Origin of the sequence: Pseudomonas sp. SG20056 (genome assembly GCF_031764535.1) — a bacterium.
Lineage (GTDB): Bacteria > Pseudomonadota > Gammaproteobacteria > Pseudomonadales > Pseudomonadaceae > Aquipseudomonas.
On sequence record NZ_CP134499.1, the window covers coordinates 732225 to 957471 of the forward strand.

The 225247-nt window shown below is 61.4% G+C and carries 212 protein-coding genes and 6 pseudogenes (2 of these 218 only partly in view); 98 read left to right on the forward strand and 120 right to left on the reverse strand.

Translation table 11 applies throughout. From position 1 onward, the window contains the following. Window positions 1–2310, forward strand: partial view of an EAL domain-containing protein gene (locus tag RHP75_RS03530; RefSeq protein ID WP_311090472.1) — the 3' portion only. Its footprint begins 423 nt before the window's first position; the window shows 2310 of its 2733 coding nt (coding positions 424–2733); its start codon lies beyond the left edge, outside the window; its stop codon occupies window positions 2308–2310. A 32-nt stretch (window positions 2311–2342) separates the two neighbouring features. Here the strand turns inward: RHP75_RS03530 and RHP75_RS03535 are convergent, their stop codons facing one another. Together RHP75_RS03535 and RHP75_RS03540 are read right to left on the reverse strand one after the other, a co-directional pair. Continuing rightward, entirely contained in the window at window positions 2343–3194 is an 852-nt protein-coding gene (locus RHP75_RS03535) for a universal stress protein (RefSeq protein ID WP_311090473.1), read from the reverse strand. Between the two features lie 12 nt (window positions 3195–3206). Continuing rightward, window positions 3207–4694 carry a SulP family inorganic anion transporter gene (locus tag RHP75_RS03540; RefSeq protein ID WP_311090474.1) on the reverse strand — a complete coding sequence of 496 codons (1488 nt, stop codon included), beginning with the start codon at window positions 4692–4694 and terminating at the stop codon, window positions 3207–3209. A 439-nt stretch (window positions 4695–5133) separates the two neighbouring features. On the opposite strand from RHP75_RS03540, the gene RHP75_RS03545 reads away from it, so the two are divergent. Beyond that, window positions 5134–6087, forward strand: a complete 954-nt coding sequence (locus RHP75_RS03545) for an SdiA-regulated domain-containing protein (protein ID WP_311090475.1) — start codon at window positions 5134–5136, stop codon at window positions 6085–6087. Here RHP75_RS03545 and RHP75_RS03550 read toward each other — a convergent pair. Both RHP75_RS03550 and RHP75_RS03555 read right to left on the reverse strand, forming a co-directional pair. After that, a complete protein-coding gene (locus RHP75_RS03550) occupies window positions 6084–6533 on the reverse strand; it encodes a DMT family transporter (protein ID WP_311090476.1) in 450 nt (149 codons plus the stop codon). The two genes, RHP75_RS03545 and RHP75_RS03550, sit on opposite strands and share 4 nt — an antisense overlap. A 160-nt stretch (window positions 6534–6693) precedes the next feature. After that, entirely contained in the window at window positions 6694–7566 is an 873-nt protein-coding gene (locus RHP75_RS03555; RefSeq protein ID WP_311090477.1) for an MBL fold metallo-hydrolase, read from the reverse strand. Between the two features lie 99 nt (window positions 7567–7665). Between RHP75_RS03555 and RHP75_RS03560 the strand changes: the two genes are divergently transcribed. Beyond that, a complete protein-coding gene (locus tag RHP75_RS03560) occupies window positions 7666–8565 on the forward strand; it encodes a LysR family transcriptional regulator (RefSeq protein ID WP_311090478.1) in 900 nt (299 codons plus the stop codon). Between the two features lie 6 nt (window positions 8566–8571). Here RHP75_RS03560 and RHP75_RS03565 read toward each other — a convergent pair whose 3' ends face one another. From RHP75_RS03565 to RHP75_RS03595, 7 genes are all read right to left on the reverse strand, one after another. After that, window positions 8572–9060: a GNAT family N-acetyltransferase gene (locus tag RHP75_RS03565; protein ID WP_311090479.1), complete on the reverse strand. Its 489-nt coding sequence runs from the start codon at window positions 9058–9060 to the stop codon at window positions 8572–8574. Between the two features lie 16 nt (window positions 9061–9076). Next, window positions 9077–9640, reverse strand: coding sequence for a DUF4136 domain-containing protein (locus RHP75_RS03570; protein ID WP_311090480.1), 564 nt, complete (start codon window positions 9638–9640; stop codon window positions 9077–9079). 24 nt (window positions 9641–9664) lie between these two features. After that, window positions 9665–10258, reverse strand: coding sequence for a DUF4136 domain-containing protein (locus tag RHP75_RS03575; protein ID WP_311090481.1), 594 nt, complete (start codon window positions 10256–10258; stop codon window positions 9665–9667). Window positions 10259–10287: 29 nt separating this feature from the next. Next, complete coding sequence (locus tag RHP75_RS03580; RefSeq protein ID WP_311090482.1) at window positions 10288–11037, reverse strand: methyltransferase; 750 nt, start codon at window positions 11035–11037, stop codon at window positions 10288–10290. Further along, window positions 11030–11350, reverse strand: coding sequence for a nucleotide pyrophosphohydrolase (locus tag RHP75_RS03585; RefSeq protein ID WP_311090483.1), 321 nt, complete (start codon window positions 11348–11350; stop codon window positions 11030–11032). Before RHP75_RS03585 ends, RHP75_RS03580 begins: the two co-directional genes overlap by 8 nt. 76 nt (window positions 11351–11426) lie before the next feature. Beyond that, the gene (locus RHP75_RS03590; RefSeq protein ID WP_311090484.1) at window positions 11427–12188 is read right to left on the reverse strand and encodes a hypothetical protein; all 762 of its coding nucleotides are present in this window, start codon (window positions 12186–12188) and stop codon (window positions 11427–11429) included. Window positions 12189–12299: 111 nt separating this feature from the next. Next, window positions 12300–13154 carry a MaoC/PaaZ C-terminal domain-containing protein gene (locus tag RHP75_RS03595; RefSeq protein WP_311090485.1) on the reverse strand — a complete coding sequence of 285 codons (855 nt, stop codon included), beginning with the start codon at window positions 13152–13154 and terminating at the stop codon, window positions 12300–12302. 172 nt (window positions 13155–13326) lie between these two features. Between RHP75_RS03595 and RHP75_RS03600 the strand changes: the two genes are divergently transcribed. Beyond that, window positions 13327–14319, forward strand: coding sequence for an AraC family transcriptional regulator (locus RHP75_RS03600; RefSeq protein ID WP_160089266.1), 993 nt, complete (start codon window positions 13327–13329; stop codon window positions 14317–14319). A 3-nt stretch (window positions 14320–14322) separates the two neighbouring features. On the opposite strand, the gene RHP75_RS03605 is transcribed toward RHP75_RS03600, so the two are convergent. The 10 genes from RHP75_RS03605 to RHP75_RS03650 all read right to left on the reverse strand — a co-directional run bounded on the left by RHP75_RS03605 (window position 14323) and on the right by RHP75_RS03650 (window position 25334). Next, window positions 14323–15093: a sulfite exporter TauE/SafE family protein gene (locus tag RHP75_RS03605; RefSeq protein WP_311090486.1), complete on the reverse strand. Its 771-nt coding sequence runs from the start codon at window positions 15091–15093 to the stop codon at window positions 14323–14325. A gap of 120 nt (window positions 15094–15213) precedes the next feature. Next, window positions 15214–16236, reverse strand: a complete 1023-nt coding sequence (locus RHP75_RS03610; protein WP_311090487.1) for a diguanylate cyclase — start codon at window positions 16234–16236, stop codon at window positions 15214–15216. 57 nt (window positions 16237–16293) lie between these two features. Continuing rightward, window positions 16294–17298, reverse strand: coding sequence for a chemotaxis response regulator protein-glutamate methylesterase (locus RHP75_RS03615; RefSeq protein WP_311090488.1), 1005 nt, complete (start codon window positions 17296–17298; stop codon window positions 16294–16296). Continuing rightward, window positions 17295–19547 (reverse strand): hybrid sensor histidine kinase/response regulator, encoded by a 2253-nt coding sequence (locus RHP75_RS03620; RefSeq protein WP_311090489.1) that lies wholly within the window; start codon window positions 19545–19547, stop codon window positions 17295–17297. Before RHP75_RS03620 ends, RHP75_RS03615 begins: the two co-directional genes overlap by 4 nt. Beyond that, window positions 19544–20212 (reverse strand): chemotaxis protein CheW, encoded by a 669-nt coding sequence (locus RHP75_RS03625; protein WP_311090490.1) that lies wholly within the window; start codon window positions 20210–20212, stop codon window positions 19544–19546. The genes RHP75_RS03620 and RHP75_RS03625 overlap by 4 nt, the downstream gene beginning before the upstream one ends. Further along, entirely contained in the window at window positions 20212–21456 is a 1245-nt protein-coding gene (locus RHP75_RS03630; RefSeq protein ID WP_311090491.1) for a CheR family methyltransferase, read from the reverse strand. Before RHP75_RS03630 ends, RHP75_RS03625 begins: the two co-directional genes overlap by 1 nt. Further along, on the reverse strand, window positions 21453–21968 hold the full coding sequence (locus RHP75_RS03635) for a chemotaxis protein CheW (protein WP_311090492.1): 516 nt from the start codon (window positions 21966–21968) through the stop codon (window positions 21453–21455). Before RHP75_RS03635 ends, RHP75_RS03630 begins: the two co-directional genes overlap by 4 nt. Window positions 21969–21971: 3 nt before the next feature. Beyond that, window positions 21972–23600, reverse strand: coding sequence for a methyl-accepting chemotaxis protein (locus RHP75_RS03640; protein ID WP_311090493.1), 1629 nt, complete (start codon window positions 23598–23600; stop codon window positions 21972–21974). 288 nt (window positions 23601–23888) lie between these two features. Continuing rightward, window positions 23889–24416 carry an inorganic diphosphatase gene (gene ppa, locus RHP75_RS03645; protein ID WP_311090494.1) on the reverse strand — a complete coding sequence of 176 codons (528 nt, stop codon included), beginning with the start codon at window positions 24414–24416 and terminating at the stop codon, window positions 23889–23891. A 78-nt stretch (window positions 24417–24494) separates the two neighbouring features. Further along, window positions 24495–25334 carry a zinc-dependent peptidase gene (locus RHP75_RS03650; protein ID WP_311090495.1) on the reverse strand — a complete coding sequence of 280 codons (840 nt, stop codon included), beginning with the start codon at window positions 25332–25334 and terminating at the stop codon, window positions 24495–24497. A 111-nt stretch (window positions 25335–25445) separates the two neighbouring features. Here RHP75_RS03650 and RHP75_RS03655 point away from each other — a divergent pair, with 111 nt between their 5' ends. Beyond that, entirely contained in the window at window positions 25446–27044 is a 1599-nt protein-coding gene (locus RHP75_RS03655) for a protein kinase (RefSeq protein ID WP_311090496.1), read from the forward strand. A 43-nt stretch (window positions 27045–27087) separates the two neighbouring features. On the opposite strand, the gene RHP75_RS03660 is transcribed toward RHP75_RS03655, so the two are convergent. From RHP75_RS03660 to RHP75_RS03680, 5 genes are all read right to left on the reverse strand, one after another. Then, window positions 27088–27555 carry a GNAT family N-acetyltransferase gene (locus RHP75_RS03660; RefSeq protein ID WP_090255651.1) on the reverse strand — a complete coding sequence of 156 codons (468 nt, stop codon included), beginning with the start codon at window positions 27553–27555 and terminating at the stop codon, window positions 27088–27090. A 138-nt stretch (window positions 27556–27693) separates the two neighbouring features. After that, complete coding sequence (eutC, locus tag RHP75_RS03665; protein WP_160089248.1) at window positions 27694–28506, reverse strand: ethanolamine ammonia-lyase subunit EutC; 813 nt, start codon at window positions 28504–28506, stop codon at window positions 27694–27696. 14 nt (window positions 28507–28520) lie between these two features. After that, window positions 28521–29915: an ethanolamine ammonia-lyase subunit EutB gene (locus RHP75_RS03670; protein ID WP_311090497.1), complete on the reverse strand. Its 1395-nt coding sequence runs from the start codon at window positions 29913–29915 to the stop codon at window positions 28521–28523. A 61-nt stretch (window positions 29916–29976) separates the two neighbouring features. Next, window positions 29977–31425: an ethanolamine permease gene (gene eat, locus RHP75_RS03675; RefSeq protein WP_311090498.1), complete on the reverse strand. Its 1449-nt coding sequence runs from the start codon at window positions 31423–31425 to the stop codon at window positions 29977–29979. A gap of 180 nt (window positions 31426–31605) precedes the next feature. After that, complete coding sequence (locus tag RHP75_RS03680) at window positions 31606–33126, reverse strand: aldehyde dehydrogenase family protein (RefSeq protein ID WP_311090499.1); 1521 nt, start codon at window positions 33124–33126, stop codon at window positions 31606–31608. A gap of 446 nt (window positions 33127–33572) precedes the next feature. On the opposite strand from RHP75_RS03680, the gene RHP75_RS03685 reads away from it, so the two are divergent. The 4 genes from RHP75_RS03685 (at window position 33573) to RHP75_RS03700 (ending at window position 37884) form a co-directional block, all read left to right on the forward strand. Further along, a complete protein-coding gene (locus RHP75_RS03685; RefSeq protein ID WP_311090500.1) occupies window positions 33573–35477 on the forward strand; it encodes a sigma-54-dependent Fis family transcriptional regulator in 1905 nt (634 codons plus the stop codon). 129 nt (window positions 35478–35606) lie between these two features. Beyond that, window positions 35607–36959, forward strand: a complete 1353-nt coding sequence (gene mpl, locus RHP75_RS03690) for a UDP-N-acetylmuramate:L-alanyl-gamma-D-glutamyl-meso-diaminopimelate ligase (RefSeq protein WP_311090501.1) — start codon at window positions 35607–35609, stop codon at window positions 36957–36959. Beyond that, window positions 36960–37592: a flavin prenyltransferase UbiX gene (ubiX, locus tag RHP75_RS03695; protein WP_311090502.1), complete on the forward strand. Its 633-nt coding sequence runs from the start codon at window positions 36960–36962 to the stop codon at window positions 37590–37592. Beyond that, a complete protein-coding gene (locus tag RHP75_RS03700; RefSeq protein WP_311090503.1) occupies window positions 37585–37884 on the forward strand; it encodes a YceK/YidQ family lipoprotein in 300 nt (99 codons plus the stop codon). The genes ubiX and RHP75_RS03700 overlap by 8 nt, the downstream gene beginning before the upstream one ends. Before the next feature lie 6 nt (window positions 37885–37890). Here RHP75_RS03700 and RHP75_RS03705 read toward each other — a convergent pair whose 3' ends face one another. From RHP75_RS03705 to RHP75_RS03730, 6 genes are all read right to left on the reverse strand, one after another. Further along, on the reverse strand, window positions 37891–40497 hold the full coding sequence (locus RHP75_RS03705) for an EAL domain-containing protein (RefSeq protein WP_311090504.1): 2607 nt from the start codon (window positions 40495–40497) through the stop codon (window positions 37891–37893). A gap of 96 nt (window positions 40498–40593) precedes the next feature. Beyond that, the gene (locus RHP75_RS03710) at window positions 40594–41205 is read right to left on the reverse strand and encodes a class I SAM-dependent methyltransferase (RefSeq protein ID WP_311090505.1); all 612 of its coding nucleotides are present in this window, start codon (window positions 41203–41205) and stop codon (window positions 40594–40596) included. Window positions 41206–41223: 18 nt separating this feature from the next. Further along, entirely contained in the window at window positions 41224–41562 is a 339-nt protein-coding gene (locus RHP75_RS03715) for a DUF5629 family protein (protein WP_311090506.1), read from the reverse strand. 28 nt (window positions 41563–41590) lie between these two features. After that, window positions 41591–42232, reverse strand: a complete 642-nt coding sequence (locus RHP75_RS03720) for an oxidoreductase (RefSeq protein WP_311090507.1) — start codon at window positions 42230–42232, stop codon at window positions 41591–41593. Between the two features lie 61 nt (window positions 42233–42293). Next, complete coding sequence (locus tag RHP75_RS03725; RefSeq protein ID WP_311090508.1) at window positions 42294–44021, reverse strand: C13 family peptidase; 1728 nt, start codon at window positions 44019–44021, stop codon at window positions 42294–42296. A 139-nt stretch (window positions 44022–44160) separates the two neighbouring features. Then, complete coding sequence (locus RHP75_RS03730) at window positions 44161–44616, reverse strand: MaoC family dehydratase (RefSeq protein ID WP_275961931.1); 456 nt, start codon at window positions 44614–44616, stop codon at window positions 44161–44163. Between the two features lie 217 nt (window positions 44617–44833). On the opposite strand from RHP75_RS03730, the gene RHP75_RS03735 reads away from it, so the two are divergent. From RHP75_RS03735 to RHP75_RS03745, 3 genes are read left to right on the forward strand one after another with little or no spacing between them, the layout of a single operon-like run. Next, window positions 44834–45193, forward strand: a complete 360-nt coding sequence (locus RHP75_RS03735; protein WP_160016139.1) for a CidA/LrgA family protein — start codon at window positions 44834–44836, stop codon at window positions 45191–45193. A 2-nt stretch (window positions 45194–45195) separates the two neighbouring features. Continuing rightward, window positions 45196–45906, forward strand: a complete 711-nt coding sequence (locus RHP75_RS03740) for an LrgB family protein (protein WP_311091857.1) — start codon at window positions 45196–45198, stop codon at window positions 45904–45906. Window positions 45907–45916: 10 nt separating this feature from the next. Then, entirely contained in the window at window positions 45917–46504 is a 588-nt protein-coding gene (locus tag RHP75_RS03745) for an LON peptidase substrate-binding domain-containing protein (RefSeq protein ID WP_311090509.1), read from the forward strand. On the opposite strand, the gene RHP75_RS03750 is transcribed toward RHP75_RS03745, so the two are convergent. Together RHP75_RS03750 and RHP75_RS03755 are read right to left on the reverse strand one after the other, a co-directional pair. Then, window positions 46498–47814, reverse strand: coding sequence for a bifunctional DedA family/phosphatase PAP2 family protein (locus tag RHP75_RS03750; protein WP_311090510.1), 1317 nt, complete (start codon window positions 47812–47814; stop codon window positions 46498–46500). The genes RHP75_RS03745 and RHP75_RS03750 overlap by 7 nt on opposite strands. Beyond that, on the reverse strand, window positions 47811–48527 hold the full coding sequence (locus RHP75_RS03755) for a DNA-3-methyladenine glycosylase (RefSeq protein WP_311090511.1): 717 nt from the start codon (window positions 48525–48527) through the stop codon (window positions 47811–47813). The genes RHP75_RS03750 and RHP75_RS03755 overlap by 4 nt, the downstream gene beginning before the upstream one ends. Before the next feature lie 63 nt (window positions 48528–48590). On the opposite strand from RHP75_RS03755, the gene RHP75_RS03760 reads away from it, so the two are divergent. Continuing rightward, on the forward strand, window positions 48591–49445 hold the full coding sequence (locus tag RHP75_RS03760; RefSeq protein ID WP_311090512.1) for a class I SAM-dependent methyltransferase: 855 nt from the start codon (window positions 48591–48593) through the stop codon (window positions 49443–49445). A gap of 138 nt (window positions 49446–49583) precedes the next feature. Here RHP75_RS03760 and RHP75_RS03765 read toward each other — a convergent pair whose 3' ends face one another. Then, complete coding sequence (locus RHP75_RS03765) at window positions 49584–50813, reverse strand: alpha/beta hydrolase (RefSeq protein WP_311090513.1); 1230 nt, start codon at window positions 50811–50813, stop codon at window positions 49584–49586. 264 nt (window positions 50814–51077) lie between these two features. Here RHP75_RS03765 and RHP75_RS03770 point away from each other — a divergent pair, with 264 nt between their 5' ends. The 11 genes from RHP75_RS03770 (at window position 51078) to lipB (ending at window position 61315) form a co-directional block, all read left to right on the forward strand. After that, the gene (locus tag RHP75_RS03770) at window positions 51078–52343 is read left to right on the forward strand and encodes a glutamate-5-semialdehyde dehydrogenase (RefSeq protein WP_311090514.1); all 1266 of its coding nucleotides are present in this window, start codon (window positions 51078–51080) and stop codon (window positions 52341–52343) included. A gap of 13 nt (window positions 52344–52356) precedes the next feature. Next, a complete protein-coding gene (gene nadD / locus RHP75_RS03775; RefSeq protein ID WP_311090515.1) occupies window positions 52357–53031 on the forward strand; it encodes a nicotinate-nucleotide adenylyltransferase in 675 nt (224 codons plus the stop codon). A 40-nt stretch (window positions 53032–53071) separates the two neighbouring features. Continuing rightward, window positions 53072–53458, forward strand: coding sequence for a ribosome silencing factor (gene rsfS / locus RHP75_RS03780; protein ID WP_311091859.1), 387 nt, complete (start codon window positions 53072–53074; stop codon window positions 53456–53458). Between the two features lie 12 nt (window positions 53459–53470). Next, complete coding sequence (rlmH, locus tag RHP75_RS03785) at window positions 53471–53938, forward strand: 23S rRNA (pseudouridine(1915)-N(3))-methyltransferase RlmH (RefSeq protein ID WP_160089194.1); 468 nt, start codon at window positions 53471–53473, stop codon at window positions 53936–53938. 13 nt (window positions 53939–53951) lie between these two features. Further along, window positions 53952–55841, forward strand: a complete 1890-nt coding sequence (gene mrdA / locus RHP75_RS03790) for a penicillin-binding protein 2 (protein WP_311090516.1) — start codon at window positions 53952–53954, stop codon at window positions 55839–55841. 38 nt (window positions 55842–55879) lie between these two features. Further along, a complete protein-coding gene (rodA, locus tag RHP75_RS03795; protein WP_311091861.1) occupies window positions 55880–56983 on the forward strand; it encodes a rod shape-determining protein RodA in 1104 nt (367 codons plus the stop codon). 17 nt (window positions 56984–57000) lie between these two features. After that, the gene (gene mltB, locus RHP75_RS03800) at window positions 57001–58011 is read left to right on the forward strand and encodes a lytic murein transglycosylase B (protein ID WP_311091863.1); all 1011 of its coding nucleotides are present in this window, start codon (window positions 57001–57003) and stop codon (window positions 58009–58011) included. Then, the gene (locus RHP75_RS03805; protein ID WP_311090517.1) at window positions 58011–59015 is read left to right on the forward strand and encodes a septal ring lytic transglycosylase RlpA family protein; all 1005 of its coding nucleotides are present in this window, start codon (window positions 58011–58013) and stop codon (window positions 59013–59015) included. The genes mltB and RHP75_RS03805 overlap by 1 nt, the downstream gene beginning before the upstream one ends. Before the next feature lie 122 nt (window positions 59016–59137). Further along, window positions 59138–60313: a D-alanyl-D-alanine carboxypeptidase family protein gene (locus RHP75_RS03810; RefSeq protein WP_311090518.1), complete on the forward strand. Its 1176-nt coding sequence runs from the start codon at window positions 59138–59140 to the stop codon at window positions 60311–60313. A gap of 73 nt (window positions 60314–60386) precedes the next feature. Continuing rightward, the gene (locus RHP75_RS03815) at window positions 60387–60662 is read left to right on the forward strand and encodes a DUF493 domain-containing protein (protein WP_090255814.1); all 276 of its coding nucleotides are present in this window, start codon (window positions 60387–60389) and stop codon (window positions 60660–60662) included. Further along, window positions 60662–61315: a lipoyl(octanoyl) transferase LipB gene (gene lipB / locus RHP75_RS03820; protein ID WP_311090519.1), complete on the forward strand. Its 654-nt coding sequence runs from the start codon at window positions 60662–60664 to the stop codon at window positions 61313–61315. The genes RHP75_RS03815 and lipB overlap by 1 nt, the downstream gene beginning before the upstream one ends. Before the next feature lie 82 nt (window positions 61316–61397). Here lipB and lipA read toward each other — a convergent pair whose 3' ends face one another. The 8 genes and pseudogenes from lipA to leuS all read right to left on the reverse strand — a co-directional run bounded on the left by lipA (window position 61398) and on the right by leuS (window position 70024). Next, window positions 61398–62450 (reverse strand): lipoyl synthase, encoded by a 1053-nt coding sequence (gene lipA / locus RHP75_RS03825; RefSeq protein WP_311090520.1) that lies wholly within the window; start codon window positions 62448–62450, stop codon window positions 61398–61400. A 137-nt stretch (window positions 62451–62587) separates the two neighbouring features. Then, the gene (locus RHP75_RS21150) at window positions 62588–63097 is read right to left on the reverse strand and encodes a methyl-accepting chemotaxis protein (protein WP_409079720.1); all 510 of its coding nucleotides are present in this window, start codon (window positions 63095–63097) and stop codon (window positions 62588–62590) included. Window positions 63098–63175: 78 nt separating this feature from the next. Next, window positions 63176–63904: pseudogene (locus tag RHP75_RS21155) on the reverse strand (PAS domain-containing protein); the annotation flags it as partial. A 153-nt stretch (window positions 63905–64057) separates the two neighbouring features. Continuing rightward, window positions 64058–65341, reverse strand: coding sequence for a lytic murein transglycosylase (locus RHP75_RS03835; RefSeq protein ID WP_311090522.1), 1284 nt, complete (start codon window positions 65339–65341; stop codon window positions 64058–64060). 72 nt (window positions 65342–65413) lie between these two features. After that, window positions 65414–65572 carry an alternative ribosome rescue factor ArfA gene (gene arfA, locus RHP75_RS03840; RefSeq protein WP_090255580.1) on the reverse strand — a complete coding sequence of 53 codons (159 nt, stop codon included), beginning with the start codon at window positions 65570–65572 and terminating at the stop codon, window positions 65414–65416. Between the two features lie 81 nt (window positions 65573–65653). Continuing rightward, complete coding sequence (gene holA / locus RHP75_RS03845; RefSeq protein WP_311090523.1) at window positions 65654–66688, reverse strand: DNA polymerase III subunit delta; 1035 nt, start codon at window positions 66686–66688, stop codon at window positions 65654–65656. Between the two features lie 39 nt (window positions 66689–66727). After that, a complete protein-coding gene (gene lptE / locus RHP75_RS03850) occupies window positions 66728–67339 on the reverse strand; it encodes an LPS assembly lipoprotein LptE (protein WP_170049190.1) in 612 nt (203 codons plus the stop codon). A 72-nt stretch (window positions 67340–67411) separates the two neighbouring features. After that, window positions 67412–70024, reverse strand: coding sequence for a leucine--tRNA ligase (gene leuS, locus RHP75_RS03855; RefSeq protein ID WP_311090524.1), 2613 nt, complete (start codon window positions 70022–70024; stop codon window positions 67412–67414). 226 nt (window positions 70025–70250) lie between these two features. Here leuS and RHP75_RS03860 point away from each other — a divergent pair, with 226 nt between their 5' ends. Beyond that, window positions 70251–70694 carry a hypothetical protein gene (locus RHP75_RS03860; RefSeq protein ID WP_160089172.1) on the forward strand — a complete coding sequence of 148 codons (444 nt, stop codon included), beginning with the start codon at window positions 70251–70253 and terminating at the stop codon, window positions 70692–70694. A 26-nt stretch (window positions 70695–70720) separates the two neighbouring features. Then, window positions 70721–71497 (forward strand): YdcF family protein, encoded by a 777-nt coding sequence (locus RHP75_RS03865; RefSeq protein ID WP_311090525.1) that lies wholly within the window; start codon window positions 70721–70723, stop codon window positions 71495–71497. 27 nt (window positions 71498–71524) lie between these two features. Here the strand turns inward: RHP75_RS03865 and RHP75_RS03870 are convergent, their stop codons facing one another. The 6 genes from RHP75_RS03870 to RHP75_RS03895 form a co-directional block, all read right to left on the reverse strand. Beyond that, on the reverse strand, window positions 71525–72496 hold the full coding sequence (locus RHP75_RS03870) for a peptide ABC transporter ATP-binding protein (protein ID WP_311090526.1): 972 nt from the start codon (window positions 72494–72496) through the stop codon (window positions 71525–71527). Next, the gene (locus RHP75_RS03875; protein ID WP_311090527.1) at window positions 72496–73470 is read right to left on the reverse strand and encodes an ABC transporter ATP-binding protein; all 975 of its coding nucleotides are present in this window, start codon (window positions 73468–73470) and stop codon (window positions 72496–72498) included. The genes RHP75_RS03870 and RHP75_RS03875 overlap by 1 nt, the downstream gene beginning before the upstream one ends. Before the next feature lie 10 nt (window positions 73471–73480). After that, the gene (locus tag RHP75_RS03880; protein WP_311090528.1) at window positions 73481–74392 is read right to left on the reverse strand and encodes an ABC transporter permease subunit; all 912 of its coding nucleotides are present in this window, start codon (window positions 74390–74392) and stop codon (window positions 73481–73483) included. A gap of 152 nt (window positions 74393–74544) precedes the next feature. Continuing rightward, complete coding sequence (locus RHP75_RS03885; protein WP_311090529.1) at window positions 74545–75555, reverse strand: ABC transporter permease subunit; 1011 nt, start codon at window positions 75553–75555, stop codon at window positions 74545–74547. Between the two features lie 285 nt (window positions 75556–75840). Further along, window positions 75841–77439 (reverse strand): ABC transporter substrate-binding protein, encoded by a 1599-nt coding sequence (locus tag RHP75_RS03890; RefSeq protein WP_311090530.1) that lies wholly within the window; start codon window positions 77437–77439, stop codon window positions 75841–75843. A 223-nt stretch (window positions 77440–77662) separates the two neighbouring features. Further along, window positions 77663–78376, reverse strand: a complete 714-nt coding sequence (locus tag RHP75_RS03895) for an SIMPL domain-containing protein (RefSeq protein ID WP_311090531.1) — start codon at window positions 78374–78376, stop codon at window positions 77663–77665. Between the two features lie 256 nt (window positions 78377–78632). On the opposite strand from RHP75_RS03895, the gene RHP75_RS03900 reads away from it, so the two are divergent. The 3 genes from RHP75_RS03900 to RHP75_RS03910 all read left to right on the forward strand — a co-directional run bounded on the left by RHP75_RS03900 (window position 78633) and on the right by RHP75_RS03910 (window position 81568). Next, entirely contained in the window at window positions 78633–79886 is a 1254-nt protein-coding gene (locus RHP75_RS03900; protein WP_311090532.1) for an ATP-binding protein, read from the forward strand. 12 nt (window positions 79887–79898) lie between these two features. After that, window positions 79899–80459, forward strand: coding sequence for a response regulator transcription factor (locus tag RHP75_RS03905; protein ID WP_090377146.1), 561 nt, complete (start codon window positions 79899–79901; stop codon window positions 80457–80459). Between the two features lie 167 nt (window positions 80460–80626). After that, entirely contained in the window at window positions 80627–81568 is a 942-nt protein-coding gene (locus RHP75_RS03910; protein WP_311090533.1) for an AEC family transporter, read from the forward strand. A gap of 55 nt (window positions 81569–81623) precedes the next feature. Here RHP75_RS03910 and RHP75_RS03915 read toward each other — a convergent pair whose 3' ends face one another. The 6 genes from RHP75_RS03915 to gatC all read right to left on the reverse strand — a co-directional run bounded on the left by RHP75_RS03915 (window position 81624) and on the right by gatC (window position 86873). Next, window positions 81624–82001 (reverse strand): carboxymuconolactone decarboxylase family protein, encoded by a 378-nt coding sequence (locus RHP75_RS03915; RefSeq protein WP_311090534.1) that lies wholly within the window; start codon window positions 81999–82001, stop codon window positions 81624–81626. 23 nt (window positions 82002–82024) lie between these two features. Beyond that, window positions 82025–83113, reverse strand: coding sequence for a calcium/sodium antiporter (locus RHP75_RS03920; protein WP_311090535.1), 1089 nt, complete (start codon window positions 83111–83113; stop codon window positions 82025–82027). Between the two features lie 100 nt (window positions 83114–83213). Then, window positions 83214–83585 carry a septal ring lytic transglycosylase RlpA family protein gene (locus tag RHP75_RS03925; RefSeq protein WP_311090536.1) on the reverse strand — a complete coding sequence of 124 codons (372 nt, stop codon included), beginning with the start codon at window positions 83583–83585 and terminating at the stop codon, window positions 83214–83216. Window positions 83586–83658: 73 nt separating this feature from the next. Further along, a complete protein-coding gene (gene gatB / locus RHP75_RS03930; RefSeq protein ID WP_311090537.1) occupies window positions 83659–85107 on the reverse strand; it encodes an Asp-tRNA(Asn)/Glu-tRNA(Gln) amidotransferase subunit GatB in 1449 nt (482 codons plus the stop codon). Between the two features lie 11 nt (window positions 85108–85118). Next, a complete protein-coding gene (gatA, locus tag RHP75_RS03935; protein ID WP_311090538.1) occupies window positions 85119–86570 on the reverse strand; it encodes an Asp-tRNA(Asn)/Glu-tRNA(Gln) amidotransferase subunit GatA in 1452 nt (483 codons plus the stop codon). Between the two features lie 15 nt (window positions 86571–86585). After that, entirely contained in the window at window positions 86586–86873 is a 288-nt protein-coding gene (gene gatC, locus RHP75_RS03940; protein WP_311090539.1) for an Asp-tRNA(Asn)/Glu-tRNA(Gln) amidotransferase subunit GatC, read from the reverse strand. 266 nt (window positions 86874–87139) lie between these two features. On the opposite strand from gatC, the gene mreB reads away from it, so the two are divergent. The 8 genes from mreB (at window position 87140) to tldD (ending at window position 98169) form a co-directional block, all read left to right on the forward strand. Beyond that, the gene (mreB, locus tag RHP75_RS03945) at window positions 87140–88177 is read left to right on the forward strand and encodes a rod shape-determining protein MreB (protein WP_090255536.1); all 1038 of its coding nucleotides are present in this window, start codon (window positions 87140–87142) and stop codon (window positions 88175–88177) included. A gap of 124 nt (window positions 88178–88301) precedes the next feature. Beyond that, window positions 88302–89225, forward strand: a complete 924-nt coding sequence (gene mreC, locus RHP75_RS03950) for a rod shape-determining protein MreC (RefSeq protein WP_311090540.1) — start codon at window positions 88302–88304, stop codon at window positions 89223–89225. After that, the gene (mreD, locus tag RHP75_RS03955; RefSeq protein WP_311090541.1) at window positions 89225–89710 is read left to right on the forward strand and encodes a rod shape-determining protein MreD; all 486 of its coding nucleotides are present in this window, start codon (window positions 89225–89227) and stop codon (window positions 89708–89710) included. The genes mreC and mreD overlap by 1 nt, the downstream gene beginning before the upstream one ends. A gap of 45 nt (window positions 89711–89755) precedes the next feature. Continuing rightward, window positions 89756–90376 (forward strand): Maf family protein, encoded by a 621-nt coding sequence (locus RHP75_RS03960; RefSeq protein WP_311090542.1) that lies wholly within the window; start codon window positions 89756–89758, stop codon window positions 90374–90376. A gap of 61 nt (window positions 90377–90437) precedes the next feature. Next, window positions 90438–91895 carry a ribonuclease G gene (rng, locus tag RHP75_RS03965; RefSeq protein ID WP_311090543.1) on the forward strand — a complete coding sequence of 486 codons (1458 nt, stop codon included), beginning with the start codon at window positions 90438–90440 and terminating at the stop codon, window positions 91893–91895. Window positions 91896–91926: 31 nt separating this feature from the next. Next, window positions 91927–95760, forward strand: a complete 3834-nt coding sequence (locus RHP75_RS03970) for a YhdP family protein (RefSeq protein WP_311090544.1) — start codon at window positions 91927–91929, stop codon at window positions 95758–95760. Window positions 95761–95845: 85 nt separating this feature from the next. Beyond that, the gene (locus RHP75_RS03975; RefSeq protein WP_311090545.1) at window positions 95846–96715 is read left to right on the forward strand and encodes a carbon-nitrogen hydrolase family protein; all 870 of its coding nucleotides are present in this window, start codon (window positions 95846–95848) and stop codon (window positions 96713–96715) included. Continuing rightward, the gene (gene tldD, locus RHP75_RS03980; RefSeq protein WP_311090546.1) at window positions 96712–98169 is read left to right on the forward strand and encodes a metalloprotease TldD; all 1458 of its coding nucleotides are present in this window, start codon (window positions 96712–96714) and stop codon (window positions 98167–98169) included. Before RHP75_RS03975 ends, tldD begins: the two co-directional genes overlap by 4 nt. Before the next feature lie 48 nt (window positions 98170–98217). Here tldD and yjgA read toward each other — a convergent pair whose 3' ends face one another. Continuing rightward, on the reverse strand, window positions 98218–98739 hold the full coding sequence (yjgA, locus tag RHP75_RS03985; RefSeq protein WP_090255521.1) for a ribosome biogenesis factor YjgA: 522 nt from the start codon (window positions 98737–98739) through the stop codon (window positions 98218–98220). Between the two features lie 103 nt (window positions 98740–98842). On the opposite strand from yjgA, the gene pmbA reads away from it, so the two are divergent. Next, window positions 98843–100189, forward strand: coding sequence for a metalloprotease PmbA (pmbA, locus tag RHP75_RS03990; RefSeq protein WP_311090547.1), 1347 nt, complete (start codon window positions 98843–98845; stop codon window positions 100187–100189). A 66-nt stretch (window positions 100190–100255) separates the two neighbouring features. On the opposite strand, the gene RHP75_RS03995 is transcribed toward pmbA, so the two are convergent. The 10 genes from RHP75_RS03995 to RHP75_RS04040 all read right to left on the reverse strand — a co-directional run bounded on the left by RHP75_RS03995 (window position 100256) and on the right by RHP75_RS04040 (window position 107392). Then, window positions 100256–100528 (reverse strand): HPr family phosphocarrier protein, encoded by a 273-nt coding sequence (locus RHP75_RS03995; protein WP_311090548.1) that lies wholly within the window; start codon window positions 100526–100528, stop codon window positions 100256–100258. 12 nt (window positions 100529–100540) lie between these two features. Further along, window positions 100541–101398, reverse strand: coding sequence for an RNase adapter RapZ (gene rapZ, locus RHP75_RS04000; protein WP_311090549.1), 858 nt, complete (start codon window positions 101396–101398; stop codon window positions 100541–100543). A gap of 2 nt (window positions 101399–101400) precedes the next feature. Then, window positions 101401–101874, reverse strand: a complete 474-nt coding sequence (ptsN, locus tag RHP75_RS04005) for a PTS IIA-like nitrogen regulatory protein PtsN (protein ID WP_108488228.1) — start codon at window positions 101872–101874, stop codon at window positions 101401–101403. Between the two features lie 15 nt (window positions 101875–101889). Further along, complete coding sequence (hpf, locus tag RHP75_RS04010; protein WP_090255510.1) at window positions 101890–102198, reverse strand: ribosome hibernation-promoting factor, HPF/YfiA family; 309 nt, start codon at window positions 102196–102198, stop codon at window positions 101890–101892. A 193-nt stretch (window positions 102199–102391) separates the two neighbouring features. Then, window positions 102392–103906, reverse strand: coding sequence for an RNA polymerase factor sigma-54 (locus RHP75_RS04015; protein ID WP_160089126.1), 1515 nt, complete (start codon window positions 103904–103906; stop codon window positions 102392–102394). A 138-nt stretch (window positions 103907–104044) separates the two neighbouring features. Then, entirely contained in the window at window positions 104045–104770 is a 726-nt protein-coding gene (gene lptB, locus RHP75_RS04020; RefSeq protein ID WP_090255506.1) for an LPS export ABC transporter ATP-binding protein, read from the reverse strand. A 2-nt stretch (window positions 104771–104772) separates the two neighbouring features. Beyond that, window positions 104773–105315 (reverse strand): lipopolysaccharide transport periplasmic protein LptA, encoded by a 543-nt coding sequence (gene lptA, locus RHP75_RS04025; RefSeq protein ID WP_311090550.1) that lies wholly within the window; start codon window positions 105313–105315, stop codon window positions 104773–104775. Beyond that, window positions 105302–105871: an LPS export ABC transporter periplasmic protein LptC gene (lptC, locus tag RHP75_RS04030; protein WP_311090551.1), complete on the reverse strand. Its 570-nt coding sequence runs from the start codon at window positions 105869–105871 to the stop codon at window positions 105302–105304. The genes lptA and lptC overlap by 14 nt, the downstream gene beginning before the upstream one ends. 7 nt (window positions 105872–105878) lie before the next feature. Then, window positions 105879–106418 (reverse strand): HAD family hydrolase, encoded by a 540-nt coding sequence (locus tag RHP75_RS04035; RefSeq protein ID WP_311090552.1) that lies wholly within the window; start codon window positions 106416–106418, stop codon window positions 105879–105881. Then, entirely contained in the window at window positions 106418–107392 is a 975-nt protein-coding gene (locus tag RHP75_RS04040) for a KpsF/GutQ family sugar-phosphate isomerase (protein ID WP_311090553.1), read from the reverse strand. Before RHP75_RS04040 ends, RHP75_RS04035 begins: the two co-directional genes overlap by 1 nt. A gap of 246 nt (window positions 107393–107638) precedes the next feature. Here RHP75_RS04040 and RHP75_RS04045 point away from each other — a divergent pair, with 246 nt between their 5' ends. From RHP75_RS04045 to hisC, 10 genes are all read left to right on the forward strand, one after another. Further along, window positions 107639–108448, forward strand: coding sequence for an ATP-binding cassette domain-containing protein (locus RHP75_RS04045; protein ID WP_311090554.1), 810 nt, complete (start codon window positions 107639–107641; stop codon window positions 108446–108448). Further along, entirely contained in the window at window positions 108448–109245 is a 798-nt protein-coding gene (mlaE, locus tag RHP75_RS04050) for a lipid asymmetry maintenance ABC transporter permease subunit MlaE (RefSeq protein WP_160016087.1), read from the forward strand. Before RHP75_RS04045 ends, mlaE begins: the two co-directional genes overlap by 1 nt. Then, a complete protein-coding gene (mlaD, locus tag RHP75_RS04055; protein ID WP_160016086.1) occupies window positions 109245–109715 on the forward strand; it encodes an outer membrane lipid asymmetry maintenance protein MlaD in 471 nt (156 codons plus the stop codon). The genes mlaE and mlaD overlap by 1 nt, the downstream gene beginning before the upstream one ends. 14 nt (window positions 109716–109729) lie before the next feature. After that, window positions 109730–110362: an ABC transporter substrate-binding protein gene (locus RHP75_RS04060; protein WP_311090555.1), complete on the forward strand. Its 633-nt coding sequence runs from the start codon at window positions 109730–109732 to the stop codon at window positions 110360–110362. Beyond that, complete coding sequence (locus tag RHP75_RS04065) at window positions 110359–110667, forward strand: STAS domain-containing protein (RefSeq protein WP_311090556.1); 309 nt, start codon at window positions 110359–110361, stop codon at window positions 110665–110667. The genes RHP75_RS04060 and RHP75_RS04065 overlap by 4 nt, the downstream gene beginning before the upstream one ends. 121 nt (window positions 110668–110788) lie before the next feature. Beyond that, complete coding sequence (locus RHP75_RS04070; RefSeq protein ID WP_090255487.1) at window positions 110789–111028, forward strand: BolA family protein; 240 nt, start codon at window positions 110789–110791, stop codon at window positions 111026–111028. A gap of 12 nt (window positions 111029–111040) precedes the next feature. Beyond that, a complete protein-coding gene (murA, locus tag RHP75_RS04075; RefSeq protein WP_090255485.1) occupies window positions 111041–112306 on the forward strand; it encodes a UDP-N-acetylglucosamine 1-carboxyvinyltransferase in 1266 nt (421 codons plus the stop codon). A gap of 4 nt (window positions 112307–112310) precedes the next feature. Then, window positions 112311–112946 carry an ATP phosphoribosyltransferase gene (gene hisG, locus RHP75_RS04080; RefSeq protein WP_090255484.1) on the forward strand — a complete coding sequence of 212 codons (636 nt, stop codon included), beginning with the start codon at window positions 112311–112313 and terminating at the stop codon, window positions 112944–112946. Window positions 112947–113070: 124 nt separating this feature from the next. Then, window positions 113071–114381: a histidinol dehydrogenase gene (hisD, locus tag RHP75_RS04085; protein WP_311090557.1), complete on the forward strand. Its 1311-nt coding sequence runs from the start codon at window positions 113071–113073 to the stop codon at window positions 114379–114381. 58 nt (window positions 114382–114439) lie between these two features. Further along, on the forward strand, window positions 114440–115492 hold the full coding sequence (hisC, locus tag RHP75_RS04090) for a histidinol-phosphate transaminase (RefSeq protein ID WP_311090558.1): 1053 nt from the start codon (window positions 114440–114442) through the stop codon (window positions 115490–115492). A gap of 56 nt (window positions 115493–115548) precedes the next feature. Here hisC and RHP75_RS04095 read toward each other — a convergent pair whose 3' ends face one another. From RHP75_RS04095 to algW, 3 genes are all read right to left on the reverse strand, one after another. Further along, complete coding sequence (locus RHP75_RS04095; RefSeq protein WP_311090559.1) at window positions 115549–116277, reverse strand: DUF4198 domain-containing protein; 729 nt, start codon at window positions 116275–116277, stop codon at window positions 115549–115551. A 23-nt stretch (window positions 116278–116300) separates the two neighbouring features. Continuing rightward, window positions 116301–118307 (reverse strand): TonB-dependent siderophore receptor, encoded by a 2007-nt coding sequence (locus tag RHP75_RS04100; RefSeq protein ID WP_409079721.1) that lies wholly within the window; start codon window positions 118305–118307, stop codon window positions 116301–116303. 174 nt (window positions 118308–118481) lie between these two features. Beyond that, window positions 118482–119624, reverse strand: a complete 1143-nt coding sequence (gene algW, locus RHP75_RS04105; RefSeq protein WP_311090561.1) for a Do family serine endopeptidase AlgW — start codon at window positions 119622–119624, stop codon at window positions 118482–118484. 111 nt (window positions 119625–119735) lie between these two features. Here algW and RHP75_RS04110 point away from each other — a divergent pair, with 111 nt between their 5' ends. From RHP75_RS04110 to cysN, 3 genes are all read left to right on the forward strand, one after another. Next, a complete protein-coding gene (locus RHP75_RS04110) occupies window positions 119736–120494 on the forward strand; it encodes a Nif3-like dinuclear metal center hexameric protein (protein WP_311090562.1) in 759 nt (252 codons plus the stop codon). Window positions 120495–120636: 142 nt separating this feature from the next. Continuing rightward, entirely contained in the window at window positions 120637–121554 is a 918-nt protein-coding gene (gene cysD / locus RHP75_RS04115; protein ID WP_160016076.1) for a sulfate adenylyltransferase subunit CysD, read from the forward strand. Between the two features lies 1 nt (window position 121555). Beyond that, window positions 121556–123454: a sulfate adenylyltransferase subunit CysN gene (gene cysN / locus RHP75_RS04120; protein ID WP_311090563.1), complete on the forward strand. Its 1899-nt coding sequence runs from the start codon at window positions 121556–121558 to the stop codon at window positions 123452–123454. Window positions 123455–123537: 83 nt separating this feature from the next. On the opposite strand, the gene RHP75_RS04125 is transcribed toward cysN, so the two are convergent. Continuing rightward, window positions 123538–123975 carry a YhcB family protein gene (locus tag RHP75_RS04125; protein ID WP_167147454.1) on the reverse strand — a complete coding sequence of 146 codons (438 nt, stop codon included), beginning with the start codon at window positions 123973–123975 and terminating at the stop codon, window positions 123538–123540. Window positions 123976–124127: 152 nt separating this feature from the next. On the opposite strand from RHP75_RS04125, the gene RHP75_RS04130 reads away from it, so the two are divergent. The 4 genes from RHP75_RS04130 (at window position 124128) to RHP75_RS04145 (ending at window position 128884) form a co-directional block, all read left to right on the forward strand. Next, a complete protein-coding gene (locus RHP75_RS04130) occupies window positions 124128–124757 on the forward strand; it encodes an alpha/beta fold hydrolase (protein ID WP_311090564.1) in 630 nt (209 codons plus the stop codon). A 28-nt stretch (window positions 124758–124785) separates the two neighbouring features. After that, window positions 124786–126132 carry a tryptophan--tRNA ligase gene (locus RHP75_RS04135; RefSeq protein WP_311090565.1) on the forward strand — a complete coding sequence of 449 codons (1347 nt, stop codon included), beginning with the start codon at window positions 124786–124788 and terminating at the stop codon, window positions 126130–126132. A gap of 116 nt (window positions 126133–126248) precedes the next feature. Beyond that, window positions 126249–127343 (forward strand): cell division protein ZapE, encoded by a 1095-nt coding sequence (zapE, locus tag RHP75_RS04140; RefSeq protein WP_311090566.1) that lies wholly within the window; start codon window positions 126249–126251, stop codon window positions 127341–127343. A 203-nt stretch (window positions 127344–127546) separates the two neighbouring features. Beyond that, window positions 127547–128884: a DEAD/DEAH box helicase gene (locus RHP75_RS04145; protein ID WP_311090567.1), complete on the forward strand. Its 1338-nt coding sequence runs from the start codon at window positions 127547–127549 to the stop codon at window positions 128882–128884. A gap of 33 nt (window positions 128885–128917) precedes the next feature. Here RHP75_RS04145 and RHP75_RS04150 read toward each other — a convergent pair whose 3' ends face one another. From RHP75_RS04150 to RHP75_RS04165, 4 genes are all read right to left on the reverse strand, one after another. Next, window positions 128918–129280, reverse strand: coding sequence for a VOC family protein (locus RHP75_RS04150; protein WP_311090568.1), 363 nt, complete (start codon window positions 129278–129280; stop codon window positions 128918–128920). Between the two features lie 80 nt (window positions 129281–129360). Then, entirely contained in the window at window positions 129361–129816 is a 456-nt protein-coding gene (locus RHP75_RS04155; protein ID WP_311090569.1) for a PAS domain-containing protein, read from the reverse strand. Window positions 129817–129819: 3 nt separating this feature from the next. Next, window positions 129820–130821 carry a response regulator gene (locus tag RHP75_RS04160; RefSeq protein ID WP_311090570.1) on the reverse strand — a complete coding sequence of 334 codons (1002 nt, stop codon included), beginning with the start codon at window positions 130819–130821 and terminating at the stop codon, window positions 129820–129822. A gap of 86 nt (window positions 130822–130907) precedes the next feature. Continuing rightward, a complete protein-coding gene (locus RHP75_RS04165; RefSeq protein ID WP_311090571.1) occupies window positions 130908–132152 on the reverse strand; it encodes a TIGR03862 family flavoprotein in 1245 nt (414 codons plus the stop codon). A 113-nt stretch (window positions 132153–132265) separates the two neighbouring features. Between RHP75_RS04165 and RHP75_RS04170 the strand changes: the two genes are divergently transcribed. After that, on the forward strand, window positions 132266–133399 hold the full coding sequence (locus tag RHP75_RS04170) for an aminotransferase class V-fold PLP-dependent enzyme (protein ID WP_311090572.1): 1134 nt from the start codon (window positions 132266–132268) through the stop codon (window positions 133397–133399). 91 nt (window positions 133400–133490) lie between these two features. Here the strand turns inward: RHP75_RS04170 and RHP75_RS04175 are convergent, their stop codons facing one another. The 3 genes from RHP75_RS04175 to RHP75_RS04185 are packed head-to-tail and all read right to left on the reverse strand — an operon-like array spanning window position 133491 to window position 136464. Further along, complete coding sequence (locus tag RHP75_RS04175) at window positions 133491–134315, reverse strand: class I SAM-dependent methyltransferase (RefSeq protein ID WP_311090573.1); 825 nt, start codon at window positions 134313–134315, stop codon at window positions 133491–133493. Window positions 134316–134328: 13 nt separating this feature from the next. Further along, on the reverse strand, window positions 134329–135486 hold the full coding sequence (ampC, locus tag RHP75_RS04180; RefSeq protein ID WP_311090574.1) for a class C beta-lactamase: 1158 nt from the start codon (window positions 135484–135486) through the stop codon (window positions 134329–134331). A 57-nt stretch (window positions 135487–135543) separates the two neighbouring features. Further along, window positions 135544–136464, reverse strand: a complete 921-nt coding sequence (locus RHP75_RS04185; RefSeq protein ID WP_311090575.1) for a histone deacetylase — start codon at window positions 136462–136464, stop codon at window positions 135544–135546. Between the two features lie 256 nt (window positions 136465–136720). Between RHP75_RS04185 and tesB the strand changes: the two genes are divergently transcribed. Next, window positions 136721–137590 (forward strand): acyl-CoA thioesterase II, encoded by an 870-nt coding sequence (tesB, locus tag RHP75_RS04190; RefSeq protein ID WP_311090576.1) that lies wholly within the window; start codon window positions 136721–136723, stop codon window positions 137588–137590. A 52-nt stretch (window positions 137591–137642) separates the two neighbouring features. Continuing rightward, window positions 137643–138203: an HAD family hydrolase gene (locus tag RHP75_RS04195; RefSeq protein WP_409079722.1), complete on the forward strand. Its 561-nt coding sequence runs from the start codon at window positions 137643–137645 to the stop codon at window positions 138201–138203. On the opposite strand, the gene cueR is transcribed toward RHP75_RS04195, so the two are convergent. Next, entirely contained in the window at window positions 138197–138595 is a 399-nt protein-coding gene (cueR, locus tag RHP75_RS04200) for a Cu(I)-responsive transcriptional regulator (RefSeq protein ID WP_311090578.1), read from the reverse strand. The two genes, RHP75_RS04195 and cueR, sit on opposite strands and share 7 nt — an antisense overlap. A 22-nt stretch (window positions 138596–138617) precedes the next feature. Further along, a complete protein-coding gene (locus RHP75_RS04205; RefSeq protein ID WP_311090579.1) occupies window positions 138618–141005 on the reverse strand; it encodes a heavy metal translocating P-type ATPase in 2388 nt (795 codons plus the stop codon). A gap of 303 nt (window positions 141006–141308) precedes the next feature. Here RHP75_RS04205 and RHP75_RS04210 point away from each other — a divergent pair, with 303 nt between their 5' ends. Next, window positions 141309–141521, forward strand: a complete 213-nt coding sequence (locus RHP75_RS04210) for a heavy-metal-associated domain-containing protein (protein WP_311090580.1) — start codon at window positions 141309–141311, stop codon at window positions 141519–141521. Here the strand turns inward: RHP75_RS04210 and RHP75_RS04215 are convergent. Further along, a complete protein-coding gene (locus RHP75_RS04215; RefSeq protein WP_311090581.1) occupies window positions 141508–142152 on the reverse strand; it encodes a TetR family transcriptional regulator in 645 nt (214 codons plus the stop codon). The genes RHP75_RS04210 and RHP75_RS04215 overlap by 14 nt on opposite strands. Before the next feature lie 138 nt (window positions 142153–142290). Between RHP75_RS04215 and RHP75_RS04220 the strand changes: the two genes are divergently transcribed. From RHP75_RS04220 to RHP75_RS04230, 3 genes are all read left to right on the forward strand, one after another. Beyond that, window positions 142291–143430, forward strand: coding sequence for an efflux RND transporter periplasmic adaptor subunit (locus RHP75_RS04220; RefSeq protein WP_311090582.1), 1140 nt, complete (start codon window positions 142291–142293; stop codon window positions 143428–143430). A gap of 12 nt (window positions 143431–143442) precedes the next feature. Next, the gene (locus RHP75_RS04225) at window positions 143443–146571 is read left to right on the forward strand and encodes an efflux RND transporter permease subunit (RefSeq protein WP_311090583.1); all 3129 of its coding nucleotides are present in this window, start codon (window positions 143443–143445) and stop codon (window positions 146569–146571) included. Window positions 146572–146697: 126 nt separating this feature from the next. Then, window positions 146698–147882 carry a multidrug effflux MFS transporter gene (locus tag RHP75_RS04230; protein WP_311090584.1) on the forward strand — a complete coding sequence of 395 codons (1185 nt, stop codon included), beginning with the start codon at window positions 146698–146700 and terminating at the stop codon, window positions 147880–147882. Between the two features lie 2 nt (window positions 147883–147884). Here the strand turns inward: RHP75_RS04230 and RHP75_RS04235 are convergent, their stop codons facing one another. The 4 genes from RHP75_RS04235 to RHP75_RS04250 form a co-directional block, all read right to left on the reverse strand. Continuing rightward, window positions 147885–148064 (reverse strand): hypothetical protein, encoded by a 180-nt coding sequence (locus RHP75_RS04235; RefSeq protein WP_311090585.1) that lies wholly within the window; start codon window positions 148062–148064, stop codon window positions 147885–147887. Window positions 148065–148133: 69 nt separating this feature from the next. After that, window positions 148134–150011, reverse strand: coding sequence for a PAS domain S-box protein (locus tag RHP75_RS04240; protein ID WP_311090586.1), 1878 nt, complete (start codon window positions 150009–150011; stop codon window positions 148134–148136). Between the two features lie 158 nt (window positions 150012–150169). Beyond that, window positions 150170–151186, reverse strand: a complete 1017-nt coding sequence (locus RHP75_RS04245) for a zinc-binding alcohol dehydrogenase family protein (protein ID WP_311090587.1) — start codon at window positions 151184–151186, stop codon at window positions 150170–150172. A 10-nt stretch (window positions 151187–151196) separates the two neighbouring features. After that, window positions 151197–151490 (reverse strand): putative quinol monooxygenase, encoded by a 294-nt coding sequence (locus tag RHP75_RS04250; protein WP_311090588.1) that lies wholly within the window; start codon window positions 151488–151490, stop codon window positions 151197–151199. Between the two features lie 104 nt (window positions 151491–151594). Between RHP75_RS04250 and RHP75_RS04255 the strand changes: the two genes are divergently transcribed. The 9 genes from RHP75_RS04255 to RHP75_RS04295 all read left to right on the forward strand — a co-directional run bounded on the left by RHP75_RS04255 (window position 151595) and on the right by RHP75_RS04295 (window position 160828). After that, entirely contained in the window at window positions 151595–152512 is a 918-nt protein-coding gene (locus RHP75_RS04255; RefSeq protein WP_311090589.1) for a LysR family transcriptional regulator, read from the forward strand. Window positions 152513–152594: 82 nt separating this feature from the next. Beyond that, the gene (locus RHP75_RS04260; protein ID WP_311090590.1) at window positions 152595–152981 is read left to right on the forward strand and encodes a DUF2946 domain-containing protein; all 387 of its coding nucleotides are present in this window, start codon (window positions 152595–152597) and stop codon (window positions 152979–152981) included. Between the two features lie 112 nt (window positions 152982–153093). Further along, window positions 153094–155139 (forward strand): TonB-dependent receptor, encoded by a 2046-nt coding sequence (locus tag RHP75_RS04265; RefSeq protein WP_311090591.1) that lies wholly within the window; start codon window positions 153094–153096, stop codon window positions 155137–155139. After that, window positions 155136–156653 (forward strand): hypothetical protein, encoded by a 1518-nt coding sequence (locus tag RHP75_RS04270; protein WP_311090592.1) that lies wholly within the window; start codon window positions 155136–155138, stop codon window positions 156651–156653. The genes RHP75_RS04265 and RHP75_RS04270 overlap by 4 nt, the downstream gene beginning before the upstream one ends. A gap of 53 nt (window positions 156654–156706) precedes the next feature. Continuing rightward, a complete protein-coding gene (locus RHP75_RS04275; RefSeq protein ID WP_311090593.1) occupies window positions 156707–157186 on the forward strand; it encodes a copper chaperone PCu(A)C in 480 nt (159 codons plus the stop codon). A 131-nt stretch (window positions 157187–157317) separates the two neighbouring features. Beyond that, window positions 157318–157689, forward strand: coding sequence for a DUF2946 domain-containing protein (locus RHP75_RS04280; protein ID WP_311090594.1), 372 nt, complete (start codon window positions 157318–157320; stop codon window positions 157687–157689). Between the two features lie 76 nt (window positions 157690–157765). Then, on the forward strand, window positions 157766–159862 hold the full coding sequence (locus tag RHP75_RS04285; RefSeq protein ID WP_311090595.1) for a TonB-dependent copper receptor: 2097 nt from the start codon (window positions 157766–157768) through the stop codon (window positions 159860–159862). Between the two features lie 166 nt (window positions 159863–160028). Continuing rightward, on the forward strand, window positions 160029–160295 hold the full coding sequence (locus RHP75_RS04290; RefSeq protein WP_311090596.1) for a PepSY domain-containing protein: 267 nt from the start codon (window positions 160029–160031) through the stop codon (window positions 160293–160295). Then, a complete protein-coding gene (locus RHP75_RS04295) occupies window positions 160295–160828 on the forward strand; it encodes a cytochrome b/b6 domain-containing protein (protein WP_311090597.1) in 534 nt (177 codons plus the stop codon). Before RHP75_RS04290 ends, RHP75_RS04295 begins: the two co-directional genes overlap by 1 nt. 79 nt (window positions 160829–160907) lie before the next feature. Here RHP75_RS04295 and RHP75_RS04300 read toward each other — a convergent pair whose 3' ends face one another. The 11 genes from RHP75_RS04300 to RHP75_RS04350 form a co-directional block, all read right to left on the reverse strand. Continuing rightward, window positions 160908–161855 (reverse strand): adenosine deaminase, encoded by a 948-nt coding sequence (locus RHP75_RS04300; protein ID WP_311090598.1) that lies wholly within the window; start codon window positions 161853–161855, stop codon window positions 160908–160910. 140 nt (window positions 161856–161995) lie between these two features. Next, entirely contained in the window at window positions 161996–162964 is a 969-nt protein-coding gene (locus RHP75_RS04305) for a 2-oxoglutarate and iron-dependent oxygenase domain-containing protein (RefSeq protein WP_311090599.1), read from the reverse strand. A gap of 137 nt (window positions 162965–163101) precedes the next feature. Beyond that, on the reverse strand, window positions 163102–164184 hold the full coding sequence (locus RHP75_RS04310) for a BMP family ABC transporter substrate-binding protein (protein WP_311090600.1): 1083 nt from the start codon (window positions 164182–164184) through the stop codon (window positions 163102–163104). Window positions 164185–164451: 267 nt separating this feature from the next. Further along, window positions 164452–165378, reverse strand: coding sequence for an ABC transporter permease (locus RHP75_RS04315; RefSeq protein ID WP_090255394.1), 927 nt, complete (start codon window positions 165376–165378; stop codon window positions 164452–164454). Window positions 165379–165401: 23 nt separating this feature from the next. Beyond that, window positions 165402–166499, reverse strand: a complete 1098-nt coding sequence (locus tag RHP75_RS04320; RefSeq protein ID WP_311090601.1) for an ABC transporter permease — start codon at window positions 166497–166499, stop codon at window positions 165402–165404. An 11-nt stretch (window positions 166500–166510) separates the two neighbouring features. After that, window positions 166511–168091, reverse strand: a complete 1581-nt coding sequence (locus RHP75_RS04325; RefSeq protein ID WP_311091865.1) for an ABC transporter ATP-binding protein — start codon at window positions 168089–168091, stop codon at window positions 166511–166513. A 233-nt stretch (window positions 168092–168324) separates the two neighbouring features. Beyond that, window positions 168325–168909: a YigZ family protein gene (locus RHP75_RS04330; RefSeq protein ID WP_311090602.1), complete on the reverse strand. Its 585-nt coding sequence runs from the start codon at window positions 168907–168909 to the stop codon at window positions 168325–168327. Further along, on the reverse strand, window positions 168909–169580 hold the full coding sequence (locus RHP75_RS04335) for a TetR/AcrR family transcriptional regulator (protein ID WP_311090603.1): 672 nt from the start codon (window positions 169578–169580) through the stop codon (window positions 168909–168911). Before RHP75_RS04335 ends, RHP75_RS04330 begins: the two co-directional genes overlap by 1 nt. Before the next feature lie 169 nt (window positions 169581–169749). Further along, window positions 169750–171051 carry an MFS transporter gene (locus RHP75_RS04340; protein ID WP_311090604.1) on the reverse strand — a complete coding sequence of 434 codons (1302 nt, stop codon included), beginning with the start codon at window positions 171049–171051 and terminating at the stop codon, window positions 169750–169752. Between the two features lie 36 nt (window positions 171052–171087). After that, the gene (locus RHP75_RS04345) at window positions 171088–172005 is read right to left on the reverse strand and encodes an aldo/keto reductase (protein ID WP_311090605.1); all 918 of its coding nucleotides are present in this window, start codon (window positions 172003–172005) and stop codon (window positions 171088–171090) included. A gap of 132 nt (window positions 172006–172137) precedes the next feature. Next, window positions 172138–173055, reverse strand: coding sequence for a LysR family transcriptional regulator (locus tag RHP75_RS04350; protein WP_311090606.1), 918 nt, complete (start codon window positions 173053–173055; stop codon window positions 172138–172140). A 137-nt stretch (window positions 173056–173192) separates the two neighbouring features. Between RHP75_RS04350 and RHP75_RS04355 the strand changes: the two genes are divergently transcribed. From RHP75_RS04355 to RHP75_RS04365, 3 genes are all read left to right on the forward strand, one after another. Further along, window positions 173193–174539 carry an aspartate aminotransferase family protein gene (locus tag RHP75_RS04355; RefSeq protein WP_311090607.1) on the forward strand — a complete coding sequence of 449 codons (1347 nt, stop codon included), beginning with the start codon at window positions 173193–173195 and terminating at the stop codon, window positions 174537–174539. A 114-nt stretch (window positions 174540–174653) separates the two neighbouring features. Next, complete coding sequence (locus RHP75_RS04360; protein WP_311090608.1) at window positions 174654–176150, forward strand: CoA-acylating methylmalonate-semialdehyde dehydrogenase; 1497 nt, start codon at window positions 174654–174656, stop codon at window positions 176148–176150. 359 nt (window positions 176151–176509) lie between these two features. After that, window positions 176510–177280 carry a gamma-glutamyl-gamma-aminobutyrate hydrolase family protein gene (locus RHP75_RS04365; RefSeq protein WP_311090609.1) on the forward strand — a complete coding sequence of 257 codons (771 nt, stop codon included), beginning with the start codon at window positions 176510–176512 and terminating at the stop codon, window positions 177278–177280. A gap of 110 nt (window positions 177281–177390) precedes the next feature. Here RHP75_RS04365 and RHP75_RS04370 read toward each other — a convergent pair whose 3' ends face one another. Next, complete coding sequence (locus tag RHP75_RS04370) at window positions 177391–178995, reverse strand: AAA family ATPase (RefSeq protein WP_311090610.1); 1605 nt, start codon at window positions 178993–178995, stop codon at window positions 177391–177393. 849 nt (window positions 178996–179844) lie between these two features. Further along, window positions 179845–180429 carry a lipoprotein gene (locus RHP75_RS04375; protein ID WP_311090611.1) on the reverse strand — a complete coding sequence of 195 codons (585 nt, stop codon included), beginning with the start codon at window positions 180427–180429 and terminating at the stop codon, window positions 179845–179847. Between the two features lie 381 nt (window positions 180430–180810). Here RHP75_RS04375 and RHP75_RS21160 point away from each other — a divergent pair. From RHP75_RS21160 to RHP75_RS04390, 4 genes and pseudogenes are all read left to right on the forward strand, one after another. After that, window positions 180811–181734, forward strand: a pseudogene (locus RHP75_RS21160) (cache domain-containing protein); the annotation flags it as partial. Between the two features lie 201 nt (window positions 181735–181935). Then, window positions 181936–182643, forward strand: a complete 708-nt coding sequence (locus RHP75_RS21165; protein WP_409079723.1) for a methyl-accepting chemotaxis protein — start codon at window positions 181936–181938, stop codon at window positions 182641–182643. Between the two features lie 189 nt (window positions 182644–182832). Continuing rightward, the gene (locus RHP75_RS04385; protein WP_311090613.1) at window positions 182833–183609 is read left to right on the forward strand and encodes a porin family protein; all 777 of its coding nucleotides are present in this window, start codon (window positions 182833–182835) and stop codon (window positions 183607–183609) included. 442 nt (window positions 183610–184051) lie between these two features. Continuing rightward, window positions 184052–184711, forward strand: a complete 660-nt coding sequence (locus tag RHP75_RS04390; protein ID WP_311090614.1) for a M35 family metallo-endopeptidase — start codon at window positions 184052–184054, stop codon at window positions 184709–184711. A gap of 107 nt (window positions 184712–184818) precedes the next feature. Here RHP75_RS04390 and RHP75_RS04395 read toward each other — a convergent pair whose 3' ends face one another. Beyond that, entirely contained in the window at window positions 184819–185172 is a 354-nt protein-coding gene (locus RHP75_RS04395; protein WP_311090615.1) for a hypothetical protein, read from the reverse strand. Between the two features lie 344 nt (window positions 185173–185516). Between RHP75_RS04395 and RHP75_RS04400 the strand changes: the two genes are divergently transcribed. Then, complete coding sequence (locus RHP75_RS04400; protein ID WP_311090616.1) at window positions 185517–186629, forward strand: hypothetical protein; 1113 nt, start codon at window positions 185517–185519, stop codon at window positions 186627–186629. A gap of 58 nt (window positions 186630–186687) precedes the next feature. Here the strand turns inward: RHP75_RS04400 and RHP75_RS04405 are convergent. From RHP75_RS04405 to RHP75_RS04415, 3 genes and pseudogenes are all read right to left on the reverse strand, one after another. Next, window positions 186688–187878: pseudogene (locus RHP75_RS04405) on the reverse strand (FimV family protein); the annotation flags it as partial. 324 nt (window positions 187879–188202) lie between these two features. Further along, complete coding sequence (locus tag RHP75_RS04410) at window positions 188203–188784, reverse strand: DUF1415 domain-containing protein (RefSeq protein ID WP_311090617.1); 582 nt, start codon at window positions 188782–188784, stop codon at window positions 188203–188205. 72 nt (window positions 188785–188856) lie between these two features. Continuing rightward, window positions 188857–189582 (reverse strand): endonuclease, encoded by a 726-nt coding sequence (locus RHP75_RS04415; RefSeq protein WP_311090618.1) that lies wholly within the window; start codon window positions 189580–189582, stop codon window positions 188857–188859. Window positions 189583–189899: 317 nt separating this feature from the next. Here RHP75_RS04415 and RHP75_RS04420 point away from each other — a divergent pair, with 317 nt between their 5' ends. After that, the gene (locus tag RHP75_RS04420) at window positions 189900–190610 is read left to right on the forward strand and encodes a hypothetical protein (RefSeq protein ID WP_311090619.1); all 711 of its coding nucleotides are present in this window, start codon (window positions 189900–189902) and stop codon (window positions 190608–190610) included. Between the two features lie 6 nt (window positions 190611–190616). Here RHP75_RS04420 and RHP75_RS04425 read toward each other — a convergent pair whose 3' ends face one another. From RHP75_RS04425 to RHP75_RS04465, 9 genes are all read right to left on the reverse strand, one after another. Beyond that, window positions 190617–190811 (reverse strand): hypothetical protein, encoded by a 195-nt coding sequence (locus RHP75_RS04425; protein ID WP_311090620.1) that lies wholly within the window; start codon window positions 190809–190811, stop codon window positions 190617–190619. A 34-nt stretch (window positions 190812–190845) separates the two neighbouring features. Beyond that, entirely contained in the window at window positions 190846–191568 is a 723-nt protein-coding gene (locus RHP75_RS04430) for a transporter substrate-binding domain-containing protein (protein WP_311090621.1), read from the reverse strand. A gap of 119 nt (window positions 191569–191687) precedes the next feature. Then, window positions 191688–192290, reverse strand: a complete 603-nt coding sequence (locus tag RHP75_RS04435; RefSeq protein ID WP_275961792.1) for a hypothetical protein — start codon at window positions 192288–192290, stop codon at window positions 191688–191690. Window position 192291: 1 nt separating this feature from the next. Further along, window positions 192292–192654: a response regulator gene (locus RHP75_RS04440; RefSeq protein ID WP_311090622.1), complete on the reverse strand. Its 363-nt coding sequence runs from the start codon at window positions 192652–192654 to the stop codon at window positions 192292–192294. Window positions 192655–192661: 7 nt separating this feature from the next. Continuing rightward, on the reverse strand, window positions 192662–194179 hold the full coding sequence (locus RHP75_RS04445) for a GGDEF domain-containing protein (RefSeq protein ID WP_311090623.1): 1518 nt from the start codon (window positions 194177–194179) through the stop codon (window positions 192662–192664). Window positions 194180–194234: 55 nt separating this feature from the next. Further along, window positions 194235–194765 (reverse strand): molybdopterin-dependent oxidoreductase, encoded by a 531-nt coding sequence (locus RHP75_RS04450; RefSeq protein ID WP_311090624.1) that lies wholly within the window; start codon window positions 194763–194765, stop codon window positions 194235–194237. Window positions 194766–195049: 284 nt separating this feature from the next. Next, complete coding sequence (locus tag RHP75_RS04455) at window positions 195050–195391, reverse strand: zinc ribbon domain-containing protein YjdM (protein ID WP_090255361.1); 342 nt, start codon at window positions 195389–195391, stop codon at window positions 195050–195052. Between the two features lie 50 nt (window positions 195392–195441). Next, window positions 195442–195936: an LEA type 2 family protein gene (locus RHP75_RS04460; RefSeq protein ID WP_311090625.1), complete on the reverse strand. Its 495-nt coding sequence runs from the start codon at window positions 195934–195936 to the stop codon at window positions 195442–195444. 151 nt (window positions 195937–196087) lie between these two features. Continuing rightward, the gene (locus RHP75_RS04465) at window positions 196088–196882 is read right to left on the reverse strand and encodes an outer membrane protein OmpK (RefSeq protein WP_090255356.1); all 795 of its coding nucleotides are present in this window, start codon (window positions 196880–196882) and stop codon (window positions 196088–196090) included. 519 nt (window positions 196883–197401) lie between these two features. Between RHP75_RS04465 and RHP75_RS04470 the strand changes: the two genes are divergently transcribed. The 12 genes and pseudogenes from RHP75_RS04470 to RHP75_RS04520 all read left to right on the forward strand — a co-directional run bounded on the left by RHP75_RS04470 (window position 197402) and on the right by RHP75_RS04520 (window position 208226). Continuing rightward, on the forward strand, window positions 197402–198043 hold the full coding sequence (locus tag RHP75_RS04470; protein ID WP_311090626.1) for a response regulator transcription factor: 642 nt from the start codon (window positions 197402–197404) through the stop codon (window positions 198041–198043). A gap of 784 nt (window positions 198044–198827) precedes the next feature. Continuing rightward, window positions 198828–199424, forward strand: a pseudogene (locus RHP75_RS21170) (methyl-accepting chemotaxis protein); the annotation flags it as partial. 30 nt (window positions 199425–199454) lie between these two features. After that, window positions 199455–199823: a response regulator gene (locus RHP75_RS04480; RefSeq protein ID WP_160078540.1), complete on the forward strand. Its 369-nt coding sequence runs from the start codon at window positions 199455–199457 to the stop codon at window positions 199821–199823. 10 nt (window positions 199824–199833) lie between these two features. Beyond that, window positions 199834–200172, forward strand: a complete 339-nt coding sequence (locus RHP75_RS04485; protein WP_311090628.1) for an STAS domain-containing protein — start codon at window positions 199834–199836, stop codon at window positions 200170–200172. After that, window positions 200169–202382, forward strand: a complete 2214-nt coding sequence (locus RHP75_RS04490; protein ID WP_311090629.1) for a chemotaxis protein CheA — start codon at window positions 200169–200171, stop codon at window positions 202380–202382. The genes RHP75_RS04485 and RHP75_RS04490 overlap by 4 nt, the downstream gene beginning before the upstream one ends. Window positions 202383–202411: 29 nt before the next feature. Next, window positions 202412–202879 (forward strand): annotated as a pseudogene (locus RHP75_RS21175) (MCP four helix bundle domain-containing protein); the annotation flags it as partial. Window positions 202880–202996: 117 nt separating this feature from the next. Beyond that, window positions 202997–203897: pseudogene (locus RHP75_RS21180) on the forward strand (methyl-accepting chemotaxis protein); the annotation flags it as partial. A 149-nt stretch (window positions 203898–204046) separates the two neighbouring features. Beyond that, window positions 204047–204580 carry a chemotaxis protein CheW gene (locus RHP75_RS04500; protein WP_311090631.1) on the forward strand — a complete coding sequence of 178 codons (534 nt, stop codon included), beginning with the start codon at window positions 204047–204049 and terminating at the stop codon, window positions 204578–204580. 27 nt (window positions 204581–204607) lie between these two features. Beyond that, a complete protein-coding gene (locus RHP75_RS04505; protein WP_311090632.1) occupies window positions 204608–205429 on the forward strand; it encodes a protein-glutamate O-methyltransferase CheR in 822 nt (273 codons plus the stop codon). Further along, window positions 205426–205929: a chemotaxis protein CheD gene (locus RHP75_RS04510; protein WP_311090633.1), complete on the forward strand. Its 504-nt coding sequence runs from the start codon at window positions 205426–205428 to the stop codon at window positions 205927–205929. Before RHP75_RS04505 ends, RHP75_RS04510 begins: the two co-directional genes overlap by 4 nt. After that, window positions 205929–206981, forward strand: coding sequence for a chemotaxis response regulator protein-glutamate methylesterase (locus RHP75_RS04515; RefSeq protein ID WP_311090634.1), 1053 nt, complete (start codon window positions 205929–205931; stop codon window positions 206979–206981). The genes RHP75_RS04510 and RHP75_RS04515 overlap by 1 nt, the downstream gene beginning before the upstream one ends. Before the next feature lie 3 nt (window positions 206982–206984). Beyond that, on the forward strand, window positions 206985–208226 hold the full coding sequence (locus RHP75_RS04520; protein ID WP_311090635.1) for an EAL domain-containing response regulator: 1242 nt from the start codon (window positions 206985–206987) through the stop codon (window positions 208224–208226). A 43-nt stretch (window positions 208227–208269) separates the two neighbouring features. On the opposite strand, the gene RHP75_RS04525 is transcribed toward RHP75_RS04520, so the two are convergent. After that, the gene (locus RHP75_RS04525) at window positions 208270–208557 is read right to left on the reverse strand and encodes a hypothetical protein (RefSeq protein ID WP_311090636.1); all 288 of its coding nucleotides are present in this window, start codon (window positions 208555–208557) and stop codon (window positions 208270–208272) included. Window positions 208558–209109: 552 nt separating this feature from the next. Here RHP75_RS04525 and putA point away from each other — a divergent pair. Then, entirely contained in the window at window positions 209110–213051 is a 3942-nt protein-coding gene (putA, locus tag RHP75_RS04530) for a trifunctional transcriptional regulator/proline dehydrogenase/L-glutamate gamma-semialdehyde dehydrogenase (protein ID WP_311090637.1), read from the forward strand. A 351-nt stretch (window positions 213052–213402) separates the two neighbouring features. On the opposite strand, the gene RHP75_RS04535 is transcribed toward putA, so the two are convergent. The 5 genes from RHP75_RS04535 to RHP75_RS04555 all read right to left on the reverse strand — a co-directional run bounded on the left by RHP75_RS04535 (window position 213403) and on the right by RHP75_RS04555 (window position 217387). Further along, on the reverse strand, window positions 213403–214020 hold the full coding sequence (locus RHP75_RS04535; RefSeq protein ID WP_311090638.1) for a DUF4157 domain-containing protein: 618 nt from the start codon (window positions 214018–214020) through the stop codon (window positions 213403–213405). A gap of 136 nt (window positions 214021–214156) precedes the next feature. Further along, the gene (gene phnE / locus RHP75_RS04540) at window positions 214157–214924 is read right to left on the reverse strand and encodes a phosphonate ABC transporter, permease protein PhnE (RefSeq protein ID WP_311090639.1); all 768 of its coding nucleotides are present in this window, start codon (window positions 214922–214924) and stop codon (window positions 214157–214159) included. Beyond that, the gene (locus RHP75_RS04545) at window positions 214921–215748 is read right to left on the reverse strand and encodes an ABC transporter permease subunit (protein ID WP_311090640.1); all 828 of its coding nucleotides are present in this window, start codon (window positions 215746–215748) and stop codon (window positions 214921–214923) included. Before RHP75_RS04545 ends, phnE begins: the two co-directional genes overlap by 4 nt. Beyond that, window positions 215742–216539 carry an ATP-binding cassette domain-containing protein gene (locus tag RHP75_RS04550; protein WP_311090641.1) on the reverse strand — a complete coding sequence of 266 codons (798 nt, stop codon included), beginning with the start codon at window positions 216537–216539 and terminating at the stop codon, window positions 215742–215744. The genes RHP75_RS04545 and RHP75_RS04550 overlap by 7 nt, the downstream gene beginning before the upstream one ends. Next, window positions 216536–217387: a putative selenate ABC transporter substrate-binding protein gene (locus RHP75_RS04555; RefSeq protein ID WP_311090642.1), complete on the reverse strand. Its 852-nt coding sequence runs from the start codon at window positions 217385–217387 to the stop codon at window positions 216536–216538. Before RHP75_RS04555 ends, RHP75_RS04550 begins: the two co-directional genes overlap by 4 nt. Before the next feature lie 252 nt (window positions 217388–217639). Here RHP75_RS04555 and selD point away from each other — a divergent pair, with 252 nt between their 5' ends. Together selD and mnmH are read left to right on the forward strand one after the other, a co-directional pair. After that, the gene (gene selD / locus RHP75_RS04560; protein ID WP_311090643.1) at window positions 217640–218674 is read left to right on the forward strand and encodes a selenide, water dikinase SelD; all 1035 of its coding nucleotides are present in this window, start codon (window positions 217640–217642) and stop codon (window positions 218672–218674) included. Next, complete coding sequence (gene mnmH / locus RHP75_RS04565; protein WP_311090644.1) at window positions 218674–219780, forward strand: tRNA 2-selenouridine(34) synthase MnmH; 1107 nt, start codon at window positions 218674–218676, stop codon at window positions 219778–219780. Before selD ends, mnmH begins: the two co-directional genes overlap by 1 nt. Window positions 219781–219816: 36 nt before the next feature. Here the strand turns inward: mnmH and RHP75_RS04570 are convergent, their stop codons facing one another. Next, the gene (locus tag RHP75_RS04570; RefSeq protein WP_311090645.1) at window positions 219817–221037 is read right to left on the reverse strand and encodes an MFS transporter; all 1221 of its coding nucleotides are present in this window, start codon (window positions 221035–221037) and stop codon (window positions 219817–219819) included. Beyond that, window positions 221037–221663: an NAD(P)H:quinone oxidoreductase gene (gene wrbA, locus RHP75_RS04575; protein WP_311091866.1), complete on the reverse strand. Its 627-nt coding sequence runs from the start codon at window positions 221661–221663 to the stop codon at window positions 221037–221039. Before wrbA ends, RHP75_RS04570 begins: the two co-directional genes overlap by 1 nt. 100 nt (window positions 221664–221763) lie before the next feature. Between wrbA and RHP75_RS04580 the strand changes: the two genes are divergently transcribed. Continuing rightward, on the forward strand, window positions 221764–222693 hold the full coding sequence (locus RHP75_RS04580) for a LysR family transcriptional regulator (protein WP_311090646.1): 930 nt from the start codon (window positions 221764–221766) through the stop codon (window positions 222691–222693). Window positions 222694–222751: 58 nt separating this feature from the next. On the opposite strand, the gene sigJ is transcribed toward RHP75_RS04580, so the two are convergent. Together sigJ and RHP75_RS04590 are read right to left on the reverse strand one after the other, a co-directional pair. Further along, window positions 222752–223645, reverse strand: a complete 894-nt coding sequence (sigJ, locus tag RHP75_RS04585) for an RNA polymerase sigma factor SigJ (protein ID WP_311090647.1) — start codon at window positions 223643–223645, stop codon at window positions 222752–222754. A 1-nt stretch (window position 223646) separates the two neighbouring features. Further along, window positions 223647–224060, reverse strand: coding sequence for a carboxymuconolactone decarboxylase family protein (locus RHP75_RS04590; RefSeq protein WP_311090648.1), 414 nt, complete (start codon window positions 224058–224060; stop codon window positions 223647–223649). A gap of 207 nt (window positions 224061–224267) precedes the next feature. Here RHP75_RS04590 and RHP75_RS04595 point away from each other — a divergent pair, with 207 nt between their 5' ends. Further along, window positions 224268–224921 (forward strand): tyrosine-type recombinase/integrase, encoded by a 654-nt coding sequence (locus tag RHP75_RS04595; RefSeq protein WP_311090649.1) that lies wholly within the window; start codon window positions 224268–224270, stop codon window positions 224919–224921. A 47-nt stretch (window positions 224922–224968) separates the two neighbouring features. Beyond that, window positions 224969–225247: the 5' portion of a type II toxin-antitoxin system RelE/ParE family toxin gene (locus RHP75_RS04600; RefSeq protein ID WP_311090650.1), read on the forward strand. 87 nt of this gene lie beyond the right edge of the window; the window shows 279 of its 366 coding nt (coding positions 1–279); its start codon is at window positions 224969–224971; the stop codon falls past the right edge of the window.

Here is a 225247-nt window from a genome sequence, read left to right on the forward strand (position 1 = left end):
AAACCGCTGGTGGCGTCGCTGCGCTCGCCCATTCTCTATGCCCACGGCTGGACGCTGGTGCAGACCGGCGCACAGAGCGCCTTGATCAAGGCCACGCCGATTTTTGATCCCGCCACCGTGCAGCTGCGCGGCTATCTGTTTGTCGGCCTGGCTTTGGGACAGAACCGGGCATTTGTCCACGAGTTGAGTGCCAGTACCAAGCTGGATCTGCTGGTGCTCGGGCATGCCAAGCAGCCGCTGGTCTGGCAGGGCGACAGCGAGCTTGGACTCACTGGTGATGTAGCCCTGGATGATCTGGTACGCGATGGCCAGGGGCTTTATGTGCAGCGCTTTCCGATCAGCCTGACGGGTGTCGAAGAGCCGTTCTGGCTAGTGCTGGGGGTTTCCGATAGCCGCTTTGCTTCAATCTACGACAGCTACCTGCAATCGTTTCTAATCCTCAGTGGCGGTTTTCTACTGCTGTTGCTGGTGGCCGCCTGGCTGCTGCGCATCAGCCATGATCGGGCGATCAATCAGTTGCTCGGTTTTATCGAAGCCACCCAGGCCGGCAGCCGAGGGCTGCGCTTTCAGCCGACCGGGATCTATGAGTACAACCGTGTGGGTGTGGCGATGCAGCACATGGTGGAGGATCTGCACGTCGCAGCCACGGTGTTCGAATCGGCCGAAGGCATGGTGGTCACCGATGCCGAGCATGTGGTGCTGCGCGCCAACCCGGCGTTCACCCGTATGACCGGCTACAGCGAAAGCGAGGTGGTCGGCAGTACCCTGGATTACATGCTGGCGCAGGGCAGTTTCGACATCGTGCGTGATGCCATGCTCGCGGCGTTGGCGCATGACGGCGCCTGGCAGGGTGAAATGCCCGGGCGGCGCAAGAATGGGCAGGAATACCCGCAGTGGGTGAGCATTGCAGCGGTGCGCTGCGGCGCCGATGGGCAGCTGATCAACTACGTGATCACCCTGACCGATACCACTCAGCGCAAAGCCGCCGAGCAGCGCATCGAACAGTTGGCCTATTACGATCCGCTGACCCATCTGCCCAACCGCCGTTTGCAACGCGAGCGCCTGGAGTACGCCTTGCTGGCCAGTCAGGACAGCGAGCAGCGTGGGGCGGTGCTGTTTATCGATCTGGACGACTTCAAGACGCTGAACGATGCCCGTGGCCACGATATTGGCGACCTGTTGCTGCAACAGGTGGCTGAGCGACTGACCAGCTGCGTGCGGCAAAGCGACAGCGTGGCGCGCATCGGCGGTGATGAGTTTGTCATCCTGCTGGAGAACCTCGGGCTGGAGCCGGTCAATGCGGCGCAGCAGGCCGAGGCGATTGCCAGCAAGATTCTGCTGGCCTTGCGGCAGCCGTTTCGCATGGGCGAGATCGAGCACTTCAGTACCCTGAGTATCGGCATCGCCATGTTCAATGGCACCGGTGAGCCGTTGGATGACCTGCTGAAACAGGCTGATCTGGCTATGTATCAGGCCAAGGCACTGGGGCGTAACACCTGCTGTTTCTTCGAACCGCAGATGCAGCAGCGGGTGGTGCAGCGCGCCAGCCTGGAAAGCGACCTGCGCCAGGGGCTGCTGAAAAGCGAGTTTGTGCTCTATTACCAGGCACAGATCGATCAGCGGGAGGGGTTGCAGGGCGCGGAAGTGCTGCTGCGTTGGCAGCACCCGGAGCGCGGCCTGTTGGCACCGGGGGAAATCATTCCAGTGGCTGAGGGTAGCGGTCTGATTCTGCCGTTGGGCGAGTGGGTGCTGGAAACTGCCTGCGCGACACTGGCGCAGTGGGGGCGGCGGGCGCAAACCCGGCACCTCAGCCTGTCGGTGAATGTCAGTACCAAGCAGCTGCAGCAAGCTGATTTTGTCGAACAGGTGTTGCATATCGTGCAGCGCAGCGGCTGCGACCCGAGCCGACTAAAGCTGGAAATTACTGAAAGCATGCTGCTCGATGGTCGCGCGGCGGTGATCGCCAAGATGGCCCGACTCAAGGCTCACGGCGTGCGCTTTTCCCTGGACGACTTCGGCACCGGCTACTCGTCGCTGTCCTATCTCAAGACCCTGCCGCTGGATCAGCTGAAGATCGACCGTTCGTTTGTCTGCGACCTGTTGAGTGACCCGCTGGATGCGGATATTGCCCGCACCATCGTCTCGCTGGCTCATGCGTTGAAACTGGATGTGATTGCCGAGGGGGTGGAAACCCTGGAGCAGTCCGAGCGCCTGAGCAGCTTTGGTTGCACGCGCTTTCAGGGTTACTACTTCGGTCGTCCAGTGCCGCTGGAGCAGTTGTTTGCAGGGCAGCCGGTCAACGCCAGCTAGGCGACCGGAAGCGGCCGCCCATTGCGCAACACCTAGCGCAGAATCAGCAGCGCGCTGTTGCTGGTGCGCAGCAGGCTACTGGTGGTGCTGCCGACCAGGAACTGGCGAATCCGCGAGTGGCCATAGGCGCCCATGGCCAATAAATCAATGCCTTGCTCGAGCTGGTAGGCGTGCAGGGTGGGCTCCACCTCGCCGGCGCGAATCGCTAGATACACTGCGCTGGCCGAATCTTGCACGACATGTTCAGCGGCCTTGAGTCGCTCCCAGGCATCGCTGGTATCCGCACCGATCATCACCAGGTGACACGGCAGCCCCTTGAGCAGCGGGCTGGCGGCAATCATTTGCAGGCTCTTGCGCGCGGTGGCGCTGCCGTCATAAGCCAGCATGTAGCTTTGCGGTGCCTTGAACTCGCCGCAGCTGACCAGAATCGGCCTGTGCAGGGTTCGGATAACGTTCTCCAGATGGCTGCCGACCAGCTGGCTGAGGCTGTCGCTGGTCTTGCCCTGGCGGCCGATCACCAGCAGGCGGATATCGGTCTCCAGCTCCTGCAGGCACTCAACCAGATCGCCATGGCGCTGGCGCAGTTGCGCCGGCTCCACACCATCGGCCTGTACCCGCTCGCGGGCCGCTTCCAGCATTAGCCGGCCTTGTTCCATGGCCAGCGTGTGGCGCTGCTGATCAAGCTTGGCCAGCTCTTCGAGCAGGTGCTCGCGGCTGCCCAGGCCGATAGTACCGGACAGGTCCGGGCTGGCCGGGTACTGCACGTCATCCAGCACGTGCAGCAGGGTCAGCGGCGCACTCAGGCGCTGGCTGGCCCAGGCGGCGTAATCGCAGACCGCGCGGGTGGATTGCGAACCGTCGATACATGCCATTACTTGGCTCATGGGCATTTCCTTTTAGTGGCCCGACAGCAGGTCGGTGGCGTTCTCTTTATCGTGCACCCCAAAGCGGTCGACGATGGTGGCGCTGGCCTCGTTCAGGCCCAGCACTTCGACTTCGGTGCCCTCGCGGCGCAGCTTGATCACGACCTTGTCCAGCGCGGCGACGGCGGTGATGTCCCAAAAGTGCGCGCGGGACAGGTCGATGGTGACCTTGCTTACGGCTTCCTTGAAATCAAAGGCGGCGATGAATTTTTCGGCAGAGCTGAAGAACACCTGCCCAACCACCTTGTAGGTACGCTGGCGGCCCTCGCTGTCGAGTTCAGCGTTGATATAGAGGAAGTGGCCAATCTTGTTGGCGAAGAACATGGCAGCCAGCAGCACCCCGACAAACACGCCGTAGGCCAGGTTGTGGGTGTATACGGTCACGGCCACGGTGGCGAGCATGACGATATTGGTGGAAAGCGGGTAGTGCTTCAGGTTGCGCAACGAGTCCCAGCTGAAGGTGCCGATCGACACCATGATCATCACCGCCACCAGTGCGGCCATGGGAATCTGGCTGACCCAGTCGCTGAGGAATACCACCATCAGCAACAACACCACGCCGGCCACCAGGCACGACAGCCGACCACGGCCGCCGGATTTCACGTTGATGACTGACTGGCCGATCATCGCGCAGCCCGCCATACCGCCCAGCAGGCCGGAGGCGATATTGGCCACGCCCTGGCCTTTGCATTCGCGGTTCTTGTCGCTGTTGGTGTCGGTCAGGTCATCAATGATGGTCGCGGTCATCATCGACTCCAGCAGGCCCACCACAGCCAGCGCAGCGGCGTAGGGAAAGATGATGGCCAGGGTTTCAAACGTCAGTGGCACATCCGGCCAGAGGAAAATTGGCAAGGTGTCCGGCAACTCGCCCATGTCACCGACGGTGCGGATATCCAGGCCGAAATACATGGCCACGGCAGTCATCGACAGGATGCACACCAGCGGTGAGGGAATGACCTTGCCGAGCTTCGGCACATAGGGGAACAGGTAGATGATGGCCAGGCCCGCCGCGCACATGGCGTAGACCTGCCAGGTGACGTTGGTCAGCTCCGGCAGCTGGGCCATAAAGATCAGAATCGCCAGGGCGTTAACGAAGCCGGTGACCACCGAACGCGAGACAAAGCGCATCAGCGAGCCGAGCTTGAGGTACCCGGCGCCGATCTGCAGCACGCCAGTCAGCAGGGTCGCTGCCAGCAGGTATTCCAGACCGTGGTTTTTCACCAGGGTGACCATGACCAGTGCCATGGCCCCGGTGGCAGCGCTGATCATGCCTGGGCGGCCACCGACAAAGGCGATCACCACGGCGATGCAGAAGGAGGCATACAGGCCGACCTTGGGGTCGACCCCGGCGATGATCGAGAAGGCGATGGCTTCCGGGATCAGCGCCAGTGCCACCACCAGACCGGCGAGCACATCGCCGCGGATGTTAAAGAACCAGGTGTTTTTCAGGCTTTGCAGCATGGTCAATTCCAAAAACTGGGGTCCGCAGATGCACGCAAGAGCAGGGCGGATGGGCTAATAAAAAGCTCGGTACAACGATAGCAACGCAGCCTTGCGGCCAGCGCGCAGGGGCAGAGCTACGGCAGCGGGTAAGCCGGCCGGGCTATGCAAGGAGGGGGCGAAGCGCTATGGCGGCGTAGGCAGCCAGCGGGATGGTTGGGCCAGTGTCATATCGACCTGTCTCTATCCATTCGGGCGAAAAGGGCGCTCACCTTAACACATGCCTCCCGGCCGTCGCAGCCCGCGGGCTGTCGGCCCTGCGAGTTGAACTCATTAGCAGGCGTGCACTCCTACACCCGCAGCCCAGCGTCTGGCCCGACCATTCGGCACCCGCACAGCCGTGCTGTCATGTTCACGCAGCACACTGCTGTTTCCCGTAAGCACGCGAGTATGACTATTCATGATGTCCGCTGCGAAAGGGGTGCTAGGACGGCTACCTGATGTAAGCCCATGGAAATGGGCGCTGTTACTGCTGGCGTTGACCCTGGTTTACCAGATAGGCGTGCAGCACCTGGATAACCGTCTGTATTTCTGGATCAAGACCTCCTGGCATGAAACCGAATGGGAAAGCCGCAGCCTGTGGCTGCCCGAGTACCAGGTGCGCATTGATGCGCTGCCGATTGCCGGAGTGAGCAACAACCTGTCCGGCCTGACCTACGACGAAGGCTGTGACCAGCTCTGGGCGGTGGTCAATAACCCCGAGGAGCTGCTGGCGCTGAGCAAGGAGGGTGAGCTGTTGGCGCGTTATCCGCTCAGCGGCTTCAGCGATGTCGAAGGCATCACTTACCTGGGCGATAACCTCTTGTTGCTGGCTGAAGAGCGCGACCAGGCGCTGGTGGTGGTCGAGCTGCCGGAAAAATCCGGTGCTCTGTTTCGCGAGGATTACCGGGCGCTGACTCTGGGCATTGATCTGGGCGGCAACCAAGGCTTTGAAGGGGTCGGCTACGACCGTGCGGGTGACCGACTGTATGTGGTCAAGGAGCATTCACCGCGCAAGCTGTATGAGGTGCGAGGCCTGAAATCCAGCTTCCAGGGTGACTTCAACCTGCAGGTGATCGATCGCCAGGCCTGGATCGATCACAAGGTGTTTGCCACGGACTTGTCATCGGTGCATTACGACGAGCAGACCGGGCATCTGGCCCTGCTCAGCGATGAGTCCAAGGTGCTGATCGAACTGGATGCCGAGGACGGCAAGCTGATCAGTTTCCGCTCGCTGCTCAGTGGCTTCGCCGGGCTGCAAGACAGCGTGCCGCAGGGCGAGGGTCTGACCCTGGATGACCAGGGCAACCTCTATCTGGTCAGCGAGCCCAATCTGTTCTACCGCTTCACACGCGAGAGTCGGCCGGGTGCTTAACCGCGCCTGATCAGCCAGATGCCGACGACGATCAGCAGCAGGCCGCCGACTTTGCCTGCGGTGATCGGCGCTTCACGAAAGCCGGCCCAGCCGAAGTGGTCCAAGGTCAGGGCCATGCTCAGCTGTCCGGCGATCACCAGGGCCATAAACAGCACGGCGCCGACGCGTGGGCCGGCAAAGGCGGCGGTGGCGATAAACATCACCCCTAGCAGGCCGCCACTCCAGTGCCACCAGGTCAGACCTTTGAGCGCGGCGAAGCTGGGGAATTCGCGCTGCACCAGCACCAGAATCAGCAGCGCCAGAGTGCCAACGGCAAAGGACACCAGTGCGGCGGCCAGCACGCTGGACACCTGCTTGGCCAGTTGCCCGTTGATCCCGGCTTGCAGCGGCAGGCATGCGCCGGCAACGAAAGGCAGGGCCATCAACCACCAGGTCGGGGCAGGCATGGGGCATCTCCAGAACGGCAAGGGCGGATGAGTATGCCGTAAAAGCTGTCCGCCTCGTCAGCCTCAACCAGGCCAGATTGCCGCTCAGCGCATGCAAAAAAGCCTGGGTTTTTGACCCAGGCCTTTTGCGTGTAGTGCGTGACTAATCAGCGGCTGTGGCTTACGGCCACTGCATTTCACCTTTGAGCACCTTGGCGCTCAGTTCCAGGCTGCTGGCGTCGAGCAGCTGCGGGTACTTGGCCTTCATCGCTTCAATCAGCGCCTGGCTGTTCTTGGCTTTGGGCAGCGCGGCTTCCAGGTCATTCAGGTAGTTGCGGGTAAAGCGCAGGTCATCCAGGTTCAGGTTCGGCTGGCCCATAAAGTGACCCGGTACCAGGGTTTTCGGTTGCAGCGCTTGCAGTTCATCCAGGGATTTCAGCCAGGATTTACGCGCCTCTGCGGTTTGTGCATCGGCAATCCAGGGATGGATGTTGGCGTAGGTCAGCACGCCGCCGACCACCGCCTTGATGCTCGGAATCCACAGGCTGGTGTGCTTGGGGTCATGGCCGATCAGCTCGATGCGCTGGCCTTCCAGGCTCAGGTGGTCGCCTTGCAGCGCTTGCGGCACCACGGTGCGGGCCGGGGCGCTGTCCTTGAGGATCGGGCCCCAGTAGGCCAGCTTCGGCTCGCGGCTTTTTTCGATATAGGCGATGGTCTGCGGCGTGGCCAGGACTTTGGCCTCGGGGAAGGCGCGGGTCAGGGTGTCCAGACCGAAGTAGAAATCCGGGTCGCCGTGGCTGATAAAGATGGTGGTCAGGGTCTTGCCGCTGGCCTGGATGCGCTCGACCAGTTCCTGCGCTTCGCGGTTGGAGAACTGCGCATCGACCAGGATGGCCTCGCGTTCGCCGCTGATCAGCGTTGAAGTCACTGGGAAAATGGCCCTGTCGCCTGGGTTGTAGACATCCAGGGTCAGCGGTTGGGCGAAAGCGGTGCTGGCCAGGGTCAGCAGGCTGGCGCTGGCGAGCAGGCTGCGCAGGTGAGTGATGATCGACATGGGGAACTCCTGTTGAGTGAATGAGCTCATCTTAGTTGCTTTAAATCGATCAAAAAGCCCCGTAATCTGCGCATGTTTGTTGCGTTAGATGGGCTAATTATGGATCGCCTGACGGCTACGCGGGTTTTTGTCGAAGTGGTGGAACGCGGCAGCCAGACCGCAGCCGCCGATGCGCTGGAGATGTCGCGGGCAATGGTCTCGCGTTACCTCGGCGAACTGGAAACCTGGGTCGGCGCGCGCCTGCTGCACCGCACCACACGCAAGCTGAGCCTGACCGGTGCCGGCGAGCAGTTGCTTGGCCAGTGCCGCGAGATGCTGGCCATGGCCGAGGCCATGCAGAGCGTCAGCCGTACCGATGAGGCAGCGCCGCGTGGCACCTTGCGCATCGCTTGTAGCCAGTCGCTGGCACAGGCCTGGCTGGTGCACGCGCTGGATGGCTTCACCCGCCTGTATCCGCAGGTCAGCATCGATCTGCTGGTGGGCAGTCAGGCGGTCAACCTGGTGGAAGCGCGTATCGACCTGGCCCTGCGCATCACCAATCAGCTCGACCCCAATCTGATCGCCCGTCAGTTGGCGGTATGCCGCTCGGTGGTGTGCGCCACCCCGGCGTACCTGGCCAGGCATGGCACGCCGCAGCGGCCCGAGGAACTGGCCCAACACAACTGCCTGAGTTACGCCTACTTCGGCCGCAGCATCTGGGAGTTCAGCCGTGCCGATGAGCCGCATGCCGTGGCGGTCAGCGGCAACCTCAGCGCCAATGAATCCATGGTGCTGCTGGAGGCGGTGCTGGCCGATATTGGCATCAGTTTGCAGCCGCGCTATTCGGTCGGCGCGCATCTGCGCTCCGGGGCGCTGGTACAGTTGCTGCCTGACTACGAGCCACAGCAACTGGGCATCCACGCCCTCTACGGTACGCGCCGGCAAATGCCGCCGGCGCTGCGGGCGCTGCTGGACTTTCTGATTGAGCGGTTTGCAGATCGGCCGGATTGGGACCTGTAAACCGCTCTACAGGGGCTTGCTGAACTGGATCAGCGCGACGCGCTGGCCCTTGGGGTCGCGGCGTTCGACCACGCCGCTGAGGGCATAACCGAGCTTGGGGTAGAGCAGCAGGCCGGCGCTGTTGGCGTTGAAGCACGACACCTGCATACGTTTGGCGTGGTAATGCTCGCGGGCCAGCTGCTCCATCACCGCCACCAGATAGTGCGCCACGCCGTGGCCACGGGCCCAGGGGGCGACCATCAGATTGCCGAGGGCGCAGTGGTCGTCGTAGTGCCACTGGTAGAAGTTGGCAAAACCGGCCACTCGGCCATCAAGCAGTACCACGGTGCTGTCGCGGCGTTCGGCCATGGCGGCGGCCAACTGGCCGATGCTCAGCGGCCAGTCGGCCTTGGGATGGCAGAAGAACAGCTCATCGGCGTTCTGTGGAAAACCGACGATCTCGACCAGGTCAGCCGCCGCAGCGGGGCGGTGGCTGAGGTGTGGGGTTGGGTTCATGCAACATCCTTGTCGGTCAGCGGGGCGGGTACTGGTTCAGTACGTCGGCGACGGTACGGCGTATCGCAGCCTCGCGCTCGCTGGGGCTGGGTTGGCGGCTGCGCAGGACCTGTTCGGCACTGCCGCGCCAGACCAGTTTGCCGTCCTTGCCGTCGAGTAGATCGATCTGCAGGGTGCCGACCTGATAGTCCAGGGTGCGGGTTTCCACGTAACTCGGGCCGCCCCAGAAACCGCCATTCCAGGGATTGCCCCAGGCGCCGCCGAGCTGGGTGCTGACCTGCTGCTGGCGATTGTCGACGATCATCCACACCTGCACCTTGAGATCGCCCGGTGTGTTAGCCGCTGCCGGGCGCAGACCGCGCTGATCGAGCTGTTGGCTGATCGCCGTGCGGATGCGCTGATCTGTCAGGTCGCTTTTCAGGCGTGGGTCATCGGGTTTGTATTGCACGGCGGGCTCCTGCCAACTCCAGCTGCGGTAGGCGGCAAAATCGCGGTTGGGGTCGAAGTCGCGCTGCAGCTGCGGCGTCTGGCAGGCGCTGAGGATCAGCAACAGGGGCAGTAACAACAGTTGTGCACGCATGGGTGCTCTCCTTGAGTTCAGCAATCAGTTTGGCGGATACGCCGCCAGGGCCTGTTGTACGGCGTTGCGCAGTGCGGCGGCGCGTTCACTCTGGCTGCCGCTGTTGCGGGTTTCGGCATGGCCGTTCCACACCGGCTGACCACTCTGGCCATCGAACAGTTCGATGCGTACCACCATGACGTCTTCGGTGTAGCTGCGCACCAGCGGCGCGCTGCCCCACATGCCGTAGTCATTGCCATAGCGACTATGGCCGTAATGGCTGCCGTACTGTTCCGTGACCTGACGCAAGCGCTGCTCCAGACGCAGCTCGGCGCTGACCTTGAGGTCGCTGGTTTTACCGACGCGATGCGGGCGCAGGCCGCGTTGGTCGAGGGCATTGCTGAGGGCTTCCTGCACCTGCTCGGAGCTGGCCCAGGCCGTACCGGCAGGCAGGCGTTGCCAGCTCCAGGTGCGGTAGCGCGCATAGTCGCGCGGCGCAGCCGGGTAGGCGCTGCGGTCCAGTTGTTGGGGCGAGTGAGCGGGTGCCGGCGGCATTGGCTTGCTGTCGGCGATATAGGGATTCTGGCTCTGGCAGGCCGCGAGGCTCACCATTAGCAGTAATGTGCCCAGTCTTTTCATTGAGTGTTCAGCCTCCAGTGAGAGGGCAATCAGCGTGGCCGGCAGATCCAGTGCAGGTAGCGCCCCAGCCCAGCAAAGCTCGGGTGGCGGCGGTAGGCCAGCTCCATTTCCAGCAGGTCGAGCAGCTCAGCCTTGGCTTGGAACGGCTGCGGCATATAGTCGTGAAACACCCGCACGCCACTCTGGCTTTCGATCTGCCAATTAGCCTCAAGTTGCGCCGCCAGCTCGCGCGGATCAAGCGGCATCTGCGGGGTCAGGCTCTGTTTTTCCCCGGCGAACTCGGCCTTGCGCAGTTTGCGGAAGTGGCCCTTGAGCAGGTTACGGTAGATCAGCGCGTCCTTGTTGTAGAACGCCAACGACAGCCAGCCGCCGGGCGCGCACAGCTGGTGAAGCACCGGCAGGATGCTGTGCGGCTCGGCTAACCATTCCAGCACCGCATGGCAGATCACCAGGTCATAGGGTTGCTCAAGCTGGCCGAGCAGGTCCTGCCAAGGTGTCTGGATAAAGGTGGCGTCTTGTCCAGCGGCGGCAAAGCGCTCGCGGGCGCCATTCAACATCGGCTCGGCGGGTTCCGTCAGCGTCACCTGATGGCCACGCTCGGCCAGCCACAGCGACATATGGCCGAGGCCCGCGCCGATATCCAGCACCCGCAGTGGGCGTTCGGGCAGCGCTTCGGCCAGGTCAGCCTGGAGCACGGCCAGGCGAATCGCGCCCTTGGCGCCGCCATAGATCTTCTCGGCAAAGCGCGTGGCCAGTTCGTCGAAGTGACGATCACTCATTGGATGCGCTCCCGAGGAAGCGCCGTTCGTTGTCGGCCAGCTTGGCGCGCACCACCTGTTCCATGTCCAGGCCCAGCTCGTCGCACAGCAGCACCAGGTAGAGGATCACGTCGCCGATTTCCTGGCCGGCATGGGCCAGTTGTTCAGCTGGCAGTTCGCGGGACTGCGCTTCGGTCAGCCACTGGAAGATTTCCACCAGCTCGGCCATTTCCACGCTGGCCGCCATGGCCAGGTTCTTCGGGCTGTGGAAGGGCCGCCAGTCGTTGTGGTCACGAATGGCGTGCATGCGGGTGGTCAGTTCGGAGAGGTTCATCAGGCGCTCCAGCAAAGAGGAGCATAGCTTCGGGGTTTGCCGGCCGGTCTTCAAGCCGGCAAACCGCTGCGGCGGGTTATGGGTAGCCGCTTTCGTTGGGGTTGTGAGTCACTTCCAGCACGCGCCAGACGTTGGCATAGACGCTTTCCTGGGAAAACGTGATGCGCCCCTTGCCTTTGTACAGCGACACCACGCGGGCGACGTCCTTGCCTTTGAAGTTGAACGGGATCCAGGCCTTGCCTGTCTGGTGCGAGAAGGTGGCGGTCGGCGCGCCGAGCAGCGCATTGACTTCATCCATGCTCATGCCGGTGCGTATATCGCTGAACGAGCCGCTGCCCTGGGCGGCGGTCGCTGGTGCAGCAGCGGGCGTCAGCGTTTGCGTGCTAGTAGCCGCTTGGCCTTGGCCGGCGCGGTAGGCGTCCAGGTTGACGCTGCCTGCGGTATAAGGCGCGCCACCGGCGCTAAGGCTGTCAGCGGCTTTCTCGCAATGACGGTCGAGCTTGCGGTTGTCGGAGTTGGCCACCACTTCGGCCAGCACTGGCTTGTAGCGGCCGTTGCCCGAGCTGGCCAAGGCCTTGCAGACCCAGGCGAGGGCGTCGGAGGTGGTGTTGTCAGTGGCGCTGCGGTACTTCTGCAGCAGCACCTCGGCGGCCACGTCGAGGGTTTCCTGGTCCCGGTAACCGCTGTGGTAGATGCTCTGCGCGGCTTCGCGGATCGACACCGGGCCGCCCTGCACCAGCTGATTGACATAGCGCTGCCCGGACGCGTCCAGGGCATGGGCCTGTAACGCAGTGCAAGCAAGGACGAAGGACGTGGCAAGTACGGCGGTGTTTTTCATGCTGATGCTCTCTATTCCACTGGAGTTGTCTAGGGTCGACCGTGACCGCATGGGCGCGGGAGGCATCACGATAATCCGCACCCGAAAAAACGCCAAGCCCTTGCTGTACGCCTAGTCCAGCGGCTGCCAGCTACCGCTCATATGCACCAGCTCATCCTGGCCGAGCAGGCTGAACTGGCCATGGCTGCCGGGCTCGCTGGCCAGTAAGCGCACTTCGGCCGGCAATAGCACCGGTTTCTGAAAGCGCACGCTCACGGCATAGCCGGCAGCAGGCAGGCGCGGGCCCAGTTCGGCCAGGGCGCGGCCTTTGTTCCACAGGCCATGGGCAATGGCGCGGGGAAAACCGAATAACTTGGCCGTGGCGGCAAACATATGGATCGGGTTGTAGTCGCCGGCGATGCGCGCATAACGCCGGCCGATATCCGCAGGTGCGCGCCAGTGTGCCAGAGTGGTTTGCGTAAGCGCGGTTTCGGCTGCGCGTTCGGCTGGCTTGCCGTCCAGGCGCAGGGCGCGGCAGAGGATGCGGCTGTCGCCTTCCCAAAGCAGGCCTAGCTGGTCGTGCAACTGGGTGATCAGGCTAAAGGTAGCGCCCTTGTCATGGGGTTGCAGGTCCTGCACCTGCACGCTGACGGAAAACGGCCCGAGGCCGCCGAGTGGGCGCAGCACGCGAATATGGTTTTCCAGGTGCACCAGGCCGAGCAGCGGGAAGGGGAAACGCTTGTCGGTGAGCAACTGCATCTGCAGAGCAAACGCCAGGATATGCGGATAGGCAGCGGGCAGCAGATGATCGTCGGCAGCGCCGCAAATCTTCCGGTAGCGCGCCAGGTGCTTGGGGTCTAACGTGACCTGGCAGCGCACGCCCAGCTCGGGCAGGCTGCGGCCAGTCACATGGCGGCGCAGTGCGGCGCGCAGAAAAAGACCGGGTAGCGCGGGCGGGGCGGGCAGGTCGAGCCAGTCGATGGCCATGGGGTCACTCCTCAGAACGGTGGCAGCAGCTTAGATGGCGCGCCTGTATCTGCATTGGCCGTGCTGCCTGGTTATGTGGCGGGGCAGTCAATTGCCTGCATTCACGCCTTGAGCGCATGGCCTAAAGCTGCCTAAGATGGCCGCGCCTCGCACACAATAAGAACTCTTCAATATGCGTGACCTGACTGACGACGTGGCGCTGATGCGCCCCGTGATCGACGCCCTGCGTGCCAGCGGTACCGACCCTGATCGGGTGCTGGCGCGCGTTGGCCTACCGCCGGGTGGTCTGCCTGCCGGGCGCTTCCCCCATGCCGCCCAAGCGCTGTTCTGGAAAGCTGCCATCGACGAATGCGGCGAAGAGCATGTCGGCCTCTACCTGGCTCAACACCTGCCGGCCTTCCACGGCCTGCTGCTGGAATACCTGTTTCTCTCCAGCGAAACCTTCGGTGAAGGCCTGCGCCATGCCCTGCGCTATGTGCGTCTGCTCTCCGACACCCTAAATGCCAAGTTGGAGGTGCAGGACGACCGCGCGGTGCTGCTACTTGGGCTTGTTCCCGGCACGCCGCGACACTTCCCTGAGATGCTCGCCGGCGCGGTGATACGCCTGTTTGATGCTCTGACCGAAGGTGATTTCACCCCTTATGAAGTGCAGTTCATGCATACCGAAGGTGCGCCGGCCGAGCGCTATCAGCAGGTCTACGGCTGCCCGGCGCAACTGGGCGGCGAGCGTTACGCGCTGGTGTTCAATGCCTCGGTGCTGGACAAGACCTCGCGGCACGCTGCGCCAGAATTACTGCGTATGCACGAGTCGCTGGCTCGCCGGCAGCTGGCTGAAGTCGAACGTCTGGACCTGGTGCGCAAGGTACGTGAGTTGATCGGCGAATTGCTGGTCGACAGCGGCGCGACGCTGGAGCAGGTCGCCGCGCGCTTGAACATGCCGGCGCGACGGCTGCGCGAGCGCCTGGCGATGGCTGGGGTGCGCTTTAACGACCTGGTCACCGACTACCGTTGCCGTTTGGCCAAGGACCTGCTGCTCAACACCGACGAGCGTATTGAAGTGATCGTCGAGCGTACCGGTTTCTCCGAGCCGAGCACCTTCTATCGCGCCTTCAAGCGTTGGGTCGGCGAAACTCCGGTGGAGTTTCGCAAACGCGGCAAAAATTGAGTGTTACTGGGCGAAATAGGTCGCCCAGAAGTAATACAGCGTCATGCCGCTGCCCACGCTGATCACCAGTAAGCGCAGGAACTTGGCCGGCAAACGCTGGCCCAGTGCGCCGCCGACATAACCCCCGACGGTGGCGCCCACCAGCAGAATCACCAGCTCATACCAACTGACCCGCCCGGCGATGATAAAAGTCGCCGTGGCGACGCTGTAGATCACCGCCGAAATCAGGTTCTTCAGGGCATTGGCGCGGGCCAGCGGGTGGCCTTCGATGGAAAATGCCGCCAGTTGCAGAATGCCCATGCCGGCGCCGAAGTAACCACCATAGATCGATACGCCGATATGCGCGGCCAGCGACAGTGGGCTGTGCGGCGGTTGTGCAGCCTCGGCGCGGCGAGCAGCCAACCAGCGACTCAGCCAGGGGCTGGCGGCAAACAGCGCGGTGGCGGCCAGCAGCAGCCAGGGAATCAGCTTGGCAAACACCGCATCGCCGCCAACCAGCAGCAACAGCCCTCCTAACAAACCGCCCGCTAGCCCGGCCGCCAACAATGGCAGCAAATAGCGCCCCAACGGCCGCAGCGAATCCCGCGCCGCCCAGGCCCCAGCCAGGCTGGCCGGCCACAGCGCCACGGCATTGGTGGCATTGGCCGTCACCGGCGGCAGGCCCGCCGCGAGCAGCGCCGGAAAGGAAAAAAACGTGCCGCCACCGGCCAGGGCATTCATCCCGCCGGCAGCAAAACCGGCGAGAACCAGCAGCAGTAGATCAGGCACTGACATGGGCTTCGTTCATCGAGAGAAAGGCGGGAGGATAATGGCGGGCGCAAGGAATGGCCAAGTGCGACCAAGGTCCCGTTCCGCAGCGTCGGTATATCTGTCGGCAGGTGGCCAGGTCGCAGCTCAATCGTGATTCGGTGCTATGGCGACCTGGTTACGGCCACTGTGTTTGGCCAGGTAAAGACCTTCATCTGCCTTGAGGACCAAACGCGTGGAGTCCTCTTCTTCACTGGGTTTGAGGGTGGCGATACCAATGCTTACGCTGATGCATGAGCCAGGTTTCGGCAGCTCGTGGGGGATTCCCAGCGCCTCAATGGCACGGCGCACTTTCTCGGCCTGCAGGCGTGCGCCACCGGAGGCGGTGCCTGGCATGACCACGGCGAACTCTTCACCGCCATAACGTGCCGCGAGGTCAGCGGCGCGGGTGCAACTGGTGCGTAATGCCTCGCCAACCTGGCGTAGCACATCGTCGCCCGCCACATGCCCATGCTGATCGTTGTAGGCCTTGAAGTAGTCAACGTCGATCATCAGCAGTGACAGTTCGCTGTTATCGCGCAGCGCCCGGTGCCATTCGACTTCGATGTACTCATCCAGATAACGGCGGTTGGCCAGGCCGGTGAGGCCATCGGACTTGATCAGGCGTTGCAGTACCAGATTGGTGTCGAGCAGCTGCTGCTGGCTCTCGCGCAGCGCTCGGTAAGCTTCGTCGCGCTGCACCAAGGTCAGATAAGCTCGCGAGTGATAGCGGATGCGCGCCAGTAGTTCGATGGCGTCCGGTAACTTCACTAGGTAGTCGTTAGCCCCGGCGGTGAAGGCTGCACTTTTGACCTTGGGGTCTTCCTTGGTTGATAGCACGATGATCGGCACATCACGCAGCCCCGGTGCGCTGCGGTACTGGCTGAGCAGGTCGATACCGTCGATGCCGGGCATGATCAGGTCCTGCAGGATCACCGTGGGTTTGATCTGTTGAGCCAGGTTTAGCGCCTGGTGCGGATCCGAGCAGAAGTGAAAGTCGATATCACTCTCTTCACCCAGTGCACGTCGTACGGCCTCGCCGATCATGGCCTGGTCATCAACCAGCAGCACCATCATCGAATAGTCGGGTAGCCCTTGAGGAAGATAGGGATGCTCTTTAGGCCGTTGCATGGCAATACTCCGTCAGGTACTTCATAAAATGCCGGCAGAATGCTAGCGGTGGATGCATCAACTCAAGCGCTTAATCAGGCGCGACGCAATTTTGTCCAGCGGCAGAACCTCTACGGCGGCGTCCAGTGCAGCGGCCGCTTTGGGCATGCCGTAGACCGCGCAACTGGCCTGATCCTGGGCGATGGTGTAGAAGCCCCGCTCACGCATCTGCTTGAGCCCACGTGCGCCATCGCGGCCCATGCCGGTCAATAAGATCCCGATGGCTTCACCCTGGCAGTGCATGGCTACGCTATTGAAGAATACATCTATGGACGGCCGGTAGACCTGATCCGTTGGCTCTAGACGGTATACCAGGCGGTTATCGGCAGTAAGGCACAGATGGTTGTTGGTGCCGGCCAGTAACACTTCGCCGGGTTTCAGTGTTTCGCCTTCCTGGGCCAGGCGCACGGGCATATGCGACTCGCTGGCCAGCCACTGCGCCATACCGGCAGCAAAGATTTCATCGACGTGCTGCACCAGAACGATGGCGGCAGGAAAGTCTGCGGGGATATTTTTCAGCAGTTCGACCAGCGCTGCCGGCCCGCCTGCCGAGGCGCCGATGGCCACCAGGCGCAGGCCACGGCTGCTGCTGGTTTTAGCCGCTGGGGTGGCGGTGTTACGTGAAGTCTTGTGGCCGATCATCCAGGCAATGTTGTGAATCTTGCGGCGAATAAGAATGCCATCCAACTGGTGTTGCGGGCCCAGTGAGGGCACGGCGACCACGTCCAGCGCTCCCGCGCCCATGGCATCAAACACCCGGGTCATGTTGCGCTCGACATCGGCAGTGACGATCAGGATGGCGCAAGGTGTGTCGTGCATGATCCGTCGGGTCGCCTCCACACCGTCCATGCCCGGCATCAGCATATCCATCAGCAGCAGGTCGGGATGATCTTCCTGGCACAGGCGCACGGCCTCTTCGCCGTTTTCGGCGATCCAGATCAACTGGTACTGCGGCTCGACGGCCAACGCCCGCCGCAATGCCTCAACGGCCAGGGGCGTGTCGTTGGCGATGGCAATCCTCATTCGCGAGCCTCTCCAATCAAGGTCTGTACGGCATCGAGCAGTGCTTCGTCATGGAAGCTGGCCTTGGCCAGGTAGTAGTCCGCCCCAGCCTCCAGGCCTTTGCGACGGTCTTCTTCACGGTCCTTGTAGGACACCACCATCACCGGCAGGGAACGCAGGCGAGGGTCCTGGCGTACCAGGGTCACCAGCTCGATGCCGTCCATGCGCGGCATATCGATATCGGTGATCAGCAGATCGAAGTTGCCCGCGCGCAGGGCGTTCCAGCCGTCCATGCCGTCGACGGCCACCTCGACCTGATAGCCGCGGCTGAGTAGCAGCTTGCGCTCCAGCTCGCGCACGGTGAGCGAGTCATCCACCACCAGCACGCGTTTGCTGGCCGCCTGACGGGTGTTGCCACCGTGGTCGACGCGTTCCAGATGGCCGCCGCCGAGCAGCTTGGCCACGGAATTGAGCAGGTCATCGACATCCAGAATCAGCACTGGGGTGCCGTCGTGCAGCAGCGCTCCGGCGGCCACGTCGCGGATCTTGCCCAGGCGCGGGTCCAGCGGCATCAGCACCAGGGTGTACTCGCCGATAAAGCGCTCGACGGCCAGGCCGTGACAGCGCTCGCGGTCGCGGATCATCACGATGGGGATGTCCGCTTCTTCGCTTTTCTGTTCTGGCCGCTGCAGCAGTTGGGCGGCCGAGAGCAGGCCAATATGTTCATCGTCGAGCCAGAAGTGCTGGCGCCCTTCCAGGTGCACAATCTCATCGCGTTGCAGGCGCAGCATGCGTTCGATCTGCGCCAGGGGGAAGGCATAGGCCTCGCCGCCGATGCTCACAACCAGTGCGCGGACCACTGACAGAGTCAGCGGCAGTTCGATATGAAACAGGCTGCCCTCACCTTGGCGCTGTTGCAGGCGCACGTTGCCGCGCATACGGCGGATTTCGTGCTGCACCACGTCCAGACCGACACCACGCCCGGACACTTCGGTGACCTGCTGGCTCATGCTGAAGCCAGGCAGGAAAAGGAAGGTCAGCAGCTCTTCCTCGCTCATCTGCGCCACCTGGTCGGCGGAGGTGAAGCGCCGTTCGATCACTGCCTGGCGAACTCGCTCAAGATCAACCCCGCCGCCGTCATCACTGACTTCCAGGATCAGCATGTTGGCGTGATGACGGGCCTTGAGCTGCACCTTGCCTTCCTCGGGCTTGCCTTTACGAGCACGCAGGGCTGGCGGCTCAATGCCGTGATCAACCGCGTTGCGCAACAGATGGGTCAGCGGGGCTTCCAGGCGCTCGAGAATGTCACGGTCGACCTGGGTGTGTTCGCCTTCGACCTCCAGCAGTACCTGTTTTCCCAGTGAACGACCCAGGTCGCGCAGCATGCGCGCCTGACCCGTCAGCACGTCGGAAAACGGACGCATGCGTGAGGCCAGGGCCAGGTCATAGAGTTGTTGAGTGCGCTGGCCGCCATGCCAGACAAAGTCATCGAACAGCTCCTGATGGCTCTGCAGCTGCTGCTGGCATTCCATCAGCAGGTGGCGACCTTCGTTCAGCAGGGTTTCTATTGCCGCGGTGGTCGGGATGCTGAGCAGCTGTTCGCGCAGGCTTTCGTAGGTGCGCCGTGCGGCAGCCTGCTGACGCTTGAGGCGATGCAGCGAGTCGCTCAGCGGTTTCATGCGCTGGAACTCCACCAGCGATTTGCCTGACAGGTCGATCAGGTGGTCGAAGCGTTCTGCGGAAACGCGCAGTACCCGACTGTGCTCTTCGCTCGCCGACTCGGCCTGTGGCGCGGCGGGGGCAGGCTGGGCGCTGGGCGGGGGCTCGGCCGGCGGTGTCTGTGCCTCGGCAGCGGGCTGTTCGCGCAGGGCCGGAACGGCTGCCCCGAGTAGCACCTGCAGGCGTGAAGTGACCTGTTTGACGCGGGATTCGAGCTCGGCATCGGGCAGTGCCTGGCCGATCCGCAGCAGCAGGTCAGAGCCTTGCAGCAGGGCATCGATATGGTCCGGCAGTAGGCGCAGCAGACCTTCCTGAGCGGCCACCAGCAGGTCTTCCATGGCATGGGCGACCTTCACGCCACTGTCCAGGCCGACAATCCGCGAAGCACCCTTGAGCGAGTGGGCGGCACGCATGCAGGCTTCCAGCTGTCCGGCATTCACCGGGTCACGCTCAAGAATCAGCAGGCCGGTATCCAACACCTGCTTCTGCGCCTCCGCCTCCATGCGGAACAGCTCAAGCAGCGAGGCATCACGCATCTGGTCCGGGGTCATGTCAGGCTCCTGATCATGGCGGCGAGCAGTTGTTCATCGTCGAGCAGGGTAATGCTCCTGCCGCCCCATTGCAGTACGCCAGCGCTGAAGCGGCTGATGGTGCGCTTGTCTTCCTGCACTGAGGCGCCGATCAGTGCCAGGGGGATGCGCTGAATGCCGTTGACTTCATCAACCGGGCTGACCAGTGGCCCGGCGTTGGTTTCAAGGATCAGCATGCGCGGTATGGCGCGTTTTTCCTGCTTGCTTTCGCTGCGCTCCAGGCCCAGCACCTCGGCAAGATTGAGGCATGCGACCAGCGTGCCGCGCACATTGGTAACACCCAGCAGACCGCCGTTTTTCTGATGCGGCAGGGTGTGAATCGGCGAGAGGGGCATCACTTCGGCCATGCGCCGCGTCGCGAGTGCCAGCCATTCCTCGCCCAGGCGAAAGATCAACAGAGAACGCTGCTCGCCCTGGTCTTCGCTGGCTTCAGCCTGGCCGTAGCCGCTGGCGTCCTGTTCCAGCAAAGTGCCATAGCGGTCCAGTAGGGTGATCGCCGCAGCGCTGTAGACCTCGCAGTTGCGGCAGTGGATGTGAGCGTCCAGGCGTGCGCAGCTCTTGTCACCGAATACGCCGATACGGTTCCAGCAATCGTCAATTGGCGCCTGGTTAAGATCAGCATCCATCACGATGATTTACCTCCCTCCTGCGCACGCCGATACAGGCGTTGGGCCCCGCTCTGGTCGCCCTGGGTTTCCAGGTGGGCGGCCAGGTGGGTCAGTGCTTCGCGGTGCTGCGGGTCAAGATAGATGGCCTTGCGGTAATAGCCGCAGGCCTGTTCGCTGCGCTGCTCGACATCGCTGAGCAGACCCAGCCAATAGAATGCTTGGGCGCTCGGACCCGCTGTCTGCAGATGGCGTTCGCAGAGGCTGCGTGCCTGCTCGCAGTGGCCGGCGTTGGCCAGTTCGGCGACTGTATCCCAGGGTGTGCTGATGGGCGCTGGGGCTGGCGTTGCAGGCGTTGGGGGGAGCGCTGGCATGCTTCTGCGCGGCGCTGTTGGCGGCAGTGGTGTGGGCTGGCGTGGCAGAACAGGCTGTGGCCGGCTGGGTGGCTTCAGGCTGATCGGTTTAGCGGTTTCGGCTGGCGCCAGGCGAAACGCAAAAGTTTGTTGGCGCCCCAGGGCCTGCATTCCATTTTGTGTGGCTAGGCTGGCTTCGGCCGGGCCGATAAACATCACGCCTTGTGGCTGCAGCTGGCGCTTGAGCAGTTCCAGTACGCGCACCTGAGTTGCACGGTCGAAGTAGATCAGCAGGTTGCGGCAGAAGATGAAATCGTAGGCCGGTGTAGCACTGAACAGAGTGCTGTCGAGCAGGTTGCCGCAGCGCAGTTGCACACGGCTTTTGACCCGCTCATCGAGTACAAAGCTGTCGTCCTGGGCGCGAAAGAAGCGCTCGCGGAACGTCAGTGCGTCGCCGCGAAACGAATTGCGCCCGTAGATGCCACGGCTGGCCAGGGCCAGTACCTTGTCGCTGACATCCAGGGCTTCAATCTGGAACTGCTCGGGCGCGAAGCCAGCATCGAGTAGGGTCATGGCGATCGAGTAGGGTTCTTCGCCGCTGGAGCAGGGCACGCTGATGATGCGCAGCGGGCGCGCGGCGTTTAACCGGGTGTGGCACTCAAATGCCAGTGTGGCGAGAGCCTTGAATGACTCGGGGTAGCGGAAGAACCAGGTTTCCGGCACCACCACAGCCTCAACCAGCGCCTGCTGTTCCTTGGGCGAGCCGTTGAGGGTAATCCAGTAGTCTTCCAGAGCGCTCTTGTGCTGAGCATTCATGCGCTGGCGTACGGCGCGCTCGATCACGCTGCGGCCAACCGATTCGGCGTCGAGGCCGATGCGTGATTTCAACAGGCGTTCGATCTGCGCAATCATGCGGGAGCATCCCCAGCCTGTTGCGCTGCCTTGAACAGCACGGCACGCAGGGCGTCATCCAGCAGGCCATGAACGTTGATGCGCTGAATCAGGCCGCGCTCGTCCGCCTGTGTTGGCCCTAGGTAATCCGGCTGTCCGGCCTCCAGTCCGCTGCTGGTAAAGGCATCTGCAGACAGGCGCAGGGTGTTGGTGGCTTGTTCGAGAATCAGCCCGAGTACGCAGGCGTGTTCCCCGCGTTGCGCATCGAAGTAGACCAGCACCAGGCGGGTACTGTTGCGTTCCAGCGCTGGCCGTTTGAGCACGCGCTGGTTGAGATCCAGCACAGGAATCATGCGTCCGCGATGCTGGAAAACCCCGGCCACCCACTCCGGGGTTTCTGGCACCTGCTTGAGCTGGCGCAGTGGCAACACCTCGGCAACCTCTCGGGCGCTGATGGCGTAGCGATCTTCACCGAGCTGGAATAGCAGGTGCAGTTCCCCCTTGGCGGATCCGGCGGTGGCGGCTTTGGGCATGGTTCAGACCTTGAAGCTGCTGACGCCAACCCGCAGGTTGCTGGCCACCTGATTCAGCTCGTCGATTGCCGCGCCGGCCTGACGCAGGGTGTCTACGGTCTGGCTGCTGGCTTCGCTCAACTGCACCAGTGCCTGGTTGATTTGCTCGGCACCGGTCGACTGCGCCTGCATGCCCTCGTTGACCATCTGGATACGGGGGGCGAGGGCCTGCACTTGCTGGATGATCTGTGCCAGTTGGTCACCCATCTGCGCCATTTCGCCAATGCCGCGGCGTACTTCTTCGGAGAACTTGTCCATGCCCATTACCCCGGCCGATACAGCGGACTGGATTTCGCGCACCATTTGCTCGATATCGTAGGTGGCCACTGCGGTCTGATCGGCCAGGCGCCGCACTTCCACCGCTACCACGGCAAAGCCTTTGCCGTATTCGCCGGCCTTTTCTGCTTCGATGGCGGCGTTAAGGGAGAGCAGGTTGGTCTGGTCCGCCACTTTGACGATGGTGGTGACCACGTGGTTGATGTTGCCGGCCTTCTCATTGAGGATCGACAGTTTGCCATTGACCACATCGGCGGCGCCCATGACCTGACGCATGATTTCTTCCATGCGGGTCAGCCCCAGCTGGCCGGTGCCGGCGAGCATCGAGGTCTGTTCGGCGTTGTCGGACACCTCACCCATGGTGCGCACCAGGTCGCGCGAGGTGGCGGCGATCTCGCGTGAAGTGGCACCAATTTCCGTCGTGGTGGCCGCCGTTTCGGTGGCCGTGGCCTGCTGCTGGCGCGAGGTGGCGGCGATTTCGGTGACCGAGGTGGTCATCTGCACGGCCGAGCGCTGGGCATGGCCGACCAGGGTCTTGAGCTCACCGACCATGCTGTTGAAGCCGGTCTCGATGGCGTGAAATTCATCACTGCGCTGCATATTCAGGCGCACGGACAGGTCGCCGCTTTCGAGGGTTTTGAGGGTGCTGACAATGTGGTCGATTGGGCGGGTGATGGCTTGCAGCAGCAGCCAGCCGCAGACCCCGGCGACCGCGATGGTCAACAGGATGGCCAACAGGGTCGCGATTTCCAGCGAGCGTACGGCGTCACGGATTTCACTCGCGCCATCTTCTGCGAGGGTTCTGTTCAGTTCGACCAGCTCGCTCAGGGTTTGCAGGCCCTTGTCCCATTCCGGTAGCACGTGTTCGGTGCTGAACCTGCGACCCTGGGGCAGGGTGCCGTCTTGCAGGATGTTGAGTAACTGGTTGTGTAGCACCAGGTACTGCCGATGCTGTTGGCTGAACTGGTTGGCCAGTTGCGCTTCGCGCTCATTGATATTGGTCTGCAGGTAGCGGGCGAGCAGGCCATCAAGCACTTCTTCAATGGCGGCAAACTGCGCCTGGGCGCTGTCGAACTCTGCGGCATCACCTTCGTCGTCGAGACGCAGCATCAGACGCCGGGTTTCCAGCATATGGCCGGCCCAGGAGCTCTGGATCTTGCTGATGTAATAGACCCCAGGGAGGGAATTGCTTTGCATCTGCTCTGCTTCGCCTTCAATCGAAACCATGCGCAGATAGGAGGTCGTGGCGAGCAGAAGCAAGATGGCGATAAGGGCGGCAAAACTGGCAATGATGCGGTTGCGTACGGTTAACTTCATCCCTTTATCCTTCAGCTGCTGATGGAGCCGATAGTCGTGCGTAGTGGTGGCCGCTGCCTTGCAAGCCCTGATTGGCTGCGGGAGGAGCGGCTGAATGTGGTCGTGCTGTCGAGGTCATGCTACTGATCGGCTCACAGCCCGCCAACCAGTTATAGCGCGTAAGTCGCGACTCTACCGTAGCTTGGCAGGCCCGATGCTTTGGCGTGTTGGCTGGCTATGCGTGCCGACGGCAAATCACAGGCAATAAAAAAGCCGGCTTGTGGCCGGCTTTTAGGGGGTGGGCACTACTTATTTTTGGTAAGCAGCGACCGCCTTGTTAATCAGGCTGCGAGCCTCGTCGGCGCCAGCCCAGCCTTCAACCTTGACCCACTTGCCTTTCTCGAGATCTTTGTAGTTCTCGAAGAAGTGCTTGATCTGCTCGATCAGCAGCGGGGGCAGGTCGGTGTATTCCTGTACGTCTTTGTACAGCACGCTCAGTTTGTCGTGCGGTACGGCAACCAGCTTGGCATCGCCGCCGGCTTCGTCGCTCATCAGCAGTACGCCAACTGGACGGGCGCGGATAACCGAGCCTGGCGCTACCGGATATGGAGTGACAACCAGCACGTCGAGGGGGTCACCGTCGTCCGCCAGGGTGTGCGGGATAAAACCGTAGTTGGCCGGGTAGAACATCGGGGTGGCCATGAAGCGGTCGACCATCAGGCAATCGGTGTCGTGGTCGATTTCGTATTTGATCGGCGCGTGGTTGGCCGGGATCTCGATGGCGACGTAGATGTCGTTCGGCAGGTCTTTACCGGCTGGGATCTTGCTGTAGCTCATGGGGCGACTCCCGAAGGGTGGGCCAAAAAAGTGGCGCGATTATAGGCATATTCACCAGGGGTTGCTACGCCGGGATGCCTAGCCATTGGTCGCGAACTCATGGTCTTCGGTTCTGACCTGATAGTCCGGGTTGCTCGCCTGCAACTGCTGCAGGCGGGCCAGCGGGTCCTGCCGATAGAACAGCGCCAGTTGCGCGTACACCGCCGGGAAGGCGCCGGCGAGCAGGTCCGGGGCGCTGAAGAAGTATTCGCTGGTGACGGCGAAGAATTCTGCCGGGTTTTCCGCTGCATAAGGGTCGATGGCGGTGTCGGCCTCGGGATTGGCATCCAGCTCTGCATTCATCTGATCAAAGGCGCTCTGCATGGCCTCGGCCCAGTCCTGAATGGCCATGTTGCTGTGCAGGGGCGGCAAACCGTTGGCGTCGCCGTTAAGCATGTCCAGTTTGTGCGCCAGCTCGTGGATCACCAGGTTGTAACCGTCCCATTGGCCGCTGGCCTGCACGCCGGGCCAGGCGAGGATCACCGGGCCTTGCTGCCAGGCTTCGCCGCTGTGCTCGGCGTCCCATTCGTGGACTACGCCGCTGGCGTCGCGGTGGCGCTGCGGGCTGACGAAGTCATCTGGGTAGAGGACGATCTCATGGAAGCCCTGATACCAGTTGAGATCAGCCAGGTGCAGCAGTGGTAGCTCGGCCTGCACCGCCAGCAGCAGGCGTGCCTGGCCGTCCAGCTCAACGCCGGGCAGGGCGCTGAGGTGCTTGTGATGGAGAAATAGCACGGCGCGTTCACGCAGGCGCTGTTGTTCGGCTTCATCCAGGCCGTCGAGGATCGGCAAGTGCTGCAACACCGCCTGCCATTGGGCACTGCTGACGGGATGACGGGCAAGGATGCGCTGGCGACGCCAGGCGCGGAGCGACCACATGGACTCTGCTCGGACGGTGGAAAGCGCCCACCATAAGCCGGGTGTCAATGCTGGGCAAGTCGGCACAAAGGCTGCAACGGCAGGCTTATCCGCGACCTGGGAGGGCTGCCAATGTCGATCGAGCGTCTGCATCATCCCACCGTACAATTGCTTTGCGGTCACGGCCTCGACCTGCCAAGCCAGGCCGCACGGGCCCGCGCGACCTGGCTGCCGGGGCGGGAAGGCCGGCCGGCGGTGCTTCTGGTAGCGCTGCTCTGGGCGCGCGAATGCACTGATGTGGTGCACACCCTGGAGTCCTACCTGGACGGCCTGCTGGCTGATTGCTGTTGTACCCCCAGCGGCTGGAGCGAAGCCCAGGCGGCACGGCAGGTGCTGGCTGCGTTCAATCAGCAGCTGTTTCGTCAACGCCAGGCGGGACGCAGCATCGCGCAACTGAATGCCGGGTTGCTGTTGCTGCAGAACGGCGAGGCGCAGTTTCTTCAGGCTGGGGCCATCGGTTTACGGCGCTATCAAGGCGGCACCATGCAGAGCCTGATCGGTCGTGATGGCCTGCAGCTGGGCGCACAGGCCGAACTGGCGCTGGTGCAGCACAGCCTGACTCTGAACCCTGGTGAGCTATTGCTGCTGGCACCGCAGCCGCTGCTGGATGTGGCGGACTTGCAAGGCTTTTGCGGCGCGGGCGATACCCTGCAAGGCGATCCATTGCCGGAGCTGCTTGCGCCATTGCTGCAAGCCCCCGGTGCAGCTGTTTTATTGCTGCCGGGCGAAGCCGATAGCGCGCCAGAGCTGGCTCCGCGCAAGCCCTGGCGTGCGGTGGTCGATGCGCAACCTGGTTTGCAGCTGGATGGCTGGGTGCTGCTCTCGGCCTGCCCCTACGGTCCACCGGGGCGGGTGTTTCGCGCCACCGATCCGCATGGGCGTGAGGCCATGCTGTGGCTGGCCGAGCGGGATGCGGATGAAGCCTTCTGGCAGCGCGAGTGGGTGTTACGGCGCAGTCCGCTGGCCAGCCTGGCGCAGGTGCTGTCTTCGCATCAGCCGCGTGAGCATGCTTTCTGGCTGTTCGAGCCTGCGGGCAAGGGTATGCGTAACCTGAACGACTGGGTGGCGTCCCACGGCCCGGTCGATGGTTTGACGATACTGGCTGTGCTCGAACAGTTGATCGCCGCCGTGCGCGGTTTGCAGCGACGCGGCATGCAGGGGCTGTGGCTGGACCCGCGCAATATTCTGCTGGATGACGGCGGCCGCCTGCTGTTGCTGCCCGAACATGCCGCGCTATTGCCTGGGGTAGCGCCGCAGGCAATACCCGCGCAGGCGGTGCCGCTGGCGCCCGAGGTGCGCGCCGGGCAGGCCGTGGATGGCCGCGCCGATCAGTTCGCCCTGGCAGCGCTGGCCTATTGGCTGTTCGGTGGGCGTTGGCCCGAGGCGGCGCAGGCGGATGCGGGCGCTCATAGCCGTTATATGCCATTGGCGCAGTTCAGCATGCGGGTGCCAATCGGCTGGGATGGTGTGCTGGCACGGGCGCTGGCGCCCAGGCCTGAAGCGCGCTTCGAGGCGCTGTCGGAGTTTGAGCAGGCGTTGCGTCAGCCGTTACTGCACCAACCGGCACCTTCGCGTCGCACACGGCGCTATCGGCAGGGTTGGCACCTGGCGGCGCTGGCTCTGCTGGGGCTGCAACTGGGTGTGGGTTTGTGGCTTAGCCTGGACGGCTGAGGGGCTTAGCCAGCGGCGCACTGTGCGTCGCTGGCTGGGCAGGTTACGGCGCGGTGAAGTCTTCGGTGATCGGCAGGACAAAGCTCTTGAACTCGGTGTCTTCCTTGAAGCCGATGGATTCGTAGAGCTTGTGGGCGACCTCGTTGTCGACGCTGGAGGCCACGCGCAGACGCACAGCGTTGGTTTCCTTGGCCATCTGCTTGGCGGTCTGGATCAGACGGTCGGCCACCAGCTGGCGGCGTGCATCCTGGCAAACGTAGATGTCGTTGAGAATCCACACGCGCTTGAGCGACAGCGAGGAGAAGCTCGAATAGAGCTGGCAGAAACCAAGAATCTTCTCTTCATCATCTGCCATGGCCAGGTAGATCACCGATTCCTTGCGGCTGATGCGCTTTTCCAGAAATTTGCGCGAGGAGTCGGGGTAGGGCAGCTGGCCGAAGTGTTCGCGGTAATTGACGAACAGTGGCGTGAGTTGATCCAGGTGCTCCAGGGTCGCTTGGACGATGCGCATGGTGAGCCTCTACTTAAAGTCATGTGGATGGCTTCGGCAACACGGCAGCGCTGCCTGCGAACGACCCCGATGCTGCCTAAAGCTTTTGGAAAGTGCAATCCAAACAAGCGTTTGGTTGTAGTTTGCGGAAATTCCCTATCATCCAAGCAGAAAGTTCTCGCGCGGCACCCCGCCGGCCAGCAGCGGCACTTCGGCCTCATCCTTGAGATTGACCCCCGACAGTTGGCGGCGGCAGGCCTCGCGCATCAGGTACAGCAGGCGGTGGCTGGCCATGGCGTAGCTCAGTCCTTCCTGGCGCACGTTGGAGATGCAGTTGCGGTAGGCGTCGGTCAGGCCGACCTTGGGTGCGTAGGTGAAGTACAGCCCCAGGCTGTCCGGTGAACTCAGGCCGGGGCGTTCGCCGATCAGAATCACCACCATGCGTGCGCCGAGCAGTTCGGCCACTTCATCGGCTACCGCCACGCGGCCTTGGCTGACCAGGGAGACGGGCGCCACGCTCCAGCCTTCGGCAGCGGCCTGCTCCTCGATATGCGCCACCATGGGCAGGGCGTTGCGGTGCACGGCCAGGGCGGACAGGCCGTCGGCGATGACAATGGCCAGGTCGTAGCCGTCCGGATTATTTTCGCGGTGCTGACCCAGCAGCTCGGCGGATTCATGGCTTAAGCGCCGACCGAGATCCGGGCGTTGCAGGTAGGTGTCGCGGTCCTTGGCGGCGCTGTGCAGCAGCAGGCTTTGCCGATGCTGGTGAGCCAGGCCGGCGGCCAATGCGCCGTGATCAAACGGCAGGTGCACGGCATCGCGAGCCTGGGCGTGGGCGAACTGGAAGTCCAGCTGGGCGCGGGTCGGCATGCTGGTGCCGGCGCGGCCGAGGGCGATACGTGCCGGGGTGAGGTTACGCAGTTGCTGCCAGGGATTTTCGCTGGCGCCGCTGAGTGGGCTGTCATCGTACATAAGCGGCTCCTTAGTTAACCAAGCTGCGCCAACGCCTGACGAAACGCCGGCGGCAGGCTGTTGCCCATGCGCGGGCGACCATCGGCCTGAGTGAAAATACCCATGCGCTGCAGCCAGCCTTCGAACTCAGGGGCCGGTTTCAGCCCAAGGCTCTGCCGCGCATACAGTGCGTCGTGAAAGGAGGTGGTCTGGTAATTGAGCATCACGTCGTCAGAGCCGGGGATGCCCATGATGAAGTTGATCCCGGCCACGCCCAGCAGGGTCAGCAGCACGTCCATATCGTCCTGATCGGCTTCGGCGTGGTTGGTGTAGCAGATGTCGCAGCCCATCGGCAGGCCCAGCAGCTTGCCGCAGAAGTGGTCTTCCAGGCCGGCGCGGATGATCTGCTTACCGTTATACAGGTACTCCGGGCCGATAAAACCGACCACGGTATTCACCAGAAATGGTTTGAAATGCCGCGCCACCGCATAGGCGCGGGTCTCGCAGGTCTGTTGGTCGAGGCCATGGTGCGCGCCAGCGGACAGCGCGCTGCCCTGGCCTGTCTCGAAATACATCAGGTTGTTGCCCAAGGTGCCGCGTTTGAGGCTCAGGCCGGCGTCGTAGCCTTCCTGGAGGATCTTCAGGCTGACGCCAAAGCTGGCGTTGGCCGCCTCGGTGCCGGCAATCGACTGGAACACCAGGTCCAGCGGTACGCCACGGTTGATCGCCTCGATCGAGGTGGTGACGTGGGTCAGCACGCAGGCCTGGGTGGGGATTTCATAACGCTGAATGATGCTGTCGAGCATCTTCAGCATGTCGCAGATCGAACTGATGCTGTCGGTGGCCGGATTGATGCCGATCATGGCGTCGCCGTTGCCGTACAGCAGGCCGTCGAGAATGCTCGCGGCGATGCCGGCCGGCTCATCGGTCGGGTGATTGGGTTGCAGGCGGGTGGACATGCGCCCGCGCAGGCCAACGGTGTTGCGAAAGCGGCTGACCACACGGATTTTCTGCGCCACCAGCACCAGGTCCTGCACGCGCATGATCTTCGATACCGCAGCGGCCATTTCCGGCGTCAGGCCGGGGGCGAGGGCGCGCAGGCTGGCTTCATCGGCGCTATCGCCGAGCAGCCAGTCGCGAAAGCCTCCGACGGTCAGGTGGCTGACCGGGGCGAAGGCCGCCGCATCATGGCTGTCGATAATCAGCCGGGTGACCTCATCCGCTTCGTAGGGAATCAGTGCCTCGGTAAGGAAGTGTTTGAGCGGAATATCGGCCAGGGCCATTTGCGCCGCCACCCGTTCACCGGCATTGCTCGCGGCAACGCCTGCGAGATAGTCGCCAGAGCGCGCCGGGCTGGCCTTGGCCATCACTTCGGCGAGGCTGTCGAAACGGTAGGTTTCACCGCCTACCGTATGCTGAAAACTGGACATTGCGTGTCTCCCAAACGTCACGTTGGCGCAGCACGATCATGCTGCGCCAACGTGACGGGTATTACTTGAGTGCGGCCTCGGCTTTACCGATGGCAACGAATTCTTCTTCCGGCGTACCGGCCACCAGGTGATGGCGACTGTACAGGGCGAAGTAAGCGATCAGCACGGCGTAGATAATCGCGGCACCAATCACCACCCGTGGGTCGACCAGGAAACCGGCCACCACGGCCACGCAGGCCAGCACCAGGGCGATGCCCGAGGTAACGATGCCGCCTGGGGTGCGATACGGGCGATGCATTTCCGGACGACGCACGCGCAGGGTGATATGTGCGGCCATCATCAGCACGTAGGAGATGGTGGCGCCAAACACCGCCACCAGAATCAGCAGGTCACCCTGGCCAGTCAGCGACAGGGCAAAGCCGATCAGGCCGGGCACGATCAGCGCCAGCACCGGCGCCTTGTTCTTGTTGGTCAGCGACAGCGAACGCGGCAGGTAGCCGGCGCGCGACAGGGCGAAGATCTGCCGGGAGTAGGCGTAGATGATCGAGAAGAAGCTGGCAATCAAACCGGCCAGGCCGATCAGGTTGACGAAGCTGCTCATCCAGGTGGATTCGCCGTAGGCAATGGTCAGGGCTTCCACCAGCGGGTTGCCGGAGGCCAACAGCGCCTTGGCGCCGGCGCCGCCTGGGCCAATCAGCAGAATCAGCAGAGCAAAGGCCAGCAGCACCAGCATGGCGCCGATCAGCCCGCGTGGCATATCGCGCTGCGGGTTGCGGGTTTCTTCAGCGGCCAGCGGCACGCCTTCGACCGCGAGGAAGAACCAGATCGCATAGGGGATCGCCGCCCACACGCCGACATAGCCGAATGGCAGGAAGCTGCTGGCGCCGGTGGCTTCGGTCACCGGAATATCGAGCAGGTTGGCCACCGAGAAGTGCGGCACCATCGCGACGATAAACACGCCGAGGGCAATCGCCGCCACGGCGGTGATGATAAACATCAGCTTCAGCGCTTCACCGACGCCGAAGATATGGATGCCGATAAACAGCACATAGAAGGCCAGGTAGATCGCCCAGCCGCCTATGCCGAACAGCGACTCGCAGTAGGCACCGATAAACACCGCAATCGCCGCTGGGGCAATGGCGTATTCGATCAGGATTGCCGTACCGGTAAGAAAACCGCCCAAGGGCCCGAAGGCGCTGCGGGCAAAGCCATAGCCACCGCCAGCGGTGGGGATCATTGAGGACAGTTCAGCCAGGGAGAAGCACATGCACAGGTACATCAGCGCCATCAGCAGGGTGGCGAGAAACATACCGCCCCAACCGCCCTGGGCTAGACCGAAGTTCCAGCCGGCGTAATCGCCGGAAATCACGTAGGCCACGCCCAGGCCGACGAGCAATACCCAGCCTGCGGCGCCCTTCTTCAATTGCCTGCTTTGGAAGTAATCGGCATCGACCTGCTCTAAATCGGTGCCTTGCGGTAGACCTACCGCACTGATTTGTTCTGCTGCCATGGGAATTCCTTATCAACAAGCTGGCCGCAGCGCTCGCCCGGTCAGGCTTGTAGGTATTTGAGGGAAAGTGTTACCCAGTGGATCAGCAACCGCTGTGCCAACTACGCCTCTGGTCTAGACCTGGGCGTGGGCTGGCAGGCCGATGTCGTTTCCGAGCATCGGCTGCGGTTGCGCAGGGGCTTAGAAAAAGCCGAGTGGGTTGATGTCGTAGCTCACCAACAGGTTCTTGGTCTGCTGATAGTGGTCGAGCATCATCTTGTGGGTTTCACGGCCGACACCGGACTTCTTGTAGCCGCCGAAGGCGGCATGCGCCGGGTACAGGTGGTAGCAGTTGGTCCACACGCGCCCGGCCTTGATCGCCCGGCCCATGCGGTAGGCGCGGTTGATGTCGCGGGTCCACAGGCCGGCGCCGAGGCCGAACTCGGTGTCGTTGGCAATCGCCAGGGCTTCGGCTTCGTCCTTGAAGGTGGTGACGCTGACCACCGGGCCGAAGATTTCTTCCTGGAACACGCGCATCTTGTTGTGGCCCTTGAGCAGGGTCGGCTGGATGTAATAACCGCCGTCCAGGGTGCCGCTGAGGCGTTCCACTGCGCCGCCGGTGAGCAGTTCGGCGCCTTCCTGCTTGGCGATTTCCAGGTAGCTGAGGATTTTGTCGAACTGCTGCTCGGACGCCTGGGCGCCGACCATGGTGTCGGTGTCTAGCGGGTCGCCGCGTTTGATCTGCTCGACCTTCTTCATCACCTCTTTCATAAAGGCTGGGTAGATCGATTCCTGCACCAGGGCACGGGATGGGCAGGTGCACACCTCACCCTGGTTGAAGAAGGCCAGCACCAGGCCTTCGGCAGCTTTTTCGATAAAGCTCGGTTCGGCCTGCATGATGTCTTCGAAGAAGATATTCGGCGACTTGCCGCCCAGCTCCACGGTGCTCGGGATGATGTTTTCGGCGGCGCATTTCATGATGTGCGCGCCAACCGGGGTCGAGCCGGTAAAGGCGATCTTAGCGATGCGTTTGCTGGTAGCCAGGGCTTCGCCGGCTTCCTTGCCGAAACCTTGCACCACGTTGAGCACGCCCGGCGGCAGCAGGTCGCCGATCAGCTCCATCAGCACGCTGATGCCCAGCGGCGTTTGCTCGGCCGGTTTCAACACCACGCAGTTGCCGGCGGCCAGGGCCGGGGCGAGTTTCCAGGCGGCCATCAGCAGTGGGAAGTTCCACGGGATGATCTGCCCGACCACGCCCAGCGGTTCATGGATGTGATAGGCCACGGTGTTGCCGTCGATCTCGGCAGCCGAGCCTTCCTGGGCGCGCAGGCAACCGGCGAAGTAGCGGAAGTGGTCGGCGGCCAGGGGAATATCGGCATTCAGGGTTTCGCGCACGGCCTTGCCGTTGTCCCAGGTTTCGGTGATGGCCAGCACTTCCAGGTTGGCCTCGATGCGGTCGGCGATCTTCAGCAGGGTCAGCGAGCGCTCCTGCACCGAAGTGCTGCCCCAGGCATCGGCGGCGGCGTGGGCTGCGTCGAGGGCCTTGTCGATATCCTCGGCAGTGGAGCGCGGGAACTCGGCAATCGGCAGGCCGTTCACCGGCGAGGTATTGGTGAAGTACTGGCCTTTGACCGGCGCGACAAACTCGCCGCCGATGTAGTTGCCGTAACGGGATTTAAAGGAAACGAGGGCACCTTCGGTACCTGGATGGGCGTAACGCATGCTAAATATCTCCTGGTTCTTATGCTTGTTCTGGTGATGCAGCGAGAGGCGCGCAGTGGCGCTTGAACAGACACAGAGCAAGGGCTGGGCCAGGCATGCGATATGCCGGTTCTAGAGCGGTTGCGTGACATTCGCTGGGAGCTTGCGCTGCGCGAGTTGTATCAGCCCTGATACAGCCCGCGTGACACTCTGTACCAGGGGCGATACAGCGCGGTGACTCGCCGGTCAGCGTGTCTTGCAATAGCCGGAAAGCTGGTGGATGCTCGGCCATCACGTGCAACTCCTAGCAGGCCGTTGAAAACGTAGGCGAGGCCGGCAAGACAAGGCAAAAACAGGCGAGGAAGCGGAGTTTACTGGTGTAAATGAGCATTCCGAGCCTGTTTTTAACGAAGTATTGCCAACGCAGGTAGTTTCTCAACGGCCTGCTACTGCGGAGAACAATAACAATGCATAACCATGCAAGCCGCCACGCCCAGCAGGTGCTGACCGTGGCCCAAGGGCGCGGCCAACTCGCCGGCCCGGCTGCCGATTCCTCGGTGGCGCGCTCCTGGCTGCGCTGCCTGCAGCAGCATCACCTCGACCCGGCGCAGAGCATGCCGCCGGCAGTGATTGAGCACGCGCACATGCTGGAACGGCGCGAGCAGTTGCAGCAGGTGCTGGAGATTTCCAGTAACGAGATGAACAGCCTGCACCGCCAGCTTGCCGGTTCCGGCCATGCCGTGCTGCTCACCGATGCGCGCGGGGTGATCCTTAACTGCGTCACCGAACAGGCGGAAAAACGTACATTCGAGCAAGCGGGCCTATGGCTTGGTGCCGACTGGAGCGAAGCCTGCGAAGGCACCAACGGCATCGGCACCTGCCTGGTCGAGCGCCAGCCGCTGACCATCCACCAGAACGAACATTTCCGCAGCCGGCATACCGGGCTGACCTGCTCTGCCAGCCCGGTGTTCGACCCGCATGGCGAGTTGCTGGCGGTGCTGGATGTGTCCTCGGCGCGGTACGACGTGTCGCGGCAGAGCCAGTTCCACACCATGGCCCTGGTCAACCTGTCGGCCAAGGCCATCGAAGGCTGCCATTTCCTGCGCAGCTATGAGGGCGAGTGGCTGCTGCGCTTTCACGCCCAGGCCGAATATATCGGCCAGTTCAGCGAGGGCCTGCTGGCTTTCGACGGCGATGGACGCGTGAGTGCGGTCAATCAGAGCGCGATCAACCTGCTCGGCCTGTCGCGCCGGCAACTGCTCGGGCGCACCTTGGTCGAGGTGTTTGACTGCCGCCTGGATGACCTGCTCGGCCGCGCCTCGGCGCAGCCCAGTGCCAGTTGGCCGCTGTATACCCAGCGCGGCCAGCTGCTGTTTGCCATGTTGCGTGGCCAGCCCCGGCGCAGTGCCCAAGCGCTGGCTTTGGCGAGCGTGGCTACGCCAGGGCTGTGCCTGGCTGACCCAGATTTGCAGAGTGATTTCCGCCGTGCCCTGCGGGTATACGAGCGCGATGTGCCGCTGCTGATTGGCGGCGAAACCGGCACCGGAAAGGAAGCCTTTGCCAAGGCCCTGCATCAGGTCAGCTCGCGTGGCGGTAAGCCATTTGTCGCACTGAACTGCGCGGCGATTCCTGAAAGCCTGATCGAGAGCGAACTGTTCGGTTATCGCGGCGGCAGCTTTACCGGTGCGCGCAAGGAAGGCATGCGCGGCAAGCTGCAGCAGGCCGATGGCGGCACGCTGTTCCTCGATGAGATCGGCGATATGCCGCTGGCGCTGCAAACCCGTTTGCTGCGCGTGCTGGAAGAGCGCCGGGTCGAGCCGATTGGTGGTGAATCGCAGGCCATCGATGTGCGAGTGATCAGCGCCAGCCATCGCGACCTAACCCAGCGAGTAGCCAGCGGCGAGTTTCGCCAGGACCTGTTCTATCGCCTTAATGGCTTGGTGATCGAGCTGCCGCCGCTGCGTGAGCGCAGCGACAAGCTGGCATTGTTGGATTTTCTGCTGGCCGAAGAGGCGCGTGGGCAATCTGCGCGGCTTGATGATGTGGCCCGCGAGGCGCTGCTGGCTTACCCCTGGCCTGGCAATGTGCGCCAGCTGCGCAATGTGCTGCGCACCCTCTGCGCCCTGTGCGAAAACGGCGTGATCAGCCACGCCGAACTGCCCGCCGAGATTCGCCATGCCCGTCCTGCGCAGGCGCTGTTGCCGGTGGCCAAACCCGACCAGTTGGCTGATGCCGAACGCGCCGCGCTGCTTGCGGTCCTAGAGGCGCAGCACTGGCAGATGAGCCGCAGCGCCGAGCAGCTGGGCATCAGTCGCAACACCCTGTACCGCAAGTTGCGTAAACACGGGATCAATTTGCGCTCAACGCTTTGAGCTGCGCCTGTTGAACCACGCCCCGCAGCGCGCCGCCAGGCCTCTGCGGGGCGGCGGCGCTGTGCTAATCTGCGGCCAGTTTTTATCCCGCCTTATTCACCGGCTCTGACGACGCCTGCAAGGTAAATCATGCATATCCATATTCTCGGCATCTGCGGCACTTTTATGGGCTCGCTGGCCGTGCTGGCCAAGGAACTCGGCCATCGCGTGACTGGCTCCGACGCCAATGTCTACCCGCCTATGAGCACCCAGTTGGAGGCTCAGGGCATCGAACTGACCCAGGGCTATGACGCCGCCCAACTCGACCCCGCGCCGGACTTGGTGGTGGTCGGCAACGCTCTGTCGCGCGGCAACCCGGCCGTGGAATATGTGCTGAACAAAGGCCTGCCCTACGTGAGCGGCCCGCAGTGGCTGGCCGACCATGTGCTGCAGGGCCGTTGGGTGATGGCGGTGGCCGGCACCCATGGTAAAACCAGCAGTTCGAGCATGCTGGCCTGGGTGCTGGAGCATGCCGGCATGAGCCCAGGCTTTCTGATTGGCGGCGTGCCACAGAACTTCGGTATTTCCGCGCGTCTGGGTGGCACGCCGTTCTTTGTGGTCGAGGCCGACGAATACGACAGCGCCTTCTTCGACAAGCGCAGCAAGTTCGTCCACTACCGTCCGCGCACCGCGATTCTGAATAATCTTGAGTTCGATCACGCGGATATCTTCCCGGATCTGGCGGCCATCGAGCGGCAATTCCACCATCTGGTGCGTACCATTCCGGGCGACGGCTTGATCATTCATCCGACCACCGAACCTGCGCTTAAGCGGGTAATCGAGATGGGTTGCTGGACTCCGGTGCAAACCACAGGTGAAGGCGGTCAGTGGCAGGCGCGCCTGCTTAGCGCCGACGGCTCGCGCTTCGAGGTGAGTTTCGAGGGCAAGGTTGCCGGCACAGTGGACTGGCAACTGACCGGCCAACACAACGTCGCCAATGCCCTGGCGGTATTGGCGGCGGCGCGGCATGTCGGCGTGGTGCCGGAGCTGGGCATCGCCGCGCTGTGCGGCTTTATCAACGCCAAGCGGCGCATGGAGAAGGTCGCCGAAGTGAAGGGCGTGACCATCTTCGACGACTTCGCCCATCACCCGACGGCGATTGCCACTACCCTCGATGGCCTGCGTAAACGCATCGGTGACGCCAAATTGATCGCCATTGTCGAGCCGCGTTCCAACTCGATGAAGCTCGGCGCGCACCGTGATGGCCTGCCGGAATCCGTGGTGCAGGCGGATTCGGTGTACTGGTACGCGCCGCCGAATCTCGGCTGGGATCTGGCCGGCACCGTGGCTACGTCGACCGTGCCGACTCAGGTCTGCGATTCCTTGGAAGCGATCATTGCAGGGGTCAAGGCAGAAGCGGCACCGGGCACCCAGGTCGTGGTGATGAGCAACGGCGGCTTTGGCGGCTTGCATGGCAAGCTGGCTGCGGCCCTGGAGGCGTAAATGTCTGGACCCGAGAGAATCACCCTGGCCATGACCGGCGCCTCCGGCGCTCAGTACGGCCTGCGCCTGCTCGACTGCCTGGTGCAGGAAGACCGTGAGGTGCACTTTCTGATTTCCAAGGCCGCGCAACTGGTGATGGCCACCGAAACCGATGTCAGCCTGCCGAGCAAGCCGCAAGCCATGCAGGCATTTCTGAGCGAGTACACCGGCGCCGCGCCGGGGCAGATTCGCGTGTACGGCAAGGAAGACTGGATGGCCCCGGTGGCCTCCGGTTCCGGCGCACCCTCAGCGATGGTGGTGGTGCCCTGCAGTACTGGCACGTTATCGGCCATCGCCACTGGGGCCTGCAATAACCTGATCGAGCGCGCCGCCGATGTCGCCCTCAAGGAGCGTCGCCAGCTGATTCTGGTGCCGCGCGAGGCACCGTTCTCCAGCATCCATCTGGAAAATATGCTCAAGCTGTCGAACATGGGCGCAACCATCCTGCCGGCCGCTCCAGGCTTTTATCACCAGCCGCAAACCATCGATGACCTGATCGATTTCGTCGTGGCGCGCATCCTCAACTGCCTGGGTGTGCCCCAGGACATGCTGCCGCGCTGGGGTGAGCACCATCAGATCACCCCGGATGAATAAGCTTCTGGCCCGCGCGCTTGTCTGCCTGCTGCTGAGCCTTACCCTCAGCGGCTGCGCCACGGTGCGCACCCTGGATGCCGCCAAGCCAGATGCTCCGGTGGTGTATGCAGGTACGCGGCTGAACCTGTATGCGCTGCAAGGCGGTTGCTGCGCCACTGACCGTTTCGGCGCCGAGGCCCCGGCTTATCCAGCCGCCGACCTGCCGGTTAGCGCGTTGTTGGATACCCTATTGTTGCCGCTGTCTCTGGCCACCGCCATCGGCCTTAACCTGGGCATCAGCGGCGGGTTGTGACGGGGCTCATACGTCCGGAATACTGGTCGCTTTATCCTGCCAGGTGGCCGTCAGTGGCCAGTGCTCAAGGTTCTGCGCCGGCCCCGGTTTGGCAAACAGATAGCCCTGAAAGCGCCTGCACCCCATGCGTTGCAGGGCCTCGTACTGTTCCTGGGTTTCCACTCCTTCGGCGGTTACGTCCAGGTCGAGATTGGCGCCCAGAGCCAGGATGGTGCGCACGATGGCGGCGTCGCTGGGTTGTTCGAGCAGATCGCGGACGAAGGACTGGTCGATCTTCAGCTGATCCAGTGGCAGGCGCTTGAGGTAGTTGAGCGAGGAGTAGCCGGCGCCGAAATCGTCCAGTGCCAGGTGTACGCCGCGTGCTTTCAGCTGGCTCATCTTGCCGATTAGCACTTCCACGTCTTCCACCAGTTGGCTTTCGGTCAGTTCCAGCTCCAGGCGCTGAGGGTTGGCGCCGCTTTCAGCGAGGGTGGCGAAGACGTCTTCGACAAAGTCAGGGTGGTGGAACTGCCTGGCACTGACGTTGACCGCCAGGGTCAACTGCGCCAGTTGCGGGTGTGCGGCCCAGGCCACCAGTTGCTGACAGGCGCTTTGCAGGATCAAACGGCCCAACGGCAGAATCAGTCCGGTGCTCTCTGCCAACGGAATAAATTCGCCCGGCGGTACCAGCCCGCGCGTGGGGTGTTGCCAGCGCACCAGGGCCTCGGCACCGACCAGCTGCCCTTGAGCATCCACCTGGGGCTGGTAGTGCAGGATAAAGTCGCGCTGGCCAAGGCTTTGACGCAGGTCGCTTTCCAGGCTGGCGCGGGCGCTGACTTCGGCCTGCATCGTTGGGTCGAAAAAGCGCATGGCGTTGCGGCCGGCAGCTTTGGCCTGGTACATGGCCATATCGGCACGCTTGAGCACTTCATCGACCGTGCTGCTCTCGTGGGGAAATAGCGCGATGCCGATGCTGGCCGTGCTGATATGGCTGTGGTTTTGCAGGGCATAGGGCGCCGCCAGCGCCTCAATTATTTTCCGGCTGACACTCTCGACCTGTTGGCCCGCCTGAGCGGGTTTAAGGCTGAGACCTTCGAGCATCAGCACAAACTCATCGCCGCCGAGTCGGGCCAGGGTGTCCTGGGCGCGCACATGGCTGCTCAGGCGTTCGGCTACCTGCTGCAGCAACTGGTCGCCCATGTCATGGCCGAGGGTGTCGTTAAGATCCTTGAAGTTGTCCAGATCGATGAACAGCAACGCGCCCTGTTGCAGGCCGCGTGCATGTTTGGCCAGCGCCTGTTGCAGGCGGTCGAGTAACAGGCGGCGATTGGGTAGGCCGGTGAGTGGGTCGTAGAAGGCCAGCTGGTTGATCTTTTCCAGGTTTTTCTTGTGCTCAGTGATGTCGGTGGAGATGCCGCACAGCGCGTAGATCTTGCCGTGACTGTCGCGCAGCGGCAGCTTGACCGAGAGGAAGGCGTGCTGCGTGCTGCCATCCAGGCTGCGGTTGATTTCCTCGGTTTGCACCCGCTCACCGAGCTTGAGCACGCGTCGATCGTTATCGTGCAGGTTGGTGGCGGTGTCGAGGTCGAAGAACTGGTCATCGGTCTTGCCGATAACCTGTTCGAGGTCCTGGCCGAACAGCTCGCAGACCTTGCGGTTGGCGTACTGGTAACGCAGCTGCGCGTCCTTGATATAGATATAGGCTTCGACGCTGTTGAGGATGGTATTCAGGCGCTCTTCGCTGGTCAGTAGATGGCGGGTTTTCTCGCGTACCTGACGGCGCAGCAGCAATGCGCCACCGAGGGCGGCAATCAGCAACAGCGCGAGGGTGCTCAGGCCCCACCAGACACTGGTCGGGATCAGCAGGCGCGGCCGTTCACCGCCCCAGCGTTGTAGACTCTGGTAGTAGATTGAGGAGGGTGAGTCCTGCCAGTTCGCCAGGTGCTGGTCGATGGCGGCCAGCAGGTCGGCGTTCTGTCCTTTGCGCGTGGCGTAGAACAGCTGCGCCGGTTGAAACATGATCGAAGAGCTTTGCAGTTGATAGCTCGGCGCATGAAAGTCACCAAAGCGCTGGTTGGCCACTACTGCGTCGGCTTGTCCGTCAGCCACCTGTGCAAAGCCCTGCGGCAGGCTGGGGACGCCAATTAACTGGGCTTTCAGACCAAAGCTTTCGAGCAGTCCGCGCAGGTATTCCTCCTGCACCGAGCCTTGCAATACGGCAATGCGCAGGCCTTTGAGGTCGAGTATCGATTTGAGCTGCAGGCTTTCGTTGCTGTAGACCTGCGACCAGCTGACCAGTGACGGAACCTTGTGGAAATCGAGAACCTGAGCACGGCTATCGTTGTAGGCCACATCGGGCAGCAGGTCGACTTCACCGCTCTGCGCCAGCGCCAGGCACTCCTGCCATTCGCAGGGCCTGGGGCGCAGTTGCCAGTCTTCCTGGTTGGCGATTTCGTTCAGCAGTTCGCCGAGGATGCCGGAGAGTTTGCCGTCCTGGCCGAGGAGGATTTTCGGCTCGTTGGCGTACACCCCCACGCTGACCTCGCGTGACTGCGCGCTGCTTGGCAGGGCAGTCGTAAGGCCCGCGGCAAATAGCAGCGCAGTGCTGAGATGGCGAAATAACAGGCGCTTCATGCGTGAGCCAACTTCCATACGAGAGTCCATGGCCTAACGATAGTCAGAATATGGCCTAGGTGCAGGTGGCTAATGGCAATTGGCTATTTATGCGGGCTAATGAGCCCAGCCTTGGTAGATATAGGTCATGGGCTTTGGACCTTTGAGATAGCGGTTGCTCAGTTCGCCAATCTGAAAACCGCCTGCGGTGATCAGCGCCTGGATATCGCGATTGAGGTGACAGCCGCCGGCCAGCGGCTTCCACAGCGGCGTCAGGCGGTTCTGCCAGCGCAGCACGGGCAGTTCCGGAGCCAGTCCATGCTCGCAGAACAGCAGGCGACCGCCCGGCTTGAGCACGCGGCGCATTTCTTTCAGCGCGGCTACAGCATCGGGGATGGTGCACAGGGTAAAGGTGCAGACGATGCAGTCGAAGCTGGCGTCGTCGGCCTGAATCTGCCCCAGTTCGAGGGCAATCATCTCCACTGGAATGCTGATCGCGGCGGCCCGCTGCCGGGCCAGTTTCTGCATATCGGCACTCGGGTCGACACCAATGATGACGCTGACCTTTTCAGCGTCATAGAACGCCAGGTTAAGGCCGCTGCCGATGCCGATTTCCAGCACCCGGCCATGGGCCTGGGGCACCAGTTGCGAGCGGGCTTTCATCACCGCGCCCATGCCGCAGGCGAAGTCGATCAGGTGTGGCAGCAGGTAGCGGTCATACAGGCCCACGGGGTGCCCTCGGCAGGGTTATTCAGCGTCGTCCGACAGATCACTGTTGTCACCGCTGATCGCGGCAAAACACTTGATCAAATGTGTGTCGGTAGTGCCGCTGATGCGCCAGGCATCGGCCTCACCATCAAAGCGTGCGGCTATCACCTGGGTCAGGCTGAAGTGCCATTTGCGCAGGGCGCGGCCATCCATGCATTCGATGCTGAGCAGCGGTGTGTCGCTAGCGGGCGGGTTTCCGGCCTGGTGCTGGGCCAGTTGTTCGGCGTTCAGGCGGAATTGCCAGGCATGCAGGTCGTCGATTTCCAGCATGTCGGCACCGCTCAGGGCGCTGATCAGGTCGTGCGGGGTGGTGCTCATAGGTCGTTAGCTTCTTGATTAACGGCGGTTAGCGGCCGAGACGGCGCAGTTGGTCTGATTCGATTACCCGAGTGCCGGCATCCTCTTCCAGGGCCAGGCGCCACAGCGCGCGGGCCAGTACGGTGGCTTCGATGCCCCGGTATTTGCCTGGCAGCCAGCGCATAAAGGGCGCGGCCAAGCGCTCGCCAAGGCGAAATTCCTGGCGGGTGCCAAGCAGCAGCGAAGGGCGGACGATGGTCAATTGCGGCCAGTCCTGAGCGCGCAGGGTCTGCTCCATTTGGCCTTTGACCTTGTTGTAGAACACGGTGGAGTTGGCATCTGCACCCAGGGCGCTGATCACCAGCAGGTGACGTGCACCCATGGCGCGGGCGCGTTCGGCGAAGGCAATCACCAGGTCATGATCGACCGCGCGAAAAGCCTCTTGCGAGCCGGCCTGTTTGATCGTGCTGCCCAGGCAGCAAAAGGCGGTATCGACCTTGCCGCTCAGTTCCGGCAGCAAGGTCAGCAGTTCGCCTTGCGGGTTTTCCAGGTGTGCGTGCGCTGCCAGCGGGCGGCGGCTGGGGGCCAGTACGCGAGCAACTGTGGGCTCGTTCAGCAGGCGGTCCAGCAGGTGCTCGCCGGTAAGTCCGGTGGCGCCTGCGAGAAGGATGTGCTGTGGCGTCAAATACATAGTGTGAGGTTCTCCGCTGATATCAATCAGCTTATCAGGCCGTTGGTGGCGCGCATGACTGTTATGGGTTGACCGCAGATTGCGCCTCAAGTGCATTGTTCAGGGCGCGCTCGGCCTGCTGTTCGCGCAGCTTGCGCCACTGGGCGAGCACCGCTTTGGCAGGCCAGATCTGCGGTTCGGAGGGTTCGAAACCGTCGGCTTTTTCGCGTTCGGCAACGCTGGCCTGGGCCAGCTTGAAGGCACGCTGCAGGTCGTCGGTTTGCTGCAGGGCTTCAGCAAAAAGGGCGCGGCCGAAATAAGTGAAGTCGTTTTCCTCCGAGCAACCGAAGGACACCCGGTCGGCCCGGGCTGCGGTGATCACCAGGGTCTTGCCATCCTGCAGTTTGGGGATAAAACCGCCGGAGTAGCAGGCCGAGATCACCAGTACCTTGTGCCGATTTTTCAGCGGTTCGAGCAGGGCGGCGAGTTCGCTGGCGGGCAGGTCGTTGAGCTGCAGTCGCGGCTGGTCGAGGTTCAGCTCGTGCTGGGCTGAGCCGTGGCTGGTCAGGTAGATAAAGATCAGGTCTTCCTCGCCGCTGCGTTCGGCCAATGCCTGAATGCTGCGGCCTAGGCTGGCGCTGGTGGCCAGCGGGCGATCGGTCAGGTGATCGCGGTGGTTGACCAGGGTGATCAGGCCGTGGGCGGCGAAGCGATCCTGCAGCAGGTTGCCGACATAGTCGGCCTCGCGCATAAATACGCTCTGCTTGCCGTCGCCGGCCAGGGTCAGGGCGTAGAGTTCGATGTCTGGGGTTGAAACAGGCAGCTTGGCGATGGCGGCATCGAGCAGTCGGCCTTGTTCCAGCAGGCCAGTGGCGAGGTCGTCGGGTATAGCCTTGCCCTGAGCGTCACGCGTCAGTCGGCCGTTCTGCCAGGTACCGCTTTGCTGGCTGCCATCGACCAGAGTCAGGCTGCCGGCACCCTGGTATTGGCCGTAGGCAAAGTTGCCTTGATAGACACTGCCATCAGCCAGGTTCAGGCGACCTTCACCGTGGTAGCCCCAGTCGCTGAACTGGCCGGCGTAATGGCTGCCGTCGCTGCCCTTGAACTCACCTTTGCCGGTGAGGCTGCCATGGGCGAAACGCCCGCTCCAGACTTCGCCATCGGCACTTTGGTAGCGACCCTTGCCGTGGAACTGGTTGTCACGGAACTGGCCGCTGTAGAGGTCGCCGTCGAGATTCTTAAAGCTGCCCTGGCCATTGAGCTGGCTGTTGTCGAAGGTGCCGGTGTAGGCATTGCCCTCCGCGTCGGTCAGCACGCCCTGGCCGTCAGGTTCGCCCTTTTTGAACTGGCCCTGGAAGCTGGCGCCGTTGCTCCATTGCAGCTTGCCCAGGCCGTTGTATTGGCCTTTGCTGAATTCGCCACGGTATTCCAGCTGGTTGCTTTTCAGGTGGCCTTCGCCGCTGGGCATGCCGTTGACAAATCCGCCCTCGTAACGGCTGCCGTCGCTGTAGGTGAGGCTGCCCTGGCCGTGGAAGTCTCCGTTCTGAAACTCGCCACTGTAGAACTCGCCGTGCTTGCTGCGCCATTCGCCCTGGCCGTTGAACTGGCCGTCCTTGAACAGCCCATCGTAGTAACTGCCATCGCTGTAATCCAGGCGCCCAGGGCCTTGCAGCAGGCCGTCGACCACTTCGCCACGGTAGCGCCCGCCATCGGGTAGCACGGCATCCGGTGGCAACAAGGGTTCGCCATCGCCACAGGCGACAAGCAGCAGGGCGAGGCTCAGTGGAGCCAGGAGGGAGAGACGGCGCATGCAGAAAATCCAGGCTGGAAGGTCGTTGCCGAGTATGCCTTAAAGTGCTCGAAGTGCCGTGATTGAGCGCACCGGTGCAAGCATAAAAATAAAAAGGCGCACCGGCAGATGCCTGTGCGCCTTGGTCCGGCGGCTGCGATTAGACGAAGCAGAGCGTCAGCGGCTCGGCGATATAGGCGGGTTTTTCCGAGCCTTCAATCTCCAGCACAACCTTGGCCTTGAGCAGCCATTGGCCAGGATTCTTCTCGTGGGCGTCAGTCAGGCTGACCACCAGGCGGACTTTGGAGTTGACCTTCACCGGCTGGATGAAGCGCACGCTATCTAGGCCATAGTTGACCGCCATCTTCAGCCCTTTGGGCATGATCATGATGCCTTCCATCAGCTTGGGCACCAGCGACAGCGAGAGGAAACCGTGGGCGATGGTGCTGCCAAACGGGGTGAGCTTGGCTTTTTCCGGGTCGACGTGGATGAACTGGTGATCGCCTGTGCATTCGGCGAACTGGTTGATGCGCTCCTGGTCGATGGTCAGCCATTCGGAGCGACCGAGTTCTTTACCGATATAGCTGGGCAATTCGGCGGCGGGTACTGATGTCATGGTTTCTCCTTGAAGACGCAAGTGTTGTTTTTTTTGGGGCGTAAATCCTTCTGCCCTAAGATCATCATGGGTTTGCCGTAGGGTCAAGTGCCTCGTATATGCGCCGTAAACGCAGCTCGGCTGCCACGCAACCGCTGTAAACCGGCCCTTGCCGGACGCTTCTGCTTATAATGCGCGGCACTGCGTCTGGGATCATACGATTCGGAGATTACCCATCATGCTGCTACGCGGCCTTTCCTGGCTGGTGCTGTGCCAGTTGCTCGGCACTGCGCTGAATGTCCTGCTGATCCCGATTCTGCCGGGCCCGATCATTGGCATGTTGCTGCTGTTCGGCTTTCTGCTGCTGCGCGGCGAGGTGGGCGAGCCGCTGCACCTGGCCTCCACCAGCCTGCTGAAATACCTGCCGCTGCTGCTGGTACCACCAGCGGTGGGCGTGATGGCTTATGCCGAGGATATCTTTGCCGACTTCTGGGCGATTGCCGGTGCGCTGTTGCTGTCGCTGTTGATCTCCATCGTTTTCGCCGGCTGGCTGATGCAGAAGCTGATTGATCGCCAACAACGCCGGGAGGACGCATGAGTCTGGAGTGGCACGCCGCCTGGCAGGCGTTGATCCATCACCCGCTATTTGGTGTAGGCATCACCCTTGGGGCCTATCAACTGGCGATTGCCGCCTACGAGAAAACCCGCTTGGTGTTTCTGCAGCCGGTGCTGCTATCGATGCTTGCGGTAATCGGCATTCTTTTGGCCTGCGGCCTGACGTTTGCCGAATACAAGGACAGCGCTGCGGCGTTGACGCTGTTCCTTGGACCGACCACGGTGGCGCTGGCGGTACCGCTGTTCCTCAACCTGCGGCGGATTCGCCAGCTGTTCTGGCCGACGCTGATCACCTTGCTGGTGGCCGGCGTGGTTGCCACCGTGCTGGGCATTACCCTGGCCTGGGTCTTCGGTGCCGAGCAGATCATGCTGATGAGCATGGCGCCTAAATCGGTGACCTCACCGATTGCCATGCTGGTGGCCAATCAGATTGGCGGAATTGCCGCCCTGGCAGCGGTGTTTGTGATGATCACCGGGATTATCGGCGCCATCATCGGCCCGGCGCTGCTCAAGCGCTGTGGCGTGCAGCACCCGGCGGCGCTGGGCATGGCTCTGGGTCTGACCGCGCATGCGGTTGGCACCGCCCGTGCACTGCAGGAAGGTGAGGAGTGCGGCGCGTTCTCCGCCCTGGCGATGAGCCTGATGGGGGTATTTACCGCCGTGCTGCTGCCGCTGGCTATTCTGTTGTGGTTATAAGGAGGTGCCTGTGACCTTGCCGCTATTCCCACTGAACACTGTGTTATTTCCCGGCTGCATGCTCGACTTGCAGATATTCGAAGCACGCTACCTGGACATGATCAGCCGTTGCATGAAGCAAGGTCAGGGCTTTGGTGTGGTGTGCATCATTGATGGCGCCGAAGTGGGCGAGGCCGCGGGGCAATTCTCGGCGATCGGTTGCGAGGCGTTGATTCGCGATTTCGAGCAGCGGCCCAATGGCTTATTGGGGATTCGCGTCGAGGGTGGTCGGCGTTTTCGCGTGCAGCGCGCGCAGGTGCTGCCGGATCAACTGACTTTGGCCGAGGTTGAATGGCTGGACGAGCAGCCGGAGCAGCCGCTGGACGCTGAACATGCTGACCTGGTGGCATTGCTCGGTGCGCTAAGCGCCCATCCGCTGGTGGCGTCGCTGGGCATGTCGAGCGAACCGGCGGGCCAGGAGGCGTTGGCCAATCAGCTGGCCTATCTGTTGCCGCTGGACGCCGAGCAGAAGCTGCAATTGCTCGAAACCCCCGAGGTGCAGCTGCGTCTGGAGCTGCTGCAACAGCTGCTGGAGCTGTTGCAGGGCGAGCGTCAGTAACGGTACAGCAGTACCCCGGCGGACAGCTGCCAGGTAGTGATGCCACCGAGCAGGGCGATAATCGTCGGCAGCAACAACCACCAGACTTTCCCCGACAACGCCGGCAGTGGCGTGCGCCATTGCACCAGGGCCAGGCTCAGCGCGCAGAAACAGGCGGCCAACATGGCTCCGGCGATAATGTCGCTGGGCCAGTGCACCCCCAGGTAAATCCGCGAGCCGGCAATCGCCGTGGCTGGCAGGCTGGCCAGTAGCAGCCAGGTCAGGCGCATGCGAGTCGGTTGTCCGCGGCCGGCCAGTACCCCAAGCAGCAGAAAGAAGGCAAAGGCCGCCGAACTGTGTCCGCTGGGAAAGCTGAAGCTGTTCAGCGGCTCCAGCAGCACATCGGGGCGGCTGCGGGCAAAGAATGCCTTCAGCGCGCCGTTGGCCAACGCAGTGCCGAGCAGGCTGCCAATCGCCAGGCAGAGCGTGCGCCATTGCCGCGTCGCCAGCAGGATCAGGCACAGCAGCACGGCCGCCGCCAGTTGTGTGCGCATATCGCCGAGGCGGGTGATCAGCACCATCAGCGTATCCAGCGCCGCGCTGCGATGCTCCTGCACCAAGGTCAGCAGCCCTTGATCGAGCTGGCTCAGGTGCGGCCAGCTGAGCATCAGGCCAATTAGCAGAGTCAGGCTTGCCGCTGCGGTCAGCAGGCTGGAGTGCCGTTGCCCACGCAAGCTGCCTTGCACGCTGATGCCCACTACCAGCGCCACGCCGGCGGCAATGGCCCCGGCCTGAGGCCAGAAACCTTCCGGCAGCGGCAGGCGCAGGGCTGCACCCGTGGCCCAGCCAGGCAGCATATAGGCGATGGACCAACCAACCCCGGCCAGCAGGCTGACGCTAAAAAAACGCACGAAGGGCATGTCGAACATGCCGGCGACCATCGGCAACATGGGCCGCAGTGGGCCGATAAAACGCCCGACCAGCAGGCTGGCGACGCCGTAGCGTACAAAGTAGCCGTGGGCACTGTTCAGCCATTGTGGGTGATTTCGCAGCACCGGCAGGCGGCCGATGTCCTGATGAAAATAGCGCCCCAGTGCATAGGACAGGCAGTCGCCCAACAACCCGCCGCAAAACGCCAGCAGCAGGGTTTCACCCAGGCCCAGCGCGCCGTTGCCAGCCAGCGCGGCGACAGCGAACAGCAATACGGTGCCGGGAACGAGGATGCCGACAATCGCCAGGCACTCACCGCAAGCCAGCAAAAAGATCGCCAGGCCAAGCCACTCAGGATGGGCGCTTAGCCAGAGGGTCAGGGTGTCGAACCATTGGCTCATTGGTGGTCATCCGTGGGGGTTAGCAGGTGATAGTCCTGGCCGGCCCGCTGGCCGCGCCTTAACGGGTTGCGGGTGCAATGGCGGGCAAAGGCGGCGTCGACAAAACGGTAGGGCAGTTGCTCATCGCGGCCATGGGGGATGCCCAGGCGTGGGCATTGCACGATCTGCTGCGGGCGTTCGCCAAGGTCTTCGACAAACAGGCGTTGCTCATCGAATGCCCGTGCGTCCCACTCCGGCACCTTTAAGCCAAGCGATTTGCACAGCAAGGTTTGCCCGGCACAGAGGGTTTCGCGGCTGCGTGGTCTGCCTTGGGTGTCGGGGTTATTCGCCTGCATCTGTGTCAGGGCATCTGCGCCGCTGTGTTCGTCCTGCCAGGGATAGGCGGATTTGATCAGCACCGCATTGCCAGGGCCCTGGGCGCTGAAATTCAGCGAATCGCCGCCCCGGGCGTAATACATATAGATGTGTCCGCCATCCATAAATAGCGCGCGGCGTTTGTGGGTGTAGCCGAGCGAGGCATGGCTGCCTTTCTCGCTCAAGTAATAGGCCTCAGTCTCGATAATTCGCGCGCTCAGCCAGCGCTCGCCCTGTTTGTGGCGGATCACCTTGCCGAGCAGCTCGCAGGCCTGCAGGCGCGCGTCGCGGTCAAAGAAACTGGCCGGCAGTGCGCGGCCTTCGGGCCAGGGCAAACTAAGGGTGGGTTCGATGGGCATGCGCTGTCGTTGTGGCTTGGCTGGGCATAGGCTGGGGCGATCATAACAATAAGAGTCTTAACCATGCCTGAACGTGCCCGCGTCAGCAGCGCTCATATAAGCCCCAGCGCCCATTACACTGGCTATATCTGGTACCGCCATCAGTTGGCGGATGCGGCCTTTGTCACCGGTTTCGGGCGTTTTGTGCATGGTCTGCTCAGCCCCATCACCTGGGGAGCGCGGGTTGGTTTCGGCCTGGATATCGAACAGTTTCTGCTGCAACGGCATCTGCAAATTGATGCCCAGCTGACTGCTGCGATTGAGCAGGGCGGTGTGTGCCAGGTGGTAGAGATCGCCTGCGGCCTGTCGCCGCGTGGGCGGCGCTTTACCGCGCGTTACCCGCAGCTGCGCTATATCGAGGCGGACCTGCCGGTGATGGCCGCGCGTAAACGCCTGCTGCTGAATGCCGAAGGCTGGCTGGGCAGTCAGCATCAGGTGCGCGCGGTGGATATCCTCGCCGAGGAGGGCAGCAAAAGCCTCGCGGCGCTGTTCGCTGAGCTGGATCACAGCAAACCGGTGGTGGTGATTACCGAAGGGTTGGTGAATTACTTCGAGCTGGCGCTGATCGAGTCGTTCTGGACGCGCTTGGCCGAGCAGCTGCGTGAGTTCCCCCGAGCCACCTACCTGACCGAGCTGTACCCGGATTTGCGCGAACACCCACGTTACCGCCAACTGCGCTGGGGTGTTGGCCTGATTGGCCGGCTGACCCGAGGCAGCTATCCGCTGCACTACCGCAATGATCAGGCGATTGTGCAGGGCTTCCAGAAATGCGGCTTCAATCAGGTCGAAGTATTCGATCCGAGCCGCGCGAGCCAGGCGCTTGGTCTGGCACCAGCGCGCAGTGCCGGGTTGGTGCGGGTGATTGAGGCGCGAGTCTAAGAGTCTGTTTCGGATCTCGCGAGCTAGAGCGAGGCAAGGCAAAAACTGGCGAGGAAGCGGAGTTTACTGTTGTAAATGAGCATTCCGAGCCTGTTTTTAACGCAGTATCGCCGACGCGCAGCAGATCCGAGACAGGCTCTAGGCGCAGGCCGCTGTTGGTAGCGGCTGCAGCTGAAACTGCGTCGCCAGCGCCTGGCTGGCCTGCTGATCGCTGTGCGGAAAGACAACAGCCAGGCCGTTTGTATCCTGACGCAGCGGTAGCAGGGGCTGGGTGGGCAGGTCCTTGCACAGCAGTTGCCAGCCACGCGTGCCGCGAATAGCCGGCAGATCAGCGTGCAACAATCCGCCAAAGAAACCCAATTCGCTGATCTCTACCGTCCATTCCCCACCATCAGGATGCTGCAGGCGAGCGTGGCGCTGGCTGGGCGGCAGGCGCGCTTCATGGCGTTTTTCCAGTTGCAGCAGTTGCGATTGGGCCAGCAGGCTACTGCCTGGGCTGCGGCTTGGCAGGGCGTCGCCGCGCAGAAACGGGTTGTACAGATTGGCGCAGGCGTCGCGTTGTTCGAATTGCGCGAGGTGATCGGCGTTGTGGATCAGTGCGCAGCTGGCCTGGGCGCAGGCGGCGGCGAAGTGCGCGTGCTCCCAGGGTTGGGTGAAGTGGTCATATTCGCCGGCCAGCACCAGGGTCGGGCAGCTGGGGTGGCGTTGAAATCCTTGAAAATCCAGCAGGCGCTGGCTGTTCTGCCGGTAGCGCTCGATATCGGCGGCTGACAAGCGTTGGATCTGTCGCAGCAGAGCCTTGCGAAATACCGGGGCTACGCCGGTCTGCTCCAGGCGCAAAGGATTGAGCAGGCCGGTCAGCGCGCCATGAGCAAAGGCCTCGCAGCGCCCTTCAGCCAGCAGCGCCAGGCCTTCCTGCAGCAGCAGGCGTGCGCCAGGGCGGCCGAAGGCGGTGATCCCGGCCAGCAGCACACGAGCGCAGCGCTCGGGGTGACGGGCGGCAAACAGCGCGGCCAGGGCCGAGCCATAGGACAGGCCGATGGGCATCAGCGGCGGCAGGTCGAGTTCCTCGGCGAAGGCGGCGATCAGGTCGGCCAGCTGTTCCAGGCTCAGATCGGGCACCAGTTGCAGGTTGCCGCCCTGGCTGGGCAGGTCGAGCAGGATCACCGGGTGCTCGCCGAGCAGCTCGCTGACTTCGGCGGCAAACGAGCGAAAGCTCTGGAATGCGCCGCCCAACAGCAATACGGGCGGGCGAGTGTCGTGGCTGCGGCAGGCGTAGGCCTGGTAGTGCAGTCGCAGGTCGCCTATATGCAGCACCTGTGGGGCTTCGTTGAGTTGTGCGGCGCAGTAGTCGGTACGGTAATGCATGCTGATCCCACCCCGGCGGTCGGCCGCCTGTCTTGCTTGTGATGGCAAGGTAAACATTCGGACGGTTTTTGTTTACCTAACCTTCGGGCGGCTGATGGTCTGTGGTGTCACTGTTTCTTTCGGTGGCTTGCTGTGTGGGGCTTGGCGGCGTTACCGCGGGTTGTGGCGAATGCAGTGTTTACCGTCCGCCGCGCAGCGCTGGGCGTGGAGCGGCGCGACCGTTATACTCAGCGACTTTTTTCAACCGCCAGACCTGCCAAGACCATGACTGAGTCCGTGCTCGACTATATGACCCGCCTGGGACAGGCCGCCCGCAGCGCTTCGCGTGTGCTGGCGCGCGCCAGTACCGCGCAGAAGAACCGTGCCCTGCAGGCCGCCGCGGCCGCGCTGGATGCGGCCCGCAGCGATTTGACTGCCGCCAACGAGCTCGACCTAGCCGCCGCGCGTGCCAATGGTCTGGAGCCGGCCATGGTTGACCGTCTGGCGCTGACGCCGGCAGTGATCGACAGCATGATCGAAGGTCTGCGTCAGGTCGCCACGCTGCCTGATCCGATCGGCGAGATCCGCGATATGCGTTACCTGCCGTCGGGTATTCAGGTCGGCAAGATGCGCGTGCCACTGGGTGTGATCGGCATCATCTATGAGTCGCGGCCGAACGTGACCATCGACGCCGCCAGCCTGTGCCTGAAATCCGGTAACGCCACCATCCTGCGTGGCGGCTCCGAGGCGATTCACTCCAACCAGGCGATTGCTCGTTGCATTCAGCTCGGCCTGGGCGAAGCCGGTTTGCCCGCCAGCGCCGTGCAGGTGGTGGAAACCACTGATCGTGCCGCCGTTGGTGCGCTGATCACCATGCCGGAATTTGTTGACGTGATTGTGCCGCGCGGCGGCAAGGGCCTGATCGAGCGCATCAGCCGTGACGCCAAGGTGCCGGTGATCAAGCACCTGGATGGCGTCTGCCACGTGTATATCGACGTCGCTGCTGATCTCGACAAGGCTATCCGTGTCGCTGACAACGCCAAGACTCAGCGCTACTCGCCGTGCAACGCCATGGAAACCCTGCTGGTGCACGCCGCCGTGGCCGACAAGGTGTTGCCGCCGCTGGCTGCGATCTACCGCGACAAAGGTGTTGAACTGCGTGGCGACGCCGCGACCCGTGCGCTGCTGGGCAGCGACGTGCTGGAAGCCAGCGAAGATGACTGGTTTGCCGAGTACAACGCGCCGATCCTGGCGATTCGCATCGTTGATTCCCTGGATGCGGCCATCGAGCACATCAACCATTACGGATCGCAGCACACCGACGCGATCATCACCGAGAACTTCAGTGATGCGCGGCGCTTCCTGACCGAAGTCGACTCCGCCTCGGTAATGGTCAATGCCTCGACCCGTTTTGCCGATGGTTTTGAATACGGCCTGGGCGCGGAGATCGGTATTTCCACCGACAAGCTGCACGCGCGAGGCCCGGTTGGCCTGGATGGGTTGACCAGCGAGAAGTACGTGGTGTTTGGCGACGGGCACATTCGTACCTGATGGGGCGTACCTGATGGCCAAGCGCAGCGACGCCCGACATACCGACGCTCGACGCATCGGTCTGCTAGGCGGCACCTTTAATCCGGTGCATATCGGCCATCTGCGCAGCGCTGTGGAAGTGGCCGATGCGCTGCAGCTCCATGAGTTGCGTCTGATCCCCAGCGCGCGGCCGCCGCACCGCAGCGCACCGGAGGTCAGTGCCGAGGATCGCCTGGCCATGGTCAGGTTGGCGGTAGCCGATGCCGGGGTGCTGCAGGTGGATGATCGCGAGCTGCAGCGCGATAAACCGTCCTACAGCATCGACACCCTGGAGTCGTTGCGCAGTGAGTTGGCTGCGGATGATCAGCTGTTTCTGCTGCTGGGCTGGGATGCCTTCTGCGGTTTACCCAGTTGGCAGCGTTGGGATGAGTTGCTGCAGCACTGCCATATTCTGGTGCTGCAACGGCCGGATGCCGACAGTGAAGCGCCTGAGGCGCTGCGCAATCTGTTGGCGGCGCGCAGTGTGAGTGCCCCGTCGGCCCTGAGTGGGCCGAGTGGGCAGATTGCTTTTATCTGGCAGACACCTCTGGCGGTGTCGGCTACCCAGATCCGTTCGCTACTGGCGAGCGGAAAGTCGGCACGTTTTCTGGTGCCTGACGCGGTACTGGCCTATATCCATGCCCACGGACTGTACCGTGGCGCGAATTGAACACGAGGCAAACGAGTTAGTTATGACGAACGCAAGCAAAATGCAGAGCGAAGAGCTGGTCAAGTTGGCCATCAGCGCTCTGGAAGAAATCAAGGCGCAGGACATCACCACCATCGATGTGCGCGGCAAGACCAGCATCACCGATTTCATGCTGATCGCCAGCGGCACCTCCAGCCGTCACGTTAAATCACTGGTCGACAACGTGCTGGAAAAGGTCAAGGAGCAGGGCGTACGCCCGATCGGCACTGAAGGCATGGACACCGGTGAGTGGGCACTGCTCGACCTCGGCGACATTGTTGTTCACGTGATGCTGCCGACAGCTCGTCAGTTCTATGACCTTGAGCGTCTGTGGCAAGGTGCTGAGCAGAGCCGTGCGCAGTTCAGCGCCGAGCCGGGCGCTGAGCAATCGAGTGGCGGGCAGGAATAAGGACGCGCAGCGGTGCGGATCAAACTGATCGCAGTCGGCTCGCGGATGCCACGTTGGGTGGAAGAGGGCTGGCAGGAATACGCCAAGCGTATGCCCAGCGAGCTGTCCCTGGAACTGGTAGAAATTCCGCTGACCACGCGCGGCAAGAATGCCGATGTGGCGCGAATGATCCGTCAGGAAGGTGAGGCCATGCTGGCCAAGGTGCAGCCCGGGGAACGCATTGTCACCCTGGAAGTCGAAGGGCGACCCTGGAGCACCGAGCAGCTGGCGGTCGAACTCGACAAGTGGCGCCTGGATGCGCGCACCGTCAACCTGATGGTCGGCGGCCCGGAAGGGCTGGCACCTGAGGTGCAGGCGCGCAGTGAGCAGCGCTGGTCGTTGTCGCCGCTGACCCTGCCGCACCCCTTGGTGCGGATTCTGATCGGCGAACAGATGTATCGTGCCTGGACCGTGTTGTCCGGCCACCCCTACCACAAATAACTAGCAGCCATCGATGCCGCAACCAATCCGCCTCAAAGACCACGAGAAAGACGGCCGCCTGATCCGCAAACGCGCGGTGGTTGGTGCTGTGGTGGTTTTGTTGCTGACCTCGGTACTCGTGGCGCGCATGTATTACCTGCAGGTGGTGCAGTTCGAGCACCACACCACTCTGGCGGAAAACAACCGCATCCACGTGCAGCCGATCCCGCCGAACCGTGGGCTGATCTACGACCGCAACGGGGTGATCATCGCCGATAACCGGCCCAGCTTCAGTTTGACCCTGACCCGCGAGCGCGCCGGTGACTGGCCGCAAGTGCTCGATGTAATAGTCGAAGTGCTGGAACTGGGCGCGGATGAGCGTGCGCTGTTCGAGCGGAGAGTGCGTCAGGGGCGGCGACCGTTTGAGCCGGTGCCGGTGCTGTTCGAATTGTCCGAGGAGCAGATTGCCCGTATCGCGATCAATCAGTTTCGTCTGCCCGGCGTTGAGGTCTCCGCGCAGCTGGTGCGGCATTACCCGCTGGGCGAGCATTTTGCCCATTCGGTGGGCTATGTCGGGCGGATCAACGAGAAAGAGCTGAAAGAGCTCGATCCAGTGGCCTACAGCGGTACGCACCATATCGGCAAAACCGGTATCGAGCGTTTCTATGAAGACGAGCTGCACGGTGAAGTGGGTTACGAGGAAGTCGAAACCAACGCCCGTGGTCGCGTACTGCGCGTGCTCAAACGTACTGACCCGCTGCCCGGCAAGGACATCGTGCTGAGCCTCGATATCCGCTTGCAGGAGGCCGCCGAAAAGGCCCTGGCCGGTCGCCGTGGCGCGATTGTGGCGATCCAGCCGCAGACTGGCGAAGTGCTGGCGATGGTCAGTCAGCCGAGTTTCGATCCCAACCCGTTTGTCACTGGTATTGGCTTCAAGGCCTATGCCGACTTGCGCGATTCCATCGACCGTCCGCTGTACAACCGCGTGTTGCGTGGCCTCTATCCGCCAGGCTCGACGATCAAGCCGATGGTCGCAGTGGCAGGGCTGGATGCTGGTGTGGTCACGCCGCAGACGCGGGTATTCGACCCGGGCTTCTATCAGTTGCCCAATCACAGTCACAAATACCGCAACTGGAACCGTACTGGCGACGGCTGGGTGGATATGGACCTGGCCATCGCCCGCTCCAACGACACCTACTTCTACTCGCTGGCGCACAAAATGGGCATCGACCGCATGCATGACTACATGTCCCGCTTCGGCCTGGGGCAGCGCGTTGCGTTGGACATGTTCGAGGAAACGGCCGGGCTAATGCCGTCGCGGGACTGGAAGCGGGCGCGTTATCGTCAGGCCTGGTACCCCGGTGAAACGCTGATTCTCGGCATCGGTCAGGGCTATATGCAGACCACGCCGCTGCAACTGGCTCAAGCCACGGCGCTGATGGCCACACGCGGCAAATGGATTCGACCACACCTGGCCAAGACCATTCAGGGGCAGGCGCCAGTCGACCCGAATCCGTTGCCGGATATTGTGCTGCGTGATCCGGCATTCTGGGATAACGGCCGTCATGGTATGGAACAGGTGATGCACGGCCCGCGTGGCACCGCGCGCAAGGTCGGCGATGCCGCGCTTTACCGGATTGCCGGCAAGAGCGGTACCGCTCAGGTGGTGGCGATCAAGCAGGGGGAGAAATACGACCGCAGCAAGGTTGCCGAGCGTCACCGTGACCATGCGCTGTTTGTGGCATTTGCTCCGGCAGATAACCCGCAGATTGCCGTGTCGGTGATGGTGGAAAACGGCGAGTCTGGCTCCGGGGTGGCCGCACCGGTGGTCAAGCAGGTGATTGATGCGTGGCTGTTGGATGAAAACGGTCAGTTGAAAGCCGAATACGCTCCGCCTGTGGCGGCTGAGGTCGCTGCGCCATGAACAGTAATTTCGACCGTAACCTGTCCTCCGAAGACCTGCTGCGTCGCCGCGCGACCATCCTTCAGCGTCTGCATATCGACGGCATTCTGCTGCTGTTGTTGCTGGTGCTGGCCACCGGCAGCCTGTTTATCCTGTATTCAGCCAGTGGCAAGAATGTCGATCTGCTGATGAAACAGGCCACTTCCTTCGGTATCGGCCTGGTCGGCATGTTTATCATCGCCCAGTTCGAACCGCGTTTTATGGCGCGCTGGGTGCCGCTGGCCTATGTCGGCGGCGTGGCCTTGTTGGTGGTGGTGGATGTGATGGGCCATAACGCCATGGGCGCCACGCGCTGGATCAATATCCCCGGAGTGATCCGCTTCCAGCCCTCGGAATTCATGAAAATCATCATGCCGGCGACCATCGCCTGGTACCTGTCCAACCGCAGTCTGCCGCCGCGCCTCAAACATATCTGCATCAGCCTGGCGATGATCATCGTGCCCTTTGTGCTGATTCTGCTGCAGCCGGATCTCGGTACCTCGCTGCTGATCATCGCCTCAGGCGGCTTCGTGCTGTTTATCGCCGGCCTGCAGTGGCGTTGGGTGATCGGTGCGGTGGCGGCGGTGGTGCCGATTGCTATCGGCATGTGGTTCTTCGTCATGCACCAGTACCAGAAGCAGCGCGTGCTGACCTTCCTCAACCCGGAAAGCGATCCGCTGGGCAGTGGCTGGAACATCATCCAGTCCAAGGCGGCGATTGGTTCGGGTGGGGTGCTCGGTAAGGGCTGGCTGCAAGGTACCCAGTCGCACTTGGACTTCCTGCCGGAGAGCCACACCGACTTCATCATCGCGGTACTGGCCGAGGAATTCGGCCTGGTCGGCGTGTGTTTGTTACTGCTGGTGTACATGCTGTTGATCGCGCGTGGCCTGGTGATTACCGTGCAAGCGCAGACGCTGTTCGGTAAGCTTCTCGCCGGCGCGCTGACCATGACTTTCTTCGTTTATGTCTTCGTCAATATCGGTATGGTCAGCGGCCTGCTGCCGGTGGTGGGCGTACCGCTGCCGTTTATCAGCTACGGCGGCACCTCGCTGATCACCCTGCTGGCAGGGTTTGGAATTTTGATGTCGATCCACACTCATCGGAAGTGGATGACACAGGCTTGATTGGGATTATGAATTCAATGCAAAACGCGCGTGGTTGGATGGTACGTACTGCACCTTGGTTGGCGTTAGCCGGGGTGTGCGCAGTGGCTCAGCCCGCGCTGGCTGGGGATTATCAGCAATCACCGCAGGTGGCTGAGTTTGTCGGTGAAATGACCCGTGACTATGGCTTTGCCGGTGAGCAGCTGGTCGAGCTGTTCGCCCAAGTCGAACGCAAACAGGCGATCCTTGATGCCATCTCGCGTCCGGCAGAAAAGGCTAAACCGTGGAAGGATTATCGGCCGATCTTTATCACCGACAAACGCATTAGCAAGGGTGTTGAGTTCTGGAAGCAGCACGAAGAAACCCTGGCTCGCGCTGAGGCTGAGTACGGTGTGCCGGCGCAAGTGATTGTGGCCATTATCGGGGTGGAAACCTTCTATGGCGGTAACACCGGTAGCTGGCGGGTGATGGATGCTCTGTCGACCCTGGCCTTCGATTACCCGCCGCGTGCGCCGTTCTTCCGCAAGGAGCTGCGCGAGTTTCTTCTGCTGGCCCGTGAAGAACAGGTCGAGCCGCTGAGCATGACCGGCTCCTACGCCGGCGCCATGGGCCTGCCGCAATTTATGCCGAGCAGCTTCCGCGCCTACGCCGTGGACTTCGATGGCGATGGCCATATCAATATCTGGAACAATCCGACCGATGCCATCGGTAGCGTCGCCAGTTACTTCAAACGTCACCACTGGCAACCGGGGCAACCGGTAGTCAGCGCCGCCACGGTCACGGGCGAGCAGGCTGAACAGGGCCTGACCGTTGGCCTGGACCCGGTGAAGAATGTCGCTGAACTGCGAGCGCTGGGCTGGACCAGTGCCGACCCGTTGGCTGACGATTTGCCGGTGACGGCCTTCCGTCTGGAAGGTGCCAACGGCACCGAGTACTGGTTGGGCCAGCCTAACTTCTTTGTGATCACCCGCTACAATCGCAGTGTGATGTATGCCATGGCGGTCAATCAGCTGGCCGAGTTGCTGGTTGATGCACGGGGTAAGAATTGATGTCGCGTTTGCCTTTCAAATTGGTTGCCTATGGCAGCCTGGCGCTGCTGCTGGCCAGTTGCTCGTCTACCCGTGCGCCGCAGCCGGTGGCGCCAGTACAGCAGGGCGGGGCGATTTCCGGGCCGGGTGATTTCAACCGTCCGCACAAGGATGGCGCGCCCTGGTGGGATGTTGATGTATCGCGGATTCCCGATGCGGTACCGATGCCGCACTACGGCCCGGTCAAGGCCAGTCCCTACACCGTCTTCGGTAAGCAGTACTACCCGATTCCCGATGCTCGTCGTTATCAGGCGGTGGGCCCGGCGTCCTGGTATGGCACCAAGTTTCATGGTCAGGCCACCGCTAACGGTGAAACCTACGACCTGTATGGCATGACCGCTGCACACAAAACCCTGCCGCTACCCAGCTACGTGCGTGTAACCAACCTGGAAAACGGCAAGAGCGCGATTCTGCGGGTCAATGACCGCGGGCCGTTCTATTCCGACCGGATTATTGACCTGTCCTTCGCCGCTGCGAAGAAGCTCGGCTATGCCGAAAGCGGCACCGCGCGGGTCAAGGTCGAAGGTATCGACCCGCATGAGTGGTGGGCTCAGCAGGGGCGTCCAGTGCCAATGGTCTTGGCTGCGCCGCAGCAAGTCGCCCAGGCCCAGCCGGTTGCGCAGCCTATCGCGCAGCCGGTTGAGCAGTATTCACCGCCCCCGCAGCAGCATGCCGCCGCGGTGCTCCCCGTGCAGATTGACGCAAAAAAAAACGCTTCAGTCGGAGCCTCTGGCCTGTATCTCCAAGTGGCCGCCTTCGCCAATCCGGACGCTGCGGAGCTACTTCGGTCGAAGCTGAGCGAGACAGTGGCTGCGCCAGTGTTCGTCAGCTCAGTGGTGCGCAACCAGCAGATATTGCACCGCGTGCGTCTGGGGCCGCTGAGCAGCCAAAGCGAGGCTGAGCAGCTGCAGAGCAGTGTGCGTCTGGCCAATCTCGGTGAGCCGACCCTGGTCAAGGCAGACTGACAGGGCACTTATGCTTCTTCTGTAGGACTAAATAAACAACTCCGGCCAGCTAACGGTTGGTCGGGGGGATCAGCAACTTATGCCCACTGGGCCTGTTCACCATCAGCAATCTAGAGAGACGGATGAATATCACCAGCTTTACGCAACGCGTTTTCCTGTCACTTTGCCTTTTCAGTGCATCGACTGCCTGGGCCAATCAGCCAGCCATTCCTTCGGCGCCACAGTTGGCGGCCAAATCCTATGTGCTGCTGGATGCCGCCAGCGGCAAGGTGCTGGTAGAAAACAATGGTGATCAGCGTCTGCCGCCGGCCAGCCTGACCAAACTGATGACCGCCTACATCGCCACCCTGGAAATCCGCAAGGGCAAGATCGGCGAGCAGGACCTGGTGCCAATCAGCGAGCACGCCTGGCGTACCGGCGGTGCCGCATCCGGTGGCTCGACCATGTTCCTGCCGCTGAACAGCCAGGCAACTGTGGATGACCTGCTGCACGGTGTGATCATCCAGTCCGGCAACGACGCCAGTATCGCCCTGGCCGAGTACATTGCCGGCAGCGAAGACGCCTTCGCCGACATGATGAACGAGACCGCTGCGCGTCTGGGTATGAACAATAGCCACTTTATGAACGCCACTGGTCTGCCGCATCCGGAGCATTACTCCAGCGCCCATGACATGGCCACTCTGGCCCGTGCGATCATCAATGAAGATCAGGAGCACTATGCGATCTACGCGCAGAAGGAGTTCCTCTGGAACAACATCAAGCAGGGCAACCGCAACCTGCTGCTGTGGCGTGACAAGACCGTTGACGGCCTGAAGACCGGTCACACCGAAGAAGCCGGCTATTGCCTGGTGGCGTCGGCCGTACGTGATGGCGCGCGCATGATCACCTCGGTATTCGGCACCGTCAGCGAGTCGGCCCGTGCCGCAGAAACTCAAAAACTGCTGACCTATGGTTTCCGCTTCTTCGAAACCCGCACCTTCTACAAGCAAGGCCAGGAACTGGCTCAGGCCCAAGTGTGGAAAGGCGCTGTGCGTCAGATCAAAGCCGGCCTCGGTGCTGATCTGAGCCTGACGCTGCCGAAAGGTCAGCTGGAAAAATTGCAGGCCGGCATGATCCTCAACCCGCAGCTCACCGCCCCGATTGCCCAGGGTGATGTGATCGGCAAAGTTGAAGTGAAACTGGGTGAAGAAGTGGTGCACAGCGCCGATCTGATTGCTCTTGAGGCCGTTGAGGAAGGCAGTTTCTTCCGTCGCCTGTGGGATAGCATCAGCCTGTTCTTCTTCGGATTGTTCAACTGATAGCGTGACCAGCGCGCCCTTGCCGACCCGCAAGGGCGTTGTTGTTGCCACGGCTTACGAGGCCGTTACTGCCATGAATCAACCAGACGTCAAATCGCACAAAATCGAATTCCCCTGCGCGGACTACCCGATCAAGGTGGTCGGTGACAGTGGCGACAACTACAAGAGTACGGTGATCGAGATCCTTAGCCAGCACGCCAAGGTCGATCTCAGCACCCTGGCCGAACGCCAGAGCAGCAACGGCAAGTACACCACCGTACAGCTGCATATCGAAGCCACCAGCGAAGATCAGCTACGCGATATCAACAGTGCCCTGCGCGCGACCGGTATCGTGCACATGGTGCTGTGATGGACCTGCCGCTCGGCTTTCGCGAGCTGGGCCAGGTCGACTATCAGCCTACCTGGCATGCGATGCAGCGCTTTACCGACAGCCGTGGCGCGGATACGCCTGACGAAATCTGGCTTCTCGAACACGCCCCCGTATTTACCCAGGGCCAGGCCGGCAAGGCCGAGCATGTGTTGTTTCCTGGGGATATTCCGGTGGTGCAGGTCGATCGCGGTGGTCAGGTGACTTACCACGGTCCGGGCCAGCTGGTGGCTTACCTACTGCTGGATGTGCGCCGCAGCGGCATTGGTGTGCGTGAACTGGTCAGCCGTATCGAACGCAGCCTGATTGATCTGTTGGCCAGCTATGGCGTCAACGCCAATGCCAAGCCGGATGCGCCGGGTGTGTATGTCGATGGTGCAAAGATCGCGTCGCTCGGCCTACGGATTCGCAACGGTCGTTCCTTTCATGGTCTGGCGCTGAATGTGGATATGGACTTGCAGCCGTTCCAGCGCATCAACCCCTGCGGCTATGCCGGTATGGCCATGACGCAGTTAGCTGATCAGGTGGTGGGGCCGATCACTATGTCCGAGGTCAGCGCACGGCTGCGTGAGCAGCTGGTCAAGCACCTCGACTATGCGCAGCAGCAGAGCCTGGCGGGCTCAATAGACTGCTAGAGCGGGCAGGGCAGATAGGCAGAGCAGATACACAAACGCCTGACCCCAGGCAAAGCCCAAGGTCAGGCGTTGTGCGGCTCAATCAGTTCAGATTGAGGGCAGGAATCAGGCTGTTATCGAGCTGTTGGCCCGGCACTGGCACCGGAGCGGCCAGCCCTAGGTTGTTCTTCTCGAACACCTTGTCGGCGCGGTAGCTGGAACGTACCAGCGGGCCGGCGGCGACTTCCATAAAGCCTTTCTGCAGACCGATTTCGCGGAAACGGTTGAACTCTTCCGGGCTGACCCAGCGCTGCACCTTCAGGTGGTTGCGCGTCGGTTGCAGGTACTGGCCGAGGGTGAGGATGTCGACATTGATGGCGCGCAGGTCATCCATGGTTTGGATAATTTCTTCATCCGTCTCGCCCAGGCCCAGCATCAGGCTGGTCTTGGTCAGCACGTCCGGGCGGTGACGCTTGGCGTGTGCCAGTACATTCAGGGTCTTTTCATAGCCTGCGCGTGGATCGCGTACCACGTGAGTGAGGCGTTTGACCGTCTCAACGTTCTGCGCAAACACCTCAAGGCCGGAATCCACCACGCGTTCGATGGCCTGCAGGTCGCCGTCGAAGTCCGGGGTCAGGGCTTCTACGACCACCTGCGGGGTGTTGTCCTTGATCGCTCGTACGCAGGCCGCGTAGTGGCTGGCGCCGCCGTCATCCAGATCGTCGCGATCCACCGAGGTCAGCACGATATAACGCAGGGCCATCAGCTCCACCGACTTGGCGGTGTTCTGCGGCTCTTCCAGATCCAGCCAGCCGTTGGGGTTACCGGTGTCGACGGCGCAGAAGCGGCAGGCGCGGGTGCACACCGAGCCCATCAGCATGATGGTGGCGGTACCGTTGGACCAGCATTCGCCCATATTCGGGCAGTGGGATTCCTGGCAAACGGTGCTCAGGCGGTGTTCGCTGACATTGCGTTTGACCGCCTCGAAGCGGCTGCCGCCAGGCGCCTTGACGCGGAGCCACTTGGGTTTGGGCTCGAACACTTGAGGCTCGCTGGAGGCGCGGCGTTTCTGGCCGTCCTTGATCGCGGTGATGCCTTGGCTGGTACGGAATTTTTCGCCACTGGCGACGGTTTTCGGCGGGGAGGTATCGGACATCGGCAATCTGGGCTCCGCTAGAGGCTCCGTGAACGAGGCGGCTTGTGGCCGCCGCGCAGCTTATCACAGAAGCTGACCGTTCAGTCCGGCGTGCGCCGTGCGGTTCAGGCAGGCGCTCCGCAGGCAAGCGCGCAGGGTTACTGCTGCAACTGGTTGGCGAACTGCTCTACGGCCTGCACCACCTGCTTGGCGCCTTCCTGGATTTCCACAATGACCGTGCCCGCCTCATTGGCCAGGTCCAGGCCTTGCTCGGCCTGCTGGCGGCTGCTGGCCATGCTGCTCACTGCCTGTTGCGCCAGGCTCTGGTTTCTTTGCACCACGTCGACGATTTCCTCGGTGGCCTGACTGGTGCGTCCGGCCAGTTGCCGCACTTCGTCGGCCACTACGGCGAAACCGCGGCCCTGATCACCGGCTCGTGCGGCTTCGATGGCGGCGTTCAAGGCCAGCAGATTGGTCTGTTCGGCAATGCCGCGAATGGTCTGCATGATGGTGCTGATCAATTGCGACTGCTTATCCAGGGCTTCGATACCTTCGCTGGCGTCCTGCATTTGCCGGGCGATACGCTGCATGACGGCGACGGTCTGGCTGACCACGCTGGCGCCCTTGTTGGCGCTGGCGTCGGTTTGTTGCGAGATGCTATAGGCCATGTTGGCGGCATTGGCCACGGCCTCTTCCTGATTGACCTGCTCGGTAATCACGGAGGCAAACTTGACCACCTTATAGAGTTTGTTGTGGTTGTCGACGATGGGGTTGTAAGAGGCTTCCAGCCACACCGTGCGGCCCGCACTGTCGATGCGCTTGAAGCGCCCGGCAACATATTCGCCGCGGTTAAGCCGCGCCCAGAAGTCGTGGTAGCCCTGGGAGTTGTATTCCTCCGGCTCGCAGAACTGGCGATGATGCTTGCCTTTGATCTGTTCCAGGCGATAGCCCATACCATCGAGAAAGCGCTGGTTGGCAGTGAGGACTTCGCCGGCCAGGTTGAATTCGATCACTGCGGTTGAGCGCAGCAGTGCATCGATCAGGCCCTCATGCTCGCGGGAGGTGGTGATGGTGCGGGTCAGATCGGTGGCGAAACAGGCGAAATAGAGCAGCTCGCCACGGCCATTCAGTACGGGCTGCCAAACGGCGCGGAGCCAGGCTTCCTGGCCGTTGCCGCGCAGCAAGCGAAAGGCACCATTGAGGTGTTTGCGCTGGCGCAAGGCCTGCTGCAGATTTTGGTAATTGGGCTCGTTATGGAACGATGTGGGAATCAGCGATTCCAGCGCGCGACCCAGCAGGGTGCTGCGCTCGTAGTGCATTTCGCGGAGGAAATCGTCGTTGGCATGGCGAATCGTGCCGTTCGGGTCAATCTCGATTACCAGCATTTCACTGTAAATCGAGTCGCGGATCTGCCTCAGGCTGGCCAGCTCTTCACGCAGTTCTGCCAGTTCCTCTTTCAGTTTGTTGTTGAACATCGCAAGGCACCTTGTAAAACAAAGGTTGGCTGATCCTTGAGTGAATTGGGCGCGTCCTTGGCGGGTTATCGGTTATCGGCAGCAGGCGCCGTTGCTCAAGTGTAGTTGAGCAACGGATTGCAGTAGGCTAAGTGTCTGGCGTTGCGCGGGTGCTTACCTGAGCTGCTGCAGCAGTTCATGGCTGGGGTAGCCATCGGCAGGCTGTCCCTGAGATTGCTGAAAGGCACGCACGGCTTTGCGTGTGTTCGCCCCGATGATGCCGTCCGCCGGGCCTGGCTCGTAGCCTTTGCTGGCCAGCAACTCTTGCAGTTCGATGCGTTCGCTACGCCCCAGCTGACGATCATTGCGCGGCCAGGCGGCCTGTACGCCGGGATTGCCGTCCAGGGCGTCGCTGAGTAGGCCGATGGCCAGTGCGTAAGCGGTGGAGTTGTTGTACTTGAGGATGCTGCGGAAGTTGTTCAGCAGAAGGAAGGCCGGGCCGCGATGGCCAGCAGGCAGAAACAGCGTGGCCAGACTTTGCTCGTTGGCATCAATGGTTCTGACCGGGTTGATCCCCAGGATACGCCACTGTGCCACGGTGCGGCGTATTTCGGGGTCTGCCAGGGCGTAATCGAAGCCTTGTGGCAGGTTTACCTCAAAGCCCCAGGGTTGACCATTTTCCCAGCCGGACGCCTGCAAATAATGTGCGGCAGAGGCCAGTGCGTCGGGTGCTGACGTCCACAGGTCGCGACGCCCATCGCCATCGAAGTCCACTGCATGCTGATTGAAGGTGGTCGGCATAAATTGGGTTTGCCCCATGGCGCCCGCCCAAGAACCGATCAGTCCCTGAGCCGGGGCATCGCCGGCTTGCAGGATCTGCAGCGCGGCCAGCAGCTGGCTGCGCCAGAACACCTGGCGGCGGCCATCGTAGGCCAGGGTGGCGAGGGAGCGGATGACGTTATGGCTGCCGATATTGCTGCCGTAATTGCTTTCCATGCCCCAGATCGCGATCAGCACTTCGTGGTCCACCGCGTAGGTGCTACGAATGGCTTTCAGGGTCGGTCGATGTTGTGCCTTGAGCAGACGGCCCTGAGCGATCCGCGAGACGGAAACGGCGCCATCGATGTAGTCCCACACCGGGCGGGTGAACTCCGGCTGGCTGTTGTCGGCGGTCACAACTCTAGGGTCCAGGGTGATGCCGGCGAAGGTGCGATCGAATAGATCGGCATTGATACCGGCGGCGATGGCATCGCTGCGCAGCAGCATGCGCCATTCATCGAAGCTGAGTAGCGGGGTTGGGCTGCTGACCATGCTGGCAGTTGGGCTTGTAGGGGCTGCGCTGGTTGTAATTGGCGCGGCTGCAAGTGGCTGGGCCGGCGCTTCGGCGCAGGCAGTCAGAAGCAGCAGGAGGCAGGCGATGGCGCTATGGGACAGGCCCCGAAGAAGCAGGTAAGGCATGGTGATCTCGGCACATTTTGCAGGCCGTAACCTTAGCATGATTGAGGAGCTATGCGGGCTGTGGCGGGCTTTTCAGGCAGCCAGAACGTATGAAGCCTCCCAGTTTTGCTGGGAGGCTTCGCGGCGGTAGCTGCCTTTGCCTTTGCTGGGTGTTTCCTGGCGTGAGCGAAACAGTGGCTGGGCGATTAGGGATTTGGCCTTGTTCGGGCCGCGTTTGGCTTTCTTCGCCATGACGTTTCCTCGGCAAATGACCTGCACGTCGCAGGCGGGCGAAGCATGATCCGCACGCTGCTAAAAGTCCAGAGTCTGGCGCTAGCGGGGTAGGCCCAGGCGTTGACCGCAGATGTTTAGCGTCAACAGGCTCAGGCCGCTCCAGGGATCGCCGGACGCCTGGCCTTTGATCTGCGCATCGATCTGCTGGGCATCCTGCAGCAGCGCAGCCCAACGTGTGGCCGACAGGCGTTGCAAGGCTTTGCTGACCAGGGGACGGCGCTTGTCCCAGACCGGTGGGCGGGCGGAACTGAAGGCTTTCTCCAGTGGCGTGCCCTGGCTGTACTGCTGGGCGATGGTGGCCAGCAGGCGGATTTCCCGGGCCAGAGCCCAGAGAATGACCGGCGGTTCGACGCCTTCACCGCGCAGGCCTTCGAGCATGCGCAGGGCGTGGGCGGCTTCGCCATTGAGGGCCGCATCGATCAGGCCGAAAACATCGAAGCGTGCGCTATCGGCGACCGAGGCGTGTACGGTGTCGACGTCGATCTGCGTACCTTCGGCGAGCAGTTTGAGTTTTTCGATTTCCTGGGCAGCGGCGAGCAGGTTGCCTTCGACGCGCACGGCAATCATGTCCACCGCTTCGGCGCTGGCGCTGAGGCCCGATTGCGCCAAGCGCTGGCGAATCCACTGCGGCAGCTGGTTGGCATCGACTGGCCAGATCTGCACGAACTGCGTCTGCGCACCGTCAATCAGCGCCTTGCCCCATTTGGTCTTCTGCGCGCTGCCGTCGAGTTTCGGCAGGCTGATCAGCAGTACGGTGTCTTCGGCGGGGCGGGCGAGGTATTCGAGCAGCGCGGCTGCGCCTTTGTCACCGGGCTTGCCGTTGGGCAGGCGCAATTCCAGCAGGCGTTTGTCGGCAAACAGCGACAGGCTGGCACCGGCTTGCAGCAGGTTGCCCCAGTCGAAGTTGTTGTCGGCGCTAAACACCTGGCGCTCGCTGAAACCCTGCTGACGGGTTGCGGCGCGAATGGCGTCGGTGGCTTCCTGGCAGAGCAGCGGCTCGTCGCCACTGACCACATACACTGGGCTCAGGTTGCCCTGCAGGTGTTTGCCGAGTTGTGCGGAGTTAAGCTTCATGGGGTCGCAGAGCGGGGCCGCTTGCGCGGCCCGGCGAGCTTACTGAGCGGGAATCGGCAGCTGGATTGGCGACTGCTGCGGTTGCGCGGCCTGTTGCTGGCGAGCTGCTTCCAGGGCATCGGCTTCGGCTTGAGCCTTGGCTTCTGCGGTTTGCTGCAGTTGGTCCAGTTGCGCTGGGCTGATCTGCTGCAGGCGCTGGACCAGTTGCTGGATCAGCTCACGGTTCATTTCCTGTTGCAGCTGAGCGGCCTCTTGGTCGCCACCAATCAGGTTGTTGCCGTCCTGGGTGTAGAAGCTTTGGGCTTCCAGTTTGTCGCTCATCAGCAGCAGGTCTTTGCTGCCACGGATTTCGTATTCCAGGGTCTTGCTCAGCTCGTACTCGGCAGTGCGGGCCGAGCTGGTGAAGCTGGCTGCGCGGCGATTTTCCTGCTCGTTGCTCAATACCAGGCGGTACTGTGCGCCAGGATAGACCTTGACGCCGTTGTTCTGCAGCACTTCGCGCACTTGGTTTACGGTTTCGCCATAGGCGTTGCGTGCGCTGACATCCAGCTCCTTGAGGGCGAACTGCACGTCACCGGTGCCACGCAGCTGGAAGCCGCAAGCGCTGAGCAGGGTGGCCAGGCCAATTACCAACAGATTCCGTTTGATCATCTTTTATCCCCTTGGCGTGTCTTGCGGCGCGCCGTTGTGCGGTCGCGCCGAGCTTAATCAGTTGGCGACTAGTCAGTTAGCAACAATGTTGACCAGTTTGCCTGGCACCACGATGACCTTGCGAATGCTCAGGCCTTCGGTAAAGCGCAGCACGTTTTCGTTGCTGCGGGCGCTGGCCTCAACCTCTTCGCGGCTGGCGCTGGCTGGCACTTCAATCTGTCCGCGCAGCTTGCCGTTGACCTGGATCACCAACGTCAGGCTGTCCTGTACCAGGGCAGACTCATCCACCTGTGGCCAGGCGGCATCGATGATGGCTTCGTCGTGACCCAGCTCCTGCCACAGCTGATGGCTGATATGCGGCGTGATTGGCGCCAACAGCAGCGCCACCGCTTCCAGACCTTCCTGCAACAGAGCGCGGTCCTGAACTGTGGTTTGTGCGGCTTTCTCCAGCACGTTCATCAGCGTCATCACCTGGGCGATGGCGGTGTTGAATTTGTGGTGCTGGCCAATATCGAAGCTCGACTGTTTGATCGCCAGATGAATCGCACGGCGCACGGCCTTTTGCTCGTCATTCAGGCTGGCCAAGTCGAGTGCGCCAGCGATGCCCTGGTTGACATGGTTTTGCGCCAGACGCCAGACGCGGCGCAGGAAGCGGTTGGCGCCTTCAACGCCAGCGTCAGACCATTCGCAGCTCATGTCCGGCGGCGAAGCGAACATCATGAACAGGCGACAGGTGTCGGCACCGAACTGATCGATCATCGACTGTGGGTCGACGCCGTTGTTCTTCGACTTGGACATCTTCTCGGTGCCGCCGATTTCCACCGGCAGGCCGTCGCTTTTCAGTTTGGCGCTGATGACCTTGGCTTTGGCGTCACGCTCCAGCTCGACATCGGCCGGGTTGAACCAGTCTTTACCGCCGTTTTCCAGGGTGCGGTAATAGGTCTCGGCGACCACCATGCCCTGGGTCAGCAGGTTCTTGAACGGCTCATTCGAACTGACCAGCCCTTCGTCACGCATCAGCTTGTGGAAGAAGCGCGCATACAGCAGGTGCAGGATCGCGTGTTCGATACCGCCAATGTACTGATCCACCGGCAGCCAGTGGTTGGCTGCTTCAGGGTCGACCATGCCGCCGGTGTAATGCGGTGAGGCGTAGCGTGCGTAATACCAGGACGACTCAACGAAGGTGTCCATAGTGTCGGTTTCACGCTTGGCCGGCTTGCCGCATTTCGGGCAGCTGCATTCATAGAATTCAGGCATGCGTGCCAGCGGGCTGCCTGCACCGTCCGGCACTACGTCTTCGGGCAGTACGACGGGCAGCTGGTCTTCCGGCACCGGCACGTCGCCACAGCTGTCGCAGTGGATGATTGGGATCGGGCAGCCCCAGTAACGCTGACGGCTGATACCCCAGTCGCGCAGGCGGAACTGGGTTTTGCGCGCGCCATGGGCGTTGGCTTCCAGGTCCGCGACGATGGCATCGAAGGCGGCGCTGAAGTCCAGGTTGTCGTACTTGCCGGAGTTGATGCTGCTCAGGCCGGCTTTGTCGCCGTACCAGTCCTGCCATTGAGTGGCGTCGTATTCTTTGCCTTCGCCGGTGTAGACCTGCTTGATCGGCAGGTCGTACTTGTTGGCGAATTCGAAATCACGCTCGTCGTGCGCGGGCACGGCCATCACTGCGCCTTCGCCGTAGCCCCACAATACGTAGTTGGCGACGAACACCGGCAGCTTGTCGCCGGAGAGCGGATGAATGACAAACTGGCCGGTGGCAACGCCCTTCTTCTCCATGGTGGCCATGTCGGCCTCGGCCACGGAGCCGGCCTTGCATTCGGCGATAAACGCTGCGATAGCCGGATTGCTCTCGGCGGCGCGTTGCGCCAGCGGGTGCTCGGCGGCCACGGCGACGTAGGTTGCGCCCATCAGGGTGTCGGGGCGGGTGGTGTAGACCTTGAGTTGGCCGTCAATGCCGACGCTGGCCTGGTCATAGTCGAATACCACGTCAGCGCCGAAGCTCTTGCCGATCCAGTTACGCTGCATGGTCTTGACCTGTTCCGGCCAGCCATCCAGTTCGTCCAGGCTACTCAGCAGCTCTTCCGCGTAAGCGGTGATCTTGAAGTAGTACATCGGGATTTCGCGCTTTTCGATCACTGCGCCCGAGCGCCAGCCGCGGCCGTCGATAACCTGCTCGTTGGCCAGTACGGTCTGGTCCACCGGGTCCCAGTTGACGCTGCCGTTCTTACGGTAGATCACGCCTTTTTCGAACAGGCGGGTGAACAGCCACTGTTCCCAGCGGTAGTAATCCGGCTTGCAGGTGGTGACTTCGCGTGTCCAGTCCACAGCCAAGCCCAGCGACTTGAGCTGGCTCTTCATGTACTCGATGTTTTCGTAGGTCCACTTGGCAGGCGCGACCTTGTTTTTCATCGCAGCGTTTTCCGCCGGCATGCCGAACGCATCCCAGCCCATGGGCTGCAGCACGTTTTTGCCCTGCATGCGCTGGTAGCGGCTGATTACGTCGCCAATGGTGTAGTTGCGCACATGGCCCATGTGCAGCTTGCCGCTCGGGTAGGGGAACATCGACAGGCAGTAGAAGGTCTCCTTGCCCGGCTGTTCGCTCACTACAAAGGATTTCTGCGCGTCCCAATGGGACTGCGCGGCGGCTTCGATTTCACGGGGCGAGTACTGTTCTTGCATGGCTACCGGCGCTGGGAATAAGGGCTTGCGGGAAACGCGGTAGCATACATGAGCCCCGCTTATTCAGGGAAACCCTGATTGCGCTGCGCGCCAGCTACGGCGGCCTAGCCATGTTCGTCTGTTGCGACAGGCCGGCTAAGCCGTTTGTCGCCAGGCACCGCTGGTTAAAGCGCGAACGCTAAGCTTGCTATAGGGAGCGGCAGCCTGCTCCGGGGCGAGGTGAAGGATGGCGGAGTTTCGGCGTGGTGCAGCGGGTGGCGGGCTCTATGAGCGGCTGCTGCAACGCCTTGCCATGGCGTTGGATGAGGCCGATAGCCTGAGTGCACTGTCTGCACAACCGCCGCTGGAGCTTGAGCTGCGTGGGCTTACGGCGGCGGAAATGGAGCTGATTCGCGCATATCTGAATCGCGACCTGGACTGGCTGCGCGGCTGGCATGCCGCGGCGCAGGAAATGGCGCAGATCGAGCAGCTGCCGAGCTCACGCAAGATTGGCCGGTCCGGCCACAAACCCACCGCCGCGCTGCCCGGCAAGATCAAGCCGCTGCTTAAACGCCGTCTACAGCTGTGCTGCGCCCTGTGCGGCACACTGGCGGGCTGGCAGTCCGGCAATGGCGTGCAGGCCTGCAAGGCCTGTGGCTCGCAGTTGTTTCGGGCGAGCAATCATCGGTAGGCTGCGCGCACCCATGGAGGTGCTCAATGCCGATTCGCTACATCCTCAAACAGTTCTTCCTTCCGCCAGGCCTGTTCCTGCTTTTGCTGCTGGCCGCCTGGTGGCTGCGTCGGCGTTTTCCGCGTGTGGCTGCGGCTTGCTTGGTCGTTGGCTTGGGCGGGATGTGGCTGTTTAGCCTGCCGGTGGTGGTCGAATACTCGGCGCGCGTGCTGGAAAACGAGCCGGCATTGGATGAGCGGCAATGGGCTGATTTGGCACAGCAGGCTGACGTGATTGTGGTGCTGGGCGGCGGGCGTGAGCTGGCTGATCCTGGCTGGGGCGCGGATCAGCCCAGCCTGTTGGCATTGGAGCGAGTGCGTTTTGCCGCACGCTTGGCAAAGGCCTCGGGTTTGCCGCTGCTGGCCAGTGGCGGGTTGCACTTTGGCGCACCGCCCAGTGAAGCGGCCTTGATGGCTGACGTATTGGCCCGTGATTACGACGTACCGGTGCGTTGGCAGGAAGGCGTGAGTCGCACCACCTGGGAGAATGCGACCCACAGCGCTGAGCTGCTGAAGCAGGCAGGGATTACCCGCGTGGTGCTGGTGACGCAGGCCTGGCATATGCCCAGGTCACGCTGGAGTTTCGAGCAGGTGGGTTTGCAAGTGATCAGCGCGCCGATGGGCTTTCTCGGTACGTCCAATGGTCGGCCCGCCGGTGGCTGGCTGCCGGAAAGCAAGGCGGTCTGGCAGAACGGTTTGCTGCTTAACGAGGCTGTTGGCTTGCTGGGCTATCGGCTGTTCTACCGAGGCCCGGCGCAAGAATAAGCCCCGGCTGGCCAGGGCTCACATCATTTAGCTATTGATCTGCTCGGCATGGTGGCACGCCACTTGCCGTGCATCCAGCAGGCGCAGTGCCGGCTGTTCAACCTGGCAGCGTTCGCTGGCATGCGGGCAGCGTTGGTGGAAGGCGCAACCGCTGGGTGGCGAGAGCGGGTTGGGCAGCTCGCCACTGATCTTGATCTTCGGTTTGCTCGGGTCAGGATGAATGGTCGGCGTCGCCGACAGCAGCGCCTGGGTATACGGGTGCAGCGGACGGTTGTAGATCAGCTCGCTGGGGCCCATCTCCACCGGGCGGCCTAGGTACATCACCAGCACATCATCGGCAACGTGGCGCACCACCGAGAGGTTGTGCGAGATAAACACATAGCCGGTGTTGAACTGCTCCTGCAGGTCCATAAACAGGTTGAGCACCTGGGCCTGGATCGACACGTCCAGCGCCGAAGTCGGTTCGTCCGCCACCAGCACCTTGGGTTGCAGCATCATCGCCCGGGCCAGGGCGATGCGCTGGCGCTGGCCGCCGGAGAACATATGCGGGTAGCGCTGGTAATGCTCGGGGCGCAGGCCGACCTGTTTCATCATCGCCTGCACCCGCTCGCGCCGCTCCAAGCGTGACAGACCGGTGTTGATCAGCAGTGGTTCGCTGAGCTGATCGCCGATCTTTTGCCGAGGATTGAGCGAGGCGTAGGGGTTCTGAAAGACCATCTGTACATCACGACGCAGCTGTTTGCGCTGCGCCTTGTTGGCGCCTGTCACTTCCTGCCCGGCGATCTGCAGCGAGCCCGAGCTGGGCTCCTCGATCAGTGTCAGGGCGCGGGCCAGAGTGGATTTGCCGCAGCCGGACTCGCCGACCACCGCCAGCGTCTTACCCGCCTGTAATTCAAAGGACACGCCATTCAGCGCCTGCACCTGGGCATTGGGCTGAAACAGGCCGCGGGAGATTTCGTAGTGACGGGTGAGGTCGCGAGCAGTCAGGACGGCACTCATCAGGCCACCTCCGCAGTCAGATTGAGCGGGTAGAAGCAGCGCGCCGCGCCACGTTCATGGGCATCCAGAGTCGGCCGTTGTTCACGGCAATGCGCCTGGGCGTAGGGGCAGCGCGGCGACAGCAGGCAGCCCAGCGGCCGGTCGTAGCGGCCCGGGACGATGCCGGGCAGGGTGGTCAGGCGGCGCTGGCCCTGGCTGTGTTCGGGAATCGCCTTGAGCAGCGCTTCGGTGTAGGGGTGGCTGGGTGTGGTGAACAGCTGTGGCACACTGCCGATCTCCACCGCTTGCCCGGCATACATCACGCAGACCCGTTGCGCGGTTTCGGCGACCACGGCCAGGTCATGGGTGATCAGCACCAAGCCCATGTTCTGTTCGCGCTGCAGGCCCACCAGCAGGTCCATGATCTGCGCCTGAATTGTCACATCCAGCGCTGTGGTCGGCTCGTCGGCGATCAGCAGTTTGGGCTCGGCGGCAATCGCCATGGCAATCGCCACCCGTTGGCTCATACCGCCGGACAGCTGGTGCGGATAGGCATTCAGGCGGCTGGCGGCTGCGGGGATTTCCACTCGGTCGAGCAGTTGCAGCGCGCGTTGGCGGGCGGCCTGGCCTTTGAGATTCATGTGCTGGCGCAGCACTTCTTCGATCTGGAAACCCACGGTAAAGCTGGGGTTGAGTGCGGTCATCGGGTCCTGAAAGACCATCGACAGGTCTTTGCCAACGATATGCCGACGCTGGCGACCCTTGAGGCGCAGCATGTCGGTGCCGTCGAACTGCAGGCTGTCGGCGGTGACGATGCCGGGGGCGTCGATCAGGCCCATCAGCGCCATCATGGTCACCGATTTGCCGGAGCCGGATTCGCCGACAATCGCCAGCACTTCGCCTTTTTCCACGCACAGGTCGAGGCCGTCGACCACCGGGATGGCGCTGGCGTCGCCGAAGCGCACGCTGAGGTTTTTGATATCCAACAGGCTCATGCGGGGTTCCTCACTGCGCATTCTTGAGTTTCGGGTCGAGTGCATCGCGCAGCCCGTCGCCCATCAGATTGATCGCCAGCACGCTGAGCAGAATGGTCAGGCCCGGCAGGCTGACGACCCACCAGGCGCGCTCGATATAGTCGCGCGCCGAGGCCAGCATGGTGCCCCACTCAGGGGTTGGCGGTTGTACGCCGAGGCCGAGAAAACCCAGGGCGGCGGCATCGAGAATCGCCGAAGAAAAGCTCAAGGTGGCCTGCACGATCAGCGGTGCCATGCAGTTGGGCAGTACGGTGATAAACATCAGTCGCGGCAGGCTGGCACCGGCCAGGCGCGCGGCAGTGACGTAGTCGCGGTTCAGCTCACCCATCACCGCTGCGCGGGTCAGGCGCACATAGGACGGCAGCGAGACGATGGCGATGGCGAAAATGGTGTTGATCAACCCTGGGCCGAGGATGGCGACGATGGCAACCGCCAGCAGCAGCGAGGGCAGGGCCAGCATGATGTCCATCAGGCGCATGATCGACGGGCCGAGCAGGCGCGGAAAGAAGCCGGCGACCAGGCCCAGGAGGATGCCGGGGATCAGCGACATCAGCACCGAGGCCAGGCCGATCAGCAGCGACAGTCGCGCGCCATGAATCAACCGCGAGAGGAGGTCGCGACCCACTTCATCGGTGCCGAGCAGAAATTGCAGCTGGCCACCCTCCAGCCAGGCTGGCGGGGTGAGCAGAAATTCGCGGTATTGCTCGCTGGGGTCGTGCGGTGCGATCCACGGCGCAAACAGCGCGCAGATCACCAGCAGGATCATAAACGCCAGCCCGGCGACTGCGCCCTTGTTGTGGGCAAAGGCCTGCCAGAATTCCCTGAGCGGCGAAGGGTAGAGTAGCGATTGATCGAGTGTGGTACTTAGGGTTTCAGTTGTCATAGTGGGCTCCGTAGAACCTTTGTATGGCCTCGCGAGCTAGCGCGAGACAAGGAAAAAGCGGCTGAGGAAGCGGAGTGTGCTGCTGCACATGAGCATTCCGAAGCTGGTTTTGACGCCGTATCGCCGACGCGCAGCAGGCCATGGGCAGGTTCTTAGCGCTGATGGCGAATGCGTGGATTAGCCAGGCCGTAGAGGATGTCCACCACGAAGTTGACCAGGATCACCAGGCAGGCGATCAGCAAAATGCCGTTCTGCACCACCGGGTAGTCACGCGCGCCGATCGACTCGATCAGCCATTTGCCGATGCCCGGCCAGGAGAAGATGGTTTCGGTCAGTACCGCGCCCGCCAGCAGCGCGCCGACCTGCAGGCCGAACACCGTGAGCACCGGGATCAGTGCATTGCGCAGGCCATGCACGAAGACCACACGGGCCGGGGACAGGCCCTTGGCGCGTGCGGTGCGCACATAATCCTCGCGCAGCACTTCGAGCATTGCCGAGCGGGTCATGCGGGCGATTACCGCCAGCGGAATGGTGCCGAGCACGATGGCCGGCAGGATCAAATGGCGCAGGGCGTCGACAAAGGCGCCTTCTTCACCGGAAAGCAAGGTGTCGATCAGCATAAAACCGGTGACTGGCGGGATGTCGTAGAGCAGGTCGATGCGCCCGGACACGGGCGTCCAGCCCAGCCATACCGAGAAGAACATGATCAGCAGCAGGCCCCACCAGAAAATCGGCATGGAATAACCGGCCAGCGAGATGCCCATTACCCCATGGTCAAACAGCGAGCCGCGCTTGAGGGCGGCAATTACACCGGCAACTAACCCCAGAGTGCCGGCGAACAGCAGGGCGGCCAGGGCGAGTTCGACGGTGGCGGGAAACAAAGTGAGAAATTCGCTCCACACGCTTTCGCGGGTACGCAGCGATTGTCCCAGGTCGCCTTGGGCCAGCTGGCCGATATAGTCGAAATACTGGGCGTACAGCGGCTTGTTCAAACCCAGGCGCTCCATGGCCTCGGCGTGCATCACCGGGTCGACACGGCGTTCGCCCATCATCACTTCCACCGGGTCGCCGGGGATCATGCGGATCAGCGCGAAGGTCAACAGGGTGACGCCGAAAAAGGTGGGGATCAGCAATAGCAGGCGTCGGGCAATAAAGGACAGCATGCGGGTCAGTGCTCCAAAAAAGGTGAGCGTGCATCGGGCTGCATGGCCGGACGCTGTTGTCGTGCGGCGAGTGGCTCGGCAGCCAGGTGCCGGTTGAGCGCGCATGTGGCAGGCGGGGTGCGGCAGGCAACAGAGTGCCTGGCAGTTAGGTCGGGCCAGGTCGGTCCAGTCATCAGCGTAATCCTCGGGTTATACGGAACCTGCAAACGGCAGCCGGGTAGGCCGCCGTTGTCCGGCTGGCGAGTGGCGGGGTAAGCCGCTCGCCAGCATGGTCGAGAACCGCTGTTACTTGACGCCGACGCCGTAGAACGAGTTCAGCGCGAACGGGCTGATCTTGAAGTCCACGACCTTCTTGCTCATCGGCTGGTAGACCGTGGAGTGGGCGATCGGGGTGATCGGCACTTCACGCTTGAGAATCACCTGAGCCTGCTTGTACAGCTCGGTGCGTTCTGCAGTATCGGTCACCCGCTTGGCGGCTTTCACCAGCTTGTCGTAGTCGGCATGGCACCACTTGGAGAAGTTGTTGCCGTCCACGGCGTCGCAGCCATACAGGGTGCCCAACCAGTTGTCCGGGTCACCGTTGTCGCCGCTCCAGCCGATCAGCATGGCGTCGTGTTCGCCGGCCTTGGCACGCTTGAGGTATTCACCCCATTCGTAGCTGACGATCTTGGCCTTGATGCCGACCTTGGCCCAGTCGCTTTGCAGCATTTCGGCCATCAGCTTGGCGTTGGGGTTGTAGGGGCGCTGCACCGGCATGGCCCACAGGGTGATTTCGGTGCCCTCTTTGACGCCGGCGGCCTTGAGCAGCTCCTTGGCTTTTTCCGGGTTGTAGGCGGGGTCCTTGATGCTCTCGTCATACGACCATTGGGTTGGCGGCATGCCGTTGACCGCCAGTTGGCCGGCGCTCTGGTACACCGCGTCGATGATGCCCTGCTTGTTCACCGCCATGTCCAGCGCCTGGCGCACTTCGAGTTTGTCGAACGGCGGGTGGGTGACGTTGTAGGCGATATAGCCGACGTTGAAACCGGCCTGCTCGGGCATGTCCAGATTCGGGTCTTTTTTCAGTGCGTCCAGATCAGCAGGGCGTGGGAACAGGGTGACCTGGCATTCGCCGGCCTTGAGCTTCTGCATGCGCACCGAGGCGTCGGTGTTGATGGCGAAAATCAGGTTGTCGATCTTCACCTCATCCGGCTGCCAGTATTCCTTGTTGCCCTTGAAGCGGATCACCGCATCCTTTTGGTAGCGGCTGAATACGAATGGGCCGGTGCCAATGGGCTTCTGGTTGATGTCAGCGGCCTTGCCGGCCTTGAGCAGGCTGTCGGCGTATTCGGCGGACTGGATCGAGGCAAAGCTCATCGCCAGGTTCTGGATAAAGGCAGCGTCGACTTCGTTGAGGCTGAACTTGACGGTCATGTCGTCGAGTTTTTCGATCTTGGCGATGTTCGCGTCCATGCCCATGTCGGTGAAGTAGGGGAACTCCGACGGGTAGGCTTTGCGGAACGGGTGGTCCTTGTCGAGCATGCGCTGGAAGGTGAACAGCACGTCATCCGCGTTGAAGTCGCGGCTCGGCGTGAAGTATTCGGTGGTGTGGAATTTCACCTTGGGGCGCAGGTGAAAGGTGTAGCTCAGGCCGTCTTCGCTGATGTCCCACTTCTCGGCCAGGCCGGGGATAACTGCAGTGCCGCCACGCTCGAACTGGCTCAGGCGGTTGAACACGGTTTCCGCTGCAGCATCGAAATCGGTACCGGTGGTGTACAGGCCAGGGTCGAACCCGGCGGGGCTGCCTTCGGAGCAGAACACCAGGTTGCCGGCGGCGCTGGCAAGTGGCGTGCTGGCGATCAGCCCAGCGGCGAGTAAAGCCTGGATGACGGCGTTCTTACGCATAGTGACCTCATGGTTATTGTGGTTGTGATCCTGAGGGGCCTCTTGTGGAGACCTTGGGAGAAGCTATGCAGGGCGTATGCCGTAGGCAAGTGGCATGTCGCAGAGAGAACAGGAATGACGACGCAACAGTATGTTGGTGTCGCATATCTATAAAAGTGCGAGAAAAACATGGCAAAGCGCCGCTATCGTCGGATAACGGCGCTGCTTCTGTTTGTAGCAGTTTTTAGGGCATCTGCACTTCGATCACACCGTCGGCGTTGATGTTGACCTGGCTGGTGCCGGCTTCGATCTCCGGCGTCACCGCAGCATCCATCATCGCCGCGCCTTTCATGGCCTCCATGCGCATCGGCATGGGTGGCTGGAAACCACCGGTATTCAGGCTCAAGCTGACCAGCTTGTAACCGCTGCCGCCGAGGGCTTCGGTGGCCAGTTGCGCACGGGCCTTGAAGGCAGCCACGGCGTCCTTGAGCAGGGCGTCTTCGTGGGTCTTGCGGGTGTCACTGGCGATGCTGAAGTTCATTCCGCCCATTTTCAGGGTTTGCAGCATTTCCCCGGTGAGCTTGGACAGCGCGCTGAAATCGGCGCTTTCCAGGCGCAGCTCGGCGCGCTCGCGCCAGGCGGTAATTTTCTGGCCCTTGTCGTCGTACACCGGGTAGCTGTTGCGGCTGCCGGAGGCGACGCTGACGCCTTTGACCTTGCGCGCCTGGGCGATGCTGGCATTCAGGGTCTTGCTGATCTGTGCGGCGAGGGCGGTCGGGTCGCTGTCTTGGGCTTCGCTGTAGAGGGTGACGTGCATCAGGTCGTGGGCGATTTCCTTAGTGACCTCGGCGCGCAGAGCGACCTGGTTGTAGCGGGCTTCTTCGGCCATGGCTGTGGCGCTCATCAGGGTGGTGGCGCTCAGCAACAGGGCGGTGGCGAGGCGGGACAATGGCAGCATGACGATTCCTTTATATGTTGGGCGCATGGGGTATGCGCGGCTTTCCAGAGGGTAGACGTAGCGATCAGACTGAACGGGTTAAATCCGGTTCCACATTTTTACGGCCGGTGATTTACATCGGTCACCTGCACGCCATTGAACGTGGCTCCGCGCAGTTTGCCTTGCAGCTGGCGTGCTGCGGCGTGTTGCCGCAGCTGGCCGTACAGAGGCTTGGTTATACTCCTGCGGCTCGCTGAATGAGCAACTTGGAGATTCTATGCTCGCACCTGTGCAGCTACTGTCGGCGAGCCGGCAAAACCTCTGGCGCCTGACCCTGATCCGCATTCTGGTGCTGGCCGCGCAAGCTGGTTCCGTTGGGCTGGCGTACAAGTCGGGCGCGCTGCCGCTGCCCTGGCTGGAGCTCAGCGTCACCCTCGGCATCTCCCTGGTGCTGTGTCTGCTGACCGCGCTGCGTCTGCGTGGGCCCTGGCCGGTTACCGAGCAGGAGTACGCGGTGCAACTGGGCTGCGACCTGATCATCCACAGCCTGTTGCTGTATTACTCGGGCGGTTCGACCAACCCCTTTGTCTCCTATTACCTGGTGCCGCTGACGATTGCCGCAGCAACCTTGCCCTGGCTCTACACCATCACCCTGTCGGGTCTGGCGCTGGGCGGTTACACCTTCCTACTGGTTTGGTCGCACCCGCTGGACCTGCCGTCCGGGCCGCGTGAGAGCCTACTGATCTACGGGATGTGGCTGAGCTTCGCTCTGGCTGCTGGGCTGATCACCTTCTTCGTGGCGAAGATGGCCGAAGAGCTGCGCCGTCAGGAAGAGCTGCGTGCCGAGCGTCGCGAAGAAGGCTTGCGTGACCAGCAACTGCTCGCCGTGGCGACCCAGGCGGCTGGCGCTGCGCATGAGTTGGGCACACCACTGGCGACCATGAGTGTGCTGATCAAGGAACTGCGCCGCGAGCATCAGGAGCCCATGCTGCAAGAGGATCTGGCTGTGCTGCAGGAACAGGTCAAACTGTGCAAGGAAACCCTGCAGCAGCTGGTGCGCGCCGCCGAAGCGGATCGCCGTCAGGCGGTGATCGAGCTGTCATCAGTCGAATGGCTGGAGACCACCCTTAACCGCTGGCACCTGATGCGCCCGGAAGCCAGTTATCGCTACCAGTGCCTGGGCCGTGGCACACCACCCAAGATGATGCCGCCGGCCGATCTGACCCAGGCCCTGCTCAACCTGCTGAACAACGCGGCCGACGCCTGCCCGGACAAGCTGGATATTCGCCTGGATTGGGATCACCAGTGGCTGCGCCTGAGCATCCGCGACTTCGGTGCCGGCGTGCCGCTGGCGATTGCCGAACAGCTGGGGCGGCCGTTTTTCACCACCAAGGGCAAGGGCTTTGGCCTGGGTTTGTTCCTCAGTCAGGCCAGCGTCACCCGTGCCGGCGGTACGGTTAAACTGTATAACCACGAAGAAGGCGGCACGCTCACCGAGCTGAAATTGCCGCGCGCCTATGGCCGAAGCTAAGGAACTACCCGAATGAGCGACGAAGTGCTGTTCGAAGGCGAAGAACAACCCCACCTGTTGCTGGTTGATGATGACCCGACCTTCACCCGCGTGATGGCGCGTGCCATGAGCCGTCGCGGTCTGCGCGTGTCCACCGCCGGTTCAGCCGAGGAAGGCCTGGCCCTGGCCGAGCAGGATCTGCCGGACTACGCCGTGGTTGACCTGAAGATGGAAGGCGACTCCGGCTTGGTCCTGCTGCCCAAGCTGCTGGAGCTGGATGCGGAAATGCGCGTGGTGATCCTCACCGGTTATTCGAGCATCGCTACGGCGGTGGAGGCGATCAAGCGCGGCGCCTGTAACTACCTGTGCAAGCCGGCCGATGCCGATGATGTGCTGGCCGCGCTGCTGACCCAGCATGCCGATCTGGAGAGCCTGGTGCCGGAAAACCCGATGTCGGTGGATCGCCTGCAGTGGGAGCACATCCAGCGCGTGCTCAGCGAGCACGAAGGCAATATCTCCGCCACTGCCCGCGCCCTGGGCATGCATCGGCGGACCTTGCAGCGCAAGCTGCAGAAGCGTCCGGTACGTCGCTAAAGGCTGTTTGTAAGCCTGTCTGCCAGTGGCGGCCACCCTGCGGGCCGTCGCTGCACGGCGTGGAAGCGCGTGCTCTGTGGTTTTTTCTCGTATGAAAGGTTGCTGAAAGCTTTCCTCCGGTAAGCCTTGTTACCATTAGCCGCCTATCTATCTGATCAGGGGCTGTCATGCTCGCCGTCGTTCAGCAAACCATCAGCGTCACTGCTCCGGTGTTCTCCATGCTGTTTCTCGGCGTGGCGCTCAAACGCCTGGGGCTGATTGATGCGGCCTTTATCAACACTGCTTCGGCGCTGGTGTTTCGCGGCACGCTGCCTACCCTGTTGTTTCTCGGCATCGTCCAGGCTGACCTGCGTACCGCCTTGCAACCGGCGTTGCTGGTGTATTTCGTGCTGGCGACCCTGGGCTGCTTTCTGCTGGCCTGGGGCTGGGCGATTTTGCGTTGCCCGGAGGCGGATCGCGGCATCTACACCCAGGGCGCATTTCGCGGCAACAACGGCATTATCGGCCTGGCGCTGGCCACCAGCATGTACGGTGATTACGGCCTGTCGGTCGGCGCGGTGCTCGGCGGGGTAGTCATCCTCAGCTACAACACCTTGTCGGCGATTGTGCTGGCGATCTACAGCCCTGAGGCCAAGACCGATGCCTGGAGCCTGACCAAGAACATCCTCAGTAATCCGCTGATCATCGGTGTGCTGGCGGCCATTCCCTTTGCCGCCTGGCAGATTCCCCTGCCGGCCTGGTTGCTGACCTCAGGGGAATATTTTGCGCAGATGAGCCTGCCGCTGGCGCTGATCTGCATTGGTGGCACCCTGACCCTGGAATCACTGCGCGAGAGCAGTGGCATGGCGATCAGTTCAAGTCTGATGAAGGTGCTCTGGCTGCCGCTGTTAGCCACCCTGGGCGCCTGGCTGTGGGGCTTTCGCGATGCTGATCTGGCGATTCTCTTTCTGTATTTTGCCAGCCCCACGGCGGCGGCCAGTTTCGTTATGGCCAAGGCAGTGGGCGGCAATCATCAGTTGGCGGCGGCGATTATCGTGCTGACCACCCTGGCCACGGTGGTGACCACCAACCTCGGGCTGTTCGTGCTGCAGTGGGCGGGCTGGATCTAGCCGTCGCGCGGGCATAAAAAAGCCGGGCAATGCCCGGCTTTTTAGTTTGTTGCGGTCAGACCTGCTGGAAGTCGTCGATCACTTCCTGGGCTGCGCGAAAAGCATCGATAGCGGCCGGCACGCCGGCATACACCGCGCAGTGCAGCAAGGTTTCGCGGATTTCTTCGACCGTGCAGCCGTTGTTCAGCGCACCGCGCACATGGCCCTTGAGTTCCTGTGGGCATTTCAGCGCGGTCAGTGCCGAGAGGGTGATCAGGCTGCGGGTTTTGCGGTCCAGCCCGCCCCGGGTCCACACGCCGCCCCAGGCGTGCTCGTTGACGAAGTCCTGCAATGGCTGGGTAAAGTCCGTGGCGTTACCCAGAGCGCGATCGACAAAGGCATCGCCCATCACCTCGCGGCGGACTTTCAGGCCTTGTGTGTGGTTGTCACTCATGCGGTTTTCCTCCCGATGGGCCGTCAGGCTTTCTGCTTGTGCCAGGCGCGGCCGGCGATGATCACCAGGGTCACGGCGGTCAGCGGCAGGGCGTAGCCGAGCATGGCGTCACCAAAGACTTCAGCGAACGGCTTGCCAGTCGACGACAGCACCAGATAGACCGTGTAGGCCACGTAATAGGCGAGGAACAGCAGGCCTTCCCAGCGGTTGATGCGGTAGCCGGCGAAGAAGATCGGCAAACAGGCCACGGCCACGGCAATCATCACCGGGAAGTCGAAGGCCAGAGCGTTGGCGGCCACGTTGATCGCCTGTGGCGAAACCAGCGAAGCCAGGCCCAGTACGCAGAGTAGGTTGAAGATGTTGCTGCCGACGATATTGCCCACGGCGATATCACGCTCGCCCTTGATGGCCGCCATGATCGAGGTGGCCAGCTCTGGCAGCGAGGTGCCGATGGCGACCACGGTCAGGCCGATCACCAGTTCCGAAATGCCCAGGGCGCGGGCCATGGTCACGGCGCCTTCCACCAGGAAGTTGGAGCCGCTGACCAGCAGCACCAGGCCGGCAATGATCAGGCCCAGGTTGATTGCCCAGGCATAGGGCTTGGCCGGCTCATTGAGGCCGAATTCCTTGGCGAACTCGTCGTCTTCATTGCTGCTCTTGTCGCGGCGCGAGCTGACAATCAGGAAACCGGTGTAGGCCAGCACGCCGGCAAACAGCAGGGCGCCGTCGAGGCGGCTGAGGCTGCCGTCCCAGGCCAGGGCATAAACCACCAGGCTGGCACCGATCATGATCGGCACATCCAGGCGGATTAGCTGGCGCGAGACAATCAGTGGCGCAACCACAGCAGTCAGGCCAAGAATCAGCAGCACGTTGGCGATATTGCTGCCAATTACGTTACCAATCGCCAGATCGCCGCTGCCATTCAGAGCAGCTTGCACGCTGACCGCAGTTTCCGGGGCGCTGGTGCCGAAGGCCACCACAGTCAGGCCGATGATCAGTGGCGGAATACCGAACTGCGCCGCCAGTTTCGCTGCGCCGCGTACCAGTACCTCGGCGCCGGCAACCAGCAACACCAGGCCGGCGATCAGATAAACAAAGGTCATCAGGGTCATTGTTAGGGGCTCCATAAAAGTGGCGCTAGTTTAATCATCGGCTTGCGCGGCGCCAGAGGCTAGGCAGGGCTGTCCATGGCTTCTTTGTAAACAGCTGTGTTCAGTCGGCCAGTTGTTCCACGCGCACCGGTACGACGCCGTCGCGCAGCATATCCAGCTGTTCGGCGGCTTTTTGCGAGAGGTCGATGATGCGTTTCTTGGCGTAGGGGCCGCGGTCGTTGATGCGCACCACCACGCGCTTGTCGTTGCGCAGGTTGGTCACCTGTACCCGGCTGCCAAACGGCAGGCTGCGATGCGCAGCGGTCAGCGCATTCTGGTCGAAGCGTTCGCCACTGGCGGTTTTGTTGCCGTGGTGGCGCGCGCCGTAATAGGACGCCTGGCCCTCGGCGCGGTAACCCTGCGGGTCAACCTGGCCCTGGCTGGCGCAGGCGCTGAGCAACAAGCTGGTGATGGCGATCAGTAACAGGCGCATGGCGGCTCCTGGGCAGATTGGCGGCAGACAAAACAACGCCGGGCTGACCCGGCGTTGTGTATTACGGCAAAGCTCAGGCTTCGAGCTTTTTCTTAAGCAGTTCGTTCACCTGGCCTGGGTTGGCCTTACCCTTCGAGGCTTTCATGGCCTGGCCAACGAAGAAGCCGAACATCTTGCCGCGCTTGGCTTCATCAGCGGCGCGGTACTGCTCGACCTGCTCGGCGTTGGCCGCCAGCACTTCATCCAGCATGGCTTCAATGGCGCCGGAGTCGGTAACCTGCTTGAGTCCCTTCTTCTCGATCACTTCGTCAGCGCTGGCGCCTTCGCCGGCAGCCAGGGCTTCGAAGACCATCTTGGCGATCTTGCCGCTGATGGTGTTGTCCTTGATGCGCAGGATCATCCCGCCCAGCTGTTCGGCCGATACTGGCGACTGCTCAATGTCCAGGTTGCCACTGTTGAGCAGGCTGGACAGCTCGCCCATCACCCAGTTGGCGGCCAGTTTGGCGTCACCACACACGGCATTTACTGCCTCGAAGTAGTCGGCCAGTTCGCGGCTGGCGGCCAGCACGGTGGCGTCGTAGGCGGACAGGCCGAACTGGGCCTCGAAGCGCTCGCGCTTCTGCACCGGCAACTCCGGCAGACTGGCGCGCACTTCATCGAGGAAGCTCTGCTCGATCACCACCGGCAGCAGGTCCGGGCAGGGGAAGTAGCGGTAGTCGTTGGCTTCTTCCTTGCTGCGCATGGAGCGCGTTTGGTCCTTGTTCGGGTCGTACAGGCGGGTTTCCTGTACCACCTTGCCGCCGTCCTCGATCAGCTCGATCTGCCGTTGTACTTCGTGGTTGATGGCTTTCTCGATAAAGCGGAACGAGTTGACGTTCTTGATCTCGGCGCGGGTGCCGAACTCGGCCTGGCCTTTCGGGCGCACGGAGACGTTGCAGTCGCAGCGCAGCGAGCCTTCGGCCATGTTGCCGTCGCAGATGCCGAGGTAACGCACCAAGGCATGGATCGCCTTGACGTAGGCCACGGCTTCCTTGGCCGAACGAATGTCCGGCTCGGAAACGATCTCCAGCAACGGCGTGCCGGCACGGTTGAGGTCGATGCCGCTCATGCCGTGGAAGTCTTCGTGCAGGCTCTTGCCGGCGTCTTCTTCCAGGTGCGCGCGGGTAATGCCGATGCGCTTCTGCGTACCGTCTTCCAGGGTGATGTCGAGGAAGCCCTTGCCGACGATGGGGTGATCCATCTGGCTGGTCTGGTAGCCCTTGGGCAGATCCGGGTAGAAGTAGTTCTTGCGCGCAAAGATGTTCTGTGGGGCGATTTCGGCATCAATCGCTAGGCCGAACTTGCAGGCCATGCGCACCGCTTCGGCGTTGAGCACCGGCAGGGTGCCGGGCATGCCGAGGTCAACCAGACTGGCCTGGGTGTTGGGCTCGGCGCCGAAAGCGATGGCGCTGGCGGAGAAAATCTTCGATTGGGTGCTGAGCTGGGCGTGAATTTCCAGCCCGATTACGGTTTCCCATTGCATGTCAGTCGTCCTCAGAATCCGCTCGGTGCGTGGGTGTGCCAGTCAGTGACCTGTTGGTACTGGTGGGCGACGTTGAGCAGGCGGCCTTCCTGGAAATAGTTGCCGAGTAGCTGTACGCCGACCGGCAGGCCGTCGACGAAGCCGGCAGGCATCGATAGACCCGGGATGCCGGCGAGGTTGGCGGTAATGGTGTAGATGTCTTCCAGGTAGGCAGCGACCGGATCGTTGTTCTTCTCGCCGAGCTTCCAGGCCAGATTCGGCGTGGTGGGGCCGAGGATCACGTCGACGTCATGGAAGGCGGCGACAAAGTCATTCTTGATCAGGCGGCGAATTTTCTGCGCCTTCAGGTAATAAGCGTCGTAGTAACCGGCGGACAGCGCGTAGGTGCCGACCATGATGCGGCGTTTCACCTCGGCGCCGAAGCCTTCGCCGCGCGAGCGCTTGTACAGGTCTTCCAGGTTCGCCGGGTTTTCGCAGCGATAACCAAAGCGCACGCCGTCGAAGCGCGACAGGTTGGAGCTGGCTTCTGCTGGGGCGATTACGTAGTAGGCGGGAATCGCGTGCTGCATATTCGGCAGGCTGATGTCTTTGACGGTCGCGCCGAGCTTTTTCAGCGTGTCGACCACGGCCATCACCTTCTCACCGATGCGAGCGTCGAGGCCGGCACCGAAGTATTCCTTCGGCAGGCCGATGCGCAGGCCGTTCAACGGCTGGCTGAGGGCGGCGAGGTAGTCATCCACCGGCTGATCGACGCTGGTCGAGTCCTTGGTGTCGAAACCGGCCATGCTTTGCAGCATCAATCCGCAGTCTTCAGCCGTGCGGGCCAGTGGACCGCCTTGGTCGAGGCTGGAGGCATAGGCAATCATGCCCCAGCGCGAGACGCGGCCATAGGTTGGCTTGATCCCGGTGAGGTTGGTCAGCGCTGCTGGTTGGCGAATCGAGCCGCCGGTATCGGTGCCAGTGGCGGCAGGCAGCAGGCGTGCGGCCACCGCAGCGGCGGAGCCACCGGAAGAACCGCCAGGTACGCGGGTCAGGTCCCAGGGGTTTTTCACCGCGCCGTAGTGGCTGGACTCGTTAGCCGAGCCCATGGCGAATTCGTCCATGTTCAGCTTGCCCAGGGTCACGGCGCCGGCGCTGGCGAGCTTCTCGACCACGGTGGCGTTATACGGGGCCTTGAAGCCGGTGAGGATTTTCGAGCCGCAGCTGGTCAGTACGTCCTGGGTGCAGAACAGGTCCTTGTGGGCGATCGGTGCACCGAGCAGAGCGCCGCTCTCGCCAGCCGCGCGGCGTGCGTCGGCTGCTTTGGCTTGCTCCAGCGCAAGCTCCTCGGTAACGGTAATAAAGCTGTTGAGCTGCGGGTCGAGTTGGGCGATGCGCGCCAACAGGCTGCGGGTCAGTTCTTCGGCGGAAAACTGCTTGTCGGCGAGTCCGCGGGCGATCTCGGCCAGGGTAAATTGATGCATGGCTAGGCTTTTCCCTTACTCGATGACTTTCGGAACCAGGTACAGGCCGTTTTCCACGGCCGGGGCGATGGCCTGGTAGGCCTCGCGCTGGTTGCGTTCGGTGACCTGGTCGGCGCGCAGGCGCTGAGTGGCTTCCAGCGGGTGAGCCAGCGGCTCGATGCCGTCGGTATTGACCGCCTGCATCTGGTCGATCAGGCCGAGAATGTTATTAAGGGTCGCAGTGGTACCCGGGATATCGGCTTCATTCAGGCCCAGTCGAGCCAGATGAGCGATTTTCTCCACGTCGGAGCGTTCAAGCGCCATCAGGTTTCTCCCTATATAAAGCAGCGCATTTGCTGGCCGCCTTTGGAAATGTGAACGAGTCGCCATGCACGGGTGCGCAGGGAACAGATAGTGGTAGGTGGTGGTCAAAGGCCGCGATGATGGGCCTTAAAGCCCGGAAAAACCGGCAATCTAACATATTGGTGCCTTGCTCAAAATCCCTGCCGTTGTTAGAGTTTGCCGCACTTTTTAGCAGCGCCTTTACCGCGCTTCGCCTTTACCCACGCGTTGCCTAGGGTCCCTATCCCATGTTCAAAAAACTGCGTGGCATGTTTTCCAGCGATCTGTCGATTGACCTGGGCACTGCCAATACCCTGATTTATGTTCGCGAGCGCGGCATCGTCCTGAACGAGCCGTCGGTCGTTGCTATTCGTACCCACGGTAACCAGAAGAGCGTGGTGGCGGTCGGAACCGAAGCCAAACGCATGCTCGGCCGTACCCCCGGCAACATTGCCGCCATCCGTCCGATGAAAGACGGCGTGATCGCCGACTTCAGTGTCTGCGAAAAGATGCTGCAGTACTTCATCAACAAGGTTCACGAAAACAGCTTTCTGCAGCCGTCGCCGCGCGTGCTGATCTGCGTACCGTGCAAATCCACCCAGGTGGAGCGCCGCGCCATTCGTGAATCGGCCCTCGGTGCCGGTGCCCGTGAAGTGTTTCTGATCGAAGAGCCAATGGCGGCTGCCATTGGTGCCGGCCTGCCGGTTGAAGAAGCTCGTGGTTCGATGGTCGTCGATATCGGTGGTGGTACCACGGAAATCGCGCTGATCTCGCTGAACGGCGTGGTTTATGCCGAATCCGTCCGCGTTGGCGGCGACCGTTTCGACGAAGCAATCATTACCTACGTGCGCCGCAATTATGGTTCGCTGATCGGCGAATCCACCGCTGAGCGTATCAAGCAGGAAATCGGCACCGCCTATGCCGGTGGCGAACTGCGCGAAGTCGACGTACGTGGCCGCAACCTGGCCGAAGGCGTACCGCGCAGCTTCACCCTTAACTCCAACGAAGTGCTCGAAGCGCTGCAGGAATCCCTGGCGACCATCGTCCAGGCGGTGAAAAGCGCGCTGGAGCAATCGCCTCCAGAACTGGCTTCCGACATTGCCGAGCGTGGTCTGGTGCTGACCGGCGGTGGCGCGTTGCTGCGTGATCTGGACAAACTGCTGTCGCAGGAAACCGGCCTGCCGGTTATCGTCGCCGAAGACCCGCTGACCTGCGTTGCACGCGGTGGCGGCAAGGCTCTGGAAATGATGGATCGCCACACCATGGACCTGCTGTCCTCGGAATAAGCGCGACCGCTCCAAGTCTTGAGCTGCAAGCCGGGTTTCACCCGCTTGCAGCTTTTGTTTTGCTGCCTGACGCTGTGAGGAGCTGCCGATCAAACCGCTATTTGCCAAAGGTCCTTCGCTGGGTGTGCGCCTGCTGGTGTTCTCCGTGCTGTCGGCTGCGCTGATGGTGGTCGATGCGCGCTTCACTCTGTTGCAACCGCTGCGCGCGCAGCTGGGCCTGATTGTCGAGCCGGTCTACTGGGTCGGCCGCCTGCCGGTGCGGGTGTGGGAGAGCGCGACTCAGGAACTCAGTACGCGCAATGAGCTGACCGCCGAGAACGAGAAGCTCAAGGCCGAACAGCTGATGATGCAACGCCGCCTGCAGAAACTCGCCGCCCTCACCGAGCAGAACGTGCGCCTGCGCGAGCTGCTCAACTCGGCCGCCCTGGTTGATGACGAGGTGCTGGCCACCGAGCTGATCGGTATCGACCCCAATCCCTTTACCCACCGCATCCTGATCGACAAAGGCGAGAAGGACGGCGTGGTCCTGGGTCAGCCTGTGCTGGATGCCCGTGGCCTGATGGGCCAGGTGGTCGAGGTTATGCCCTATACCTCGCGAGTACTGCTGCTGACGGATACCACCCACAGCATTCCCGTGCAGGTCAATCGCAATGGCCTGCGCGCCATCGCCAGCGGCACCGGTAACCCGGAACGCCTGGAGTTGCGTCATGTGGCGGACACGGCGGATATCAAAGAAGGCGATCTGCTGGTCAGCTCCGGCCTCGGTCAGCGCTTCCCGGCCGGCTATCCGGTGGCCATGGTGTCGGAAGTGATCCACGACTCCGGTCAGCCTTTTGCGATTGTCCGTGCAGTGCCCACCGCTACGCTGAACCGCAGCCGTTACATGCTGTTGGTGTTCACTGATCCGCGCACCCCGGAACAGCGGGCCACCGAATCGGCGCAGGCGCAGGAAGCCCTGGATCGTGAAATTCTGCAGCAGGCGCAACCCGCGCAGCCTGCGGCTGATGTGCCAGTGGCGCCCGCCAATCCGCCGGAGGCAGCGCAATAATGGCCGCACGATCAAGCAATATCTGGGCGGTCTGGCTGACGTTTGCCCTGGCGCTGCTGCTTAGCGTGTCGAGCATGCCTAAGTTCATGGAGTTGGGCCGGCCGCTGTGGTTAGCGCTGTTTCTGACCTATTGGGTGCTGGCTTTGCCGCATCGCGTGGGCATGACCACGGCTTGGGTCATTGGTTTGTTGGCTGATGTGCTGAATGGCAGTTTGCTGGGGCAGAATGCACTGATCCTGACCCTGATTACCTTTCTGGTGCTGACCCTGCATCAGCGTTTGCGCATGTTCCCCATGTGGCAGCAAAGTACCGTGCTGCTGGTGGTGTTCGGCCTCGCTCAGCTGGTGCAGCTGTGGTTGAACGCCTTGACCGGTAGCCGCCCGCCAACCCTGGCGTTTGTCTTGCCGGCCTTGGTCAGCGCCTTGCTCTGGCCCTGGGTCTGCACGTTGCTGCGCGGGCTGCATCAGCGTCTGGGCGTCAATTAAGCAAGGCCGCTGGGCCTTGCGTTTATCCGACAGGGAGAAGTCAGCATGGCCACCCTCTATCTCGCCTCCGGATCGCCGCGTCGGCGTGAATTGCTGACGCAAATTGCTGTGCCCTTCCTCACGCAAATCGCCCCCATCGATGAAAATGCATTGCCAGGTGAGTCGCCAATCGCCTATGTAGAGCGTCTGGCGCTTAGCAAAGCGCAAGCTGGGCTGGCTGCTTTGACCGATACCGCGAATGCCGTGGTGCTCGGTGCTGATACGGCTGTGGTGCTTGATGGACGAATTCTTGGCAAGCCGACCGACCGCGCCGATGCGTTGGCGACGCTCAGTGATCTGTCTGGGCGAACCCATGAGGTGCTGACGGCTGTGGCGCTGGTCAGCCGCGAACGCCAGGTTTCGAGAGTGGTCACAAGCCAGGTGACCTTCCGCGCCTTGAGTCAGGCCGAAATCGAGGCTTACTGGGCCAGCGGCGAGCCGCAGGACAAGGCCGGGTGTTACGGTATTCAAGGCCTGGCGGCGGTATTTATCAGCCAGTTGCAGGGCAGTTATTCGGCGGTGGTTGGTTTGCCGCTGTGTGAAACTGCCGAGTTGCTCGCAGAATTTGCTATTCCGTGCTGGCAGTCGCTGCCAGTTCACAGTCAAGAGGTTGCGGGTCGCGGGTGAGTGACCGCCATTATCGGCGCAGTCCCTGGGCTTTCAGCTTTATCTCAGAAGAGATGAGCGCATGAGTGAAGAGATCCTGATCAACATCACGCCGATGGAATCGCGCGTGGCGGTGGTGGAAAACGGCGTACTGCAGGAAGTGCATGTAGAGCGCACGCAGAAGCGTGGCATCGTCGGCAATATCTACAAGGGCAAGGTGGTGCGCGTGCTGCCGGGTATGCAGGCGGCCTTTATTGATATCGGGCTGGAGCGTGCGGCGTTTATTCATGCCGCGGAAATTTCCACCCGCGAAGGCTCTGCGGTGGAAAGCATCAGCGCCCTGGTGCATGAAGGTCAGAGCCTGGTGGTGCAAGTGACCAAGGATCCGATTGGCAGCAAGGGCGCGCGCCTGACCACCCAGCTGTCGATTCCTTCGCGCTACCTGGTGTACATGCCGCGTACTGCCCACGTTGGCATCTCGCTGAAAATTGAGGACGAAGCCGAGCGTGAGCGCCTCAAGCAGGTTGTGGCCGATTGCGTGGCTGCCGAAGGTATCGAGGAAAGCGGCGGTTTTATCCTGCGTACGGCGGCTGATGGCGCCGGGGCCGATGAGATCCTCGCCGACATCCGCTACCTACGCCGCCTGTGGGAGCAGATCGCCACGCAGATGAAAGTCGGCCCAACGCCGCTGGTGATCTACGAGGACCTGTCCCTGGCGCTGCGCACTCTGCGTGACCTGGTCAACCCGAAGATCGAGAAGATTCGCGTCGACTCGCGCGAGACCTTCGGCAAGATCACCCAGTTTGTCGATGAGCTGATGCCGGAAATCGCCGACCGCCTGGAGCATTACCCGGGGGAGCGGCCAATCTTCGATCTGTATGGCGTTGAGGATGAAATCCAGAAAGCGCTGGAGCGCAAGGTGCCGCTCAAGTCCGGCGGTTACCTGATCATCGATCCAGCCGAGGCGATGAGCACCATCGATGTGAATACCGGCGCGTTTGTCGGCCACCGCACGCTGGAAGAGACCATCTTCAAGACCAATCTGGAAGCCGCAACAGCGATTGCTCGCCAGCTGCGCCTGCGCAATATCGGCGGGATCATCATCATCGACTTCATCGACATGGAAGATGAAGAGCACCAGCGCCAGGTACTGCGTACCCTGGAGAAGCAGCTGGAGCGCGACCACGCCAAGACCAACATCATCGGCATCACCGAGCTTGGCCTGGTGCAGATGACCCGCAAGCGCACCCGTGAAAGTCTCGAACAGGTGCTCTGCGAGCCATGCAGCGCCTGTCAGGGGCGCGGCAAGCTGAAAACGGCGGAAACCACCTGCTACGAAATCTTCCGCGAAATTCTGCGTGAGGCGCGGGCCTATCAACCGGAAGGTTATCGCGTGTTGGCCAATCAAAAGGTGGTCGATCGCCTGCTTGATGAAGAGTCAGGCAATGTCGCCGATTTGGAAGCCTTTATCGGTCGCACCATCAAGTTCCAGGTTGAAACCATGTATTCCCAGGAACAGTACGATGTGGTGCTGCTCTGATATGCGCGCTTATCGCCAGGGCGTGAACTGAATGGCCGCGTTGGCGCGCTTGGTTACCCTGCTGCTGCGTACGGCATTGGGGCTGTGCGCTTTGACGCTGGTATTAGCGGCGCTGTATGTCAGCCTCGGGCGCGAGCTGGTGCCGCTGGTCGCCGAATACCGCCTGGAAGCTGAAGACAAGGCCCGTGAAGCGTTGGCCATGCCGGTGCAGATCGGTGCATTGGAAGGGCTCTGGCAGGGGTTTTCACCCGTACTGACCGCTCACGATGTTGAGGTCGGTGAGGGCCCAGGTGCCTTGCAGCTGGATCAGGTGCGTGTGGTACCCGATGTACTGGCCAGCCTGTTGGCGCGTCAGTTGCGCATTGCCCGGCTTGAGCTGGATGGCGTGCAGCTGGTCGTGCAGCAAGCTGAAGACGGTAGCTGGTCGCTCAAGGGCTTACCGCAGCGCAATGAACCCGCGCCGCTCGATCTGGCTCAGGTGCTGACACAGTCGCAGATACTCAAGCGCCTGTCGTTGTTTAACAGCCAAGTCACCATACAGGCCTTCGATCAGCCGGCGCGGACCCTGACCTATGTAAACCTCACCCTGCGTAACGGCAGCGCGCGTCAGCGCCTGGACGGCCGTCTGCTGTTGCCCGATGGCCAGCCGCTGGCCCTGCAGTTGCGCTCGCGCATAAACGCCAAGCACTGGCAAGACGCCCAAGCCGATCTGTATCTGAGCCTGCCACAGAGCGACTGGGCGGCCTGGGTACCGGCGAGCCTACTGACGCAATGGCGGCTTGAGCAGTTGCAGCTGGGCGGCGAGGTCTGGCTGAGCTGGGCTAATGGCGGCATACAGCGGGCTGTCAGTCGCCTGCATGTGCCGCAGCTCAAGGCCGGCTATGCCGGGCGCGAATCAGTGGCGCTGAATAACCTGGCGCTGAATGCCTATTTCACCCGCACCGAGCTGGGCTTCAAGTTGTTGCTGGATGACCTGGCCTTTAGCCGTAATGAACAGCGCTGGGGTGAAGTACGCGTGGCGTTGACTCAGCAGGCGGAAAGCGCAGAAGTGCAGGAGCAATGGGTGCTGAGTGCTGATCGCCTCGACCTGGCGCCGCTGCAGCCTCTGGTAGCGGGGCTTGCGCCACTGCCTGACAAAGGCCTGGCGCTGCTTGAGCAACTCAAGCCGCATGGTGCACTGCGCAATATTCAGCTCGACTACCGGCCGCAGCTGACCGATAGCAAACGCCTGCAGTTCTCGGCCAATCTGGAGCGCATCGGCTTTGCCGCATACCTTGGCTCACCGGCCGCAGAAAATGTCAGCGGCAGTATCAGTGGCGATCTGGGCCAGGGTGAGCTGCGTGTCGATAGCGAAAATTTTTCCCTGCACCTCGACACCCTGTTCCCCAAGCCTTGGCACTATCAAAAGGCCAATGCTCTGCTGACCTGGCAGATTGATGAGCAGGCGTTCACCCTGCGCAGCCCTTATCTGCAGGTGCTGGGTGAAGAGGGGCCGGCCGCCGGCGATTTCCTGATTCGCCTGCGCTTCGACCCGGCGCAAGAAGACTATATGGACCTGCGTGTGGGGCTGCGTAACGGCGATGCGCGCTTTACCGAGAAATACCTGCCAAGTCGGGCGCCGGGCATGAGTGCCGATCTGGATGCCTGGTTGAAAAGTGCCATCCGTGGTGGCGCGGTGGATGAAGGCTATTTCCAGTACCAGGGTTCGCTGAACAAGGGCGCGGAAAATACCTCGCGCAGCATCAGTCTGTTCTTCGCCGTGCATGACGCCGAACTGGCCTTTCAGCCCGGTTGGCCGGCGCTGCGCGAGGGGCGTGGCAAGGTGTTGATCGAAGACAGCGGTGTGCGCGTCGAGCTGGCTGAAGGACGTATCCTCGATAGCCAGGTGAGCAATGCCCAGGCGCTGATTGCCACTTCGTTGCCGGGTCAGCCACCGCGTTTGTTGTTGACCAGCGAGCTGAGCAGCAATGTCGATGATGCCCTGCATATCCTGCAGCAGGCCCCGATTGGCACCGCAGAAACTTTCGCTGGCTGGACTGGCGCGGGAGCGTTAGCCGGTAAACTCAAGCTCGATCTGCCGCTGCGCAAGGGCTTGGCTCCGGCAGTGGTGGTGGATTTCGCTACTGAAAACGCGCAGCTCAGCCTGCCTACTCCGCCGCTGCAGTTCAGTCAGCTGCAGGGGGCATTTCGCTACAACACCGCCAGTGGCCTCAGTGCCCCGGACATTCGTGCCCAAGTGCTCGGCCATGCGGTGCGCGCCAAGGCTCTGGCCGAAGGTGCGCGGGGTAAAGCGCGCAGCCGCATTGAGGCCAGCGGGCAGATCGCCGTCAAGGAGCTGAGTACCTGGCTGGGGGTGACCCAGCCGCTGCCCGTCAGTGGCAATCTGCCGTATCGCCTCAATCTGACTCTGGACGGCGCCGACAGTCAGCTGCGCGTCAGTTCCAGCCTTAAAGGTGCGACGCTGGCGCTACCGGCACCGTTCGGCAAGACCGCTGCCGAGGAGCGCACGACGCAGTGGCGTATGACCCTGGGCGGCCGTGAACAGCGCTACTGGCTGGATTACGCTGACTTGCTGAGCCTGACCTTCGCCGCCAGCCCTGGCCGGTTCAACCAGGGGCGGGGCGAAATTCGCCTGGCCGACGGTGCGGCCAGCCTGCCTACTAGCCAGGGCTTGCGGGTGCGCGGGCGCGTAGCAGAGTTGGACTGGTCGGCCTGGCAGCAGGTGTTGCAGCCCTATGCCAGCGTGCCAATCGGTGATGCGCAGCGGCTGTTCAAGGATGCCCAGTTGCGCATTGGTCGCTTCACCGGCTTTGGCATCAGCCTGGATGCGCTGGAAGTGGCAGTGAAACGCGATGCCGCAACCTGGGCGGTCAGCCTCGACAGCCCGCAGCTGAAAGGCCTGGTCGGCTTGCCGGATGCCCGTGAGCTGCCGATTGCGCTGACGCTCGACTATCTGCGCTTCCCGGCGGCAGAGAAGAAAGTTGCCGGTGAGCCTGTAATCGATGCGCCCGATCCGCTGGCAAGTGTCGATCCGAGTAGCTTCCCGGCGCTGGACGTGCGGATCGCCGAGGTCTATCAGGGCATCGAACCGCTTGGCAGTTGGTCGCTCAAGGCGCGCCCGGTCAGCGCCGGTGTGCATTTCAATGAGTTGGATCTCAATCTCAAAGGCCTGAAGATTAGCGGCCGCGCCACCTGGCTAAACGCCGCAAATGGCGTGCGCACGAGCTACAAAGGGCGTATGGAAGGCGCCGATCTGGCTGATGTACTGATCGCCTGGGGCTTTGCACCGACCGCTAGCAGCCGTGACTTTCATATGGATGTTGATGGTAACTGGCCCGGCTCGCCTGCCTGGTTCGGCCTGAAGCGTTTCAGCGGCACGCTGGATGCTTCGCTGCGCAAAGGCCAGTTCTCCGAGGTGGAAGGGCCCGCTTCGGCGCTGCGCGTATTTGGTCTGCTGAACTTCAACTCGATTGGCCGGCGCCTGCGTCTGGACTTCTCTGACCTGCTCGGCAAAGGTTTGAGTTATGACCGGGTCAAGGGACTGCTGGTAGCTGATAACGGCGTGTTCGTTACTCGCGAGCCAATCACCCTGACCGGGCCGTCGAGCAATCTTGAACTCAATGGCACCCTGGATATGGCCAATGATCGGATTGATGCCAAGTTGTTGGTGACCTTGCCGGTGACCAACAACCTGCCACTGGCTGCGCTGATAGTCGGCGCACCGGCCATCGGCGGGGCGCTGTTTATTGCCGATAAGCTCTTGGGTGACCGCGTGGCGCGCTTTGCGAGTGTGCAGTACGACGTCAAGGGCGCCTGGCAGAACCCAGACATCAGCTTCGACAAGCCCTTCGAAAAACCTCAGTAATCCCCACGCGGATGATATGCAGCCGTGCAGTCTGCCGGTATGGCTTGTAAGCTGAAGCCATACCGGCATTGAAATAAAGGCAGTCATGACCTTCGCAGTTATTCAAATGGTCAGCCAGGCCGATGTCCTGGCCAATCTGGCGCAGGCTCGGCAGTTGCTTGAGCAGGCTGCCGCACAAGGTGCGCGATTGGCCGTGCTGCCGGAAAATTTCGCGGCCATCGGCCGGCGCGATCAGGCCGCGCTGGGGCGCGCCGAAGCGTTGGGCGAGGGACCGATTCTGCCTTGGTTGCAACAAGCCGCCCGTGACCTGGGCTTGTGGATTGTCGCCGGCACCTTGCCTTTACCGCCGGATGGCCAGCCTGATGCCAAGGCTCACGCCTGCTCGCTGTTGATCGATGATCACGGCCAGCGCGTGGCCCGCTATGACAAGCTGCACCTGTTTGATGTGGATGTCAGCGACAGCCATGGCCGTTATCGCGAGTCTGACGATTACGCCTTCGGCAGCCAGGTGGTGGTCGCCGATACCCCGGTTGGGCGTTTGGGCATGACCGTTTGTTATGACCTGCGCTTTCCCGAGTTGTACAGTGCCCTGCGCGCAGCCGGTGCAGAGCTGATCTGTGCGCCGGCTGCCTTTACTGCGGTTACCGGTGCAGCACATTGGCAGATACTCACCCGCGCGCGGGCCATCGAAACCCAGTGCTACGTGCTGGCGGCCGGACAGGGCGGTACTCATCCAGGTGGGCGCGAGACCTTTGGCCATTCGGCGCTGGTCGATCCCTGGGGGCGCGTACTCGCCGAACTGCCACGCGGGCCGGGCGTGCTGCTGGCCGAGCGTGATGCGACCGAACAGGCGGCGATTCGCCAGCGCATGCCGGTGGCGCGGCATAAACGTTTTTTTGCGGCAGCCGAACCACGGCTGCCAGGTGCAACAGTCATCAACGAGATTGAGCAATGAACACTATGTTGGTATCTGTCAGTGAACATCTGCTGGGGCCGGGCGGTTTGACCATTGAACATCTGCCCGCAGTTCTGGCCGACTTGGCCGGGCCGGGAATCGATGCGGCCGACCTGTATTTCCAGAGCCAGGTCTCGGAAACCTGGGCGCTGGAGGATGGCATCGTCAAGGAAGGCAGTTTCAACCTCGATCAGGGCGTCGGTGTGCGCGCTCAGTCCGGCGAGAAGACCGGTTTTGCCTACAGCAATGCGATCACCGCTGATGCCTTGAGCCAGGCTGCGCGTGCGGCCCGCTCGATTGCCCGCGCTGGGCAGAACGGCCGCGTGCAAGCGTTCAGCAGCCCGCTGGTCAAGCCGCTGTATGCCCAGGACAACCCGCTGGATGTGTTGGGGCGGGCGGAAAAGGTCGAGCTGCTCAAGCGCATTGACGTCGCTACCCGCGCCCTTGACCCACGCATCAAACAGGTCTCGGTCAGTCTGGCCGGGGTGTGGGATCGCATTCTGGTGGCGGCGAATGACGGCAGCCTGGGCGCGGATATCCGCCCGCTGGTGCGCTTCAATGTCAGCGTGATCGTCGAGCAGAACGGTCGCCGCGAGCGTGGCAGCCACGGTGGTGGCGGACGTACCGATTACCGCTACTTCCTCGAACAGACCAGCAACAACGAAGAGCGCGCCATGGGCTATGCCCGTGAGGCCCTGCGCCAGGCACTGGTCAACCTCGAAGCTATTCCAGCCCCAGCAGGCACTATGCCTGTGGTGATGGGGGCTGGCTGGTCCGGTGTGCTGCTGCACGAAGCGGTCGGCCATGGCCTGGAAGGCGACTTCAATCGTAAGGGCAGCTCGGCCTACAGCGGCCGAATGGGTGAGCAGGTGGCGTCCAGCCTGTGCACCATCGTCGATGACGGTACCCTTGCCGAGCGTCGCGGTTCTCTGAGCATGGACGATGAGGGCACGCAGACCCAGTGCACCACGTTGATTGAGAACGGCGTGCTCAAGGGCTATATGCAGGACAAATTGAATGCCCGCCTGATGGGTGTGGCGTGCACTGGCAACGGTCGCCGTGAGTCCTACGCGCACCTGCCGATGCCGCGCATGACCAATACCTACATGCTGGCCGGCGAAAGCGACCCGGAAGAAATCATCCGCTCGGTGAAGAAGGGCATCTATTGCGCCAACCTCGGCGGCGGTCAGGTCGATATCACCAGTGGCAAGTTCGTCTTCTCCACCAGCGAGGCTTACCTGATCGAGGACGGCAAGATCACCGCCCCGGTCAAAGGCGCCACCCTGATAGGCAATGGCCCGGAAGCCATGAGCAAGGTGTCGATGGTCGGTAACGACCTGGCGCTGGACAGCGGCGTCGGCACCTGCGGCAAGGACGGCCAATCGGTGCCGGTTGGCGTGGGCCAGCCGACGCTGAAGATTGATGCGATTACGGTGGGCGGGACGGGCAGCTAAAAATCGTCGATTGGGTTGAGCGTTGCGCAGCCCAATCGATGTGCTGATCTAGCGCAAGCCGCGCTGGGTTTCGTCCAGTTCGCGGATGTATTTGAAGATTTTGCGGGACGCGGCAGGCGCTTTGTTCTGCGCCAGTTCGTGCTGGCCCTGACGGATCAGCTGGCGCAGGTGTTGGCGGTCGGCGTCGGGGTATTCACCGACAAACTTTTCCAGGGTGTCGTCGTCGCCGTTGAGCAAGCGGTCACGCCAGCGCTCCAGGTTATGAAAGCGTTCGTTGTACTGGCGGGTAGAGGCATCCAGCTGGTCAAGCAGGGTCAGGATGGCGGGGATATCCTGATCGCGCATCAAGCGGCCGATAAACTGCACATGGCGCTTCTTCGCGGCATTGGCCGTGTGCTTGGGCGCTTCGGCCAGCGCGCGGCGCAGCTCGTCGGTCAGTGGCAGTTTGTTCAGCAGGTCGAGTTTCAGGGTGGTCAGGCGTTGCCCCAGATCCTGCAACGCATGAAACTCGCGCTTGATCTGGGTTTTGCTCTTCTCGCCGGAGAAGTCGTCGTCAAGGTATTCAGACATGGTGGCGGTCCAGTGGAAAACGCCGACATGATAGCAGCAAGTTTCCAGCTGTAAGCGTCTGGCCTGTGTGGCCGCGCTTGCCGCTTATCGTTCAGGAGTTCTTATGAGTGCAGTAGACATCGTCGGCCCCCAGGCTGTGCCGCATTTGCAGGCGCAGGTGGAGCAGATTATTGCCGAGGCTAAAAAGCAGGGCGCGAGTGCCTGTGAGGTGGCCGTATCGGTGGAGCAAGGCTTGTCCACCACGGTACGTCAGGGTGAAGTGGAAACGGTCGAGTTCAACCGCGACCAGGGTTTCGGTATCACCCTGTATGTCGGTCAGCGCAAGGGCTCGGCCAGTACTTCGGCCAGTGGTGAAGCCGCGATTCGCGAAACCGTCGCGGCGGCCCTGGCGATTGCCAAGCATGCCTCCGAAGACGAATGCGCCGGGCTGGCCGATGCCGCGCTGATGGCCCGCGAGCTGCCGCAGCTGGATCTTTATCACGCTTGGTCGATCACCCCGGAGCAGGCCATTGAGCAGGCCTTGAGCTGCGAGGCCGCGGCCTTTGCCGCAGACCAGCGGATCAAGAACGCCGACGGCACGACTTTGAATACCCATCAGGGTTGCCGGGTCTACGGCAACAGCCATGGTTTTGTCAGCGGCTATGCCAGCACGCGGCACAGCTTAAGCTGCGTGATGATCGCCGAAGATGGCGGACAGATGCAGCGCGACTACTGGTACGACGTCAATCGCCAGGGCGAGTTGCTGGCCGATGCCGGCAGTATTGGTCGGCGCGCCGCCGAACGAGCGGTAAGCCGTTTAGGTGCGCGCCCGGTGCCAACCTGTGAAGTGCCGGTGCTGTTCGCCGCTGAGTTGGCGACCGGTTTGTTTGGCAGCTTCCTGGCGGCGATTTCCGGCGGCAATTTGTACCGTAAATCATCCTTTCTCGAAGGTTCCCTCGGTCAACAGCTATTCCCCGAGTGGCTGAAGATTGATGAGCGTCCGCATATCCCGCGTGCTTTGGGCAGTGCCGCCTTTGATGGTGACGGTCTGGCGACTTACACCAAATCCTTTGTCGAGCGCGGCGAGCTGCTGTCCTATGTACTCGGCACCTATTCCGGGCGCAAGCTGGGTATGCCCAGCACCGCCAACTCTGGCGGCGTGCATAACCTGTTTGTTAGCCATGGCGATGAAAGCCAGAAGGCGTTGCTCAAGCGTATGGGGCGTGGGCTGCTGGTCACTGAGCTGATGGGGCAGGGGCTGAATATGGTCACTGGCGACTATTCGCGTGGTGCCGGTGGTTACTGGGTGGAAAACGGCGAGATCCAGTTTCCGGTGCAGGAAGTTACCATCGCCGGAAACCTGCGCGACATGTTCAAGCAGATTGTCGCTGTCGGTAATGATCTGGAGCTGCGCAGCAATATCCGCACTGGCTCGGTGCTTATCGAGCGCATGACCGTGGCCGGTAGTTGATTCCGCTTGTATGAAAAAGGGGCTGTCGCTTAAGCGTTCAGCCCCTTTTTACTGCCTCTCGATCAGCTATTCGCCTTCGTCGAAGTAGTTGTTGATCAGCTCGCTGAGGGCCTGCAGCGCCTCGCTATCCTGCTCGCCTTCGGTGTGCAGGTGCACGGGCGTGCCTTTACCGGCGGCAAGCATCATCACCGCCATAATACTTTTGCCGTCGACCAGACTCTTCGGGCTACGGCCGATCTTGACCTGGCAAGGAAAACGCCCAGCGACGCCGACAAACTTGGCCGCCGCACGGGCGTGCAGGCCAAGCTTGTTGATAATGGTGATTTCGCAGGCGGGCATCGCGGCAATTCCTTAGCTGAGGTCGCGGTGGCGAGTCTGAACGTTTTTCAGGATGGGTTTGAGGGTTTCACCCAGGCGGTTGGCCAGGTACACCGAGCGGTGGTGACCGCCAGTGCAGCCAATTGCAACCGTTACATAGGCGCGGTTGCTGGCGGCAAAGCGCGGCAGCCATTTAGTCAGGTAAGCGAGGATGTCCTGGTACATGTCTTCGACATCAGCCTGGGCCGAGAGGTAATCGACTACAGGCTGGTCGAGGCCGGAGAAGTCGCGCAGGTCTGGCTTCCAGTACGGGTTGGGCAAGCAGCGCACATCAAATACCAGATCAGCATCCACCGGCATGCCGCGCTTGAAACCAAAGGACTCCAGCAGAAACGCGGTACCCGGCTCGGGTTGGTTAAGCAAGCGCAGTTTGAGGCTGTCGCGCAGCTGATACAGGTTGAGGTGGGTGGTGTCGATTTTCAGGTCGGCCAGATCAATGATTGGCCCGAGCAATAGGCTTTCGTCGGCGATGGCTTCAGCCAGAGAGCGACTCTCGTTGGTCAGCGGGTGGCGCCGACGGGTTTCCGAGAAGCGTTTGAGCAGGGTTTCTTCGTCGGCATCCAGGTAGATCACATCGCATTTGATGTGCCGTGCGCGAACTTCTTCAAGCAGCTCGGGGAAGCGCTTGAGGTGGCTCGGCAGGTTGCGCGCATCAATCGACACTGCGACCTGCGGATGCAGCAGTTCGGTGTGCAGTAGGGCACGCTCAGCCAGTTCAGGCAGCAGGCCGGCCGGCAAGTTATCGATGCAGTAGAAACCGTTGTCCTCAAGCACATCGAGGGCGGTGCTCTTCCCGGAGCCGGAGCGACCGCTAACGATGATCAGGCGCATGCTCAGGCTCTGTTGAGTTGGCTTTGTACGTCCACGACTACCTGATACAGGGCTTCGCTGCTTTCCGCTTGGCGCAGGCTGGCACGCACATCGCTGCGATCGAGCATGCTGGCGATCTGCCGGAGCAGTTCCAGATGAGCGTCGGTGGCTGCTTCGGGCACCAGCAGGACAAACAGCAGGTCCACAGGCGCACCGTCGATGGCGTCGAAGTCTACGGCAGCGTCCAGGCGCAGCAAGGCGCTGATCGGCGCGGTGCAACCGGGCAGGCGACAGTGCGGAATGGCAATACCATTACCGAAACCGGTCGAGCCGAGTTTTTCTCGGGCAATCAGGCTTTCGAAGATGTCTTGGCCATCCAGGTCAGGCAGCTCGCGCGCCACCAGGTTGGCAATCTGTTCGAGAACACGTTTTTTGCTGCCGCCCGGCACGTTCACCAGGGAACGGCCGGGGGTCAGGATAGTTTCAAGTCGGATCATAGGAGATAGACGATGTCAGCGGGCCATAGCGCCCTGTTGACGTTCGAGCTGTTTTTCCTTGTGTTTGATGAGTTGTCGGTCGAGTTTATCAGTCAGTAGATCGATGGCTGCGTACATGTCTTCATGCTCGGCATTGGCGACCACTTCGCCGCCAGCAATGTGCAGGGTCGCTTCGATTTTCTGTTTGAGTTTCTCGACCTCCATGGTGACTTGTACATTGGTGATCTTGTCGAAGTGGCGCTCCAATCGGCCGAGTTTTTCGGCGATGTAGTCGCGCAGGGCGTCGGTCACATCCAGCTGGTGTCCACTGATGTTGACTTGCATACCGCTTTCTCCTTGTTGCCGTGTGTAAGAGGCAGGCGAGAGGCCTGCCGCCGGAACACTGTGGCGTGGAAGACTCTGACAAAACGAGCCTGGCACGGTCGCTGATTGCTTGTTGGCAGTATGGCTGCTTTTGCGAAAAGGCGAGGCCTGGGCGTGTTCTATGTGATTCGTTGTCTTCCTTCTTCGTGCCGCCTTAGATCAATCGTTTGCGCTCACTGGAAGGCGCTATTCCGAGGGATTCACGGTACTTGGCGACCGTGCGGCGAGCGACTTGAATGCCCTGTGCCTCCAGTAAACCAGCGATCTTGCTGTCACTCAACGGCTTTTTCGCATTTTCCGCGGCGACCAGTTTTTTGATGATGGCGCGGATTGCCGTGGACGAGCATTCGCCGCCCTCGGAGGTGCTGACGTGGCTGGAGAAGAAGTATTTCAGCTCGTAAATGCCACGCGGGGTGTGCATGAATTTCTGCGTGGTCACCCGCGAGATGGTCGATTCGTGCATGCCCACGGCTTCGGCAATATCGTGCAGCACCAGGGGTTTCATCGCCTCATCGCCGTAATCGAGGAAGCCACGCTGATGTTCGACGATCTGCGTGGCGACCTTCATCAGGGTTTCGTTGCGGCTTTGCAGGCTTTTGATAAACCAGCGCGCTTCTTGCAGCTGGTTACGCATAAAGGTGTTATCGGCGCTGGAATCGGCGCGCTTCACAAAACCGGCGTATTGCGCGTTGACGCGCAGGCGCGGCATGGCTTCCTGATTGAGTTCCACCAGCCAGCGTTCGTTGTGTTTGCGCACGATGACATCGGGCACCACGTATTCCGGCTCGCTGGATTCGATCTGCGAGCCAGGGCGCGGGTTGAGGCTTTGAATCAGGTCGATAACCTGGCGCAGCTCGTCTTCCTTGAGCTTCATACGGCGCATTAGCTGGCTGTAGTCGCGGCTACCGAGCAGGTCGAGGTAGTCGCTGGCCAGGCGCTGGGCTTCACTCAGCCATGGGGTTTTCGCCGGCAGCTGACGGAGCTGCAGAAGCAGGCACTCGCCCAAGTTGCGCGCTGCGATACCGGTGGGCTCGAATTGCTGGATGCGGTGTAAAACGGCTTCGACTTCGTCGAGCTCAATATCCAGTTCCGGGTCGAAGGCCTCGACCACTTCTTCCAGAGTTTCTTCCAGATAGCCCTGTTCGTTGATGCAGTCGATCAGGGTGACGCCGATCAGGCGATCCTTGTCTGACATGGGGGCCAGGTTTAGCTGCCAAAGCAGATGGCTTTGCAGGCTCTCGCCGCTGGAGGTGCGGGTGGTGAAATCCCACTCGTCATCATCGTTGGTGCTGCTGGGCAGACTGCTGGCGCTGGTCTGGTAGATATCTTCCCAGGCGGTATCGACGGGCAGCTCATTGGGAATGCGTTCGCCCCAGTCGCCTTCTTCCAGGTTGTCCACGGTCTGCGTGGCTTCCTGGTAGTTGGTTTCCTGATAGGGCGCTTCGGGCTGTTCGCTGGGGCTGGCGCTTTCTGCGCCATCGGCCATGGGGTCCGAATTGTCGAAGTCATCGCCATCTTCCTGGCGTTCGAGCATCGGGTTGGACTCCAACGCCTCCTGGATCTCTTGTTGCAGATCCAGGGTAGACAGTTGGAGCAGGCGGATGGCCTGTTGCAGCTGCGGTGTCATCGTCAGCTGCTGGCCCATTCTCAGGACTAGCGATGGTTTCATTGCAGACCTTATTTACCGGCGTCTGTGCGCAATCCACTACAGGGCGTTTTCAAAAAGCGCCACTAGGAAGCAAATTATATGCCTGACTTTAAGGGTTTTGCCTAGCCTTGGCTGCAGTCGGCTTGAGAAAAGCTGCGGTTACAGCCGGAACTCATGCCCCAGATACACTTCTTTGACTGTTTGGTTGGCCAGAATGGCCTCGGCATCACCCTCTGCGATCAGCTGGCCATCGCTGACGATATAGGCGGTCTCGCAGATATCCAGGGTCTCGCGCACGTTGTGGTCGGTGATCAATACACCGATACCCTTGGCCTTGAGGTGATGGATGATCTGCTTGATATCGCCCACGGAAATCGGGTCTACGCCGGCGAAGGGCTCGTCGAGCAGGATGAACTTAGGGTTGGTCGCCAGGGCGCGGGCAATTTCCACGCGGCGGCGCTCACCACCGGACAGGCTCATGCCGAGGTTGTCGCGAATATGGCTGATATGGAATTCCTGCAGCAGGCCTTCAAGTTCCTTGCGACGAGCAGCGCCGTCCAGGTCCTTGCGGGTTTCCAGGATGGCCATGATGTTGTCGGCCACGCTGAGCTTGCGGAAAATCGAGGCTTCCTGCGGCAGGTAGCCAATGCCGGCGCGAGCGCGGCCATGCATGGGCTGATGACTGACGTCGAGATCATCGATCATCACTCGACCCTGATCAGCCTGTACCAGGCCGACGATCATGTAGAAACAGGTGGTCTTGCCAGCGCCGTTGGGGCCAAGCAAGCCGACAATCTGCCCGCTGTCGATGCTCAGGCTGACGTCGCGCACGACCTGGCGGCCTTTGTAACTCTTGGCCAGGTGTTGGGCTTTTAATGTGGCCATTATTACTGCGCCTGCTGGTCGGCTGGTTTGTTCTTCGGCTGGATCACCATATCGATGCGCGGGCGTGGCGCAGTGACATTGGTGCCTGTAGCGCGGCCGGCGTTGACGATCTGGCGCTGGGTGTCATAGACGATTTTCTCGCCTTCGAAGGTATTGCCTTCCTGGATCACCTTGGCCTGATCGATCAGGACCACGCGCTCGTTGGCCATAAAGTACTGGATAGTCAGGCCATAGGCCTTGACGATCTGCTTGTCGGCTGACGGCAGTTGTTCGTAATAGGCCGGCTTACCAACGGAGGTAAATACCTCGACATCGCCCTGGGAATTCTGGGTAATGGTCACGGTGTCGCCGGTAACCTTCATGGTGCCCTGGGTGATGACGACATCACCGCGGTAGACCGCTACGCCTTGCTTGTCATCAAGTTCCGCGCTGTCAGCCTGGATGCGGATAGGCTGTTCGCGATCGGAGGGTAGGGCCCAGGCGCTGACACTTCCGAGTGCGGCGCTGAGGCTGAGTAGTAGGGGGAGGGTGTTAACGAGCCTCATGCTGACCTCTTACGTTGGACAGCAGGAGCATCCTGCCGTCATTCATGTACGCTTTCATTCCTTGTGCCGTGGTCACCCCATTGGCCGCGTCGATTCTAACGGCTTGCTGGGTCTGCGCATATTCCTTCTCGGGGAATACGGTCAGGCGGCTGGTGGTGAGGATGGTCGGGCGGCCTTTGGCGTCGGTACGCTCGACGCGCACCTTGTCGATCAACTCGACTTCGGCGCCACCTGGCGACACTTCGCCGCGCTCACTGCGGATTTTCCAGGGCAGCTCGGTGCCGCGGAACAGGTTCATGTTCGGGCTGGTCATCAGGGTGATGTCGCTTGCCTTGACGTGCTCGACCTTATCGGCCTTCAACTCATAGTGCAGCTTGCCATCGGCCTGGTATTGAACTGTGTAGGTGTTGGTAGCGTAAAAATCGATAGCGTTATCGGTCCCTGCGCTGCGAGCTTGCTCGTTGAAACCATCCGGGCTGAGGTTCCAATAGCCGAGTGCCGCCACCAGCAGGGCGACAAAGGCGAACAGGGCAATATTGAATAACTTGCGGGGCATGGTTGGCCTATAGGTAAGCGGCTTGAGCGGCTTCAAGGGTGCCTTGGGCGTGCATGATCAGTTCGCAGAACTCACGGGCGGCGCCTTCGCCACCGCGAGCACGGGTAACACCATGGGCGTGCAGGCGAACAAAGCCGTCGGCGCTGGCGACAGCCATGCCCAGGCCGACGCGGCGAATCACCGGCAGGTCGGGCAAGTCGTCGCCGAGGTATGCAACCTGTGCATAGTCTAGGCCCAGTTCACCGAGCAGTTCATCAAGAACTACCAGCTTGTCTTCGCGGCCTTGATAGAGGTGTTGAATCCCCAGGTTTTGCGCGCGGCGTTCAACCACCGGTGTTTTGCGGCCGCTGATAATGGCAGTGCGCACGCCGGAGTTGATCAGCATCTTGATGCCATGACCGTCGAGGGTGTTGAAGGTCTTGAACTCGCTGCCGTCGACCAGAAAGTACAGTTTGCCGTCGGTCAGCACGCCGTCGACGTCGAAAATGGCCAGTTTGACGGCCTTGGCGCGTTGCAGTAAGTCGGGGTTGATCACGTCAGTGCTCATCACATTACCCCGGCGCGGAGCAGGTCGTGCATGTTCAGCGCGCCAATTGGCAGGTTGTTGTCGTCGATCACCACCAGCGAGCTGATCTTGTGGTCTTCCATGATTTTCAAAGCCTCTGCCGCGAGCATTTCCGCGCGTGCGGTCTTGCCGTGGGCGGTCATTACGTCATCGATAATGGTCTGGCGTACGTCGATGTTACGGTCCAGGGTGCGCCGCAGGTCGCCGTCGGTGAATATCCCGGCTAGGCGGCCGTCGTGCTCTGTCACCACGGTCATGCCTAGGCCTTTCTGGGTCATTTCCAGTAGCGCGTCGCGTAGTGAGGTGCCGCGCTTGACGCGTGGCAGGCTGTCGCCGGCATGCATCACGTTTTCCACCTTGAGCAGCAGGCGTCGACCCAGCGCGCCACCGGGGTGGGAGAACGCAAAATCTTCGGCGGTAAAGCCGCGGGCTTCCAGCAGGGCAATGGCCAGGGCGTCGCCGAGGACCAGGGATACTGTGGTGGAGGAGGTTGGGGCCAGGTTCAGCGGGCAGGCCTCCTGGGACACGCGGGCGTCCAGGTTGATTTCGGCGGCCTTGGCCAGCGGTGATTCCGGGTTGCCGGTCATGCTGATCAAGCGGATGCCGAGGCGCTTAATAAGCGGTAGCAGGGTAACGATTTCTGCGGTGGAGCCGGAGTTGGACAGGGCTAGCACCACGTCATCGCGGGTGATCATGCCCATGTCGCCATGGCTCGCTTCGGCCGGGTGAACAAAGAAAGCAGTGGTGCCGGTGCTGGCCAGGGTAGCGGCAATCTTGTTGCCGACGTGGCCGGATTTGCCCATGCCGACTACTACGACGCGGCCTTTGCTGGCGAGAATCAACTCGCAGGCGCGCACGAAATCACCGTTGATGCGCGCCAGCAGATCCTGGATGGCTTCGAGCTCCAGGCGGATGGTGCGCTGCGCTGACTGGATCAGATCGGTTGACTGGCTCATGACTTCTCTGCGGCGTACGGGCTAAAAGCTGCCGATTATAACGGTAAAGGTGCGCCTGCCCAGTGTTTCCAGTGGCGAGTTGGTTGCAGGAACTGTGCGGCGCTTATCTTCGGCAACACCTTCAGTCTTGGGCGAAGAATGCCGCAATGGTATAGTTCGCGGCCATTTTCGGTACGTTCGACGACCAGTAGTGCCCTTTGTTCGGGGCGGTACGTCAGTCAGGCAAGCGTTGAGCAAGGAGTCCAGATGAGCGCCGAGAACCCGTATGCAGTTGAGCTGAAGAACGTCAGCTTCAAACGCGGCGAGCGGGATATTTTCAAAAACATCGATATCCGCATTCCCCGTGGCAAGGTCACCGGGATTATGGGGCCGTCTGGCTGTGGCAAAACCACACTGCTGCGCCTGATCGCTGCCGAACTCAAGCCGAGCCAGGGTGAAGTTTGGGTCAATGGCCTGAATTTGCCGACGCTGTCGCGCAGCGAGCTGTTCGACATGCGCAAGCAGATGGGGGTGCTGTTCCAGAGTGGTGCGTTGTTTACTGACTTGGACGTGTTCGAGAACGTCGCCTTTCCGTTGCGGGTACATACCAAGCTGCCGGAGGAGATGATTCGCGACATCGTGCTGATGAAATTGCAGGCTGTGGGGCTACGTGGCGCCCTGGAGCTGATGCCGGACGAATTGTCGGGCGGCATGAAGCGGCGCGTGGCATTGGCCCGGGCGATTGCTCTGGACCCGCAGATACTCATGTATGACGAACCCTTCGTCGGCCAGGATCCGATTGCCATGGGTGTTCTGGTGCGTCTGATTCGCCTGCTGAGCGACGCGCTGGGGATCACCAGTATTGTGGTGTCCCATGACCTGGCGGAGACCGCGAGCATTGCTGACTACATCTATGTAGTCGGTGACACCCAGGTGCTGGGGCAGGGCACGCCGGCTGAGCTGATGGCGTCGGATAACCCGCGTGTGCGTCAATTCATGCAGGGTATCCCCGATGGTCCGGTACCGTTTCACTTTCCTGCGGCCAATTACCGCGACGATCTTCTGGGGGAGCGCTGATGCGCAAGACATCTGTGCTCGAGCGGGTGCGCCTGTTCGGTCGTGCCGGTATTGATGTGGTAGCCACGCTGGGTCGATCGGGACTGTTTCTGCTGCGCGCGCTGTTTGGTCGTGGCTCGACCGGTAATAGCTTTCAGCTACTAATCAAGCAGCTGTACTCGGTTGGGGTGATGTCCCTGGCCATCATTGTCGTGTCCGGCATCTTTATCGGCATGGTGCTGTCGCTGCAGGGCTTCAGCATTCTGGCCAAATACGGTTCCGAGCAGGCGGTGGGGCAAATGGTCGCCCTCACACTGCTGCGTGAATTGGGGCCAGTGGTCACTGCTTTGCTGTTTGCCGGTCGCGCTGGCTCGGCGCTGACCGCGGAAATCGGCAATATGAAATCCACCGAGCAGCTGTCGAGCCTGGCGATGATCGGCGTTGACCCGCTCAAATATATTGTCGCGCCGCGCTTGTGGGCCGGTTTTATCTCGATGCCGTTGCTGGCAATGATCTTCAGCGTGGTTGGTATCTGGGGCGGCGCGATGGTCGCCGTCGACTGGCTGGGGGTTTATGAGGGCTCGTTCTGGGCCAATATGCAAAGCAGTGTTTCGTTTCGCGAAGATGTGCTCAATGGTGTGATCAAGAGCGTGGTCTTTGCGTTTGTCGTGACCTGGATCGCCGTGTTCCAGGGCTATGACTGTGAGCCGACTTCGGAAGGGATTAGTCGTGCCACCACGAAAACCGTGGTGTACGCCTCGCTCGCCGTATTGGGGCTGGACTTTATTCTGACCGCTTTGATGTTTGGAGATTTCTGATGCAGAACCGCACGCTGGAAATTGGTGTCGGCTTGTTCCTGTTGGCCGGGTTGTTGGCCTTGCTGCTGCTGGCCTTGCGCGTCAGCGGTTTGACCGTCGGCAGCAGCGACAATACATACAAGGTGTACGCGCACTTTGAGAATATCGCCGGTTTGACGGTCAGATCGAAAGTGACCATGGCCGGCGTGACGATTGGCAAGGTCACCGCCATTGATCTGGACCGCAACAGCTATATGGGGCGCGTCACCATGGTGTTGGATGATGCCGTGGATAACCTGCCGGCAGACTCCACGGCGTCGATTCTGACCGCAGGTCTGCTAGGCGAGAAATACATCGGGATTAGCGTGGGCGGCGAAGAAGAAGTGCTGCGCGATGGTGGCACCATTCATGACACGCAGTCGTCATTGGTGCTGGAAGATCTGATTGGCAAGTTCCTGCTCAATTCGGTCAACAAAGACCAGGCTAATTAATAGAGGTACTGAATATGTTGAAAGCACTGCGTAGCGGTCTGTTTATCTGTCTGGCGGCCATGTCCTTGCCGTTGCTGGCGGCTCCGGCGGCCCATGAGGTGGTGCAGCAGACCACCACCACGCTGCTGGCCGACCTCAAGGCCAACAAGGAGCAGTACCGCACTGACCCAGGCGCGTTTTACAACGCCCTGAACAGCATTCTCGGCCCGGTTGTGGACGTCGATGGGATTTCCCGTGGTGTCATGACGGTGCGCTACTCGCGTCAGGCCTCGCCTGAGCAGATGCAGCGCTTTCAGGAAAACTTCAAGCGCAGTCTGATGCAGTTCTATGGCAACGCCTTGCTCGAATACAACAATCAGGATATTCGCGTACTGCCGGTCAGCGGCCAGCAGGATCCTCAGCGCACCTCGGTAAATATGGAGATCAAGGACGGTAAAGGTACGGTTTATCCGCTGTCCTACACCATGGTCAGCCTCGATGGTACCTGGAAGATGCGTAACGTGATCATCAACGGCATCAACGTTGGCAAACTGTTCCGTGATCAGTTCGCCCAGGCCATGCAGGACAATCGCAATGATCTGGACAAGGTCATCGACAACTGGACCGAGACTGTCGCCAAGGCCCGTCAGGGGGCGAATGCATCGTGAGTCAGGCCAGCATCAGCGAGGCGTCGCTCGGCGTTTTCAGTCTGGTCGGCGTACTCGATTACTTGAGCGCCCCGGCGCTGCGTGAGCAAGGCGCTCGCCTGCTCAAGGCCAGCCCTGCGGCTGCTTGTGTGCTTGATTGCGCTGGCGTTGAGAGGTCTAGCAGCGTTGGGCTGTCGCTGTTGCTGGCGTTTATGCGTGATGCCAGTGCAGCCGGCAAGACCCTGAGCGTGAGTAATCTGCCCAAGGACATGCGCGAGATCGCCGGCGTTTGCGGTTTGCTGGAGATTCTTCCGCTGCAAGCCTGATCAAGGCTTCGGTCGGCTGGCAGTAATGCGGGGTTCGCAGGCGGGGGGCTTTTTTGTATGATGCTCGACCCGCGAGCGTCTGCTCGGCTGTCGTTAATTTATGCATTGATCGAGGTTGAGCATGCAGGCCTTAGAAGTAAAGAGTCTCCTTGAGGCTAAATTGCCGGATACCCAGGTGGAAGTTGAAGGCGAAGGCTGCAACTTTCAGCTGAACCTGATCAGTGACGAATTGGCCGCCCTTAGCCCGGTCAAGCGCCAGCAGCAGATCTACGCTCACCTCAATGCCTGGATCGCCGATGGCAGCATCCACGCCGTGAGTATGAAATTCTTCAGCCGTGCCGATTGGGCCGCGCGCTCCTAAACCGAGAGAATCATGGACAAACTGATTATTACCGGCGGTGTGCGCCTTGATGGCGAAATCCGCATTTCCGGGGCGAAGAACTCTGCCCTGCCGATTCTCGCCGCCACCCTGCTCGGCGACGCGCCTGTCACCATCTGCAACCTGCCGCACCTGCACGACATCACCACCATGATCGAGCTGTTCGGTCGCATGGGCATCGAGCCGATCATCGACGAGAAGCTCAGCGTAGAAGTCGACGCGCGGGCGATCAAGACTCTGGTTGCGCCCTATGAGCTGGTGAAAACCATGCGCGCCTCGATCCTGGTGCTCGGCCCGATGGTTGCGCGCTTCGGTTATGCCGAAGTGGCCCTGCCGGGTGGCTGCGCCATCGGCTCGCGTCCGGTTGACCTGCACATCCGTGGCCTCGAAGCCATGGGCGCGATCATCGATGTCGAGGCCGGCTACATCAAGGCCAAGGCTCCTGAAGGCGGCCTGCGTGGCGCGCACTTCTTCTTCGATACCGTGAGTGTGACCGGTACTGAAAACATCATGATGGCCGCGACCCTGGCCCGTGGCCGCAGCGTGCTGGAAAACGCTGCGCGCGAGCCGGAAGTGGTCGACCTGGCCAACTGCCTGATTGCCATGGGCGCGAAAATCAGCGGTGCTGGTACTGACACCATCACCATCGATGGCGTTGAGCGTCTGCACGGTGCGCGTTTCAGCGTGATGCCTGACCGTATCGAAACCGGCACCTACCTGGTGGCTGCGGCTGTCACGGGCGGCCGCGTCAAAGTGAAAGACACCGATCCGACCACCTTGGAAGCCGTGCTTTCCAAGTTGCAGGAAGCCGGTGCAGAAGTGACCTGTGGTAATGACTGGATCGAGCTGAACATGCATGGCAAGCGGCCGAAAGCCGTCAACCTGCGTACCGCTCCGTACCCGGCGTTCCCCACCGATATGCAGGCGCAGTTTATTGCCCTCAATGCAATTGCCGAGGGCACCGGCACGGTGATCGAAACCGTGTTCGAAAACCGCTTTATGCATGTGCATGAAATGATCCGCATGGGCGCGCAGATCCAGGTCGAGGGCAACACCGCCATCGTCACTGGGGTCGAGAAGCTCAAGGGCGCGCCCGTCATGGCCACCGACCTGCGAGCGTCGGCCAGCCTGGTGATCTCGGCACTTGTGGCCGAAGGTGACACCCTGATCGACCGCATTTACCACATCGACCGTGGTTACGAGTGCATCGAAGAGAAATTGCAGTTGCTGGGGGCGAAGATTCGCCGCGTGCCGGGCTAAGACCATGCTGACCATTGCTCTTTCCAAAGGCCGGATTCTTGATGACACCCTGCCGCTGCTGGCAGCAGCGGGCATTGAGCCGACCGAGAACCCGGATAAAAGTCGCAAGCTGATCATCCCGACCACTCTGGATGATGTACGTCTGCTGATCGTGCGTGCCACCGACGTGCCGACCTATGTCGAGCACGGCGCAGCGGACCTCGGCGTGGCCGGTAAAGACGTGTTGATGGAATACGGCGGCCAGGGGCTGTATGAGCCACTGGACCTGCGCATTGCGCAATGCAAGCTGATGACCGCCGGTGCTGTTGGCGCGCCTGAGCCGAAAGGCCGTCTGCGGGTAGCTACCAAGTTCGTCAACGTGGCCAAACGGTATTACGCCGAGCAGGGCCGTCAGGTCGACATCATCAAGCTGTATGGCTCGATGGAGTTGGCACCGCTGGTGGGGTTGGCTGACAAGATCATTGACGTGGTTGACACCGGCAACACCCTGCGTGCCAATGGCCTGGAAGCTCAGGAGCTGATCGCCATGATCAGCTCGCGGCTGATCGTCAATAAGGCGTCGATGAAGATGCAGCACGCGCGCATTCAGGCGTTGATCGACACCCTGCGCGATGCAGTTGAAGCGCGACACCCCCGCTAATACCCTCAACGCGGCATTACGCCGCGTCTGCCTATCCGTGTCATAGCCAATTATCTCGGGCGTCCATACGGTGGGCTTGGTAGCCTAGCGACGCCCGAGCATTTGCCAATTTAAGAGGCCCGCTATGACCGCTCCTATCGCTATTCGCCGTCTCAATGCCGCTGACCAGGACTTTGCCCAGCATCTGGATCATCTGCTGAGCTGGGAAAGTGTCTCGGACGATGCGGTCAACCAGCGCGTGCTGGATATCATCAAGGCCGTGCGTGAGCGCGGCGATGCGGCGCTGGTCGAGTTCACCAAGCAGTTCGATGGCCTGGATGTTGCGTCCATGGCGGATCTGATCCTGCCGCGCGAGCGCCTGGAGCTGGCCCTGACCCGTATCACCCCGGAGCAGCGCAGCGCCCTGGAGAAAGCCGCCGAGCGCGTGCGCCTGTACCACGAGCGTCAGCGTCAGGATTCCTGGACCTACACCGAAGCCGATGGCACGGTGCTAGGGCAGAAAGTCACCCCGTTGGACCGTGCCGGTTTGTATGTGCCGGGTGGCAAGGCGTCCTATCCATCTTCGGTGCTGATGAATGCCATCCCGGCCAAGGTCGCCGGCGTGCCAGAAGTGGTGATGGTGGTGCCGACCCCGCGCGGCGAGATCAATGAAATCGTTCTCGCCGCTGCCTGTATTGCTGGCGTCGACCGGGTATTCACCATCGGCGGTGCGCAAGCCGTGGCCGCGCTGGCCTATGGCACCGAAAGTGTGCCGCCGGTGGACAAGATCGTCGGCCCCGGCAATATCTATGTCGCCACCGCCAAGCGTCATGTATTCGGCAAGGTTGGTATCGACATGATCGCCGGACCTTCGGAAATTCTCGTGGTGTGCGACGGCCAGACCGATCCGGACTGGATCGCCATGGACCTGTTCTCCCAGGCCGAACACGACGAAGACGCCCAGTCGATTCTGGTCAGCCCCGATGCCGCCTTCCTTGATCGCGTCGCCGAAAGCATTGCCAAGCTGCTGCCGACCCTGGAGCGCGAGACGATTGCACGCACCTCACTGGAAGGCCGTGGTGCGTTGATTCAGGTGGCCGACATGGCTCAGGCCATTGAAGTGGCCAACCGTATCGCGCCGGAGCACCTGGAGCTGTCGGTGGAAAACCCGGAAGAATATCTGCCGTTGATTCGTCACGCTGGCGCGATCTTTATGGGCCGTTACACCGCCGAGGCCCTGGGTGACTACTGCGCCGGCCCTAACCACGTGCTGCCGACCTCGGGTACCGCGCGTTATTCCTCGCCGCTGGGGGTGTATGACTTCCAGAAACGCTCGTCGATCATTCACTGTTCGGCTGAGGGTGCGTCGGAGCTGGGAAAGGTGGCCAGTGTGCTGGCCCGTGGCGAGTCGCTGACCGCCCACGCCCGTAGCGCCGAATACCGCATCAAGAACTGAATTTTCAGGGCGCGCCCGCGCGCCTCACCCAAGATCAAATTCGAGGAGAGAAGGGCAGATGAGCAAATTCTGGAGCCCCTTCGTCAAAGACCTGGTGCCTTATGTGCCGGGTGAGCAGCCGAAACTGGCCAAACTGGTCAAGCTCAACACCAATGAAAACCCCTATGGCCCCTCGCCCAAGGCCATCGCCGCCATGCAGGCCGAAGTCAATGACAACCTGCGCCTGTACCCGGACCCGAACAGCGACCGCCTGAAACAGGCGGTGGCTGACTATTACGGCGTGCAGACCGCTCAGGTATTTGTCGGCAACGGTTCCGACGAGGTGCTGGCGCACGCCTTCCACGGCCTGTTCCAGCATGGCCAACCGCTGCTGTTTCCGGATATCAGCTACAGCTTCTACCCGGTGTATTGCGGCCTGTATGGCATCGACTTTGTGCAGGTGCCGCTGGATGAACAGTTCCAGATTCGCGTTGAGGATTACGCGCGGCCCAACGGCGGCATTATCTTCCCCAACCCCAATGCGCCGACTGGCTGCGGGCTGGCCCTGGAGGCGATCGAGCGTTTGCTCAAGGCCAACCCGGATACCGTGGTGCTGGTGGATGAAGCCTATATCGACTTCGGCGGTGAAACGGCGATCAGTCTGGTGAATAAATACCCCAACCTGCTGGTCAGCCAGACCCTGTCCAAGTCGCGCTCGCTGGCCGGATTGCGGGTCGGCATTGCGGTGGGGCATCCGGACCTGATCGAAGCGCTCGAGCGGATCAAGAACAGCTTCAACTCCTACCCGCTGGACCGTATGGCGATTGCCGGCGCGGCGGCAGCGTTTGAGGACAAGGCTTACTTCGAGCAGACCTGCCAGCGGGTGATCGAAAGCCGTGAGGCTGTGGTGGCTGGGCTGGAAAAGCTCGGCTTTGAGGTGTTGCCATCACAGGCGAACTTCGTGTTTGCCCGCCATCCGGACAAGGACGCGGCGACTCTGGCGGCCGGTTTGCGTGAGCAGGGCGTGATCGTGCGCCACTTCAAGCAACAGCGGATTGCCCAGTTCCTGCGTATCACCATCGGCACGCCGGAGCAGAACCAAGCACTGCTGAACGCGCTGCAAGGTCTTTAACTGGCAGTCGTAAAAAAGCCGGAGCACTGCTCCGGCTTTTTGTTATCGGCGAAGCCTTACTCGTGGTGCGCTGCACCGAGGAAGGTCAGCGAGGTAAACAGGCCGCGCGTCTCGATGTCCTTGTCACCTTTGACGGGCAGGTCGATGGATGCGCTGATGATGTTCAGCCCTTCGTTACGTACCAGCACCTGGGCGCGGCCGTCGGCATCGGTGGTGGCGCTGATCTGGTGCGGCGCACCACGGTAGTCACCGACCAGTTCGACCCCGGCAGCCGGCTTGCCATCCACCAGCACCCTTACCGCCAGTGGCTTGCCGGGGCCGACCTTGAGTGGGTCGACTTCCGGCAGAATGACCATCTTCAACTGATCCAGCTTCGGCAACGTGGCGCCTTCCTGGTATATCGCCAGGCTGTACTTGAACGTGTGCAGCGACTCGGTCGAGTTCGGCACTTTGCTGCGGCCCTGGTTGATCCACTGTTTGTCCGGGGTTAGCGACCAGGCGCCGTTGTCCAGCGCCACGCCGAGCACCGCCGGAGTTTTCAGCGGTTGCAGGCGGGCGTGATCCTCCAGGCGCTGAACGGTGACCGGAATCATCTTACCGGCGGCGTCATAGGCCCAGGCGCCGCTGATTTTCTCGGCCTTGAAGGCGTTGTCCTCGGCACCGTGGCCGTAGATGGTTTCGATATGGCCGCGGCGTTGTTCGGTCCACAGACCATGGGCCTGGACCTGCCCGGCGAGCAGGGCGGCAAATAGCGCGGTGAGCATGGCGGGTTTGACGGTACGCATACTGGGGTTCCTTGAGTGGTGGGTCAGAGATTGAGGGTCAGCCTGAGGCTGAGGTTGCGCGGATCGCCAGGCATGACCCAGACGTTGTTGTAGGCGCGCTCGTAGTACTCGCGGTCGAACAGGTTGTTGAGGTTCAGGCCGATGCTCAGGTCATCGCTGGCCTGGTAGCGCGCGAGCAGGTCGACGGTGCTGTAGGCCGGCAATTCGAAGTCGCTGCCGGCTTGCCCCGAGCGATCCCCTACATAGTTGAACGCGGCGCCGATGTCCGAGCCGCGTAGGCTGCCTTCCTGAAACTGGTAAACGGTTAGCAGACTGCCGCTGTGGCGGGCGACGCCGAGCAGCTTGCTGCCGACCGGCAGGCTGTTGTCTTCGGTGACTTCGGCATCGATAAAGGCGTAGGCACCGATGATGCGCACAGCATCGCTGAGCTGGCCGCTGAACTGCATATCCAGGCCCTGGCTGCGCGCTTTGCCGGCCGCGATGCTGTCGCCGGGGTTGGCCGGGTCGGCGGTCAGCACGTTTTCCTTGTCGATATGAAACAGCGCGATGGTCGCGCCCAGGCGGCTGTCGAGCAGGTCGAGCTTCAGCCCGGTTTCATAGCCCAGGCCCTTCTCCGGCTTGAATACCGTGCCCTGGCTGCTGATGCTGTTGGGCTTGAACGAGGTGGAGGCGTTGGCGAACACCCCGACCTGCGGCGTCAACTGGTAGAGCAGCCCCGTGCGTGCGGTGGCGACATCCTTGTTCTGCTCGTTACTGACCCGGGTGCTGCGGTTCAGTGCGGTTTGCTCATAGCGTTCGAAGCGCGCGCCGATCAAGCCGCTCAGGCGTTCGCTGAAGCTGATCTGGTCCTGCAGGTTGAGGGCATAGCTCTCGGTGTGCTCAAAGAAATCGTTGGGGTTGACGATGGCCGGCTTGGCCTGGCCGTACTGCGGTTGGTAGATGTTCTGGCCGTAGCCCAGGGTGGTCGCGCTTTGTGGGTACTTCTGGCTGTTGCGGTAGTTCTCGTACTCCAGGCCGGCGAGGGTCTGGTGCTGCCAGCTGCCGAGGTTGAAGCTGCCATGCAGTTCGGCTTGGGTGATGCTGTCGTTCCATTCGAAGCTGCGCTGGCGATAGAAACGCGTCAGGGTGTCGCCAACCAGGCGTGACGGCTCGGAGCTATTGCCTTGGAGGCGACCTTGGGCGTAGTGGTTGGCCAGGCGCAGCTTCCAGCTGTCATTGAGGTAATGCTCAAGGCTGACCTGCAGCATCTGGTTGTCGTTGCGGATGCTGCCGTCGTTCGGTTCGCCCATAAACGTGGAGTCTTTCACCGCGCCCATGCGGTTGTTCACCGCCGGTATGCCGCGGTCGAACACTGACTCGGTGCGACTGAATTCGCTTTCGATCAGCAGCAAAGTGTCGGTATCCAACTGCCAGCTCAGTGACGGACTGACGATCTGCCGTTCACTGCCTGCATGGTCGCGAAAGCTCTGGTTGTCCTCGACCGCCAGGTTGACCCGCGACAGCAGGGTTGCGTCGTCATTCAGTGGAGTGTTGACGTCCAGGCTGCTGCGGTAGCGGTCCCAGCTGCCGGCGCTGGCCTTGAGCTGGCTGAAGGCGTCGGCCTGGGGCTTCTTGCTGACGATATTGATCATGCCGCCGGGGTCGCCACGGCCATACAGGCTGGCAGCCGGGCCTTTGAGTACTTCGATGCGCTCAATGCCGGAGGCGTCCGGCGAACTGTAGCTGCCACGGTTGATGGCGAAGCCGTTCTTGTACAACTCGCCGGTGGTGAAGCCGCGCACGCTGTAATTGAGGAGGGTCAGGCCGCCGAAGTTGTTCTGCCTGGACACGCCGCCAGCAAAGTCCAGGGCGCGGTCGATGCGCGAGGTGCCTAGGTCTTCGAGCACCTGTGCGGGTACCACATTGATGCTTTGGGCGATCTGCTCAATCGGTGTATCGGTGCGGGTGGCGCTGGCCGAGCGGGTGGCGCGATAGCCTTGCACGGGGCCATCCGCCTGCTCCTGGCGTGCGGTGACGGTGGTGGCGGACAGCTCGACGGGGTTTTCTGCTGCTGCAGCAAAGGTGCTGGGAAGCAGCAGGCTGGCGAGTAAGGCGTGGGCGGCGCGCAAGGGGAGACATCCTTCTGTTGTATTTAATGTAATAACATAACATTAAAATTGAGAAGAGTTATCGCTTGCGTTGCGCAAAGTGAAAAAGGAGGAGGGTTAGCTGCCGTTGACGGGTGGTCTTACACCGATCTCAGCGGTCAGTTTCAGGGGCTTGCCGTTGCGCAGGATGTCGATGCTGATCTTCTCACCCGGCTTGGCACGCGCCACCTGGTTCATCGAGCGGCGGCCATCGCCGGCGGCTTCGCCATCGATGCTGAGGATCAGATCGCCTGGCTGCAGGCCGGCCTTCTGCGCGGGGCCGTCGCGGTAAATACCGGCCACTACGATCCCGGGGCGACCTTCCAGTCCGAAAGACTCCGCCAGCTCTGGGGTCAACGGTTGTACTTCGATGCCCAGCCAGCCGCGAATCACCTGACCGTGCTCGATGATCGCCTGCATCACATCCATCGCCAGTTTGACCGGGATGGCAAAGCCGATGCCTTGTGAGCCGCCGGACTTGGAGAAAATCGCGGTGTTGATGCCCACCAGGTTGCCATAGGCATCCACCAGTGCGCCGCCGGAGTTGCCGGGGTTGATTGCCGCGTCAGTCTGGATAAAGTCTTCGTAGGTGTTGAGGCCCAGCTGGTTGCGCCCGGTGGCGCTGATAATTCCCATGGTTACGGTCTGGCCGACGCCGAAGGGGTTGCCGATGGCCAGGGTCACGTCGCCGATGCGGATATTGTCGGAGCGCCCGAGGGTGATAAACGGCAGGTCCGGCAGGTCGATCTTCAGCACCGCGAGGTCAGTTTCCGGATCGCTGCCAATGATGCGAGCCAGGGTTTCACGCCCATCTTTCAGGGCCACGACGATCTGATCAGCCCCCGCGACCACATGGTTGTTGGTCAGCAGGTAGCCTTCCGGGCTCATGATCACCGCCGAGCCGAGGCTCGATTCCATGCGTCGCTGCTTGGGCAGGTTATCGCCGAAGAACTTGCGGAACTGCGGGTCCTCGAACAATGGATGCGCGGGTTTGTTAACGAACTTGGTGGTGTACAGGTTGGCGACGGCCGGCGAGGCCAGGTTCACTGCATCGGCGTAGGACACCGGCCCTTCCTGCATGCGGCTGTAGAACGGTGCCTGGCGTACGTGCACATCCTGTCCCGGCAAGCCGACCCACTGGGGGAAATATTGCATGATCAGCAGTGCCGACAGCACGCCGACCAGCAGGGGCCAGCCGAGGAAACGCAGGGCCTTGAACATCGATCCAATCCTGAGGGTTGCCGGGGGCAGGTGCGCCCCTTAAGGTGCGCCATTATAGAGAGGTGGCTGCGAATAAAGCAGCGCCCGCACACCTGTTGATAAGGAAACCCTATGGCCATTGCCCTGGCTACCCTTGTGGAAGAAGCCGACCGCTACCTCAACGCGGCGCGAATCAGTGATTACTGCCCCAATGGCCTGCAGGTCGAGGGCCGGCCGCAGGTGCGCCGCATCGTCAGCGGCGTGACCGCCAGCCAGGCGCTGATCGAGGCCGCCGTGGACGCCGACGCCGATGTGCTGCTGGTGCATCACGGTTACTTCTGGAAGGGTGAGAATCCCTGCATCACCGGGATGAAGCGCCGCCGTCTGCAGACCCTGCTGGCGAACGACATCAGTCTGCTGGCCTATCACCTGCCACTGGATGTGCACCCCGACGTTGGCAACAACGTGCAGCTGGCCGCTCAGCTGGGTATTACTGTGGAAGGCCCGCTGGAGCCAGAAAATCCGCGCACCGTTGGCCTGATCGGTTCGCTGGCCGAGGCCATGAGCCCGCGCGATTTCGCCCACCATGTGCATCAGGTGCTGGGCCGCGAACCACTGCTGGTCGAAGGCGGCGAGATGATTCGTCGAGTCGGTTGGTGCACCGGTGGCGGTCAGGGTTATATCGACCAGGCGATTGCCGCCGGGGTTGATCTATACCTGACCGGTGAAGCCTCTGAGCAGACCTTCCACAGCGCCCGGGAAAATGGCATCAGCTTTATCGCCGCCGGCCATCACGCTACCGAGCGTTACGGTGTGCAGGCGTTGGGTGATTATCTGGCGCGGCGCTTTGCTATTGAGCATCTGTTTATTGATTGCCCAAACCCTATCTGAGGCGCAATTACCGCCTTCCCGGCAGGTATAAAGCTAGATCGTTTCGATCTAACTAGGCTCCTGATTAGAAGTGGGTGCTGTGCTAGAGTGCGCCCTCGTCCACGGCCCGCCGGCCCAAACACATCGCATTTCGTGAGTAGCCATGCTCGATAAACTGACCCACCTGAAGCAACTGGAGGCGGAAAGTATCCACATCATTCGTGAAGTGGCCGCCGAATTCGACAACCCGGTAATGCTCTATTCCATCGGTAAAGACTCCGCCGTGATGCTGCACCTGGCACGCAAGGCGTTCTTTCCGGGCAAGCTGCCGTTCCCGGTGATGCACGTCGATACGCGCTGGAAGTTCCAGGAGATGTACAGCTTCCGCGAAAAGATGGTCAAAGAGTACGGCCTGGACCTGATCACCCACATCAACCCCGATGGCGTGGCGCAGGATATGAATCCCTTCACCTACGGCAGTGCCAAGCACACCGATGTGATGAAGACCGAAGGCCTCAAGCAGGCGCTGGACAAGTACGGCTTTGACGCCGCCTTCGGTGGCGCGCGCCGCGACGAAGAGAAATCCCGCGCTAAAGAGCGCGTGTATTCCTTCCGCGACAGCAAGCACCGTTGGGACCCGAAGAACCAGCGCCCCGAGCTGTGGAATGTGTACAACGGCAACGTCAAGAAGGGCGAGTCGATCCGTGTGTTCCCGCTGTCCAACTGGACCGAGCTGGACATCTGGCAGTACATCTACCTGGAGCAGATCCCGATCGTGCCGCTGTACTTCGCCGCCGAACGCGAAGTGATCGAGAAGAATGGCACGCTGATCATGATCGACGATGATCGCATCCTTGAGCACCTCTCGGATGAAGAGAAAGCGCGTATCACCAAGAAGATGGTGCGTTTCCGTACTCTTGGCTGCTACCCGCTGACCGGCGCGGTGGAGTCCACGGCCACCAGCCTGACTGACATCATCCAGGAAATGCTCCTGACCCGTACTTCCGAGCGTCAGGGCCGCGTCATCGACCACGATGCTGCCGGTTCCATGGAAGAGAAAAAACGTCAGGGGTATTTCTAATATGTCGCACCAATCCGATCTGATCAGCGAAGACATCCTCGCTTACCTGGCCCAGCACGAGCGTAAAGAACTGCTGCGCTTCCTTACCTGCGGCAACGTCGACGACGGCAAGAGCACCCTGATTGGCCGCCTGCTGCACGACTCCAAGATGATCTACGAAGACCATCTGGAAGCCATCACCCGTGACTCGAAGAAGTCCGGCACCACTGGTGAGGAAGTCGATCTGGCATTGCTGGTCGACGGCCTGCAGGCCGAGCGCGAGCAGGGCATCACCATCGACGTGGCCTACCGCTATTTCAGCACCGCCAAGCGCAAATTCATCATCGCCGACACCCCCGGCCATGAGCAGTACACCCGCAATATGGCTACTGGTGCCTCCACCTGCGACCTGGCGATCATCCTGATCGACGCGCGCTACGGTGTGCAGACCCAGACCAAGCGTCATAGTTTTATCGCCAGCCTGCTGGGCATCAAGCACATCGTTGTGGCCATCAACAAGATGGACCTCAAGGGCTTCGATCAAGGCGTATTCGAGCAGATCAAGGCCGATTACCTGAAGTTCGCTGACGGTATCGCGCTCAAGCCAAGCTCGCTGCACTTCGTGCCGATGTCGGCGCTGAAGGGCGACAACGTGGTGAACAAGAGCGAGCAGTCGCCTTGGTACACCGGCCAGTCGCTGATGGAAATTCTGGAAACCGTGGAAGTGGCGGGCGATCGCAATTTTGACGATCTGCGCTTCCCGGTGCAGTACGTTAACCGCCCGAACCTGAACTTCCGTGGTTTCGCCGGCACCCTGGCCAGCGGCATCGTGCGCAAGGGCGACGAAATCATCGCGCTGCCGTCGGGCAAGGGCAGCAAGGTCAAATCCATCGTCACCTTTGAAGGTGAGCTGGAGCAGGCCGGTCCAGGTCAGGCGATCACCATCACCCTGGAAGATGAAATCGACGTCTCCCGTGGCGACATGCTGGTGCATGCCGACAACCGTCCGCAGGTGGTCGACAGCTTCGACGCCATGCTGGTATGGATGGCCGAAGAGCCGATGCTGCCGGGCAAGAAATACGACATCAAGCGTGCCACCAGCTATGTGCCGGGCTCGATTGCCAGCATCACCCACCGGGTCGATGTGAACACCCTGGAGCACGGCGCGGCGAGCAGCCTGCAACTCAATGAAATCGGCCAGGTGCGTATCGCCCTGGATGCGCCGATTGCGCTGGATGGCTACGCGCACAACCGCACCACTGGCTCGTTTATCGTCATTGACCGTCTGACCAACGGCACCGTGGGTGCCGGCATGATCATCGCTGAGCCGGTTGAGGCTGGCGCGGGTGGCCATCATGGCAAGCTGGCGCACGTGTCCACCGAAGAGCGTGCTACGCGCTTCGGCCAGCAGCCGGCTACCGTGCTGTTCAGCGGCCTGTCCGGCGCGGGCAAGAGCACCTTGGCCTACGCCGTAGAGCGCAAGCTGTTCGACATGGGCCGCGCGGTTTATGTGCTGGATGGCCAGAATCTGCGCCATGACCTGAACAAAGGTCTGCCGCAGGATCGTGCCGGGCGTACCGAAAACTGGCGTCGTGCCGCGCACGTGGCGCGTCAGTTCAACGAGGCCGGCTTGCTGACCCTGGCCGCCTTCGTGGCGCCGGATGCCGAAGGCCGTGAACAGGCCAAAGCATTGATCGGTGCAGAGCGCCTGATCACTGTCTATGTGCAGGCGTCTCCGCAGGTCTGCGCTGAGCGTGATCCGCAGGGCTTGTACGCGGCGGGTGGTGACAACATTCCGGGTGAATCCTTCCCCTATGATGTGCCGCTGAATGCCGATCTGGTGATCGATACGCAGTCGCTGTCGGTGGAAGAGGGCGTCAAGCAGGTGTTGGCTCTGCTGCGTGAGCGCAGCGCTATCTAAATCTGCTGCACATTAAAAAGCCCCGTCTAGTGCGGGGCTTTTTATTGCCTATTCGGTCGCCGAAACGACCGAGTCAGCGGCGTTTATTTGTTCTTCAAGCCGTAGCTTTCATCGAGCATGCCTGGCACATCGGCGCTTTTCGGCGCGTAGTCTTTGGGCATTTCATGATGGACCGGTGCCTTGATACGCTCGCGCTTTTCACTGCTGTCATCGGCGTGCAGGGTAGCGAGCAGGCGCTGGCGAGTCAGCTCGTCGAGTGCCAGGCGGTTGGCCCCGTCCGACAGGTGCTGCTGCACGTCCAGTTGAGTTTGGCTGAGCTTTTTCACCAGGTTGGCGGTGGTATTGAAATGAGTCACCACCTCGCTTTGGTAGGTGTCGAAGCGTTCTTGAATTTCATCTAGCTGACGCTGGGTGCGGCTAGGGGCGGCATTGGGTGCCAGGCGGGCAATCAGGAAGCCAATGGCAATACCAGCTACCAGGGTAATGGCGGGTAGCAACCAGGCGGTGAGCGTCTGTTCCACGAGTCCTTCCTCTCTAAACGGCTTTGCTTTACGTTAACGGCTCGAACCTGTGCTGTATACCGCAATGCAATGCCGAAACGTTTGCGGTGGTGTGTATGGCGCAGGCTGTCAGCTAGACGAGTCGACCCACTGCGAGGTCACGGAGTTCCCTGTTGCTCACCCGCGAAACCCCTCTGATGATTGCCGGCCCCAGCGGCCAACTCGAAGCCCTGTGGCTGGATACCCCCGATGCCCGTGGCGTGGCGCTGATTTGCCACCCCAACCCGGTGCAGGGTGGCACCATGCTCAACAAGGTGGTCTCCACTCTGCAACGCACGGCCCGTGACTGTGGCCTGGCCACGTTGCGTTTCAATTACCGCGGTGTCGGCGCCAGCGCTGGCAGCCACGATATGGCCAGCGGTGAGGTGGATGATGCCGAGGCCGTGGCCAATTGGCTGCGTGCGCAGCATCCCGAATTACCCGTGACCCTGCTGGGTTTTTCCTTTGGTGGCTTTGTCGCCGCTGCGCTCGGTGCTCGTCTGGAAGCCCAGGGCGTAAAACTCGACAAGCTGTTTATGGTGGCGCCGGCCGTGCAGCGTCTGAGCGAAGAAACGCCCCCAGCCAGCCATTGCCCGCTGATCCTGATCCAGCCCGAAGACGACGAAGTTATCGACCCTCAGGTGGTGTATCAGTGGTCGGCGGCACTCGGGCGTGCCCATGAGCTGCTGAAAGTGGCAGAATGCGGCCACTTTTTTCACGGCAAGCTTACTGATCTCAAAGATCTGCTGCTGCCGCGACTCTGAACTGATTGAGCCTCAATAAGCGAACGTTATGACCACTCGTATCCTTACCGGCATCACCACCACCGGCACGCCGCACCTCGGCAACTATGCGGGCGCGATTCGTCCGGCCATCGTCGCCAGCCGCGCCGCTGATGCAGATTCGTTCTACTTCCTGGCCGACTACCACGCGCTGATCAAGTGTGATGAGCCAGCGCGTATCCAGCGTTCGCGTCTGGAAATCGCTGCAACCTGGCTGGCGTTGGGGCTGGATACCGACAAGGCAACTTTCTACCGCCAGTCGGATATCCCCGAGATTCCCGAGCTGTGCTGGCTGCTCACCTGCGTCGCTGGCAAGGGCCTGCTTAACCGCGCGCACGCTTATAAAGCCTCGGTGGACAAGAACGTCGAGCAAGGCGAAGACCCGGATGCGGGCATCACCATGGGCCTGTTCAGCTACCCGGTGCTGATGGCAGCGGACATCCTGATGTTCAACGCGCACAAGGTGCCGGTCGGCCGCGACCAGATCCAGCACGTGGAAATGGCCCGCGATATCGGTCAGCGCTTCAACCACCTGTTTGGTAATGGCAAGGAACTGTTCACCCTGCCCGAAGCGGTGATCGAGGAAGACGTAGCGACCTTGCCAGGCCTCGACGGGCGCAAGATGAGCAAGAGCTACGACAACACCATCCCGTTGTTTGGCAGTGCCAAGCAGCTCAAGGATGCTGTTGCCCGCATCGTGACCGACTCCAAACTGCCGGGCGAGCCGAAAGACCCGGACAGCTCGCACCTGTTCACCCTCTACCAGGCCTTTGCTGCACCGACCCAGCAGGCGGATTTCCGTGCTGCGCTGGAAGGCGGCATGGCCTGGGGCGAAGCCAAGCAGGCGCTGTGCAACTTACTGGAGGCCGAGCTGGGCGAGGCGCGCGAGCGTTACCATGCGCTGATCAGCAAACCGGCCGATCTGGAAGACATCCTCCTGGCTGGTGCCGCCAAGGCGCGCAAGACTGCTACACCGTTTCTCGGTGAGCTGCGCGAGGCTGTGGGCCTGCGCTCGTTCCGCAGCCAGGCCGTCAATACGGCGGGCGAGAAGAAAAAAGCCGGCAAGAGCGCCCGCTTTGTCAGCTTCCGCGATGATGACGGCAGCTTCCGCTTCCGCCTGCTGGATGCCGCTGGCGAGCAGTTGCTGCTGTCCAAATCCTTTACCGATGGTAAAGCGGCAGGCATGGCTAATAAGCGTCTGCAATCCGGTGAAGCATTGGATGTGCGCGAGAAGGATGGCGGTTTTGGCGTCTGGTTGGACGATGAGTGCGTGGCACAAAGCCCGGCATTCGCCGACAGCAGTGCCTGTCAGGCGGCGATTCAGCGCCTGCGTGAGGCGCTAGCACACGCTGAGTAACGCGCAGGGCGGTGCATTAATCGGATTTCCGTCCAGCAGCCATGCTGGCCGATTGCCAATCAATGGGGGCGTCGCTAAAGTGACGCCCCCGTTTTACTTGCCCGGCTAACGAATTGATGACCCCCCTAGAACGCTACCAGGCTGACCTTAAACGCCCTGATTTCTTTCATGACGCTGCCCAGGAAACTGCGGTGCGTCACTTGCAGCGCCTGTATGACGACCTGATCGCTGCCGACAAGGGCAGCGCCGGCGTCTTCGGCAAGCTGTTCGGCAAAAAACCGCAGGGGCCGGTCAAGGGCCTGTACTTCTGGGGTGGCGTGGGTCGCGGCAAAACCTACCTGGTCGACACCTTTTTTGATGCGCTGCCGTTCGAGCGCAAGGTGCGCACGCACTTCCACCGCTTTATGAAGCGCGTGCATGAAGAAATGCGCACCCTCAAGGGTGAAAAGAACCCGCTGACCATTATCGGCAAGCGTTTCGCCGATGAGGCGCGGGTGATCTGCTTCGACGAATTCTTCGTCAGCGATATTACTGACGCGATGATCCTCGCCACCCTGCTGGAAGAGCTGTTCAAGAACGGCGTCAGCCTGGTCGCGACTTCCAATATCGTGCCGGATGGCCTGTACAAGGACGGCTTGCAGCGCGCGCGCTTCCTGCCGGCCATCGCCCTGCTCAAGCAGCACACCGAGATCGTCAACGTCGACAGCGGTATCGATTACCGCCTGCGTGCGTTGGAGCAAGCCGAGCTGTTCCACTGGCCGCTGGACGCTGCCGCCGAGGAGAGCCTGCAGAAGAGTTTCGTCAGCCTGCTGCCGGAGCACTGCGAGGTACAGGAAAACGAGCCACTGATGATCGAAAATCGCGCTATCGTGGCGCGCAAGGTCGGTGATGACGTGGCCTGGTTCGAATTCCGCGAGCTGTGCGACGGCCCGCGCAGCCAGAACGACTACATCGAACTGGGTAAGATTTTCCACGCCGTATTGCTAGCCAATGTGGAACAGATGAGCACCGCCAAGGACGATATGGCCCGGCGCTTTATCAACCTGGTGGACGAGTTCTACGACCGCAACGTCAAGCTGATCATCTCCGCCGAAGTGGAGCTGAAAGACCTCTACACCGGTGGTCGCCTGACCTTCGAGTTCCAGCGCACGCTCAGCCGTTTGCTGGAAATGCAGTCGCACGAGTTTCTCGCACGGCCGCACAAGCCCTGAGAGCCGCGATCAGCTGCGCGTCGGCCCTGCTGCGTTAAAAACAGGCTCGGAATGCTCATGTACGCCAGTACACTCCGCTTCCTCGCCTGTTTTTGCCTTGCATTTCTCTAGCTCGCAAGATCGCCAGCAAGTTTTGATCCGGCGTGTTTCAGGTACAAGCAGGATAAACTCTGCGCCATCGACTTATTTCTGCGGTTAGCCCTATGACCTTTGCCTCCCTTGGCCTGATCGAGCCTCTGCTACGCACCCTCGACAGCCTCGATTACAAAACCCCCACCGCCGTGCAGGCTCAGGCCATCGTGCCAGTGCTCAAGGGGCGCGATCTGATGGCCGCCGCGCAGACCGGCACCGGCAAGACCGCCGGCTTTGCCCTGCCGGTGCTACAGCGGTTGATGATGGAAGGGCCGCAGGTGGCCAGTAATTCGGTGCGTGCGTTGGTGCTGGTGCCAACCCGCGAGCTGGCCGAGCAGGTGTTGCAGAGTTTTCTCACCTACGGTCAGCACCTGCCGCTGCGCAGCTACGCGGTGTATGGCGGGGTCAGTATCAACCCGCAGATGATGAAGCTGCGCAAAGGTGTGGACGTGCTGGTGGCCACCCCAGGCCGCTTGCTCGACCTCTATCGGCAAAACGCGGTGAAATTCAACCAGGTGCAGACCCTGGTGCTGGATGAAGCCGACCGCATGCTCGACCTGGGCTTTGCCAACGAGCTGGAAAGTGTGTTCGCGGCGCTGCCGAAAAAGCGCCAGACCCTGCTGTTCTCCGCGACTTTCTCCGACGCCATTCGCGCCATGGCCGGGCAGATGCTTAAAGACCCGCTAAGCATTGAAGTCAGCCCGCGCAATGCCGCCGCCAAATCGGTCAAGCAGTGGTTGATCCCGGTGGACAAGAAGCGCAAGAGCGAGCTGTTTCTGCATCTGTATCAGGCCAAGCGCTGGAGCCAGGCCCTGGTGTTTGTGAAAACCCGCAAGGGCGTTGATGAGCTGGAAGCCGAGCTGCAACGCCACGGCATCAGTGCCGACTCGATTCATGGCGACAAGCCCCAAGCCACCCGTCAGCGCGCCTTGCAGCGCTTCAAGGACGGCGAGGTCAAGGTGCTGGTGGCCACCGATGTGGCAGCCCGTGGCCTGGATATCGACGATATGCCGCTGGTGGTCAACTTCGATTTGCCCATCGTCGCCGAAGATTACGTGCACCGTATCGGCCGTACTGGGCGTGCTGGCACCACCGGTCAGGCCGTGTCGCTGGTCTGCGCTGATGAAGTGCAACTGCTCTCGGCTATCGAAACCCTGACCCAGCAGGTGCTGCAACGTATTGATGAGCCGGACTTTATCCCCGACCACCGCGTGCCGCAGACCCTGCCTGGCGGCCAGGTGGTGAAAAAGCCGAAGAAACCGAAGAAGCCGAAAGTGGTTGGCGGCGGCAAGGGCGGCAGCCTTGGGCGCTGGATGGAAGCCGATGAGCCGGCTGCACCGTCGGTTAAGGCGGTACGCAAGGTGCCCAGCTTCGGCGGCAAGCCGGCCAAGGGCGGCAGAAAGCCGTAGGGTGGACAACGCGAAGCCTGTCCACCTAAGGGGCTAAATGTTCTGCGCGATTCGCCAGAGCACGCCGCTGGGGTCGATGACCACGAAATCGCGCATGCCCCAGGGCTGATCCTGGGGCGGGATCAGGCGCCCGCCGAAGCGCTCGCCCAACTGCTCATCCAGCACCTTCTGCCACCAAGCCTCGACGTCTTCCACCAGTAGGTGCATGACGAAGTTCTCCGCCTGCTCCTTGACGTAGAAGTCCTGCAGCAAAAAGGCACAGTGCTCGCCATGGCTGAAATAGGCCAGGCCATCGCCGACCCAGCCCGGCTTGAAGCCCAGCGCTTGATAGAACGCCTGGCTCAAGGCGAAATCGCGGGCCGGTACGAAGGTTTTCAGTTCAACGCTTTGCAGCATCGGATGACTCCTGCACGAAAGTGGTCGAGCAGGCTAATAACGGTTGCACCGGTCCTCTAATGGGGCCTGGCGAGCAGAGATTAACGGCTGGCCTGCGCCGCTTCCAGCTGCTTCTTATGGGTGGCGGCGGCGGTCATGTCGTAGATCACTACGCAGATATGTTCCACATCACCCTTGGCCCCGGCCAGCGGCAGCAGGGTGACGTTTTGGTACATAAAGTCTTCCTGGCCGGTGATCGGCTGATAGTTCTTGAAGTGCATCAGGTAGGGGTGTTGCTCCCATAGGCTGAACGCGCGCGTGCCGAGTTGCACCACGGTATCGACCTTGCGCCGTAACCAGGCTTCGTTAATTTCCGGGAACAGGCTGAACAGGGTTTTGCCGTGCACCTCGTCCGGGCCCATGCCCGAATGGTTCTCCATAAAGCTGTTCCACACCTCCACCTGGTACTGGCGATCGAGGACGATCACCCCGACATCGATGCACTGCACGATATCGAGCAGCCAGTGCACCTCTTGAATATCTATCTGTGCGGGCATGGCTTAACTCATCAGGTAGTTGATCTTGTTGGTCAGGCGCTTGATCGAGTCTTCGGTAAACAGCAGCAACAGGTCGAAGTGGATATTGTGTGCTTCCAGGCTGTAGCTGACTTCCACCGCCAGGGTCTTTTTCCAGCGCCGTTGGTTGAGGTGAATGAGCCGCTCGATGGAGGAGTGCTGGCCGAGCAGTTGCGGATGGCCCTGGGAAAAGCGCACGTCGATCTGCTCGGCAATCCCGGCCAGGCACGCGCCAATCAGGATGCTGGCCAGGTCCAGAAGCATTTCCGAGGTTTCCAGGTCATCCTTCGGCTGCCAGTTGAGCAGGCGCGCCATATCGGCCACTTCGGAGTCGTGGAATAGCAGCAGCGACTCGCCGGCGATACCGTCGCCGATAAAGCCCTGGCACACCGCGCTCAGGCGTTCACCACGCATGGCATCGGTGAGGGTCATATGCAGTTCGCTGACCTCGAAGATATTCACCTGCGGCACCGGCAACTGCACAAAGACCCCGAGCGCCTTGGCCAGCAGCGCGGCGGCGCGGCCCATGGCGACGTTGGTGACTTCGCGCAGGGCATCGCGGAAGTTGACCTTCAGCTCATCCAGTACCGCGGCCTGGGCGATGGCGCCAGGTGTCGCTTTGGGGTCGAACAGGCCGAGTTCGAGCAGGGTACTGCGCAGTATCTCGGGGTCGGCAGGTTTCTTGATAAAGGCCAGGGCGCCGAGTTCCTTAACCCGGCGTAGGGCTTCCTCCTGCACGTCGCCGGAGACCACCACCACTTTGCAGGCCAGGCCCTCGGCGCGCATGGCTGCAAGGGTTTCATAGCCGTCGAGCACTGGCATGGTCAGGTCCAGCAGCATCACCTGGCCAAGCCCCTGACGCAACGCAGTCAGGGCTTCCTGGCCATTGGTGGCCTGGCTGATGGTCACTGGCCATTCGGGCGGCAGGGCGCGGATCAACTGCTTGCGCGCCATGTTCGAGTCGTCGCAGACCACTAGTGGAATCACGGCTGGAGAGTACCTGTGCGCGTGGAAGAACACCGCTCTGGGGCGGTTTTCTTCAAGCATAGCCGTTTGAGATTGTGCGCGGATGCTTATTCGGTCGGCGGTTGCAGCCATTTGAGGATGCCTGTTGCTGCGCGGCGACCGCTGGCAAAGCAGGCGGTCAGCAGATAGCCGCCGGTGGGCGCCTCCCAGTCAAGCATTTCCCCTGCGCAGAAGGTGCCAGGCAGCGCCTTGAGCATCAGTTGCTCGTCCAGTTGCTCGAACGGCACACCACCGGCTGTGCTGATGGCTTCATCCAATGGCCGCGGACGCACTAGGGTGATCGGCAGGGCCTTGATTGCACTGGCCAGCTGCGCCGGATCATTGAAGGCTGCTGCGCTGGCCAGCTCGCGCAGCAGCGCGGCTTTGACCCCGTCGATTCCGGCCTGGCGATGCAGGTGTTTAGCCATGGACTGTGAGCCGCGTGGCTTACTCAGCACCGCCTGCAATTTGCTAAGCGGCGTTTGCGGCAGCAGATCGAGGTGCACGGTAGCGCCACCATGCTGGTTGATCGCTTCGCGAATAGCGGCTGACAGGGCATACACCAAACTGCCTTCGAGGCCGCTGGCGGTCAGTACACACTCGCCCAGGCGAGGTGTTTCACCGGGCAGGTTGAGGCTGACGTTCTTCAGTGGCGCGCCAGCGAACTTGTCGCGCAGAAAGGGGCTCCAGGCCGTTACATCGAAGCCGCAGTTGCTGGCCTGCAAGGGCGCAATAGTCACGCCACGCTCTTGTAGCAGCTGCACCCAGGCACCGTCCGAACCCAGCCGCGCCCAGCTGGCGCCGCCCAGGCCCAGCAGGGTGGCGTCGGCATTTACAGCCTGTTCGCCGGCGGGCGAGGCAATTCGCAGTGCGCCTTCATTATTCCAGCCCAGCCAACGATGACGGGTGTGGATCTGTACGCCCAATTCACGCAGGCGTTTGAGCCAGGCGCGCAGCAGCGGTGCGGCTTTCATATCGGTGGGGAAAACCCGGCCGGAGGTGCCGACAAAGGTGTCGATGCCCAGGTCATGAATCCAGGCGCGCAGGGCGTCAGCATCGAAATCCTGCAGCAGTTTGGCTACTTCTGCCTGGCGCGCGCCATAACGAGCGACAAACGCCGGTTTGGCTTCGGAATGGGTGATATTCATCCCGCCGACCCCAGCCAGGAGGAACTTGCGCCCCACTGAAGGCATGCCGTCGTAAAGATCGACCTGCACACCGCCCATGGCCAACACTTCGGCCGCCATCAGCCCGGCAGGGCCGCCGCCGATAATGGCAACGCGAGGGGCTGGATGTTGGGTGCGATTGGTCATGGCGGTGTCGGGTAGGAACGAAGGGGGTGCATTCTAGCCGAGGCGGCGTCCGCCTTGTCATTTGCCCCGGCTTCGGGCAGGGTCGTGAGGTGAATTTCTGACTGGAGCCCCTTATGTCTGACCTCTACCCCAGCATCGACCCCGACGGCCTGATCGAATACTCGGTGGTCTACACCGACCGCTCTCTCAACCATATGTCGCAGTCGTTCCAGGGCGTGATGAAGGATATCTCCAGCACCCTGAAACAGGTCTATAACGCCCATGCCATGGCCATTGTGCCCGGTAGCGGTACCTATGGCATGGAAGCGGTGGCGCGCCAGCTGGCCACCGGGCAGAAGTGCCTGGTGCTGCGCAACGGCTGGTTCAGCTACCGCTGGACGCAGATTTTCGAGATGGGTCAGATCCCCTCGGAGGCGATTGTGCTCAAGGCGCGCCCGGTTACTGAGGGCAGCCAGGCGGCATTCTCCCCGCCACGGCTGGTCGATGTGCTGGCAGTAATCGCTGCGGAAAAACCGCAGGTAGTGTTCGCTCCGCACGTGGAAACTTCGTCCGGGATGATCCTTCCAGACGGCTACCTGCGCGCCGTGGCGGATGCCGTACATGCGGTGGGCGGCCTGTTTGTGCTCGATTGCATCGCCTCCGGCACCCTCTGGGTGGATATGCAGGCCTGCGGTATCGATGTACTGATCAGCGCGCCACAGAAGGGCTGGAGCGCCTCGCCGTGCTGCGCCCTGGTGATGCTCAGCGAAGCTGCCCAGGCTCGCGTCGAAGCCACACAAAGCAGCAGCTTTGCCTGTGACCTGAAAAAATGGCTGCAGATCATGCAGGCCTATGAGCAGGGTGGTCATGCCTACCATGCAACCATGCCCAGCGACGCCCTGGCGCGTTTCCGTGATGCCATGCGCGAGGCCGAAGCCATTGGTTTCGCTAAGGTGCGCGAGCAGCAACAGGAGCTCGGTGAGCGGGTGCGCGCCTTGCTCGCTCGTAAAGGCTTTAAAAGTGTCGCCGCCGAAGGCTTCGAGGCCCCCGGTGTGGTGGTGTGCTACACCTCCGATGCGAGCATCAAGAACGGCAGCAAATTCGCCGCCCAAGGCCTGCAGATCGCTGCTGGCGTGCCGCTGCAGTGTGATGAACCGGCGGATTTCCAGACCTTCCGCCTTGGCCTGTTCGGTTTGGACAAGCTAGGCAATATCGAGCGCACCGTGGCGACCCTGGAGCAGGCGCTGGATAAGGTGTTGGCGGGGTAGTCGGGTGCGTAGGACGAGTTGAGCATTGCTCTTCTGGAGCGCAGCGATACCTGCCGATGGGTATCGCTGCGCTCAACACCATTCTGCGGCTTTAGCCGACCTTGACCGCCTGCAGCGTATAGCTCAGTGGCAGTCGTTCTGGCTGGCTGTCCAGCCGCCACTCACCATCCTCGCCCAGGCTCATCTGACCCGGCAGAGCTTCCCAGGGGATGCTGGCGTGTTCTTCCAGTGCGCTCAGGCGCATGCCGTGGCGCAGCAGCGCGGTGATGATTTCGCCCAGGCCGTGGTTCCATTCGTGAGTGGTGGTTGCGGTCAGCAGGGTGTCGGTTTCGACGTAGGTGTGCTCGTTATCCCAGACGGTGGGTTGGCCGTGTTCGAAATAGGGGTGGGCAATCTGCAGGGCGTCCTCGCAGTCCTCGTCGAGCGCCATCAGTACGGGATGGGCTTCGCGCAGGAACAGGCGGCCGCCAGGCTTGAGCAGGGCTGCGACATTGCGCGCCCAGTCATCGATATGCGGTAGCCAGTTCAGCGCGCCGATGCCCGTATAAACCAGATCGAACGACTGCGCGCCGAGCACCTTGGCAGCGTCGTAGACCGAAGCTTCGACAAACTCGATGCTGGCGTCGCAGGCTTGCGCCAGTAGGCGGGCCTGCTCCAGCGAGGCGGAGGAAAAGTCCAATCCGCTCATCTGCGCACCCAGACGGGCCAGCGACAGGGTATCGGTGCCGATATGGCATTGCAGGTGCACCGCACGCAGGCCGCAGATATCGCCGAGGCGCGGCAGATCAAAGTGCACCACTTCGGATAAGTGCGTGGGCGAGGCGATAAACAGCTGAACCTGGTAATCGGGCGACGCTGCATGCAAGGCGGCGCGCTCATTCCAGTTAGCTTGGTTCAGGGCAAACGAGTCATCCATGACAGGATTCCATTCAGTGTGTGGGGGGCTTATCCAACGCGCTCAGTATGGCGTGGGCGGCCTTGATTCTGGCAGCGTTGGGGTAATTCTTGTTGGCCAGCATAACCAGGCCGAGGTTCCGAGTGGGGACAAACACTGCGTAGGCGCCGAAGCCGCCGGTTGAGCCGGTTTTATTGAACAGGCTGTCGCCTGGCTCGGTTTCCGGTGGTGCGAGGCGTGTAGCGGGTTGTGACTCCAGGGCCATGGCCGGGGAGTTGCCCGCTTGCAGGCGCTCCAGGCTGATCGGGTAGGGGTAGCGCTCCCAGCCGAGGCCCTGGGTCATCTCGCCGACGCGGTAATAGCCGGTGTGGGTCATGGCGATGGCGCGCTGCAGGTCTTTGTTCAGGCCGGCAGGATTCAGGTTGGCCTGGACAAAGCGCAGCATGTCCTTGGTGTTGGTTTTCACCCCATAGGCTTCGGCGTCGAGCATCCCCGGAGTGACGCGCAGCGGCTGGTTGTCCTTGCTGTAGCCATAGGCATAGCGCGGCATCTGCGCTGTCGGCACCTGGATATAGCTGTGCGACATGCCGAGCGCGGGGAACAGCGTGCCCTCCATCAAGGCGGGGAAGGGCTGGCCCATGCTGCGTGCGGCGAGGTAGCCGAGCAGGCCGATGCTGGGGTTGGAATAGCGCCGGTATGTGCCCGTCGCGTATTCAGGCTGCCACTGGCGGTAATAGGCGAGCATGCTGGCCGGATCGGTCACGTTGTCAGGGAACTGCAGCGGCAGCCCGCCGGCAGTGTAGGTGCCGAGGTTGAGCAAGCTGGCGTGTTCCAGTTTGCTGCCTTGCAACTCGGGCCAGTGCTGGCCGGCGCTGTCGTTGAGGGTTAGCTTGCCGGTGCTTTGCGCCAGGGCGGCGAGGGTGGCGGTGAGGGGTTTACTGAGCGAGCCGATCTCAAACAGGGTATCGCTGCTTACCGGCTGCTGGTCGTCCAGGCGCGCCACGCCGTAGTTGAAGTAGTGCGCCTGGCCGTTGTGGGTGATCGCCACGGCCATGCCGGCAATATCGTGTTCCGCCATCACCGGGCGAATGGTGGCGTCCACCAGTGACTGCAGTGTGTTATCGGCCTGGGCGGCAGTGGCAAATGCCAGTGCCGCCAGCAGGGCCGGCAGAGGGCTGAGTTTTGCGTACATGCTGTGTGAGAGTCCTTGGCAGTAGAGGTGGGCGATATGACCGCGCGTGTGCTGGTTTTATCCCAGCCCGCGCGCCTGCCAGACCTTGGCCGCACTGTGATGCAGTATGCCGTGACGGCGGGCCAGGGCCAGGCGGTCCTTGTCGTAGCCCCCGCCGATCAGCCCGACTATGGAAATGTCACGGCTCAGGCAGTGGTTGAGTACCGCTTCATCACGGGCTGCGATACCGGCATCCGTCAGGTTGAGATAACCGAGGGCATCGTCTTGGTGCACATCGACCCCGGCGTCGTAGAGTACGATATCCGGCTGGTACAGCGGCAGCAGGTAGTTGAGGCTGTCGTTGACCACCTTGAGGTAGTCGTCATCGCCCATACCGTTGGGCAGGGGAATGTCCCAGTCGCTGGCGGCCTTGCGCGCCGGGTAATTCTTCTCGCAGTGCAGTGATACGGTGATTGCTTCCGGGGTGTTCTCCAGCAGGCGCGCGGTGCCATCGCCCTGGTGCACGTCGCAGTCGAAGATCAACACGCGCTGCGCTTTGCCGCTGGCCAGCAGGTAGTGGCTGATTACCGCCAGGTCATTGAAGATGCAGAACCCGGCCGGGTGATCGTAATGCGCATGGTGGGTGCCGCCGGCCAGGTGACAGGCCAGACCGTGTTGCAGCGCTTGCTCCGCCGCCAGCTGCGAGCCGCCCACGGCGCGAATGGTGCGCTGCGCCAGAGCGGCGCTCCACGGTAGGCCGAGGCGGCGTTGTTCCTCATACGCCAGTTCGCCACTGGCAAAGCGCTGGATATAGTCCGGACAGTGGGTCAGGGCGAGTACGTCGGTGGGGCATAGCTCGGGGCGCAGCAGTTCGGCATCGGTGTTCAGGCCGCTTTCCACCAGGTGATCGCGCAGCAGGCGAAACTTCTCCATGGGGAAGCGATGGTTGGCCGGGAAGGGCGGGCTGTAGTCGTCGTGGTAGACCAGCGGCAGGCGCATGGTGGCGGGCTCGGGTGGAAGTGGCCGAAGTATGGCTGCAGGCTCTGCTTGCGCTCAAGCCCAGCGGCCGATTGGCTAGAATGCTGCCATTATTGTCCACATCCATCTTTCAGTCGGGCCGACAAGCGTTGGCAAAGTCTTTACCATCTCGCCCGCACTACCCCATACAGGGCACCTCTAAAAACGTCGGCGATGGAAACGCAGGTGGTTTTTAGAGGTGCCCTACACAGCCAGATGCGTTAACAGGAGAGCATGCATGAGTCAGGTGTTGAATGAGTTGGTCGCCCTGCTGACCCTGGAAACCATCGAGGAAAATCTATTTCGCGGCGTCAGCCAGGACCTCGGCTTTCGCCAGTTGTATGGTGGTCAGGTGCTCGGCCAATGTGTATCGGCGGCCAGCCAGACGGTCGAAGCCGCGCGCCATGTGCACTCCATGCACGGCTACTTCCTACGCCCCGGCGATGCCACGCTGCCGGTGGTGTATCAGGTTGAGCGCGTGCGTGATGGCGGTAGCTTCAGTACGCGGCGGGTGACGGCGATCCAGAAGGGCAAGCCGATCTTTACCTGCAGCGCATCGTTCCAGTTCGATGAAGAAGGTTTTCATCATCAGAATCTGATGCCAGAAGTGCCAGGGCCTGAAGAGCTGAAGTCGGAAACCGAACTGGCGCGCCTAGTGGTGGATGCCTTGCCGGAGCGTATGCGTGAGCGGGCAGTGAGCGACAAACCGATTGAGATTCGTCCGGTCACGGTGGGCAATCCTTTTGCGCCCAAGCCCAGCGATCCGGTCAAGCATGTATGGTTTCGCGCCGCTGGCGAGCTGCCGGATGAGCCGCAACTGCACAAGCTGCTGCTGGCTTACGCCAGTGACTTCAATCTGCTGACCACCTCGATGCTGCCGCACGGCGTCTCGGTGTGGCAGAAGTTTATGCAGGTTGCCAGCCTCGACCACTCGCTGTGGTTCCACGGCAACCTGCGCATGGACGACTGGCTGCTCTACAGCATGGACAGCCCCTGGGCCGGCAACGCCCGTGGTTTCTCCCGTGGCAGCATCTTCAACCGCCAGGGCCAGTTGGTCGCCTCGGTCGCCCAAGAGGGGCTGACCCGGGTCCGTGAGGACTGGAAATGAGCCGTGAGGATTGCAAGTGAATCTGAGCGCTGCCCGCCATTGGGTGTTTGATATGGACGGCACCCTGACCCAGGCGGTGCATGACTTCGAGGCGATCAAGCGGGCATTGGATATTCCGCTGGCGGACGACATTCTTGGTCATCTGGCGTCGCTGCCTGAGGCTGTGGCCGCCGCCAAGCACGCCTGGTTGCTGGAGCATGAGCGTGAGCTGGCTGTGGCTTCGCAGCCTGCCCCGGGGGCGATTGAACTGGTGCGCGAGCTGCACGGACGTGGCTGCCGCCTCGGCATTCTCACCCGCAATGCCCATGAGCTGGCGCTGCTGACCTTGCGCGCCATCGGTCTGGACGACTGCTTTGCCGTGGCGGACGTGATCGGCCGTGACGAAGCGCCGCCCAAGCCTGATCCGGGTGGCCTGCTGCATTTCGCTCGCACCTGGCAGGTGGCGCCGAGCGAGCTGGTGATGGTGGGCGATTACCGCTTTGACCTGGAATGCGCCCGCGCTGCCGGGGCGCGCAGTGTGCTGGTCAACCTGGCAGAAAACCCCTGGCCGGAGCTGGTCGATCATTTCGCGGTGGATTGCCGGGCCTTGCAGCAGGCTCTAGGCCTTCAATGACAACAGCCGGACTCCAGATCCTTGAGGATCGGGCAGTCCGGGCGGTCGTTGCCCTGGCAGTTGTCCATCAACTCCTTGAGGGTGTCGCGCAGGCCGCTGAGTTCGCTGATTTTGCGTTCCAGTTCGGCGATATGGGTAGCGGCCAGGGCTTTCACATCGGCACTGGCACGTTGGCGGTCCTGCCACAGGGCCAGTAGCTGGCTGACTTCGGCCAGGGAAAAGCCCAGATCGCGCGAGCGTTTGATAAACGCCAGGCGATGCAGGTCCTGCTGGCTGTACTGACGGTAACCGCTGTCGGTGCGGCCGGCCTCGGGCAGTAGGTCGATGCTTTCGTAGTAGCGAATCATCTTGGCGCTAAGGCCGGTTTTCTTGGCGGCTTGGCCGATGTTCATGGTTTTTCTCCTGCCCTGCGGCTTATTCGTGGTCCTTGGGCTTCCAGGTTTTCAGCAGCAGAGCATTGCTCACCACGCTGACGCTGCTTAGCGCCATGGCCGCCCCAGCGAGCATCGGATTGAGCAGGCCGGCGGCCGCCAACGGAATGCCGACCAGGTTATAGGCGAAGGCCCAGAACAGGTTCTGGCGGATCTTGTTGTAGGTGCGTCGGCTGATATCCAGGGCGTCGGCCACCAGGCGCGGGTCGCCGCGCATCAGGGTGATGCCGGCGGCGTGCATGGCCACATCGGTGCCGCTGCCCATGGCGATGCCGACATCGGCAGCGGCCAGCGCGGGCGCGTCGTTGATGCCGTCGCCGACCATGGCCACCACCGCGTGTTTTTTCAGCTCGCTGATGATCGCCGCCTTGTCCGCCGGCAGCACCTCAGCATGCGCGGCGCTGATGCCCAGGGTCTCAGCCACCGCCTTGACGCTGCCGGGGTTGTCGCCGCTGATCAGGTGGCTGGCAATGCCTTGAGCGGTCAGCGCGGCGATGGCATCGGCTGCACCTGGCTTGAGCGTGTCACCAAAGGCAAACAGGCCGAGCACCTGCGGTTGCGGCGCCAATTCCAGCAGCCAGGACAGGGTGCGGCCTTCGGCCTCCCAGGCCAGGGCGTCGGCGGCCAGTTCATCGTGGTGCAGGAAGTGTTCTTCCAGCAGGCGCAGGTTGCCCAGGGCTAATTGCCGCTCGCCGATCTGCCCGGTGATACCGCGGCCGGCCAGTGCTTTGCTGTTGCTGACTTCTGCGAGGCTCAGCTGCTGCTCCGTGCTCTGATCCAATACCGCCTTGGCCAGCGGATGTTCGCTGCCACGCTGCAGGGCGCCGGCCAGTTGCAGCAGCTGAGTTGTGTCGCCATCGACCGCGCGCAGATGGGCGATACGCGGGCTGCCTGCGGTCAGGGTGCCGGTCTTGTCGAAGGCCACCAGGGTTACTGAGTGGGCGATTTCCAGGGCTTCGGCGTCCTTGATCAGAATACCGTGGCGCGCCGCCACGCCGGTGCCGGCCATGATCGCCGTGGGCGTGGCCAGGCCAAGGGCGCAAGGGCAGGCGATGACCAGCACGGCCACGGCATTGAGCAGTGCGGTTTCGATACCCGCGCCAAGCAGCAGCCAGCCGAGCAGGGTAGCCAGGGCGATCAGCAGCACGCTGGGCACGAAGACCTGGCTGACTTTATCCACCAGCTTCTGGATCGGCGCTTTCGCGGCCTGGGCATCTTCGACCAGGCGAATAATCCGCGACAGCACGGTTTCCGCGCCCAGAGCTGTGGTTTCCACCAGCAGGCGGCCTTCGCCGTTGATGGCTCCGGCCGTGACGCGATCACCCGGCTGTTTGGGTTGTGGCAGGCTTTCGCCGCTGATCAGCGCTTCATCGGTGTGGCTCTGGCCTTCGCGAACCAGGCCGTCGACCGGGAAACGCTCGCCGGGCTTGACCACAATGCAGTCGCCCAGCTGCAGCTCAGCCAGCGCCACCCATTGCTCGACGCCATCCTGCAGGCGCATGGCGCGTTCCGGACGCAGCGCCTGCAGAGCGCGGATGGCGCTGCTGGTCTGGCGTTTGGCGCGGCTTTCCAGGTATTTGCCGAGCAGGATCAGCGTGATGATCACTGCCGAGGCTTCGAAGTACAGGTGCGGCATGCTGTTGGCCGGACTTACCGCCCACTGATACAGGCTCAGGCCGTAGGCGGCGCTGGTGCCGATGGCCACCAGCTGGTCCATATTCCCGGCACGGGCGCGCAGGGCACTCCAGGCCGCGCGGTAGAAGCGCGCGCCGAAGATAAATTGCACCGGCGTGGCCAGGGCGAACTGCAGCCAGGCCGGCAGCATCCAGTGCAGACCGAAGGGTTCGACGAGCATCGGGATGACCAGCGGTACGGTCAGCACAATCGCCAGCAGCAGCGACCAGCGCTCGCGTTGCAGATGCCGGTCAGCTGTTGGTTGGGCCTGGGATGCATCGTCTCGCAGGCTGGCGCGGTAGCCGGCCTGGCTGACGGCACGTAGCAACACCTGATGATCAGTGCCGCGCAGCACCTGCAGCTGCGCCCGTTCGCTGGCCAGGTTGACACTGACCGAGAGCACCCCAGGTTGCTGCGCCAGGGCGCGCTCGATACGCCCGGCACAGCTGGCGCAGGTCATGCCAGAAAGCGCCAGCTCCAGGCGTTCGCTAGGTACCTCATAACCGGCTGCGCTAACGGCATTGACCAGTTGCTCCAGGCTGTCTGCGGGCGCTTCGACACGCGCCTGTTCACTGGCCAGGTTGATGCTGACGCTGGCGACATCGGTCACCTTGACCAACGCGCGCTCGACCCGCCCAGCGCAGCTGGTGCAGGTCATACCGCTGATGGGCAGGTTGAAGGTGGTGAGGCTGGACATGGGTGGTCCTCCATTGAGCTCCAGCACAGGATCAACCTTGCCATGCTGGCAAGGTCAAGCGTTGTTTTATGGCGTTGCCATCCATGGCCGCCACCCTGCGGGCCGTCGCTGCGCGACGTTAAAAATCGCTCCCGGCGATTTTTTATGGCTTTGCCATCCATGGCCACTACCCTGCGGGCCGTTACTGCGCGACGTTAACAATCGCGCCCGACGATTTTTTATCCCTTGACCTTATCCTTATGGCAAGGCCAAGACTGCATCTATCCGTTTACCATGGCGGCTTATTTATTCAGGAGGTTGTTTATGCAGGTTTCTCAGGTTCACGCATTCCGTGTCGATGGCATGACTTGCCAGGGATGCGTCAAAACCATCAGCGAGGCGCTGTTGGCTTGCGACCCGGCGGCTGATGTGAAAGTGAAGTTTCCCGGTGGTGAAGTGCGCGTGAGCAGCAGTGTGCCGGTCGATCAGCTGATGGTCGCCATCGTCGAGCAAGGCTACGGCGTCAGCCTGGCGTAAAAGCTGCGACGTTTGGCCAGTCGCGGATCAACCCGCGAAAGCAGGCGTCGATCATCGGCGCGGCGTCGCTGAGCGGGTCGAACAGATTGGGGTCGCGCGACCAGTCGTAGAACAGGCCGATCAGCAACGCATGCACGGTGCGCGCGGCCAAGCGCGGCGTCAGCCCTTCATGCAGGCGCAGACGCACTGACTGCGTGTTGAACTGTTGTTCGCAGAGCGCGATAAACAGGTTGATAAAGGCTTCTTGGCGCTCTTCGGCTTCGCGCAGTTCTTCGGTGAATTCACACCTGCGCAGCAGGATGGTGAAGATGCGCTTCTTCTGTGGCTCACGGGCCAGGTTCTCGATAGCCTCGATACACAGCTCGCGCAGGGTCTGTAGTGGGTCGTGCTCGGGACAGCCGCGCATGCGTTCGGCGAGCTGTTCCGGCGGTAGCCGCACCTGATTGAGCATGGCGTTGAACAGGTCGGCCTTGTTGGCAAAGTGCCAATACACCGCACCGCGCGTCACCCCCGCGTGCCGGGCGATGTGCTCCAGGCTGGTGTGCGCCACACCTTTTTCCAGAAACAGCGTTTCGGCGGCCTCAAGGATCGCGCAACGGGTTTTCTCGGCTTCTTCTTTGGTTCGACGCATGGCGGTAGGCGTATTTCTGGCTAGGCTCAGCACAAAGTGTAATGAACTTAAGGGTAATGTTCTATTTACAAACACTTGTGTATGTAACTAGCATTGCCGGTCTCAAACGTTGCGCCTTGCGTTTATTCGGAGACATCCATGCTTTTTCCCCGTCGTCTGCCGGTCACTGCCGGTTCCTTGCTGTTGGCTTTTTTGGCCGCCCCGCTGTTTGCCGCCGATGCTCCGCCAGCACCCGAGGTGGTGGTAGAGACTGTCAAGGCCGAAGCATTGCCGCTGGAGCTTGAGTATTCCGCGCGTACTGCCGGTTTCCGTGAAGTGCAGGTGCGGGCCCAGGTCAGTGGCATCCTGCAGGAGCGCACTTATCTGGAGGGTAGCCAGGTCAAGAAAGGCCAGGTGATGTTTCGCATTGATCCGCGTACCTACCAGGCCGCACTGAGCCGTGCCAAGGGTGCTCTGGCGCAGGAACAGGCGCGCTATCGACAGACCGAACGTGACCTTAAGCGTATCCGCGAGCTGCAGAAGAAGGGCTTTGCCAGTGAAAGCGAACTGGACAATGCGGTCTCCAATTTCGAGCAGAGCAAGGCAAATATCCAGGCTGCCGAAGCCGAAGTGCAGTCCAAGCAGATCGACCTCGACTACACCACGGTAAAAGCCCCTATCTCCGGGATTACCAGCAAGGAAACCGTCTCCGAAGGCAGTCTGATGGTGGCCGGTGATCCGAGTGCCAGTCTGCTGAGCAATATCACTCAGCTGGACCCGATCTACGTCAACTTCGCCGCCCCCGACTCTGATGTGGAGAGCGTGCGCAGTGGCCTGCAGAACGGCAGCCTGGTGCTGCCGGAAGACGGCAAGATGAGTGTGCAGATCAAGCTCGGTGACGGCAGCGTTTACCCACTGGAAGGCAAGGTGGACTTCACCGACAGCCTGGTGGATCGCGGTACCGGTACTGTCAGCGCGCGTGCGGTGGTGCCTAACCCGGATCAGACGCTGTTGCCGGGTCAGTTCGTTCGGGTGCAGGTCAAAGGCCTGAGCATCCCCAACGCCATGACCCTGCCAGAGCGCGCGATTGCCCAGGGCCCAGGTGGCACCTTTGTTTATGTGGTGGATGAAGGTGGCGTGGCGCGCATGCGTCAGGTTACTACCGGACACACCGCCAAAGGCCGCTGGGTGATTGTCTCCGGCATCAGCGCCGGTGATCGGGTGATCGTCGAGGGCCTGCCGAAGGTGCGTCCAGACAGCCCGGTTAAAGTCGCCGCCCCAGCCGCCAGCCAATCCTAAGGAGCGTCCCCGGTGATCTCACGCTTCTTTATCGACCGCCCGGTATTTTCCGCGGTCATCTCGATCATCATCGTGCTGGCGGGCCTGATGGCCATGCGCTCGTTGCCGATCGCCCAGTATCCGCAGATTCTTCCGCCGCAGGTGTCGGTCAGCGCCAGCTATGCCGGTGCCAGCGCCCAGGTGATTGCCGAAACGGTGGCCGCGCCACTGGAGCAGTCGATCAACGGCGTGGAAGGGATGATCTACCAGCAGTCCAACTCCGGCGGCAACGCCATGAGCCTGTCGGTGTACTTCGAAGTGGGCCGCGACCCCGATCAGGCCACCATCGACGTCAACAACCGGGTGCAAGCCGCCCTGGCCAAACTGCCGGAGGAAGTGCGCCGGCAGGGCGTCAAGGTGCAGAAAAAGTCTTCGGACATTCTGCAAGTCGTGACCCTGTACTCGCCGGATGGCTCGCGCGACCCGGTGTATATCAGCAACTATGCGCTGATCAACGTGATCGACGAACTCAAGCGTCTGCCTGGCGTGGGCGATGTCAGCCAGTTCGGCTCGAAAGACTACTCCATGCGCATCTGGCTGCGTCCGGACAAGTTGGCGCAGTACAACCTGACGCCGACCGATGTGGTCAATTCGATCCGTGAGCAAAACTCGCAGTTCGCCGCCGGCAGTTTCGGCCAGCAGCCGCTCAAGCAGAAGCAGGATTTCACCTACACGGTGACCACCCAGGGCCGCTTCACCGACCCGAAAGAGTTTGAGAACGTCATTCTGCGCACCGATGAAACCGGTGCCAGCCTGTTGCTCGAGGACGTTGCACGGATCGAGCTGGGTGCCCAGGATTACTCGCTGATGACCTCGCTCAACGGTCAGCAGAACGCTGCTTTCGGTGTGTACCTGCAGCCCGGCGCGAATGCTCTGAACACTGCCGAGGCAGTGAGCAAGACGCTCGATCGTTTGTCGAAGAACTTCCCCAGCGGCATGACCTATAAAGTGCCGTACGACACCACCAAGTTCGTTCAGGTGTCGATTGATGAAGTGATCAAGACCTTCTTCGAAGCCTTGATCCTGGTTGTGCTGGTGGTGTTTATCTTCCTGCAGAACTGGCGCGCCACGCTGATCCCGGTGCTGGCAATTCCCGTTTCGCTGGTCGGTACTTTCGCCGGCATGTACATGCTCGGGTTCTCGATCAACCTGCTGACCCTGTTCGGCATGGTGCTGGCCATCGGTATCGTGGTGGACGACGCCATTGTGGTGATCGAAAACGTCGAGCGGGTAATGGCCACCGACAAGATCGGCCCGCGTGAAGCGACCATCAAGGCCATGGAAGAAGTGACCGGGCCGATCATTGCCATCGTCCTGGTGCTCTGCGCGGTATTCGTGCCGGTGGGCTTCCTCGGCGGCCTGGCGGGGGAGATGTATAAACAGTTCGCCATCACCATTGCCGTGTCGGTGGTGATCTCCGGTATCGTCGCCCTGACTCTGAGCCCGGCGCTCTGTGCATTGTTGCTCAAGCCTGGGCATCACGAGCCGGCGGCACCATTCCGCGCCTTCAACCGGGTCTTCGACAAACTGACCAATGGCTACACCGCAGGTGTGCGTTTCTTCCTCAAGCGTTCGGCGGTCGGGTTGTTGCTGTTCGGCGCGATGATCGCGGTGATGGTGCTGCTGTTCAACCGGGTGCCCAGCTCCCTGGTGCCCAATGAAGATCAGGGCTATGTGATCAACGCTTACTTCCTGCCGCCTGCCGCGTCGCTGACCCGCACCGAGAAACTCACCGGTGACGTGACCCAGCAGTTGATGGCGCACCCAGCGGTGCAGGATGTAGTGACCTTCGCCGGCTTCGACGTGCTGACCTTCGGCACCCGCAGCAACGCAGGGGTGTCCTTCGTGCCGCTGAAAGACTGGAGTGAGCGCACCACGCCTGAATTGGACGCGCGTAACCTGACCGGTGAATTTATGGGTATGGGCGCCGCGCAGAAGGACGGCGTGGTACTCAGCTTCAACCCGCCACCGATCACCGGTATGAGCACCACCGGCGGTTTTGAAGGCTTTATTCAGGACCGCAGTGGCGGCACCACTGCCGAACTGGCGGCCAAGGTTCAGGCCTTCCTCGCCGCCGCCGCGAAGCGCCCTGAGCTGGCAGGGGTGCAGAGCACCTTCAGCGCCAACGTGCCGCAATACTTTATCGATCTGGACCGGACCAAGGCGCGCGCCCTGGGTGTGGCAGTGAATGATGTATTCACCGCCATGCAAGCGACCTTTGGTAGCTACTACGTCAACGATTTCAGCCTGTATGGCCGTACCTTCCAGGTCAGCCTGCAGGCCGAAGCGGAGTTCCGCAGCAAGCCAGAAGATTTGTCCCAGGTCTATGTGCGCGCGGGCAGTGGCGAGCTGGTATCGCTGGCCAGCCTGGTCAAGGTTGAGCGGATTCTCGGCCCGGATACCTATGCACGCTTCAACGTCTACCCAGCGGCGAAGATCCTTGGCGGGCCGGCACCTGGCTACAGCTCAGGTCAGGCGCTGAGCGCGATTCAGCAAGTGGCGGATGAGGTGCTCGGTAGCGATTACAGCATCGGTTGGACCGGCTCGGCTTTCCAGGAAGTGGCATCGCAAGGTTCGGGCAGCAGTGCCTTTATCTTCGGCCTGATCATGGTGTTCCTGATCCTCGCTGCCCAGTATGAACGCTGGACCCTGCCGCTGGCCGTGGTTACTGCGGTGCCGTTTGCGGTGTTCGGGGCGATTCTCGCGGTGTGGTTGCGCGGTATCGAGAACGACCTGTACTTCCAGGTTGGTCTGGTCACCCTGATCGGCTTGGCGGCGAAGAACGCCATTCTGATTGTCGAGTTCGCCGTGCTTTGCCGGCATCAGGGCATGGGCATCTTTGAGTCGGCACTGGAGGCTTCGCGCCTGCGGTTCCGTCCGATCATCATGACTTCGCTGGCCTTCATTCTCGGTGTTGTGCCGTTGGCGATCAGCTCGGGCGCAGGCTCTGCGAGTCGTCACTCGATTGGCACCGGGGTGATCGGCGGGATGATGGCGGCGACCTTCCTGGCGATCTTCCTGATTCCGATGTTCTATCTGCTGGTGGAGTCGCTGGCAGAGAAAATCGGCAAAGGCCGGAAAAAGGCCGATACACCGGTCTGACCAGCAGCCCGTTGGTAAGGGCAAACCGTAGCCCGGTACACGCCGGGAGCGCTTTGTCAGCCTGCCGTAGCTCCGGGTTTATCCGGGCTACGGCGGCACCTTCTGTTATTTCATTTCTGGACATCCATGCCGTTACGTCTTCTGTTGATTCTTGGCGCGTTAAGCGCCTTTGGCCCGTTGGCCATCGATTTTTATCTGCCAAGCTTCCCAACCCTGGCGCGCGCGTTTTCCACCGATGTGGAGCACGTGCAGCTGTCGTTGGCCGCCTACTTTGCCGGTCTGGCCATCGGTCAGCTGGCGTATGGTCCGCTGGCCGACCGTTTTGGCCGGCGTAAACCGCTGCTGGTCGGGGTTATGCTGTTCAGTCTGGCGTCACTGGCCTGCGCCCTGGCACCAAGTCTGGAATGGCTGATTGCCGCGCGCTTTGTGCAGGCGCTGGGTGGCTGTGCCGGGATGGTGATTTCGCGGGCGGTGGTGCGTGATCTGTGTGACCCAATCAGCTCGGCCAAGGTGTTTTCCCAGTTGATGCTGGTGATGGGCCTGGCGCCGATTCTCGCGCCGCTGGGCGGTGGGCTGCTGCTTAGCACGTTGGGCTGGCCGTCGATTTTTGTCTGCCTGACGCTGTTCAGCTTTGTCTGTCTGCTGGCGGTGGCTCAGTGGCTGCCGGAAACCCTGGCCAAGGATGCGCCGCCTGCGCCTTTGCGCGGCGCGTTGGGGGAGTACAAGCGGCTGTTTACGGACCTGCCTTTTCTCGGTTATGCGCTGACCGGTGGCTGTGCGATTGCCGGGATGTTTGCCTATATCGCCGGCTCACCGTTCGTGTTTATCGAACTCTATGGCATACCCGCCGAGCATTACGGCTGGCTGTTCGGCAGCAATGCCCTGGGCTTTATTCTGGTGGCGCAGTTGAATGCCTGGCTGGTGGCGCGACACGGGCCGGCGTACTGGCTGGGTAAGACCGTGTGGTTCTATCTGGCGTGTGGCCTGGCGCTGCTGCTGGTGGCACTGGCCAAACCACAGGCCCTGTGGCCGTTGCTGATTCCACTGTTCGGCTGCATTGCCAGCCTGGGCATTCTTCTGCCCAACGCCTCAGCCTGCGCCATGGCCGGGCAGGGTAGCCATGCCGGCAGTGCGTCAGCGCTGTTGGGTAGCCTGCAATTTGTGATCGCTGCCAGTGCCGCCGCCATGGTGGGTGTGCTGCATGACGGCAGTGCCTGGCCGATTGCCGTGGTGATCTTCGCCTGCGGGGGGCTGGCCGTGAGTTTTTCTCTGTTTACCCGGTGGGTCGAGCGCGGCGCGATCCGCGCATAGGCTTAACTTGCCGCGCGCTGCTGCTCGAAAGGCAGCCTATGCGGCGCGTTCAAGCGCGCTTGCAGGGTGCTGACAAACTGGCGGGCCTCGCTTTCACTGCGGAAGGTCACGCTCTGCTTGCCAAAGCTTACTTGCCAGCCTGGACCTGTGGCTGTTTTTACCGGTTGGGTCATGATGTTCATCGACGAGCCTCCTATGCAAGAAAGGCCAGTCTAGTCGCTCAATATGAACTTTCATTGACCTGTAACAAATCAATCAAGGCTGGCATACCGCTGGTCTGATTGGCTCACTTCAGTTGTGCTGGTATTGAATTGCACGGCCAGCCCCGCCAGTCGGGTGAATTCGGTTACCAGGGCGATATCGGCAGCGCTCGGCCGGTTTGGCTGCGGGTAATAGATGCCAAATGTGCCGAGTACCTGGCCGCTGTCATCCTTGAACGGCAATGACCAGCAAGCCTGCAGTCCCGCCGCCAGGGCGACGCTGTGGTAGTCGCGCCAGTAGGGATGCCGGCTGAGGTCTTCGGCGATCACCAGTTCGCCACTTGCTGCAGCATGCCCGCATGAGCCAACTTCCAGTGCTGCTGCAATCCCTTCGATGGCCTGGCAATAAGCCTCCGGCAGGCTCGGTGCGGCACCAATATGCAGGCGCTGGTGGGCATCGAGCAGCATGATCGATACGCGCATCTGCGGTTGCAGGCTTTCCAGGCGTCGAGTGATACCGCTGAGGATGCTGCGTAGTGGGCGCAGGCCGAGCAGCTCGTCGAGTACCGCATTGCGCGCTTGTTGCAGATGTTGGTCCTGATGGCGCTCATGTACGTCGTGCAGGCTGCCGTGCAGGCTGTGTTCGGGCAGGCTCAGGTTGAGGTGCAGCTCAACTCGACGCGCCTGTCCGCTGTGGGTGAGCAACTGGCACTCCAGGCGCAGGCTGCCGAGTTTGCCGCTGCGCAGTTCTTCCAGCCGTTGGCGCAGCGTGGCCTGACCGAGTTCCGGCATGAAACGCTGTAATGGGCGGCCCAGGCTTTCATGGATCGGGTAGCCGCTGATCTGCTCCCAGGCGGGGTTGAGGAAGCTCAGTTTGTCGTCGGCATCGGTGATAAAGATCGCATCGCCGAGGTGCTCGACCAGCGAGCGGTAGCGGGTCTCGCTGACCTGCAGTTCGCTGTCGATTTTCTTCTGTTCGGTCAGATCGATGTCGACGCAGTACAGCTCCAGCTGATCAAGGCTGTTACGCAGCATCAGGTGGCTGGAATAGACCCACACCAGGCTGCCGTCCTTGCGCTGCAACTGCACCTCAGCCGCCGGGATTGGTGGGCCGCCGAGCTGCCACAGGTTGATCGCGCTGGCTACTTTGCTGCGTGCCGGCAGCGGTACGATCAACTCTTCCAGGCGGCGTCCCATGACCTCGTGCACGGCATAGCCGTAGAGCAGGGTGCTGGCCTGGTTCCAGTAAATCACCCGGCGTTCGCGGTCATAGCCTTGCACGGCAATCCGTGGGGTTTGCTCGAACAGCAGACGAAAGCGCTGCTCGCTTTCGCGCAAGGCGCTTTCATCACGCTTCTGCGCGCTGATGTTCTGTACGGTGCCGAGGATGCTGCCGTGCTCGTCGACCTCGCCGCGCAGCATCAGCCAGGTAACCTGATGTGGCTGGGGTTGCAGCAGGCGAGCGCTCACCATCATCGGGGTGTGCCCCTCCAGCAAGGCTAGCAGGGCGCGTTGCACGACTGCGCGTTCGGCGGGGTGCAGCCAGCTGAGCAGCTGTTCGATGGTGCTCTGTTGGCTATCCGTGGCGCGGCCAAGCAGGCAGAGGGCTTCTTCGCTCCAGAGGAAGGCGTTGTGGTACTCCCAGCTGCCGAGCCTGGCGTTGCGCTGAGTGTGTTGTAGCAGGCGGCTTTTATGGGTGAGTTCTTCCAGTAACTGGTGTTGCGCCTGACGATCACGCTGGGTGAACAGAAAGATCAGCCCTGCGCTGAGCAGAATAAACAGCAGGCCTTTGCCTGTTTGCAGCTCGGCCACCAGCTCGCTGTCCTTGACCAGTGCATGCAGCAGGTAGTCGCTGCCGAAAATCCACAGGGCGCTGAACAGCATATATACGCCAGCCAGGCGCAGTGGGCCTTGAAGATCGGGTCGCATCCCTCACCACCAATGGCTAGCCAAGTCGAAAGATTTGAGTAGGTGTTGCCTGACCATAGGCAATGTAATGAGTCTAGCTGGCCGCTTATCGAATGCAGGGCGCGCGGAAAAAAAGCTGCCCGACGCGCGATGTGCGCGTCGGGCTTGCTTTGGACCGTTTAGAACCCTTCGAGAACGATCTTGCCCTTGGCTGTACTGCTCTCCAGCAGAGCATGGGCGCGGCGCAGGTTGGCCGCGTTGATGCTGCCGAAATGCTCACCCAGGGTGGTGCGCAGGGTGCCGGCATCCACCAGTTCAGCGACCCGATCCAGCAGGCGATGCTGTTCGACCATATCGGCGGTTTCGAACAGCGAGCGGGTGAACATCAGTTCCCAGTGCAGCGACAGGCTTTTGCGTTTGAGTTGCATGATGTCCAGTGGCTGCTCCGGGTCATCGATCAATGCCAGGCGACCTTGCGGTGCCAGGGCTTCGACCAGTTGGGCGAAGTGCTGGTCGGTCTGGGTCAGGCTGGCGACGTGGGTCACCTGATCGATACCGATGCGTTTCAGCTCTTCACTCAGCGGCTGGCGATGGTCGATTACATGGTGCGCGCCCAGTTCGCGGACCCAGGCATGGGTTTCCGGGCGGGAGGCGGTGCCGATCACTGTCAGGCCGGTGAGTTGACGGGCCAGCTGCACCAGAATCGAACCAACACCACCGGCGGCACCGACGATCAGCAGGCTCTGGCCCAGGTCAGTGTTGCCCTGAGTGATCTGCAGGCGCTCGAACAGCAGCTCCCAGGCGGTGATCGCGGTCAGCGGCAGAGCGGCGGCTTCGGCAAACGGCAGGCTGTTGGGCATGTGCCCGACGATGCGCTCATCCACCACATGCAGCTCGCTGTTGGCCCCGGCACGGTTGATCGCCCCGGCGTAATACACCCGGTCGCCGGGCTGGAACAGGCTGACTTCGCTGCCCACTGCCTTGACGATACCGCTGGCATCCCAGCCGAGTACCTTAGCGGCGCCGTCTTCAGGGGCGACGTTGCGGCGGATCTTGGTGTCCACCGGGTTGACCGAAATGGCCTTGACCTCAACCAGCAGGTCGCGCGGGCCGGGCGTTGGCGTCGGCAGTTCGACATCCAGCAGCGCGTCAGCGTGGTCAGCGGGCAGGGAGTGGTAATAGGCGACAGCTTTCATAAAGGGCTCCTTAGACAATGCGTTGCATCAGTTGATGATCGACCTGTTCCAGCAGGCTGCCGCAGGTCTGTACGAAATGCAGGAAGTGCACGGTTTGCTGGTGCGCGCTGAGGGCGGCGGCATCCAGCCATTGCTCAACCATGATGAAGCGGTTCGGCTGCTCCTGATGCAGGTGCAGGTTGTATTGCAGGCAACCGGCTTCGGCCTGGCTGGGCGGCACCAGCTGGCGCAGACCGGCCTCAACCGCCTCGGCATGGCCGGGGCGTGCGGTGATGGTGGCAATCAAAGTCAGTGGCGTGGTCATGGCGGACTCCGGTTCAAGTGCTGCACATGCTCGGTTATTTGATTGACGAGAAAAACAGGCGGCTACTAGAGTCTCTTTCAATACTTTTTTGATAATGAGCCGCCATGCTGCGTTTTGATGATCTGCAGTTGTTTGTCACCACCGCTGACCTGGGCAATCTCTCGGCCGCCGCCCGGCGCCTGGATATTTCCCCGGCGGTGGCCAGCGCCGCGCTCAAGCGTCTGGAGCAGCAACTGGAAGCGCGCCTGTTCAGCCGCTCCACCCGCAGCCTGCGCCTGACTCCCGAGGGCGAGCTGTTTCTCGGCCATGCGCGCCTGGCTTTGCAGAGTCTAGATGATGGTAGGCAGCAATTAGCCGGCAGCAAGATTGGCATCAGCGGGCCGTTGCAGCTATCTGCGCCCTCGGACTTTGGCCGCAATACCTTGCTGCCCTGGCTGGATGAGTTCCAGCAAGCGCACCCGCAGGTACAGCTGCGTCTGCTGCTCGGTGATCGCGTGGCCGATCTGTTTCGCGAGCCGGTGGACATCGCCCTGCGCTACGGCGCCCCAGAGGACTCCAGCTTGGTCGCCTTACCAGTGGCCGCGTCCAACCGCCGCGTGTTGTGCGCCGCACCGCAGTACCTGCACAAGCACGGAACGCCGCAAACGGTCGATGAACTGAGCGAGCACAACTGCCTGCTCTATATGCTCGGTGGGCGGCTGCATGACCGCTGGCGTTTCAGCGACGGCAAGCGCGAGCAGGGCATCAGCGTCAAAGGCGACCGGGTCAGTGACGATGCCGACGTGGTGCGGCGCTGGGCGGTCAGCGGTGCCGGGCTGGTCTACAAATCCTGGCTGGATGTAGCCGGCGATGTGCGTGCCGGACGGCTTCAGGTGCTGCTACCTGAGCTGCGCGGTGAGCCGACACCGCTCAACCTGATCTGCGCGCACCGGGCGCAACTGAGCAAGCCGGTGCTCTTGCTGCGTGAGTTTGTGCAGGCACGCTGTGCGGAGTTGTTGGCGCAGGCACCCTGGCCGAACTAAGATTGCCGCCAGCGCGCTGCGGCAATCCATCGCAGTGCCGCTGTGTCACATGCGCCCCGGAGCAATGCTAGAGTCGCGCCCCATGAAAATGACCCGTACTGACCGTCGCCTGCTGGCCTGGATGCTGTATTTCAGCGTTCTGTTCAGTGCGTTCGCCTGCAGTATTGGTCACGGCCAGATGGCTGGCCTGCAACTCAGCGGGTTAGGCAGCCAGTACTGCTCCTTCGAGGGCAACTTCGGTGCCGGCGCGGATCTGGATGGCTCCGGTGTGGTGGCGCCCAATCCTGCCACCGGCTCCGGCTGCTCCCTGAGTTCCACGTTCAGCGCGATTATCCTGGCGGCGTTCTTCGGTCTGCTGGGCCTGCTGGTGCCCAGTCGCGCGCCCCTGCTGACCTTCTTCTTCACCCCGCGACCTGTCCGCTACCTCTGGCCCTCGGCCAACCCCCGCGCATCCCCTGTTCTGGCTTGAGTTGCTGTTGCTGCGGCCGTATTTGCGACCGCGCTGATTACTTGAAACCAGATAAAAAACCGCGTCTGTCGGTGCTTGAAGAGCGCCCGATGGACCGAAGTTGGGGAAGTCCATGCGTCAGATATCCGTATTCAGCCTGCTGGCTGTCAGCATCAGCCTGGCCAGTTCCGCCTATGCCGAGCATCTCAAACTAGAAGACAGCACAGTGGTCGGCCAGCAGCATGGGGATGCCACTGCGCCGAGCATTGCCGAGAAGCGCGCCGAGTTTGCGCGGATTCCCGGTGGTGCCAGTGTCGTCGATGGCGAAACCTACAAGACCGGCCGCGCCAGCTCGCCGCAGGATGCTTTGGGCCAGGCCACGGGGGTGTATATCCAGTCGCGCTCCGGCGCCGAGGAATCGCGCCTGTCGATCCGTGGCTCGGGCCTGCAGCGCACCTTCCATCAGCGCGGTATTCTGCTGATGCAGGACGGCGCACCGCTGAACCTGGCGGATGGCAGTGGTGACTTCCAGAGCATCGAACCGATTGCCCTGGACCATATCGAGGTCATGCGCGGCGCCAACGCCTGGCGCTACGGCGCCGCCAACCTGGGCGGGGCGATCAACTTCGTCACGCCCACCGGCAAGACCGCGCCCAAGGTGCAGCTGCGCGCCGAAGCGGGCAGCTTTGATTACCAGCGCATCTTCGGTGCGGTGGCCGAAGACTTTGGTGATTGGGATGCCTACCTGAGCTTCTCCGATTACTCCCAGGATGGTTTCCGCGATCACGCGCGCCAGGAGAACCAGCGCTACTTCGCCAATATCGGCGGGCGGATCAACGAGCGGCTGTCGACACGCTTCTATATCAGCCACGTGGAAACCGATTCGGAAATCCCCGGCAGCCTGACCAAGGCGCAGCTGCGGCGTAACCCCGAGCAGGCCGCGCTGAGCACGGTGACCGGCGATAACAAGCGTGACTTCACCCTCAACCGCATCGGCAATATCACCACCCTGCAACTGGACGGCGGGCACAGCCTGGAGCTGTCGAGCTTCTACAGCGAGAAATCGCTGTGGCACCCGATTTTCCAGGTGCTGGAAGTCGACAGTGAAGATGTCGGCGTACGCCTGACCCACAAATGGCAGAGCACGGATGGCTGGCGCTGGAGCGGTGGCGTGGAAGCGCTGCAAGGCCGTAACCAGGCAGAAAACTACGTTAACGTGCGCGGTAAACGCGGCAACCTAGTGGACCGTCAGGTGCAGACGGCGCGCAGCCTGAATGCCTTTACCGAGCTGGAAGTGCCGCTGGCCGAGGACTGGGCGCTGATCGGCGGCCTGACCTGGCTGCACAGCGAGCGCGATATCGATGACAAGCTGAAAAGCAGCTTCAACTTCGTCGGGGTGCCGACGGGTTTCCAAGATGCGTCATTCAACCGTAGCTACAGTGCCCGGATTGGCCGGATCGGCCTGCGTCATGACCTGGCCGACGGTGTGCAGCTGTTCACCAACCTCAGCCAAAGTTACGAGCCGCCGACCTTTAGCGAGCTGACCGGGGGCGCCATCGTCACCGAGAACGAGGCGCAGAAGGCCAACACCCTGGAAGCCGGTATGCGCTTCACCCAGGGCAATCTGGACCTGGACCTGGCGGTTTACCGCAGCGAAATTCGCGACGAGCTGCTGGGTTACGTCAACCCGCTGGCCCCGACCCAGGTGATCACCACCAACGCCGACCGCACCGTGCACCAGGGCATCGAGTTCGGTGGTGCCTGGCAGCTGGGTGAGGTGGTGTTGCGCGGTCAGTACCTGCTCAATGACTTCCGCTTCGACAACGACCCGGCCTACGGCAACAACCGCATTGCCGGCGTGCCGAGCCAGTTCCTCAAGGGTGAGGCGCTGTGGCAGCGCAATGGCTGGTATGCCGGCCCAACCGTCGAGTGGGTGCCGGTGCACTACGCCGCCGACCACGCCGAGTCGCTGTATGCCGAAGCCTATGCAATCTGGGGCCTGAAGGGCGGTTATCGTCCACGTGAAGGTCTGGGCTTCTTCGTCGAAGGGCGCAACCTCTCGGACAAGACCTACATCTCCACCACGGGCGTTGTGGCCAATGCCCGTGGCCAGGATGCCGCGCTGTTTATGCCCGGTGACGGTCGCAGCTTGTATGTCGGCCTGGAGTGGAAGCTTTGACGGCGGCTCTGCAAGCACAAGAGCTGCCGCGCCTGACCTGGCGCCAGCGCCTGCTGCGGTTGATGCCGTGGCACAAGCGCCTGGCGCTGCTGGCCTGCCTGGGCATCTTCAGCTGGGCGGGCAGCGGCATGCTGCACCCGCTGATGGGCTTCCTGCAGCCGCGTCCGCAAACCATGGCCACACCACAACAGGTGTTGCCGCTGGATAACCTGCGCAGTCCCGCGCAGGTGCTCGGTGCGGCGGGTGTTGCCCAGGTGCAGGGCTTGCGCCTGCTGGTGCTGGCCGCTGAGCCGTATTACCAGGCGCGTCTGGCTGGCGAACTGCAGCCACGTTACTGGCATGCACGCAGTGGTCAGGCAGTCGAGCTGGCCGGCGCTCATGCCGAAAGCCTGGCGCGGCACTACCTGGGCAGTGACGAGCCGCTGGCCTACGCCGGCAGCATCGAGCGCTTTACCAGCGAATACGCCTTTATCAACCGCCTGCTGCCGGTGGCGCGGGTCGATACCCAGCGTGATAACCAGTTGCGCCTGTATGTCGACCTGTTTCATGACCGCCTCGGCACCCTGGTGGATCAGCGCAAGGCTTGGTTCAGCGCGTTCTTCCAGACGATGCACAGCTTTCGCTGGCTGGATGCGGCGGGCCCGTTGCGGCCGGTGCTGATGCTGGTACTGCTGGCCTCGATTGTCTCGGCGACGCTGTTTGGTGTGGCGCTGTTTATCGCCCGCCATCCATGGCGGCGACCCTGCGGGTCGTCGCTGAGCGACGTTAAAAATGGCTCCCGGCCATTTTTTATCGCCCGTCGGCGTGCCCGGACCTTCAACCGGCGGCTGCATGGCTGGTGGGGGCTCGGGCTGGCCTTGGCGACCCTGAGTTTTGCCAGCAGCGGTGCCTGGCACCTGTTGCATAAGCAGAGCGCACAGCCCTGGCCAGCGCCGTTTGTGCCGAGTTTTAACGTGGCCGAGTTGGATATGGCACCGGCGGCCAACTGGCTGCTGGCCGGTGAAGAGCTGTACATGCTCAGCCTGCTTGAACTCGACGGCAAGCCGATCTGGCGCGCCCAGGGGCAGCAGTTCGCCAGCATGCCCAGCCTGCACTACCTGGATGCTCAGGGCCGTGAGCTGGGCAATGACACGCCGCGCCGTTATGCCCAGCAGCGCCTCGATCATTACGCCAAGTCCCTGGGCCTGGGTGAGGCACAGGCGCTTACGCTGCAGCACAGCTTCGACCACGAATACGGCTTCGTCTTCAAACGCCTGCCGGTGTTCAAGGCCAGCTATGCCGATGCGCACAACACCGCGCTGTTTATTGATCCGCTGGACGGTGCTCTGGCCAGCCGCGTGCAGGATGCTGACCGCACGGAAGGCTGGACCTTCGCCTACCTGCACAAGTGGGAGTTTCTCGCAGGTCTGGGCAATGGCTACAAGCACCTGATTCTGGGCCTGTTGGCTCTGGCTCATGTGCTGCTGGCGCTGGTGGGATTGAGCTTGATAGGTAAATCCCGTGCGTCATATTGAATTAACCGACTGTTAACCTGGACACTGCGTCCACCCCAAGATGGAGTTTGCTGATGTTGAAAAAGACCCTGCTGATTGCCGCTCTGCTGAGCCCAAGCCTGTTTGCCAATGCCCACGAATACACCGCCGGCGAGCTGCATATCGAACACCCCTGGTCGCGGGAAATGCCGGCCGTAGCGCCGACGGCGGCCGCTTATTTTGTGGTGCACAACAAGGGCGCCGAGGCTGATCGCCTGCTCAGCGTCAGTACCCCAGTGGCCGGTAAGGCCGAGCTGCACGAGCATATTCACGCCGATGGCCTAATGAAAATGCAGCAGGTACAGAACGTGGCCATCCCAGCCGGTGGTGAGGTGAAGTTCGAGCCCATGGGCTACCACGTCATGCTGTTCAACCTGAAGCAGCAGGCCAAGGACGGTGAGCGCTTTCCGCTGACCTTGACCTTCGAAAAAGCCGGTGCGGTCGAAGTGGAAATCGCCGTACACAAGGACGCCCCTGCCGGTGAGAAGACCCATGGCGAAGGCCACGCGCACTGATCTGCGCACCCAGCCCCGCTGCGTTGTAGCGGGGTTGCTGTTGTTCGGTGATGTTTACCGTCATTGATTTGCATCAGCCGTCCTGCTCAGGCCATTAGCCATACTCGGCACAGGATTCTTGAGTTGCCGTAATGCCCCGCAATCGCTTCTTCACCGCCGATTACTGCGCAAGCTGGCTGGCCCTGTTGGCCATGCTGTTGCTCAATGTCGGGCCGTTGCTGTCGCAGCTCACTGCACCGGCTGAACCGGCCTGGCTGACGGAGCTGGCTTGCGGCGAGCATGCCGGTAGCCATAACAACCCGCTGGATCACGACGCGCTGTGGGCCAAGTGCGGCTATTGCACCCTGTTGCTCAACAGCCCGGCCACCGGTTGTGTCAGTCCAGCGCTAGCCCTGACGGCCGTTGCGTCTGCGGATCGGCATCGTGCGCCGGTGCGCAGCGGCGTTGCCCGCTCAGCTATTTTCCCCGGTTCGCGCAGCCGCGCACCGCCTGCCTATTCCTGATCGCCATTGCCCTGTTGCTGGTGCCGCGCATGCGGTGCTGGCCATTCCCTGGTTCTGTCTCGATTCTGGAATAGTCATGTCTACTCGTTCGCTTTTGATCAGCACTGCACCTTTTCGACTGGCGCCGCTGTGCGTCGGCCTGCTGTTGGCCACTCAGGCGCATGCCGCGCAAACTACTGAACACGACCCGGAGCAGCATGCACTGCAATTGCCGCCCTCGGTGGTCACCGCCGTGCAGCAAAGCTCGCCGCTGACCGTGGTGGCCGACCCCAAGGACCCGCGCCAGCCGGTGCCGGCCAGTGATGCAGCGGATTATCTGAAGACCATCCCCGGTTTCTCCGCGATTCGCAGCGGCGGCAGCAACAGTGATCCCGTGCTGCGCGGCATGTTCGGCTCGCGCTTGCTGCTGCTCACCGACGGCGGGCAGATGTTTGGTGCCTGCCCGGGCCGGATGGATGCACCCAGCTCCTATATCTCGCCGGAAACCTTTGACCTGCTGACCGTGACCAAGGGCCCGCAAACGGTGATCTGGGGCCCAGGTGCCTCGGCCGGTGTGGTGCGTTTCGACCGTGAGCCGGAGCGTTTCGGTGAGCTGGGTGCGCGTCTGCATGCCAGCGTGCTGGCGGGCTCCAACGGCCGTTTTGACCAGACCCTGGATGGTGCTGTGGGCGGTGAGCAAGGCTATCTGCGGGTGACCGGTAACCGCTCGCATTCGGACGATTACGACAACGGAAACGGCGACACCATCCCCTCGCGCTGGGACAAATGGAACGGCGACGTGGCCCTGGGCTGGACGCCGGATGACGATACGCTGATTGAGCTCACCGCCGGCCGTGGTGATGGCGAAGCACGCTATGGTGGCCGCAGCATGGACGGTACCCAGTTCAAGCGTGAAAGCCTGGGCCTGCGCGTGGAGCGCAGCAACCTCGGTGGCGTGCTGGATAAGGTCGAGGCCAAGGTCTACTACAACTACGCCGACCACATCATGGACAACTTCCGCCTGCGCATGCCCGATCCAACCAGCATGATGCCTGGCCCAATGGCCGCGCAGGTTGACCGCCGCACCCTGGGTGCACGCCTGGCCGCCACCTGGGCGTGGGAGGATGTCGAGTTGATCACCGGGGTCGATGCGCAGCGCAGCGAACACCGCCAGCGCGTTTCCGACGGCGGCATGATGGGTATGCCCTATGTCGATGCTGATCGTTTCCCCTGGGACAAGGACGCGCTGATGCACAACTACGGTGTGTTTGCCGAATCCACCTGGCGCCTGGCCGAGCGTGATCGACTGATCTCCGGTGCCCGTCTGGATCGTGCTTCGGCCAAGGATTACCGACCCAACTTCAGCGGCATGATGGGCATGACCACGCCCAACCCGACGGCTGGCGAGACTCGTGCCGATACCCTACCGAGTGGCTTTGTGCGCTATGAGCACGACTTGTCCGGCTCGCCGACCACCGTCTATGCCGGCATCGGCCATGTGCAGCGTTTCCCTGACTACTGGGAGCTGTTCTCCGCCGGGCTCAATGGCCCGGCTGGCGCGGACAACGCCTTCGACGGCATCAAGCCGGAGAAGACCACCCAGCTCGATGTCGGCATCCAGTACAAGGGTGACGCTCTGCAGGCCTGGGCCTCGGCTTATGTCGGCCAGGTGCGTGACTACATTCTGTTCGACTATCGCGGTATGAGCACCCAGGTCGACAACGTCGACGCGCGCATCATGGGCGGCGAGTTGGGTGTGGCGTATGACCTGACGAGCAACTGGAAAACCGATGCCACCCTGGCCTATGCCTGGGGCAAGAACAGCAGTGACGGCGAAGCACTGCCGCAGATGCCGCCACTGGAAGCACGCCTGGGGCTGAGCTATCAGCGTGACGGCTGGAGCGTTGGCGCCCTGTGGCGGGTGGTTGATGGCCAGGGCCGCATTGCGGACGGGCGCGGCAACGTGGTGGGGCAGGATTTCAGCGACAGCGCTGGCTTCGGCGTGCTCTCGCTCAACGGTGCTTACCGTGTGACCAAGCAGGTCAAGCTCAGCGCCGGGGTGGATAACCTGCTCGACAAGCAATACGCCGAGCACCTCAACCTGGGCGGTGATGCCGGTTTCGGCTTCCCTGCCGATACCCGGATCGACGAGCCAGGCCGCACCCTCTGGGCCAAGGTCGATTTCGACTTCTGATGTGTCCAGTTGTGGGAGGGGCTTTAGCCGCGAGCTTTTGAGTCGCGGCTAAAGCCCCTCCCACATCCGCGTGATGAATTTGTGCAGGCTAATACAGCCTTAAGGTTAAAGCGCGAAAGTAGTCCCCGCAGACACACAACTTCCCCTGCATTACGAGGACTTCACCATGCGCAAATTGCTTCTGCTGTCTCTGGTACTGGCCAGCCCGCTGACCTTCGCCGCCACTCAATGCACCACCGCCGACAAGGCGCAGTGGCAGGACCAGGACAAATTCCAGGCTGACCTCAAAGCCCAGGGCTACGAGATCAAGAAGTTCAAAGTGACTGGCGGCAATTGCTACGAAATCTACGGTTTCAACAAAGAAGGCCAGAAGGTCGAAATCTACTTCGATCCGGTCGATGGCAAGGTCATCAAAAGCGAAATCGACGGCTGATGAACGCTACCACCACACGCCTCTGGGACCCGCTGGTCAGGTTGTTCCATTGGTCTCTGGCGAGCGCTTTCCTGGCCAATTACTTCTTCACCGAAGAGGGCGAGAACTGGCACCGCTGGTTCGGTTACTACGCCGTGGCCTGGTTGGCGATCCGCCTGGTGTGGGGCTTTATCGGCACACCGGCAGCGCGCTGGGCGGACTTTTGGCCGACCCGGGCGCGCCTGGCCGAACACCTGCGGGCATTGCTCAGCGGCCGTGATTACCACCGCATGGGGCATTCCCCGCTGGGCGGCTTGGTGATGATCGGCATGATGCTGTTGATGCTCGGCCTGGGCGTGACCGGCTTTCTGATGGAGGAGGTCGATTACTTCTGGGGCGTTGATTTACCGCTGGATATCCATGAATTCTGCGCCGATGGGCTGATGGCCCTGGTGGGCCTGCACATCGTGGCGGCGCTGTTTGAAAGCTACCGTCTGAAGGAAAACCTGCCGTTGTCGATGGTCACCGGCAAGCGGCGCAAGCTGGATCACTGAGTTTTTATCTGTCGCGGCTAAAGCCCCTCCCACGGTACGCGCGCTGATGTGGGAGGCGCTTTAGCGGCGACTTTCAGCCTCAGACCAATCTTGCATCCAGGCTGTTCTGCGCCAGGCGCTTGGCCTGCTCCTGGGTCATGCCCAGGCTGTCGTACAGAGCGGCGAAGTTTTCGGTGACGTAGCCGCCGAAGTAGGCCGGGTCATCCGAGTTCACCGTCACCTTCACCCCGCGTTCGAGCATCTGCAGGATGTTGTGCTGGCGCATGTCGTCGAATACACAGAGCTTGGTGTTGGACAGCGGGCAGACGGTCAGCGGGATCTGCTCGTCGATGATGCGCTGCATCAAACGCTCGTCTTCGATAGCGCGCACGCCATGGTCGATACGCTCGATTTTCAGTAGGTCCAGGGCTTCCCAGATGTATTCGGGTGGGCCTTCTTCGCCCGCATGGGCGACGGTCAGATAGCCTTCACTGCGCGCCTTGTCGAACACGCGCTGGAACTTGCTCGGCGGGTGGCCCATCTCCGAGCTGTCCAAACCGACGGCGATAAAGGCATCGCGGAATGGCCTGGCCTGTTCCAGGGTTTTGAAGGCTTCTTCTTCGGGCAGATGCCGCAGAAAGCTCAGGATCAAACCGTGGCTGATGCCCAGCTGCTTTTCACCATCGACCAGCGCCTGTTTGATGCCGCGCAGCACTACTTCAAAGGGAATACCGCGATCGGTGTGGGTCTGCGGGTCGAAGAATGGCTCGGTGTGGATGACGTTCTGCGCTTTGCATTTTTGCAGGTAGGCCCAGGTAAGGTCGTAGAAATCCTGCTCGGTGCGCAGCACGTCGGCCCCGGCGTAATACAGGTCGAGAAACTCCTGCAGGTTGTTGAACGCGTAGGCGCTGCGCAGCGCTTCAACATCGTTCCAGGGCAGGGCAATCTTGTTGCGCTCGGCCAGGGCAAACAGCAACTCGGGCTCCAGCGAGCCCTCAATGTGCAGGTGCAGTTCGGCCTTGGGCAGGGCATTGAGCCAGTCGTACATGGTCAGATCTCGTTATCAGGCGTGGTCGCGACAAAGTTTAACCGTAAGGACAGGATTTCGCCGAATCAGCCGGGTGCTAAATCGCCTTGGCCGCGCAACGCTCTCGCGGCCAAGGCCGTTCCTCCGGGGCGCGGGCGGAGTTATGCGCCCGCCTGTTCTTCACGCCTGTAAGCGTAGGTGTCGGCAAAGCGCGAGAGTAGGTATTCGGCGCTGGTTACTGACGGATACTTGGGTGGGTTGCTGGCGTCCGAGCAGTTCGGTAGGCAGCTGATTTCGGTATCCGGGTGCGGTTCGGCGAAGAACGGCATGGAGTAGCGATCAACCCCCAGCGGGCTGATCACCCGGTGCGGGGTCGAGGTGTAACGGTCATTGCTCCAGCGCGCCAGCATGTCGCCGATGTTCACCACAAAGCTGCCAGCCATCGGCGGCGCGTCGATCCACTGGCCATCGCGGGCACGCACTTGCAGACCGCCGGCGTTGTCCTGGTAGAGCAGGGTGATGCAACCGTAATCGGTGTGTTCACCCGCGCCTTGCTGTTCGGCACTGCTGGCAGTGTGGCGCGGCGGGTAGTGGATCATCCGCAGCACGCTGATTGGCTCATTGAAGCGCGTGTCGAAAAAGTCGCGGTCGATGTCCAGAGCAATCGTCATGGCGCGCAGCAGGGTTTGCGCCAGCGCCTGCATATCGGCGTAGTGCTGTTCCATCAGTGTTTCCCAACCGGGCAGGTCGGGATGCCGATTGGCGCCGCGCAGCGGTTTGCCGGCCAGCACCTCGGGGTGATTGAGGTCCATATGGAAACCCATATCGAAGGTTTCCTTGAGATCGCTCGGTTTGCTCGGGTCCAGTTGCTCGGTGGCAATCGCGCCGTAGCCACGGTGATGGGCGGTCTGGGTGATATCGATTTTGAGTTTGTCCGCAGCCGGCAGGGCGAAGAAGGTTTTGGCGGCGCTCAGCAGTTCGGCAATACGCGCCGGGCTGATCGGGTGGCCGGTGATATAGAAGAAACCCCAGTCGCGGCAGGCTCGGTCAATCTGCTCGGCCACGGCGGGCCAGGCGGTTTGGTTGTCGCTGTAGAGCGGGGCGATATCGATAATCGGTAGGCGGTTCATAAAAAGCTCCGGGATGTTGCTGCGAGTCTTCTCGTACCCAGGGCAGCGAGTAAGAGCGCCCCGTATCCAGGGCGCCCTTTTGATGCGGTTCTGCCGGTGAGGCAGGGACGGCATCGGTTTGATGTGTGTGAGGGGGCTTACTTCGGCAGTTCAGCCTTTACGTTTTCCACGTAGTAGTTCATCGAGGCCAGTTCGGCGTTGGTCGCGGCGACGCCGGCCGGGATTTTCTCGACGCCGCTCTGGTCCTTGATTGGGCCGGTGAACGGGTGGAAGGTGCCGCTCTTGATGTCGGCGATGATCTGCTCGGCTTCGGTTTTCACCTCGGCCGGCACCAGGTCGCTGATCGGCAGTTTGATGGTGTCTTCCGCCAGGCCGCCCCAGAAGTCTTCAGATTTCCAGTTGCCGTCGATCACCGCCTGTGTGGATTTGACGTAGTGCGGGCCCCAGTCGTTGACGATCGAGGTCAGTACGGCCTTCGGCCCGAAGTGCGCCATGTCCGAGGCGTAGCCCACGGAGTAAACGCCGCGACGTTCGGCAGTCTGGATCGGCGCAGGGCTGTCAGTGTGCTGGAACACCACGTCGACACCCTGGTCGATCAGCGCGTTGGCCGCATCGGATTCCTTGCCCGGATCGAACCAGGAGTTGACCCACACCACCTTGATCTCAGTGCCGGGGTTGTACTTGTCCAAAGCCAGCTGGATGGCGTTGATATCGCGGATCACTTCCGGGATCGGGAAGGAGGCGACGTAGCCGACTTTCTTGGTCTTGGTCATCTTCGCCGCGAGAAATCCGCCGACATAACGGCCCTCATAGGAACGCGACAGGTAGGTGCCGAGGTTCTTGTCCTGCTTGTAGCCGGTGGCGTGCTCGAAGGTCAGCTTGGGGAACTGCTTGGCGACTTTCAGCGTCGGGTTCATGTAGCCGAAGGAGGTGGTGAAGATCAGGTCATAACCACCCTTGGCCATGTTGCGAATCACCCGCTCGGCGTCCGCACCTTCCGGGACGTTTTCCACGTAGCTGGTTTCAACCTTGTCGCCGAGCTGTTTGATCACCGCCTGACGGCCCTGCTCATGCTGGTAGGTCCAGCCGTGGTCGCCAATCGGGCCAATGTAGACAAAGCCGACCTTCAACGGATCGGCGGCGGATGCGCCCAATGTGGCGCTAAAGCCAAGGGCGGCAACGAGTGTGCGCAGCAGCGGTTTTTTGCTCTTCTCGAACATGGTTGGCGGAACTCCGATGTGTGTGGGTACGTTGTTGTTAAACAGCTGCCAGTTGTATTGCAAAAAGCTGACCAACTGGACAATTAGCGCTGCGGGGCGCGTAAAAACGCAGAACCCCGCCGAAGCGGGGTTCTGTGGAGGTGCTGTGCTGGTGCGGAAGGGAGTAGGTGTGCTGCCTGCTGGTGCGCAATCGCGGGCATGGCCTCCTCCTATACATATTCTGCCGCCTGTAGGAGCGGGCCATGCCCGCGATAAATACGTCCGCCGTCAGTGCCCTGGCTGCCAGGGCTTGCCCAGTGATACCGGGGCAAACAGGCGAGTCTTGATCGCGTCGCGCGACAGCAGGACCAGCACCAGGATGGTCGCCACATAGGGCAGCATCGCCAGCAGGTTGGAGGGGATCGACAGGCCGATGCCCTGTGCCACCAGATGGATGATGCTGGCCAGGCCGAACAGGTAGGCGCCGAGCAACACGCGGAATACCCGCCAGCTGGCAAATACCACCAGCGCCAGGGCGATCCAGCCGCGCCCAGCGGTCATGTTTTCCGCCCACATCGGTGTATAGGCCAGCGACAGGTAACCGCCCGCCAAGCCGGCCATGGCGCCACCAAACAGCACTGCCAGGGTGCGTACGCGCAGCACCGGCAGGCCCATGGCGCTGGCCGCGTCGGGGTTTTCACCGACCGCCTGGATGATCAAACCGATGCGGCTTTTCAGCAGCACCCAGGCCACTAAACCGAACAGGGCGAAGGACAGGTAAACCAGAATGTCCTGGGCAAACAGCATGCGCCCGATCAGTGGAATCTCGCTAAGCAGCGGAATGGCAATGGGCTCAAAACCGGCCAGCGGTTTGCCGACCCAGGCCGCGCCGACAAAGGTGGAGAGGCCTACGCCGAAGATGGTCAATGCCAGGCCGGTGGCCACCTGATTGGCGTTAAAGCCCAGGGCCACGGCGGCGAACAGCATCGACAGCAGCATGCCGGCGCTCATCGCCAGCAGCACGCCGAGCCACAGGTTGCCGGTACTCAGGGCGACGATAAAGCCGATCACCGCGCCGAACAGCATCATGCCTTCCTGGCCGAGGTTGAGTACGCCGCTCTTCTCGCAGATCAGTTCACCCAATGCCACCAGCAGCAGCGGCGTACCGGTGCGCACCATGGCGTAGAAAATATTGCTTAACAGGTCGAGGTCCATCGGGAGTTCCTACAGATACGTTGTCAGGCCATTGCTTCGGCGTTGGTTGTGCGCTGCGCCCATTTCCACTTCAGCCGTGGCCGATAGAGGATCAGCACGTCGCAGGCGAGCAGGAAGAACAGCATCATTCCTTGAAACAGCTGGGTGATCGCCTGGGGCAGGTTCATGGTCATCTGCGCGTTCTCGCCGCCCAGGTAGAGCAGGGCCATCAACAGGCTGGCGAAGACAATGCCGAGCGGATTCAAGCGGCCGAGAAAGGCCACGGTGATCGCCGCGTAGCCGTAGCCCGGCGATACCTGCGGCACCAGTTGGCCAATCGGTCCGGCCACTTCACCAACACCCGCCAGCCCGGCCAGGCCGCCGCTGACCAGCAGGGCAAACCACACCAGGCGTTTCTCGCGAAAGCCGACAAAGCCGGCGGCGCGGCGGTCGAGGCCGAGCACCTTGATCTGAAATCCGAGAAAGCTCTTGTGCAGCAACACCCACACCGCCACCAGGGCCAGCAGGGCGAAGTACAGGCCGGCATGCAGGCGACCGTCTTCACTCACCAGCGGCAGGCGGCTGGCATCGCCGAACATTGCTGACTCGGGGAAGTTGAAACCGGCCGGGTCCTTTAGCGGGCCATGCACAAAGAACAGCAGCAGGTTCAGCGCGATGTAGTTGAGCATGATGCTGGTGAGGATTTCGTTGGCATTGAACTGCGTGCGCAACCAGGCGGTGAGGCCGCCCCAGGCTGCACCCGCTGCCACGCCGGCGAGTACCACCCAAACCAGCGCCCAGCGGCTGTCCCAATCGATGATTTGGATCGCCATGGCGCTGCCGGCCAGCGCGCCGAGCAGCAGCTGACCTTCTGCGCCTATATTCCAGATGCGCGCCTGGTAGGCCACGGCCAGGCCAAGTGCACAGAGCAGAATCGGCAGCGCCTTGACCAGCAGTTCGGATACGCCATACCAGTCGGCCAGCGGCGCGATCAGCAGGGTGTGCAGGGTGTCCAGCGGGTCGTGGCCGAGCAGGGCGAATAGCAGCGCGCCGCTGCACAGAGTCAGCACGGCGGCGAGCAGTGGCGACAACCAGAGCATGGCGCGCGATTGCTGGCCACGCGGTTCGAGGGATAACAGCATGGAAAACTCCGTCAGCTCAGGCTGGCAGCAGCGGCTGCCGGCGTGCTTGTGATAGGGGGAAGCGGGGCGAATTCGCCGGCCATCCACCGACCGACTTCAACCGCTTCGGTTTCTGCGGTGGCGGCCAGGGGCGAGAGCTTGCCGCTGCACAGCGCGCCGATGCGGTCGCTGATCTGGAACAGCTCGTCGAGGTCTTCGGAGATCACCAGAATCGCCGCGCCGGCATCGCGTAGGGCAATCAGCGCGCGATGGATCGCCGCCGCCGCGCCCACGTCCACGCCCCAGGTTGGGTGCGCCGCCACCAGCAATTTGGGGTTCTGCAGAATCTCGCGGCCGAGGAGAAATTTCTGCAGGTTGCCGCCGGACAGGCTGCGCGCGGGCGCATCGGCGTCCGGTGTTTTCACCGCAAAGCGCTGGATGATTTCGTCGGCCAGGGCGCGCACTTTGCCGCGCTGAATCAGCCCTTTGCTGACTAAACCTTGCTGGAACGCGGTGAGCAGCGCGTTATCACTCAGGCTCATGTCCGGCACCGCGCCGTGACCCAGGCGCTCGGCCGGGACAAAGGCCAGGCCCAGCTTGCGCCGCGCATCCGGGTACAGGTCGGCAATCGGTTGGCTATCCAGGCTGATGCGTTCGCGCTCGCTGCGCGGCAGGCGGGTTTCGCCGCTAAGCAGGGCCAACAATTCGTCCTGACCATTGCCGGCGACTCCGGCTATGCCAACGATCTCGCCGCTGCGCACCTCCAGGCGGATCTGGCTGAGGGTGCAGCCGAATGGGTCGGCGTTATGCCAGCTGAGGTCATCCACACGCAGACGCGGCAGACCGCCGTCAGCTTTCGGGTAACTGCTTTCCAGTCCCTCGGCGTCGCCGACCATCAGCCGCGCCAGCTGCAGATCGCTGCATTCGGCCGGTATGCAATGCCCCGATACCTTGCCGCCGCGCAGCACCGTGGCGTTCTGGCACAGGGCACGCACTTCGCCGAGCTTGTGGCTGATGAACAGAATGCTGCAGCCCTCGGCAGCCAGGCGGCGCAAGGTTACAAACAGTTCGTCGGCCTCCTGTGGGGTGAGCACCGAGGTCGGCTCATCAAGGATCAGCAGTTTGATGTCCTGCATCAGACAACGGACGATCTCCACCCGCTGCCGCTCGCCGATGGACAGGCTGTGCACCAGCCGCCCCGGTTCCAGGGCCATGCCGTAACGCTGCGAGACTTCACGAATCTTCGGCTCCAACTGCTTGGGTGTGCCGGCCGCTGCGCCCATGGCCAAGGCGATGTTCTCCGCCACACTCAGGGTCTCGAACAGCGAGAAGTGCTGAAACACCATGCCTACGCCAAGGCTGCGCGCCATGGCCGGGTCACGCATTTTCAGCGGTTCACCCTGCCAGCGAATCTCACCGCTGTCGGGCTGGGTGACGCCGTAGATGATCTTCATCAGGGTGCTCTTGCCGGCACCGTTCTCGCCGAGCAGCGCATGGATTTCCCCAGGCGCGATGCTCAGATCGATACGGTCATTGGCCAGGCAGCCGGGGTAGCGCTTGCTGATACCGCTCAGCTGCAAGCGTGGAACAGAGGGGGAACTGGACATGGACAGAGGCTCAGGAATGACAACTGCCCTGGCTAAAGCAAAAAGCTGGCCAGGGGGTCAGAAATGCCTCGGCCCGCGCCCGTGCGAGCTTCGCTGCAACGCCATACCAGCCGCAGGCTCCAGCGTGGTGCGTAGTTTTGCTGGCTGGTACGTTTTGGCGCATTTGCGGGATATCGCGGCTAAAGCCCCTCCCACGGTTCAGCACAAACCTGTGGGAGGGGCTTTAGCCGCGACAGGAACTACTGTGGCCGCAACTCAATCCGCCCACGGCTGATATCCGCCAGCAGCCGCTGTAGCTCGGCGACCCGCGTCGCGGGGATGGCCAGTTGCAGTTCGGCCCCGCTGGCGTCATAGCTCTCGTTTTCCAGCAGGCAGTCGAGTTCTGTAAGCCGCGCCTTGAGCAGCGGCAGTTCGGCGAACAGGCAATGGCAGCGGAACTGCTCGCGGGCGACTAACTCGATGCGCGGGGCAGCTTGCAGGCATTTGTTTGCGCTGCCGCCGTAGGCGCGGGCCAGGCCGCCGGTGCCGAGCTGGATGCCACCGTAGAAGCGGATCACCAGCACCGCCACCTTGTCCATCTCCTGGCTCTCGATGGCTGCGAGGATCGGCCGGCCCGCCGTGCCACCGGGTTCGCCGTCATCACTGAAACGGTACTGCTGGCCGACTTTCCAGGCCCAGCAGTTATGACTGGCGCTGGTGTCGCTGTGCGCGGCGATAAACGCCTGCGCCTCGGCCGCGCTGCTAACCGGCGCGGCGAGGGCGATAAAGCGGCTTTTGCGAATCTCCTCGCGGTATTCGCAAGGGCCGAGCAGGGTGTAGGGCATCAGGCGTCTTTGGTTGGCGGGGTCAGGCCACAGCCTTTGAGGATGATGGCGATCAGCTGGTCGGCGGCCTCTTCGTAATCGGCTTTTACCAGGCGCGAGCGACCGGTGACGCGGCAGATCTGCGAGGAGAAATCGGCGTAATGCTGGGTGCTGCCCCACAGCAGGAAGATCAGGTGCACCGGGTCGACCGGGTCCATCTTGCCGGCGGCGCTCCAGGCTTCGAATACTGCAGCACGGCCACGGAACCAGGTCTGGTAATCCTGATTGAGCATCTGCGAGAGGTGCTCGCCACCGCTTATCACTTCCATGGCGTAGATGCGCGAAGCTTTCGGGTGGCGGCGGGAAAACTCCATCTTGGCGCGGATATAACCGGCCAGCGCGATGGCGGGATCATCGTCCACGCTCAGGTTGTTGAAGGTGTTGTCCCACAGCTCAAGGATGTTCACCAGCACAGCCTGATACAGCCCCAGCTTGTTGCTGAAGTAGTAATGCAGGTTGGCCTTGGGCAGGCCAACGTTCTGCGCGATGGTGTTCATGCTGGTGCCTTTGAAGCCGTGGCGGGCGAACTCTTCCTCGGCGGCCTTGATGATCGCCTCTTCGTTTTTCTGCCGAATCCGGCCGGCAGGTTTATTGTTCGGATCGGCTCGGTGCGCAAGTACTTCAACAGTCATGGGCGGTTCCGCAGTGGTCAGGTTTTCGGACGACTGCACTGATAACCCAGAGCCGCCGAGGTGACAAGCGCGAGGGGCAGAAAATCTGACCTGAATACGCTGCAACTCTGCTTTTGCACCAGGGTTGTGCGTGTAAGAGGCGTGCTGCGGCGCTTTTGGGGCTGGCGGGCTACGGTTCTATGCGTTCGCCACCGGGCCTGCCGCTTTGCTCCCTGCGCCCACCCAGATACCAGCCCAGCGCGCCCCAGGCGGCTGCGCAAATTGCGCCGGCCACGGCGGCGATCAGTACGCCGTTGGCGAGCATATCGAGCAGGGCTTTGGCCCAGGCGCTGACGGCGTCGCCGGCGCGGTAGACCACGGTGTCGATAAAGTTCTTGGCCTTGTATTTACTCTCGGCGTCCAGCGGGGCGAAGAGCATTTCCCGGCCGGGCCGGACGAAGGCGTACTCACCGACCCGGCGCACAATCATCAAGGCTGCAAGCATGGCGAAGGTCGGCGCCAGGGCCAGGCCGATAAAGCCCAGGCAGACCAGCAGCGGCACCCCGGCGAGTAGGGCGCGGATGCCGAAGCGCTGGGCGATGCGCCCGGTGATAAACAGCTGCGCGAGCAAGGACAGTGCCTGCACGCTGAAGTCGATCAGGCCGAATACGCGGATCTGTTCATTGCGCTCGGTGAAGGTTTCCGCCACCAGGCGCGCCTGCTCGAAGTAGAGAAAGGTGCTGGCAGTGGCCAGCAGGATCACGAAAGCGCTGATGCCCAGCAGATAGGGCGAGGCGAGCACACGAGTAAAACCGCTGAACGGATTGCCCAGCACCGGCTGGCGCGGGTTTTCGCTGGGCGGTGCGCCGGGCCGACCGGCACCGCCGATGGCGCGCCAGGCCATCAGCTGCTGCTTGGCCAGAATCGCCATGCCTAGCAGCAAGGCCGCCAGCAGGATCAGCCCGCTCTGCCCGAGGCGCTCAATCAGCAGCGCGCCGAGCGCCGGCCCGGCCAAGCCACCGCAGCTGGCACCAGCGGCGATAAAGGCAAACAGGCGCTTGGCCTGGGCGCTGTCGAACACATCGGCCATCAGGCTCCAGGCCACCGAGACGACGAACAGGTTGTAGACCGAGATCCACACGTAAAACACCCGCGCCACCCAGATGTCGTCGCCGCTACGCTGAAACAGCGCGGCGAAGGCCAGCAGGTTGAGGATAAAAAAGCCGTACACCCAATCGATATAACGCGCCCGCGCCACCGTCGAGTTAAGCCAGGCAAACAGCGGCACAGCGGCGAGCATGACCAGAAAGGTCGCGGTGAATAGCCATTGCAGGTTTTCCACGCCGCCACGAATGCCCATGGCCTCGCGAATCGGCCGCAGCATGAAATAGCCGCTGAACAGGCAGAAAAACAGGCCAAACCCGCACAGCACCGCCAGCAGTTCGGCGGGCCGCGCGTTGATCGCCTGGGCCAGGCGTTGCGCCGGGCTCATCGTCTGGCTTCCACGTCGCGGGCAGCCGCGTGCATCTCAGCTAAACGCCTGGATAATCTTCTCGCGCAGCGCCGCATCCGGCAGGCGGCCGATGCCGGCCTTGAGGTTGTCGGCCATATAACGCGGGTTGGAAGTAGCCGGGATCACCACCGTCACCGCCGGGTTGGCGAGGATAAATTTGAGCAGCAGCTGCGCCCAAGAGGTGGCGTCGGTCTCCATCGCCCAGCTGGGCAGCGATTTGCCTTTGACTCTACTGAGCAGCTGCGCGCGCTGGAACGGCCGGTTGATCAGCGTGGCGATGCCATGGTCGGCGCAGTAGGGCAGCAGGCGTTTCTCGGCATTGCGTTCGCCCACTGAGTAGTTGAGCTGGACGAAGTCCACCGACTCTTTTTCCAGCACCTCCAGCAGGTCGTCGTGCGCCGATTCGATGTAATGGGTAATGCCGATATAGCGCACCTTGCCCTCGGCTTTCAGCTCGCGCAACAAGGCCAGTTGGGTGCGGGTGTCCTGCAGGTTGTGCACCTGCACCAGGTCGAGCTTGTCGGTTTGCAGCGCCTGCAGGCTGGCCTGAACCTGCGCCATGCCGCGCTCACGGCCGGTGGCGGAAATCTTGGTGGCGAGGAAGGCCTTGCCCTGGGTTTTGGTGCGTTTCAGCAGCTCGCCGGTCACCGCTTCGGAGGCGCCATAACTGGGGGCGGTGTCGATCAGCCTGGCGCCGCCGTTGATAAAGGTTCGCATCACCGAATCCAGTGGTTTCAGGCTGTCATTGCTGAGGCTGACATCGAAGGTGCGCGAGGTGCCCAGGCCGATCACCGGCAGCAACTCACCGCTGCTCGGGATGGGGCGTTTCAGCAGTTGGCTGGGGTCGGCGTAAGCCAGGGATGGCAGCCAGGGCGTGGCGGCGAGCGCGAGCAGGCTGGCGCTGCCCTGAATGAAGTGACGACGGCTAGGCATAAGCTCCTCCGTGGTGGCACTGCACATATACAAAAGAGTCGAAGCCGCGCCAGGCGCGGCTTTGACCGAGCATAGACCTGAGAGTCCCGCCGCCGCCCAGCGTTACGTGGCCAGTTGTTACCTGGTGTGTCGCTACGCCTCGGCCAGGGCCTCAAGAAAACTCTCCAGCACCAGGTGCGGGCGGCGGCCTTTGCGGGTGACCGAGGCCAGGCTGATGTCGTAGAAGCGGCTGGCCGGCTTGAGCACGCGCAGGCGTCCCTGCTGCACCCAGGCCTGGGCGTAGTGGTCCGGCAGGTAACCGATATAGCGCCCGGTGAGGATGAGAAAGGCCATACCTTCGCGGTCCGAGGCGCTGGCGGTGCAATTGAGCGCCTGATAGTGGCTCTGCACTTCGGGCGGTAGGCGGAAGGTCGGTGCGATGGCCTCCTGAGCGTTTAGCCGCGCGTCCTCCAGCTGCTGATCATCGACATAGAACAACGGATGGCCGACCGCGCAGTAGAGCAGCGAACGCTCGTCGTACAGCGCCTGGTATTCCAGCCCGGACAGCGCGCTGGCCTGGGGCACCACGCCGATATGCAGGCGGCCGTCGAGCACGCCTTGTTCGACTTCACTCGGTGGGGTCATGCGGATATGGATATGCACGTCCGGGCCGCGTTCTTTCAAGCGCGCCAGGGCGTTGGTGATGCGCATATGTTGCACCGTTACCAGATTGTCGGTCAGGCCGATATTCAGCTCGCCGCGCAGGTGCTGGTGCAGGCCGTTGACCTCGGTGCGAAAGCTCTCCAGCGCTGCCAGCAACTGCTGGGTGCTCTGGTACACCTCGCGGCCTTCTTCGGTCAGGGCAAAGCCGGCGCGGCCGCGTTGGCACAGACGCAGGCCGAGGCGTTGTTCCAGGTCGCTCATCTGCTGGCTGATCGCCGAGCGGCCGATGCCCAAAGCGCTTTCCGCAGCGGAAAAGCCGCCGCATTCCACCACGCTGCGAAACAGCTTGAGCAGGCGAATATCAAAATCACTGACCTGGGCCAGTGGATCGGGGCGGCGGGTGCTCATTGGCTGTCGCTCATTGTTTAGTGAGTGGTTAACTAAAGATAAGAAGAGTCTGGTTTTCCTGACTGTAAGCCCGTGGCACCTTTACTGGCAACTGCTTCTCCACATAAGAACACCGCCCTTCCTTGCGAGGCCGCACCATGAACATGCCGCAGACCGAAGTCCCGTCCCTGGCCAGCCAGCTCAAGCTGGATGCGCACTGGATGCCGTTTTCCGCCAACCGCAACTTCAAGCGCGACCCGCGCCTGATCGTCGGCGCCGACGGCAACTACTTTATCGACGACAAGGGCCGCCGCGTGTTCGACAGCCTGTCCGGCCTGTGGACCTGTGGCGCTGGGCACAACCGCAAGGAAATTCAGGAGGCCGTGGCCAAGCAGCTGGGCACCCTTGATTACGCACCGGGCTTCCAGTACGGCCACCCGCTGTCCTACCAGCTGGCCGAGAAAATCACCGAGCTAACCCCAGCCGGCCTCGATCACGTGTTCTACACCGACTCCGGCTCCGAGTGCGCCGACACCTCAGTGAAGATGGCCAAGGCCTACTGGCGCCTGAAAGGCCAACCGAGCAAAACCAAATTTATTGGCCGCGCCCGTGGCTACCACGGCGTGAACATCGCCGGCACCTCGCTGGGTGGCATTGGCGGTAACCGCAAGATGTTCGGCCAGATGATGGACGCCGACCACCTGCCACACACCCTGCAGTCGCACCTGGCCTTCACCAAGGGCATGGCGGCTACTGGCGGTGTTGAGCTGGCCAACGAGCTGCTGAAACTGATCGAACTGCACGACGCCTCGAACATCGCCGCGGTCATCGTCGAGCCGATGTCCGGCTCCGCCGGTGTGATCGTGCCGCCAGTCGGCTACCTGCAGCGTCTGCGTGAGATCTGCACCCAGCACAACATCCTGCTGATCTTCGACGAAGTGATCACCGCCTACGGCCGTATGGGCAAGTGGACCGGTGCCGAGTTCTTCGGCGTGGTGCCGGACATCATGAACACCGCCAAGCAGATCACCAACGGCGCGATTCCGCTGGGCGCGGTGATCGCCACCAGCGAGATCTACAACACCTTTATGAACCAGGCGATCCCCGAGCACATGGTCGAATTCGGCCACGGCTACACCTACTCCGGCCACCCGGTGGCTTGCGCCGCCGGCCTGGCAACCCTGGAGCTGCTCAAACGCGACAACCTGATCGAGCAGTCCGCCGCCCTGGCACCAATCTTTGAAGAGAAGCTGCACAGCCTCAAAGGCAGCAAGAACGTCGTCGACATCCGCAACTGCGGCCTGGCCGGCGCGATCCAGATCGCCCCGCGTGACGGCGATCCGGTGATCCGTCCGTTCGAGGCCGGTATCAAACTGTGGAACGCCGGTTTCTACGTACGCTTCGGCGGCGACACCCTGCAGTTCGGGCCAACCTTCAACACCAAGCCCGAGCAGCTGGACTCCGTGTTCAACGCCGTCGGTGATGTGCTGAACAGCCTCGACTAATTCCTGTGGGAGGGGCTTTAGCCGCGACTGCGCAATGTCGCGGCTAAAGCCCCTCCCACGACAGAACCCTCTGGCAGCCAAGGCCGCCTCAAAGAATTTGCTAATGGAGTTTTTATGACCCTCGTTAACCACCTGATCCACGGCGAACTGACTGCCGGCACCGGCCGCAGCGCAGACGTATTCAACCCGTCCACCGGCGCCGCCACCAAGCAAGTCGCCCTGGCCGACCGCGCCACCATGCAACTGGCCATCGACTCGGCCAAGAGCGCTTTCCCGGCCTGGCGCAACACCCCGCCAGCCAAGCGCGCCCAGGTGATGTTCCGCTTCAAGCAGCTGCTGGAGCAGCACGAAGCGACCATCTCCAAGCTGATCAGCGAAGAGCACGGCAAAACCCTCGAAGACGCCGCGGGTGAGCTCAAGCGCGGTATCGAAAACGTCGAATTTGCCTGCGCCGCCCCGGAAATCCTTAAGGGCGAGTACAGCCGCAACGTCGGCCCGAATATCGACGCCTGGAGCGACATGCAGCCAATCGGCGTTGTGGCCGGCATCACCCCGTTCAACTTCCCGGCCATGGTGCCGCTGTGGATGTACCCGCTGGCCATCGTCTGCGGCAACTGCTTTATCTTGAAGCCGTCCGAGCGTGACCCAAGCTCCACCCTGTATATCGCCCAACTGCTGCAAGAGGCTGGCCTGCCAAAAGGCGTGCTCAACGTGGTGCACGGCGACAAGGAAGCGGTGGATGCGCTGATCGAAGCGCCGGAAGTCAAAGCCCTGAGCTTTGTTGGCTCCACGCCGATTGCCGAATACATCTACAGCGAAGGCACCAAGCGCGGTAAGCGCGTACAGGCCCTGGGCGGCGCGAAGAACCACGCCGTGCTGATGCCCGATGCCGACCTGGACAACGCCGTCAGCGCACTGATGGGCGCGGCCTACGGCTCCTGCGGCGAGCGCTGCATGGCCATCTCCGTGGCCGTGTGCGTAGGCGACCAGATCGCCGATGCGCTGGTCGAGAAGATCGTGCCGCAGATCAAAGCATTGAAAATCGGTGCCGGCACCTCCTGCGGCCTGGACATGGGCCCGCTGGTTACTGGCGCGGCGCGTGACAAGGTCAAAGGCTATATCGACGCTGGCGTGGCGCAGGGCGCAAGCCTGGTAGTCGACGGTCGTGACCTGGTGGTTGCAGGAAACGAGAACGGCTTCTTCGTCGGCGGCACCCTGTTCGACAAGGTGACCCCGGAGATGACCATCTACACCGACGAAATCTTCGGCCCAGTGCTGTGCATCGTCCGCGTCGGCAGCCTGGAACAAGCCATGCAGCTGATCAACGACCACGAATACGGCAACGGCACCTGCATCTTTACCCGTGATGGTGAAGCCGCGCGCCTGTTCTGCGACGAGATCGAAGTCGGCATGGTCGGCGTCAACGTCCCGCTGCCGGTACCGGTCAGCTACCACAGCTTCGGCGGCTGGAAGCGCTCGCTGTTCGGCGACCTGCATGCCTATGGCCCGGACGGTGTGCGCTTCTACACCCGCAAGAAGGCCATCACCCAACGCTGGCCACAGCGCGCCAGCCATGAGGCGGCTCAGTTTGCTTTCCCGAGTAATGGCTAAGTAACACCCAAGGGGGCTGATCGCAGGATCAGCCCCCTTTTTTGATGCAACTGCGGCCTGTGGGAGGGGCTTTAGCCGCGATAGCACGTCGCGGCTAAAGCCCCTCCCACAAGAGCCTGCAGACCATGCAGCGCTCTAGGATGGGGCGGGCCGCGCAGGTTGAGCGCAGCGATACCCATCAAGCAACAACAGCTTTACGCAACAAACCAGCCGCGCGGGCGCGGCGTTGGTGCAGTGACCGCAGGTTACGGCACCCCTTGGGTGAGCGGGTTCAGGGTTTCCTGGCCCGTAAGCCCGCTCTCCCAAGGGCAGCCCACTTCAATAATTAATGAAGAGGACTCCTTGCAATGAGCAAACCCATGATTGGCCTTCCCCTGTGCCGTTGGCAGCTGACCAGCCGTGATATCGGCTGGTTTCACCTGGTCGGCGAGAAGTACATCCACGCCGTCACCGGCTTCGGTGCCTTCCCGCTGATGATCCCGGCCTTTGGCGATGATCTGGACATGGATACGGTGCTGGATAGCGTCAGCGGCATCATGTTCGGTGGCTCACTCTCCAACGTGCACCCCAGCTTCTACGGCGACGACCATCCCGGCCTTGGCCTGGCCGACAAACCTCGTGATGAAACCGTGCTGCGCCTGATGCGTGCCTGTATTGATCGTGGCATTCCGTTCCTCGGCATCTGCCGCGGCATGCAGGAAATGAACGTGCTGTTTGGCGGCACCCTGCACCGTGAAGTGCATGAAGTCGAAGGTCGTCTTGATCACCGTGAGGTGAAGGATGTACCGGATGATGTGGCCTACGGCCCGATGCACAACGTGGCCCTGACCGAGGGCGGCGTGTTGCATTCGCTGTTCGGCGAGCGGCAGATCAAGGTCAACTCATTGCATGGTCAAGGGGTTGATCGCCTGGGTGAGGGCTTGCAGGTTGAAGCCGTGGCCGAGGATGGGCAGATCGAGGCGGTCAGTGTGATTGGCGCCAAGGCGTTTGCCGTTGGGGTGCAGTGGCATCCCGAGTATCGCTATTGGGAGAAGGCGGATTACAACGCGCTGTTGGGGGCGTTTCATCAGGCGGCGCGGGAATATCAGGTTGAGAAGTTGGAAAGGAGTAGGGCGCAGGCGGTGGCCTAATTTGAGGGGCTGTCTCTCGTCTTAAAGTACAAGGCCCCAGATGAAGGGGCTTTGTGCTTTTTGAATATAAATAATTTAATGTTGTGCGGGACTTTAATAGTCGTTATTAATTATAAGGCTCTTTCCCAGGCTGCTTGTAACGCTTTGTAGAGTATCGATAAGGAAGACTCAAACTGCTCTAGGGTTATCTGGTCGCCAACTAATTTGGCTAGCTGTTTTTTTTGGCGTCCATTCATGGTGTTCACTTGATTGCTATCTCGTGCCCATGGAGTGTCTTTAGGGTAACACTCCTCAAGACTGCCAAATGGAAGCACTAGTATTTGTCCATTATGATTTAAGTCTTTGTGGATTCCCATGAACTCATCAAAGCCTGGACGAGCTCTCGCTGTGGGTTGGTCGCACAGGATAATTGTACGGTCTTTGTATATGCTAGTTCCCATAGGGGAAAATGCTTTCGATATTGCATTTATTGACCGGTTTGCTTGGTGGGTGTCGCCTTCGGCTGAAATTATTTGAATTGCTGGTTTTTTTGGGTAGTGGTTTTTTATTACTCTTGTAAGTAGTTCAAATTCACTTGGGCCTTCTACGATCAAGAAGTTTCTTGGCAGTAGTAGGTCTGCTGGGCTTCCACCGAGAAGCTCGTAGATAATATATGGTTTGTCTTTTTCGTCAGTTTTAAATATCTCGGTTCGGCATTCTGATTTCTCTGTCTTGAATACGCTTTCTTCTTGGCTCGAGTCGGCAACGAAGACAGATGAGTGTGTGCTTATGAAAACTTGGTCTAAATCTTCACTTAGCTCTTTTAGAACGTTTTTCAGTTTTCTTTGCGCTGTAGGATGTAGATGTAGCTCTGCTTCGTCGATAAAGAAAAGGAATGACTTTCCGGCATCCTCTCTGTTTTTTCTGTAATCAGCATAGGCTTGGATTATTGCAAGCATAAGTGCTCGCTGCATTCCATCGCCTTTCTCGCTAGCGTAAGTTTCGATGCCGTCGTCTACTACAGTTTCGAATTTTTTTAGCAGATCACTAAATTCAGGGGAGAGTACTTCGAAGTAAACTTTCGAGCATTCGGAAAACTGTTTTTCCAAATGGTTTTTTACTGATGCTCCTAGAGCTTTGAAATGTTGGCTTACAGCAGACTCTTCGGAGTTAAATAGGTCGTCAAATTTTTCTCGAAATGCTCTGTATTTAGGGTCGTCATTTAATATTTCTTCAATTACAGAAGATAGCATGATTCCCACTGCGCTTTTCTGATTATATTTTGTGAACTCTTCGTAGTACTGTCGGGTGTGTATGTATTCGAATTTTGGTAGGAAGTCGTTTAGCGCTGTGTCAAACCCGGTGGGGTTTTTAATGGTTTCATCATTTATCTCAACGGTTCTCTTTTTGGGTTCGGTGCTTCTTCTGGTTATTACAAGTTTGTCTGCGCCGTTAAGCACGTTAAGTATTTTTGTCCTGTTCCCTTCGTTTATCATGTTTTCGGCACCGTGCTGAGCGCCGGAGAACTCTACGCTTACTTCTACTTCTTTCTGAGGGTCTCGACAGAATTTTATGTCGTCGGAAGTTCCTGTGCCAGTATAGAACCAATTTATTGCTTCAAAGAAATTGGTTTTCCCGGTGTTGTTCTGTCCGATAAGTATGTTGAAGTCTGATGCTTCAATGTTGGCGTTTTCAATGGATCGGAAATTTGTGATTTTTATTCTGGATATTTTCATTCTTCCTCCTTGAATGAGGTTGGCTCGACCTTACTGCGAATTGATAGCCATGCGCCATAGTTTGCGCATTGGATTTTGGTCTTGGTGTGTGTCCGCCGCTTATGTGTTGTTCGGGGTAATGGTTCCGCCCTTACGGCGGCTCACTTTTGGCAGACGCCCCAAAAGTAAGCAAAAAGTCTTGCCCCTTGCATCCGGGTCTCGCTGTGCTCGACTTCCCTCGTTCCATCATTGCTCCAGGGGCCGGCGTACAAGGGCCGTCCCTGGCCCTTTACGCCTCTCGCCGCATCCATGCGGCTCGTTCCCTTCCACAACGATTCCACTCGGCCTTCTGATGGGGCGTTTGGCGTCGTCTGTGTAATCGCGGATTGAAAAGCAAAAACATGGCGGGTTTCACCCGCCCTACAGGCTACGACTACGAACCCGTAGGAGCGGCCCATGGCCGCGATGCTTTTGCTTTTTTGCCGTCCACAAATCGCCTAGACAACGCGATCCCCGAATCCCGTCAGGAGGCCGAGCGTAGGTGCTGTGGAGAGGGGCGTTTGGCATGGATGCCAAACGAGGAACGATGGGCCAGGGATGGCCCACCGTGACGACCCTCGGAACAGCACCGGAGCGAGGGAAGTTGAGCGCAGCGAAACCCGGATGCCGGGCGCGCTTTCTCTTTGGTTACTTTCTCTTTGCGCGCGCAAAGAGAAAGTGACTCGGCGTAAAGCCGAAACCAGTAAGTACTGGCAATACACATGCGGCGGGTGTCATTGAACGCCAAGCCACTACAGCCCATGCCGTCAGCAAGTAGGGTGGATGACGCTGTATCCATCCACCACTGCGGTCGTTGCCCGAGCGACGGGCTTACTTCTGGGCCAGATTGAGCTGGTTATAGTCCTGAATAAACTCGCGCAGGATGTCGTCCAGGGCCAGTTTGGTGGATTGCTGGATGGCGTTTTTCATGGCGAAGGAGCCGCCCCAGAACATTTTGCCGCCCTGGCTTTTGCCCTCGACCTTGTAGGTTTTGGAGAACAGTTGCTGTTCGTCCGCGCTGACGTTCACCTTCAAGGTGATGTAGGCGCGGAAGTCGGCGAAGCGGTATTCCTGCAGCTCGAAGCTCAGCAGCGGCAGATCACCACTCTGGCGCGCTTCGAGGCGGCCGAAGGCTTGTTGTACGTCCGCCGATTGCAGGGTGTCGTCGAGCATCTGGCCGAAGTTGACGATCCACAGGTTGGCATGGCCCACCACGGCGGAGCGGAATTCGTAATGGTGGCTGCTGGTGGCCGGGCTCAGGGCGTAGGCGGCAGGGCCGCTGGCGCTGGGCAGTTGGCTGTCCCCGGTGTTGTTGCTCAGGTAGGCGGGGTAGTCCTCGGCAATCGGGTGCTTGATGGTGCAACCGGTCAGGGTGGCGAGCAGGGTCAGGGCCAGCAGGTAGGCAATCTTTTTCATGGCGAATCCTTGTCGATACAGCGGGTTAGTGCGCAAGGAACGGCCATCTGCTATCGCCCGTCCCTGGGCGGCGCACAGGCTAATGACAATGTGCGGTGATGGCAAATTGGCATTGATGATGCTTGGGGCGCTTTTTATGCAGATGGCGTCAGCTACTGAGTCTCACGCTGGCGCTGTCATAAGCCTTAACTATCCTCAACAAGCGCCGATAGAGCGTATTACTAGACAGCTAGAAGGCGACATTCCATGAGCATCAAATCCAAATTGCTGGTGAGTTTTCTGGTTGCAACCCTGATTCCGGTTCTGGTGGTGGCGCTGCTGACGATTCGCAATGTCACGCAGCAGGCCAAAGAGAACTTTCTGGTGTCCAGCAGCCTGGATATGAAACTGGTGAACAACAGCTTCGCCACCTTCTTTGATTCGGTGGGCCATACCGTTTCCGCTCTGGCGGAATACCCTGCCGTGCAGGATGCGCAGAACGGCGAGCTGACCACCTACTTCGGTGAGGCGCGCAAGCCGGGCGAGGTGGCCACTGCCAATGGTGGGCGCGAGAAGCAGATCTTCGATTACTTCTCCAGCATCGGTAAGAACAACCCCACCTTCGGCTACGTGTACATGAGCGATACCAAGGGCGGCTATGTGGAGTGGCCGGGCACCGGTGATTACGGTGATTGGGACCCGCGCACGCGTGAGTGGTATCCGATTGGTCGCGACGCCAATTTCACCCTGGCCCGCCGCGACGGTTATTACTGGGAGCCGGATGACGCGGTGTATGTCTCGGTGCTCAAGGGCTTCAAGGACACCGCCGGGCAGTTTGCCGGGGTGGTGGCGGTGGATGTGTCGCTCAAGGCGCTCACCGATATGGCGCAGAAGGTGCGCTTCGGTGAAACCGGTTTCCTGATGCTGGCAGAGAGCAGCGGCACCTTGCTGGTGGATGGTTTGACGCCGGACAACAACTTCAAGAAGGTCAGCGAGCTGCCCGGCGAGCATTTCGCGGTTATCGGTAAAACCGAGAACGGCCTGGTGGAGGTGGAGATCGACGGGGTGGCGTATATGGCCAACGTCTATACCTCGCCTGAGCTGGGCTGGAAGTTTGTTGGCTTCAAGCAGGCGGACGAGATTTACGCCAGCGCCCGCGAGCTGACCTGGATCACCCTGATTGTCTGTGTGGTGCTGGTGCTGGTATTCGGTGCGGCGGGGGTGATTATCGCCAACCGTATCGTCAACCCGATCAATCTGGTGAAGGATGGGCTGCGTACCATCGCCCAGGGTGAAGGCGACCTGACCCGTCGGCTGGAGTTGCTCAGCAGTGATGAAACCGGCGAGCTGGCCAAGTGGTTCAATCAATTTATCGCGTCGATCCAGGGCATGATCAAGGTGATCAAGGAAAACGCCATCAGCATGGATGGGGTTTCCAGTGATACCAACAAGCGCACCACGGCGATGTCCGCCACGCTGCAACGCCAGCTGAGTTCGGTGGAGCAGATCGTCACGGCGGTGACCGAGATGTCTTCGGCGGCCAACGAGGTGGCCAAGACCTGTGTGCAGACCGCCGAGGTGTCGGAGCAGGGCCTGGTGGCCACGCGCAATGGCAAAGAGGTGATTGGCCGTAGTACGTCTGGGGTCAACAAACTCGGCACCAGCATCCAGAACTCCAGCAAGGTGATTCAGGAGCTGGAGAAGGAAACGGTCAATATCAACAACATCCTCTCGACTATTCAGCAGATCGCCGAACAGACCAACCTGCTGGCGTTGAACGCGGCCATCGAAGCCGCCCGCGCGGGCGAGCAGGGGCGCGGGTTTGCGGTGGTGGCCGATGAGGTGCGCAACCTGGCCAAACGCACTCAGGACTCTACCGAGCAGATCAACAGCATCCTCAACCTGCTGGTCAACCGCATCAAGGAAGTGACGGTGAGCATGGACCAAAGCCTGGTCGAATCGGGCAAGGCCATCGTGCTGTCCGAGGAGGTCATGGCCGCCTTCGAGAGTATTGAAGGCAAGGTGCAGATGATCCGCGACATGACCATGCAGATCGCTACTGCGACTGAGGAACAGCATCTGGTGACTGAGGAAATCAACCAGAACATCGTCGCCATCAACGACGCAGTGACGCAGATATCCGCGCAAGCCGCCGAGGTGGAAAGCTACGCCCAGGAACAAAGTGGCCTAAGCAGTGAACTGAAACAACTGGTGGTGCGTTTCCGCACGGAGTGAGGCAGGCCGGCGTATTGCGCTGGTTAATCCGTAGAAAGTCTCACAGATGGTTTGCTGCTGTGCCCGTGGGCCGCTCAATTTTCGCGGCCCACGCTTCAAGGGGGCCTGGGCTGCTGGCAATGCGCCATGCCATCATTAATAATCGCCAGACCTGTCGGCTAAAGCCCCCCCCATCCAAGGAGATCTGCATTGCGCCATTCCTATCTCGCCGCCCTCAGCCTGTTCAGTGCTGCCAATCTGCTTCCCGCTCTGGCTTATGCCGATTCTGCCCGCGACTGGTCCGGGGCTTACTTCGGCGGCAGCCTGGGCGCTGCTGAGGGTAAGGGTGATACTTCGACGCGTGCTTCTGTTGGCGGCCCTAGCGATTACTTCACCACTACCGACCCACAGCAATTACGTGATGCGGGCGATGGCAGTGTCTCGCAATGGAACGCCTCGGGCGGCCTGTTTGGTGGCTATGGGCTACAGCAGGGCAATCTGTACTGGGGCGTTGAGGCCAGTATCAATAGCTTGAGCTTCGATGAGGCACGCAGTGAGTCAGCGGTATACCTGAGCGCCCCAGCAGACAGCTTCATCCTTGAGCAGTCTGTCGAAGCCGACTGGCAAGGCACCCTGCGCGCCCGTTTGGGGTTGGCCCAGGATCAGTGGTTGGCTTATCTGACCGCCGGCATAGCGGTGACCCGGCTCAAGCTGGACTCTCAGCACAGTGATACATTTCTCGACGATGCTCGCGGCCAAGGTTCCAGTGAAGAGACCAAGACCGGCTGGGTTGTGGGGGCTGGTGGTGAATATGCGCTGAGCGAGCGCCTGTCCCTGCGGGGCGAGTACCTGTATGCCGATTACGGTTCGGTGGATACCTCGTACGCCGTCACCAACCCGGGCAACCCCGGTCTGAGCAGCACTATCAGGGATAAGGTGGACTTCAAGACCCAGACCGTGACACTGGGCTTGGCGTACCGCTTCTAAGCTATATCTGGCCCGTTGTTCTGGCGGGCCTTCTTTTTGCTCCATCTATTTCCTGCCCTGACCGCGCACATCCCTATCGCTAAGAGTTGGGCGAGTTGGCAGGACGCTTCTGTTGTGCATGACGTTGCTCTATCCAGCCCCATAACCGCGTACAGCGGAAATCGATTCGATGGGCGCATGCATGCGCATCCTCAAGGATCAGATCCAGATGTCCACCCTGAGTGTTGAGCTGCGCCAGCAGATGCCGGCCAAGCCCCGCCACTATCTACGGGCCGCTTGGCTATCTGTACAAGGGCGCCGAGTGGTTTGTCACTAAGCTGTTCATCATCCGCGAATAGCCAGCGGAAAGGCTTCCAGCTGATTGTATTGCGTGCGGGGTTTTACAAGGGGTTGCCATCCGCAAATGCGATGGCAGCCCCTAACCTGCACAAGGAAGCCGATCATGGACATCACTCCCGTTTCATTTTCTACACCGTTGTCTTTTTCACGCCTGCTGGGCGGGCTGGCGTTGCTGTTGGCGCTGGCGCAGCCGGCTATGGCGGTAAACATCGTTTACGACGGCTCATGCGCTAACGCGCCTGATCGCCTTGCGGTTGCCAATGCGGTGGCGCGCGCCACGACCTGGTCAAATGATGCCTACAACCTGGTGAACAACAATGAGCAGGCACTGCGTAATAACGGGCCGAGCTCTTATCTCACCTGGTTCGGCACCTTTGAACAGGGCCGCTATCAGCGAGTGCGCAGTGTGCTGGACGGTGTGCGTTTCAAGCTCAGCTCAAACAGCACGCTGACTGCCTATTGCCGGGTCAATCCGGCTGTGCCTTGCAATAACCCTGGTTATGTTGCAGCCACTAATGCGCGCGTGCGGGGTGATTTTGATGTGTGGTTCTGCAATGCCTTCTTTGCGCTGCCTGCCAACGTCGGGTTTGATACCCAGGCCGGTAGCGTGCTGCATGAGATGACCCACTCGATTGGTAATACCGAGGATATTCTTGGTGGTTATGGCCCAGCTAACGCGGCGAATCTGGCCACAAATACCCCAGGTCGTGCTGTCGATAATGCGGACAATTACGAGTTCTTTGTCGAGCAGCTTTATGACTGATGCCGCCTTCCTGCGCTGTGGATGAGCTGCAGCGCAGGGTGCCAGTGATGTGTTCTAGCTGGCTGATACTGATAAAAAAGCCCCGCATTTGCGGGGCTTTTTGTTTATCAGCGATAGCCGTGGCCATGGCCGTCGTGGCGACGGTGTTTGTGGCCATGCCAGCGTTTGTGGCGCGGCCGTTCCTGCACGTAATACACCGGGGCTGGTTGGTAGTAGACCGGCTGGCGTTCGTAGTACACGCGGCGTGGAGGGTAATAAGCCGGTGGCGGCGGGTAGTACTCGCGCGGTGGCGGGGTGTAGACCTGTACGGGGCGGCTTTGGCTGACGATAACGCCACCAATCACCGCGCCCACCACGGCTCCGGCAATCGCTGCGTCACGGTTGGAGGCCTGCGCTGGGGCCTGGGCAAACAGCGCCAGACTGGCCACTAGGCCGGTGATAAGGGGGATACGCGACAGCATGATCGAAACTCCTCTGCAAACCGGTCTTTTCCGGCTTGTAGTTTCGACACTGGGTGTTGCCCGGCATTGCAGGGCGCAATGTAAAGCCTGTGTAAAACAGGGCGGCGTGGGCTGACTGAACGCAGTGCAGAACGGCCAGAACGATACTGTCTGTTTTATGCCTGGCTGGGAGGTGCAGTTTTGATCAGAAGGCAGTTCGGTTGTGTGGTGGCAAGAAATATTTGGCAGTATCGGCAGGCTGGCGGAGCAAAGAACAATTCAATCCGTCGCCTTTGCTTCTGTACTTCAGCCTCGGGCCTGGAGGCTGAAGTGAAGAGGATTCTTCCTCAATAAAGGAGTCGCTTATGTTGAGCCGCAAAGGATTTCTGCTTGTCGCAGCCGCTGGGCTGTTGGCCTGTCATGCTCAGGCCGCTGATGTCACGGTCAAGCTTGGCAGTACCGAGCGCGTCACCCGTTTGTTTGCCTATCCCAACAACTGCAATGTGATCTGCTATCGCGATTGGACGCTGGAGCAGACCGCTGAGCACTACCTGCGTCAGAGCTTGCAGCGCGATGGTTACGACACCGCCAAGGTCACCGTGCACCGCGAGCAGCAAGACCTCTACGCCAAATTTACCGAGGTGCCCGAGGGCTACGGTAAGCCACTCGAGCAACTGCTGAAGACCGGGGAGCTGGCCTACGCCGGCGCCAAATTGCTCAACAAGGACGGCAAGTGGCAATACAACTGGTCGTTGTTCCTGCCGCTGGGTATGGCGCTGGATAACCGCAAGAGCGTTGAGCTGCTGCATTTCCCACCGGATTACTCGCTGACCCAGGCGCAGGATTATCTAGAGTCGAGCACCACAAATCGTTGGGCTGACCTACTGACCGAGAACGGCATCAGTGCGGCGCAGACGCCGGCCTTCCAGACCATCATCGACATTGCGCCGATTGCCGCACCCGCCAACGCCGGCAGCGCGCTTGAGGGGGTTTACAGCTATTTCAACGCCTACCAGACGCAGATGGTCATGCAGTTGACCGCCGGTGAAGGCGGCCAAACGCTGCCGATGGTGGCTTTCGGCAGCCCGGTGCGCAGCTGGGTTAATCAGCAGTACGGGGTTTCTGTCGATGTCCTCGGTCTGGCGCAGATCAGCCCAGCCGCTGGGCAGCAAGTGGCCGTGCTCGGCGCCAACCACCCCAGCTACATCTGGTATGCGGCTGACCCGGAAAACTATGACGGCGATCAGCAGAAAGCCGATGCAGCGGGGCTAAAAGTCATGGGGCAGGACCTCAGTGCCGCCTGCTGGCAGGCGCGTATGGGCGAACAACCCAATCAGGACGCGAGCCCGGTGCTGAGCGCCTGCAGCGAGAAGTGGCAGGTCACTGACAAGCTGCAAACCTGCGAGTTGTTCTACACCTCGGTGCGCAACCTGACTCCCGAGGCCGCTCAGGCCAAGTGCACCCCAGCGAGTAGCTAAGTGCTGCGATCAAAGCCCACAGCTGTGGGCTTTGATCGCTCTGGGCTTAAGGAATAGCTGGTGTTGCAGCGCCTGCTGTAGCTTCTGGCATGCCAGGCGTCGCCGCTGGCACCTGGTTCTGCGCGGCCAGATGAGCCTGTAGCTGGGCCATCTGATCGTTTTTCAATTGGATCAGGCGCTGCAGTTTGTCGAGTTGGCTTTGCAGGTCGGCAATACGGCTTTTCAGCTCAGCGTTTTCACGATTGGTCGAATCGAGGCTCTCCTGGGTTACCGCCAACTGATCAAGCAGGGCCTTGTTGCCTGCGCTGCCTTTGTCACTGCCGGTGCCCGCCTTGTCGCTGCCTTCGGCAACCAGTTTCAGGTTATCGCGGCGTTCAAGGGTGGTTGGCGTAGCGGCTGCGGTATTGCGCTTGCTGGCATCCAGCTGGCGGGCGCTGGCAGCAACACTGCGCGCTTCACGCCAGGCCGCAGTCTGCTGGTTAACCTGAGCAATGGCGGCGCTTTGCGTGCGGCTGTTGATTTGTTGTGCATCGGGTAGGCGCAGCACCTGACCGCTTTTCATGCGGTTGATGTTGTTATCGATAAAGGCCTGCGGATTCAGCTCCTGGATCGCCAGCATGGCCTGGTGCACGCTACCGTCACCCCGCACACGGTTGGCAATGTCCCAGAGGTTGTCGTTGGCGGTGGTCTTGTACTCATTGCCTGCCTGCGCTGTGGCAGCAGCGCCGAGGGGGGCTTGCTGAGTTGCAGTAACCGCCGGACGTGCTGCAGGCGGCTGTACCCGTGCAGGAGAAGAGGCTACGGTTGCCGGCTGTTGTACTGCGGCAGGGATAACGCTTTGCGCGGTGTAGAGCGGCGGGTCCAGCAGCAGGGTGTATTCGCGCTGCAAGCGGCCGTTCGGCCAGAGCACCTGTACCAGGAAGTTCAGGTAAGGCTCGCGCATCGGCTTATTCGAGGTCACCCGGATAACGCTCTTGCCATTGGCTTTGAGCAGCGGGGTGAATTTCAGGTCGGTCAGGAAGAACTGACGATCAATCCCGGCTTTGTTAAATGCTTCCGGGGACGCCAGGGTCGGGATCACTTCATTGGCATCCAGGCCACGGCTTTCCAGTAGCTCGATCTCAGCTACCAATGGCTGATTGAGCTCTGACTGCAGCGTCACTTCACCCAGCCCTAGCGCGTGCGCCATGCCGGATGACAGCGCCGAAGCCGCTGCGATTGCCAGCACCAGTTTACGAACCCGAGCCATAGCGTTATCCCTTGTTTTATCTGTGTCTTGACCCGCGAGAGGGTCGTGAGCGTTGTTGCCAGCGGCCCGCAGAGGTGAGCGCATTCGGCAAGCAACTCGGCCAGTATTGGCAGCTGCGAAAGACGTGGGATTTTATTGAGTCGCGCCGATCAATTGTGTTGATCAGCTTGCAAATCTCTCAAGGTTCTTGCTTGGAACTGCGCTCAATAGCGTCCATTCGTCGGGTACGTAGCATCCCCACGCTCATTTGCATGGGCGTGGGGACTGAGCTGGATAGATACGCTGTCGTGCCGTCAGGTGTTCTGGCAGCCCTGCGTTTGTGGCTTAGCTGGTTTGCGCGTCTTTGCGGCATTGCGCCTGCAGGGCGGCCCAGCCTTCTGCGCCGAGGTCTTCCAGGGTCTGGATATTGGCCTCGAAGATCGCCTCCGGGTCGGGGAAGGCGGCTACGGCGCGATCGATGCTGGCTTCACGGAGGATATGCAGGGTCGGGTAGGGCGAGCGGTTGGTGGCGTTGCTGACATCATTGACGCTGGTGTCAGCAAACTGGAACTGCGGGTGGAAGCTGGCCACTTGCAGAGTCCCGGCATAGCCGAGATCGTCGAGGGCGTCATCGGCCACGGCGAGAAAGTCGTTGAAGTCGAGAAAGTCGTTGAGCGCGGCGGGGTGGATCAGCAGGGTGGTGTCGGTTTCGCTGGGCTCGCAGTTGGCCAGGTGGTGCAGCTCATCAATCAGCATGGCGAGCAGTTCCTCCGGCTCGGCGCTGGCACACACCACATAGCGCACTTGTCCTTTGACCTGCACGGCCTTGGCGAACGGACAGAGGTTCAGGCCGATCACGGCGCGATCAACCCAGGCGCGGGTTTCAGCAATGGCGTGGGCGGCGCTTGGGGCGGCGGTGCTGGGCATAGGGCAATACTCGGGCTGGCGTGGTGTGAAGTTTAGCGTCAATAACTGCGCGCAGGCTCTTGGGATTGAGGTTTAACCACTGTTGCGTTGCGGGTTGCCGGCGCGGCGTAGCGGGTTGCAACGGCCAATATCGATGGCGCCGACATAGGGGTTGCCGTGGCCCATTACGCAGCCGACCTGCTGATTGCGCCAGCGCTCCCACTCGCTGATCGGGTATTGGCGGCTCCAGGCTTCGTAGGTGCGCCGGTCGAGTTTGGACAAGCGCAGCTGATAACGCTCGGCCATATACAGATAGATGCGCGCCGCTGCTCCGCGCGCATGGGGCGGCGGCATGGCGGTTTTCGCCTTGAAGTTGACCACCATCGGACAGCTTCCGTACTGCGTGGGTTTGTCGCTGAGCATGCCGAGGGCGTAGTTGGAGCGGTCACCATTCACCTCACCGATGCTCGGCACCAGGTTATGCAGGTCAGCTTCGGCGGCTTTGAACGTGGCGTCTGTGCGGGTGCAGTTCTTGCGGCCGCCGTTCTGCCAGCACAGACGCTGATGGCCGATTACCCAGGCTGGCACCACATGTTCCCATTCAAGGCGCTGGGCACGGCGCAGTTGTTTGCGCGGGCTGTAGCCGCAGCTGCCGAGGTCGACCCGGTTTCCGTTGTAGGCACATTGGCAATAGAAGGTGTTTGGGCGTTCGGCATACAGCCGCCAGGCAATTTTTTTCGCGGCGTTGAAGGTTTTCGGAGCGTCAGCGAAGGCGGGCAGGGTAACTAGCAGGCAAAGCAGGACAAGCAGACGCAGCATGGGGCACTCGGCAGCCAAAAAGCTGCGGATCATACCGCTTAAAGCGCTCTGCGACGGGCCTTTTGACAATGCATTGATAAGTGGTTGGAAATCTTTTGCGCCTCAGACGGTCTGTTGGCAGTCCACCTGAGCTTATGCAGCTAGGTGCTTGATTGTGCTGAAAGTCATGTATTCAGGGAGGAAAACTGGCCAATCTGGATTTTGTTGCTAGCGTTACCCCATCACACCGCAGCGGACGACCTCCTCTGATGAGTACTGTGCAGCGTTGGCAATGGCTAAGAAATGGGCCCGTCTGGTCGGACGGCAATGCTGTGGCAATGCGCCTGTCGTTGCTGGTTGTGCTGTTGCTGGCGGTCAGTGGGTGCTCAACCCGGCAGGACCATCAAACCATTGTCAGCAACCGCAGTCCGATCAAACCCACCGAGTTCTTCCAGAGCCATGCTGACCGTATGGCTACCCTGGGCATGCGCAACAATCTCAACAGCCTCTACCGTTTGATGGACAAGTTGTACCTGCGCAATCCGCGTGAGTGGCGTAAAACCGGTTTGGCTGATGTGGAGTCCGCCAAGCGCGCGGTACACCGTGCTATCGAGCTGGACCAACCATTGCCGCAGCTGGGCGGGCGTACCGATGTGGCGGCGCTGAGTTATGCCCTGAGCGCCGAGTACCAGGGCGATCGCGTGGGAGCGTTTATCTATTCGTTGGCGAGCATGCTGATCACTGCCCACGGCGGGCGCACCGAGTACTACCTGAGCGACACGCTGGACCCGCAGTTTATCCATAACGCCGCGCGTAATTTCGAGAAGGCCAGTTGGATGCTCGCCCAGCGTACGGATGCCGGCGGCAAACCCTGGCTATTGTCCAACGAGATTTCTGCCGAGGGGCATAACCTCAGCTATGCCGTGGAGTTCGGCAAGATAGTCGCACGTCTGGATCTGCTCACCGATGTGCTGGATGAGCGCTATCGGCGCATGGGCGTGAGCTATGCCCAGGGGTTGCTATTTATGAACTTCCTACCGGTGCAGTAAGGCCGTTCAATAGCCTTCTTCCAAGCGTTTATTGCTCTGCGCATTGGCCGCTTCGATCTGCTGTTTCAGCTGCTCGGTCTGCTGCTGCAATTGTGCCGCCTGCTCTGCTTGCAGGCTGGCGGTGGCCGCCGTTTCACCGAGGCCGCAGCCGCTCAGGGCTAAGGTGGTTGATAGCAGTAATAACGAAAGGGCGACGCGCATGGTGGCTCCTGGGCAAATAGATAAAAGACGCGGCTTAGTGCCAGCGCTTGTAAATGCTATCCAAGGTGCCAGCCTGTCTTAAACGCTCCAGCGCTGCCGAGAACTGTTTGGCACGGACGCTATCACCCTTGGCGAAGGCCACATAACGCGGCATTTCCACCAGCGGTTTGGGCAGGATGTGTATGTTCTCTTCCGCACGTTGCTCGCGTACGAAGTACATCAACTGCACCCGGTCGCCGACTATCACATCAATGCGTCCGGCCAGCAGCATCGACACCAGCTGACGTGGGTTCTGTGCACTGGTGTCGCGTGATAGTTCAGCTTTGTCAAAGTCCGACTGGTAGGCATAGCCGCGTACCTGGCCAATGATGTAAGGCGACAGATCCTCGAGTTGGGTCCAGTCGCTGAGGGTGGTTTTGCGCGAGGTCATAAATACTGTGGAACCGGTGCGAATCGGCCCGACCAACTCGTACTGCTGCATGCGCTCAGGGGTGCCTGCGAACTGAAAGGCCATGGCCACTTCGCTGCGGTCGATCATGCGTTTGACCCGCTCCCAGGGATATAGGCGCAGGCTGTAGGCGATCTTGGCCTCTTGCATAACGGCCTCCACCAACTCGACATCCAGCCCGCGCGGCTGGTCGTCCTCAATGGTGACAAAGCTGTAAGGCGCAAATTGCTCATCGCCCACCACTTTCCATGGTTCGGCCTGCACAGCCCAGGGCAGTAGCAGCGTCAGGCATAGCGCAACAATACGCATAAGGTCCTCCAGGCGGGCGCCTTGAACGAGCGACGTGCTCTGTATTGATGCTAGCCAATTACACGGCAGACGTTGCTGGCGATGGGCTGCTTTAAGCGTCTTTATGTAACCGTCTGCTGTTAACCAAGCGTGGCAATAAAGCGGTTGACCGCTTGTAACAGGTCTTCGTAGGAGGTCGAGTTCATTACGAAGACCACGAAGCCTTCGATGTCCTGTTTTTTCAGCTCGAAGCGGATATGGATCAGCATCACCACATGGTTCTGCACGCGGGTGCCGAGCACTTTGCGGGTGTCGCCGGAGTCGACCGAGGGCATGCTGCATTCAAATGGCGTGCTGGTCATTTCCGCCAACGAGGCCAGGCAGGCGTTGAGCACGACGTTGCCGACTTCCAGCAGGGCGTCGCGCTGGATCTGTAGCAGTTCGGTGCCGGGCGGTACGTCGCCGATCAGCATCTTGACCATCTCCAGGCTCTTGTCCTCGGGGAAGATCAGCAGCGCGTTGCCGGAGAACATGCCCTGGAATGGTTGACGGATGCAGTACATCGAAGCGCTTTTCTTGCCGAGGTGTTCGGTCACTTCGCTGACCGTGACAAAGTGCAACTCCGGCACGCACAGCAGCACTTCATCCTGGAGCATTTCGCTCATGGCAGCTGCCGCGCGACCTATGCCGATGTTGAACATCTCGCAGAGCACATCCGTTTGCAGGCTTGATAGTTTGAGCATGTCACTGTCCCAGCGCTTGCAAGAGCGCTGGCCCCTTGTCGGCAGTTATCGGTTTGGCCAGAAAGGTTAGGCCAAGGGCTTGGATCTGCTCCTGGATGGCCGACTGGATGTTGGCTGTGAGCATGACAATTTTGATGCCGGGGTGCTCCTGGCGAATCACTGTTGCGGCTTCCAGGCCGCTGATTCCGGGCATATTCAGGTCCATGCTGATCAGGTCGATGGGGTGTTGACGGCAGGTATCGATAGCCGCCTGACCGCTGGCGGCTTCAAACACGGTCCAGCTGGGTTGCAGGTTGGCGAGGATGCTCTTGGTCATCATGCGCGAGACCATGCTGTCATCGACGATAAGAAAGTTCTTTGCCATAGCGGTATCAAATCTCCACGCGATTGCGGCCAGTGGTTTTGGCCTTATAAAGCGCCTTATCAGCCGTTATCAACATCTGCTCCAGGGTCGCGTTCTGTTGCGGGTTGAATACGGCCGCACCGATTGAAATGGTCATATGCAGATCGTCGCTGGCGCTGTTTATCGGGGTGGCTGCGACGGCCTGGCGCAGCCGCTCGGCGCTTTCCAGAGCCTGTTGCCGGTCGGTGTGCGGCAACAGCACAGCAAACTCTTCGCCGCCCATGCGGCCAATGATATCGGCATCGCGCAGGGTATCGCGCAAGGTCTGGCTAAGGCTGCAGATGGCTGCATCGCCAACCGCGTGGCCGTAGGTATCGTTGATCCGCTTGAAGTGGTCGATATCGATCATCAGTACGCTGCACGGATGTGCGTAGCGTTTGCAGCCATCCAGTACCTGCTCGCCGAGTTTGTAGAACGCGCGCCGGTTGTACAGCTTGGTCAGTGAGTCGGTATTGGCCTGGGTTTCCAGCAGGTTGAGCAGGTTGCGATGTTCGCTGACATCAAAGCCCCAGAGCAGGTGAGCGAGTTTTCCTTCGATCTCCACCAGTTTGGCCGACAGTGAGCTCCAGTAAGGCTTGTGCGGCATGACCTGGGCTTCCCAGTTGTCGACGCGACCGTATTGATCAAGCTCGTCGATAAACGCCTCACCTTGCTCTGGGGCGACCAGCAGGCTTTTCAGGAACAGCTGCGGTGGCGGCGAACTGAGCTCCAGCTTGTCGAGCAGCGTCTTGTTGATAAACAGCACATCGCCGGACTCGGCATTCACCAGTGCCGCCTCACTGGGGCTGGCGTCGAGAATAAACATCAGCAACGCCTTGCTCTCGGCCAGCTGGCGGGTGCGGCGGTTGACGCGCGTTTCCAGGCGCTTGTTCAGCGATTCGAGGTGGCTGGACAGGCGCTTCATGATTTGCCGGTCCCAGATCAGCTTGATTACCAGGAGGGTGATGCCGACCAGCAGGGCCACCAGAATCCAGGCGAGTAGAGCGAACTGTTGGTAGTGGCTGATGCGTATATTGTCCTGCGCGATCGAGCTGGCGATATGTACCGCGAGCACCACGTGGCGAAGGCCTTCTGAGAGTTCGTCGACCTGGGTCGCGATCTCCTGGGTAACCTGGCTTGGATCGGCGCTATTAGCCAGGCGATAACTCCAGGACTCAGTACGTTCGCTGAGCTTTTCCAAGGTCTGCAAGGCATTGGGCAAGGTCGGCAGGATCGATTTTGAAACTCTTGGGGCGAACTCGGCGGGCTCAAGAAGGCTGCTCAGTACTTCCAGGCGTACGCTCAGCTCATCGTGATCGGCCTGTGGAGGGTTTGCCGCAGCTGCGCGGGCCACGCGGCCAAGGTTGTGCAGTTCCAGCGCGGTATTGGTGACATACCAGAGCTCATTGTTCTGGTGCGGTTTGGCGAGGGCATGCATTTCCAGCTGGGTTATGCGCAATGCAAAGAGTGTGGTTGCGGCCATCAGAATAACGGCCAACAGCAACATTTCAGTCAACCAACTGTCACGGGCTGGTCGTTTGAATAATCTGTTCAGAAAGAACTTATTCAATATGGATTTCATTGATCTGCCAGACTGATCTGTTTATATAAATTTGCTGATTAAGTTTCTTAAATTTATTGAATGGGTAGATCAGGATAAATGGTCCCTTATCGCGAATGGTCAGGTTTTGTCCATCGCGCCGGTAGGCCAGAACGGGATTGAATTGTTCGATATCACTCATTGGGAGTGTTGCGTAATAGCCGTTGAGGGCTTGTATGCGCACGGCCTGAGCGCTGTTGCCGCTTAGTTTGAGCAGGTCCTGCAGGCTGATGCCTTGCCAGCTGTGGGTGCCCTGAATGCCCAGCGATTCCGGCAGCTGCAGGGTCAGACTGCTCTGCGGCAGGGCATCGAGGTTTTCCAGATTCAGGCGAGTGGTATTGGCTGCGCCTTGAGTGTCGACCCAGTGCAGCGTCAGCAGTGTTTTGCTGCGAACGGGTAATGGAGTTTGTGTGGCGCTGGCTGCCATTGAATAGAGCAGAGATAGAATGGTGATAATTCCGATATGTCTAGTTATAAATCGGCTCTTCATCATTGTTTGATCTACCTTGGGGTGGCGCCAATATTTATATGTCCAGCGGTATTCTTTTGTTTTCTTATATTTGATTTATACGGTGTGCCAGTGTGTCGCCCTGCGTCTAGGCAGTTAGCGATCAGCCATTGTAGCCAGAAGGTTAGCCCAGGATTGCAAAGCAGGTAGTTCGACTAGATTGTCAGTAATTTCGGGTAGCGCGTTGCTAGGTAGTTTTACGGGGTGGCGTACGCGGCGCATAAAAAAGCCCCGGCAGATGCCGGGGCTTTTGGTTGGCGGGTGCTGCCTCAGACTTTGCGCACGAACTCGGATTTCAGCTTCATCGCGCCAATGCCGTCGATCTTGCAGTCGATGTCGTGGTCTCCGTCGCACAGGCGGATACCTTTGACCTTGGTACCGACTTTGACCACCAGGGATGAACCTTTGACTTTCAGGTCTTTGATCACGGTGATCGTGTCGCCGTCCTGCAGCACGTTACCCACTGAGTCCTTGATCACCTTGGCGTCATCTGCCGCGTCACTTGCGCCAGTGGCCGACCATTCGTGGGCGCACTCCGGGCATACCAGCTGGGCGCCGTCTTCGTAGGTGTACTCGGAATTGCATTTGGGGCAGGGCGGCAACGTGCTCACGGCGGGTCCTTGATAGGTCGATAGGAAAAGGCCGCATATTGTATAGGGTTTTATGGTGTCGCGCCCGGCGCTGGCGGTTGTGGCCAATTCAGCGTGCCGCGGTCATTAAAGCGCCAGGTGCCGAACAGGCCATTGGCCAGTTTGCCACGCAGCTCATAGGGCAGCCCCTGGCCGTCCTGATAGCCGGCCATGCCCCAGGCCTGGCGCAGTGCGGCGTAGGCGGAAAGGCTGACCTGAATGCGCAGAATGCTTTCGCCATAACGGGGGACTTGCCCGCGTTGGTCACTGACGCCACTGAGCAGCGGGTGCTGATTGACCTGCAGCTCAAGGTCCACACCGTCGAAATCGATGGGCTGGTCATTGGGGTTCTGTATCCGCAGTTTGATTGCGAAGCGTGCTTCCAGGCCTTCACCGGGCAGCGGCTCGATACCGACCAGTTCGATGCGCAATGGGTCGCGCGTGGCCAGGGTGCTGCACGCAGCCAGGGTGAGCAGCAGGCTGACAAGCAGGGCGCGGACGAATGTGTGGTGAAGGGCGTTGGGCATGCTGGGTATCCACTGCTGAGTAATCACAGAGTAGAAGACCCCGAGAGCGCGGCGATTACGCCGCAGCAGGGCAAATTAGCGCGAGCAGGGTTGTTGCAGGAGATGCCCGCCAGCCAGTAATCACAGGTGCTGGCGGGTTTTCAGCTGATTATCAGAAGTGCGCTTTTACCAGCAGGCTGGCGGTGTTCTGATCGGTCGCGCCGACAAAATTGTCGCTGACAAAACCGCTGTCTTCGATACCGTACTTGTCTTTCCAGTAGTCGTATTCGATACCGACATACAGCTGCTTCTCGCCCCAGTTCATGGCCTTGCCCAGGTCGTACTTGATCTGAGGGTTGAAGTGCAGGTTGGCGTGGTAGCTCTTGTCGTTGTCGACCACCCAATCCATAAAGCCGTCGATGACGATGTCGGATTTACCCACCGGGATGGTGTAGCTCCACACCGGAGTGATCTGCCAGACGTTATCGCCGTCGCGCTTGCCATCGGTCGTGCGGTTGTAGAAGTTCAGCGAGAAGTAGTCGAAGCCGGGAATTGCCAGATCAAAGCCTGGGCCGATCAGGTAGGACTCGACATCGTCTTCACCGAATTCATAGGTAGTGGCCAGCAGCACATCCTTGATCGGGCCGAATTCCAGCTTGCTGTTGAACAGCTTGCCGAACGACAGGCGCGGTGAGAACTCGCCGTAGAAGGTGTGGCCGTCGCCTGCGCCATTGGTGGCGTCGGTGTTGTACTTGATGGTGTCGACGAAGAAGAACAGGTCGCCGATAGCCCAGCCACTGGCGTGTTCAAAGGTCACGGTCTGCTGGATTTCCGGGTCAATCTTGTAATCCTGGCCATACAGGTAGGTCAGGCTGTTGTTCTGCCAATGCAGCAGGTCACCCGCGACGGCCTGGCCGCCCGCCAGAAGCCCGCCCGCCAGGACCAGAGAAGAAAGAGTGCGGTTCATCAAGTGGTGCTCCCCAAAGTGCTGAATTATCGTTTTAAACCTGTCTGAGTGGTCAGGCTGTCGGAGCTTGAGCAAGAACAAGGCCAAGTCCTGCATTTGCTCACGACGCCACCACTAGAGCGCTGCGGGCGCGCACTCTAGTGGTTTCCAGGGGAATGTAAATACGCTGCATGCACTGATAACTGACCGGCTGGACAGATTCAGCTTTAAGTTGGTGCGTGGTGGCGCAAAGCAGAACACTTTGATGCGCCGCTCCGGTCAAAATCGATCAGCTAGTTTTGTGCGACTGAAAAGTCCTAGCGTAGCGTGACGGTAGTCTTATTCCTGCACGATGCGCGCATCTGCCCTACATTTCGCCTCAGTAACTGGCTGATTGTTCGCTTGGTAGCACTCACGCAGAATGCGCCGCGCGTTTGGGGCTGGCCAGTCGGTTGCCAGGCGTTGCACGATAACCATACCAAGCCAGGGAGCGGTTTCTGTCAGTTGTACCGGGGTGTGCCCCGTCTGAGGAGTCTGTAAATGTCTGCGCGGGTTGTATTGGTCGATGATCATGAGCTGGTGCGAGCGGGTATTCGCTCGTTGCTGATCGAGGCCGGATATGAGGTGGTGGCCGAGGGCAGTGATGGTGATCAGGTCGAGGCCTTGGTCGAACGCCATCAGCCGGATGTGCTGCTGCTCGACCTGACCATGCGCCGCTGTTCGGGGCTGGAGGCGCTGACCACTGTGCGCTCGCGCTGGCCGGTGCTGCCGGTGATTCTGTTGTCTATGCATGACACCCGCGACTATGTGCTCAAGGCCATGCAGATGGGCGCCAGCGGTTATCTGCTCAAGGATGCGGCAGTGATTGAGCTGCAGCTTGCCCTGCAATCGGTATTGGGCGGCCACCGTTACCTCAGCCCGCGGGTGGCCGGACAGGTGATTGATGCGGCCTCCGGGCGCAGCGGCGAAGACCCGCTTGAGTTGCTCACCAGCCGCCAGCAGGAAGTGCTGTACTGGCTGGCCAAGGGTAAGAGCAACAAAGAAGTGGCGTTTATCCTCAACCTTAGCGTGAAGACTGTGGACACCCACCGTGCACAGATCATGGAGCGCCTGGCCATTCGCGACCTGGCCGGCCTGGTGATGTATGCCTTACGCCGCGGCATTATCAAGCTTGACGAGTAAACCCCCGCTTTCTGTCTAGGTAGATTTACCTGCGCCCACCGGTAAATCACTGATAAGCCTTTTGACGTCAATTTTATAAGCTCCCCTCTGAGCGATGGCAGTCGGCCATCTGCTGGCTTATGGCCATTATCTGGGTGGTCGCTCGCTGATACTTCGAGCCTGACCTATAGTTTTTTCGGCGCGCGCATTTGTGTTTCGCCACGGCCGGTTTGTGCGGTGACTTCCTTCGTCAGTACCGAGAGTGTTCATGATCAAGCATCCGCGACTGATTGCTTATGCTTCGCGCCCCTGGTTGGTAGCCGGCGTCGCTCTATTGCCTGCGGCCTGTTTGTTGCTCGCCAGCGTCTGGTGGCATGGCCTGTTGGCGGCCGGCGTGTTGCTGGTGTGGCTATGGTTCCTGGTCTCCAGCCCGGCGGTCGAGCAAGCGACGCTTGAGCCTCAGGTATCGGCGCAGGCACTGGGCGAGGTGCAAAGTAGCCTGGCGGCGATGCGCGAACTGCTTGATGCGGTACTGCCGTTGTGGATGCGTCATATCGAGCTGGTCAACGGCCAGACGTCCAGCGCCGCTGGTGGCCTGACCGAGAAATTTATCAGCATGAGCCAGCAGATCAGCCAGGCGCTGGATCTCGGTGCAGATGAAGGCGGTGGCGGGGTGTTCGAAGTGCTGCGCAGCGCCCAGGTCGAGCTGCCGCATGCGGTGAAGATGCTCGACGACACTCAGGGCGAACGCGAGCGTTTTCTGGTGGAAATCCGCGAACTCAGTCGTTTTGTTACCGAGTTGCATGGCATGGCCGAGGATGTCGCCAAGATCGCCTCGCAGACCAACCTGCTGGCACTCAACGCTGCTATCGAAGCGGCACGAGCTGGTGAGGCCGGGCGCGGTTTCTCGGTGGTCGCCGACGAGGTGCGCAAGCTGTCGTCGATGTCCGGCGAGACCGGCACCAAGATCACCGAAAAAGTACAGGTCATGGGCCGCTCCATGGAATCCATGGTGGCGCGGGCCGAGCAGATGGACAGCAGCAGCCACGCCAGCATCGAGGCCGCCGAACGCATCGTCGGCAAGGTGCTCGGTGAACTGGGCGATGGCGTAGCGCAGCTGGAACAGCGCCTGCAGATGCTTCAGGAAAACAGCCGCGAGGTCGAGCAGACGGTCAACGCGGTATTGGTTGACCTGCAGTTCCAGGATCGCGTCAGCCAGATCATTTCGCATATCAGCGAGGACATGCAGCGCCTGCGCGACAGCCTCGCCGAGCCGGTGGTGCCGGCCAGCCGCGATTGGCTGCGGCGCCTGGAGTCGAGTTACACCACCCTGGAGCAGCAGCGCGTGCACAGCGGTCAGCGTGCCGCCAGTGTCGAGCAATCCTCGGTCACCTTCTTTTAACGCAACTTCAGAACCACAGGATGCAGAGTAATGGGAAAGACGGTCTTGGTAGTGGATGACTCGACCAGTTTTCGGCAAGTTGTTGGCATTGCCCTCAAGGGCGCCGGTTACGACGTGCTGGAGGCCTGTGACGGCAAGGACGCACTGAGCAAGCTGGACGGTCGCAAGATCAACCTGATTGTCTCGGACGTGAACATGCCGAACATGGACGGTATCACCTTCGTCAAATCGGCCAAGCAGCTGCCGGCCTACAAGTTCACCCCGGTGATCATGCTCACCACCGAGGCGGGTGAGGCGAAGAAAGCCGAAGGCAAGGCCGCCGGCGTGCGTGCCTGGGTGGTCAAGCCCTTTCAGCCGCCGGTGCTGCTCGATGCAGTGTCGAAACTGATTCTGCCCTGAGGACGTACCTGTGACCGTAATAAACAGTCGTGAAGAAACTGGACGGTACATCTTCGAAATAGCAGGCGAATTCAATATCTACAGTGCTGTCCAGCTCAAGGATGAACTGCTCGGTCTGCTGGGCAGCCATAAGCAGTTGGAGATTGACCTGGGCGCGGTCGAGGATTTCGACAGCACCGGAGTGCAGATTCTCTTGCTGCTCAAACGCGAAGCGCAACGCCAGGGTCGTAGCCTGACCTTTATCCAGCATTCGCCGGCGGTGCGCGAAGTGCTCGATCTGCTCAACCTGGTGGCCGAACTCGGCGACCCCATGGTGATCCCGCTAGACGCTCGCGGAGGTCGTCCATGAACCTTGATCAAGCCCGTGGCGCATTGGTTCAGGAAGCCCGCGAATTGCTGGTGGACATGGAAGATGCCCTGCTGGAAATCGAAAGCGATGGCTACAACGCCGAGCGGGTCAACGCCATCTTCCGTGCCGCGCACACCATCAAGGGCTCGGCCGGGTTGTTTGGCCTGGAGTCGCTGATCAACTTCACCCATGTGGTGGAAAGTCTGCTCGATCAGGTGCGCAACGGCGAAAAGTCTCTGGATGGCAGCATGCTCTCGCTGCTGCTGACCTGCGGCGACTACATCGGCAGCCTGATTACCGCCGTCGAAGACCGCAGCGAAGCCATTGATCCCAATCCCGAGCTGCGTGCTCATTTGATCAGCCAGCTTAATGAATACCTGGAACAAGGCGTCGAGCCCGTCGTCGAGCCGCTGCCCGAGCAAACGCAACTGTCACAGGTACCGAGTGGCAAGGTCGATGTGTTGACCGGCGAAGAGGTGGGCAGCGACCTCTGGCATATCTCGCTGCGGCCCAATAGCGATGTGCTGCGCAATGGCATCGATCCACTGTCGTTTCTGCGTTACCTGAGCAAGCTGGGGCGCATCGTTTACCTGCATACCCTGACTGACACCTTGCCACTGGCCGAAGACTTCGATGCCGAAAGCAACTATCTGGGTTTCGAAATCGAGTTCGAGTCCCAGGCCAGCAAGCAGGAAGTCGAGGATGCCTTCGAGTTTATTCGTGAGGACAGTCAGCTGCTGATCCTGCCGCCGCACAGCAAGATCGAGGCTTACCTCAACCTGATCGTCAGCCTGCCTGAATCACCGCGCAAACTCGGCGAAATCCTGCTCAAAAGCGGCGCGCTGACTGCCCACGAACTGCAGCGCGTGCTCGCCCTGCAGTCCGCCGCGCCGCAGCCGGCACCACCGCTGGGCACCTTGCTGGTGGAGGAGCAACTGGTAGCGCCGCCTCTGGTATCGGCGGCGCTGAGCAAGCAGAAACAAGCCGACGACAAGCGCGGGCATGAGCAGGTGTTTATCAAGGTCGAGGTCGGCAAGCTGGATGAGCTGATCAATCTGGTGGGCGAGCTGGTAATCGCGGGTGCGGCGGCCAGTCTGTCGCTGCGCCAGGGCAGCCCGGCGGCCATGTCCGAGGCTAACGAGGCGGTGGCAACCCTGGTTGAGCATATCCGTGATGCCTCGCTGTCGCTGCGCATGGTGGCTATCGGTGAGGTGTTCCAGCGTTTCCCGAGGGTGGTGCGCGATATCAGCAAAGAGCTGGATAAAGACATCGAGCTGCTGATTACCGGTGCGGACACCGAGCTGGACAAGTCGATGGTGGAGAAACTTGCCGATCCGCTGATGCATATCGTGCGTAACGCCATGGACCACGGCATCGAGCGCTCGGCTGATCGCCTGCTCGCCGGCAAGACCCAGCGCGGTACGTTGCGTCTGAATGCCTATCACGAGTCCGGCAGTATCGTTATCGAAGTCACCGACGACGGCCGCGGCCTGGATCGTTCACGCATTCTCGCCAAGGCGCTGGAAAAGGGCCTGGTACAGCCCGATCAGGTACTCAGTGACAGTGAAGTGTTTCGCCTGATTTTCGAGGCCGGCTTCTCGACTGCCGAAGCGGTGACCAACCTGTCCGGGCGCGGCGTGGGCATGGATGTGGTGCGCAGCAATATCGAAAAGCTGCGCGGTGAGGTCGAGGTGCTCAGCGTCTTCGGTCAGGGCACCACGGTGCGCATTCGCCTGCCACTGACTCTGGCGATTATCGACGGCTTCCAGGTGCGGGTTGCCGATGAGGCCTTTGTGTTGCCACTGGATCAGGTGGTCGAGTGTGTCGACCTGGGTCAGCAGCAAGACTTGCATGACCTGCTCAACCTGCGTGGCGAGCCGTTGCCCTATGTGCGCCTGCGCAGCCTGTTCGGTCTGCCGCCAAGCGATGGTACGCGCGAGAGTCTGGTGGTGCTGCAATTTGGCAGTAACCGCGCGGGTGTAGTGGTGGATCAACTGGTTGGTGAACTGCAGGCGGTGATCAAACCCCTAGGACAGATTTTTGCGCAAAACAAGGTGCTCAGTGGCTCCACCATTCTCGGTGACGGGAGTGTGGCGCTGATTCTTGATGTCGCCCATTTGATTCAGCGTGCCAGTGCAGCCGCTGAAAACTCAGTCAGTGCCAACCTCCGACGTGCAGATGGCTCTGCCGCCGTGGCACGGACTCAATAAAAAGCCGGGAGAAGAAAATGTTCGACAAAATGACGGTGGCGACCCGCCTGCTCCTGCTCGCAGGGGTGCTTATCCTGTTTCTGCTGCTGATCGGCGTGCTGGGAATTTTCGGCATGCGCGAATCCAATGCCGGCATGGAAACGGTTTATAACGACCGGGTTGTACCGCTGCGTGATCTGAAAGTGATTTCCGACAACTACGCGGTCAGCATCGTCGATACCACGCATAAGGTTCGTATCGGTGCGCTCAGCTGGCAGGAAGCGCTGCGCAGCGTGAACAAGGCAGAAGAGTCTATTCAACAGAGCTGGACCAGTTTCACCTCGACCAAGTTGGTCGGTGAGGAGCAGGTGCTGGTCGATGAGCTGAAACCGTTGCTGAAAGAAGCCGACGAAGCCAATGCAAAGTTGCTGCGCATTCTTGAAGGGCGTGACCAGCTGGCCCTGGAGCAATTTATCAGCAACGAGCTGTACCAGAAGATCGACCCGGTCTCTGACCGCTTCGGTCAGCTGGTCGATGTGCAATTGACGGTGGCCAAGAGCGAATATGACCTGGCCCATGATCGTTACAACCTGGTATTTGCGGTTGCCGTTGCTTGCATCGTGCTGAGCCTGCTGCTGGCCGTGCTGTTGGGCGTGATGATTACCCGCAGTTTGTTGCGTCAGCTTGGCGGCGAGCCGTATGCCGCCATGGAGTCGCTGCAGCGCGTGGCGGCCGGTGATCTGACCGTGGATATCCGCCTGAAGGACGGCGACCAGAGCAGCATGCTCTACAGCCTGCAGCAGATGGTGCTCAAGCTGCGTTCGATCATGGGTGATGTACGCATGACGGCCGACTCGCTGGCCTCGGCCTCCGAGCAGGTGGCTGCCTCGGCCCAGGCGCTGAGCCAGAACGCCTCTGAGCAAGCTGCCAGCGTTGAAGAAACCAGTGCCTCGGTGGAAGAAATTGCCGCCACCGTGGCGCAGAACAGCGAGAACGCCAAGGTCACCGACGGTATGGCCAGCCAGTCCTCCAAGGATGCGGTGGAAGGCGGTGCGGCAGTGCGCGAGATGGTCAATGCGATGCGTCAGATTGCCGGCAAGATCGGCATCATTGATGACATTGCTTACCAGACCAACCTGCTGGCGCTTAACGCCGCGATTGAAGCAGCGCGCGCCGGTGACCATGGCAAAGGCTTTGCTGTGGTGGCCGCCGAAGTGCGCAAGCTGGCTGAACGCAGCCAGGTGGCCGCGCAGGAAATCGGCGCGGTGGCCAGCGACAGTGTGACCTTGGCCGAACGCGCCGGGCAGTTGCTGGAACAGATGGTGCCGTCGATTCGCAAAACGGCCGATCTGGTGCAGGAAATCTCCGCAGCCTCGCGTGAGCAGAACACCGGGCTGGAGCAGATCAACCTGGCGGTTGGTCAGCTGGCGCAGATCACTCAGGTCAATGCCTCGGCCTCTGAAGAGCTGTCCTCGACCTCGGAAGAAATGAGCGGTCAGGCCGTGCAGCTGCAGGAAATGATTCAGTTCTTCCAGCTGGCCGAAGTTGCCGCGCGGCAGATGCAGAACGCTCCGACGGGTAAAAGTCGGCCGGCGGCCATGAGCAAGCCGACCCAGCCGGTACGCCGTCATCTGCACGACGATCAGATTGATGAGTCGGCGTTTACCCGCTTCTAGGAGGCTGTCATGAGTACCTTGCCAGCCCATATTCAGGGCCGCTCTGCGGCCCCGGTGGAAACGCCGCTGACCCAGCAGTTTCTGACCCTGACCCTGGGCCAGGAACTCTTCGCCCTGCCGATTGAGCATATTCGCGAGATTATCGAGTTTGGCGGCCTGACAGAGATCCCACTGATGCCGAACTTCCTGCGCGGGGTGATCAATCTGCGCGGCGCGGTGGTGCCGGTGATCGATCTGGCGGTGCGTTTCGGTCGTGAGTGCACGCCGATTGCCAAACGCACCTGCATCGTCATCGTTGAAGTCGAGCAGGGCGACAGCATGCAACTGCTCGGCATCATCGTCGATGCGGTGAATGAAGTGCTGGCCGTGGAAGGTCATCAACTGGAAAGTCGCCCGGCTTTTGGTGCGCGAATTCGCGCGGATTTCATTGCCGGTATCCTCAAACACCACGAGCAGTTTGTGGTGGTGCTGGATATTCCTCAGGTGCTGTCACTCGATGAGCTCGCCGAGCTGGTGGGCGGCCTTGAACAGAGTGAAGGGTGAGGCGTTATGGCCGATGGTGGGTGGGCAATGAATGCAGGCACACAGGTTGCGCTGAGCGAGCCGGAGTTTCGTCAGCTGCAGGCATTGTTCTATGAGCGGGTCGGCATTCAGCTACCGCCGGTAAAGAAACCGCTGATCTGCGGGCGTCTGTCCAAGCGTCTGACGGCACTGGGATTGAACAGCTATCAGCGTTATTACCAGCACTTGATTTCGGCGCAAGGTACGGCGGAGCTGGAGATCGCGATTGATCTGATCACCACCCACGAAACCTATTTCTTTCGCGAGCCCAAGCATTTCGATTTCCTTCAGCAGAAGATTCTGCCGGCCTGTGCCGGTCAGGCGGATTTCCGTGCCTGGAGTGCGGCCAGCTCCACTGGTGAGGAGGCCTATACCCTGGCAATGCTGCTGCACGAGGCGCGCCCGCACTTGGGCTGGAGCGTGCTGGGCACCGATATCAGCCGTCAGGTGGTGCAGAGCGCCGAGCGCGGTCTGTACCTGATGGAGCGCGGCAGTAAGATTCCCGCGCACTATCTCAAACGCTACTGCCTCAAGGGCAAGGATCAGTACAAGGGTTACTTTCTGGTCGAGCGCGGGCTGCGTGAGCGGGTCGAGTTTCGTCAGGGCAATCTCAATTTGCCAGCGCCAGAGCTGGGGCTGTTCGAACTGATCATGCTGCGCAACGTGCTGATTTATTTTGATCAGGAAACCAAGCAGCGGGTGCTGAGCAACGTGGTGCAACGTCTTAAGCCCGGCGGCTGGTTGATGGTCGGGCACTCCGAGGCGTTGCATGACACCGGTTTGCCGATTGAAATGGTCGCATCGTCGATCTACCGCAAGGTGGCGGTATGAGCCGCAGTTGCTTTCTCAAACCCGGCGAGCTGTATTTCGGCGGCGGTGATGTGCGCGTGGAAACTCTGCTGGGACCATGCGTCTCCATCGTGCTGTGGTTTCCCGAGGCGGCCAAGGGGGGGATGTGTCATTTCCAGTTGCCCGGCCTGCGCCGCGTCAGCGAGCACGCGCGGGACCTGGATGGGCGTTACGGGGTGGATGCCTGGGTCTGGTTGAAGCAGCAGATGCGCGTGCATGCGCTGCGTCTGGAGCAGGCCCAGGTCAAGTTGTTTGGCGGTGCACGCAGTCTTAGCAAGCCAGGCTCCAATCTGCGCACCGATATTGGCGCGCAGAACATCGCCTTCGTCGAAAAACTGATGGCTGAGCTGGGCGTGCAGGTTGCCGGGCGTGACCTGGGCGGTGAGGGCTGCCGTTTTGTGCGCTTCGAGCTGGCCAGTGGTGAAGTCTGGGTGCGCCGTGGCGCGGCGTTGAGTATTGAACCGCTTGAGGCGCTGCAGTAATGGCTATCAAGGTGATGATTGTTGATGACTCGGCAGTGATGCGTGAGGTCATGCAGCAGCTGCTGGCGCCACACAAAGACATCGAAGTGGTCGGTGCGGCGATGGACCCGCTGCTGGCCTTGCAGAAGATGAAGACCGTGTGGCCGGACGTGATTCTGCTTGATGTGGAAATGCCGCGCATGGATGGCATCACTTTCCTGCGTCAGATCATGGCCACCCGACCCACCCCGGTGGTGATTTGCTCGACCCTGACCGAGAAGGGCGCGGACATTACCCTGCAGGCGCTGTCGGCCGGTGCGGTGGAGGTGATTACCAAGCCGACCATGGGGCTGCGTGATTTTCTCCAGGGCAGTGCCCAGGAGATGCTTGCCGCCATCCGCACCGCGGCAAAAGCCCGGGTACGTGGCGCAGCAGAGCCTACACTGGAAAAAAGCACGGTTGATGCCGTCGTCAGTGCGCCGAGTGCTGGGTTGCACAATCAGCGCACCAGTGAGCGAATTGTCGTGCTGGGTACCTCGACCGGCGGCACCCAGGCGTTGGAACAGGTGCTGAGCCAGCTGCCGCGCAGCGCGCCAGCGATTGCCATCGTTCAGCATATGCCGGAGAAGTTCACCCGCAGCTTTGCCGAACGCCTGGATTCGTTGTGTGCCATCGAAGTGCGCGAGGCGCAGAACGGCGATCGCCTGCTGCCGGGCCTGGCGCTGATTGCCCCAGGCGGCAAGCATATGTTGATCAAGCGCAGTGGTGGTCAGTATCAGGTTGAGGTCAAGGATGGTCCGCTGGTCAGTCGTCACCGTCCTTCCGTTGATGTTTTGTTCCGCTCGGCCGCCGTGCAGGCCGGGCGCAATGTGCTGGCTGTGATCATGACCGGCATGGGCGACGATGGTGCCCGCGGTTTGAAAGATTTGCATGAGGCGGGGGCCAAAACCTACGCCCAGGATGAAGCCAGTTGCGTGGTGTTCGGCATGCCGAAAGAAGCAATCAAATTGGGCGGTGTCGATCAGGTGGTCGCGCTGGATGACATCCCGAACGTACTGATGAGCTGGAGGTAGCCGGTGGAAGAAGCAGTCAACAGATTTCCCCAGCATGTGCTGGTGATTGATGACAGCGAGCTGCAGCGCCAGTTTACCGCTGAGCTGTGCAGTGAAATGGGCATTGAGGACATCCTCCAGGCGGTGGATGGTTTCGACGCGATCGCCCAGATGAAAACCAATCCGCAGATCCAGGTGATCGTGCTCGATCTGGAGATGCCCGGCATGGACGGCGTGCAGGTGCTGCACGAAATGGCCCGCCTGGAGCTGAATCATTCCGTGGTGGTGGCCAGTGCGCGCGAGAGTGTATTGCTCAATGTGGTCGAGAGCATGGGCCGCAGCCTGGGGTTGCACCTGCTGGGCGTGCTGCAAAAACCCATCAGCCATGAGCAGTTGGCCTCCAGTCTCAGCCGTTTTGCGGTTCAGGCTGTGCAGGCCGAACAGTTTGCCGCGCCTCGTGCACTCTGGCCGCAGTTGACTGAGGCGGATGTGCAACGGGCGCTGCGTGAGCATGAATTTGTTGCCTACTTTCAACCTAAGGTCAATCTGGCCAGTGGCCGCCTGAAAGGCGTGGAAGCGCTGGTGCGCTGGCAGCATCCCGTGCATGGACTGCTGGCGCCGGGGCTTTTCGTTGATCTGATCGAGCGCAGCCATTACATCTCGGAAATGACCCTGCAGATGCTCGACATGTCCCTGGCGCACTGTCGGCAGTGGCATGACGCCGGTCTGCCACTGAGTTTTTCCTTCAACGTGTCGGCGCGCTCACTGGCGGACTCCAAGCTGGCCGACGAGATCATCGCGCGGGTAGTCGCCAGTGGCATCGAGCCGCAGTACGTGATCCTGGAAATCACCGAAAGCGCGATCATGACCGATCTGAGCATTACCCTCGGCACCCTGGCGCGCCTGCGTCTGAAAGGCTTTGGCTTGTCGGTGGATGACTATGGCACCGGGTTTTCCTGCATGTTGCAGCTGTCGCGTGTGCCCTGCACCGAGCTGAAGGTTGACCGTGCCTTCGTCAATGGTGCCAGCGAAAGTCAGCATCTACGCATTCTGCTGGAAAGCGCCCTGGATATCGCCAGCAAGCTTGGCCTAGGCGTGGTCGCCGAGGGTGTGGAAACCCTGCAGGATTGGCAGCTGCTGCGTGATCTGGGTTGTGGCGAAGTGCAGGGCTACTTTGTCGCCAAGCCGATGCCGGGTGACGCGCTGCTGGCCTGGTGGCGCAGCAATGAGGCGCGCTTGCGTGGTCTGGTGATGGCGGCCTCGTAGCGCCGCGTGCTCTGCTGTTGGGGTGACGGCCAGACGGGCGTGGTTAACGTTCGTCTTCGGTTGTTTCCAGGCTCTGTAGCACCACCTGTTCCAGTGCGTTACTGGTCTCTGGCTGTGTGCCGGCCAATTGACCGAGCAGTTGCCATTGCTGATCCAGCTCGCTGTTGATCGCCAGCATGCGCTCGATCATCTTGTGTGCCGTGGCGTTCACAGCGTTGTCCTGGGTGTTGAGCAGTTCAAATGACATCGCGGTGATGGCGGCTGTCAGGTGAGTGAGGGTGCGCGTGGACAGGCTGAGTAGCTCAGTCAATTGCGCTTCCTTGGCAGTCATGGTCATCTCCTTATGAATCCCGCCCTGAGCTTAGCGCGACATTGTGTCGTCCGGCTATCCGCTCCATCGCCTGAGTCCTGCCGTTGGGCTCTGCTCTATCTGTTTATCGTTCAGGGCCCGGTTGCGCTGATTGTCTGTGCACTCCGTCGGCCACTGCGCGGACAGTAGCCTGTTGTGCTTTGCTCAGTTAAGGCGTGAATAACAGCCGTAGTGCAACCTGGCTTGCGTTTAGGTTGTACCTGTCGTCGGATGCTCTGCGGTTTTTTTAAACGGGCGTTTTTCTTGCGCGGCAGGTGTTTTTTGCTAGAGCCTTGCCAGTACTGGGTTTGCGTGAGGCTACAACCGAATTGTGGGCTGCTGAATGGCATGGATAACCTTGGTTTTGTTTGGTTGCACCTAGTTGCACCTTGCGCCTTGTGAGGTTTAATCTCTCGCCAGATTTTTTGTGCCCTGCTACCCATGGCGGCTACCCCTTCGGGGCCGTTGCGGGCGACGTCAGACATTGCTCCCGGCACTTATTTGCCGTGCTCCAGCTCATAACAGGACAAACCAATGGCCACCACTACCCTTGGCGTAAAGCTCGATGATGCAACCCGTGATCGCCTCAAGCAGGCTGCGCAGTCGATTGACCGCACGCCGCACTGGCTGATCAAGCAGGCGATCTTCAATTACCTGGAGCAGATCGAGGGTGGTCTGACCCCGGCCGAGCATTCTGGCCTGGCCGCTGTGGCGGGCGACGAAGTGGTGGAAAACCTGACTGAGCAAGGTTTGCAGGTGTTCCTCGATTTCGCCGAAAGCATCCTGCCGCAATCGGTGCTGCGTGCGGCGATTACTGGCGCTTATCGCCGTCCGGAAACCGAAGCGGTACCGATGCTGCTGGAGCAGGCGCGTCTGCCCAAGGACATGGCCGAGGCGAGCAACAAGCTGGCCATGGGCATTGCCGAGAAGCTGCGCAACCAGAAAAACGCCGGCGGCCGTCAGGGCCTGGTGCAGGGCTTGCTGCAGGAATTCTCGCTGTCCTCGCAGGAGGGTGTGGCGCTGATGTGCCTGGCCGAAGCGCTGCTGCGTATTCCGGACAAGGCCACCCGTGACGCGCTGATCCGCGACAAGATCAGCAACGGCAACTGGAGCCAGCACCTGGGCAACAGCCCATCGATGTTCGTCAACGCCGCCAGCTGGGGTCTGCTGATTACCGGCAAGCTGGTGGCCACGCACAACGAAGCCGGCCTGGTGACTTCGCTCAACCGCATTATCGGCAAGGGCGGCGAGCCGCTGATCCGCAAGGGCGTGGACATGTCCATGCGCCTGATGGGCGAGCAGTTCGTCACCGGTGAAACCATCGCCGAAGCCCTGGCCAACGCCACTAACATGGAAAGCAAAGGCTTCCGTTATTCCTATGACATGCTCGGTGAAGCCGCGCTGACCGATGAAGACGCCAAGCGCTACCTGGCGTCCTACGAGCAGGCCATCCATGCCATCGGCAAGGCCTCTCACGGCCGTGGCATCTATGAAGGCCCGGGCATCTCGATCAAGCTCTCCGCCCTGCACCCACGTTACAGCCGCGCCCAGTACGACCGGGTGATGGACGAGCTGTACCCGATCCTGCTGGGCCTGACCAAGCTGGCCAAGCAGTACGACATCGGCCTGAACATCGATGCCGAAGAAGCCGACCGCCTGGAGATCTCCCTCGATCTGCTGGAGCGCCTGTGCTTCGACCCGGCCCTGACCGGCTGGAACGGTATTGGCTTTGTGATTCAGGCTTACCAGAAGCGCTGCCCGTATGTGATCGACTACGTCATCGACCTGGCCAAGCGCAGCCGTCACCGCCTGATGATCCGCCTGGTTAAAGGCGCGTACTGGGACAGCGAGATCAAGCGCGCCCAGGTCGAAGGTCTGGAAGGCTACCCGGTGTATACCCGCAAGCCGTACACCGATATTTCCTACATCGCCTGCGCCCGTAAACTGCTGGCCGTGCCGGAAGCCATCTACCCGCAGTTCGCCACCCACAACGCCCACTCGCTGTCGGCCATTTATCAACTGGCCGGGCAGAACTACTACCCCGGCCAGTATGAGTTCCAGTGCCTGCACGGCATGGGCGAGCCGCTGTACGAGCAGGTGGTGGGCAAGGTTGCCGATGGCAAGCTGAACCGTCCGTGCCGTATCTACGCCCCGGTGGGCAGCCATGAAACCCTGTTGGCTTACCTGGTGCGTCGCCTGCTGGAAAACGGTGCGAACACTTCGTTCGTCAACCGCATTGCCGACCACAGCATCTCGATCAAGGAACTGGTACTCGACCCGGTACAGCAGGTCGAGCAGATGGCCACGCAGGAAGGCGGCCTTGGCCTGCCACACCCACGCATTGCCCTGCCGCGTGCGCTGTATGGCGACGCCCGCTTGAACTCCGAAGGCATCGACCTGGCTAACGAACACCGCCTCGGTTCGCTGTCCTCGGCGCTGCTGAGCAGCACCAACACCGTCTATAAAGCCATGCCGCTGCTCGGTTGCGAAACGCCTGAGCTGAGCGACGCGCAGCCGGTACGCAACCCGGCGGACCACCGCGACATCGTCGGCCATGTGCATGAAACCAGCGAGCAGGATGTGCGCAACGCCGTGCTCTGCGCCGTGTCCAGCGGGCAGATCTGGCAATCGACCCTGCCGGCCGAACGTGCCGCCGTACTCGATCGCGCCGCCGACCAGATGGAAGCGGAAATGCAGCAGCTGATGGGCTTGCTGGTGCGTGAATCCGGCAAGACCTTCGCCAACGCCATTGCTGAAGTGCGCGAGGCGGTGGACTTCCTGCGCTATTACGCGGCGCAGGCACGTAATCACTTCAGCAATGACAGCCACCGCCCGCTGGGCCCGGTGGTGTGCATCAGCCCGTGGAACTTCCCGCTGGCGATTTTCAGCGGTCAGGTCGCCGCCGCTTTGGCTGCCGGTAACACCGTGCTGGCCAAGCCGGCCGAACAAACTCCGCTGATCGCCGCGCAGGCTGTGCGCATTCTGCTGGATGCCGGTGTACCGAGCGGCGCCGTGCAACTGCTGCCGGGCCGTGGCGAAACCGTCGGTGCTGGCCTGATCGGCAACGAGCGGGTGCGTGGTGTGATGTTTACCGGTTCCACCGAAGTGGCCGGGATCATTCAACGCAACCTCGCCGGTCGCCTGGATGCCCAGGGCCGCACCATTCCGCTGATCGCCGAAACCGGCGGCCTCAACAGTATGATCGTCGACTCCTCGGCGTTGACCGAGCAGGTGGTGGTCGATGTGGTGGCCTCGGCCTTCGACAGCGCCGGCCAGCGCTGCTCGGCCCTGCGCGTGCTGTGTGTGCAGGAAGACGTGGCGGATCGAGTGATCAACATGCTCAAGGGCGCCATGGCCGAATACAGCCTGGGTAACCCGGAGCGCCTGAGCACCGACATCGGCCCGGTGATCGACGCGGAAGCCAAGGGCAATATCGACCAGCACATCGAGAAGATGCGCGAGAAAGGCCGCAAGGTATTCCAGACCGCCCGCGCCGTGGGTGACGACATCAAGCGCGGCACCTTTGTGCTGCCAACCCTGATCGAGCTGGACAGCTTCGACGAGATGCAGCGCGAGATCTTCGGCCCGGTACTGCACGTAGTGCGCTACCAGCGTGCTGATCTGGGCAAGTTGCTGCAGCAGATCAACGACAGCGGTTACGGCCTGACCCTCGGTGTGCACACGCGCATCGACGAAACCATCGCCCAGGTGGTCAATACCGCCAAGGTCGGCAACCTGTATGTGAACCGCAACATGGTTGGCGCTGTAGTCGGCGTGCAGCCGTTCGGCGGCGAAGGCCTGTCCGGCACCGGCCCGAAAGCCGGTGGCCCGCTTTATATGTATCGCCTGCTGGCGACCCGTCCGCAGGACGCAGTGGCCAAGCAGTTGCAGCAGGAAAATGGCGAAATCCAGCGTCCGGCCGAGCAGGGCAAAGTCATTCAGGCGCTGCAGGCGTGGGCGGCCAAGCATGAGCCAAGCCTGAGCGCACTAAGCGCGCAGTATGTCGAGCTGGCGCAGAGCGGCGCCGTGCAGATGCTCAACGGCCCAACCGGTGAGCGCAACAGCTACAGCTTGCTGCCGCGTGAGCATGTGCTGTGTCTGGCGGATGAGCGCAGTGACCTGCTGGTGCAGTTGGCAGCGGCTCTGGCCGTGGGTTGCCAGGTGCTGTGGCAGGAAGGCGAGCTGACCCGCGAGCTGTTTGCCGCATTGCCCAAGGCCGTGCAGCAACGCATCACCGTGCTTAGCCAGTGGAGCGAGAGCGAAACGGTGTTCGACGCCATCATTCATCACGGTGACTCTGATCAGCTGCGCGAAGTCTGCCAACTGGCGGCTCAGCGTCCTGGCGCGATTATCGGTGTGCATGGCCTGCACAAAGGCGAGACGGATATCCCGCTGGAGCGTCTGCTGATTGAGCACGCGTTGAGCATTAACACCGCCGCAGCGGGCGGCAACGCCAGCCTGATGACCATCGGTTAACAGGTTCTACGAGCATCCCACCCTGACCGGTTCGCCGGCCGGGGTGGTTGGCAACACCGGCTCCACCTCCAGGCACCTTGCCCAGGTGTCTGATGCTGCACTGCAGCGCCCGTCGTACATCCGGCAACGGAGGGTTACCCACCCGGTGCGACGCGTTTCTTCCCCTCTGGCATTTCGATGCGCTGCGCTCGCCTACCCGGCGGCGCAGGAACGGAGCTACCCGCTCCGTTCCACATCGGCCACCTGCGCGTATCCCTTAGGCAGCCATTGGCTGATTGCTTGGCCATGGCCAGTGTGCGGCTTTATTGTGGGCGTGGCTGCCCGATGCTGAATCGTTTTGAGAGCGCTGCTCTAGCGCTGTTTGGTGTTGCTAATCAGCTGATTGCGCAGGGCGCGTTCGACCTCAATCTGCAGCTTGTAAGCAGGCGCTTCGATGGCGTTGTGGTCGCGGGTGTAGCGCCGGGCGAATTCGCGCACGCCCCATTGCTGGTATTGCTGCACATGCAGCAGTTCGTGGGCCCAGAGCGCGACATTGTCCTGCGCGTCCGCGGCATTGCGGAAGACGATGATGTCGATCAGCGTCACCGCCTGCACATCAGGGTTCTGCAGCAGGGTATTGGCGGCGCTAAGGGTTTCGTTGTCACCCACCTTGTAGCGCGCCGCATCGAGTACATCGATGCCGTAGTAGGGCTCCAACTGGGCGCGGATATGCAGAGGGATCGGATGGGTGCCGCTGGCAGCCACCGTCTCGCGTGATTGCAGCAGCCATTGCTCCAGGCCAGAGGCGGCCATCTGGCTGACGTCCTCGTACAGCACCCCGATATCCGCTTGGCTGAACGGCGCACAGAAGCACACCACTGTGCAGACCTGCTGCTGTCCACTCGGGCAGGCCAGCACTGAGGCGGCCAGGCCGAGCCCGCCAAGCAGGGCCGTCAGGCGAAAGGTGCGATGTGAGAAAACAGAAGGCAAGGACAGCTCCCGAAACAATAATGACCGGCCCGTGCCGCCTGAGCGGTGCCGCGCCGGGTTGGACAGCGGTGACCAGCTTTGGTGCCGAGTAGGGCGGGTGAAACCCGCGTGGCGCGCACCGCCGGTTTCACCCGCCCTACGCCCGTACCCAGCGCTGCCGCGTCCAGCCGCTCAGCGCGTCGACGCCGAATACCAGCACCAGCATGGCAATGATCACCGTGCTGGCCTGCGCCTCCTGAAACAGGCTAAGGCTGACATAGAGCATCTGCCCTAGGCCGCCGGCGCCGACGAAGCCCAGCACGCTGGCCATGCGGATATTGTTTTCCCAGCGATACAGGCAGTAGGCCAACAGCTGTGGCCACAGGTTGGGCAGGGTGCCGTAGCAGAACGCCGCGACCTGGCTACCGCCCTGCAGGCGAATCGCCTCGGCCGGTGCGGTCGGGGTGTTTTCCAGCGCCTCGGCAAACAGCCGGCCGAGCACCCCGGCGGTGTGCAGGGCCAGGGCCAGGGTGCCGGCATTTGGGCCAAGGCCTGCGGCCAGCACCATCAGCGCGGCCCACACCAGTTCGGGAATCGCACGCAGAGCATTCAGCAGCAAACGCGCGGCGCTCTGCAGCGGCCAGCCAAAGCGCCCGGCCGCCGGCAAGGCTAGCAGCAGGCCGAATACCGCGGCGAGCAAGGTGCCGAGGGCCGACATGGCCAGGGTTTCCATTGCGCCATGGCTGATGGCCGACAGGTGCTCGGCGCTCAGGTCCGGGCTGAGAAAGCGCTGCACGTAGCCAGCCATCTGGCCCAGGCTGTCGCCGCTGATCAGTGCACCCAGGTCGATACCCAGGTAAACGAACGAAGCGATTACCGCTGCGCCGATGCCGAGCAGCAGTAACAGGTTGATCAGCCGGCTCATGCCAGCCTCCTGCGCAGCACACGGCTGAGTTGATCGGCCAGCAGCACCAGCAACAGAAAGGTCAGCAGCATGCTGGCCACTTCACCGCCGGCGAACATACGCATCGACAGGTCGATCTGCTGGCCCAGGCCGCCGGCGCCGACAAAGCCCATCACCACCGAAGCGCGAATCGCACATTCCCAGCGGTACACCGTGTAGGAGGTCAGCTCCGCCGCGGCATTCGGCAGAATACCGTAGACAAAGGCCGACAGACGGCCGCTGCCTGCTTGTAGCAGGGCGTGGGCCGGGCGCTGGTCGACCGACTCGAAGATTTCCGCATAGACCTTGCCGAGCATGCCGCTGTAAGTGATGGCGATGGCCAACACCCCGGCGGTGGGGCCGAGGCCGACCGCGCGGACGAACAGCAGCGCCCAGACGATTTCTGGCACGCTGCGCAGGAAGATCAGCAGGCCGCGTACCGGCCAGCGCAGTAACTGCGCCAGGGGTTTGGGTCGACCACCACGGGACGCAGCCGACAGCGACAGCGCGCGGCTGGCCAGCAGGCTGGCTGGAATCGCCAGCAGCAGGGCCAGGGCCATGCCGGCGGTGGCGATGGCCAGGGTCTGCAGGGTGGCGTCGAGCAGTAACTGCAAAAAGTCCGCGTCATGGGTCGGCGGCCAGAAGGCGGCGACGAAACGGCCCATCTCGCTCTGGCTGTCGGCTTGCAGCAACACGCCCAGGTCCAGCTCGCTGAGCTGAATACCCGGCCACAGCAGGGCCAGCGCCAGCAGGGTGAGCAGCAGGCGGGGCAGGGCGGCCGGGTCGCGGGTGTCGCGGCTTAGCATCGCGGGATCTGCAGGCTCAGGGTCACGCTTGGCGTTGGCGGCGAGAGCAGCTGTTCGTTGGCATACAGCGCGTCGAGCTGCGCCTGGTCGACTTCGCCGGCAGGACGGTCGAAGAGAATCTGTCCGTCACGCAAGCCGATAATGCGCGGGAAGTGCGCCAGGGCCAGTTCCACCGCATGCAGGCTGGCGACCAGGGTGACGCCATGCTGTTCAGCATGCCGACACAATACGTTGAGGGTGTGCTCGGCCAGCACCGGGTCCATGGCCGATACTGGCTCATCGGCCAGCAGCAGTTCCGGCGCCTGGTACAGCACGCGGGCGATGCCGACGCGCTGCAACTGACCACCGGAAAGCTGCTGGCACTGGGCGAACAGCTTGTCGGCCAGGTCCAGCTTGGCCAGCTCACGGCGAGCGCCGGGGATATCCAGCGGATGCAGCAGATTCAGCAGGCTCTTGCCCAGGCCCCATTGGCCGAGCTTGCCGGCCAGCACTGCAGTGATCACCCGTTGCCGTGCCGGCAGGGGCGGCGCCTGATGCACCAGGCCAATGCGCGCACGCAGGCGTTGGCGCTGGTGGCTGGACAGTTGCCACGGCTGCTCGCCGAGCACCTGAATCTCGCCGCCACTCGGTTGCAGGGCAGTGGCCAGCAGGTTGAGCAGGCTCGACTTGCCCGCCCCGGACGGGCCAATGATGGCGACCTGCTCGCCGGCGGCGATATGCAAGTCCACGCCGCGCAGGGCGTGGACTTCGTTGCCGTGGCTGAGGCTGGCGCCGCAGAGGCGCAGGGTCATTTCAGCAGGTCAGCGGCACGCGCAGCGTCCTCGATGCCCTTGTAGTTCTCAGGCGAGGTTTCGATAAAGCGGCTGGCGGCCTGCAGGTCGAGGATCGCCTTGTGCTCCGGGTTGGCTGGGTCGAGGGCGAGGAAGGCGGCTTTGATCTTCTCGGCCAGGGCCGGGTCGAGGGTGCCACGCACGGTCCAGTTGTAGTCGTAGTACGTCGGGGTGGTGGCGAACACCTTGACCTTGTTGCTATCGACCTTGCCGCTGGCGACCAGTTTGTCCCACACGCTGGCGTTGAGCACGCCACCGTCGACCTTGCCGGCCTGCACCCAGGCGGCGGTGGCGTCATGCGCACCGGAGTAGCCGACGCGGCTGAAGTGGGTTTCCGGCTTGATGCCGTCCTGCAGCATGAAATAGCGCGGCATCAGGCTACCGGAGGTCGACGATACCGAACCGAAGGCAAAGGTCTTGCCCTTGAGGTCGGCCAGGGAGGTCACGTCCGGATTGCCGGTGATGAACTTGCTGGTGAACTGCGCATCCTGCTCGCGCTGTACCAGCGGAATGGCGTTGCCGGTCTTCAGGCGCACCTGCACGAAGGTGAAACCGCCGAGCCAGGCCAAGTCCAGGCGGTCGGTGGCCAATGCTTCGACTACGGCCGGGTAGTCGGCGACCGGGGTGAATTCGACTTTCATGCCCAGTTGCTGCTCCAGGTAGGCGCCCAGTGGTTTGAATTTGCGCAGCAGTTCGGTCGGCGCTTCGTCCGGAATGGCGCTGACGCGCAGGGTTTCGGCGGCTTGGGTCAGGCTGGCAGATAGGGAAAAGGCAAAGCCGGCGGCGAGCGCCAGGGTACGTTTGAGCATGAAGATTCTCCGGTTCAATAGCGGAAAAAATCGAAATGGCAGGCACAGCAGATGCGCGGGCCTGCGCGTAGTCAGGGTAGTCGACGTGGCGCGATTATAGGGGCCACTGCGCTAAAGGCCAGCTTTGCCGGCTACAGGACAATAAGACCATGTCAGCAGCGCCGGTTACTGGCTTAGCTGCTTGTCTTGCCTGGATTTTTCAACTGCCTGTTAGAATCCGCGCCTGTTTCCGATTTGCCGAGAGCCTGACCGATGAGCGAGCCGATCCGTTTGACCCAGTACAGCCACGGGGCCGGCTGCGGCTGCAAGATTTCGCCAAAAGTGCTGGAGGTGATCCTCGCCGGCAGCGGCGCGCAGAACCTCGACCCCAAGCTGTGGGTCGGCAATGCCTCGCGTGATGATGCAGCGGTGTATGCCCTGGATGACGAGCGTGGGGTGGTGTCGACTACCGACTTCTTTATGCCAATCGTCGATGACCCGTACGACTTCGGCCGCATCGCCGCCACCAATGCGATCAGCGACATCTACGCCATGGGTGGCGACCCGCTGATGGCCATCGCCATTCTCGGCTGGCCGGTCAACCTGCTGCCGCCGGAAGTGGCTCGCGAAGTGATTCGCGGCGGCCGCGCGGTGTGTGATGAAGCGGGCATTCCGTTGGCCGGTGGCCACTCGATCGACGCGCCGGAGCCGATCTTCGGCCTGGCCGTCACCGGTGTGGTGCTCAAGCGCCATATGAAACGCAACGACAGCGCCACAGCCGGCTGCCAGTTGTACCTGAGTAAGCCGCTGGGTATCGGCATCCTCACCACCGCCGAGAAGAAGGCCAAGCTGCGGCCTGAGGACGTTGGCCTGGCGCGCGACTGGATGTGCACCCTGAACAAGCCCGGTTCGCGGTTTGGCAAGTTGGCCGGGGTTGCTGCGATGACGGATGTGACCGGCTTCGGCCTGCTTGGCCACCTGGTGGAGATGGCTGACGGTGCCAACCTCACCGCGCAGCTCGACTACGACGCCGTGCCGCGCCTGCCGGGGGTCGACTACTACCTGGCCGAGGGCTGCGTGCCGGGCGGCACCCTGCGCAACTTCGACAGCTATGGCGAGAAGATCGCGCCTATTACCCAAGAGCAGCAGAATCTGCTGTGCGATCCGCAGACCAGCGGCGGCTTGCTGATCGCCGTAACGCCTGAAGGCGAAGCCGAGTTTCTTGCCGTGGCCGCCGAGCTGGGCCTGAGCCTGGCGCCCATCGGCCGTCTGCTTGAGCGACAGCGCTACGCGGTAGAGGTGCTGTGATGCGCGACAACACCGCCGACTACCGCGACATCTTCCTCAATGATCTGCCGATGATGGACGCCCGTGCCCCGGTCGAGTTCAGCAAGGGTGCCTTCCCCGGCGTGCTCAACCTGCCGCTGATGGATGACAGCGAGCGCCAGCGCGTTGGCACCTGCTACAAGCAGCATGGCCAGGACGCCGCCATCGCGCTCGGCCATCAACTGGTCAGCGGTCAGGTCAAAGCCGAGCGGGTCGCGGCTTGGGCGGCGTTTGCCAAGGCCAATCCGCACGGCTATTTGTACTGCTTTCGCGGTGGCCTGCGCTCGCAGATCACCCAGCAATGGCTGGCCGAAGCCGGTATCGACTACCCACGGGTGATCGGCGGCTACAAGGCGATGCGCACCTTTTTGCTGGACACCACCCAGCATGCGGTGGATGAGTGCGATTTCGTGATCCTCGGCGGGCTGACCGGCACCGGTAAAACCGACGTGCTGGTGCAGTTGGACAACAGCCTGGACCTGGAAGGCCACGCCAACCACCGTGGCTCCAGCTTCGGCAAACGCGCCAGCGGCCAGCCGGCGCAGATCGACTTCGAAAACCGCCTGGCCATCGATCTGCTCAAGCAGCGCGCCCGTGGCACCGAGCAGTTTGTGCTGGAAGACGAAGGGCGCATGGTCGGCAGTTGTACCGTGCCGCTGGCGCTGTACCAGGGCATGCAGCAGTACCCGCTGGTGTGGCTGGAAGATGCCTTCGAGGACCGCGTCGAGCGCATCCTGCGTGATTACGTGGTCAATCTGTGCGCCGAATTTATCGCCCTGCACGGTGAGGAAGAGGGCTTTCGACTCTACGCCGAGCGCCTGCTGCAAAGCCTTAGCAATATCCAGAAGCGCCTGGGCGGTGAGCGTTACCAGCGCTTGCTAGCCATCATGCAGACGGCGCTGGATGAACAGCGCAGCGGGGCGGTTGCGCTGCACCGCGACTGGATTGCCGGATTGCTGCGCGAGTATTACGACCCGATGTACGCCTACCAGCGCGAGAGCAAAGCGGCGCGCATCGAGTTTTCCGGTGACCAGGCGGCGGTTATCGCCTACCTGACTGAGCGCAAGGCCAATCGTCAGACAGGTTGAGCTCGACCTCCAGCGGCCTGGCATATGAGTGCGGTGTTAGGTTTGCGCCGTTTCCTCGACGCCCTGCAGTGCTGGCTGTGGCGTACGGCCGAGTGTGATGGCGCCAGCCACAGCAAGCAGTGCCGCACCCGCAACCAGGAAGGCCGCCGAACTCCAGCCATACGCCTGGATCGCGCTGCCGATGGCGATGGGGCCGATAACCTGGCCCAGGTTGTTGCCTTGAATAATCAGCCCCAGGACAACCGGCACAAGGCTCGCCAGCGGCATTGCAGTTGGCGCGGCAGACAGCAGTGTGGCGGGAATCAGTCCGCCAACAGCCGAGAAGATCACGCAGAGGATAAAGGTGGTCGTATCGGGAAACAGCGGTAGGAAGATGCCGATGCTGGTGATGCCCATGGCCAGACTGGCGCCGGCGAGTAGCGTAGTCCTTGCTGTGCCGCGCGACAGGAGAACGCCTGCGGCAAGGTTGCCGAGGATATTCGCAACGGTCGCCAATGCGCTCAACAAACCGGCGCTGCTGTGCGTTACCTCCATACGCTGCATCAGCAGCACGGGTAGAAAGCTGAACAGCGCGAAGAACATCAGGCTATAGAGCGCGAACATTGCGGCGAGCATGGCGGGCTCCCGGGTTGTGCAAACGTCGATTGCCTGCGCCTTCAGTCCGTGCCATGACCAGGCTTGCCGCTCAGCGGTGCTCGGTATAAGCAGTGACACCAAAAGGCAAACCACCAACGCCAACCCACAGCTGGTCCACCAAACTGTCCGCCAACTCTCGAACAGTGGCCCGGTGAGCATGGCAACGGCCATGCCCAGCGGCATAAAGCAACTCCACAAAGCGAAGGCGAAGTCGCGATCACCGCGCTCGCTCACCTGAGTCAGAATTGACGGTGCGGCGACTGTAATTAGCAGAAAACCTGCACCCTCAATGATTCGCGACAGCAGAAGCGTCGGCAGATCCGTGGCCACGGCACCGCATGCTGCTCCAAGGGCTGTCGTAAGCAGGCCGAGGAGCAGAACACGTTGACTACCAACGCTGGCGATGAACGCCCCGGCCGGTATCCCGCCGATCAGCCCCAGCACGGCGAAAACCCCAGTCAGCCAACCAATGTCGGCAAGGCTAATACCCAAGTCCGTCTGTAGCATGGGCGCGGCGATGACTGCTTTGCCTACCTGCAGTGCTGCCACGACGCCGGCACTGACGAGCAAAAATACGCTGGCCCAGCGGGTCGTCGCGAGTCTTTGTGTTGTGCTGGTCATCACGCAGCCTCTTGCTTGCGTCCAGCAGCCAGCGCGATGGCTATGTCGGCGACATGCCGGCCCTGGAAGCGCGCGCCATCGAGTTCATTGGCACTGGGTTGACGATCACCGCCATCACCGTCATCGGCCAGGGTCGATGCACCATAGGGTGTACCGCCGGTAATCTGATCCATCCGCAGCTGGCCTTTGAAGCTGTAAGGCAGGCCGACCACGAGCATGCCGAGGTGAAACAGCACGGTGTGGGTGGATTGGAGCGTGGTTTCCTGTCCGCCATGTTGGCTGCCGGTGGAGGTGAAAGCGCTGCCCACTTTGCCCACCAGCTGGTCTTCAGCCCACAGCCTGCCGGTCTGGTCGAGGAAGTTCTTCATCTGCGCCGCCATGTTCCCGTAACGGGTCGGCGTGCCGATGATGATCGCGTCGTAGTCGGCAAGCTCGGCGGGAGTGGCGAGCGGGGCCTTTTGCTCGACCTTGTAACCCGACTTTCTGGCTGCCGTTTCCGGCACGAGTTCAGGCACGCGTTTGATATTTACCGTCGCACCCGCCAGTCGCGCGCCTTCTGCGACTGCAGCCGCCATGGTTTCGATGTGGCCATAGGATGAGTAATAGAGCACCAGTAACTTGATCATTTTTGCCTCACTTGGTTTTTGTTGGTGGGCTAAGCGTGCTTCGTTTAACTGCTCTGCATAAGTGATATAAATTGCATCAAGTCGATCATCTGGAGTGATCATGTTAGACGCGCTTACCCTCGATCAGATGCGTACCTTCGTCACGGTTGCCGACAGCGGCAGTTTCCGCGCGGCGGCTAACAAGCTGTATCGGGTGCAGTCCGGAGTGAGTGTCGCCATCGGCAATCTGGAGGCGCAGCTCGGCGTGCTGTTGTTTGACCGCTCAGGGCATCGGCCGGTGTTGACGCCCGAGGGCAAGGTGCTGCTCAGCAATGCGCGGGATATTCTGCTGCGCGTCGATGCGTTGCGGGCCAAGGCGCGTGGGCTTGGCGATGGCCTGGAGCTCGAATTACCGATCTGCGTCGACACGCTCTTTCCCATCCACGAAGTGGGGCTGGCGATCGCCCAGGTGCGGGCGACTTACCCTTCGGTCACATTTCGCGTAGCGGTTGAGCCTCTCGGTGGCCCGCAGCTGGCGCTTAAAGAAAAGCGCTGCACCCTCGCCATCATGGTCGGCGAAGACTTCCGTGATCCGCGCATCACCTTCGAGGCACTGTGTTCGGTTGCCCAGGTAGCAGTGGTTGCTGCTGAGCATCCGCTGGCCAGGCAGGGCATCAGCCACACCAGTGGCGTTATGGAGTTTGCCGATCATCTGCAAATTGTCCTTTCCGACCCGTCTAAGGTTTCCGAGGGTCGCGATTTTGGTGTGGTATCGCCGCAAACCTGCCGCGTCAGTACCCAGGATGCCAAGCATGGGCTGATCCTGGCGGGTGTCGGTTGGGGACGATTGCCACTGTGGTTGGTGAAGCGCGATCTGGATGAGGGCCGCCTCGTTCGGCTCAGCACGAATTTGCTGGGGCGTAACGGTGAACTCGAATCCGAGGTGTATCTCGCGCACCGGCTCGATGAGCCCTTGGGCCCTGCCGCTCGGCAGTTTGCCGAAGCCTTGTTCTCTCTCAAAACGAGCAACGGCCCTGTGCCAACCACTTAGCTCTGCTGAGCCACGCAAGCAGTGACTCCTGCTGCAGAAACATGCTCAATGCACTCGCTTATTGCAGAAGAGTTTCCGGCTCGACAAGGCGGGCAAGCTTATCGGGATTGCGCATGATGAAGATGCCGGACAGATAGCCGTGCACATCAAAGCCGAAGCTAACCGAAGCCGTAATGCGTCCATCCTCGAACAAAAGAACACCGCGCATCCCGTTGAGTTCGCTTGCACGCCATTCATAGGTTTTCCAGAAACCTCTGAGTTGGCCGGCGATAAACTCGAGCACGCTCGACTTGCCAGAAAGTGGCTCTAGCAGAGTGACCGCTTTGCCGCCGCCGTCGGCTTTGAGTTGAATGTCTTCGGCCATTAGCGCCGCGAGGTGTGCCGTCGCCCCTGTGGTGATCGCTGTCTGAAACGCGTCGAGCAAGGTTTCCTGCCGCTCCAGTGTCACCATATTTCGGGCATCGCGCCTGCCGACATTGAGCCGTGCGCGTGAAACCAGCTTGCGGCAGGCTGCCTCTTGTATGCCCAAAGCAGCGGCAACCTGTGCATAGGGTTGCTCGAAAATATCGTGCAGCAGATAGGCGGCACGCTCTTTGGGCGCAAGGCGTTCGAGCAGAAGCAAGAACGCCATGGAAAGCGATGAAGACAGATCCGAGGCGTTTTGCGCTGTGTCGTCGCTGCGGAACTGGATCGGCTCCGGTAGCCACGCGCCAACATAGTCGACCCTGGCGTGTCGAGCCGCCCGCAACAGGTCGATGCAGCGGCGCGTGCATGTGGACGTTAGCCAGGCCGCTGGGTTATTGATCGTGTGTCTGTCAGCCTGGCTCCATTTGACAAAGGTATCCTGCACCGCGTCCTCGGCTTCGGCCAGCGAACCCAGAATGCGATAGGCGAGGCCGGTCAGTTGCGCCCTCCGACTCTCAAATAGATTGATGGTGTGGCCTTTGCTCATGTCAGTGCGCCGAAATCTGGATACGGTTCCACAGATTGATCATCGCAATTGTCGCCGTCAGTGCGCTGATTTCTGCCTGGCTGAAATGCGTCTGCAGCTCTGAGCGCAGCGGCGCATAGTCGGTTTTGCGCTCAAGCTGTGTCAGTGCTTCGGTCCAGGCCAGCGCCGCGCGCTCCTTCGCCGAGAAATCGCTGCTTTGCTGCCAAACCACCAGGCGGTCGAGGCGGTCGTTGGTTTCGCCATCGGCGCGCGCTTCATGGCTGTGCATTTTCACGCAATAGGCGCAGGCGTTGAGCTGCGACGCGCGCAACTGCACGAGATGGTGCAGCTGCCGCTCAAGGCCGTGGGTGTCGATAGCAGCATGGACGTTTTCCAGTGCGGTAAAAACATCGGGAATGGCTTTGTAGTGATTCATGGTCGTACTCATCTCTGATCCTCACAGGGTGCGTTTACCTATATGACGATCAGGCCACGCGCTATGTGACGTGAGTGCCTCTCAGGGATGGTTTAGCCGGTCTGCCAATCCGCTGGGGGAACATCCCTCAACCCGGTAGCTGCAAAGCTCGATGTTTCGGTCTATGCCTATGATCGGCGCGTTGAGGCTACGTGTCGGGCCAAGGTCGTGGATAACCCGAGCTGGTCACCCAAGACCCTAAACAATGAGCTGGGGTATCTGCGTTCGGTCTACAACGAACTGCGCGGACTGGGTGTCATCACCTACGCCAACCCGTTGGCCCTGGGGAAGCCATTGAAGATCCAAGAACGGGAGTTGTCCTGGCTGACTGCTGAGCAAATCAGCGAACTGTTACAGGTCATCCGTGATCGCTGCGACAACCCACACGTCGAGATCATCACGCTTATTTGTCTGGCTACCGGTGCTCGATGGTCAGAAGCCGAAAAGCTCAAGCCGACCGGACTACGTAATGGGGTGATCACGTTCAGCGGAACCAAAAGCGGGAAAGTACGTTCTGTGCCGATTACTGCAGATCTGGAAGCCAAGATCCGCCAACACTGGAAACAGCATGGCCAACCAAACGCGGCCATTACCTCGTTCCGCCGTGCCTTGGCCAAGACGACTATCCAGCTACCGAAAGGTCAAGCCGCTCACGGCCTCCGGCATACCTTCGCGAGCCACTTCATACAGAACGGCGGCAACATCCTTACCCTGCAGAAGATCCTGGGTCACTCCAGCTTGGCCATGACCATGCGCTATGCGCACTTGGCGCCGGATCATCTGCAGGATGCATTACGCTTCGGGCCGCTCTCGTCGCTATAAACAAATATTCCATTGATGGAATATTCCTTTGAGGCTATATTTTCGACATGACTTGGGATATCGAATACACCGACGAGTTCGGTGACTGGTGGGAAAGCCTATCTGCTGATGAGCAAGAATCTGTTGCTGTCTCAGTCCGGCTCCTGGAAGAACGAGGCCCGACACTCGGGTTTCCGCATAGCAGCGGAATCAATGGCTCACGCCATGGCCATATGCGGGAGCTGAGAACACAGCACGAAGGTCGACCATACAGAACCCTGTACGCGTTTGACCCCAGGCGGTCGGCTATTTTGCTGATCGGTGGCGACAAGACTGGCGATGGTCGT

Bases quoted from the DNA above. Each gene is read 5' to 3' on its own strand.
- RHP75_RS04505 (WP_311090632.1), top strand. From the start codon at position 204,608: ATGAATGCAGGCACACAGGTTGCGCTGAGCGAGCCGGAGTTTCGTCAG.
- rapZ (WP_311090549.1), bottom strand. From the start codon at position 101,398: ATGCGCCTGATCATCGTTAGCGGTCGCTCCGGCTCCGGGAAGAGCACC.
- RHP75_RS04450 (WP_311090624.1), bottom strand. From the start codon at position 194,765: ATGATGAAGAGCCGATTTATAACTAGACATATCGGAATTATCACCATT.
- RHP75_RS03865 (WP_311090525.1), top strand. From the start codon at position 70,721: ATGCCGATTCGCTACATCCTCAAACAGTTCTTCCTTCCGCCAGGCCTG.
- RHP75_RS04525 (WP_311090636.1), bottom strand. From the start codon at position 208,557: ATGACTGCCAAGGAAGCGCAATTGACTGAGCTACTCAGCCTGTCCACG.
- RHP75_RS04335 (WP_311090603.1), bottom strand. From the start codon at position 169,580: ATGACTGTTGAAGTACTTGCGCACCGAGCCGATCCGAACAATAAACCT.
- RHP75_RS04375 (WP_311090611.1), bottom strand. From the start codon at position 180,429: ATGAAAAAGATTGCCTACCTGCTGGCCCTGACCCTGCTCGCCACCCTG.
- RHP75_RS04340 (WP_311090604.1), bottom strand. From the start codon at position 171,051: ATGAGCCCGGCGCAACGCCTGGCCCAGGCGATCAACGCGCGGCCCGCC.
- RHP75_RS04470 (WP_311090626.1), top strand. From the start codon at position 197,402: ATGTCTGCGCGGGTTGTATTGGTCGATGATCATGAGCTGGTGCGAGCG.
- RHP75_RS03750 (WP_311090510.1), bottom strand. From the start codon at position 47,814: ATGAGCCAATGGTTCGACACCCTGACCCTCTGGCTAAGCGCCCATCCT.
- RHP75_RS04070 (WP_090255487.1), top strand. From the start codon at position 110,789: ATGCAGGCCTTAGAAGTAAAGAGTCTCCTTGAGGCTAAATTGCCGGAT.
- eutC (WP_160089248.1), bottom strand. From the start codon at position 28,506: ATGTACGATGACAGCCCACTCAGCGGCGCCAGCGAAAATCCCTGGCAG.
- yjgA (WP_090255521.1), bottom strand. From the start codon at position 98,739: ATGTCTGAATACCTTGACGACGACTTCTCCGGCGAGAAGAGCAAAACC.
- RHP75_RS03760 (WP_311090512.1), top strand. From the start codon at position 48,591: ATGCCTGAACGTGCCCGCGTCAGCAGCGCTCATATAAGCCCCAGCGCC.
- lptE (WP_170049190.1), bottom strand. From the start codon at position 67,339: ATGATCAAACGGAATCTGTTGGTAATTGGCCTGGCCACCCTGCTCAGC.
- RHP75_RS03650 (WP_311090495.1), bottom strand. From the start codon at position 25,334: ATGTGGTCGCTCCGCGCCTGGCGTCGCCAGCGCATCCTTGCCCGTCAT.
- mltB (WP_311091863.1), top strand. From the start codon at position 57,001: ATGCAAAACGCGCGTGGTTGGATGGTACGTACTGCACCTTGGTTGGCG.
- RHP75_RS04035 (WP_311090552.1), bottom strand. From the start codon at position 106,418: ATGAGCACTGACGTGATCAACCCCGACTTACTGCAACGCGCCAAGGCC.
- RHP75_RS03615 (WP_311090488.1), bottom strand. From the start codon at position 17,298: ATGAGGATTGCCATCGCCAACGACACGCCCCTGGCCGTTGAGGCATTG.
- RHP75_RS21150 (WP_409079720.1), bottom strand. From the start codon at position 63,097: ATGGCCTATAGCATCTCGCAACAAACCGACGCCAGCGCCAACAAGGGC.
- RHP75_RS04415 (WP_311090618.1), bottom strand. From the start codon at position 189,582: ATGCTGCGTCTGCTTGTCCTGCTTTGCCTGCTAGTTACCCTGCCCGCC.
- RHP75_RS04230 (WP_311090584.1), top strand. From the start codon at position 146,698: ATGCCGTTACGTCTTCTGTTGATTCTTGGCGCGTTAAGCGCCTTTGGC.
- RHP75_RS04155 (WP_311090569.1), bottom strand. From the start codon at position 129,816: ATGCCCGCACAGATAGATATTCAAGAGGTGCACTGGCTGCTCGATATC.
- RHP75_RS04095 (WP_311090559.1), bottom strand. From the start codon at position 116,277: ATGCGTACCGTCAAACCCGCCATGCTCACCGCGCTATTTGCCGCCCTG.
- RHP75_RS04400 (WP_311090616.1), top strand. From the start codon at position 185,517: ATGTTGAGCCGCAAAGGATTTCTGCTTGTCGCAGCCGCTGGGCTGTTG.
- RHP75_RS04345 (WP_311090605.1), bottom strand. From the start codon at position 172,005: ATGCCTAGCCGTCGTCACTTCATTCAGGGCAGCGCCAGCCTGCTCGCG.
- algW (WP_311090561.1), bottom strand. From the start codon at position 119,624: ATGTTCAAGGCCCTGCGTTTCCTCGGCTGGCCCCTGCTGGTCGGCGTG.
- RHP75_RS04175 (WP_311090573.1), bottom strand. From the start codon at position 134,315: ATGGATGACTCGTTTGCCCTGAACCAAGCTAACTGGAATGAGCGCGCC.
- RHP75_RS03925 (WP_311090536.1), bottom strand. From the start codon at position 83,585: ATGCGCCTGTTACTGATCGCCATCACCAGCTTGTTGCTCAGCGCCTGC.
- RHP75_RS03685 (WP_311090500.1), top strand. From the start codon at position 33,573: ATGCATAACCATGCAAGCCGCCACGCCCAGCAGGTGCTGACCGTGGCC.
- RHP75_RS04275 (WP_311090593.1), top strand. From the start codon at position 156,707: ATGTTGAAAAAGACCCTGCTGATTGCCGCTCTGCTGAGCCCAAGCCTG.
- gatB (WP_311090537.1), bottom strand. From the start codon at position 85,107: ATGCAATGGGAAACCGTAATCGGGCTGGAAATTCACGCCCAGCTCAGC.
- RHP75_RS03885 (WP_311090529.1), bottom strand. From the start codon at position 75,555: ATGCTGTCCTTTATTGCCCGACGCCTGCTATTGCTGATCCCCACCTTT.
- lptA (WP_311090550.1), bottom strand. From the start codon at position 105,315: ATGAGGCTCGTTAACACCCTCCCCCTACTACTCAGCCTCAGCGCCGCA.
- RHP75_RS03610 (WP_311090487.1), bottom strand. From the start codon at position 16,236: ATGCAACGGCCTAAAGAGCATCCCTATCTTCCTCAAGGGCTACCCGAC.
- RHP75_RS03805 (WP_311090517.1), top strand. From the start codon at position 58,011: ATGTCGCGTTTGCCTTTCAAATTGGTTGCCTATGGCAGCCTGGCGCTG.
- RHP75_RS03915 (WP_311090534.1), bottom strand. From the start codon at position 82,001: ATGAGTGACAACCACACACAAGGCCTGAAAGTCCGCCGCGAGGTGATG.
- RHP75_RS04370 (WP_311090610.1), bottom strand. From the start codon at position 178,995: ATGAAAATATCCAGAATAAAAATCACAAATTTCCGATCCATTGAAAAC.
- RHP75_RS03765 (WP_311090513.1), bottom strand. From the start codon at position 50,813: ATGCATTACCGTACCGACTACTGCGCCGCACAACTCAACGAAGCCCCA.
- mlaE (WP_160016087.1), top strand. From the start codon at position 108,448: ATGCGCAAGACATCTGTGCTCGAGCGGGTGCGCCTGTTCGGTCGTGCC.
- RHP75_RS03605 (WP_311090486.1), bottom strand. From the start codon at position 15,093: ATGTCAGTGCCTGATCTACTGCTGCTGGTTCTCGCCGGTTTTGCTGCC.
- RHP75_RS04280 (WP_311090594.1), top strand. From the start codon at position 157,318: ATGCCCCGCAATCGCTTCTTCACCGCCGATTACTGCGCAAGCTGGCTG.
- lptC (WP_311090551.1), bottom strand. From the start codon at position 105,871: ATGCCCCGCAAGTTATTCAATATTGCCCTGTTCGCCTTTGTCGCCCTG.
- RHP75_RS04245 (WP_311090587.1), bottom strand. From the start codon at position 151,186: ATGAAAGCTGTCGCCTATTACCACTCCCTGCCCGCTGACCACGCTGAC.
- RHP75_RS04350 (WP_311090606.1), bottom strand. From the start codon at position 173,055: ATGAGCACCCGCCGCCCCGATCCACTGGCCCAGGTCAGTGATTTTGAT.
- RHP75_RS04410 (WP_311090617.1), bottom strand. From the start codon at position 188,784: ATGCCCAGCACCGCCGCCCCAAGCGCCGCCCACGCCATTGCTGAAACC.
- RHP75_RS04590 (WP_311090648.1), bottom strand. From the start codon at position 224,060: ATGAATCACTACAAAGCCATTCCCGATGTTTTTACCGCACTGGAAAAC.
- RHP75_RS03620 (WP_311090489.1), bottom strand. From the start codon at position 19,547: ATGACCCCGGACCAGATGCGTGATGCCTCGCTGCTTGAGCTGTTCCGC.
- RHP75_RS04360 (WP_311090608.1), top strand. From the start codon at position 174,654: ATGACCCTCGTTAACCACCTGATCCACGGCGAACTGACTGCCGGCACC.
- eat (WP_311090498.1), bottom strand. From the start codon at position 31,425: ATGGCAGCAGAACAAATCAGTGCGGTAGGTCTACCGCAAGGCACCGAT.
- RHP75_RS04355 (WP_311090607.1), top strand. From the start codon at position 173,193: ATGAACATGCCGCAGACCGAAGTCCCGTCCCTGGCCAGCCAGCTCAAG.
- RHP75_RS04265 (WP_311090591.1), top strand. From the start codon at position 153,094: ATGCGTCAGATATCCGTATTCAGCCTGCTGGCTGTCAGCATCAGCCTG.
- RHP75_RS03600 (WP_160089266.1), top strand. From the start codon at position 13,327: ATGCGTGACCTGACTGACGACGTGGCGCTGATGCGCCCCGTGATCGAC.
- RHP75_RS04170 (WP_311090572.1), top strand. From the start codon at position 132,266: ATGTCTGACCTCTACCCCAGCATCGACCCCGACGGCCTGATCGAATAC.
- RHP75_RS04235 (WP_311090585.1), bottom strand. From the start codon at position 148,064: ATGAACATCATGACCCAACCGGTAAAAACAGCCACAGGTCCAGGCTGG.
- RHP75_RS04215 (WP_311090581.1), bottom strand. From the start codon at position 142,152: ATGCGTCGAACCAAAGAAGAAGCCGAGAAAACCCGTTGCGCGATCCTT.
- lptB (WP_090255506.1), bottom strand. From the start codon at position 104,770: ATGGCCACATTAAAAGCCCAACACCTGGCCAAGAGTTACAAAGGCCGC.
- RHP75_RS04550 (WP_311090641.1), bottom strand. From the start codon at position 216,539: ATGACCCTGCGCCTCTGCGGCGCCAGCCTCAGCCACGGCAACGAAGTC.
- arfA (WP_090255580.1), bottom strand. From the start codon at position 65,572: ATGGCGAAGAAAGCCAAACGCGGCCCGAACAAGGCCAAATCCCTAATC.
- cueR (WP_311090578.1), bottom strand. From the start codon at position 138,595: ATGAACATCGGCCAAGCCGCCAAGAAAACCGGCCTTAGCGCCAAGATG.
- tesB (WP_311090576.1), top strand. From the start codon at position 136,721: ATGAGTCAGGTGTTGAATGAGTTGGTCGCCCTGCTGACCCTGGAAACC.
- RHP75_RS04395 (WP_311090615.1), bottom strand. From the start codon at position 185,172: ATGCTGTCGCGTATCCCCCTTATCACCGGCCTAGTGGCCAGTCTGGCG.
- RHP75_RS04300 (WP_311090598.1), bottom strand. From the start codon at position 161,855: ATGTACGACTGGCTCAATGCCCTGCCCAAGGCCGAACTGCACCTGCAC.
- rng (WP_311090543.1), top strand. From the start codon at position 90,438: ATGAGTGAAGAGATCCTGATCAACATCACGCCGATGGAATCGCGCGTG.
- RHP75_RS03565 (WP_311090479.1), bottom strand. From the start codon at position 9,060: ATGAACCCAACCCCACACCTCAGCCACCGCCCCGCTGCGGCGGCTGAC.
- RHP75_RS04420 (WP_311090619.1), top strand. From the start codon at position 189,900: ATGCGCCTGTCGTTGCTGGTTGTGCTGTTGCTGGCGGTCAGTGGGTGC.
- rsfS (WP_311091859.1), top strand. From the start codon at position 53,072: ATGCAGAGCGAAGAGCTGGTCAAGTTGGCCATCAGCGCTCTGGAAGAA.
- RHP75_RS04165 (WP_311090571.1), bottom strand. From the start codon at position 132,152: ATGACCAATCGCACCCAACATCCAGCCCCTCGCGTTGCCATTATCGGC.
- hisD (WP_311090557.1), top strand. From the start codon at position 113,071: ATGACCGCTCCTATCGCTATTCGCCGTCTCAATGCCGCTGACCAGGAC.
- RHP75_RS04570 (WP_311090645.1), bottom strand. From the start codon at position 221,037: ATGACCAGCACAACACAAAGACTCGCGACGACCCGCTGGGCCAGCGTA.
- ptsN (WP_108488228.1), bottom strand. From the start codon at position 101,874: ATGATCCGACTTGAAACTATCCTGACCCCCGGCCGTTCCCTGGTGAAC.
- RHP75_RS03910 (WP_311090533.1), top strand. From the start codon at position 80,627: ATGCTCGCCGTCGTTCAGCAAACCATCAGCGTCACTGCTCCGGTGTTC.
- RHP75_RS03870 (WP_311090526.1), bottom strand. From the start codon at position 72,496: ATGAGTGCCGTCCTGACTGCTCGCGACCTCACCCGTCACTACGAAATC.
- RHP75_RS04150 (WP_311090568.1), bottom strand. From the start codon at position 129,280: ATGCTGCAAAGCGTTGAACTGAAAACCTTCGTACCGGCCCGCGATTTC.
- zapE (WP_311090566.1), top strand. From the start codon at position 126,249: ATGACCCCCCTAGAACGCTACCAGGCTGACCTTAAACGCCCTGATTTC.
- RHP75_RS03545 (WP_311090475.1), top strand. From the start codon at position 5,134: ATGATGTCCGCTGCGAAAGGGGTGCTAGGACGGCTACCTGATGTAAGC.
- RHP75_RS03635 (WP_311090492.1), bottom strand. From the start codon at position 21,968: ATGCCCAAAGCCGCCACCGCCGGATCCGCCAAGGGGGAACTGCACCTG.
- mreB (WP_090255536.1), top strand. From the start codon at position 87,140: ATGTTCAAAAAACTGCGTGGCATGTTTTCCAGCGATCTGTCGATTGAC.
- RHP75_RS03960 (WP_311090542.1), top strand. From the start codon at position 89,756: ATGGCCACCCTCTATCTCGCCTCCGGATCGCCGCGTCGGCGTGAATTG.
- RHP75_RS03655 (WP_311090496.1), top strand. From the start codon at position 25,446: ATGTCGATCGAGCGTCTGCATCATCCCACCGTACAATTGCTTTGCGGT.
- RHP75_RS03660 (WP_090255651.1), bottom strand. From the start codon at position 27,555: ATGCGCATCGTCCAAGCGACCCTGGAGCACCTGGATCAACTCACGCCA.
- ampC (WP_311090574.1), bottom strand. From the start codon at position 135,486: ATGTACGCAAAACTCAGCCCTCTGCCGGCCCTGCTGGCGGCACTGGCA.
- RHP75_RS03815 (WP_090255814.1), top strand. From the start codon at position 60,387: ATGAATCAACCAGACGTCAAATCGCACAAAATCGAATTCCCCTGCGCG.
- gatC (WP_311090539.1), bottom strand. From the start codon at position 86,873: ATGGCGCTTGAACGCTCCGACGTGGAGAAAATCGCTCATCTGGCTCGA.
- RHP75_RS03585 (WP_311090483.1), bottom strand. From the start codon at position 11,350: ATGAACCTCTCCGAACTGACCACCCGCATGCACGCCATTCGTGACCAC.
- RHP75_RS03670 (WP_311090497.1), bottom strand. From the start codon at position 29,915: ATGTCCAGTTTTCAGCATACGGTAGGCGGTGAAACCTACCGTTTCGAC.
- RHP75_RS04320 (WP_311090601.1), bottom strand. From the start codon at position 166,499: ATGCTGTTATCCCTCGAACCGCGTGGCCAGCAATCGCGCGCCATGCTC.
- RHP75_RS03555 (WP_311090477.1), bottom strand. From the start codon at position 7,566: ATGTCGATCATCACTCACCTGCGCAGCCTGCTCGCCAGCGCCAGCCTG.
- RHP75_RS04365 (WP_311090609.1), top strand. From the start codon at position 176,510: ATGATTGGCCTTCCCCTGTGCCGTTGGCAGCTGACCAGCCGTGATATC.
- RHP75_RS03540 (WP_311090474.1), bottom strand. From the start codon at position 4,694: ATGCTGCAAAGCCTGAAAAACACCTGGTTCTTTAACATCCGCGGCGAT.
- sigJ (WP_311090647.1), bottom strand. From the start codon at position 223,645: ATGAGCAAAGGCCACACCATCAATCTATTTGAGAGTCGGAGGGCGCAA.
- RHP75_RS04440 (WP_311090622.1), bottom strand. From the start codon at position 192,654: ATGGCAAAGAACTTTCTTATCGTCGATGACAGCATGGTCTCGCGCATG.
- RHP75_RS03905 (WP_090377146.1), top strand. From the start codon at position 79,899: ATGAGCGACGAAGTGCTGTTCGAAGGCGAAGAACAACCCCACCTGTTG.
- RHP75_RS04310 (WP_311090600.1), bottom strand. From the start codon at position 164,184: ATGTTCGAGAAGAGCAAAAAACCGCTGCTGCGCACACTCGTTGCCGCC.
- RHP75_RS04555 (WP_311090642.1), bottom strand. From the start codon at position 217,387: ATGCTCAAACGTACCCTGGCGCTCGCCGCCGGCTTTGCCTTTTCCCTA.
- RHP75_RS04445 (WP_311090623.1), bottom strand. From the start codon at position 194,179: ATGTTGCTGTTGGCCGTTATTCTGATGGCCGCAACCACACTCTTTGCA.
- RHP75_RS03570 (WP_311090480.1), bottom strand. From the start codon at position 9,640: ATGCGTGCACAACTGTTGTTACTGCCCCTGTTGCTGATCCTCAGCGCC.
- mrdA (WP_311090516.1), top strand. From the start codon at position 53,952: ATGCCGCAACCAATCCGCCTCAAAGACCACGAGAAAGACGGCCGCCTG.
- RHP75_RS03880 (WP_311090528.1), bottom strand. From the start codon at position 74,392: ATGACAACTGAAACCCTAAGTACCACACTCGATCAATCGCTACTCTAC.
- mreD (WP_311090541.1), top strand. From the start codon at position 89,225: ATGGCCGCACGATCAAGCAATATCTGGGCGGTCTGGCTGACGTTTGCC.
- RHP75_RS03895 (WP_311090531.1), bottom strand. From the start codon at position 78,376: ATGCTGCCATTGTCCCGCCTCGCCACCGCCCTGTTGCTGAGCGCCACC.
- RHP75_RS03875 (WP_311090527.1), bottom strand. From the start codon at position 73,470: ATGAGCCTGTTGGATATCAAAAACCTCAGCGTGCGCTTCGGCGACGCC.
- RHP75_RS03560 (WP_311090478.1), top strand. From the start codon at position 7,666: ATGGATCGCCTGACGGCTACGCGGGTTTTTGTCGAAGTGGTGGAACGC.
- ubiX (WP_311090502.1), top strand. From the start codon at position 36,960: ATGTCTGGACCCGAGAGAATCACCCTGGCCATGACCGGCGCCTCCGGC.
- putA (WP_311090637.1), top strand. From the start codon at position 209,110: ATGGCCACCACTACCCTTGGCGTAAAGCTCGATGATGCAACCCGTGAT.
- RHP75_RS04305 (WP_311090599.1), bottom strand. From the start codon at position 162,964: ATGAACCGCCTACCGATTATCGATATCGCCCCGCTCTACAGCGACAAC.
- RHP75_RS03730 (WP_275961931.1), bottom strand. From the start codon at position 44,616: ATGACATCAGTACCCGCCGCCGAATTGCCCAGCTATATCGGTAAAGAA.
- RHP75_RS04435 (WP_275961792.1), bottom strand. From the start codon at position 192,290: ATGCTCAAACTATCAAGCCTGCAAACGGATGTGCTCTGCGAGATGTTC.
- RHP75_RS03975 (WP_311090545.1), top strand. From the start codon at position 95,846: ATGACCTTCGCAGTTATTCAAATGGTCAGCCAGGCCGATGTCCTGGCC.
- RHP75_RS03725 (WP_311090508.1), bottom strand. From the start codon at position 44,021: ATGCGCCGTCTCTCCCTCCTGGCTCCACTGAGCCTCGCCCTGCTGCTT.
- mnmH (WP_311090644.1), top strand. From the start codon at position 218,674: ATGCGCGACAACACCGCCGACTACCGCGACATCTTCCTCAATGATCTG.
- RHP75_RS03810 (WP_311090518.1), top strand. From the start codon at position 59,138: ATGAATATCACCAGCTTTACGCAACGCGTTTTCCTGTCACTTTGCCTT.
- RHP75_RS04210 (WP_311090580.1), top strand. From the start codon at position 141,309: ATGCAGGTTTCTCAGGTTCACGCATTCCGTGTCGATGGCATGACTTGC.
- RHP75_RS03720 (WP_311090507.1), bottom strand. From the start codon at position 42,232: ATGTATTTGACGCCACAGCACATCCTTCTCGCAGGCGCCACCGGACTT.
- selD (WP_311090643.1), top strand. From the start codon at position 217,640: ATGAGCGAGCCGATCCGTTTGACCCAGTACAGCCACGGGGCCGGCTGC.
- RHP75_RS04490 (WP_311090629.1), top strand. From the start codon at position 200,169: ATGAACCTTGATCAAGCCCGTGGCGCATTGGTTCAGGAAGCCCGCGAA.
- RHP75_RS04425 (WP_311090620.1), bottom strand. From the start codon at position 190,811: ATGCGCGTCGCCCTTTCGTTATTACTGCTATCAACCACCTTAGCCCTG.
- RHP75_RS04315 (WP_090255394.1), bottom strand. From the start codon at position 165,378: ATGGACCTCGACCTGTTAAGCAATATTTTCTACGCCATGGTGCGCACC.
- pmbA (WP_311090547.1), top strand. From the start codon at position 98,843: ATGAGTGCAGTAGACATCGTCGGCCCCCAGGCTGTGCCGCATTTGCAG.
- RHP75_RS04060 (WP_311090555.1), top strand. From the start codon at position 109,730: ATGTTGAAAGCACTGCGTAGCGGTCTGTTTATCTGTCTGGCGGCCATG.
- RHP75_RS03700 (WP_311090503.1), top strand. From the start codon at position 37,585: ATGAATAAGCTTCTGGCCCGCGCGCTTGTCTGCCTGCTGCTGAGCCTT.
- cysD (WP_160016076.1), top strand. From the start codon at position 120,637: ATGCTCGATAAACTGACCCACCTGAAGCAACTGGAGGCGGAAAGTATC.
- holA (WP_311090523.1), bottom strand. From the start codon at position 66,688: ATGAAGCTTAACTCCGCACAACTCGGCAAACACCTGCAGGGCAACCTG.
- RHP75_RS04500 (WP_311090631.1), top strand. From the start codon at position 204,047: ATGAGTACCTTGCCAGCCCATATTCAGGGCCGCTCTGCGGCCCCGGTG.
- RHP75_RS04110 (WP_311090562.1), top strand. From the start codon at position 119,736: ATGGCCATTGCCCTGGCTACCCTTGTGGAAGAAGCCGACCGCTACCTC.
- RHP75_RS04460 (WP_311090625.1), bottom strand. From the start codon at position 195,936: ATGCCCAACGCCCTTCACCACACATTCGTCCGCGCCCTGCTTGTCAGC.
- RHP75_RS03680 (WP_311090499.1), bottom strand. From the start codon at position 33,126: ATGCGTTACGCCCATCCAGGTACCGAAGGTGCCCTCGTTTCCTTTAAA.
- RHP75_RS04285 (WP_311090595.1), top strand. From the start codon at position 157,766: ATGTCTACTCGTTCGCTTTTGATCAGCACTGCACCTTTTCGACTGGCG.
- mlaD (WP_160016086.1), top strand. From the start codon at position 109,245: ATGCAGAACCGCACGCTGGAAATTGGTGTCGGCTTGTTCCTGTTGGCC.
- RHP75_RS03715 (WP_311090506.1), bottom strand. From the start codon at position 41,562: ATGAGCACCACCCCGCACGACCTGATCAGCGCCCTGAGCGGTGCCGAC.
- RHP75_RS03705 (WP_311090504.1), bottom strand. From the start codon at position 40,497: ATGAAGCGCCTGTTATTTCGCCATCTCAGCACTGCGCTGCTATTTGCC.
- RHP75_RS04205 (WP_311090579.1), bottom strand. From the start codon at position 141,005: ATGTCCAGCCTCACCACCTTCAACCTGCCCATCAGCGGTATGACCTGC.
- RHP75_RS04260 (WP_311090590.1), top strand. From the start codon at position 152,595: ATGAAAATGACCCGTACTGACCGTCGCCTGCTGGCCTGGATGCTGTAT.
- RHP75_RS04465 (WP_090255356.1), bottom strand. From the start codon at position 196,882: ATGAACCGCACTCTTTCTTCTCTGGTCCTGGCGGGCGGGCTTCTGGCG.
- RHP75_RS04430 (WP_311090621.1), bottom strand. From the start codon at position 191,568: ATGCGTATTGTTGCGCTATGCCTGACGCTGCTACTGCCCTGGGCTGTG.
- RHP75_RS04135 (WP_311090565.1), top strand. From the start codon at position 124,786: ATGACCACTCGTATCCTTACCGGCATCACCACCACCGGCACGCCGCAC.
- RHP75_RS03735 (WP_160016139.1), top strand. From the start codon at position 44,834: ATGCTGCTACGCGGCCTTTCCTGGCTGGTGCTGTGCCAGTTGCTCGGC.
- RHP75_RS03920 (WP_311090535.1), bottom strand. From the start codon at position 83,113: ATGACCCTGATGACCTTTGTTTATCTGATCGCCGGCCTGGTGTTGCTG.
- RHP75_RS04390 (WP_311090614.1), top strand. From the start codon at position 184,052: ATGGACATCACTCCCGTTTCATTTTCTACACCGTTGTCTTTTTCACGC.
- RHP75_RS04295 (WP_311090597.1), top strand. From the start codon at position 160,295: ATGAACGCTACCACCACACGCCTCTGGGACCCGCTGGTCAGGTTGTTC.
- lipB (WP_311090519.1), top strand. From the start codon at position 60,662: ATGGACCTGCCGCTCGGCTTTCGCGAGCTGGGCCAGGTCGACTATCAG.
- RHP75_RS03550 (WP_311090476.1), bottom strand. From the start codon at position 6,533: ATGCCTGCCCCGACCTGGTGGTTGATGGCCCTGCCTTTCGTTGCCGGC.
- RHP75_RS04515 (WP_311090634.1), top strand. From the start codon at position 205,929: ATGGCTATCAAGGTGATGATTGTTGATGACTCGGCAGTGATGCGTGAG.
- phnE (WP_311090639.1), bottom strand. From the start codon at position 214,924: ATGAGCCGGCTGATCAACCTGTTACTGCTGCTCGGCATCGGCGCAGCG.
- RHP75_RS03970 (WP_311090544.1), top strand. From the start codon at position 91,927: ATGGCCGCGTTGGCGCGCTTGGTTACCCTGCTGCTGCGTACGGCATTG.
- cysN (WP_311090563.1), top strand. From the start codon at position 121,556: ATGTCGCACCAATCCGATCTGATCAGCGAAGACATCCTCGCTTACCTG.
- RHP75_RS03580 (WP_311090482.1), bottom strand. From the start codon at position 11,037: ATGAGTGATCGTCACTTCGACGAACTGGCCACGCGCTTTGCCGAGAAG.
- mpl (WP_311090501.1), top strand. From the start codon at position 35,607: ATGCATATCCATATTCTCGGCATCTGCGGCACTTTTATGGGCTCGCTG.
- nadD (WP_311090515.1), top strand. From the start codon at position 52,357: ATGGCCAAGCGCAGCGACGCCCGACATACCGACGCTCGACGCATCGGT.
- RHP75_RS03625 (WP_311090490.1), bottom strand. From the start codon at position 20,212: ATGGATGCTGATCTTAACCAGGCGCCAATTGACGATTGCTGGAACCGT.
- lipA (WP_311090520.1), bottom strand. From the start codon at position 62,450: ATGTCCGATACCTCCCCGCCGAAAACCGTCGCCAGTGGCGAAAAATTC.
- RHP75_RS03900 (WP_311090532.1), top strand. From the start codon at position 78,633: ATGCTCGCACCTGTGCAGCTACTGTCGGCGAGCCGGCAAAACCTCTGG.
- RHP75_RS04290 (WP_311090596.1), top strand. From the start codon at position 160,029: ATGCGCAAATTGCTTCTGCTGTCTCTGGTACTGGCCAGCCCGCTGACC.
- RHP75_RS04015 (WP_160089126.1), bottom strand. From the start codon at position 103,906: ATGAAACCATCGCTAGTCCTGAGAATGGGCCAGCAGCTGACGATGACA.
- RHP75_RS03860 (WP_160089172.1), top strand. From the start codon at position 70,251: ATGGCGGAGTTTCGGCGTGGTGCAGCGGGTGGCGGGCTCTATGAGCGG.
- RHP75_RS04040 (WP_311090553.1), bottom strand. From the start codon at position 107,392: ATGAGCCAGTCAACCGATCTGATCCAGTCAGCGCAGCGCACCATCCGC.
- RHP75_RS04185 (WP_311090575.1), bottom strand. From the start codon at position 136,464: ATGCGCCTGCCGCTGGTCTACCACGACGACTACAGCCCGCCCTTCCCG.
- gatA (WP_311090538.1), bottom strand. From the start codon at position 86,570: ATGCATCAATTTACCCTGGCCGAGATCGCCCGCGGACTCGCCGACAAG.
- RHP75_RS04195 (WP_409079722.1), top strand. From the start codon at position 137,643: ATGGACGGCACCCTGACCCAGGCGGTGCATGACTTCGAGGCGATCAAG.
- tldD (WP_311090546.1), top strand. From the start codon at position 96,712: ATGAACACTATGTTGGTATCTGTCAGTGAACATCTGCTGGGGCCGGGC.
- RHP75_RS04220 (WP_311090582.1), top strand. From the start codon at position 142,291: ATGCTTTTTCCCCGTCGTCTGCCGGTCACTGCCGGTTCCTTGCTGTTG.
- RHP75_RS03640 (WP_311090493.1), bottom strand. From the start codon at position 23,600: ATGAAGTTAACCGTACGCAACCGCATCATTGCCAGTTTTGCCGCCCTT.
- wrbA (WP_311091866.1), bottom strand. From the start codon at position 221,663: ATGATCAAGTTACTGGTGCTCTATTACTCATCCTATGGCCACATCGAA.
- ppa (WP_311090494.1), bottom strand. From the start codon at position 24,416: ATGAGCTACAGCAAGATCCCAGCCGGTAAAGACCTGCCGAACGACATC.
- RHP75_RS04250 (WP_311090588.1), bottom strand. From the start codon at position 151,490: ATGACCACGCCACTGACTTTGATTGCCACCATCACCGCACGCCCCGGC.
- RHP75_RS04480 (WP_160078540.1), top strand. From the start codon at position 199,455: ATGGGAAAGACGGTCTTGGTAGTGGATGACTCGACCAGTTTTCGGCAA.
- RHP75_RS04045 (WP_311090554.1), top strand. From the start codon at position 107,639: ATGAGCGCCGAGAACCCGTATGCAGTTGAGCTGAAGAACGTCAGCTTC.
- hisC (WP_311090558.1), top strand. From the start codon at position 114,440: ATGAGCAAATTCTGGAGCCCCTTCGTCAAAGACCTGGTGCCTTATGTG.
- RHP75_RS03630 (WP_311090491.1), bottom strand. From the start codon at position 21,456: ATGATTGCGCAGATCGAACGCCTGTTGAAATCACGCATCGGCCTCGAC.
- RHP75_RS03995 (WP_311090548.1), bottom strand. From the start codon at position 100,528: ATGCCCGCCTGCGAAATCACCATTATCAACAAGCTTGGCCTGCACGCC.
- leuS (WP_311090524.1), bottom strand. From the start codon at position 70,024: ATGCAAGAACAGTACTCGCCCCGTGAAATCGAAGCCGCCGCGCAGTCC.
- RHP75_RS04580 (WP_311090646.1), top strand. From the start codon at position 221,764: ATGTTAGACGCGCTTACCCTCGATCAGATGCGTACCTTCGTCACGGTT.
- RHP75_RS04330 (WP_311090602.1), bottom strand. From the start codon at position 168,909: ATGCCCTACACCCTGCTCGGCCCTTGCGAATACCGCGAGGAGATTCGC.
- murA (WP_090255485.1), top strand. From the start codon at position 111,041: ATGGACAAACTGATTATTACCGGCGGTGTGCGCCTTGATGGCGAAATC.
- RHP75_RS03595 (WP_311090485.1), bottom strand. From the start codon at position 13,154: ATGGCCATCGACTGGCTCGACCTGCCCGCCCCGCCCGCGCTACCCGGT.
- RHP75_RS03575 (WP_311090481.1), bottom strand. From the start codon at position 10,258: ATGAAAAGACTGGGCACATTACTGCTAATGGTGAGCCTCGCGGCCTGC.
- RHP75_RS03755 (WP_311090511.1), bottom strand. From the start codon at position 48,527: ATGCCCATCGAACCCACCCTTAGTTTGCCCTGGCCCGAAGGCCGCGCA.
- RHP75_RS03590 (WP_311090484.1), bottom strand. From the start codon at position 12,188: ATGAAAAACACCGCCGTACTTGCCACGTCCTTCGTCCTTGCTTGCACT.
- RHP75_RS03770 (WP_311090514.1), top strand. From the start codon at position 51,078: ATGACTGAGTCCGTGCTCGACTATATGACCCGCCTGGGACAGGCCGCC.
- RHP75_RS21165 (WP_409079723.1), top strand. From the start codon at position 181,936: ATGTCTTCGGCGGCCAACGAGGTGGCCAAGACCTGTGTGCAGACCGCC.
- hisG (WP_090255484.1), top strand. From the start codon at position 112,311: ATGCTGACCATTGCTCTTTCCAAAGGCCGGATTCTTGATGACACCCTG.
- RHP75_RS03535 (WP_311090473.1), bottom strand. From the start codon at position 3,194: ATGAGCCAAGTAATGGCATGTATCGACGGTTCGCAATCCACCCGCGCG.
- RHP75_RS04145 (WP_311090567.1), top strand. From the start codon at position 127,547: ATGACCTTTGCCTCCCTTGGCCTGATCGAGCCTCTGCTACGCACCCTC.
- hpf (WP_090255510.1), bottom strand. From the start codon at position 102,198: ATGCAAGTCAACATCAGTGGACACCAGCTGGATGTGACCGACGCCCTG.
- RHP75_RS04510 (WP_311090633.1), top strand. From the start codon at position 205,426: ATGAGCCGCAGTTGCTTTCTCAAACCCGGCGAGCTGTATTTCGGCGGC.
- RHP75_RS04240 (WP_311090586.1), bottom strand. From the start codon at position 150,011: ATGCGACCCGATCTTCAAGGCCCACTGCGCCTGGCTGGCGTATATATG.
- RHP75_RS04545 (WP_311090640.1), bottom strand. From the start codon at position 215,748: ATGCTAAGCCGCGACACCCGCGACCCGGCCGCCCTGCCCCGCCTGCTG.
- RHP75_RS03835 (WP_311090522.1), bottom strand. From the start codon at position 65,341: ATGCCTTACCTGCTTCTTCGGGGCCTGTCCCATAGCGCCATCGCCTGC.
- RHP75_RS04255 (WP_311090589.1), top strand. From the start codon at position 151,595: ATGCTGCGTTTTGATGATCTGCAGTTGTTTGTCACCACCGCTGACCTG.
- RHP75_RS03890 (WP_311090530.1), bottom strand. From the start codon at position 77,439: ATGCGTAAGAACGCCGTCATCCAGGCTTTACTCGCCGCTGGGCTGATC.